Source organism: Flavicella sp. IMCC45537, assembly GCF_057197705.1.
In genome coordinates, this window is sequence record NZ_CM170067.1 from 1211098 (window position 1) to 1441783 (window position 230686).

Sequence of the window (230686 nt, forward strand, 5' to 3'; positions counted from 1 at the left end):
TCATAATTATCAGCCTGTCCAACCTCATCAAAAGCCATTACAATAACCGCAGCACCATAACGTTTCAATAACTTAACATGTTTTCTAAAAGCTTCTTCTCCTTCCTTCAAAGAGATAGAATTTACAACACACTTTCCTTGAACAACCTGCAATCCAGCCTCAATAATATCCCATTTAGAACTATCAATCATGATAGGCACACGAGAAATATCCGGTTCGGCCATGATCAAATGTAAAAAACGAACCATCGCCTCTTTCCCATCAATCATACCATCATCCATGTTGATGTCAATAATTTGGGCACCACCTTCAACCTGATCTCTGGCAATCGCTAAAGCCTCGTCGTATTGCTCCTCTTTAATAAGGCGCAAAAACTTACGTGACCCTGCTACATTTGTTCTTTCACCAACATTGATAAAGTTCATATCCGGACTTAAAACCAAAGGCTCTAAACCAGATAACTTCATGTATTTTGTTTGTTTTATACTCATTCTATCCTTGAATTGTATTGCTTAAAATTACAACAGCCTATACAGCCATTTCACGAGGTTTGTATGCTGCTGCTACTTCAGCAATTGCCTTTATATGGCCTGGTGTTGTACCACAACAACCTCCGATAATATTAATCAAACTTTTATCTAAATATTCTTTAATTTGACCTGCCATTTCTTCCGGAGTCTCATCGTACTCACCAAACGCATTTGGCAAACCTGCATTTGGATGTGCAGATACTCCAAAACCTGTATTGTTTGAGATGGCCTCTAAATGCGGAACTAAAGCACTTGCACCTAATGCACAATTTAATCCAACTGTTAACAACGGTACGTGCGATACTGATATCAAAAATGCCTCCGCAGTTTGTCCAGATAACGTACGTCCACTAGCATCGGTTATGGTTCCGCTTAACATCACAGGAACATCAATTCCACGTTCATCCTTTACTTCTTCAATTGCAAACAAAGCCGCTTTCGCATTTAAAGTATCAAACACCGTTTCTACCAATAAAATGTCAGACCCTCCATCTAATAAAGCTTCTGCCTGCTGCTTGTAAGCTATTCTTAACTCATCAAAAGTAATAGCTCTATAACCAGGATCATTTACATCTGGAGACATAGACCCTGTTTTGTTAGTTGGTCCAATAGAACCAGCAACAAATCTTGGTTTATCAGGATTTGCCTTGGTAAATTCATCTGCTACTTCTTTTGCTATTTTCGCAGATTCAAAGTTTAATTGATATACATAATCCTCCATTTCATAGTCTGCCATTGCAATAGTAGTACTAGAAAATGTATTTGTTTCAACAATATCAGCTCCTGCATCAAAATATTTTCTATGCACTTCCTTAATTGCCTCCGGCTGCGTAATAGAAAGCATATCATTATTTCCTTTCACAGATAATTTCCAATCCTTGAATTGCTCACCTCTAAAATCCTCTTCCGTAAATTTATACGCCTGCAACATAGTTCCCATGGCACCGTCTAAAACAAGGATTCTTTCTTTTAAAACTTCTGTGATATTTTTCATTGTATTCGTATTTAATGGTTATTCATGTTGTTCATTAGGTCGTTTTTAAAAAGAAAACTTTCAGTAAAAAACGAAACCTTTATCCACGTATCTCCATTTATAATTCAGGCTGCAAAGATACTTAATTTGTAATAATTAAACCCTTCCTTTGATCGCTAAATTTCACACCTCAATATTACCTTTGACTACATTTTTATGTATATTTGATTTACACACAAAATTGGTTACTCATGAGGTTATCTATCACATTTCTAACGCTTTCATTTTTCTTGATTCTAAGTTGTAATACAAAAGCTGAAGACAATTCTAATTCAGAAAAGAAATTTGCTGAATACGACCTGAGTATGTACCCTAAACCAAACGAGACACTAGCAAGATATATCATTGAGTTGCCCATAGAACCAAATGAGGGACTTTTCAATCTAGAAATTTGGGCTGGTAAAACTGATTTGGTTGATTGCAACAAACATAATTTAGCCGGTAAATTCATAAAAAAAACAGTCCAAGGTTGGGGATACTCCTACTATCAATTTGAAACCAACGGATTGATCATGAGCACTCAAATGGCTTGTCCTGAAAACTCTAAAACGGAAAAAGTCATTCGTTCTAAAACAGAACACATTCGCTATAATAGTAAATTGCCAATAGTTGTTTATTGTCCTAAAGACCTTGAAATTGAATATGCTATTTGGTCTAAAAATGATACTCCTTCTAAAGCCATCCTGAAATAAATGAAAACCTTTTTAAACTTTTTAAAAACAACACTTATAGGGGGCGTTTTTCTAATTGTACCAATCGTTATTGTTATTCTTATTTTAGGAAAAGTAATAGAAATATTAAGACTCCTCGTAAAACCTATTGTAAAAGGACTTCCGTTAGATACTATTGGCGGAGTAACAATTGCAAGACTGGTGGCATTTACTGTCCTAATTTTAATTTGTTTAATCGCTGGAATCATCGCAAAAACTCAAACTGCAAAAAACTTTAAAAACTGGCTAGAATCTACTCTTTTATCAAATATCCCCGGTTATAACATGATCAAAGGAATGACGGAAACGGCTATTGGAATAGAAAACAATACCGATAATCAAATCATTTTAGTTGATATTGAAGAAACTTGGCAATTAGGAATCCTTATGGATAAACTAGACGAAGAACTTTATACCGTTTTTCTTCCGGGCGCACCAAGTCCGATGTCTGGTGATGTAGTATTTGTAAAAAAGAATCGAATTAAAAAACTTGACATCACTTCAATAGAAGCATTTAAAATTCAAAAAAAATTAGGTATGGACTCCGCTTCAATCCTTAAAGGAAAAGTCACAAACCAATCATTTTAATTCCAGTATATGAAATTAAATCAATTAGCAGCTAGTTTTATATTTTTCATTTGTGTTGCAAACCTTTCGGCACAGAGTAAAAAAGAAACAGATACAAGTATAGAAGATGATAAAGACAAAAGCTTTAAAACCATTCTAATACCAACCATCTCCTACAATAATAGTTTTAAAACTTCTTTCGGTGTTATGGCAGCCGGTTTTTACAAATTAAATAAAAAGGATACTATATCTCCTCTTTCTTCTTCAACCATTATTGGAAGTTACTCTACAAACAATACGTATTTTTTAATTCAACCCAATAAATTTTATTTTAAAGAAGACAAACTTAGATCAAAAGTAGTTGTTGGTACCGGAGGAATCAATTTTCAAACTTATGTAAGTTGGGGTGATATTTTAGATAATATTCCTCCTAATATTTTGCCCCCACTTCCACCTGAACTCCCAGAAGATGGAGTTTTTGTGGGGTACACTACTAACTTCTATTTTGCGTATCTAGATTTTATGGTAAACATATACGACAGGTTATATGCAGGTATGAATATCATTTATTCGCACTCAAAAACTACTTTTGATGTGACAAGCCAACCAGAAGACACACAAGATTTATTCGGTTTTGGTATTTCTTCTGAATTTGACAAAAGAGACAACCAAATGCAACCTTTGGATGGATTTAACGGTAAATTCAATACCACAAGTTTTCTAAAGAGTTTAGGTAGTACTTCTAACTACACCAATGTCACTATTGAATACAATAAATATTTCAAACAAGGAAAACGAAATACCTTATTAGTAAGAGCCTATGGACAAGCTGCAATTGGTGATGTTCCTTTTGCGGGCCAAAATGTAGTAGGAAGAGATGATTTAAGAGGGTATTCTAACGGAAAATATAGAGCAAATCAAGTGTATGATGTTCAAACAGAATATAGAAATTGGTTCACAGAAAAGTGGGGTTACGTTGCTTTTGGTGGTATTGCTACTGCCATTAACAACCCGAATGAGATTAGCCTAAGCAATACCCTTCCTGCAATCGGTGCCGGTGTTCGTTTTATGGCCATTCCAAAATCAAGAATTACCGTTGGGATGGATGTTGCTGCAGGTAAAGATGACTGGGGAATATATTTTAGAATAGGTGAAGCATTTACACGATAAATTAAAAAGCAAACCTTGATCAAATCACGACATATCAAAATGAAAATTTTGTTTACCTATGGCAGGTTTCAGATTCTACTCACCAAATTTGCCTAATACAGAAAAATATTATGTTCGTCCCCAAAATAAATTGTGCATGGATTTCTAAAATTTTATATCGAAAAAACTTTAGCTTTGAAGTCAAAGATAAAAAATGAGAACCTACAAGCCACAACAGTAAACTAACTCACTAAAAAACAGAAAATTAATCAACACCCTTAATACAAAATCATAATAAAGTTAATGAATAGCTTAAGAGAAGACCTGGGTTTTCTTTTATATAACAACAATCTTTTAAAAAGAACTACTTAAAGGTTCTATATAGCCTCTATCTATATAAAAAAACTAGAATGACCACCCTATTGTAAAATCCTGAAATAGGTTGACTAAAAATTAAACACTTTTAGTTAAACTATGGAGACAAACAAAAAACCACCCTGCCGAAAAAAGAGCTACAATAAAGTAGGCTTCGAACTCAAACTTTTCATCATTGATCAAATTCATAATGGTAGAATTTCTATCAATTATGCAGCTAAGAAATATGATATTTCTAGACCAACTATTCAGTACTGGATTAAAAAATATAGTACTTTAGAGCAAAAGAAATTAGGCATGAGTAAACAGGATGAAATTAAAAGACTTAAAGAGAAAATTGAGGAACTGGAATTTGTAAAAGACTTTCAACAAGATATAATTGCTGACATGGAACTTATTACAGGAGTCGATATGTCAAAAAAGTCATTGCCCAAAACATTAGCAGACGAGATTCAGAAAAAGAAGCAAAACCGTTTAAAAGAAAATGGTTAATACAATGTTTTGGGATTAGTAAACAAGCCTTCTATAAACGCTTAAAATCTCATCAAATTAAACAAAATAACGAGCTTATTTTAATTCAAATGGTAAAGCAATGTCGTAACCAGATTGGACAGAGATTAGGCGCTAAAAAACTATATCATGAACTTAAAGAAGATATCAAAAAACAAGGTATCAAAATAGGTAGAGATAAATTCTATGCATTCCTTAAAGTCAATAGACTACTGGTTCCTAGAACAAAAAGGTTCCATATAACAACCAACTCTAATCATCACTTTTATAAATACAAAAACCTAGTAACTAATAAAGTTCCAACCAGAGCAGAACAATTTTGGGTAACCGATATAACCTACATTAAAACGCAAAAAGGACACAGTTATTTGGCTTTAGTAACAGACGCTTATTCTAAGAAAATAATGGGTTATAAATTAGACGACAATATGAGAACATCTCTTTGTATAGATGCTTTAAAAATGGCTCTTAAAAATCGTAAATACCCAGGTAAAAAATTGATTCATCATTCGGATAGAGGAATACAATATTGCAATCCAACCTATACCCTATTTGCAGAATCAAACGGATTAACAATGAGTATGACAGAGAAATATGACCCGTATGAAAATGCTATTGCTGAGAGAATAAACAGAACTTTAAAATATGAATACGGACTAAAACTTACAATTAAAAACACTAAATTAGCACAGAAGATTACAAAAAGAGCTATTAATATTTATAACAATATTCGACCACATTTAAGTCTTGATTTAAATACTCCTAAACAGGTTCATCTAAATCAAAATATTGACTACAAATCGTATCGGAAAAATAAAAACAAACTGGAATTATTAACCATTTAATCATTAAAAAAAGGTCAACCTATTTCAGGACAATACATATCTATGATTTAGATTAAAAAAAAGGTGAAATAAAAAAGCCGTTCCAATTGAATCATAATGACTTTGCAATACAGAATCTTCCATTCATTTATGGAGTCGAGCACTTATGATAATTTATATGTTATCTACAACTGAAAGATAACAGCAAAAAACAACTTAAAACCTCCCTTAAAAAAAAGGTTCTTGAAAAGTATTCTTGAAAAAAATTGGTTACTAAAATTCATGGAATACACCAAGGCCCCCACTCTTGTTTTTTTATTGAAAACAATAAAATTTTGGACATATTTATCCATAAAAACTGAAAAATACAGTAAAATACTATACTTTAAAATATATTAAATAGCAAGTGGGGTTTTCTAGCTTTCTCGAAAAACCAAGATACCAAAAGTATGGTCACTATTAAATAATTATTACTCACCAACCGAATTATAAAACTTTTATAAAAAAACTTACACTCTTTACAGGAACTTTTATAATACACACATTGTTTTTAAATAAAAATTCACTTTTTCCTATCAAAAACAACCATTATCAACATAATTAACAGTCAATTATGACCCTAATTAACTTTTGTATTAATTTAATATTAATTTTTTTTTAACCTGCCCTAACTATTTTTAATCCCCGTTAGATGCGTCTATTTTATTCTCAAAAAAACAAAGATGCTGATCTTAAACTAATTATTCCGTTTAACCAACCAATTAATATTTAACCACAATGTTTAAAAAACCAAAATCAATATTTATTTTCTTCAAATTTTGTTATCCAGAATTGATTTCATGTTTCCATTTAGTTGCATTTCAATTTACAAAAAATGGATCCACCTAACTTAGTTGAATGAATCTTTATAAGTAAATAAATACATCAAACCTGAATAAGGGAATTTTAAAAAAAATGATTTTCTAAAACAACAGCATTCCTTTCTGTAATTATAAACTAAAAGTAGTTATGATTTTGTGGAACTATTTTTTTTGAGATTTGAAAATGTATTTTCAGATGATATTAAAAAAAACGAATACCTCTCTAACTAATAAAATCGTTAAAATGAAATTTAAAATAATATTATTAATTGCTACTAGTTTAATTATAAGGCTTGGTTTCGCTCAACAAATAACTCTTCCTGTTGAAGTTTTGGGACCAGAAGGCTTTACTGAATCCGTATACTTCACCTTAAACAACCCTCTTAATAACAGTATTAGGGATACAGATAATTTATACATCAGGGCAAATAATCTGGGATACGAAGACAAAGCTTCTGTTAAGGTTAATGAAGGAGATTGGATTTCTTTAAATCATAGTACTTGTAATATATATAGCCCGGAAAAAGAACGCGGTGGAATGACCAATGGAGGACATAATTCCATTCGTTTTACTGTATCAGTTACAGGCTTTATAAGAGGAGTAAATACGATTACTTTTAGATTTAACAACTCTGATGGTATTTCAAACGGATACAGAATTATCGATCTTGATTTATTAGATGATAATTCAGAAAGAATTTTAAAAAACAGCGAATATTATGTATTACCTGGTAAAACAGTTAAAGATTATGAAACAAGTTTCTATGTTGAAGATGACCCAAATAATTGGAATTCTCCATATTATGCTGATGGAAGCGAACCAGCAGACATAGCGAGCAAAGTTGAAGAAGGTAAAAACCTTTGGTATTATGGGAGAAATGGAAGTCCTGAGATTGAAGGAGATCCATTATTAAACAATTATTTGCCAATTGATCGAAAAGGTTTTTGGTATGGTTATACTAACCTAAGCAGCGGTCAACCTATTAAAGCCAAATGTACAAGTTGCCATACACACGATGGTAGAGACCTAGAAATATTTTCATATTCTAACTTATCAATTATTGAACGATCCAAATTTCATAATCTCACCGAAGAAGAAGGAAAACTAATAGCTACTTACATAAGATCCTTATCAGGAGATAGTCCAACTACGGGTAATATAGGACGATATGGTAGACCATGGAACCCGCCCTACCAACCAGGCCCCCAGCTTTCTGGAAAACCCATTGAACAATGGTCTGCTGGAGCTGGTTTAGACGCAGTTCTAGAGAAGGATGCGGACATGCTTCCTTATCTTTTTCCAAATGGTGTGTCACAAGACGAGCTGTATAAGGTGTTCGATTCTGATGCTACAAGTGACAGAACTGAGATGCCAGTTGCAATACAATTTCCTGATTGGAAACATTGGTTACCAATTGTACATCCAATGGATGCTTATACCAAAGATGACTATTGGAATTCTCCTGGAGAAAATGCAAATCCAAAACAAGGTTATCTCGATTTTAGACAGTTTATTCTTGATAATATTGACACCTATCAATCACAAAACATATCTTCTGAAGATGCTGATGAATTAATGAAGGCAAATTCAGATTTTCATAGAGAATACCGTTTCTTTCTTTCAGATGGAGGTAGCAGAAATCAACATTGGCGATCACATGATGGAACAGCTACTTCAAAATTAGCAGATGACATTCCTAGAGAACTAGCTGGTACAAGTTTAGCAAGATTAATGGCTGTTCAGTTTTTTGAAATTATGAACGAGTTTAATTTTCAAGATAAAGCGCATTGGTTCACTGAATTTGATGAACAAGACCATCCGCAAGATAGACAATGGTTTGGAGACGACTATCAGGTTTTCGAAGTGCCACCACATTTTCAAGCCTCTGTAGACACGGAAGGTGCTGACGGGAATAGTCTAAATTTTAAAGGTCAATCAAGTTCAACAGGAGCCTTTGAAACTACAAATTGGTATCATTTGCAATCCATTGTTAATGGTGGTGAAGGAATGATGTTACAAAACAGTCCTGTAGATTACAACTATCAAGGTATGTTTATCTTAAAAGCTAGTAGTTTATCTGGAATCCATGAACCGTTGCGCTATTATCAAGCAATAAATACATCATATAGAACAAAAACATGGTCTGATGCTGGAGGTCCAAATACAAGTAGAGGCTTTAGGATTCGAGTAATGGGACCTTGGATGTTTAACGGTATGACTTTTAGGAGGAATTTTGAGGGATTTGATGAAGGTGAATTTCCTGAATTCTTGAATGAGATTTCTCCAGGTTTGCGTACAGGTATAACAAACTCTCTTTTAATGCAGTTTTTAACTGAAGTGGAAGATGGTGATGCAGATACAGATGGAAATCTCTACAATGAAGGTCTGAATCGATTATATAATATGAATGGCGATATTTATTGGGAGCGCTACACAGAAGATGGTGATGCGAGTAACAAATTAGAACCTAAAAACATATTGGAATCTGAAATTTTAAAGGGGGATGACATTTTTAGTACGAATGCCGTTGGTTTATGGGTAGATCAGTTTTATTTTTTAATTCCTAAATTCTATGAAATAGGTGTAAATGGTGATATTATGACTCGTGTTATCAATTGGTGTAATGCTGCTTGGCCCCAAATAAACTGGGACGTATTGAGAGAAAATTTAAATACGATGCCTATAGATAAACAAAATGAGGTATTTCTATCTTATAGTAATAATACTATTAAAATAAATGGTTTAACCGATGGAAAGTATAAATTCTATGTTCATAATCTATTTGGTATTAAACAATCCGAGCAAAATATTCATATTCTAAACAACTACTCCCAAATATTAGAAACAGATAACTTGTCTTCAGGAATTTATATTCTGAGTGTATTCGATCATAATGGGAAAAAGAGAGTCTTTAAATTCCATAAAAAATAATCGGATAAAAAAAGTTTTTATTTCAATGCAGTTGGATTAAAAAAAATCCATTAACAGATCTATCGTATCATTAACTTAAAAAAACAAAACTAATTAAACAGATGAAAATTAAATTTATAAACTTTTATTCGATTTATGTTACAGCAATATTTTGTTGTTCTTTTTCCATAGTGAATGCAAAAAAAACAATTGAACACCCCAATATCATCTTTTTTTCAGTGGACGACATGAATGATTTTATAAATCCTTTAGGTCACCATCAAGCTATTACACCAAATATGGATAGATTAGCCGACCAAGGAGTAATTTTCACAAACGCTCATGCTCCAAACTCATATTGCGCTCCATCAAGAACAGCTATTTGGACAGGTATGCAATCGAGTACAACTGGATGCTACAGAGATGAGGTATATTTTTATGATTATCCTAGTTTAATACCAATGCACGAAGCTTTTAAAAAAGGAGGTTATAACACCTTTGGAACCGGTAAATTATTTCACCACAGAGCAGGTTTTGTTGATCTAGATGGTTGGGACGAATTTTACGCTCGAAATGAACAAGTAAGATCTGTAGGTTATGAGACTGGATATTTTGGTGACGACTTACCATATCCTGATCCATATCCTTATAGCCCTTATTACAGAAAAACCGGAAAAAAAATAAATGGAGGCGCCTTTTTGGAATGGGGACCAATTCCCAATGAAGATAGTCATAAAATGATGGGCGTCCAACGTACCAAATGGATATGTGAGCTCTTAAAACAAAAACATGACAAGCCTTTTTTCATGGCAATGGGTCTTTACACCCCTCATTTTCCAAATTATGCTCCTCAGAAGTTTTTTGACATGTATGACTTGGATAAAATTGATATACCTATTTTACCTAAAGACGATCTAGAGGACATACCTAACCCTATGAGAAATCAAATGATAAACAGAAGTAAAATTCAACAAACTTTAGAAAGCATAGGTGCTGTTAAAGAAGCAGTAAGAGCGTACCTAGCCGCTGTAAGTTATGCTGACAGTCTTTTAGGTGAGGTATTAGATGCATTAGAAGAAAGCTCGTATAAAGACAACACAATAGTTGTATTCTGGAGTGATCAGGGTTACCACTTAGGAGAAAAAGGTAATTGGGGTAAACATACTTTGTGGAGCGAAACTTCTCGCGTTCCATTCTTTATATCTGGTGCAAACCTTCCTAAAAACAAAAAAGTAACAACAACAGCTGGTCTTATTGATATTTACCCAACGCTGATTGATCTTTGTAACCTACCTAATCAACCGAATCTAGATGGTAAATCTTTAGTGCCAGAAATAACAAAGAACAAACAGCCTGATAGAGATTTGTTTATTCCATATCATGAAAGAGGAAGTTATTCTGTTGTAAACAGCCAATATAGATATATTTATTACAAAGAGGGTGGCGAGGAGTTTTATGACATAAAAAAAGATTACAATGAATGGAATAACCTGATAAAAGAAGATCAGTATCAACCGATTATTAATGAAATGAAAAAAGCAGTTCCAACTAAATTTAGGAAACCTGCAACATCAAAGAGAACACTTAAACTAATTTTTGATAACAATGGTGGATACCATTGGGAAAGTAAAAAAGGAGCTAAACCTCAAATGACATTGTAATAATAAAATCATACTTATCCGAAAGACCACTAATAAGTTTCATAAAAAGTGATCTTCCTAAATAATTAGAACTCCCCTTAAGAGAAAAAAGGTTGCTGAGAAACACTTTATTGAGTGAAACTTCTTTAGTAACCTTTTTATTTTTCAGTGCATTTTTTCAAAAATAGGGATTCACAAACGATTCACTTCTAAAATTAATTTAGAGTTTAATTTAGGTTTTAATAAAGCATAAAAAAATCCAAGATTTGATTTATTACAAATTCTTGGATTTTAAATAAGGCATCAAAGTGATTAACATTATTTCTTTAATGATTAGTAATATTTAGTTAGTAACATTGCTTAACCCAAAACCTTAATTAAGGAGCAGTTGCTTTGTACAAAACTGTATTTCTTGAAGTATTTATTTCATAATTACTGCTTGCTGTCAATGTAGCAACCTCTCCTTTTTTTAGGTCTAAGTGTGTATCGCCTTCAGTTATTGAAACACTCCCATCCATTACAATCAAAATTTCAACAGTTTTGCTTCTTCCAATATAAGTTTCATTATTTTTCAAAGTTATTTGACTTAATTCAAAATCGGGTGCTGGACTTTTATAAATTCGTTCTAGACCATCTGACTGAAGTTCTCCTTTCAATATATTCGGAATTGTTTCTTCAAATGTTACATGTTTAAGTAATTCGGAAACATCTATATGCTTAGGAGTTAAACCTCCTCTTAAAACGTTATCTGAATTCGCCATCAACTCCATGTTCTGACCTTCAAGGTATGCATGCGGTATACCAGCATCTTGAAATACGGCTTCCCCTGGATTTACTTTTACTATATTAAAAAAATAGATAGAGTATATTCCTCTATCAAAAACAAAAGAATCAATTGCTGAATCTACAGCTTTTGCAGCCCAATAATCAGGACTTGATTTATCGAGTTTTCCTTCTTTGTATAAAGGATATATTCTATTGACAAGTGGCATTAATGTTTTATTCACCTCCTCTTGACTTTGTTCCATTACCGTTTTATAAAGCCCATAGTAACCTTCAGAATCGAAAATAGAACGAAATACATTAAACTCTGGAATGACATCCAGTAGTTTTGACAATTTATCCTTAGGTAAAAACCCATGCAACAGCCAAAACTCACTTAGAGCTACCATAATTTCTGGTTTATGGTTATCGTCTTTATAATTTCTATTGAAAGCATCTAAAGGTATTCCTTTTTCATTCTCTAACTTAAACCCTTTTTCAGCCTCCTTTTTACTTGGATGTACCTGTATTGACAACATGTCCGCCACATCCAACACCTTAAACAAAAAGGGCAATCTTCCAAACTTCTTTGAAATAACACTTCCAAGTTTCCTTTCTAAATCTTCCCTCAAAAATGAGTTTAATCCTTCTTTGACCCCATTTTCGTCTATCACTGTAGATGGCGCATTATCGTGTGCGCCTAACCAGTACTCTGCACACTTTTCTTCTGTAGATTCCTCGCCTAGCAAATTAGGAATATACAGGAAGCCTCCCCAGGCGTAATTTTGAACTTTTCCTTTAAGTGAAAATAATTTTGTCATGAATTTCTTTAATTTCTAACGTTTATTTAAATTTGATTTTAACTTTCCATCCATATAGGACTTGACCATGCAATATGATTGTTTTTTTGAGTAATCCTTATGTAATAATATAAAACACCTCTTTTATTTACAGAATGTCCATCTACAAAATTTCCAGTATAGGAATAACTTTCTTTCTCAGGAGTAATTGAATGTATGACATTACTATTTCTGAGTATTTCAATGGATTTAATATCATCAACGGCTTTTATGCTAAAAAACAAGTTTGGTGTTTTCCGTTTCGTAGTTTGTCCTTGTATCGCATTATTAACTCTAAAGTCAACTTCCATTTGATCTCCAGTAGTTGCAAAAACCCTTCTATTTCTAAAAGCCTCCATGATACCCTTTCTGCTTATTTCTTTGACCCAGACACAAGCAAGACCAACTCCTATACTATTATGATCTCCACTAGCTATAAAACCTAGTTTATGTCCCTTTTCCCTAAGGGCATAATCTATAAAACCTTTATCATTTTCTGATGGTTTATGTCTGTCAATATTTATCATTCTTGGGGCACCTCTATATTCGGCATTTCCACGACATTGAAATATTTCAACCACCGGTTCAATCTCAGCATCTCTTGCTTCCCAGCAACAAGAATGAACCTCGTCTGCAGGGTGATGAGGAATAGATATACAATCGATATCGTTTTCTCGAATAAATTTCCATAATCCTTCTGCATCACGAGTCTTTGGACTTTTAACAGAATACACCTGATCCTTATCACGAATATATTTTTTCGCATCGTCAGTTGTTGTGAATATTACATTTCTATGCCCTGCTCCTCGTTTTATTTCAAAAGTTCTCCTATTAGATAAGGTAAACTCTACAGATGGAAAAGCCACAAAATTTGAATAATCATTATAAAAATCTGCTAATCTTAAATGCTTTCTCCAATACACTTCTGTTTGAGAGTAAGCATGATCTGTAATCCCCATAAAATCATATCCTTCAGAGTACAAACCATACCTGTAATCATCATGTAAAGTACCATCTGTTCCCGCTGGCCAGCAACTAGAAATTTCAGAATGTTCGTGTAAATTCCCTAAAAGCAAGGTATATGTTTCTCCTTTATAGGTTATCTTCGAACGTTTTGATTTTGGTCGCCCACTTAACACTGGTTTAAACCCATCAACAGTATGATGTTCTTCAACGATGGTGGGTATCAAAGTTATTTCAGAGTTTTGATCCTTGAATATTGGAGCGGCAAATTGGTTTATTTCCAACATACCTCGTCTAATAGAATCTTTTCTATGATTATCTTTATCTGTATTATCATAGTCTCTATCTTTAAAATTTTCACTTTTCCATGCCAACCAAAAAGAATTATTCTTTGATTCAAAGGAAATTGTTGGCCTTATAGATTCACCTTTTTGTTTGGTTTGGATAATCGTTTGTGGACTTGACCAACCTTTTGCTGGATCTAAATATGAAATTCTAAACTTCCAATGTGGGCTGCCTTCAAAATCGCCTCCACAATGTGAAAGTATATACAGTTGTCCTTTCAAATCCTTTTGAAACGTTGGCCAATGATCATTTTTCCCTTTGAACAGCCATCTCCCATTAACTTTCTCTTCATAAAGTACTCCATCACTATAACAAACCATCGCACAACATCTATCCCCGGTATAGTTGTCACTATCCTCAAGCCTGTGTGCGAAACGGTTGTTTTCCCAAGAAATCCAAAGTTTGCCTGTATTATCAAAACAAATATTAGGTTTCACATTGATGTTAACCCGATCTTTAAAACCACCTCCAATAGCTATAGGCACCGTACTTTGTTCAACAAATTCTGAATTCAAAATTTTCATTTGAATATTTCTGTGGGGTCCTTCGTTAGTATCATAGGCTATATATATGTTTCCATAATCATCTTGTTCTAATGAAGGGTTGAAGCAGTTATCAGATTTATCCGATACTCTAACCGGACTTGACCAAGAACCTTTATCATATTTTGATAGGTATATTGAAAATTTTCCTTCTTCGAAACATTCCCATGCCAATAAATAAACATTTTTAGCCAAGGCTTTCAAAACTGGATTTATGGATTTCTTTTTAGAATCGCTAACGGCTATTGGTGACGAGAATACTCCATCTTTTTGAACAGTTACATAAATGACCCATTGGTGACTTATGACTTCAGACCAAGCTACTGCTGGATTCCCGTCTAAATGACAATCGGCATAATGACATTCATAAGACCCCGGTTTTGCCGTAATTGGACTTTGCTCTACCCAATTGTCACCATCCTTTCGAAAAAGAGTAATCACTTCTTTATCAGATGGATACTCTAGTCTTCTCAAAGTGGTCAAATAGGTATTCTTTCTGTTCTGAAATAACATTGGAGCCTCATCCTGCTCATCATCAAAATCTGATAACTGTAAGCTCCCCAACATCTTAAATCGTTCTTCCTTATCATTTTGTATTGAACAACCTATTGTTGGTATCAAAAATGTAGAAGCAGAGAACAGCAAACTGTTTCTAATAAATTGTCTTCTTTCCATATAATTTTTATTAATTTTTCACCAAAGAAATTCCTCGTTTACAGAACTGTTCAGTGTTTCGCCGTTTTCTGTTCTCTATATCCATGGAACCTACATTTGGTATTGATTTTCAAATTAGTCTAACATAATTTTCATTTTTAGGGATACTCTCTTTAAGCTTAAAAACGTCTCAAAACAGTTTCTACTATGACTCCCTATGAAATACTATTTCCTAAAACATGAAATTCTTATCTTTTTTCAGCTTCCAAACTATCTTGTAAAGTATATCACCGTATAACCTTCATGTATCAAGATAATTCTTTTCATTGCTCGCGTATCCCTAATTTTATCCATTTTCTTTGAATGTACCGTTTCCAATTCTTCACATCTCTATTAAATTCTTCAATATCCTATCCAACTGCATCTAACATTATATAATCCTAATCTACATCCAATCCGTCAGATACTATCATGGGCATTGATATTCTAAAATTCTGCATTGTTTATGGGGTTTGTAATAAACAACTACGGTATGATCCGCTTTTTTAATTATATTCCCTCTACAGTTTTTTTCTTTTCTAAATTAGGAACGCCCTATTGTTAGATTCCATAACAAAGTTTTATCCAAACCTGTTTTAAATCGTTTATTACCCACATAAAACAAATGTCTCGGAGTCAATACAGAATATTCCTTTTGTTTATTTTTAATATCATAGTCTTCTATTCGCTAAAAATTACTTTTCAAAACTAACCTCCATCGTTAATAAAGACTTAATAATGCATTAAAATCAACTTTAATGTTTATCTAAACTCTCTAGCTAAATGACATAAGTCAATTTATAACCTGAAAATGAAAAACCTTTCATGATACCATTATTACTTACACCGGTAACAATTTTTTCCATTTTCAAAACCTTTGATACCACAAGCCAACCAGAAAACACACAAGATTTATTCGGTTTTGGTATTTCTTCTGAATTTGACAAAAGAGACAACCAAATGCAACCTTTGGATGGATTTAACGGTAAATTCAATACCAAAAGTTTTCTAAAGAGGTTAGGTAGTACTTCTAACTACACAAATCTCACTATTGAATACAATAAATATTTCAAACAAGGAAAACGAAATACCTTATTAGCAAGAGCCAATGGACAAGCTGCAATTGGTGATGTTCCTTTTGCGGGTCAAAATGTAGTAGGAAGAGGTGATTTAAGAGGATATTCTAACGGAAAATATAGAGCCAACCAAGTGTATGATGTTCAAACAGAATATAGACATTGGTTCACAGAAAAGTGGGGTTACGTTGCTTTTGGTGGTGTTGCTACTGCCATTAACAACCCGAATGAGATTAGCCTAAACAATACCCTTCCTGCAATCGGTGCCGGTGTTCGTTTTATGGCCATTCCAAAATCAAGAATTACCGTTGGGATGGATGTTGCTGCAGGTAAAGATGACTGGGGAATATATTTTAGAATAGGTGAAGCATTTACACGATAAATTAAAAAGCCATTACATAAATTTGTAATGGCTTTCCAATTTAAAACACTAAACTACTTAATAGTGCCATCGAACAAAAGCTTCCATGGCAGCATATCTTGCTAGACCTAATAAACTATATAAGTCTACTGTTTCTTTATTTCTCTTTTATGAGATGTCATTTTATGGCCAATATTCAGCCATAAAAACGACATTTCATTATTTTTATTCATCAATTATAACTTCAGTATTTTAGACGTAAATACATCCTCTCCATTCCTAACAACTAGCATATAAACCCCTTTAGGAAAATCGCTTATATTTTTTTTGATAATATTGTTTCCAGCTTTCACATTTATGGTATCGGTCATTATTAATGATCCGTTGGTACTCAAAATATACAGATTACACATCATTGTCGCTTTTGCCTTAAACCTTAGCTCAAAAATATCCTTTACAGGATTTGGAACAATATTAATCTCATTATTTTCTTTCACGAAATACTCTTCATTTTTTAGTGTGAAATTAGATCTAAATTTTACGGCATTAGATCGAATTATACCTTCGCCCCCATTATCAATTTGAACATAACCTTCTTCACCTATTGCAAAATTATAATCTCCCAAATCATACCAACCAGAAGCACCCGAAGAATAATCAACAGTTAAGTCATCGACACCATCCATATGATTTATAGTCAATTTAGTTTCCGAATCTGTATTTTCATGAAAAACCTTATAAACAAAAACACTATAACTACCTGACTCAGATATACTTGGACGCCATTCCGCTTGACTAAACTCTGTTTTACTAGAATATCTAGTAATTGAATCATTATACCCTAACAGAGAACTTTTAGACCAAGTATTCGATGACTCCGAATAACCATTACCGAAAACATCTATAATAATCTCTGTAGTATCTTTATTATTCCACGTATCAACAAAAGATACAGAATCAATTTTAACCCATTGTCCATTAACTCCAGTAATATCAAAACTTATTTCTGCATTATTGTTAGTTACAAAAACATCATCTATTACAATTTCCTTCCATGTATTCGAAAATGGTATTGAAATACTCTTTTCAACACCTCCAATCTCACTAATTTTCATCTCTGCTTTTTCTAAATCACCTGAGCTTTGAACCCATGCACTTAATCGATAGGTTCCATTAGGGATATGTTTCAATTCTTGTTTATTTGAAATTTCTTTTTGCGAACTCCCTTGAAAATCAACTAGAAGATGTGCAGATCCAGCATGCGACTCTCCATTCACCGAATCATACACTACTTTAATTTGATCAGAATACAAATTATCCATAATATCATCCTTCTGAATCCAATTATATGGAACTTCACTACTTTGGCCATTTAATTCAAAACTTGAATTACCTATTAAATTTATATCTTCTGGCTTCGAATAATATCTAAAGTAATCCACTTTCATACAAGCTCCGGGATTTGGTACCCCACCTCCACCAAAAAAACTCTGATTATTAGCTAGTCCAGTGAGCCAAACTTGTTGTGGAGCATATCTATCGTCTTCATAAACAACATCATGAACTTGAACCCCATCAATGTAATATTTAATTAAACCCGGCTCCCATGAAAAGCCAATGACAATCCATTTCGTTTTATCAATATAACTCGCATTAAAATGATGCCCTACTCCTGGAGTTTCAAAAGTAGGTGCATGCCAATGAAAATTTGCACCACCATGGTTATAGTCAGAATCTAATTCTATAGCATCAATTTCTAGAGTTGAATTCACCCATGGCACAAGATCATTCTTAGCATCTTGAATATACTTAAACTCCTCAGAATAAGAGTCCCAAGCGCGCAATCCCAAAGTCCAAAAAGACTGATGAAAACCTTTAGTTTCATCATAAAATTTAATTTTAGCCTCATAATAACCATATCCTAAAGCCTCCTTTGTCATAATTCCTCCTCCTACTACATCATCTTGTGAGTCATTATTTACGTCCCATTGGTTATAATCAATTCTTAGATAACCGATTCCATCAACTGTTTCTACCGAAACATTTTCTTTTTGACTATACCCTCCTCTAATTAGAGAATCTGAATCTCGATAATACCATTCTTTTTCATTTAATATATTATCATTAAACTCCTCTTCATACATTAGTTTATAATCACTATTCGGTACTTGAGAATTCATTCTAGTACCATGTAACCAAAATAAAAAACTCACTACTATATAAAAACATATATTCTTTTTATCCATTTTTTTTAAAATTAAATTATTAATTGTAAATACTGATTGCTAACCTTTTAATTTATTCTTTTTTTTAGTTAAACGAAACTGGTATTTGTAAATTAAAAGATTGTAGTATACCATCTATATTTAGTGAATCTGCGGCACACATTAGTGCTTTAGGAATTCCATTTTCAATAAACAATTGTGGTCTTTCCAAATGCTCTAAACTTTGGACCCTACCATCCTCCCACTGAATCGTTCTTGTTGCCACAAGTTTATTTTTACTTAAGTTCCAATCAATACCATCTGTAGACTCAAACAGAGCCAAAGACCTTCCGTGATCGGTGAAAACACCATTAAAATCTTTTACAATTGCAAATAATTTATCTCCCTGAGACCATATAAATGGATCTTCAGCTGGAAAATCATCCCCTTCCATAGTAAAAATTGGCACTGGATGTCTTACAAAAGGCCCTGTAGGAGAATCAGCAAAAGCAACCATGTGCACCACCGGTCCACCCGAAGGTAACTTGCCTTTCCTTCCTACACACTTATAAACTAACACATACTTTCCTTCTGAATTCCTAGCAACAGATGGATTTGCCATCATCAATGCATCTGGTGCATCAATCTCTTTAGGTAACTCTAACAAAGGCCGATTAAACCTTTTCCAAGGTCCATCTGGGTGCTCAGCAACTGCAACACCAATTCTCTGATTATTTCTATGTAGCCAATTATAATTTCCCTCATGGGACACAACCCTATCACCTTTATTACCAGTATAATAAAGATAATACTTACCATCAAACTCTTTAACGGTAGGATTATGAATATTATCAGCATCCCAAAAACTAGAATCTCGAGTAGACAAAGCCACATTTTTGTGTTTAAAAGGTCCAAATGGTGAATTGGATACAGCATGAGCTACTTCAGAATGAGTCAACCAGGCACTAAAATGAAACTTTTTAGGCCAACGGCTATAAAACATATGATACACCCCATCTCTTTCCACAACACTTCCACCCCATATATACCAAGAACTATCTTCAAATTTGGCAGAAAGTGGAATTTTGTGTAGTTCCATCTTATAATGTTTTTCGTTTTTTTCCGAGATACATGAGACTCCTAATAATGCAAGTCCTAATAAAAATAATGCTTTTCTCATTTCTTTTAATTTAATTTTTGTCTTAAAATACAGCCCCATAAACTATTAATTCTTGTCAATTTATATTTTGCCATGAAGTTTAATTCATGTTCTATGTTTTAATCTTTATCCAAAGCTTCTTTAGGGGAATAATGCCTGACATAGTCGACTTTCATACTTGTGCCATCTAAGTTTTCATTTATTTTTCCTGACCAAGAAATAATCGCCAAGCTCAACCAAATTGGGCTCTCACTATAACAAAATTTGTTTGGAGTTTTTCTAATTACTCTCCCATCAAAATAAAAAATAATTTCTTTTTCATTCCATTCTAAACCATAAGTATGATAATCTTCAGAAAAATTAATATCTTTCTCTACATCTAGTGAAGAAATATCCTTCCAATGCTTTCCATCAAAATATTGTACTTTAAAATCAGTCAATAACCCATTCCAATTGCCTTGAGACTGCCATCCATTCACAAATTGTATACACCCTATTGTTATATCCTTTTTCCATTCAAACTCTAACCATTTCTCGTTTTCCTTCTGTGAAATCCAACTTGATTTTAAAGAACCATCAGCAACATATTCATTATTTGTTTTGTCATTATAATTTCCACTGCTACTAATTTTCACATCTTTAGTCCTTACAAAATTTTCTAATCCAGTTATGTCTTGATCAGCTGTTTCCGAAAAAGCATTTGGGTATTTCCCTTTATTATAATTAAAAACTCTAAATTCTCTAATATGAAAATGATTTTTGTTGTTTGATGTTAACCTCAACTTTCTTGTCGTAATCGGTATTTCTAACGGAAAAGAATAATTTGGGCTTATTCCATAAGAGAAACCTTGATGAGAAGAGGGATGTTTTTTAACTCCATTAGATATTGTCTTTACATCTCCCCAATTATGTATATTAGTATTGACTTCGTTCGGGAAATGGCCTTCATTAATATCAATCTCAAACCGTTTTCCTTCTTTGGGATCTGCTCCCTGAGTCATCAACCAAAAAGAATTATTAGTCGCAGAAGCTGCAGCATATTTGTACTTACATTCGAAATACCCGTATTTAAATTTCTTTTTCGTCCAAATATTACCTGAAGTCCAAGATTGACCTCCTCTTTCTTCTTTCTTATTAACTAACTCTAATACACCATTTTTAACGACTGCATTTTCTCTCCATCTACTACAAGCAATATGTCCACTAGGAGAGTTCTGTGACCCCCAATTAACATCTAATCCAGCATTTTCATAATCAAATTCATCACTCCAATCTAATTTCCAATTAGACAAATCTATTGAATCTCCAACCTGTTGCCCAAAAACAAAAGACAATGGACAAACGAATATTATTATAAAATTATACAAATAGTTACTTTTCATTTTTTAGTTTTTAGTTTTTAGTTTTTAGTTATTGATCATAAAAGAATGTAATCTCATATTTACATGTTTAAACAAGACAACGCTTTCGTTTAATATAATATATTCCCAAATTACTGAAGAAAATACTCTCCTTTAATAATCATAATTTTGGGGTCTTAAATTTTTATTAGCAATAAACTCTTTCAACGGCAAAGGAAATAATGTGTTTCTTTCAGCAGTATGTGACAACTTATTCAAATCACCAGCCCCAAATTGTTTTTCCCCATGTGAGATCATTGTATCTACATACTCACCCCAACGAATTAAATCAAATCTTCTTTTTCCTTCGAAAAGAAATTCTTTTCTTTTTTCATCATGAATAATTTTTCTCATTTCTACAATGTTTTCTGTATTTGGGAGATTAGCAATACCAGCTCTTGTTCTGAACATATTAATTATTTCCATCGCTTTATGCAAATCCCCACCTGTTTCAACAATGGCTTCTGCAAGAAAATAATAAATCTCAGAAAATCTTATATAGGGATAATCATTTCTTGCATATGCATCTTGTTCTGAATCCCAATATTTAGAACAAACTTTAAATCCAGAATTATCAACATCCGTAATACCAGTTCCCGCTTTAGAGCCCAAAGCGACTTTTCTTCTTTTATCATTTACATCATCCCAAATAGATATATCTTGATAGGCCCCAGTTCCCAAAACCTCATTAGTTGGAACAATGGAAGACCAAGTAATAAAATACCTTTTCATCCTTGTGTAATACCACCCATTTACTGATAAACCAGTTGAACCCGGGAGGCTCCAAATCTGCTCAGTGTTCAAATGTTCAGTATTTACATCAAAAATATCAGAAATATTTTCAACCAGTTCATAACCATAAGTCATTTTATTATCAATAATTTCTTCCGCTTTCTCCTTGGCCAATTCCCATTTAGAGATGTCATACAATGGGAATCCAGCCATCGTTGCATAAACTTTTAATAACAGTGACTTTGCGGCTCCTTTGGTAGCTCTATAATAATTTACATCATCATATTCATAATTATCCTCCAAATTAGATTCCGAGAACTTTAAATCTTCAATTATCTGGGCATAAACTTCATTTATTGAATTTCTAATTGGAAAAATCACATTTTCATCGTTAGACTTTGATGCCTTAATTACAATTGGAACTTCACCAAACCAACGTACTAGTCTGAAATAATAAAAAGCACGCAAAAACTTTGCTTCAGCATGAAGCCTTCTTGCAATAGATGGGGTAATATTCTCAACAGAAACTTCCGAAAGAACAACGTTCGCTCGGTTAATTCCCTCATATTGATTTTTCCATATCGTATATAAATACTCATGTTCAGCAGTATAAACTTGTAAATCCATTGCAACTCTATCACTTGATTGACCTAACTTAGGTATCAAATCATCAGCTGCCACGTCGTCCATATAAACAAACTCTAAACTAACACCTTCTTTTCTAAGACTTCCGTAAGCTGCATTTACCCCTGAAATTGCCTGTTCATCCGTATCATAGTAATTCGAAGATGACACAAAACTCCTAGCGTCTTCTTCTAACCAGTCCTCACAAGAGACAATAAATGATCCTAACACAAACAATAGATATTTTAACTTTCTCATTTTTACTTGATTCTTTTATTATTATAAATTTGCCAATATGGAGAACTTAAACGTTTGCTGAGTAGGATATAAGCCTGCATCTACACCTCTTATTAACCCTCCTCTACTATTCCCGACAGGGCTATATCCTGAATACTTAGAAATAGTAAACAGATTTTCTACACTCATAGAAACCCTAATATTATCAATTAACAAATTGTCGGTAACATCTTTTGGTAAGTTATAAGAAACTGATAAATTATTACACCTTAAAAAAGAAGCATCCTCTATATAGGCATCTGACACTTCCTGTGTTTGACTATAATTTCCTGCCCTTGGGATATTTGTAGTTGCATTTAATGCTAATTGATCTTCTCTTTCTTTAGGAGTCATTTCATCTGTTATAGGCCTCCATCTATTAAGAGCGTCGGTTAAAACATTCGTCCCTCCATGTAATGATAAAGTATATCTTTTTAATTCATTAAACATTTGGTTACCATAAGAAAATGTAAAGCTTGAATAAAATTGCCAGTTTCTATATCTAGCCGTAAACGTAGCACCACCAAAATATTTTGGAGCAGAAGATCCAATAACCACTCTGTCCTCAGAATTCAAAACACCATCATTATTTACATCTAAAAATCTTCTATCACCCGGGTTAGCATCAGGCATAAAGGTTAATGGCTTATTTAAAATATCCTCTTCACTCCAAATACCATCCATTTTATAACCATAAAATTCACCTACCGGACTTCCCTCTTTTAATATAGAGATTGGTTTTCCAAATACACTGCCCGCAACAAACTGTTCATCAATTTTTCCTGATAATTTCTTTACAGTATTTTCATTCATTGATATATTTCCTGAAAGACTTAATTCAAAATCTTTTCTCTTAAAAATATGAGTAGTTAATGCAAGCTCTAAGCCTCGATTTTGCATTTCTCCAATATTTGCAAGCATGCTTGAAAACCCAGTAGTTGATGGCACATCAATATTATATAATAAATTCATTGTATTTTTTTGATATGCATCAGCTACAAGAAACAGACGATTATTAAATAACCCTAAATCCAAACCAAAATTTGTTTGCAACGTTTCTTCCCAAGTCAGATCTTCATTTTGAATACGAACAGGTGCATATCCAATATTTACATTGTTATTGAAATTAAAATTTGTTTTTCCAGGATGCTCCTGACTAAAATACTGACCCAAAGTTTGATATGAAGCAATGGACTGATTTCCTGTAAGACCAGTACTCCCTCTAAGTTTCATTTCGGAAACGACCCCAATATTACCCATAAAATCTTCTTTATGGACTCTCCATGACAAACCTATAGAAGGAAAGAACCCCCATTTCCTGCCTTTAGCAAACTTTGAAGAACCATCATACCTAGCAGATACTGTAGCATAATATTTATATTTAAAACTATAGTTTACGCGTGCCAACAAAGAAGCAAGTGAATTATCATAATAACCTGATACTGTTGGCTGTGGTGCTGTTGCTGCACCTATATCATTATAGCCAGTAATATCCTGTAAAAACCCCCATGCACTTGCTTTGGACATTTCTTTAACTCCCTTTTCTCCTGATAAGCCTAATACACCATTAACGGTATGTTTCCCATAACTTTGTTTGAAACGGAACGTTGTTTCGTACAGAGACCTAATACTTCTTGAATGGCCTATATTCGCATAACCTTGTTCATTACTTCCGACTAACAACACATTAGTCGCCCTATAAGATTGCAAAAAGGTTTTGTAATTTGAATAACCATACTTGAAATTCATTTTAAGATTATCATTTATTTTAAAAGTAAAACCCGTGTTAAATAAAATTTGATCCGTTGTATTTTTAGATTCATAATCATATAATATGGATAGTGGATTAGTCAAATATTGATCATCACTTTCCCCACTCTCTTTATATCTCTCTTTTACATTACCATTATTATCTAAAAAGTATCCATTCTGATAAACATAAGTTCCATCATCCCTCACCATAGGTGCTGTTGGAACCCAACTCAAAGTATTTCTAATTAGACCACCGGAAAATCCTCCTATCAAACTACCATTCGCTATTGAATTAAAAATTTTTGCATTTGAATTAAAAGTTATTTTTTTAGAAATTTCTTGTTCTATATTAATGTTAACATTTGCTTTCTTAAAACCAGTTCCAGGAAAAACACCGACCTGATCATAATATTGTCCCGAGACGTAGTATTTATTTTTTAATGATCCACCAGAAATACTTAAATTGATGTCTCGTGTACTTCCTAGTTGATATACTTCATTTTGATGATCAATATTTATTAAATTTTCTAGCTCTTCTGAAGTAAAAGGAATTTTATCTACACCATATCTATATTCAGAGGCCTCATTTGCCAACTCAGCATATTGGACTCCATTCAATAATTCGATTCTCTTAGCAACCCTAGCGACACTTTGAGCATAGGAAACATTTACTTTAACTTTGCCTGTCTTTCCACTTTTAGTAGTAATTAGTACGACCCCATTCGCCCCTCTTGCCCCGTAAATAGCAGTTGCAGAAGCATCTTTCAAAATTTCTATACTTTCAATATCATTTGGATTAATATTAGCCATAGGGCTTGAAACAAAACCACCTGCATAGGTATCGTTGAGATCAGAAACACCATCAGGTTGGAAAGGCATTCCATCAATCACATACAAAGGCTTTGAGGATGCATTTATAGAGTTGGCACCACGAATCTGAACATCCACACCAGCACCAGGAGCACCTGAATTTTCAACCACCTGAACTCCTGTAACTTTTCCTTGTAAATACATCGAAACATTTGGGTTTGTTTGCTTATCAATTTCAGATGTTTCTATCGATGATATAGATCCTGTAATATCAGACTTCTTTGAACTTCCGTAGCCTACGACAATTACCTCATCTAAACTCAAAAGATCCTCCTTTAACACAATGTTAAGATCGGACACTTTTGATATATCAATTTCTTTAGTTTTGTAACCTACCAAAGAAATGATAATTGTACTACTAGAATCTGATGTATACAGGGAAAAAGAACCATCAAAACTTGAAACTGTTCCAATTGTTGTATTCTTTATATATATACTCGCACCTGGTAAAACATCATAAGCATCCCTTACAACACCCTCAATAGTTCTTTCTTGAGCATAAATCGATACTGTTAATAAAAAGAATATGTTTACAAATAATTTCTTCATGAATGTTTAAGTTAATTGGTTAAAAAAAGGGTAGGACTATTTGATATTGGTAACAAAGTTGCTTATGGTAGCCTATGCCATTTTACAATAATATTGGTTATATCCCAATCGTCTCTTTCTATATAAAATCTTCCGTCTCTATCAAACAAGGCTACAGCTTTTCTGCCGTCTTTATACATAACGATAACTTCCGTGCATTTTTCGGGTTGTTCCTTGCTTTCAACCGCAACCCAGTAACCAAGACTCTTTAAAGTTAATTGCTTAGTTAGTTTTTTATTTAGATCCGTTAACATTTTGTTTCTGTCTTGTTCAAATTTTAACACAGCTTCAGCCAGCACTAGTCCTTCTTTTAATCTTTCTATTTCTTCCATGATTTATTCTCTTATATATTTTGGCTAGTACATTAAACTACAACTAACCTTAGCTGCGGAATGTTAGAGACACTTTGATAATACAACACTTAGGTAAATGATTAAAATTTAAAATCTTGAATTTATAGATGAAATTTCCATTTTTTTTAATTGCTTATTGTTAAGTCTTTGACAAGCAGATTTTATGGAATCCGTTCCAGAATACTAACTGAAACATATGCTGTATCTGAGTTGGATAACTCTAATTATATAATTGTTAATTTTTAAAAGAAACAATGCTTTTTAAAAAGTTTTGAATTAGCAAATCATTACTCTAGAACATCAAGCAAAGATACCCCAAGCTTAAATTCGTCAATTTCTACTCTACCTGAAATACTTTTAAACACATAAGTATCTAACTTCGCAGATGACACTCCATCTGTTCGACTAGACTGAACAATTTTCCAACCTTTTTTAGGCAACTTATCGTTTCCTTGGTAAACCCCAACAATTGTCGCCGCTCCCACTTTTCTTATTATTACTAAATATGTTATATTATCTTTTATCAAACCATCCTCAGAGCTAAAGTTATATTTCTGAGATTCACCGGTCTCAGGTGCCCACACCTCTCCTGATTTAGCAGTCAAGCTACCTGTATTCGAAACCTTTATCCCAATCCTTGAATTCCCAATGTCAGAAATTTTATTATAATTTCCGTGAAATTCAAAAGCTGAGTTAGCGTCTTTTCTAAATAAAAATGAAATAAAAAACTCCGTTTCAAACAACGGTTGCTTTATAGCAGCAAATCTATAAACAACATTCTCACCCGACAGAATCATTGACCCACCAAACGACAACTCTTTATCCTCAATTCCATAAATTAAATTTTCCGAGCTATACAATAATCCACTGCCAGAAGCTTGATTCCAAACACTTCCAATCTCCCAATTATCACCTTGTAAATTTTCAGATGCAGATACGTCAAAATTGTCGTATAATTTAAGTTGAGCATTCAAAGTTATAACCATTGTAAAATTTAAAACCCAAAACCACATACGATATATTTTTTTTTTCATTTTAATTAAAATTTTAAAATATTATTACTTGAAATTATACTAATTAATAAACTGCAGAGAAATTTCCTAGGATAGCTAATCAAAATTATTTAGGCAACCTAAAGGACTCTTAATTTTAAAAATCAAAATAAAATTGATTATCATAAAAAATGAATCAGTTTATCATATAAAAAGCGTCTCTAGTTCAAATTTAAAGCTATTCATAATATTTCAAAAAAGGAACAAGCAAACTAATCACCGGAAACGATTTCGGAAACGTTATTTTTTTACGGAAACGTTTTAAAAAAATAAAACATTTCTAAAACAAACTTAATATTCTCATTTAGAATAAAGATTCACTCACGTCAAAAAACAACTAAAACATTGAATTTTAATTGTTTTAAAAAAAGTAAACCTAGATTTGAAAGAATATCACCACTGATAATACAATACATTTAAAATTATTAAAAAATAAAACACTTGATAAAATTAACTAGCTATTTCAGGAATTCCAGTCTAATCTTTTTTAAAAAACATAACAGTAAAAAAATTCTTAATAGTATTTTTGAAATATTCTTATGAATAATTAGGCTACACTGTTTGTTTGAATGAATTCATGAAAAAAGCCATTACATAAATTTGTAATGGCTTTCCAATTTAAAACACTAAACTACTTAATAGTGCCATCGAACAAAAGCTTCCATGGCAGCATATCTTGCCAGACCTAATAAACTATATAAGTCTGCTGTTTCTTTATTTCTATCTTCAGCACGCTGCCAAAACTCTCTACTATCACTTCCTTGAAAAACAACACCATCTTTTTGAGATTGATGCTTAAATATTCCATATCGTTTCTCCAATACTTGATCTGGTCCCATTGGAACAGCCATTTCTATCTCGTCAATTCCCCATTCTTGCCAGGCTCCTCTATACAACCAAACCCAGCAATCTTTCATAAATTCTTTTGCTTTCAAATTTTTAACAGCTTCAAAAATTGCATCCAAACAAACCTTATGTGTTCCATGTGGATCTGCTAAATCTCCCGCTGCATAAATTTGGTGTGGTTTTATTTCTTCAATCAAATCCATTGTCAATTGAATATCTTTTGGCCCCACTGGATTCTTTTCTATGGTACCTGTTTCATAAAACGGTAAATTCATAAAATGAATATGTTCATCTTGCAATCCTACAAAATAGCTTGTTGCTCTTGCCTCTCCTTTTCGAATCAATCCTTTGATATGACGAACTGCTGAACTATCAATATCACTCGATTTTTTATGTTCCAAAAAGCTTTTTGCTTCCTCAAAAATATCAGTTGCTTTTGGACTATTAATTTCAAAATGTGAATTATAGTCTGTGACAAAATTTGCAAATCGAAGAGCTTCATCATCCGCCACTGCAATATTTCCCGAGGTTTGGTAAGCCACATGAACTTCATGACCTTGCTCTTGTAACCTTTTAAAAGTTCCTCCCATACTTATAATATCATCATCAGGGTGTGGACTAAAAATTAAAACTCTTTTCTTTTCTGGCTGTGCTCTTTCCGGTCTATGAGAGTCATCAGCATTCGCTTTTCCTCCTGGCCAACCCGTTATGGTGTTTTGTAATTTATTAAAAACCTTAATATTAATATCATAAGCCTCGCCTTCTGATGCTAACAAGTCGCTCATACCATTTTCTATATAGTCATCATCCGTAAGCATGAGAATAGGCTTTTTTAAATCCATAGCAAGACCAATCACAGCCTTGCGTATCATAGTCTCACTCCAATCCACTTGTTCTACCAACCATGGTTTTCTGATTCTAATCAGTTTTGATGACGCCTCTTTATCCAAAACAAAAGTGGCATTGTTATGTTCTTGCAAATAAGAGGCTGGAATTTTACTGGTAACCTCTCCCTCAACTGCAGCCTTAATCACATTGGATTTTAACTCACCCCATGCTAAAAGTATCACTCTTTTAGCCTCCATAATTTTTTTAACGCCTAATGTGATTGCTGTTCTTGGAGTATTAGAAAGCCCAAGAAACTCAGCACTTGCAGCTACTCTTGTCATATGATCTAGAGCGACCAACCTGGTTTTAGAATTTTGCAAGGCACCAGACTCATTAAAGCCCACATGCCCGTTACCTCCAATACCTAATATTTGAAGATCTATTCCTCCTAAAGCATCAATTTTCTCTTCATATTCTTTACAATAGATAGAGATTTCTTGTTTGCTTAAAGTTCCATCAGGAACAAAACAATTTTCTGGTTTTATATCAATATGATCAAAAAGAAGTTCTTTCATGAAACGAACATAACTATGAACCGAATCTGGTTCCATTGGATAATATTCATCTAAATTAAAACTAACCACATTTTCAAAACTCAAACCTTCCTCTTTATGTAAACGCACCAATTCTGCGTACAAACCTTTTGGACTAGAACCTGTTGCCAATCCCAGAATACATTGTTTGTTTTCTTGTTGTTTTTCCAAAATCAAATTAGAAATCTCCCTAGCAACAGCCTTTGAAGCACTGTTGGAATCCTCAAAAACTACAGTTCCTATATTTTCGAATCTTTTTTCGAAACCCGTCGCATTGTCTGTGATACTTTTCATCATATTCTAATCATTTTAATAATTTATTTTTTTTCTTTTTAGAGATTCGGTCTCCATGATTTTAACTTGTGGCCAAATGTTGCAAAACACAAAATAAGGCAATAGCAAGGAATTAAAATCCAATAACTTTCAGTGGATGCTTGTGCCGTTGCTAATTCTTCTGCTATCCCATTTACAATCAATTCTTGTTTACCAGCATCAACCAATCTTCCGTATAAAGGTGGTATCACCGCTCCTCCCGCAATAGCCATAATCAACAAGGCAGATGCTGTTTTCGTATATTTCCCTAATCCTTTTAATGTCAAAGGCCAAATAGCAGGCCAAACTAAAGCATTTGCTACCCCCAAAGCAGCTACGAATAAAACGGATGTAAACCCTTTGGTTGTTACTATTCCAATACTAAAAAGAATACCTAAAATTGCACTTATTTTTAAAGCTGTCTCTTGTTTTAAATATTTCGGGATCAACACGATTCCCAATCCATACATAGAAATCATTGCTAATAAGGTAAACGGTGTAAAATATTTAGCGTATTCTGCCGGAAAACCAAGAGATAATCCATAGGCAATAATAGAATCACCGGCCATAACTTCAGCACCAACATACACAAAAAGTGACAATACCCCCAACCACATATGTGGAAACTGAAAAATACTTGTTTTATCAGAAGCAACATCTTCATTTTTATTATCCCCACTCACTTCTACATTCGGCAAGGGAGCTTTACGAATTAAAATTCCACAACAAAACAACACAATCGCCATGATTATATAGGGCACAACCACAGCTCCAGACATAGAGTCTAATAAAATATTTTTTTCTGAATTGGAAACTGTGAGTAACTTTTCTTGAACCTCATCAATTCCGGATAATAACAAAGAACCAAACACAATATTAGCAATTACTCCAGCTGCTTTGTTAGAAATCCCCATCATTGCAATCCTCTTCGCTCCACTCTCTAAGGGGCCTAAAATAGTGATATAAGGATTCGCTGCTGTTTGTAAAATAGTCATTCCTGCTCCTTGTATAAATATTGCCAACAAGAACAACCAATAGGTCCGGGAGCCCGCTGCAGGGATAAAAATCAAAGCTCCTAAGGCCATAATAATCAAACCAACTGACATCCCTTTTTTATAGCCTATTTTATTTAGAAGATAAGATGCTGGTAATGCCATCACTACAAAAGATATGTATGATGCGGAAACCACTAAATATGACTGAGCCTCAGTTAACTCATTTATAGTTTTCATAAATGGAATTAAAGTTCCATTAATCCATGTTACAAAACCAAATATGGCAAATAGTCCCGCTATTATACATATTGGTATGAATGTACTTTTATTATCGTTTGATTCCTTCATCTTATGTTTATCCTTTATTTTTTCTATTTTAAAGACCAGAGCCTACTTATATTTGGTTACCGCTTCTTGCTCTACAAAAACCAATTACCTTTCCTAATTTTATTAGTACTAATTAGAAAAATCCCCAGATCTATCCAATTGTGCATTCAAACTTTCTAATAACTTAAACTGATTTTTAGCTCTAACTAAATTATGCTCATCATAAGAAGTTTTATAATAAACATCTCCATTTAAAAAATCCGTTAAAAATCGGAGTGCCATAATAAAAATCATTGATTTAGCACCTTGCGTTAAATATTTTAGTTCCGTTTCTGAAATAGCATTTCCTATTTTCTCCAGAAATCCTTTTTTATAAGCTTTATAATAATCAACATTGAAATGAACCAACTCCAAATTCTTTTCATCTTCTGCTGCTGTATTACAAATGGTTCTAATAGCATCTCCAAAATCATAATGAATAATTCCCGGCATCACGGTATCTGTATCAATCACACACAATCCTTTATTATTTTGATCAAAAAGAGCATTTGAAATTTTCGTGTCATTATGAGTTACTCTCATCTTTACAGCGCCAGATTCTTTCAGGTTTTGAAGGATGTGCATCTCTTCTTTCATCTCATTCGCTAAATCAATGTATTCAGTTGCCTGAATCAACCTAGTTTCAGATGCTTTTTTTAAAGCATCGTAAAACTGAGAATACCGAAAAGACATGTCATGAAATTTTGGGATTACTTCACACAAACTAGCAATATCAAAGTCATTTGTCAGCTCTAAAAACTCACCAAACAACCTTCCTCCTTCATAAGCAATCTCCCCATCTTTTACTACTTCATGCGTAACACTATCCTCAATAAAAATCATCAAATTCCAATAATCACCTTCATCTCCTCGATAGTAAGATGCTCCAGATTTTGTCTTAATAAAACTTAAAGCATGTCTTGTATTCGCTTGCTCTAAATCAATATCAAGTTTTTTTCTTATGTGCTCACTTACTGCTACTTTATTGTTAATTAATCCTGGCACATCATTAAAAACACCATGATTTATTCTTTGCATTACATAAAAAGGCCTTTGGTCAGTTTCAATAAAATAAGTATCGTTAATATGACCTGAAGCCAATTCTTTATAAGACACAAATTTTGAAGACTGATCAAATTGTTCAAAAACTTTATTGAGTTTGTCATTTATCATTTTACCATAGATTTACAGGGTACTCATTCGCTTCCTTTAATTTCAATACTGCCTCTTGGACAATTTCTTTATCTTCTTTATAAGTTACTCCAAACCATTGAGCGTCTGATTTTAATACTTCGACTTTTGCTTTGCCAGATTTTAAAATTTCATTGACAACAGAGGGTAGGAAAAATTCTGCTTTTAGATTTTCTATATTGTCTTCCAAAAACTCTTCAAACAACTGACTTCCAAAGTCGAAGCATTTAGGTGTGAAGCCCCAAAAATTCATTGAAACAGTAACATTTTCATCTATATCAATAAATTCCCCTTGAGCATTCTTTCTCTTGAGGCTTCCATTTATCTTTTCTATATGTGTGCGCTCTGTAACATCTAATAAAAATCCGTTTTCATCTACTTGACACTCTCCACGAGAAACAAAACCGTATTCTGACACAGTATTTTTTAAAGAATAGGCAATCATATTAAAATCGTAAGATTCCTCATCAATTTCTTGCAACGCATCTGCCATTATCTTAAAAGCTTGCTTTCCATAAAAATCATCCGCGTTAATAATGGCAAAATTTGAATCTATTACCTCTTTGGTCATTAGTAAAGCATGTCCTGTTCCCCATGGTTTAGTTCGCTTTGGGTTGATAAATTTTTCAGGCACACTGTCTAATTCTTGATATACATATGCTACCTCTGCCTTTCCCTTTAACTTTGGGTTGAAAATTTCTTTAAATTCCTTTTCAAAACTTTTTCTAATGATAAAGACAAACTTCCCGAAGCCAGCTTCCAAAGCATCAAAAATTGAAAAATCAATTATCGTATCACCTTCAGGTGTAAAAGAATCTATTTGCTTCAGCCCTCCGTACCTACTTCCCATTCCTGCTGCTAGTACTACTAATGTCGGTTTATTTTTACTCATGTTTTATTTTTTTTATTATCTATATTTCAACAACTTAACAAGTAATATTCTGTTTTTACTTCTACAAAACTATACAATATCAATTGATAAAAAAAGAAAAAACACAAAAAATGTGCTCGAACACACTTAAACATGTGTTCGAAAACACATCAAAATTGTGCTCGAGCACAAGAAAACAGTGTGCTCGAGAACAATATTAAAAAAATGTTATATTTGCTATATGATAAAAAAATACACTATAAAGGACATTGCTGAATTAGCAGGTGTTTCAAAAGGAACGGTAGACAGAGTTTTACACAAACGCGGACGTGTCTCTGAAGATGCTCTTAAAAAAGTAAATGCCATACTAGACCAAATAGAATACAAACCAAACCCAATCGCTAAAACTTTAAAAAGCAATAAAATATATAGATTATCACTTATCATTCCTGATGTTAAGGAAGATTCTTTCTGGTCCCCTTGTTTGATAGCAGTTACACAAGTATTAGAAAAGTTTCAAAATTTTGGCATAGCAATAGACACAGTAACCTACGCCTCTAAATCAACCAAAGATTTTGTAGAGGTCTCTAAAAATGTTATCGAAAGTAAACCAGATGCTATCCTTATGGTTCCTCTCTTTTATAAAGAAGCATTGCATGTGGCTGAACTATGTACAGAAAATGAAATTTTACTTTCCACATTTAACAACACGATTAAATCATCGGAAAACATAAGTTTTATCGGACAAGATTTGCATAAAAGTGGAAGAATTGGTGCCAAGCTATTTGACACTCTTTTAAAAGATGGAACCATCGTAATTGCACATATCGATCAAGATTTTGATAATGCAACTCATATGCAAGCCAAAGAGCAAGGGTTTCGTGAATTCTTTGAGAATCAAAATTTAAAGGCATTTAAAATACTAACTTATCAAAGCAATCACAACGACACTTCTGTTTCTGCTGAAAAACTTGAAAATTTTGTAAATGAACACTCAGCAGATGGGATTTTTGTTACCACCTCAAAAACCTATATAGCAGGAAAACTGAATTCCAAAGTATCTAATAAATTAAAAATTGTTGGGTATGATTTAATTCACGAAAATATCAATTTATTAAAATCAAATGCAATCGATTTTTTGATACATCAAAACCCACAGCAACAAACCTTTCTTGGATTGAGTCAATTGGCGGAATTCTTATTATTTGGCACCAAGTTACCAGAACAAACTTTACTTCCCATAGACATCATCAATTCTGAAAATTACGAGCAATACCTACAATAAATCAACCAATTCAAAAACACCAAATGAACTTTCAATATGAAAATTCGGTTCCTCGGTATCAGGGTCAACCCAACTAATCCATGTAGGTTCATAAGATCCCTTCTCATTCAAATTATATTTCGCACGAAAGACACCTGTTTCAATTTTATGATTATCAATCAAACCAAACTCTTCCAAACTTTTTAATGAAATAGCCCCTTCTACAATAAAAAGATTATTTTGAATATCCGACTTTACAAAGATGTCATTCTTTGGCCAGTTCCAATTAAAATCAAAATTTTTGTTTGGCTTAGCTTTGAAGTCCATAATTCTGACCGAAGGATCAATCTCTAAACAATAATAAGGATCTAAGTCCTTGTTCTTTCTAAAAAATAATTCTACTCTATCCGAATTCCCAATATTTTCAACACTATCCCCAGATCGGTCAATATATATATCTGAATCTTCAACCAAAAATGAAAAATAGAAATTTTCATCATCATAAAGAGCTTTGAAATTAATTTTTGCAATTGCATCAGTACTCCAGGGTGAGACAAATTCAGAAATAGTTTCAGCTCTATCCCAGAGATCAGATTTAGATTTCCCAGTTATCTCAATTAAATTATTTGGCACTTTTTGTACTCGATAGGTTTTCATATTTTTTTCAATTGAAATTCGAAGATACATGTTTAATTATTTTTTTTAGGTAAAATTTAATATTACGCTAATGTTAAAAATCAGCAACCAATCTGTTATGACATGAAAACCTACTATATTTGCTCGAAAAATTGCACATTTAAAAATTTACTATTTTTTTCATCGTTATAAGTTAAATTAATACTTGTATAGACAAATAACATCTTATAAAAGATAGTAAAATCAACAGAAAAGTGTATTTTTGTTTAACATTTTTAGAATTACACTAAACAATTATGAATAAAAAAATCCTAGTCCTGCTACTATTATTAGTATCGAGCTTTAGTTATGCCCAGGACAATTACACCTTGAGTGGTATTGTATCGGAAGAAAGCAGTGGAGAAACGCTTATTGGAGTAAATGTAATATTTCCTGATCAGCAGAGAGGAACCGTAACAAATGGTTATGGTTTTTATTCTATAACCTTACCAAAAGGGGAATACAACCTAGAAATAAGCTACTTGGGATACCAAACAATTGTCAAAAAAATTATGCTTGATGGCAACCTCAAGGAAAATTTCAGTTTGAAACTAGCAAGCGAAGAAATTGACGAAGTTATTGTTAAGAGTAACAACAGGGTAATGAATCTAAAAAAACCAGAAATGAGTGTTCATAAAATTTCTGTGAACACAATTAAAGAAATGCCTGTGGTATTAGGAGAGGTAGATATCATTAAATCTATTCAATTGCTTCCTGGTGTTACAAGTGCTGGTGAAGGTGCCTCTGGTTTTAACGTTCGAGGAGGAGCTGAAGATCAAAACTTGATTTTGTTAGATGAAGCAACACTCTATAGTTCTTCTCACTTTTTTGGATTTTTCTCTATTTTTAATGCAGATGCCATCAAGGATGTAAAACTTTATAAAGGTGGTATTCCTGCCAAATATGGTGGTCGTGTATCTTCTGTTTTAGATGTGCATCAAAAAAATGGTAATAAAAAAGAACATCATTTTACCGGTGGAATCGGATTAATTTCTAGTAGATTAATGGCGGAAGGACCTATTCAAAATAATAAAAGTTCTTACTTGATTGCAGGACGTGGTTCCTATGCCCATTTATTTTTAAAATTAAACCCAGAAACAAAAGACAATACCATTTATTTCTATGATTTAAATGCCAAGTTAAATTTTGACTTAGATCAAAAAAATAAATTATACTTCTCTGGTTATTTTGGTAGAGACAAATTTAATATCGCTAACCTATTCGTAAATTCCTACGGAAACCAAACTTTTAACACAAGGTGGAACCATTTATTTAGTGATAAATTATTCTCTAACCTTACCGTTATTTTTAGTGAATATCAATATTTTTTAAACCTTGACTTTGTTGGGTTTGATTGGGATTCTGGAATACAAAATATCAATATCAAATACGACTTTAAGCATTATTTATCTGATGATTTTTCTCTATCCTATGGATTAAGCGGTATTCACTATCATTTTCATCCTGGAGAAATCACTCCAAGTTCTAGTGAATCCTCTATTGTTGCAAGTAAATTAGATCAAAAATACGCTATTGAACCAGCAGTGTACGCCATGGCAGAACACTCTTTTTCTGATACATTTTCTATGAATTACGGACTTAGAGTTAGTTCATTCTACAGAATGGGGGGACAACCTATTTACAGCTATGAAAATAATGAACCAATAACTTTTAATACCACAACGGGTGTATATGAAGAAGGTGTAATTGATGGTCAAACTGATTATGACAGAGGAGAAGTTATCAAAACTTTTTATGGGCTTGAACCAAGACTTTCTATGTCTTACACACCTAATGAAACTCATGCATTTAAAGCCAGCTACAATAGAATGTTTCAATACATTCACTTAATATCGAATACTGTTTCTGCAGCTCCATTAGATGTATGGACTCCGAGTGGGCCATATATTGAGCCACAAATTTTGGATCAATATGCCGTAGGATATTTTAGAAACCTTAAGGATGGAGATTACTCTATTGAAACAGAAGTATATTATAAGGACGTTCAGAATAGACTAGATTACAGAGATGGTGCCAACTTAATTGCTCAAAACCAAATTGAAACAATAGTTCTGAGCGGTAAATCTAGATCTTATGGTTTAGAACTATCTTTAAAGAAAAACACGGGTAACTTTAAAGGTTGGATCAGCTACACGCTTTCTAATACAGAACAACAAGTTGTTGGAACAACTCCTGGAGCTACTGGAATAAACAATGGGGAATGGTACCAATCTCCTTATCATAAATTACATGATCTTTCAGTTACCACAAGTTACTTTTTGAATAAAAAATGGAGATTCGGTGCAAATTTTGTTTACCAATCAGGAAAACCGGTTACATATCCTAATGGGCAATATGAAACCAACATCAATGCCGATTTTAGTAATTCAACAAGTACATTAAAGGTGCCTGTTTATAGTCAAAGAAATGAATTTAACATGCCTAGCTATCACCACTTAGATATCTCAGCTACCTATACTCCCCAACCTAAAAAACCAAGAAAATGGCAAGGCGAATGGGTGTTTAGTATCTATAACCTATACGGAAGAAGAAATGCGGCTTCTATCAATTTTAGACAAAATGATATGACGGGTAAAAATGAAGCGGTAAAAACTTCAATATTTGGATTTACACCTTCATTTACTTACAACTTTAAATTTTAATTGTTATGAAATATTTATACTTAGCAATCACCATACTTTTATTTACTTCTTGCGAAGACGTTATTGACTTACCTTTAGAAGAAGGGCCAAAGCGTTTGGTAATTGATGCCAATATTAACTGGGAGAAAGGAACCGCAGGTAACGAACAAGCGATACGTTTGACAGAAACAGCAGGATTCTATGACTTAACGGTCCCTGTTGCCACCGGAGCCACCGTCAAAATAACAAACACTACAAGTCTTGCAGAATTTGATTTTATTGAGGATGGAAGTACAGGAATCTATACAACTTCCTCATTTGTCCCAGTGATAGGAAATTCATATATTCTAAATGTAAGTTATAAAGGAGAATCTTATACCGCAGAAGAAACACTCCTTGCTGCTCCGGCTATTACCAGAATTGAACAGTCTACGGATAATTTCTTTGGAACAGAAGTTATAAAAGTTGAATTTTTCTACGATGATCCTGCGGATGAAGAAAACTATTATTTAAGTCAATTTAGCTACCCGGCTGATTATGCTGTAGACGTTTATAGAACAAGAAGTGATGAGTTTTCTGATGGACAAGAAAATAGTGTTTTTGAACAAGACGATAGTTTAAAACCAGGAGAGGATTTAACTCTATACTTCTATGCCTCCTCTAAAACACATTTTAATTATATGGACTTATTACTTGAGCAAATATCGAGTGGAAACCCATTTGGAACTCCTCCTGCTCAGGTTATTGGGAACTGTATTAATACCTCTAGTTCAGATACAAACAAAAAACCTCTAGGGTATTTTAGATTATCTGAAATGGATGTTGTAAAATATACTATAAACGATGATGATGCAATCATCTTACCTCCATTTTAATTTAATTATGAAATAAAAATTAGAGAGTCTTCGTTTTTAGTTTATAATTATTTATTCATATTTCTGAGAATAGAAGTATCATTAATAACTACCATTTAGTATTTTTGAAAAAAATAACAATTTGGATTTTTCAAAAACAACAGAACAGAGTTCTCTTTATAATAATCTTGAGAATATGTCAGCAGAGGACCTACTGACTCATATCAACAATGAAGATAAAAAAGTGGCGCTTGCTGTGGAAAAATCCAAGCCACAAATTCTTGCCTTAGTGGAACAGATTGTTCCAAAACTGAAAAAAGGTGGTAGAATTTTTTATATGGGAGCCGGAACTAGTGGACGGTTAGGGGTTTTAGATGCATCTGAATGCCCACCAACATTTGGTGTACCTCATGAATTGGTTGTTGGACTAATCGCTGGAGGTGATAAGGCCATTCGTAAAGCTGTAGAAAATGCTGAAGACAATACAACTCAAGGTTGGAAGGATTTGCAAGCACATAATATTACTACCAACGATGTAGTGATTGGGATTGCTGCTTCCGGAACAACCCCTTATGTACTAGGAGCATTACAAAGTGCAAACGAAAACAATATCATTACGGGTTGTATCACTATGAATGAAAATAGCCCCTTGCATTTGACAGCTCAATTTCCAATTGTATCTGTCGTTGGGCCAGAATTTGTAACTGGGAGTTCCAGAATGAAAGCGGGTACGGCTCAAAAGCTTATTTTAAATATGATCAGTACTTCTACCATGATATTACTTGGAAAAGTAAAAGGAAATAAAATGGTAGACATGAAACTGTCCAATTCTAAATTAATCGACAGAGCCAATAGAATGGTAGTAGATTCTCTTAATGTAAGTTATGAGGAGGCTACCAAATTGTTGGAAAAATACGGAAATGTAAGAAACGTTTTAGAACATCATAAAAAATGAGTACAGATCAAAATTTACTAAAAAAAGGACTTAAATTTATTTTTGGAGCAATTCCGTTGATTGCTCTTGCTCCTATTATGATAAGTATTGGATTTTCTGCCATAAAAAAAGACAACAACTACATTTTCAGTGTCATTGGTTTTACCGCTGCCTTATGTGCTATATTTTTAGTTGCTAATGGAATAAGAACGGTTTTAAAATCACTTTTTAAATAGAACTTACTGCCGCTTTTTTGGGTGTCGTAGGGTTGAACCCAAATCCATTTTCAGGTAATTCTATGCCTAATTGATGAATGATATAACCAATACTTGCATAATGATGAATAGCATGACTATGGGCTTGGCTTAATACGGCGGCTAAGGTATAAGTAACTTCTACTTTTCCTGCCCCTAAATCATCTGATACAATGATATTTTTATCTAGATTATCTTCAGTAATTCCTTGCAATTTATCAATGGTAATATGTATATAATCAAGCCCCAAATCTAACCGTTCTTCCACAGCTTTATTGCGTGATCTTGCAGCCAAATCAACCTTTCCTGCTTCTAGGCCTTCAAATATACAATGAAACATATCCATTACGTGTCGAATATGTGTTCCTATGCTAGAATAATAAGGTGCTACAGTTGTATTTTTGTATTGATCGTTTGATATACTTTTTAATAAGTGCTCTCCCTTTCTTAAATTCTGTTCAATAACTTCAATCATTCAATTCTATTTTGATTGTGTTTGACGTAAATATACAAATTCAATTACACTGTTTTTTTACTTTTTATCAAATCGCATCAACACATTACAAAACTCTTGATCTTAACTTATTGATAGTCGTATTAATTTCTAATGAAATATTCATTCTGTAGATAGTTATTATATAAAGTACCGCTATAATAGTTCCCTTTAATATAATATTGAAAAGAGGATGAAACTGAAAATTCCAAAAAGAAAAAACTGCATAAAAGACACTTATTACTACAAATAACATCAGCGTTTTTGAAGTAAATGGGTACATCTTAAATTTACTTTTTACATAAAAAAGTTTGATCGAGTTAAAAACAAGCACTACTAGTAAAGTAGACAATGCCGCCCCCTCAATACTCATCAAATCAATCAAATAATGATTCAAAATAATTACAGATAGTGCCATTGCAACACCATAAGGTAGCAATACTTTATAATATTTTGAATTAGAAATGATAGCACCATTCCCTCCCAAAAACATATGATATAACTTAGCTAGTGAAATAAATAGAACGATCCATTCACCTCCTCTAAATTTTTCTGGAAGCAATTGAAACATTTCAGATATATTCAAATTTATCAACAAAAAAACCAAACCAGATATCGCCAATAGATTGATAGAACTCTTTCTATAAAGATTTTTCACTTCTACCAAATCCTTTTGGTTTAGTGCTTTTGCAATTAAGGGCTGTAAAATTTGGGCCATTGCCCTTCCCGGTGTTTCTACAACAGAACCAATATACACACCTACTGAATAATAAGCCGTCAAAGCAATCGCCTCTTTTTGAGGAATCATAAACTTATCGATATCAATTAATATGGTACCCGCTGCACCCGCTAAAATTATATAGGCTGAATATCTGAATATTTCAACCATATTTTCAGGCATTTCAAATTTTAATTTTGGACGATATAAATAAAAGGCATACGTTCCCATTAAAAACATTCGTATAAAATAAGCACCTGTTAAATACCATACAAAATCTGCTACGCTAATGATTTTAAAATAAACACAAAAAAGCAAAATCATGGCCGCTATTCTAGAAAATAATTCTTTTAATAAATTACCATAAACCGATTGTAATTGCACCTTAGACCATGCATAAAATATTTCAAAATAAGCACAAGCGATGGCTACCAAATAAATAACACTTACATAATTTTTTACTACAGGATTTTTCAAGGATAAATAAGAAGCAATTCCTTCATAAAATAGAACACCTATAAACCCAACAGGAATGGCAACCAACAATGGAAGAATTAACGCTATTGATAAAAATCTATCCCGTTCAATTTTTGAGACATAGGATGAATAGAATTTTAAAATGGTATACTGAACTCCAAACCCAATAAAAGGCATCAATAAATTTGAAGTAGATAACAAAAATGTCACTAATCCGTAATACGTATCTTCTAAAAAGGAAGTGTATAAAAACAATGCATTAATCCCACCAATAGCAAATGCACCATAAATGGTTAAAGTATTTTTAAATGATTGCTTTAGTACTATTCCCATTAATTTTCAATCAAACTTTTAATAGCATTGTGAATTTTAAGTCCTACTTGATCACCAAAAAGATTCTCCATAAAATCCTTAGTTTGGATCTGAAATTTTTCAAATGCTATTCTCATTTTCTCTGAATCACTGCCTACTAGTTTAGCGTATCCATGATTCACCAACTCCACCCATTCCGTTTGTTCTCTGGCTACGATGCAGTATTTTTTATTAAAAAAAGCTTCTTTTTGAAGGCCACCACTATCTGTCACAACTAAATTACAGTTTTTCAATAACTCTAGCATATCAAAATATCCAACTGGCTCAATAAATTGAATAGGATATTCCAAATTGTTTTTAGTTAGTATGTTTTTCGTTCTTGGATGAATTGGCATCACCACTTTAGATTCCTTTTGAACTGTTGACAGTCCTTCAAAAATATTTTTCAGAGACTCTAAAGAATCCGTATTCTCCTGTCTATGGATGGTTGCTAAAACAAAATTATTTTTATCTAATCCTAATTCCTTGATAATATCAGATTTCTTTTCAGAATTTTTACTGTAATAACTCACCGCATCCTTCATAATATCACCACAATTGATATATTTTATATCTAAATTGGCATATCCTTCTTTATCCAAATTTTTTATGGCAGTATCTGTTGGACACAATAACAAACTTGAAATACGGTCTGTTAAAATTCTATTCACCTCTTCTGGCATTTCCATATTAAAAGATCGTAAACCTGCTTCAATATGCACTACCTTGATTTGTAATTTTTGAGCTGCCAATGCACCTGCTAAAGTGGAATTAGTATCACCATATACAACAACCGCATCAGGCTTTTCTTTTAAAAGAATGGCTTCTATTTTTTCAAGCATTTGACCTGTCATAGCTCCATGCCCTACTCCATTTATATTCAAATTATATTTCGGGTGTGGTATTTCCATTTCCTCAAAGAAAACGGCACTCATATTTTCATCATAATGTTGTCCGGTATGAATAAGTATCTCCTCGTATTCATCCTTCTCCGCAATTACTCTGCTTAAAACAGCGGCTTTTACAAACTGAGGTCTAGCCCCTAATATGGTTACAATTTTTTTCATTTATGAAACTGTTCTTTTTATCAAATCGGCCATCTGTTTGGTCAATTCTTTTCTATGATATTTTTCAATATTTTGAGAAGCTATCTGTAAACCTTCTCCTTTATATGAATTATACAATTCTTTTACTTTCAATCTTAAGGAATGCTTATCTCCAAATGGCACAATAAGGCCGGCCTCAGAACTAGATAATATTTTTGCCAAATCTCCATCAACGGGTCCGATTGCTAAAATAGGTCTTTTCGCTACTAAATATTCAAATATTTTTCCGGTAATAATTCCTTTAGCACTTGGTACATTATTGACCGCTAAAAGCAATACCTGTGATTTTTTTTGAAAAAGATGTACTTCTTCATGCGGCAAATAAGAAATGATACGAGTATTCTCGTTCAAATTATTTTTTTCCAATTCCATTTCTACAGATGCATCTAATTTCCCAATCAATTGAATACACAATTTATTCTTAAACTCAGCTTCTTCCTCACAAAGTTCCTTTAAAACCTCCCAAAGCATACTTGGATTTCTATCCTCATTCATCATTCCTATATGAGTAATAGAAAAGGTATCATCCAACAATTCGGATGTTTTGGATGGGATAAAATCAAATCCATTCGTTATTACAACAGTATTCTTATTGTATGCTAGGTATTTTTCTCGCATAGTTTCTCCTACAACTACAACTGCATCGGAATGCTCTAGCACTTCTTTCTCCATCTTAAAATGCTTTTTTTTAGCTCTCTTATTTAGTGGTAACTGATGGAAATAATCTATATCTGTCCATGGATCTCTAAAATCAGAAATCCACTTAATTCCGGTTCTTTTTTTCAACTCAAATGCGATTCTATGCATGGTATGAGGTGGTCCAGAAGATATGATAGCATCTATAGAGTTTTCTTTCAAGTATTCCTCTAAATACAACACAGAAGGTTTGATCCAAAACATACGTGCATCAGGAATAAAATAATTTGCTCTAACATAAGTACTAAACTTACTTAACAGCCCTTGTTTAGCATTCAAAAAACCAGCATTGGTTTGTGTTTTTTTATTTTTCGAGAAAAAACTCGCCAATTTATATGGCTCCCAAATAGGTTGCTTTAAAACATCAATCCCTTTAGGAATATCTTTTTCTAAACTAGTATCGATAATAGAAAAATCCGGATTATCTACCGTATAAACTACAGGAGTAATATCAAAATCTTGTAAATATTTTACAAACTTCAACCAACGTTGCACTCCAGACCCCCCAGCAGGTGGCCAATAATATGTTAGAATTAGAACTTTCAAGAATCTAAATTTTTATATAGATTTAATAAGTTTTTTGATGTATGCTCCCAAGTAAACTCATTTTCAATAAATTTATTTCCATTTGCACCATACTCCTGTTGTAAAGATTGATCTCTATAAAGTTGAAGTATGTTTTTCTCAAAATCAAAGGCATCTTCTGCTTTATGCGTTAACCCGGAATGTGCCATGGCAACAATATTTTTTTGAGCCGTAACATCACTAACCAAAATTGGTTTTGCAAAACTCATATATTGGAAAATTTTATTCGCATAAGTAGTATCGTGATGTTTATTTTTATGAAGCGGAGAAACGCAAATCTTACTGGCTTTTATATATGAAGGAAATAAGGAAACATCTCGCCAACCCTCAAAATCAACGTATCTCTCTAAATTTAATTCTTTTACCTTATTATGCAGCACTTCATCTTCACTGCTCGTTCCTACAATTACTAATTTTAAATTAGTAATAAACTCTTTCAAGTTCGACAAACTTTCAATTACAGTCATTAACCCTCGTCTTAATCCAGTATCTCCGAGATACAGAATAACAAAATCATTTACATACCTATCAATGATAGATGAATCAAAAAGTGCGTCTTTATAAAATGACCTATGAACCGTATTCGGTACAACCACAATCTTATGTTCAGAAATATTGCAACGAGACAATAAGTCTTGCTTTGCCTCTTCGGTTACGACAATAGTTTTGGTATACTTTTCAACATACTTCTGCTCAAAATATTTCCATAGACTAGGAAAAATGATAAATTTACCTGGAAATTTATTCAAATGAGAATAGAACTTCATTATTTCAGGTCGATTCTCATGTAAATCCAAATGTATTGGTAACTGAAACTTTGTATTTGCTTTAAAAGCAGCACCTGCCAACTGAAGATCATGCACATGGATTGCTTCTATCGAATTAAGCTCTAAAAAATGGCTAATCTTTTTCGCAAGTATATTTTTATAAAATGGAAATGTATAAGCCAATGCCGATAATTTATACTCAATTTTTGAGGACTCATATCTTTTTACAAAAATTCCTTTATGAACTTCTTGATCAAGTTGTTCGCCATAATGCAAACAAAACAGATATACTTCATGCCCTGCCTTAATCAAGGTTAAAGCTTCATTTTCCACCCTTGGATCAGGTGGAAAAACAGCATCTAAAAGCATCCCTATTTTCATAATTTATTTTCTTTCTGCGTACACTGCGTAATATCTTGGCGTAAATTTTCTTAAAATCGGTCTCAAACCAATTTTTTTAATTGGACTTGTCCATTTTTTAGTTCGCTTAGAATTCCATCCAGATTTTTCTATCAACCAATCAAATTGCCAATCTTCGAACTCATGATAATGCCTGTCCCACATATCTGTCTTGCTTCTATATGCACTAGCAAACCACAATTTTAAAGGTATTGTAGTGATCAACTTATCTGCTTCAATAAGTTTTAAAACATTATAGGGCGCTAATAAATGCTCGAAAATTTCAAACGCTGTCACAGCATCAACTTTTTGATTATTTACCACTCTGGGTAACTCATCTAAATCTTCTCCATTCGTGTTATATACGGTATACCCATGCTCCTCCATGATCTCAGAAAAGGGATTTCGAACTCCTAAATCTAAAATTACAGCAGGCGCCGGTAATACTTCTTGTAAAAACTCTAAGGTATGTTTATACCTTTTATTTGGCATTGTTTTATACACTCGTTTTCTGTTTTTTATTTTTAACAAATACTACCACTAAAATCAACAAGAAAACAAATAAAGAAACAAGGTTTATAATTCCACCTTTTGCAATTACTGTAGGTTCAAATTTAAATTCAATGATGTGCTCACCTTTTGGTATTTCCAAGGCTCTTAAAACATAATTTGCTCTTAAATGTTTTTTCAATTCACCATCTATATAAGCATTCCAACCCTCTTTATAATATATCTCTGAAAAAATAGCAAGATGTGCCTTATCACTTTTTGACTGATAGGTGAGATGGTTTGTTTCATAATTTACCAGCTCAATTTTTGATAAAGAATCTAAATCGTTTGCCTTAAACGACGATTTAAATTGCGGGAACTCTGACTCGTTGACGATTGCAGTTTGTTTTGAATTGAAATCCCCTAAGCTCAATATTTCCTCATTTGCTGTAGATACAAGGTTTACCTCTCTAACAAACCAAGCATTTCCATTAATATCTGGGTTAACTTGCAAACTCTTTTCTCCTTTTTCATTAGGAATGATAAAATATTTGGTATTTAACATATTTAAAACTTCCATATTATTCTTTGAAATATGAAAATCTACCAACTCTTGATACCTTCCTAATTTTGCTGCATGATATCCTCCGATTGATTTATGAAAATAAGAAGTTGCCCCATCATTCATAAAATTACCCGCAAAATTTGCTACACGGTAATGACCTTTATCCTGAAGAATCTCTTTATCAATTTTAGATTTCACAAAAGGTTTCTCTATTTGTCTAGCATTATGAAAATCACTTGTATCTACATATCTTCTTGCTGTACCAACCATATCAAACAAAAATAAAACCCCGAAAACAACTAATACTACTTGTTGCTTTAGTGTATCCCTTAGATACAGAAACAATACCACAGCACTTATCAACACCAAAAGCAATGTTCTAAGACTGTCATCAAAGAAAATAACCTGTCTATCTGCTTTGATGGCACTTCCTAAGCCCTTCAACATATTGTCGTAATATCCATCATTGGTTCCATTAAAATCTAACACGATAGAACCTAACAACGTAAAAAACAATGCAATTCCACCAACAATAAATAAAGTTTTCTTTAATTGTTTTTCTTTTTCTCCCTTCGATAAATTATTTCCAAAAAATTCCTTTAGTGCCAATAAACCAAGCAATGGTATACAAACTTCAGCTATTACTTGAATTGAACTAACTGCCCGAAATTTATTATATAAAGGAACATATTCAATAAAAATATTCGTTAAAAACTCAAAATTATGTCCCCAACTCATTAGGATAGAAAAAACAGTAGCAGAAACCAACCAAGTTTTTAATTTAGAATCCACGATAAAAATCCCCAATACAAACAAAAATATAAAAATGGCACCTATATAGGCCGGAGCAGCCACTATGGGTTGACTTCCCCAATACGTTGGAATGTTTTCTGCAAAACCAGCGGCTTGATTCTTATCAATTTTTGAACTTAAAAATTCATAAGTTTTAGATTCCTTTCCTAAATTTTCACTATTAGCTCCTCCTGTAAACCTTGGAATAAACAAATTAAAAGTCTCCATTTTTCCATAGCTATATTCGGTAATATAACTTTTAGACAAACCAGAACTTGCCTTTTTGGTTTTTCCGTCTGTTGTAATGGTTAACTCACTTTTCCCTCTAGTACTATTATCAGCATATTCTTTGGTTGCTAACAAACTACTAGCGTTCATACATAATGCTAAAAACGTTCCCAAAACAATGATACCAACTTGCGAAAAAAATACTTTGATATTACCCTTAGATTTCAGAACATCTATTAAAAACACAATACCTAAAATCAAAACTGTAAAACCTAAATAATAAGTCATTTGTGGGTGACTGGTATTTATTTCTAGTGCCATTGCCAGGGTTGTCAGTACAAAACCCCAAAAATATTTAGATTCAAATACAAGTAAAATTCCAGCAAGAACAAGCGGAATATATCCTATTGCATGCGCTTTTGCATTATGTCCAACTCCTAAGATAATTATAAAGTAAGTTGAAAATCCAAATGCTAATGAGCCTATAATCGCAAGTCTCCAATCAAACTTCAAGACCATCAACAGAATAAAAAATCCTAAAAAATAAAGAAACAGATAATCAGCAGGTCTTGGTAAAAAACGTATCAGCCCATCTATTTTTTTTACATAATCATGTGGGTAATAGGTACTCAGCTGATAAGATGGCATTCCAGAAAAAGCGGACCCCGTCCAATAGGGCTCTTCTCCATGTTTTGCACGAAAGTCAACAATTTCTTTAGACATTCCTCTGAACTGCTGAATATCACTCTGAAACAATTTTTCTCCTTTTAACACCGGTGAAAAATAAGCGAGTGCTACTCCTGTAAAAACAAGTATTGCAATCACATATGGAGTGATCTTTTTTAAATTCATATACTGCTTCATATATTATATCCTTGCTTTATGCTTTTAATAATTCTTTTGCATGCTCTAATGCAGAATCTGTGATGTTTTTTCCTCCTAAAATCTCCGCTACTTCGGTTATTCTTTCTTCCTTTGTTAGCGGCTTTAAAAAGGTAGTCGTAACTCCTTCTACATCTTTTTTATACACTTTAAAATGAGATTCACCTTTTGCTGCTATTTGAGGCAAATGGGTAATTGTAATTACCTGCATATAATCTCCCATTTCATGCATCACATCAGCAATCTTATTCGACACTTCTCCAGATACACCTGTATCAATCTCATCAAAAATAATTGTTGGTAGCTTGGTGTATTTAGAAAGTATTAATTTAACACCCAGCATAATTCGAGACATCTCTCCTCCAGAAGCAACTTTCTTCAACTCATCGTAATTTCCCCCCATATTAGCAGAAAACAAAAACTTTAGTTCATCATTTCCATTGAAATAAAACTCCTTAGTCTCATTTATTTCAATTTTAAACGTTGCATTAGGCATCCCTAACTTAGACAAAACCTCCTCTAACTGTTTTGTTAATTTTGGAATAGAGGCTTTTCTCTTCTTGTGAATTTTATCACAAAACGAAAGTAATTTTATTTTTATTTGTTCTATAACAGCTTGCTTGTTTTCCAATAACTCAGAAGCGTTTTCAACCTGTCCCACCTTCAGTTCCAATCCTTCCTGAACTTTTAATAGTTCCTCTATAGAACTAACCATATGCTTTTTTTGCAGTGTATAAATCAACTGTAATCTATCATTAAGACTTTCTATTTCCTCAGGGTTTACATCTACATTCTCAATCGATTTCTCTAACTCAAACACTATGTCATCCAACTCAATCTTCATACTCTCCATGCGAGATGCATAACTTTCATAGTCAGATGAAAAACTTGAAATTTTATCCAAAGAATTCTTCATTTGATATAAACTTGTTTGCACACCCACTTGCTCATCAGTGGCTAAGTTTAAGGCACCTGATAATGCGTCGCTGATTGTTTCAATATTATTCAAACGATCTAAAGTTTCCTCTAATTCTTCTTGTTCTCCCGCCTTTAGATTCGCCTCTATTAATTCATTATACAAATGTGAATTATAAGCATATTCTTGTTTCGCAGCCTCTTGACTTTGTAATAGAACCGCTAACTCTTTTTCATGTTTTTTGAAAGTTTTAAGCTGATTACCATAATTATCCAATAAATCTGAATTCCCTGCCAAGGCATCTAAAATCTGAAATTGATAACTCGATTCAGATAATTGTGCCGTTTTATGCTGAGAATGAACATCAATCAACTTTTCTTTTAATACATTTAAAATAGCGAGTGTCACTGGAGTGTCATTTACAAAAGCTCTAGACTTACCACTTGGTAAAATCTCCCTTCTAATTATTGCTTCTTCTTCATAATCTAGATCTTTGTCCTCAAAAAACTCTTTCAACTGATAGTCCTTTACAGAAAAGGTTGCCTCAATTACACATTTTTTTTCACTATCCTTTAAACTATTCAAATCGGCTCTATTCCCCATAACAAGTCCTAAAGCTCCTAAAACAATAGATTTACCTGCTCCAGTTTCTCCAGTAATTATAGAAAGTCCTTTTGTGAAATCCGTTTGTAACTCTTTTATTAGAGCATAGTTAGATATAGATAATGTAGTTAACAAGATGTAATATTTTTATGTGTGCTATTTTTTTGAATGCCGTAAATTTAACGATTCTTTTTGTGAATTTTCCCTTAAATATGAAGCAAAAAAAAAGCCCTCAACAAGGACTTTAAAATAGCTTTAATCTATTATTAAATTTTTTTCCATTTGTTGCTATTGGGAGCTGAGATCCTATTTAACAACTTTTTTAAATCTTTTACATTCGAATCGGGTCCAGATCCAAAAACATCCACAACTTCATCAGATTTTGCATCGAAAAAAATTCTAAACATAAATGAATTCTGACTTCTTTTATTCAAATTCTCAAAACTCATCAACTGTTCATAAATTTCATTCTTAGCTATTTCAGCATTGTTCGCAAACACATCCATTCCTAAACGATGATAACCGTACATAATTTCTCTATATTCTCTATGAGCATTGGAAATAATTAAATCCACAAGAGAATACCTGTTTAATGAATTTCTTTTTGCTTCCCATCCCGAATAATTCCCTTGTTGTGCAAGGTTTACGATATCTAACGCTTGCTGATAAAAATTTTCTCCTCCTTTTAACGAAAAAGTATCAGCATCAATAGCAATGATCATATACGCATAATACGAAATTAAAGAAATCAAATTCGATTCATACGTGGCTGGATTGTAAATCAAAGGTTCAAATTCAGTATATTCAAAGGAAATAGCATCATCCTTAAAGTTAAAAATTGGAGTTTTATAATTACTTCCAAAAACAGGACGAACTGCGTTTACTTGTAGAGTACCTGAAAAATTTTTGTTATTCGTATATGAAGAAACAATTAGGGTCATACCACAATCGATTTTCTCATTACTTTTATAAACCTTATTAGTCCATTGTTGTTTGTTCACAAATTCAGTCAAAGCTCTTTCCAAAGTTTGAAAAACTTGTTTATTGCTAACACCCACTTGATCCGAGTTAATCGAAAACGTGCAATTTAACTCTTGCGAATATCCTATCGCAACCATCAATACGAAAAATAAAAATGTAAGATACTTTTTAAACATTCACTCTTTTTAGAATTTCAGAAAATATATCCGCTGCTACTTCCTCTTTTGACTTTAACGAATATTCAACGATATTATTGGATGCATCAATTACAGAAATTTTATTTGTATCTCCTCCAAATGCTGCTCCTTTATCTCTTAATGAATTGAGAACAATCATATCTAATTTTTTTCTAGATAGCTTGCTTTTCGCATTCTCCAACTCATCATTGGTTTCTAAAGCAAACCCCACTAAAAATTGATTCCACTTTTCAGCGCCCATAGTCGCCAAAATATCTTTGGTTGCCTTTAACTCAATTGTTAAATTTCCTTCTTTCTTTTTAATTTTTTGATCAGCTGCCGAAACGGGAGTATAATCAGCAACTGCAGCTGCAGCAATCGCAATATCTACTGTAGCATAATATTCAAAAACCGAATCAAACATCTCCTCTGCACTTTTTACATTTATTCTATGAACCGAAGAGTGTGCTATGCTTAAAGAACAAGGACCGGTAATCAAATAAACTGTCGCTCCAAGATTTGCAGCTTGCAAGGCTAGTTCAAATCCCATTTTCCCAGAGGAATGATTTCCTATAAATCGAACAGGATCAATAGCTTCATAGGTCGGCCCTGCCGTTATCAAAACCTTTTTATTTCTAAGTGGTAATTTACCTAAAATATCATTTTCAACAAACGCAACAATATCCTCCGGCTCCGCCATTCTTCCTTCACCTACTAAACCACTAGCTAGTTCTCCAGTTCCTGCAGGAATTAAGCAATTTCCGTATTCCTGTAATTTTTTTATATTTTCGGTGGTAGAATCATGCTTAAACATATCCAAATCCATTGCTGGCGCAAAGTAAACCGGACATTTAGCTGACAGATAAACAGCCAATAATAAATTATCAACTATTCCATTCACCATTTTTGAAAGGGTATTGGCTGTAGCAGGTGCTACTACCATATAATCTGCCCATAAACCTAAATCAACATGGTTGTTCCATAATTCATTTTCTTCATTTTTCTCATAAAAAACGGAATGAACTGGATTTTTAGATAAAGTTGATAAAGTTAACGGGGTTACAAAATCCTTAGAAGCAAGAGTCATGACCACTTGGATCTCGGCTCCTGCTTTTATGAATAATCTTACTAGATGAGCTGTTTTGTAGGCGGCAATTCCAGCGGTTACACCTAATAGAATTTTTTTACCTTTTAAAACACTCATGTAGACTAATCTTTTTTATCAGAATTTCTGAAATATACTTTATCGTTTAACCACTCTTCAACTGCTAAAGCGTGTCCTTTAGGTAATTTTTCGTAAAACTTAGAAACTTCGATTTGTTCTTTGTTTTCAAAAACCTCATCTAAACTATCGCTGTACGTAGCAAACTCATCCAACTTCTCTACCAATTCCTTTTTCAAATCTCCATTAATTTGATCTGCTCTTTTTGCAATGATTGAAATTGCCTCATAGATATTTCCAGTAGGTGCTTCTACTTTTGATTTATCATATGTTACAGTAGTATCTGGTGCATTTGTGTTTTTGTGATCCATCTTGACTATTTATTAACTTAATATTAATGCTATTTCTTTTTGTACCCTTTTCAATAAAACTTGAGACTCTTTAAGATATTTAGATTCAGGGTAATTTCTTTCTAATTTTTCGTATGCCTTTTCAGCCGCCACTAATCTCTTATATTTCTTAGTGAAGGTACTACGGACACTTAATTCATAAGCAGACTTAAACTTATAAAAAAAAGCTTCTTCTCTATATTGTGTTCCTAAATATTGAGAAGTCATGTTATCAAAGGCAACTACAGCAGAAGTGTAATAACCGATATCAAAATATTGCTTTGCAATCATAAAGGCTTTTGTTTCCAATTTATATTGCAACTCCTTAACCATTAGGTTTGCCTCTGGCAATCTTTTTGAATTTGGATACGCGTTGATGTATTTCTGAAAAGCAATAAGTGCCTCTTTAGTTTCCGTTTGATCTACACTATATTTAGGAGAAGCTAAAAAATGACATTTTGCAGCATAAAAAGAAGCTTCTTCTTTTTTGGAACTTTTAGGGTAATTTGTTACAAATCTCTCAAAATAATAAGCAGCATTTGCATAGTCCTTTGTGTTAAAATAAGAGATAGACACCATAAACTGAATTCGCTCCATTTGAGGCTTCCCTTTATAGGCAGGTGTAATCATCTCAAACAAACGAAGTGCTTTATCAAACTTCTTGGCATCATACATTTCTGTAGCCATTTTATATTTATCCGAAACGCTTCCTTTATTCAACACTCTATTGTATCTACTACAAGAGGCCAAAATTACGATGGATAATAAATATATTAGATGTTTCAATTTAAGCATTTTGCAAAATTAGACATTATTTATGAATTATTAAAGTGATTTCCTTTGAAAACCACTACCAAAAATAAGTTCTAATTAGAATTGAAGACTTTTTAGGCTCCTAAAAAATTGTTAATTTCTACTTAAGCAAATGCGTGTGCAAACTGTCTTAACTTTTCTAGAAGACTTTCAGTTGCAGCAATTAATGGTAAGCGAACCTCCATAGAAGTATTTATATCCTCTAAAATCGATAGCAATGCCTTAATTCCGACGGGATTTCCTTCTTCAAAAATCAAATCTACAACATCCATCATTTGGTATTGAATTTGAAATGCTGCTTCTGCTGATTTTTCTAGACCTAAACGAATCATATCCGAAAACTCTTTAGGATAAGCTTGCCCCAATACAGAAATCACCCCTGCTCCACCTGCCAATGTCATCGGCAAAGCAATCATATCATCTCCTGAAATCACAAGAAATTCATTTGGCACAGTTTGAATTAACTTCATAGCTTGCACCATATCACCTGCCGCTTCTTTAACGCCAATTATTTTTTCACATGTCTCTGCCAACCTAACTACTGTCGCCGGCTCTATATTTGAACTAGTTCTACCAGGAACGTTGTAAATAATTACAGGTACGGGAGACGCATCCGAAACAGCAACATAATGTTGATATATACCTTCTTGAGAAGGCTTGTTATAATATGGAGAAACAGAAAGCACGGCATCAAACTTAGATAAATCTAAACTTTTCAAATCAGCAACTACAGTTGAAGTATTATTTCCTCCTACGCCTAAAACTAAAGGGACTCTTCCTGCTGTTTTTTCTATTATTGTTTTTTTAACAAGCTCTTTTTCTTCTGATGTTAATGTTACAGATTCTGCAGTTGTTCCTAAAACAACTATATATTCCACCCCGTTCGCAATTTGAAATTCAACTAATTGCTCCAAAGCCACAACATCTACACTTTTGTCCTCTTTAAAAGGAGTAATCAAAGCGTTTCCTGTTCCTAAAAATGCTTGCATTATATTTTCTTTAAAATCTTTAAATATTTGATCATCTCAGTTGTCAATACTCCTAAATCTCTTCCTTCGTCCGAAACCGATAAATCATACAAACTATCATCATCCGAAGCAAAACCTACTTTAAAATTAGATAGAGAGTGCAAAGTTATTACATTCCAATATAAATTTTCTTCAAATCCATAATTTATAAACAAGTCGTATTCATTTTTAACAAATTCTTGAAGCTTGTTTAATTTTAAACTTCCGTACCAGCCAAAATCTTTTTCGGTACATTCAAAATCTGAATATTCTTTATTTTTTTCATACGACTTAAACACCAAAACATCAATATGATCAAGTGGTATGTTCAATTCTTGTTGTATTTTATTTAAAACGATATTACTTTTTAAAAACTGAGACTCCTCCATCAGAATCCCAACGGACTTCACAATCCTTGAGTTTAGATTTCTTTTAGTGTTTTTAGCGATAATACGATCTTTGGCAAACCTTCTAATTACCGTTTTCTTTTTCCATTTTGATAACATCCTACGAATCTAAAAAGTTTTAAATAAAACCTACACTTATGAGAAAGAAAAAAGTCAGGTTATGAGACTCAAAACCTGACTTTTTCAACTTTTACTTATATCTATACAAGTTCTGCAGATAAACCAAGCTCTTGCAACTTACTACACTTTGGCTTCAACTCATCATATTCACCTGTTTTAACAGCACATTTCCCTTTGTAATGAACCAAAACAGTACACTGTTCAGCTTGTTCTAAGGTATGTTCACAAACACTTATTAAAGATTCTATTACAAAATCAAATGTATTCACATCATCATTATGTAATATGATCTCATGTTTCGGAGTTAACATCTCAAGGACATCAACATCTTCTTGCACTTTTTCTTTCACACTCATATTCTCCATCATCCTTTATATTTTCTTCTGGTAAACAAAATTACGATTTTTTTAAATACCTTAAAGACACCCATTTATTTCTTTTCTTTTTCTCTTGAAATGTCAGACCAAAAGCACTCGCTTTTTCATCTAACAAAGGAATATCCTCTTCATAAAAACCACTCAATAATAAAACACCTTCCTGCGATAAACAACTGGCATAAACTTCCAAATCATTCAATAAAATATTCCTATTGATATTCGCTATTATCAAGTCATACTTTTTACCTTCCAACAAACTTGCTTCACCTTCATAAGATGATATATGTTCACAGTTATTTCTGTCCACATTTTCAATTGTGTTTAAATAACACCAGTTATCAATATCTATCGCATCAATAGGCTGGGCTCCCTTCATTTCAGCAAAAATGGCCAAAATTCCCGTTCCACACCCCATGTCTAACGCTTTCTTTCCTTTCACATCAATTTCTAACAAATGCTGAACCATCATATGTGTCGTTTCATGATGCCCTGTCCCAAAGCTCATCTTAGGTTCTATGATAATATCATATTCTAAATTTGGATTTTCATGAAAAGGGGCCCTAATAGAAACTTTATCATCAACTTGAATAGGTGAAAAATTCTTTTCCCATTCACTATTCCAATTCACTTGTTCAATCTCTTCTTTTGTATACTGAATGGAGAATTCATTGGAATTCAAAACATATATATCATTTAAAATATCATCATAGCATTCCTCCTTTTGAATATATGCCACAACCCCTGTTTCATTCTCTACAAAGCTTTCAAAACCTGCATATCCTAATTCTGCAATTAATATTTCAGTTGCAGGATCACGTGGTTCTACAACAAACGTAAACCCATTATAAATTGTATTCATCTTTTCTATTTTGAAATACAAAGTTACCTTAATTTGTTTTACTGATTCAGAAAAAAAGACAGAAACTCCTCTTAACTTCAATTTTTAATGGACTGATATCAATTTACTAAATATGCCTATTTCAGTATTTATTTTAACAACATAAACTCCATCATACAAATACAAACTCATAACCTTATCATTATCCGAATACGCTTTTATCAATTGTCCCAATGAGTTATAAACACTAATTTCTTTTATTGCTATATTATCTTCATTTGATATTTTCAGTTCTTTCGTACTTCGATCATAAGTCACATTAAGGTTTTCCTCCAAGCCTACAGGTTTAATATTCAAAGCATTTTCAGCACTAAAAACAATTACAAATCGATCTTTATACACCCCAGAATCTAATGTTAATTTGACCACTGAATCTTTGATATCATAGTACGTATTTGTTTCCTTGTCTTTAAGCAAAATTGGTCGTGTAATATTTTGCTGTTCATCTAACATCACATAAACATCTCCCGCAGCTGCCGTCTTTATGGTGACAGGAACTTCTAGTTCCTCTGATATGGGTTCTAATCCAGCGATCACATAATTCGTCCTACTTTCTTCAAATTTGAAATACATATCCGTTTCTCCCAAATCAAACATATATCCATCATATCCATTGTCATGAGCAAACGAATTTCCTTCTCGAAAGGCTGCCGTAATTTGTCTATGCAACCCAACGCCTTCTTCATCGGTATATTCAAATCCTAACTTTAGAGTAGCTGGTTCTTCAGAAATTTTAGATTTTTTTGTTTGATTTCCTTTAAAGAAAACAGAGGTTCCGCCAACATCATCAATTGGCTGACTAACTCTGTGACTATTTTTAAAAGTTATAGTCCCACCTGCTGTACTTGCTAAAACATAAAATCCTTGTCCTACCGGAATATACCTTCCTGGAGATCTATAAACATGTCCATCAGTCAAACCAGCCGTTCCCTCAACTACTTTAGTGGCAGCGGATCCTGATTGATAAATCCTACTCGCATAACCACCTTCATAACCACCTTGAGAATGACTATCGCTATCACCAGTTTGCTCCCAAAAATACAATGCACTTATAGATGGATTATCATTCAAAAAGGCGTCTGCATCCAAAGCACTTGGATACGGATTCCCAAGCAATGAATAATGACTAGCTGTTATGTCAATGGAAATATCTCCATCATTTGGAGTTCCAACAAAAGTATAAATCTGAGCTTTCCCCGGCCCTTTCAATATAAAGGCATCTGCAGGTTCAAATGCCCCAGTTTCTCTTTGCTGTATCCACGATTCGCCTGTCAAACCATTTAAATAACTAAAAATCCAATAACTAGAAAGGGTTATATCATCCATCGTATAACTACCGTCATATCCATTGGTAAAAATAATTTCCTTTGGAGTTGACTCATCTGTCGTACCCGTAGTCCCATTTTTCATGACATCTTTTACTGTAAAAAACGACTCTCCCACAGAAAGTACAGGGGAAGTAATATAATTATACTGATAAGTACTTGTTAAACTACTAGATTGATCAATATATAGCTTTCCATTACCAGAAACCATAGATTGGCCTGTATGCGTCTGAACTAATTGCGCATCCCCTACCAACCTAAGCTCTCCATCTAATTGAATTTCGTTAGCTACAGTTAAAGTAACGCCGTCTGCAATCGTAAAAACAGAACCTTCTGTTACCCATAAACACCCTATAGAAATATCCTCTGTTGCTGTAATTTGAGAACCGCTTCCTGCATCTACCGTAACCAAGTCTGTAGTATCAGATGTATTCGGAGCACCATCGATTCCAGATCCACCCGACCAAGAGGCTCCATTCCATGTAATTCCTGTGATTTCTGTAAATGTAAAATATCTCTCTCCATCAAAATCAAAACTTCCTACCAACTGAGAAACACCTTCAATAGTTAAAGAAGATGAATTCATGGAAACATATTCCACATCCGTTGTGAAAAGCTCATCACTTGCCACTTTCATCGCAATGGGTGCTGTAGAATTATTTAGATTAGCTAAAATAGTCGCTTCTGGAATTGCTATCTCAACAGAACCAACATTTCCATTTTCCACTATTTTCCATACTCTATTTAGGATATTCGTATTACTACACAATATTGAGTTACTGTTAAAACTCGTTGCCCCATCATTACCCCACACAAGAAAATCTTTATCTGTAGCGAATGAATTTGAATTACTTGCATTATTAACTTCAATATTCCCTAATCCTATAGTTACAAAATTACCTGATTGAGATTTAGACTGTTTCTGCTCAAAGTTTCTTGTAGCATCAAGTCCAATTCCCGCAACATCATTATGGTATGAACTATTATCTCCATAATTCCATACTATGGTAGTTCCATTAGACAACACATAATCTCCCTCCGTAATGCTAGCATCGTCTTGAACAGCAACACTTGGATTTAAAGTAATTCCATATTTCAGTGCCAAATACGATTGAATGCTCTGCTGCTCAACAGAAGATTGATTACCAGAGTAAATTAGAATCTCTGCGATTTGACCATCATGATAATAATTGGTACCTGTTCCCTGAGTTTGCCCTTGCCCTATCGTGAAACTGTTAGAATCAGACCCCGTTATTGAGGACTCAAAGGAAGTGCCTGTATCTACAACCGAACCGTTCAAATAAAGTGCTTGTTGAAAAGGAATAGCTGTATTAACCGTATTGTCACTTCCATAAAAATTATGAATATCAAAACTTGCTGTATTTGTCAACCAAGTATGTGTAATATCTGAACCTCCATGTTCTATACCATAATAAATTTCATTATCACTCCAAGGTAGAGTAATTAAAAAATCATCGTTTTCATTTGTATTTTCAACAAATACATACGAATCTTTAACAACATCTGTCAAAGTAACTACATATGCTGATAAATTAGGATACGATGTACTTGATTCTAAAATTCCACCGGCGATCTCAAAATACCCCGCTGTTCCATCAAATTCAAATGCTGGATTAAAATTAACAGCATTAGAATTCAAAGTTAACCCCATTCCGTTTCCAGAGGCATTATGGGCATTTGCAGATTGATCGTTCCAAGTACTTGTATTGGCTCCTACATCTGCACGCAGCCACAATAAATTTCCACCCCCTGCACTGACAGTTGTCTCAGCATCCCTATAATCAACATCACCAGTAAGCACATCAGAATCAGAATCTGGCAACAATGTTGGGTCATTTATATTTCCATTTACATCGATAAAATCATTTGATGTATAAATATTACTATCTAAACCATTGATCCCAATAGCACCACTTAAAGTCAACCCAGCTTCCATCGTATCTCCTTGACCGTCACCATCAGCATCTGTATCTAAATAATCGTTATCACTATCCAAATCTGAGTTTTTTGGAGTCAGACCTTCACCGTTTGAATCTGAAGTTGTTTCATAAACATCATCTAACCCATCTCCATCTCCATCAGAAAAAACGACACTTGGAGCTATATAACCTAAAGTACTTTGCGCCTCAATATTATCTGGTATCCCATCCCCATCAGAGTCTAAGTCTACTGAATTATTTAAACCATCATTATCCGTATCAAGATCTAACACCCCATCTTCAACAACATCCAAGATACCATCATTGTCATCATCAACATCAGAAGGATCAAAAACACCATCACCATCCGTATCTCCAGAAACAAAAGAATCTCGATAATCAACATCCCCCCCCACATTGTTTAAATCACCATCACTATCAATCAGTAAAGTAGGGTCATTTATCACCCCGTTTACATTTAAAAACGTATCATCAGTACTAATACTAGTACTATTGTCAAAACCATTTGTACCAACATTACCATTAAAATCACCAATTGTATAACCTACCTCTGCAGTATCATCAGCCCCTTCATTATCAGAATTCGTATCAAGATAATCATCATCTCCATCATTATCAGTGTCTATTGGAGACAAACCGCTTGCAAAAGCTGTATCCGCACCTGAGCTATTATAAATTCCATTTGGACTCACATATCCAATAGTGGATTGAGCTTCAATATTATCAGCAATACCATCTCCATCAGAATCTAAATCTAAATAATTCGGTATTCCATCAGCATCCGTATCGGTTGGATTGGTCAATGCATTATTATCATTATCAAGATTGGCATCCTCCTCAACATCAAAAATCCCATCATTATCATCATCAACATCCGTTACATCATCTACTCCATCTCCATCTGTATCCAAAAATCCAGTAATTAAATTAATTAAAATCGCAGAATCATATCCACCATCTGAAATATCAGTAATTATAAATTTGACCGTATAAGTTTGCCCAGGTGTTAAACCGGTTGCATAAGCCCTAATTTTCTTGGTAAAACCATCATACTCCATGTCAATAACATTTCCGGAGTTTTCAATATAGTAAGCACTTTGAGTTAGATCGCACGGCGTAGCAACTCCATTCGCTGTACCGTTATTAATGGTATTTAATGAAACAATATTGGATGTACCAGGAACCAAGGCTACATTAGTATTCGCAGGCAGACCATTACCAGACACATAATACCCAAAAGCATCGTTGAAAGTTCCACAAACATAATCTCCATACTCCTCTGAAGCAAACTGATAATCTATGATTATGGCAGTTGCTGTTTCATCTAAGACCACATCAAAACTATACACTACAGCATCATGAGTGGGCTCCTCATTTGCTAAATCATCCAATTGCGTATCCGTCCCTGATGTTATTTCACCATAGGTAATGGTTTTATTCGTTGCATCATTAGAAGAAAAGGATTCCGTTACAGATCCAGTAGTCAAAATTACTCCATCATCAATTTCTGTTCCCTTTGCCTGAATCGCATTTGAAAATGTACCTATTTGAGCACTTTGACCCACGAGAAGTGTCGGGTTGGTTATAGTTACTCCAGGACCTGTTATCTGACTTGCCATTTCTTCTGGAGTAGCCCCACTATTAAAACTAAAAACATCTGTAAACGTTGCATCTCTATAATCAACATCACCTCCTGAATTCCTATCTCCATCAACATCGGTAAAATCATTAATAGGATCATTAAACTCATCATTCACATCAAACCCATCGTTAATGTCTGCCCCTTCAAAACTATCATCTAATCCGTCTGAATCAGTATCAACCGCCCCCACAAAATTTGCATTATCATTTTCATCGATATCCAACACACCATCATTATCACTATCCTGATCCAAATAATCTGGAGTATCAAAACCATCCGTATTTACAGGAGATAAACCAGACGGATAACTATCATTCAAACCATTTGTAAAAGTTAATCCTGGAGAAATATAACCAATTGTTGATTGCGCTTCAATATTATCAGGAATCCCATCATCATCAGAATCTATATCTAAATAATCATCTATTCCATCATTATCTGTATCTTCAGGTACACAAGAAGGGTTATTTTTTAGCTGAACTACTTGAGACGTTGTAAGCGCAAAAGGATAATGAACAAAATCATCAATCAAACCATTAAAGAAAAATCCTGATCCTTGGTTATAAACTGAATTCCCTCTTACACCACCTAAACCAGACGAACCTGTATGCCTATTGATTTGTCCATATCCAGAATTAACAGTCGTGCTTGGCACACCATCTAAATATAAGGTCAGATCTCCATTATTATACGTTACAACAATATGATACCAAACATTTGCACTAGGTAGCGAAAAAGTAGAAGGCGAACTAGAATTCCAATCCTCTCTTACCAAACACTCCAAGGTATTATTTATCAATCGTAACCCAACACCATTTACCCTTCCTCCTTCCTCAAAAACAACTTGCTCTGCGACTGAAATAGAAGCAGGGTTTATCCACATGGAATAAGAAAAATTAGTAATTGCATCAATTAAAAAACTTCCATCACTGTATTGCACTACATAATCTGTACTAAAATCAATGGAATGAGACCCTGTAACACTATTTGTAGAATAAACAGGAACACTAGCATTCTGTTGATCATGTTCTTCTCCTGAAAAATCATCCACCGTATTTTCAAAAGTATAATATCCATCATAACCCGATATCAACGCACAGGAATTTTCAATTTCATCCAAAATCCCATCATTATCATCATCTAAATCTGCTCCGTCAATTACAGTATCCCCGTCAGTATCCACATCAGCCACAAAAGTGAATATTCCATTCTTAAGCTGTGGTTTTGAATACAATTCTACATAATATGAATCTCTATCTTGCTCTAAAAAATAATCAATAAAAGTTCTTTGCGGAGGATCTTCCTTTTTAGGAATTTCCAATGCAAAACTATTTAGGCAGAATAGCATCGTAAAAACAAGTGCTAAGTGTGGTTTTAAATCTCTTAACATATCTTAAAAAAATCTGGGTAGGGTTACCTCTAAAGATACGTTTTTTAAAACGAAGAACAAATTAACATATATTAACAAAAAAAAGGCTGAATATGTTCCTTCGAACATATTCAGCCTTTTTTTAATTTATTATGATTCCTTATTGGATAGCCTCAATAATAGCAATGAAGTCAGCAGCTTGTAAAGCAGCTCCACCAATCAACCCTCCATCAACATCTTCTTTAGAGAAAATTTCTTTAGCATTACCTGGTTTACAAGAACCACCATAAAGAATAGAAACTTCTTCCGCTAAAGAAGCATCATACTTATCAGCTACAATTTTTCTGATAAAAGCATGCATTTCCTGCGCCTGATCAGCAGTTGCAGTTTCACCTGTTCCAATCGCCCATACTGGTTCGTAAGCCAAAACAATATTTTTCCATGCAGAAGCCTCTAAACCAAACAAAGCATTTGAAATTTGAGATTCCACAACAGCAAAATGATTCCCAGATTTACGATCTTCTAAAACCTCACCAAAACAAAAAATAACTTCTAAATTATTTGCCAATGCTGCAGTTACTTTCTCTGCTAATAAAGCGTCAGATTCTCCAAAATATTCTCTTCTTTCAGAATGACCTAAAATAACTGATTCTAAACCAATAGAAGTTAGCATCTCTCCTGAAATCTCTCCAGTAAAAGCACCACTTTTTGCTTGATGCATATTTTGAGCAGCAACCTCAACAACTGAACCTTCAGTAGCTTGCTTTACAGCAGTTAAGTTTACAAATGTTGGAGCAACAACAACTCTTGTGTTGTTTAATGTTTTTCCTTTTAACCCTTCTACCAATCCATTAGCCAATGCATTTGATGCCGCTAAATCATTGTTCATTTTCCAGTTTCCTGCTACTATTTTACTTCTCATTTTACTTAATTTAATCGTTTAATTTTTGATTTTAACTTTTTATGGCTTTTTCTAATCCTTTGTCAGATGCTTTTATCGCCTTGTACAATTTTATTCTTCCTAATTCATCTAATACTATATATCTTGGAATCCAATCTAAATCGATAGCATTATTAAAACTACTATCCCATCCTGCCGGAATAAAATAGTGTTCTCCTAAAACGTTGTACTTTTCAATCCCTCTTTTCCAGGATTTAAAATTCTTATCAACAGACAAAAACAAAAATACTACTTCTTCATTTTCATTCTGTAATTCTTTTACTTTCGGCAAACCACCAATACAATCTCCACACCATGAAGCCCAAACATCGATAAGAACCCGTTTCCCTTTGTATTTAGATATTATATCAGAAAAAATAAGTTTCTTACCTTTTAAATCCAACATCTCCTCTTGTAAAGCTACAATAGGAAATTCCGTTTTATCTTGTGCCTTACCACAAGACAGCACAAAAAGCAAAAGTACGAATGCTATGTTTTTCAAATATTTCATTTTCTATGAATAAGGATCATGTTTTTAGATCCCCTGTTCCAGCTACAAACTTACTGTTAAATCCTAAGATAAAAAAGATTCCATATTTCTAATACTTAATCGTTTTCGAGAATAGGATACTCTATCCAAGTCGAATTTTTGGATCTAACCAACTATAAACCAAGTCTACAAATATATTTATCAAAATAAACATACTTGCAATGACTAACACGGCACCCATAATCACCGGCTGATCTAGAGTATTTAAGGCCTCTACGATTTCTTTACCTAAACCATTCCAATTAAATATATACTCAACGAAAACAGCTCCTGCTAACATAGAAGCAAACCAACCTGAAATGGCCGTAACAACCGGGTTCATGGCGTTTTTGAAGGCGTGATTTTTCACGATCTGATACTGAGATAAGCCTTTCGCTTTTGCTGTTCTAATATAATCCTGATTTAAAACCTCTAACAAGGAATTTCGCATCAATTGGATTACAACCGCTAACGGACGAATCCCAAGCACTATTGCTGGTAATATTAAATTTTTCAACTGAAGTACACTTCCTTCACCAAAATCATCAACCTCAAACAAACTCCCCGTCATGTTTACATGTGTATATTTTTTTAACACAAAACCAAATAACCAGGCAAAAATAATTGCTGATAAAAACGAAGGCAAACTCATTCCAAAAGTACTAATAACTGCAATAAATTTATCAAAAAAGGTATCTTTCCATAAGGCAGAAAACACACCAAAGAAGACTCCAATAAAAAGAGCTAATCCAATAGATGCTATTGCCAAAACGGCCGTATTAGGAAGTGTTTCTGAAATTATCTCACTAACTGGTTTCCCGTTTTTCTGAAAGGACTTTCTAAGATATGGAACCTTTACTGCTATTTGAAATTTTGCAACGGGCATTTTTAATAAAATATCATATTTACCCTTTTTCATGTAAGAAAAATCATCTGGATTTTTACTATGCAAAGACAAAACAGAAATATCATTTAGGTAATAAAAATATTGGGTAACTAAAGGTTTATCAAAGCCATATTTCTTTTTTACTGCCTCTAATTGATCGCTATCTTGTCTTTGATCTAACATCATTCTGGCAGGATCACCCGGCAATACATTAAATAGTAAGAAAACCACTGTTGCTACCCCAAACAAGGTAAAAACTCCGTAGCCTAATTTCTGTAAAATATTCTGAACCATTATGGGTAAATAACTGTGACAAATGTACTAAAATTAATCTGCTTTTTCCGTTTAATAAAAGTGGGATTTTTAGTCTAGGAAGATTCAAAGAAGTTCAAATAATATATACTCTTTTTAAGTATCTTTGTTTCTTTTAATTCTACATGGAAGATATACAAGAACACATAGAAGTTTTAGGAGCAAGAACCCATAATCTTAAAAATATTGATGTAAAAATACCGCGAGAAAAATTGGTGGTGATTACAGGTTTGAGTGGAAGTGGAAAGTCTTCCCTTGCCTTTGACACCATATATGCAGAAGGACAAAGAAGATATGTTGAAACTTTTTCTGCTTATGCCAGACAATTTCTTGGCGGTTTAGAACGGCCTGATGTTGACAAAATAGATGGTCTATCGCCTGTTATTTCCATTGAACAAAAAACAACAAATAAAAATCCAAGATCAACTGTAGGTACCATTACTGAAATTTATGATTTTTTACGTTTACTATTTGCACGAGCTGCAGATGCATACTCCTATGAAACGCAAGAAAAAATGGTTAGTTACACTAATGAACAAATTATTGATCTAATTTTAAAAGAATACGATTCCCAAAAAACAATTATTCTCGCTCCTGTTGTTAAATCTAGAAAAGGACATTATAGAGACTTATTTGAACAAATCTCTAAACAAGGCTTTGTAAAAGTCAGAGTAGATGGTGAGATTCGTGATATTGAAAAAGGAATGCGTTTGGATCGTTATAAAACGCATGATATTGAAATTGTAATTGACCGTTTGGTTGTAAATGAAGCGAACACAAAACGCTTGGAAGAAAGCATTAAAACTGCCTTATATTCTGGTGAGAATATTTTAATGGTAATAGAACATCAAGGCGAAACACCAAGATACTTTAGTAAAAACTTGATGTGTCCATCTACGGGAATCGCTTATCCGAATCCCGAACCAAACTCATTTTCATTCAACTCCCCTAAAGGAGCTTGTGATTCTTGTAATGGTTTAGGAGTGGTAAAGCATACTACCTTTGAAAAATTAGTTCCAGATACTAGTATTTCTATAGCTGCTGGAGGATTTGCTCCCCTGGGCGAACAAAAAAATAGTTGGATTTTTAAACAATTGCAACTAATAGCGGATCGTTTTAAATTCAAATTAACCGATCCCATCAATAAAATCCCAAAAGAAGCTTTAGAGATTATACTTAATGGTGGAAAGGAAAAGTTCGAAATCAACTCTAAATCCCTTGGCGTTACCAGGAAATATGAGATTGATTTTGAAGGAATCAATGCGTTTATCACGGACCAATATCACAATAGTGATTCGAACACCATTAAAAGATGGGCCAAAGGTTTTATGGACGAAAGCAAATGTTCTACTTGTAACGGTAATAGATTAAACAAGGAGTCTTTGCACTTTAAAGTTGCAGAAAAAAACATTTCAGAACTTGCACAAATGGATGTTGGTGAATTAGCAGAATGGTTTGCGAATCTCGAAGCTAAACTAAGTTCAGATCAAAAAATTATTGGAGTTGAGATAATTAAAGAAATACGTACACGTATTCAATTTCTACTCGATGTAGGATTAGAATATTTAACCATTGACAGAACCTCTAAATCGTTATCTGGTGGAGAAGCCCAAAGAATCAGACTTGCAACACAGATTGGTTCTCAATTAGTTGGAGTACTTTATATTTTAGATGAGCCTAGCATCGGGCTTCATCAAAGAGACAACGAAAGACTAATCAACTCTCTCATAAAACTGAGAGATATCGGTAATTCGGTCCTTGTGGTAGAACACGATCAAGACATGATGGAATGTGCCGATTATGTATTGGACATTGGTCCGGGTGCAGGTAGACATGGCGGTGAAATTGTGAGTAAAGGAACTTATAATGAAATGATTCAAGAAAGCACCTTAACCGCAGATTACCTTACAAAAAGAAAACAAATTAAAGTTCCGACGGAAAGAAGAAAAGGAAATGGAAATGAACTTGTTCTAAAAGGAGCCTCAGGAAACAACTTAAAAAACGTTTCAGTCACTTTTCCTTTGGGCAAAATGATTTGTGTAACCGGTGTATCGGGAAGCGGAAAATCAACGCTTATAAATGGTACTTTATACCCAATTTTAAATAAACACATTTATAGAGGAGTTAAAGAACCAATGCCTTATAAATCTATCAAAGGCTTAGAACATGTTGATAAAATAATTGATATAGATCAATCCCCAATAGGTAGAACCCCTAGATCAAATCCAGCAACTTATACTGGGGTATTTAGTGAAATACGTAGTCTGTTTGCTAAAACTCCCGAATCCATGATTCGTGGTTATAAAGCAGGAAGATTTTCATTTAACGTGAAAGGCGGAAGATGTGAAACCTGTCAAGGAGGCGGGTTAAAGGTTATTGAAATGAACTTTTTACCGGATGTATTTGTAGAATGTGAGACATGTCAAGGGAAAAGATTCAACAGAGAAACTTTAGAAATCAGGTACAAAGGTAAATCTATTTCTGATGTATTGAATATGACTATAAACGAAGCTGTTCCGTTTTTCGACTCTATCCCAAAAATCTACAAAAAGATCAAAACCATACAAGATGTTGGACTTGGATACATAACTCTAGGTCAACAATCTACCACCTTATCTGGTGGAGAAGCGCAACGTATAAAATTAGCATCAGAGCTATCAAAAAAGGATACTGGTAATACCTTTTATATCTTAGACGAACCTACTACTGGATTGCATTTTGAAGACATCAATGTTCTTATGAATGTACTCAATAAATTAACTGATAAAGGAAATACTGTTCTAATTATAGAACACAATATGGACGTTATCAAATTAGCTGATCATATTATTGACGTTGGTTTAGAAGGAGGACGAAATGGAGGAACCATTTTATGCAAAGGAACACCTGAAGAAATTATAAAAAATAAAAAAAGCTATACAGCAAAATTTTTAAAGAAAGAACTCTTGCAATCTTAGTTTAAAAGCTGTATCATTAGGCTTACAAATCACTAATCATCTAAGTATTTCAATATTTTTATCAGATGATTCAGTATCAAAAATAAACAAATATGAGCCCAAACGAAGATAGAAAGATAAGAGATCGATTCACGCCCAAAACATGGAATGAAATTAAAACAAATGATTCCTGGGCAATTTTTAAAGTAATGGCTGAATTTGTTGATGGATATGAGCGTTTGAGCCGTATAGGACCATCTGTAAGTATCTTTGGATCAGCAAGGACTAAGCCAGAACACAAACATTACATCCTTGCAGAGGAAATTGGATATAAATTAACACAAAACGGCTATGGAGTTATTACTGGAGGCGGACCCGGAATTATGGAGGCTGGAAACAAAGGAGCTCATAGAGGTAACGGAACTTCTGTAGGTCTGAACATTGAGCTTCCATTTGAACAAAATGACAATCCATTTATAAGCAAAGGAATGAGCTTGGATTTTGATTATTTCTTTGTTAGAAAGGTAATGTTCGTAAAATATTCTCAAGGTTTTATTGTAATGCCTGGTGGAATGGGGACTTTAGATGAATTATTTGAAGCCATTACACTGATTCAAACTAAAAAAATAGGTCGCTTTCCTATTATACTTGTCGATTCTAGTTTTTGGAGCGGTATTATAGATTGGATAAAAAAGGTACTTCTTGAAGAAAACGCAACAATAAGCAAGGAAGACTTAAATTTATTTAGGATTGTTGATACTGCAGATGAGGCTATAGATCACCTTAATAAATTCTATTCTAAATATAGTTTGAAACCAAACTTTTAATTTTTAAAAAAACTGTGCGGAAAATAGTATCATTCTTTATTTTTTTATCAGTTGTAATTTCTGTTGGATATGCCCAAAATTCCAAAATCGAAATCAAAGCTTTACTGCTTCCTGATGTAGATCAACTGGCTATCCAACAGAAAATAACCTATGTCAATAAAAGTGGTAAGCCTTTACATAATTTAGTTTTACATAACTGGCCAAATAGTTTCATTGACAGAAACACAGTTCTAACAAAACGAATGTTAGAAAGCTTTAAAAAGTCGTTATATTTTGCAGACTCCATTGAACGAGGTAACTCAGAAATAAGAAGACTTTCTATTAATTTCAAACCCACCAAATTTCAAGACTATAAGGGCTCTAGGGAACTTGTTGAGGTTCTTCTAAACAAAACATTACAACCGAACGACTCTTTAATACTAACTGCTAATTACAAGGTTAAAATACCGAGCAATAAGTTTACGGGTTACGGAAAAGACTATCTAAACGATTATATTTTAAGGTATTGGTATTTGGTACCTGCAGTAAATGAAAACGGCAATTGGAAAGCTTACAACAATAAAGATGTAGACCATATGTATATGGAAGCCATGGATTATGATTTAAAAATTCATGTACCAATCTCCTATCATGTTAATACAGATTTATACAGTACTAAAACCTATTCTAAAAACCTTGCTATATACAATCTTAAAGGTAAAAACAGAGTGGATATCCAGCTAAATATTACAAAAGAAAAAAGCTATCCTGTTTACCAAACCGATCATATAAAGGTTATTTCTAATATTGAAGATAAAAAACTACCTACTGCGATTAAAAAAAGTGTAATAAACCGAGAAATTGAATTTATTGAAAGATTTCTCGGCAAATTTCCTCACAAAAAAATAATGGTTGATCGAGAATCTGCATTTAAAAACAGAGCCTATGGTTTGGATGTTCCTAAATTTTTAAGTGACTTTTCTGATGTTTTTAAATGGGATATCGAATTTTTCAAGGCTTTGAGCAGAAAAATGGTCGAGGAAATGGTTATCGTCAATAAAAATGAAGATTATTGGTTACCCGAAGGAATTGAAATTTATTTGTTAATGGAATATTGTCAAGAATTCTATCCCGAAGCAAAGATTTTAGGGAACCTTTCTGAGATATGGGGTATCAGAACATTAAACTTAACAAAAATGGATTTTAACGCAAAATATCCATTTATGTATCAATTTAGTGCGCGAAGAAATTTAGACCAATCATTAACTACCCGTATTGACTCGCTTTCCAATTTTAACAGAAAAACAATCAATAGCTATAAATCGGGTTTAGGGCTACGCTACCTTGATAACTATCTAGAAAAAGATGTTTTTAAAACTAGCTTGAAAGAATTCATTGAAAAAGATAAATTCAAAACCAACTCTACGGATTTATTTAGACAAATATTAACAAAGAACACTGATAAAGATTTGGACTGGTTTTTTGGTGATTTTCTAAACTCTAAGAAAAAAATAAATTACACTATAAAAAAAGTCAAACAAGACAATGACTCCGTTTATATAACCATAAAAAACAAAAGAAATATAACAGCTCCTGTTGCTTTATATGGAGTAAAAGACAAACAAATCAAATGGAAAAAATGGATTCCTGATGTGGACTCAACTAAAATCGTAAGTATCAAAAAAGGAGATTTTGACAAAGTGTCTTTAAATTACGAATATTTATACCCAGAATTCAATCAACGAGATAATTGGAAAAATGTAAACCCTAAACTTTTTGAAAGACCCTTACAGTTTAAATTAATTAAGGATATTGATGATCCGTATTATACTCAAATTTTTTACAAGCCGCGAGTCGGCTATAATTACTATGATGGATTAATTTTAGGAGTTCAGTTTCATAACAAAGCAATACTTCCTAAAACTTTTGAATATAGCCTTGTACCCACCTATAGTTTTAAAAGTAACAACACCTCCGGTGGTTTTGGTTTTTCGTATAATCATTATCCAGAAAACAAAACAATTTATAAATACACATTTGCCATAAATGGTAGCAGTTTTCATTATGATAGAGATTATCGATACAGCACTTTTAACCCAAGTGCAACTATTTTTTTTAATAGAAAATCGCTTCGCGTTCCAGGAAATAATTTTTTAAGAATAAAATACCATATAATCGATAAAGAAATTGCACCAGGAATTGAAAAATCAAACGAAGACAAATATAATTTAGTAAAACTTACGTACAGCTATTCAAGACCTGAGATAATAAATGACTTTCGTTTTACTACCAGTATGGAATTTGCAACTTTTTTTAACAAAGTTTCTGCTGACATTCGTTATCGAAAATTAACAGATAGCAATAGACAATTAGATTTTAGATGGTATACAGGTGTTTTTATTGGAAACAGTACAGACCCTGACTCAAATTATTTTAGCTATGGTCTAAGTAAACCTCAAGACTACTTGTTCGAGTACAACATGTATGGTAGAGAAGAAGATGCTGGATTTTTATACCAACAATACATCATTGCGGAAGGAGGATTTAAATCCTTTTTTAAAGAAGACCACCAAAAATTTGCAAACCAATGGATTTCCACTTTTAATACGAGTTTCAACGTATGGGAATGGCTTGAAATATACAATGATGTCGGATTACTAAAAAGCAGAAACACCCCTCTGTTTTTGGGCTATGAATCTGGTATACGCTTTAATTTTATGCACGAAATATTTGAATTATACCTACCGGTATACTCGAATAATGGTTGGGAAATGAACAATGATTACTTTAGTAAAATCCGTTTTACTTTTGTACTTGAACCTTTAAAAATATTCAACTCTGTACGTAGAGGATTTTTGTAAAGTGGATTTCCATTTATCAATCGAATGACAACTACTAAAACTCCTTAACACCTCATTTACAGAAGCTAAACCACTTTTTAAATTCCATAGAAAAACAGTATCTTTGCAATACCAAACAAAGCTATTTGTATGACCTCTACCACATCTGAAACTACCTCACAAAATTTATCTTTTGAACAATTTAAAGCTGAAATTCTACAAGACTACTATATCGCAGTTCTTAGTAGAGAATGCAGTTTATTAGGTAGAAAAGAAGTACTTACAGGTAAAGCCAAATTTGGAATTTTTGGCGACGGTAAAGAATTGCCTCAAATAGCAATGGCCAAAGCCTTTAAAAAAGGAGATTGGAGATCTGGTTATTATAGAGATCAAACCTTTATGATGGCATTGGGTGAGTTTAGTCCTCGCCAATTTTTTGCGGGTTTGTATGCTCATACCGATATTGATCATGAGCCGTTTTCTGCTGGTAGGCAAATGGGAGGTCATTTTGCTACCCATATTGTTGATGAAAATGGAGATTGGAAAGATCAAACAAAACAATACAACACAAGTTCTGATGTGTCTTGTACTGCTGCTCAAATGCCTAGACTTGTTGGACTAGCATATGCTTCGAAGTTATACAGAAATGTGGATAGTTTGAAATCAGGTTATGAAAAATTCTCTAATAACGGAAATGAAATTGGTTGGGGAACCATCGGAAATGCAAGTACTAGTGAAGGTCACTTTTTTGAAGCTATAAACGCTTCAGGGGTATTACAGATTCCAATGGTTACAAGTGTTTGGGATGACGAATATGGAATTTCTGTGCATGCCAAATATCAAACAACAAAGGAAAATATTTCTGAAGTCTTACAGGGCTTTCAAAGAGACAAGAAAAATAAGGGTCTTGAAATTATGCGTGTTGATGGCTGGGACTATGTACAGCTGATAGACACTTATAGCAAGGCGGCAGAGATTTCAAGAAAAGAGCATGTACCTGTTTTAATTCATGTTCAAGAATTAACACAACCTCAGGGACACTCTTCTTCTGGATCACACGAAAGATACAAAAGCAAAGAACGTCTGAAGTGGGAAGCTGATTTTGACTGTAATAAAAAATTTAAAGAATGGATTCAAGAATTTGAATTAGAAACACCTAATGGAGTTTTACGAATCATTCAAAACAACTCGGAATTAGAAGCAATTGAAAAACGAGCAAAAAAGGAAGTCCTTCAAGGTAAAAAAGATGCTTGGAAGGCTTTTCTTGAACCTTTAAACAAGGAACAAAAAGAACTAGTACAACTTCTTGACGCTGTTTCGTTAGTGAGTGCGAACAAAAATTTCATCATCAAAATGAGGAATGAACTCGCTGCCACCAAAGAACCTTCAAGAAAAGACATCTACTCCACCGCCAGAAAAGCAGCTCAATTTCTTCGACTAGAAAATTCAGAAGAAAAAGAAGCACTACAAGCTTGGTTGGTAAAAAACAAACAAATCACTCAAGATAGATATAGCACAAAACTTTATAATGATACCGGAAACGGTGTTAGTACTATTGATGAAATTCCTGCAAAATACGCTGAAGAAATTCCAGAAGTAGATGCAAGAATTATTATTAGAGATAATTTTGACGCCATCTTACAGAAACATCCAGATGTATTTATTTTTGGAGAAGATTCTGGTAAAATTGGTGATGTAAACCAAGGGTTAGAAAGCCTACAAGATAAATTTGGCGAAGATAGAGTAACAGATACTGGAATTAGAGAATCTACCATTATTGGACAAGGTATAGGAATGGCCTTAAGAGGTTTAAGACCTATTGCAGAAATTCAGTATTTAGATTATTTAATCTATACCATTCAAACTTTAAGTGATGATTTAGCCTGTTTACGATACAGAACTTTTGGTAAACAAAAAGCACCTTTAATCATCCGAACTAGAGGACACAGATTAGAAGGAATCTGGCATTCTGGTTCTCCAATGTCTATGATTTTAGGAACGTTAAGAGGTGTTCATTTACTCGTACCTAGAAATATGACCAAAGCCGCTGGACTTTACAATACACTGCTTAAATGTGATGAACCTGCCATTGTTATAGAAAATTTAAATGGTTACAGACTAAAAGAAAACTTACCTAATAATCTAGGTGAATTTACAACTCCTATAGGCTATGTTGAAACTATTAAGCAAGGAGCTGACATTACGATTGTATCCTATGGCTCTACCTTAAGAATAGTCGAAGAGACTGCATTAGATTTATTACAAGCCGGAATTGATATTGAAATTATTGATGCACAATCATTAATGCCTTTTGACATCAATCATGATATTTCTAAAAGTGTTAAAAAAACAAACCGCTTGCTAATTGTAGATGAGGATGTACCGGGAGGTGCCTCTGCATATATCCTTCAAAAGGTCTTAGACGAACAAAATGCTTACAATTATTTAGATAGTAAACCAGCCACACTTAGCGCTAAAGCACATAGACCAGCATACGGAAGTGATGGTGATTATTTCTCAAAACCATCTAAAGAAGATATTTTTGAGGCAGCTTATGCCATTATGCATGAGGTAAATCCGACAGAATTCCCAGAATTGTTCTAAGAGCTATTCTCTTAAAATAAAAAAAGGTCACCTATCTAAATAGGTGACCTTTTTTTTGTTCTAAAGTAGAACTGACATTTTTTACTCTATTATTCTTTCCATATTGAAAACAACATCTTCAAAATTTATATTTTTTTGTGATTGAGAGCCTCCAATAGCATCAAAAAATGTTACTTCATAGACAACCCCTTCTCCAATTACGTTTTGATGTTCTCCTTTAATTTCATTTCCAAACACCTCAACTTCTACCTTAATATCTTTTTTTGTTTCATCCGTATAATAAATGGTATTCAACTCCACTTCATCTTTCCCTATCTTTACTTTTTCGATAAAACTTTCCATAATTCCGTTCGCTTCCACCGCAACATACCCCTGAATCAATTCAAGAGGAACTTGAACTACACCAGTACCAGGAGCAGTCTCTACATCCACTTTATCCAATCCATAGTAAGCGACTTCTCCTAATTTTTTCTTTTTAAAATCTGGATGCTTAACCGTAACCTCAACAGGTCCTGTTACTTCAAGAATAATGGGTTGAGTCAAATCAACATCTTCTAATCGTAAATCACCATTTACAAGATTATTTTTTATATCTACTTTATACCCTGTTTTCTCATAATTATGGATAATATCCATATCCTTACCCGGCTGAAGCGTCAAACCAAAACCAAGCGTTATTTCATAAGGTTCGTTGCTCGTAGGTGGCACTCCTTCTTCCAAGTCACTTGTATCATTACAGGAAACAATAGCAACTGATAGCAAGGTATATACTAAAAATCTTAGTCCTTTGTCAATTATTGTTTTCATAATATTTAATTTTTCAAAATAAATTCAAAACTTCAAATCTATTTTATGGTTATTATTTGGTTAGAATCAGTTTAATTAAAATATTATTCTCTTAATAATCTTCAATTAAAAGACCTTCTTCTAAGGAGTTCAAAACATAATGTGTTTCTTCCCCCAACATATTTGCATGCTCGTTTTTAAAACTTCCTTCTTTAGTAATAATTTCAACTTCTATCATTTCTGAAGCCGTGTAATAGGTTACATCAAAAATTGCCGACTTACCTAATATATTTACTTCCTCAATCGAATCGTCCAAATTTTCCTCTGCCAACACAACAACTCTTCCTTGAACAAAGTCCATTTCAACCTCATGCAATACTTCTTGATTAACAAGTAAATCTACTTCATCAATTCCATAATACGATTTTGTTGTTAACTCATTGGGTTCAAAATCTGGATGTACAACAGTTACAACTATAGCTCCATTAGATTTTACCCTTAACGTTTGCATTAAATCTATTTCAGTAAAATTTTTATGACTTGGATGAATAGCTCCACTGATATGAATTTTATAGCCATCCGTCACATAGTCTTGAAAATTCAACTCATCATGTTCATCAATCGAATGATTCTTTTTTGGTAAAACAAATTGCAACTCTGTTTCCTTAAATTCTCCTTTCTCTACAATATTTACTTCTGGATTTTCTTTATTACATGAAACCAGAGTCAAAGAGCAGATAAAAATTGTTAGAACTAAATTTTTCATTTCTCACGAATTATACGTTAAAGGTAAGAGCAATGAGCTTCAGCTAAATTTGAATTAAGGTAAAACAACCAAATAACTCACTAAACTGACATTTAACTGTCCTAAAGTTTTTCCTTTTCTTCCAAACTATAGAAATTCTTAAAATGATTTAACGTGAAGCTGCTCTAAATTCAAATCATCAAAAGAATAAGATTGTTTCTTTTGAGGATTATTTCCAATGATATCTGAAACAGTAAGATCATAAACCATTCCTTCACCTAGAATGTTAGTATGTTGTCCTTTTAAAACTCTCCCAAAAACTTTTAAATCCACCTGCACTTTTTCTTCAGATGCTCCTACATAATAGACGGAATTAAAATCAACATCTTGATTATTTATTTTCACATAATCAATAAATCCTTCTATAAAACTTGATGTTGTTACCCAAACATACCCCTGTACTAGATCTAATGTCACAATATTGTTTTGTCCTTCGATAGGATTTATTTCCTGAGAAACAGTTCCAAAATAAGCAGATTTTTGAAGCTGATCTTCTTTATACCCAAGATGCAATACTGTAACTTGAATGGGGCCTGTTATTTCTATTTCTAATTTCTGATTCAAATCAACATGCTTAAAAACCTGATTCCCTCCAACAATTCCACCTTCAACAATCACTTTATAGCCTTGTTTTTCGTAATTATGAACAATAGCATTTTTCAATCCTGCCCTAAGGTTATCCTTCAAGGACTCCAACTCTAATCCAAAACCTATTTCAATATTTTTAACAGGTAGACTTGGCTCCATATTCCCGTCTTCAAAATCATCTACTTGATTACAAGACTGTAAAACAAACACCAATACAACTAATATTCTTGAAATGAATTTAAATTTTATTAAATTTTTCATGGCTTCATTTTTAAAAAACCTCGAGAAGTAATCTTGAGCTTTTATTAGTTTCTTAGATTCATCAAAACAATTTATAACGATATCAACTTCTTTAGTTAGCTCTCTTATAGTTAAACTATTATTTGCCCCAACAAGCTCATTACTTTACATAAAATTCAAATTTCCCTCTTCATCCTCAAACGCATAATGCACATAACCATCACCTATGATATTAGTATTACCAATTTCTACTGACATACCTAGATATGAAATTTTACTAATCAATATCTGATCAGTCAAATAGTAAGTAGTATTAAACTCTGCTGCTATGTCATTTATGGTCAAACTATACTTATTAAAATCAAAGTCTTCCTCTGTATTAACCAGTACATAACCCTGTGTAAAGTTCAAATCCACTGTTAATTCGTCTTGTATTTCTGTTGCCAACCGTACTTCTTCAACTGAAAAAAATGCTTTTTTAGAAATTCCTGATTTATCATAATCAGGATGAACTACAGAAATCACAACATCTCCTGAAACTTCTATTTTTAAAGGCTCGTTCATATTTACATTCGTAACTATTTCAAACTCTTCTGAAATCTCTCCTGTAAAATTTACTGTATAACCATGAGTTATATAGTTATGCATATTTTTGGCTGTAACATCATTATTAGATGACATATATGGCACATTAAAAGACACATATACATAACGTGCTGTTTCTGGATTTTCTGGCTCGATTTCAGCGTCATTATCCTGACAACCTATTAAAACCAAAATAAATGCAACAAAAAGTAATTTTATAATAGCTTTCATAATTTCTCCTTTTCATATTATTATAAACCTGGTCCCCATACTCCATCACCAGGATCTCCAAACTCTGGAAAAGTAAATTCAATCCCATCTCCTGAGATAGTTACATTATACTGAACCCCTTCACCCAATTCTGTATTATGTTCTCCTCTTAATGTTCCATAACCATCTGTTTCAACAAGAACATCAACCACTGGTGTATCCAAATAATAAACAACATCTAACTCCGCAGGTTGCCCCAAAATTTTTATGGATGTAATTAAAGGCTCCGCTAATTCATCAGATGTTACCATCACAAAACCTTGAACTAGCTCCAAAGGGACAATATTATGGTCAGAACTTCCTGTGGGAATCGTATACGATTGAATACCGTAAAAAGCCTCTTGAAGTACATTGTTACTGTAAAATCTTGGATGAGACACGGTCATTACGATATCACCTGTGACCTCTAAGGTGAGTCCTTGAGTCAAATCCACCTCTGTCAAATAGGAATCTTCTGGAGCTATCCCTCCTGTTATTTGAATATTATAACCATCCGTTACATAGGTATGCAAATCCTCTGTTTTTGCAGCAACACCTTTTGCATTTGGAGTTAAAACCAATCCATCAAAACCTAAATGAATCATACGTGGTTCTTGCGGTTCTACGGGTGTTTCTTCTTCTAAAGTACTATCACTACATGAAGACAACATTCCTAAAACGATTACTGACATTGCAGTCAGTACTAGATATTTTATTGCTTTCATAATTATCTGTTTTGATTAATATCAAATGTAGTTTTGATTTTTCCTAGTTAGGGAAATTTCTACATGAAGTATCTTTATTAATGTCTGAAATAACTTTTAATTTTTTAAAGTAACTCCACTTCCCTCTTTAATAAAAAAGGCAGCGTTACTTTGCTGCCTTTTTTTAAAATTATTATTTAATTATTGAGGCGTCAAATCTCCATCTTCTGGATCACCAAACTCTGGCAATTCAAACTCTATCAACTGTCCATTTGAATCTACGGTAAATCTAACTCCTGCTCCTATTGTGTTGGTTGCAGTACCTGTTAAATCTTGACCTGTAGTGTATACATTTACTACAAAACTTGCGTCCGCAGAATAATATGGTATGTCTTTAGATTTCCCTTGAATGGTATTAACATCCAAACCTGTAATTACATTTTCAGCACCATCTCCCTCTGTTACAATAACAAAACCTTGAACCAGCTTTGTTTTAATCAAAGTTTCAGAAGTACCATATAGTATCTCTTGATTCTCAGTTCCATAATAAGCTTGTTCTGTAACTGCTATCTCATTGAAATCTGGATGGTACACTTTTACATTAACATCTCCTACGGCAGTAAATGAAATCCCTTCCTCTGAAGCTAAATCGATATCCGTAAAAATTACTGTACCGTTAGAAACTCCTCCCGAGATTTCAACTGTATATCCTTGCGTTTGATAAATATGCGGGATATTGGAATCATCTGTTTTTGCAACCTTACGTTGTCCTTCTGGTTCTGGGGTTAATGTATACCCCTCAAACCCTAAATTTACCTCAATAGGATCTTGAGGTTCTACAGGACCTGTTTCACTTGTATCATCATTACATGATGCTAAGAATCCTACTGTTAACATTGCTAATAAAACGGTCTTAGTTTTCTTTATTAAATTTTTCATCTTATTAATTTTTATATGATTAGTATAGGACAAATGTATACTCATTTGATCCCCTATTTAAAAAGTTTTAAGTGAGATGGAATATTTTAATACTGAAATGTCTTTTTTATGATTTAAGGAAAAACCATTTTATGCCACGTATAGATTCCTAATAATTTTCCGAATAAAAACATCACCTCCTTACGCTATAAACACAACAGTATTCACTAAACTTTGATTAAATCAAAGTGTTTCTATAACTGCAAAATATTGAACAAAAAAAAGGCAACAATAAATTGTTGCCTTTTTTCAATATCACTTATCGATTATTTTGTTGGAACAATCGGAGTCAAATCTCCATCATCTGGGTTTCCAAATTCTGGCAACTCAAACTTAATTAATTGTCCATTGGAATCTACAGTAAACCTTACCCCTGCTCCTATAGTATTCGCTGCAGTACCTGTCAAATCTTGTCCTGTAGTATAAACATTTACCACAAAATTAGCAGATGCAGAATAATAAGGGATATCCTTTACCTTTCCTTGAATTGTATTAACATCTACACCTGTAATTACATTCTCTGCGCCATCCCCTTCAGTTACGATAACAAAACCTTGCACTAAGTTCGTTTTAATTAATGCTTCAGCTGTACCATATGTTATGGTTTGATTTTCCGTTCCATAATAAGCTTCTTCTGTAACGTCGGATTCATTAAAATTAGGATGAAACACCTTCACATCAACATCTCCTACCGCAGTGAATGATAGTCCTTCTGGAGCTGCTAAATCTACTCCTGAAAATATGACTTTTCCGTTGGAAACACCACCTGTAATTTCAACAGTATATCCTTGCGTTTGATAAATATGCGGGATATTCGAATCATCTGTTTTCGCTACCTTACGTTGTCCTTGCGGTTCTGGAGTTAATGTATATCCCTCAAAACCTAAACTTACCTCAATCGGATCCTGAGGTTCTACAGGTCCTGTTTCACTCGTATCATCATTACACGAAGCTAAAAATCCTACTGTTAACATAGCTAACAAAATCGTTTTGGTACTTTTTATTAAATTTTTCATCTTATTAATTTTTATATGATTAGTATAGGACAAATGTAGATTCATTTGAAAACCTAAATAAGATGAATAATGTGAAATGGAGTATTTCAAAAGTGAAATGACATTTTCAATATGTTAAAGAAAACCAAATGTATTTTTAGTGTATCATCATTAACAATTATTCTTTAATATTTGAAGACCTATTGTGCAATTCAAACACTTTTTTAAATCACAATAATTGTTTTTTAACTCTAGTAATGCTTGACTATCCATTGCAGATGTAACAGAAACTCCTTTTTCTATAAATAGATTGATGACCGAATTATTTTCTTGCTTTATAGAAGAAATTAAATTTTCCAAATCATTAAATTCATGTTCAAAATTATATTTCCTGTATGCATATTGGATCGGTATGATCACGTTTATAAGTAACAAATCGATGAATTTTTTGGAAATATTTTTCTTTTTCTCTGCAGACATCTTGCCAAACACATAATGATTTTTCCAATAACTTGATGTTTCTGTTGTCAAAAGCTCATAATAATCTTCTAACGTATCACACGCAATCAATTCAGAAAATAAATGAGGCTGAGTTTCATATAATTTTACAAATTGAGAAATTCTTATGCTTGGAAAATTATTAGGTCTCAATCTGAAAAACAAAAACTGCTCCTTATTCATCGGGTACAAGTTATGTTTTCTTTTTAAAAATTGATATTCGCTTTTCATCTTTAGAAAGTAGCCGTCTTCAATCTCTTCCTCTAAAAATCCTGCTTGGCCAAAAAGAAGTGTTTCCAACATTCCTTCTTCATTTCTATATTTTCGAATCAATTTAAAATTTATTGATTTTGCTAAACTAAAAAATGACTCTGCATTTATTTTCATACCAAAACACCTAGAAAGCAACAAAAACAAAACTGCCTCCCAATCGTTTTTATTCGTTTTTAACAGTTCTAATATTACGTCATATTTTTGTTCAAGACGTTCAAAATATAGTCGATTTAACCAACTCGACATAATAAAGGAATCTGTATTGCCTATTTTGTTCTCACATAAAATCCATTTCTTCTTCTGAGAGAACAGTTCATAATACCTATTTAAAATAGTAGCATTTACATAATCTTTCAGTTGTAATGTAGGTATTTCCGTTTGATTAGAATAAAACACCGGAACATTATATTCCCAAACTACATGCAAAATCACAGTATCATAATTTTTATCGCTTTCATGACCGTGCACATACCAGTCAGAAGACTTTACATGAAACTCCACATTCCCTCCCCATTTTTGTCCATCAATTTCCATGAATCCATTCAAAAAATCTGGACCACTATTTTGATTGAATGTCCCTATTGAAATAATAGCAATTTTTTGTTTATTGATCGTCTCTAATTCTTTAAAGTCAAATAATTTAAACTTCCATAGATAATATAAAAAATCTTCATTTATGGGAACATTAGATAGTGTAGCTTCCATTCTTTTCATAGTTTTTTTTATTTAAGTTAGAAAAAAACATCCACATTATTATAACTTAGATTGATAGAAGCATCAATTAATAAAATCTATATTGGTAAATAATTTTATAATCTAAAATTAGATTGACTTATTTTTGTAGTCTAAAAAAATATAAAGAATGGATATTCTAGAAAGCCTACAATGGCGATATGCTACTAAAAAATTTGATTCGGATTTTCAACTTAGCACTGATCAGTTAGATATATTAAAAGAATCTTTCAATTTAACGGCAACTTCTTTTGGTTTACAGCCAATAAAACTAATTGTGATTCAAAATAAAGAACTTAGAGAAACACTTGTGTCTCATGCCTATGGTCAAAGACAAGTGGCAGATGCTTCACATTTATTTGTGATCTGTATTCAAAAAGAATCTACTGTAGAAGATGTAGAGAATTATTTCAAATTGGTGAAAAAAGTCAGAAATACACCTGATGAAATCCTTGCCCCGTTTAAGGATTATTTAACAGGAACATATGAAAAGACCGAACAAGAAGAACTATTAAATGCAGCTAAATCTCAAGCTTATATTGCACTTGGAAACCTATTAACGGTATGTGCGACACAAAAAATTGACAGTTGTCCTATGGAAGGGTTCAACCCAGAAAAATTTGATGAGGTTTTAAATTTAGAAAAACACAATTTAAAATCAGTTCTGCTATTACCGGTTGGAAAACGTGCTAAGGATGATTACATGGCAGATTTGAAAAAAGTTAGAAAACCGCTCGATTCAATAATCTTAGAAATGTAATAAAACCAATCTCCATGCACACAGAAATCAGAAATACAGAGCCTAAAGTTTTATGGAATCATTTTTCCGACCTTAATGCCATTCCAAGACCCTCTAAAAAAGAAGAACGCATTGTTGCTTTTATGGTAGCCTTTGGAGAAAAATTAGGTTTAGAAACAAAAGTAGATGCTATCCAAAACGTTTTGATCAAAAAACCTGCGACAAAAGGTTTTGAAAACAAAAAAACAATAGTATTACAGTCTCATTTAGACATGGTACATCAAAAAAACGATGCTACTAGTTTTGATTTTGATAAAGAGGGAATCAAAATGGACATTACTGATGGATGGATTCACGCCCTAGGAACAACCTTAGGGGCTGATAATGGTATCGGTGTCGCTGCTATTATGAGCGTACTTTCTTCTACTACCATTGAACATCCTGCGATTGAGGCTTTATTCACGGTTGATGAAGAAACAGGAATGACCGGAGCTATGGAACTACAACCGGGATTTCTATCTGGAGATATTTTATTGAATCTTGATACGGAGGACGATGATGAAATATCAATTGGTTGCGCTGGTGGAATTGATATCACTGGAACGTCAGATTATACCGAAATAGTAAGTGATAAGGATATTTCTGTTGAAATTTCGATCTTTGGATTGAATGGTGGTCATTCAGGAATGGATATCCACAAGGGATTGGGAAATGCTAATAAATTACTTAACAGAGTATTGCTTTATCTTGATAAGTGTATTGATTTTAATCTTATTCAGTTACATGGCGGAAACCTTAGAAACGCGATACCTAGAGAGGCAAAAGCATTAATCCGTGTAAATAATTCTGATTTTTCTAATCTTGAAAAAGCTTTTAGTCTCATACAAGCAACAATTGTATTAGAATTCCAACTTCAAGAAAAAAACTTAAAAATAGATTTTGTCAAAACCGAGAGCACTAAAAAAGGAATACCACAAGACCTTCAAAAACAGTTATTACAAGTTATTTCGGCAATTCATAACGGAGTGTTTTCCATGAATTCAAAAATCCCGGAATTGGTTGAGACTTCTAATAATGTAGCTCGTATCTCTGTAGCAAATGGAAATATTGAGATAGCCTGTCTAACAAGATCTTTCTCTGAATCAGGAAAACAAAACTTAGTAAACAGTATTGAAAGCGTTTTTGAACTCGCCAACTATAAAACGACTGTTTCTGGGAATTATCCGGGTTGGGAGCCTAACCCTAACACAGAAATATGTGCTGTTTTACAAGACACATACAAACATCTTTTTAATGAAGAACCTCATGTAATGGCTTGTCATGCAGGTTTAGAATGCGGAATACTTGGTACGCATTATCCCAATATGGAAATGATTTCATTTGGTCCAACCATCAGAGGTGCACACTCCCCAGATGAAAAAGTGAATATCAAATCCACACAAAAGTTTTGGAAATTCTTTTTAGAAATTTTAAAAAGAATACCTAATAAATAAAAAAAGCCAGACAAATTGTCTGGTTTTTTTTATGTCCTGAAACTAATTCTATAATACTTTATATTGAGGTGTTCCACCCGTTGGACTCACTATTTGCTGCTGTCCGTTTTCATCTGTTTCATAAGAAAATTCTACATTCCCTCGAGCATCAACATCCGGGAATTCCAAGAGCACCTGATCTTTAGTAAGATTAAAATCATTATTATCATCTACATCCTCAAAATCATCTTTTGTATCACCATCTGTATTATACGTGGTTATATTACCGGCGAGATCATAATTAATTTCAAATTTCGTTGGAACCATATCTAGATCTGTATCGATTAATTTTACATCATTCAATTCAATTCTAAAAATCAATGGCGAATTTGCCGGAATCAATGCAGTACCTCCATTTTGGTATCCTAAACCTGAAGGCATAATTAAATACCCTTTTCCTGAATTATGAAAAATAAAATCATCATCTGTATCTGTTTCAAAAGTTCCTCTTTTAAATTTAGGTAATCCTCTTGCCCATCCTTGAATTGTATTCGGTAACATAAACCAAATAGGGTAATCTTCTCTAGAATCAAACACGGTGCTATCCAATAACGTACCTGCATATTTCACAAAAACAGAATCTACAGGAGATGGGCTAGAATAACCTTCATTACCAGTATCAATTCCTGCAGCAATCTCGTAATAATACATTTTATAATCCGCAACAGTTCCATTTGCATCAATGCCCTCAATAGAGTCTAAATTAGTATCTAAATTTAAAGGTAACTGATCCGCTTTAGGCAATGCTCCAGTGGCTTCACTTCCTGTACCAATAGTCCAAAAAACGCTGTCTTTGGTATTGTAATAATGATTCGCTAAGTATAGATATATTGAATCTTGATCTATAGATATCTGAGCCTCATGATCAAACGGAGGAATCTCAATTTGATTATCATCTTTTTTACAAGAAACAATGATAATCGAAGCTATAATAATAAAGCTTAAAAGAATATTTTTATTCATTTTTAGTGAATTGAAGTACTTATTTTTAAAAGTCGCAATGTACAATTTTCCTATCTTTGTTAAAAGTATATAGTAACATTTTAACTTTTTGAATGAGAATTGATAAATACCTGTGGACAATACGATATTATAAAACAAGATCTCTTGCTACGGAGGCCTGTAAAAAGGGACATATAAAAATAAATGGCGCCAATGTTAAACCTGCGAAGGATGTTTATATTGGAGAAAAAATTAGCATTCGTAAAAACCAAATAAATTATCAGATAGAAGTTTTAGATATCCCCAAAAACAGAATGGGTGCAAAATTGGTTGACTTGTACAGAAAAGACACTACTCCTAAAGAAGAGTTTGATGCGCAAGAATTACTTAAATACTCTAAAGATTATTATCGTAAAAAAGGTGTGGGAAGACCAACTAAAAAAGATAGAAGAGATATCGATGAATATTATGAAGATCCATTTTTAATAGATATTGAAGACAACGATGATGATGAGTAGCCACTCTTTTTCAAATAAAAAATTATACCATAAAGAAACAATAATGACAGACAATAGTATCCTCACCAACGACCAAATCGTTCATAAAACGCGAAGAATTGCGTATCAAATTTTAGAAAATAATGTAAATGAGAAAGAAGTTATTCTTGCGGGTATTTGTGGTAACGGCTACATCTTTGCTACTCGAATTCAACAAATACTAGAAGAAATATCTGAACTAAAAATAAGTTTATGTGAGGTGAACATCAACAAAAAAAATCCGAGAGAAGAAGTTACTACTTCAATGCCTAAAGAAGGTTATGAAAACAAGTCTTTAGTTTTAGTTGACGATGTTCTAAATTCTGGTTCCACATTAATCTACGGAGTTAAGCACTTTTTAGAGGTATCATTGGTAAGATTCAAAACGGCGGTGTTAGTTAATAGAAATCACAAAAAATATCCAGTAAAAGCAGATTTTAAAGGAATCTCTTTATCTACTTCTCTTAAAGAGCATATCAAGGTAGAATTTAAAGAAGATTCGGCAATTGCTTACTTAATTTAAGTCTTGAATGCCAAAATATTTTAAAAAAAAATATTTTATTCCATTCTATTTTACTGATTCTATTAGGCTTACATTTCTTGAAAAAAAAAGCTTAAAAAAGTACTCTAATTTTCTTGCAGAATTAAAATATGGAGGTATATTTGCACTCGCAATAACGCATTGCATGACCTGGTAGCTCAGTTGGTAGAGCATCTCCCTTTTAAGGAGAGGGTCCTGGGTTCGAGCCCCAGCCCGGTCACATAAAACAAAAAGACTAAGTTTCACTTAGTCTTTTTTTTGTTTAAAATTCTCCTAAAAAAACTCTTACTCCATAAATTCACGCTATAAATCAAAGATTATTTTTTCATTAATTTAACTGAAAAATAATTTCTTGATTTTTCCTATTTAAACTCACTAAAAAATTTTAAGTTAAAAAAGACCTAATTTTATTTTGACCAAAAAAAATAAATATCGTACTTCTATTTCTAAGGGTCTATTTTTTTAATAATCCTAAATTTAATTTTATAAGAACCTTTTTTAGTCTTAGTTACATTCCTATATTTGCATCCGATTGCAATACACAATTAAATGCACACATGGCGGAATTGGTAGACGCGCGGGCTTGAGGGGCTCGTGTCCGTAAGGACGTGGAAGTTCGAGTCTTCTTGTGTGCACAACAACTCGATTACTCTTCATCAGACTAAATAAATCTCACCCGAGATCTTTAACGATGCGTAATTTCTAAATTTTTTAACAACATTTCTGTTGATAATTAGTATACTTGTATCATGCAAAAAATTGTTCTAACATTCCTTTTCGCTACTTTAATTACCTTTTTCGGGTATTCTCAAGAAACTCAGAAATCTGTCGATTTGAATGGTGTTATTTTAGATGGAAAATCCAAAGAGCCTTTAGGTGGTTCTCATATTTTAAACTTAAACTCTGTGCGTGGTACAACTACCAATTTTGATGGTCAGTTTAGTATTCCTGCTACCGTTAATGATACAATCATGATTTCCTATATTGGATATCAATCTATAAAACTTAAAATCACAAATGATTTACTTAAGGGAAATGAGCTATCGATTACCCTATACGAAAAGGCTGATGAAATTGGAGAGGTGACTGTAAAAACGCACAATTTGATTGGTGTCTTGGAAGTGGATATCAAACAAGTTCCTAAAGACAAATACACAAGAATTCATATCAATGGATTAGCGCAAACTTATGAGACTGGAAAACCAACTCCCAAAAGTTTCACTTCTTTAAATGCAGCTGTTTTCCATCCAGTAGATTTTATGTATAATATGTTTGGAAAAAAACCAAAATCCCTTAAAAAGCTAAAAAAACTGAAGGATGAAGATGAGTTGAGAGAGATTTTAGGTCAGAAGTTTGATAGAGAGGTTATGATGGAATATTTAGATATGAATGAGAAACAACTTCAAGAACTATTGGACGATTGTAACTACTCAGAATATTTTATTAGAACTGCTAGTGACTTGCAAGTTGTAGAGGCCATTTTGGACTGTCATGAAAACTACAAAGCACTTCAAGAAGGTTCTTTAAAACAAGATTAATAAAAAATTAAACAAATAAAAAAAGGCTAACATTTCTGTTAGCCTTTTTTTATTACTTACTATGAAAAACTTTGGTTAATCATAGTGCTTAATCTTCTCTTATAATCATCCTCTAACCATTGAATATAGTTTTTGGTACTTTTTATAATACAATAAGAATATTTTTTAATTCTATCTGAAATATCATCTTGTAACAATCTAGAAAGAATACGTGCATCAAAAACATCTTCACTATTCTCTACACATAACTTACAATGCTGTTCTATAGATTTATCCAACACTACCTTAGATTTAATATTCATCTTAATAGCTTTATCGTATTCCTCTTTTACATTAAAGTAAAAATCCGTTGAATTCGGAAACTCCGCTCTAATCTCTGGAGGCATCGTATAGGTAAAATTACGTTCTATATCCTCATCTCCAATTAAGTTATCTAAATAGTATAACGGAGAGCTAAATATTTTTCTCCAATCTAAAGGAGTTCCCCATAAACCAAATCTAGCAGCATTATTACCTAAGTCTAATACCGTAAAATCTTTTTTATCCCCTATTACACGAGATCCCCTACCAATCATCTGATAGTATAAAGTAATTGATTTTGTTGCTCTATTTAAGATAATAGTTTCAACCGACGGTTCATCAAATCCAGTTGTTAAAATCCCAACTGATGTTAAAATGGCATTTGGAGTTTCCTTAAACCATTTCAAAATATATTCTCTCTCTTGCTTAGAATTCGTGTTATCCAAGTGCATTACATCATACCCCTCTGCCTTAAAAGTTTCATAAACATGTAAAGATGTGTTTATACCATTGTTAAAAATCAATGTTTTTTTACCCAAGGACTTCTCTTCATAAGCATAAAGTAACTTTTCCTGCATCAAGTTATTTGAATACAGCTCTTCTGACGACTTAACGGTATAATCTCCATTAATACCAACTTTTAAGGTTCCCAAAGCAACGTCATACGTGTACGTTGTAGCTTTAGCTAAGAAACCTCTATCTACCAATGATTGAACCGGTTCTCCAACTAACAATTCATTGTAAATTTCATTCATCGGCAATTTCATATTAGAACTTAACGGTGTTGCCGTAACTCCTAAAATAAAACAGTTTTCAAAATATTTAAATAACTTTCTAAAGGAATTATAATGAGCCTCATCAATAATAACCAATCCAATCTGATCCAACTCTAATTTGTCGTCATTCAAACGATTCTTTAAAGTTTCTACCATCGCAACAAAACACATGTATTCGTCTTGATCATGCAGTTCTTTTACGTTACTGTTAATTATTTTATTTTTAACATCAAATTCAGTCAACATTCTTGAAGTCTGATTACATAACTCAATTCTATGAGTTAAAATCAAAACTTTCTTTCCTGTTTCCTCAATATAACGTCGCGCTATTTCAGAAAAAATTACCGTTTTACCACCACCTGTTGGTAATTGATAAACTAAATTATAACTCTCTGGGTTACTTTCAATTTTTCCAAAAATTTGCCTTAAAGCTTCTTTTTGATAATCGTATAACTCTTTCCCTGTATTTTTTTTAGATGTAGAAGTCGTCAAATCTTAAATCTGTTTGTGTATAATGTGAAACCTTGCAAAAATAGGTACTTTATTAGGTATTACGAAATGCTTTCACAACTATTTTATTTATCCTTTTGTTAAATTATGTCGTATAAGTACTGATTATATCTTTAGTAACAGCCTTCGAAAAAGCTATTAAAACAGTTATTCATTGATTATCAATATAGTGTTAGGAGAATATGCTATTTTATTGATATGACACAGCAGGCACAGAACAAAAGCCATACTTTATTTTTCAAATAAATTGGTTCAAATGCATTATCCTGTTTCAAATTAATTTCCAATTGCCGTAAGTACAATAGTACGCGCTCCACCATAATTTCTATGTTCCCCCAAATATATTCCTTGCCAAATCCCCATATTTAGTTTTCCGTTAGTTATGGGAATCGTAACAGAAGATCCTAACATTGAAGCTTTAATATGAGCAGGCATATCATCTGCTCCTTCATAATCATGCTTATAATAAGGCATGTTTTCTGGAATCATTTTATTTATGTGCGTTTCAAAATCCTCTCTTACCGTTGGGTCGGCATTTTCATTGATCGTAAGACTAGCGGAAGTATGTTTAATAAAAACCTGGAGTTGACCTTGCATTATTTGGTTAATTTCTGAGATTTCACACAATACTTCACTGGTTATTAAATGATAACCTCTCGATTTCGGTTTCAATGTAACTTCTTTTTGGATTATTTTCATAACAGTCCATTTATATTAAATAAAAAAATAGCCATTTGGAAGTTTCCAAATGGCTATTCATCAATAGTATTTTTAAGATAAATTATTTTACCTCTTCAAAATCAACATCTTCTACTGAATCTTCAGTACTTCCGTTTGGTTCTGCTTGCTGAGCTCCAGCATCAGCACCACCTTGTGCTTGCTGTGCAGCAGCTTGAAATTCAGCTGCAGCTCCTTGTAAAGCAGTATTTAAAGCCTCTGTTGCAGTGTCAATAGCTGTAATATCTTTAGCAGCATGTGCTGTTTTCAATTCAGCTAAAGCAGCATCAATAGGTGCTTTTTTATCTTCAGGAAGTTTTCCTTCAACTTCTTTCAATTGAGTTTCCGTTTGGAAAATCATTTGATCCGCTGTATTTAACTTCTCCGCAGTTTCTTTTGCTTTAGCATCAGCGTCAGCATTTGCTTCAGCATCAGCTTTCATTTTTGCAATTTCCTCTTCTGACAATCCAGATGAAGCTTCAATCTTAATTTCTTGAGATTTGTTTGTAGCCTTATCTACTGCAGATACTTTAATAATTCCATTTGCATCAATATCAAATGTTACTTCAATTTGAGGTGCTCCTCTTTGTGCTGGTGGAATATCTGTTAATTGGAAACGACCAATTGTTTTGTTATCCGCAGCCATTGCTCTTTCTCCTTGTAACACATGGATATCAACAGATGGTTGGTTGTCTACAGCTGTAGAGAACACTTGAGATTTTTTAGTTGGAATTGTAGTATTCGCTTCAATTAATTTAGTGAAAACATTCCCCATAGTCTCAATTCCTAATGATAAAGGTGTAACGTCTAATAACAATACATCTTTTACATCACCTGCTAAAACTCCTCCTTGAATCGCTGCTCCAATGGCAACAACTTCATCAGGGTTTACTCCTTTATTAGGTTCTTTACCAAAGAATTCTTTTACTTTTTCTTGGATTACAGGAATTCTTGTAGACCCTCCTACTAAAATTACTTCATCAATTTCAGAAGTTGATAAATCTGCATCTTGCAATGCTTTCTTAACTGGCTCCATAGAACGTGTTACCAATTCAGCAGCTAATTGCTCAAATTTAGCACGTGTTAATGTTTTTACTAAATGCTTAGGTCCTGCAGCAGTAGCCGTAACATATGGTAAATTAATTTCTGTTTGAGCAGAAGAAGACAATTCAACTTTTGCTTTTTCAGCAGCTTCTTTCAAACGTTGTAAAGCCATAGGATCCAAACGTAAATCTACATCTTCCTCTGATTTAAACTCATCCGCTAACCAGTCGATAATAACTTCATCAAAGTCATCCCCTCCTAAGTGAGTATCTCCATTTGTAGACAATACTTCAAATACTCCTTCTCCAATTTCTAAGATAGAAATATCAAATGTACCCCCACCTAAATCGTATACAGCAATCTTTTGGTCAGTCCCTTTTTTATCAATTCCATAAGCCAATGCAGCTGCAGTAGGCTCATTAATAATTCTTTGTACTTTTAAACCTGCAATTTCACCCGCTTCTTTTGTAGCTTGACGCTGTGCATCGTTAAAGTATGCTGGTACAGTAATTACCGCTTCTGAAACATCAGCTCCTAAGTAATCTTCTGCTGTTTTTTTCATTTTTTGAAGTGTCATTGCTGAAACTTCTTGTGGAGTATACAAACGACCATCAATATCAACTCTAGGTGTATCGTTGTCTCCTTTTACAACTTTATAAGGTACTCTTGAAACTTCACTAGCACATTCAGAAAATTTATTTCCCATGAAACGCTTCACAGATGCAATCGTTTTTGTTGGGTTTGTTACCGCTTGTCTTTTTGCAGGGTCTCCAACTTTACGCTCTCCTCCTTCTACAAATGCAACTATAGATGGTGTAGTTCTTTTTCCTTCTGCATTAGGGATAACAACTGGTTCATTACCCTCCATTACAGAAACACATGAATTTGTTGTTCCTAAATCGATTCCAATAATCTTACTCATAATATTTATATTTAATCTGTTTATATCAAATTTACGATTAGCTATAGTCAATCTTTGTGCCAACAATAAATGACTCATAAAATGTCAGATAATCATTTTTTATAATGACAGGATGTCATTTTTTATGTAAAAAAAGAATCAGAATATGACTAAATTGTCACATGAATAAAAACGATTACAGGATTTCACCTGTTGATCCACTAGATGATTTTGATAATTTATATGTTTTATCTGGAGTCAAACCATCTTCCATTCTATGGGACACGTAAATAATGGTAGTTTTTGTTTGTTTTCCTATTCTGTTGATCAGCTTTACTATTAACTGGGTACTTTCAGCATCCAATCCTGAAGTTGGCTCATCTAAAATCAATAAAGGTGGATGCTTTACCATCGCTCGAGCAATCAATACCATTCGTTGTTTCGAAAGTGGCAAAGTCATAAAAGTACTGTTTAAGAATTCTGACAATCCAATTAATTCAATCCATTCTTTCGCTAAGGCAATATGACTATCTAAAGGCTTAACATATAATCCAACAGAATCATAAAAACCAGATAACACCATATGTAAAACTGAATGCCTTCTGTTAAATAATTCTGTTATATTTGGTGTAAAGTATCCTATTTTTTGTTTGATTTCCCAAACATTCTCTTCCGTTCCTTTTAATTTATCAAATAAAATAATATTCTGTCCATAGGCCTTATGACTATCACCCGTGATTAAGGACAGTAATGTTGTTTTACCACTACCGTTTTCTCCAATCAATTGCCAAAATTCACCTAAATTAATCTGCCAGTCAATATTCTTTAAAACAACTTTGTCAAAAAACTTAATAGTGACATTTCTTAGGTTTACAAAGTTTTTATAATTGTAAATGAAATTAGTTGTAGTATCAGGGATTTTTAAAAGAGTCAAATTAGTATTTTCATTATCAAAATATTCCTCAATAGTTCCTTTGTAGGGAATCAAAGAATTATCATGAAAATTAAAAAATGCAACAGAGCGAATCAAAGGAATGGAAGCCTTTCTCATAACTTGAATCAAATACCCCACTTTAGCATAGTCTCGTAATAATTCATCAATCAGCAAAAGATTTTTGGAATCCAAATTCTCATGAATAGTATCTACAAATAAAAATGTTGGCTTTAAATGTAAAAGATATTTAAGTACTGCAAGTTTACGTTCTCCACTAGACATGGTTCGTAAGGTTTGACCTTCTCGCTCTAGAATCACAGAAGAATCCCTTTTAGACTCCTCCAACACTAAATTAGTAATAGTCTTCTCCGTAAAAAACAATATGTCTTTGGGCTTTCTTTTGATTCCTAATACTTCATAATCAAAAATAAAATCTTCCTTAATTAAAATCGCAATGTGCGCTTTAGGTAATCCTTTCATAAAATTATTTTAAATATAAGTTGACAACATGCAATACATACAATGACTAAAATTATATATATATTTGATTAAAGCATTACAATTTTCATGAATATAGATAAAATCAGCCTCAAAGCTACTTCTTATTTAAAAGGAATTGGTATTCTCATGATTATTTTTCATAACTATTTTAATCATATAGTTCCTTCAGTAGGTCATAATGAATTTTACTTCCAGCCAAATCAAATAAATAATTTCATTAGTCAAACGCTTAATTCTCCTTCACGTTTTTTTCAAAATTTTGTTACTTATTTTGGCCATTTTGGAATACAAATATTTATTTTCTGCAGTGGATACGGCCTCGCAATTGTATACTACGGTAAAGAATTAAAATTTAAAAGATTTATAACGAATCGTTTCATAAAACTCTACCCAACTTTTACGATTGCAATAATTCTATTGTTATTTTACCGGTATATCATTCTCAATATGGATTTTTCATATCGAGTTATAGAATCTATAGCAATTAGATACACTTTAGTTGCTAATTTAATTCCAGGAAAGGTTTTCACTCTTAGCGGCCCTTATTGGTTTTATTCAATGATCGTTCAATTATACTTTTGTTTCCCTTTTTTGATGAAAATTCATAAAAAACATAACCATGGATTATACTTTATTATAATCATTACCTACCTAATAATTTTATCCACTGCTAGTATTTTTACTAAAATTAATTTCAGTTTATATTACAATTTCATTGGAAACCTACCTGTATTTATTATTGGAATCATATGGGCCACCTCAAAGCAAACTAAACCTTTTTTGATAATTTGGTTACTGTCTATCCTAATTTTCATATTCGGGCAATACAACACGTATGTATGGTCTTTTACGCAAATTAGCATGATTCTTATTACAATACCTGTCTTAACAGGTTTCTATAAACAAACAAGAAACACATACCTTGGAAAAACGATTATCAAGATTGGCGAACTTTCAATGTACTTATTCGCTGTTAGCGGTTTTTTAAGACAACCATGGTTGGAAATAACGAATAATCCAGCGAAAAAACATAACCAATATCTATATTTTGCACTCTATTTTCTAATCACAATTGTGGTTGCCTATGTATTAAAAAGTATTGTAAAAAAAACACTTCCGATTTTCTTCTATCTCACAAAGACAAGCTCTTTCTCTGTCGACAATTCTTCACTAAAACCATAGCCATCTACATTAAACCCTTTTAATCCTTCAACATCATTTATATCATTATCAATAATATATCTAACCATCATACCCCTTGCTTTTTTTGCGAAAAATGAAATCATCTTAAGCTTTCCATCTTTATAGTCTTTAAATTGAGGAGTTACAATGGTGTTATTGACTAATTTAGGTTTTACTACTTTGTAATATTCATTACTTGCCAAATTTACCAAAAGCTCCCCTTCCTTCATTTCAGCATTAAGCAAATCTGTTATTTTATTTCCCCAAAATTGATATAAATTTTCTTTGGTTCCTACCTTTAATTTAGTTCCCATTTCCAATCTATAAGCTTGAATCAAATCCAAAGGTTTTAGAATACCATATAAACCAGACAAAATTCGCAACTTATCGTTCAATTGTCCTAATTTATTCTCTTCAATAGTATAGGCATCCAAACCGATATATACATCACCCTTAAAAGCATATACAGCTTGCCTAGCATTCTCAAGATCAAATGGTAATTTCCAATCCTGATTCCTTTGCCAATTTAAATCAGACAATTTGGCTGAAATAGACATTAATTCACCTATTTTTTTGGGTGATTTCTTTTTCAAAACCGCTGAAATCTTTTCTGAATCCTCTAAGAATTCAGGTTGACTAAAACTATTTGTTGGTATTGCTGAATCCAAATCTAAAGATTTGGCAGGGGAAATAACTATTTTCATAACAAATAAATCATTATTTTATTTAAGATCTTCTTTTGTGTTGATTGTATAAGCACGCCATCTTTCCAAGGCACTCAACATATCTTCTGGAGTATCTGATGTAAATCTCATCATCTCCTTTGTCGTTGGATGCATAAAACCAAGCGTTTTTGCATGTAAAGCCTGTCTTGGTAACTCTTTAAAAGTATTCTCAACAAACTGCTTGTATTTAGTAAATGTTGTTCCTTTTAATACTGCATCACCACCATACCTAGCATCATTAAATAAAGTATGTCCAATATATTTAAAATGAGCACGTATCTGATGTGTTCTACCCGTTTCTAAACGACATTCCACCAAAGTTACATAATTAAATCTCTCTAAAACTTTAAAATGACTCACTGCATGTTTTCCAAAATCTCCATCTGGAAAAACCGACATCTGAAGCCTATTTTTTAAGCTTCTACCAATATTACCTTCAATCGTACCTTCATCCTCTTCAATGTTTCCCCATACCAAGGCATGATAAACCCTTTCCGTAGTTTTGTCAAAAAATTGTTTGGCTAAAAAAGTCATGGCTGCTTCCGTTTTTGCAATCACTAATAGACCACTTGTATCTTTGTCTATTCGATGCACCAAACCAGGACGCTCATTACTATTTTTTGGTAAATTTTCTATATGATGCATCAATCCATTTACAAGGGTACCTGTATAATTTCCATGACCAGGATGCACAACCATACCAGCCTTTTTATTTACAACGATCAAAGCATCATCCTCATAAACTATATCCAATGGCAAATCTTCAGCAACTAATTCATGTTCTACTGGTGGAAACTCTAATACAACCGTAATAACATCTTTTGCCTTCACTTTATAGCTCGACTTCACTGCAACATCATTTGCAAATATTTTTCCAGCTTTCGCAGCCTCTTGAATTTTATTTCTAGTTGCTCTTTCAATAAAATTCATTAAAAACTTATCAACTCTTAATGGAACCTGTCCGTCAGCGGCTACAAATCTATAATGCTCAAATTGATCCTCTTGGTCCAATTCATTATTTTCTACTCCCTGTTCTATCATATTATTTTCCTTTACCATTACCCAAAACTAAATCGATTTCAGAGTGTTTTTCTAATTTATCACCTTGTTTTAAGTAATTACCATCACTTCTAAGCTTTCTAACAACATTTCTACCGATATCTGGGATAAACAATATTTTTCCAATTACAAAGCCAGATGATTTTAACTGTGCAATGACCTCATATTTAGTTTTACCATAAAATTCCTGAATTTCAACTTTACCATATTTAGAAGGGTTCAACGTCAAAAATATCTTTCTATTTTCTTTGACATAAGATTCCTTTTCTGGAAATTGATTAATCACAGATTTCTTAGGATAATCAGGATTATAACTAGCAGAATCAATCACTTCAAATCTTAAATTCAACTCCGCTAATTTCTTCTGAGCTACTTCTACACTCAACCTAGATAAATCTGGTACTTTTATTTCTTCATTATGATTTGTTGTGGTTGTAAGCCAATTTACCAGTCCGATAAAAATTAAAACTACCATTACAATAGCAATGCTCAACTGAATTAAAAACTGTTTGCTTACGATGTATCTACCTAAACTCATTTTTCACTATTTTAAACAAAGATATAAAACGAATAGGTACCTTATTAAATTATATTTGATATTTTTGAAGCCTAATTCTTAGTCCAATTCTATGACAAAAAAGAACATAGCAGTTATTATGGGAGGATTCTCCTCTGAGCACGACATCTCAATAAAAAGTGGAACTGTCGTATACAATAATATTGACACAGCTCAATTCAATTCATATAAAATTATAATCTCGAAAAAAAGCTGGTCTTTAATCGATTCTGATAATAAGCTGCATCCTATTGATAAAAATGATTTTTCAGCTACTATAGATAATAAAAAGATTCTATTCGACTTTGTTTTTAATGTTATCCATGGAACTCCTGGTGAAGATGGTAAAATATTGGCATATTTTGATTTACTAAATATTCCTTATAGTTCTGCACCCTTTTACCAGATGGCGTTAACCTTTAACAAAAGAGATTGTTTAAGTGTTGCCAAAAGTTATGGCATTAAAACCGCAACATCCATCTATTTAAACAAAGGCGATGACTATTCTAATGAATTTATTATCAAAAAGGTTGGACTTCCTTTTTTTGTAAAACCTAACAATGCTGGTTCTAGTTTTGGGATTAGCAAAGTACATAAGATAGAAGATTTAGATAAAGCTTTAGAAATAGCATTCCAAGAAGACCACGAAATCCTTATTGAATCTTTTCTTGATGGAATAGAAGTTTCTGTTGGCGTAATTCAATATAATAGAGAAATCATAGTACTACCCATAACGGAAATTGTATCTGAAAACGATTTCTTTGATTATGAAGCAAAATATCTCGGTAAATCTCAAGAAATCACACCAGCCAGGATCAATAGTATTCAAAAAGAGAATGTTTCCAGAGCAGCAAAACATCTATACAAATCTTTAAACATGAGTGGTTTTTCGAGATCTGAATTTATCTTTATTAATGATGAACCTCATTTTTTAGAAATGAATACAGTTCCTGGGATGACAGAAGCAAGCCTGCTTCCGCAGCAAGCGGAAATTGCTGGAATATCTTTAATGAATTTAATTACAGATACTATCCTAACAAAACAATAAGCTTTAGTTATTATATAATTCTTAAAAATCCCTCTTATTATCTAATAAGAGGGATTTTTTTATAAGATTGTATTGTTTCAATATCAGCTTTCGTGTATACATTGTTCAATAGTATCGATGCAGTAAAAAGTATTTTAAGTTTATCACAAAAAAAAACCTCAATCATTTTACTGATTGAGGTTTCAAAAAAAGGCGGTGACATACTCTCCCACCGGTTAGGCAGTACCATCTGCGCTGATAGGTTTAACTTCTCTGTTCGGAATGGGAAGAGGTGAGCCCTATCGCAATAACCACCTTAAGGTCTTTGCTAGTCTAATTTCTTAAACCAGTATTTAATAATTAACATATTGAAATGCATCACAGATGCCATAAATATAATATTCAAATTAGAAGTGCTATAATATTTGGAGTAATAGAATGTATAAAGAGTTTCCCTCCCGCTAGTTGCCTAGCGGAAGTTCTTTGTACAAAAGCCTATGGGTTATTAGTACTACTTGGCTATGACATTACTGCCTTTACACCTATAGCCTATCAACGTGGTAATCTTCCACGACCCTTTAAAGAAATCTCATCTTGTGGTGGGTTTCGCGCTTATATGCTTTCAGCGCTTATCCCTTCCCAACGTAGCTACTCTGCAATGCCCTTAGCAGAACAACAGATACACCAGAGGTTAGTCCAACTCGGTCCTCTCGTACTAGAGTCAGATCCACGCAAATTTCTAACGCCCGCTACAGATAGAGACCGAACTGTCTCACGACGTTCTGAACCCAGCTCGCGTGCCACTTTAATGGGCGAACAGCCCAACCCTTGGGACCTTCTCCAGCCCCAGGATGTGACGAGCCGACATCGAGGTGCCAAACCCCCCCGTCGATGTGAGCTCTTGGGGGAGATCAGCCTGTTATCCCCGGAGTACCTTTTATCCTTTGAGCGATGGCCCTTCCATGCGGAACCACCGGATCACTATGCTCTTGTTTCCAACCTGATCGACTTGTTAGTCTCGCAGTCAAGCACCCTTATGCCATTGCACTCTACGCACGGTTACCAAGCGTGCTGAGGGTACCTTTAGAAGCCTCCGTTACTCTTTTGGAGGCGACCACCCCAGTCAAACTACCCACCAAGCACTGTCCCCTTCGCAGGGTTAGGCTCTAGACAAGCAAAGGGTGGTATTTCAAGGACGACTAACATACGCCTGGCGACGCATGATCGATGTCTCCCACCTATCCTACACATTACTTATCCAAAGTCAATACTAAGCTATAGTAAAGGTTCACGGGGTCTTTTCGTCCCGTAGCGGGTAATCGGCATCTTCACCGATACTACAATTTCACCGAGCTCATGGCTGAGACAGTGTCCAGATCGTTGCACCATTCGTGCAGGTCGGAACTTACCCGACAAGGAATTTCGCTACCTTAGGACCGTTATAGTTACGGCCGCCGTTTACTGGGGCTTCATTTGAGAGCGTCGCCGAAGCTAACTCCTCCACTTAACCTTCCAGCACCGGGCAGGTGTCAGGCCCTATACATCAACTTTCGTTTTAGCAGAGCCCTGTGTTTTTGATAAACAGTCGCCTGGACCTATTCACTGCGGCCCATCATAGATGGGCGCCCCTTCTCCCGAAGTTACGGGGCGATTTTGCCTAGTTCCTTAGCCATGAATCACTCGAGCACCTTAGAATTCTCTTCCCAACCACCTGTGTCGGTTTAGGGTACGGGCTGCTTCACTCGCTTTTCTTGGAACTCGCTTCGCTGTATTATCACCTTGACCGAAGTCTCAGTGTACTATCGGGGTGTTACCACTCCCTTCAACGTACTATTCTGTCAGTACGCAACAACTATACGAATCCGTCACTTTTAACGTGAGCAGGTACTGGAATATTAACCAGTTGTCCATCGACTACCCCTTTCGGGTTCGCCTTAGGTCCCGACTAACCCTCAGCTGATTAGCATCGCTGAGGAAACCTTGGTCTTTCGGTGGGCGGGTTTCTCACCCGCCTTATCGTTACTTATGCCTACATTTTCTTTTCTAGACGCTCCAGCATTCCTTACAGAACACCTTCAACGCAACTAGAATGCTCCCCTACCACTTATGATAAATCATAAATCCATAGCTTCGGTAATATACTTATGCCCGATTATTATCCATGCTCGATCGCTCGACTAGTGAGCTGTTACGCACTCTTTAAATGAATGGCTGCTTCCAAGCCAACATCCTAGCTGTCTATGCAATCGAACCTCGTTAGTTCAACTTAGTATATATTTGGGGACCTTAGCTGATGGTCTGGGTTCTTTCCCTCTCGGACATGGACCTTAGCACCCATGCCCTCACTGCTGTGTATATTTATTAGCATTCGGAGTTTGTCAGGAATTGGTAGGCGGTGAAGCCCCCGCATCCAATCAGTAGCTCTACCTCTAATAAACTAAACCACAACGCTGCACCTAAATGCATTTCGGGGAGTACGAGCTATTTCCTGGTTTGATTGGCCTTTCACCCCTACCCACAGGTCATCCCAAGACTTTTCAACGTCAACGGGTTCGGTCCTCCACTGTATGTTACTACAGCTTCAACCTGCCCATGGGTAGATCACCAGGTTTCGCGTCTACTACTACTAACTATACGCCCTATTCAGACTCGCTTTCGCTACGGCTGCGTGACTGAATCACTTAACCTTGCTAGAAACAGTAACTCGTAGGCTCATTATGCAAAAGGCACGCCGTCACACAGTAAATGTGCTTCGACCGCTTGTAGGCGTACGGTTTCAGGATCTCTTTCACTCCCTTACTTAGGGTTCTTTTCACCTTTCCCTCACGGTACTAGTTCACTATCGGTCTCTCAGGAGTATTTAGCCTTACCGGATGGTCCCGGTGGATTCATACAGGATTACTCGTGTCCCGCACTACTCAGGATACCACTATCAATAATTAATCTTACCCGTACGGGGCTATCACCCTCTATGGCCAAACTTTCCAGTTTGTTCTGATTCAATTAACATCAAATGTCGTGGTCCTACAACCCCAAACTTGCCGAAACAAGATTGGTTTGGGCTAATCCGCGTTCGCTCGCCACTACTAACGGAATCACTATTGTTTTCTCTTCCTCCGGTTACTTAGATGTTTCAGTTCACCGGGTTCGCCCTCCTTGCGGAGTAACATGTCTTCAACATGCTGGGTTGTCCCATTCGGAAATCTTCGGATCAATTCTTATGTGCAAATCCCCGAAGCTTATCGCAGCTTATCGCGTCCTTCATCGCCTCTGAGAGCCTAGGCATCCGCCATACGCCCTTACTTAGCTTTTTGTACTTTTTGCTCTTTTATTCTATTATTTGTATCATGTAATTAGTAGCAGGAAATAAGTATTAATACTTATCCCAAACTAAATACCTTCTACGGTTTGCATGCTATGCATGCCTCTATTTGTATTATAGCTCGTTATTAATTTTAGTTTTTCTAAAATATAACTTCTAATATCATACGATATCAGTATTTCAATATGTCAATGAACTCTTTGCAATAAACAATTCTCAAATAACAAATAACAATTATAAAATTGCTAATTGTCAACTGATAATTGTCAATTGACTTTTGTGGAGAATATCGGAGTCGAACCGATGACCTCCTGCGTGCAAGGCAGGCGCTCTAGCCAGCTGAGCTAATCCCCCAAAATTACTAGTAGCTAGTATTGGGTAGTTAGTCGTTAGACTTCTAACGAATACTCAACTTCTAAAATTTCCTATATGTTATATACCTAACTCTTTTTTAAAAAAGTAGTCTCGGGCAGACTCGAACTGCCGACCTCTACATTATCAGTGTAGCGCTCTAACCAGCTGAGCTACGAGACTCTGTTTCTTTTAGTCTTGTATATAATATAAAATTGAACAGCAATTAAAGAATTAAACAATTCTTAATTTTCATAACCTAACATCTCTTTCTCTAGAAAGGAGGTGTTCCAGCCGCACCTTCCGGTACGGCTACCTTGTTACGACTTAGCCCTAGTTACCAGTTTTACCCTAGGCGGCTCCTTGCGGTGACCGACTTCAGGCACTCCCAGCTTCCATGGCTTGACGGGCGGTGTGTACAAGGCCCGGGAACGTATTCACCGCATCATGGCTGATATGCGATTACTAGCGATTCCAGCTTCACGGAGTCGAGTTGCAGACTCCGATCCGAACTGTGATATGGTTTGTAGATTCGCTCCCTGTCGCCAGGTGGCTGCTCTCTGTCCATACCATTGTAGCACGTGTGTAGCCCAGGACGTAAGGGCCGTGATGATTTGACGTCATCCCCACCTTCCTCACGGTTTGCACCGGCAGTCTCTTTAGAGTCCTCAGCTTAACCTGTTAGCAACTAAAAATAGGGGTTGCGCTCGTTATAGGACTTAACCTGACACCTCACGGCACGAGCTGACGACAACCATGCAGCACCTTGTAAGAAGTCCGAAGAAATAAGTATCTCTACCTAATGCATCCTACATTTAAGCCCTGGTAAGGTTCCTCGCGTATCATCGAATTAAACCACATGCTCCACCGCTTGTGCGGGCCCCCGTCAATTCCTTTGAGTTTCAATCTTGCGACCGTACTCCCCAGGTGGGACACTTATCACTTTCGCTTAGTCACTGAGATAAATCCCAACAACTAGTGTCCATCGTTTACGGCGTGGACTACCGGGGTATCTAATCCCGTTCGCTCCCCACGCTTTCGTCCATCAGTGTCAGTATACTCGTAGTAGACTGCCTTCGCAATCGGTATTCTGTGTAATATCTATGCATTTCACCGCTACACTACACATTCTATCTACTTCCAAGTAACTCAAGACTAACAGTATCAAAGGCAGTTCCATAGTTGAGCTATGGGATTTCACCTCTGACTTATTAGTCCACCTACGGACCCTTTAAACCCAATGATTCCGGATAACGCTCGGACCCTCCGTATTACCGCGGCTGCTGGCACGGAGTTAGCCGGTCCTTATTCATATAGTACCGTCAAGCTCTTACACGTAAGAGTGTTTCTTCCTATATAAAAGAAGTTTACAACCCATAGGGCAGTCTTCCTTCACGCGGCATGGCTGGATCAGAGTTGCCTCCATTGTCCAATATTCCTCACTGCTGCCTCCCGTAGGAGTCTGGTCCGTGTCTCAGTACCAGTGTGGGGGATCTCCCTCTCAGGACCCCTACCTATCGATGTCTTGGTAAGCCGTTACCTTACCAACTAACTAATAGGACGCATAGTCATCTTGTACCCATAAATGTTTAATAACTAAACGATGCCATTCAGTTATACTATGAGGTATTAATCCAAATTTCTCTGGGCTATCCCTCTGTACAAGGTAGATTCTATACGCGTTACGCACCCGTGCGCCGGTCGTCAGCAGAAAAGCAAGCTTCTCCCTGTTACCCCTCGACTTGCATGTGTTAAGCCTGCCGCTAGCGTTCATCCTGAGCCAGGATCAAACTCTTCATCGTTATTTTTTTTAGTCACCGAAGTGACTTGTTTTTATACGATACTAGCTTACTCTAATCAGAATTCGTGTTACTAAAAACACGTAATTTAATCTTTAATTTTACGCTGTCAATTTCAATATTTTCAATGAACGTCAGATCTTAGATCTGGTTTGTTTCTTTTCTCACTAACAACGCTTGGCGTGTTAGCGGCTGCAAATCTAAAACCTTTTTTCGTTATAAAAAAATAAAATTTAATTTATTTTTTAAAACTCTTAATCTTAAATTTTACCAGCATTTTAAAGAACTCTTCGCCTGTCAAAACAACAATAGCTGTTTTCCTTAGCGGATGCAAAACTAGATCTTTTTATCGTTACAACAATGAAAAAAATCGCTTTTTTTGAAATTATTTTATTCCCTAAACTTACATCCCTTAAAACATGGTATTTAGAAAGGGACATAAATTTATAAAAAATCTCTCAATAAAAAAAACAACTTCTTTGAACGCTTATAATTGCAAAAAAAGGGTCTTGATTCCTCTTTATTTTATTAAAAATTAAAATAACTCTTCGTGTTGTAATACGATATATTTTCAACAAACTTTCCGAAAAACGGTATATCACTCGGTAATTCTCCATTCTCTATTTGCTCACCAATTAAATCACAAAGGACTCGTCTAAAATATTCATGCCTAGGAAAACTCAAAAAACTTCTACTATCGGTTAACATTCCTAACGAGCGACTTAATAAACCTAAACTAGATAAAGTTTTAAGATTTTTTTCAATTCCCTGCTTTTGATCCAAAAACCACCATGCTGCTCCCCATTGCATTTTTCCTGGAACTCCGCTCGATGCAAAATTCCCCATCATGGTCGCAAACACCTCATCATATGCTGGATTCAAATTATATGTAATTGTTTTCGCTAACTTTTCTTGAGAATCTAGATGATTTAAAAACTTTGACAAGTATTCTGCTATAGAATAATCTCCTATAGAATCACATCCTGCATCTGCACCAAAAACTTTGGTAAGTCTATCATTATTATTTCTAATTGCTCCTAAATGATATTGTTGTACCCAATCTTTATCGTGATATTTTTTTGCCAGAGTCAAAAGCATAAATGTTCTATACTTTGCTATTTCAATTTTAGATAATTTAATACCTAGCAAAAAACGAGAAAAAATTGCAGTTACCTCCTCTTCTGTAGCATCTTCAATCACCAATTCTCCAGAAACCCCATAATCAGATAATTTACAACCTACCGAATCGAAAAACTCTATCCGATTAGATATAGCTTTCAATAAACTTTTCAAACTTGTAATTTGAACTCCAGAGGCCTCTCCTAATTGTGATAAGTAGTTCTTGAAATTATCAGTATCAATAAAAAATATATTATCAGACCTAAATGTTGGTAATACTTTGGTAAAAAAATCACCATTTGCAATCTCAATATGATATTCCAAAGAATCTACAGGATCGTCAGTAGTACAAATAACTTCAACATTCCTATCTTTTAACAAATCTTGAGGCGTTTTTTTCTCTAAAATCTCATTACATCTAGCATATACTTCAGTGGCATTAGAAGGTTGTAAAATTTCATTTATATTAAAGTATCTCTTTAGCTCCAATTGATTCCAATGGAATAATGGATTTCCAACTGTATAAGGTACTGTTTCCGCCCATTTTTGAAACTTTTCTAAATTAGAAGTATCACCTGTCACATAACTCTCATCAATACCATTCATACGCATTGACCTCCATTTATAGTGATCCTCTGCCAACCAAGCCTCTGTAATATTTGATACTGGTACATTTTCAGCTATCTTTTTTGCAGAGAGATGATTGTGGTAATCAATAATTGGCATTTTACAAGCGTACTCAAAATAGAGTGTTTTCGCCGTTTCCGAATTTAGAAATAAATTTTCTATTTCAGAATGTATTCCTTTGGAAAATTCCATATTACAAGCTTCTTTTTATTCCATATTCAAGACCTCGTAATTCGGAAAGTCCCCTCAATCTTCCAATTCCTGAATAACCTGGATTCGTTTTCTTCGATAAATCATCTAACATTTGATGACCGTGATCAGGTCTCATTGGTATCAACGCATCTTTCCTTCCTTCTGAAATTCTTCTTTTTTCTTCTAGTAACGCTTCCTTAATGACCGCATACATATCAACATCACCTTCTAAGTGATTTGCTTCGTAGAAATTTCCAACAGCATCACGTTGTGTACTTCTTAAGTGCAAAAAGTGTACTCTATCTGCAAATCTCTTAAAAATCTTAACTAAATTATTATCCTCTCTTACACCTAAGGATCCCGTACAATAAGTAATTCCATTAGATATATCAGGTACCTGGTCAAAAATATAAGCATAATCTTCCTCAGTACTAACCACCCTTGGCAAACCTAAAATTTGATATGGAGGGTCGTCAGGATGAATACACATCATCACTTCGTTCTGAGAGGCAACCGGAATGATTTCCTTTAAAAAAGCGACTAAATTTTCTTTTAATTTTTGAGCATCAATATCTTTATATGTATCCAAAATATTTTGAAACTGCTCTATAGTATAACCTTCTTCAGCTCCTGGGAGCCCAGCTATAATATTTTTAATCAACTTTTCCTTTTCTGCTTCAGACATTGCCTGGAAGACTTTTTTTGCTTCGGCTATCTGTTTCTCGGAATATTCATTTTCAGCTCCTGGTCTTTTTAATAGAAATAATTCAAAAGCTGCAAAGGCTGCTACATCAAAACGCAATGCTTTTGATCCATCCTCTACTTCAAATTCTAAATCGGTTCTGGTCCAATCCAAAACAGGCATAAAATTATAGCAAACAGTATAGATACCACAACTTGCAAGATTTTCGATACTTTTTTTATATCGCTCAATATACAATTCAAAATCACCAGATCTTGTTTTGATATTTTCGTGTACAGGAATACTTTCAACCACTGACCAAGTCAAACCTGCTGATTCGATAATTTCCTTTCTTTCTAAGATTTCCTCTTTTGTCCAAATTTCTCCATTTGGAATTTGATGTAATGCTGAAACCACACCTGTAGCCCCTGCTTGTTTAATATCTGATAACTGTACAGGATCCATTGGCCCATACCATCTCCACGTTTGTTCCATTTTCTAAAATTTTAATTATACTCCACTAAATGCACTAAATCCACCATCAATAGGCACAACAACACCTGTCACAAATTTAGAAGCTTCTGAACATAAGAAATGAATAGATCCATTTAACTCATCTGCTTCACCAAAACGTTTCATAGGAGTATTTTGAATAATAGTATTCCCTCTTTCTGTATAAGATCCATCTTCATTTGTTAACAAAGCACGATTCTGATTTCCAATAAAGAATCCTGGTGCAATTGCATTTACACGCATACCATCACCAAACTTAGAAGCTAACTCCACAGACAACCATTTTGTATAATTATCTATTGCTGCCTTAGACGCCGAATATCCAACCACTCGAGTAATTGCACTTTGAGCTGTCATAGATGATATATTTATTATGACACCTTCTTTATTCTCAGTCATTGCCTTTCCGAAAACTAAGGATGGTATAATACTTCCGAATAAATTCAGATCAACTACTTTTTTAAAATCATCGATTTTCACATCAAATATATCTTGATCCTCACCTATTGTGGCTCCGGGCATATTACCACCTGCTGCATTAATTAAAACATCGATCTTTCCCAACTTAGAAATTATTTGATCTGAAACTGCTTTTGTGCTTTTTTCATCCAATACATTACAAACAAAACCTTCAACAGCATTACTTATTTTCTTAAGTCTCTCTAAAGCAGTATCTACAATTTCCTGCTTATAGTCCAAAATCACAACAGTTGCTCCGTTACCTAACAAATATTCAGCCATTTGACCTCCTAATACTCCTCCCCCTCCAGTGATAAGTATTACTTTCTTCTCTACATTAAATAAATTCATATCTTTTCGTTTACGTTAAATACTATTTTCGTGTGCGCACACAAAGATACGGGATTTTTACAAAAACATCCAAATAAAGTATTGTAAATAAAATAACTACTACCTCTCTACAGCATAAATTCAAGTAAATCATTTCAATAAATAATAACATATTTAAATTTTAATTACCAAATATGATTTTCTGAATTAAGAAAATATATACAATCTCCTATACTATCAAATAAAACTCATATTCAAAACGTAACTTATTTTATTTAACACCCCACAGACGTAGCTACTTCTCTCATAAAAAGCTCAATGATTTAGTCCTGCTTAAAGCTTAAACATGACTTCCCACTCACCAACTTACCAACTCTTATAAAAGGAATTCCTCCCCTAATTATACAAACAACATACAAAAGCCTCCATTTTTTTGGAGGATTTTCTCTTGTTAAACACAAAGGTTTTTAAATAAAAAAAGGTCTTCCATAAAACAGAAAGACCTTTTCACTTAAACACTAAAACTAAAAGATAGCTACTCACTACCTGGTGATTCATCTAAATCTAAAATTCAGAAATAAACCATATTGTAAACTTGAAAAAACTATCGTTTTTTCAACATAATTAAACCTAATCTAACTTTTTACACTCGTTTTAAAACATTGCACCATTTCATAAACTTATAAAGCAAAACTAGATTCATTTCTTATTTTGATAATACTTACTAAAAATCATAAATAACAAACCACATAATAACCAAGCAGGCAAAGTTACAAAGGATAAAAAGACATCAAATTTTACGGATATAAAATAAAACAATCCAAAACTAATTCCCCAAGCTAGCAATACAGCTTTGTTAATTTGTAACCCTGCTACCTCTGCGTAATTCTTTTTAATACCCCAATCTTTATGAAAAAAGTGTTCGAAGGCAATAATAGCTCCAAACGGAGATAAAATAAACCCATATAATGCTACAAAACCTAATAGTTTCATTGCAAATGCAGGAAACAGACCAGCAACTGTTGCAACTGCACCCGCTAATATTGTAACTTTTGCTGTAGATAATTTTGGAAGTATCGCTTGAAATGCAAGTCCTGCCCTATAAATAGTTGGGTTTGCGGTTGTCCAACCAGCCAATACTACAGCGATAATTCCAAACACTCCAATAGCATTGAATGCCATAGGCCCTGGAGCCACTGGAGGCGCTGCACCCGCACTTAAAAACGCTTGTGCTTCAGGAGATTTTAAATATACAGCATATAATAAAGCCGCAGCAATCCAAGCCATATAATGACCTACATACATCCCTGCTGCCGTAGCCCAACCTGCTTTTGCTTCTTTGGCAAACCTAAAAACTGATAAATCTGACATTCCAATATGCATAGCACCATTTGCAAACCATGACCAAATAACAACATGCCAAAACGTAAATTTCGTTTGCCCAGGAAATGGTTCTCCACCTTCTCCCCAGATATTCCAAAAATCAGAAAAACTTTCTACTCCCAGTTGACTTAGTGCAACAACACCAGCTGCAACAAAGGCTAAAACAATAAATGGAGACATCCAATTCGCAGCTTTCGTAACAGTATCATAACCACGCGCCGCAATTATAGAGATAACCGCTCCAATCGCAATAACAATTACAATCCATGTCATACCATTAGGTAAAGTATCATCCAATTTAGGCATAGGCATATCAAAAGGTATACCTACGGCTGTTGCGGATACCGTAATCATGGAACCTGCCAAAAAACAAAACAGAATTCCGTTGGCTAAATTATAACCTGTAACTAATTTTTTACCACAAATTTTTTCTAGTTGATAATACAAAGTCAATCTATTTTTTACAGCAATTTCAGCTGTCAAAAACCTCCAACTTAATACGGCCAAAATATTACCCAACAAAAGTCCAATTATCAAATCAAACGCACTAACTCCAGCTGTCAAAAACAAGGGTCCAATCATGAATTCTGTACCTGCTGCATGTTCTCCTGCATACATTCCAATAAAACTTTTCCAACCTTTCAGTTTTGAACTAGGAACTGGTGTTCTTTCAAACTCACCTCCCACAGCATCATCGGCTACTTGTATATTCTCTACGTATTCACTCATCCTTAATAAAATAGTTTAGTTTGTGTTATATTTTTGTGGTTTACTTTTACTTTAAAAATTTCTCTCTTAAATCTTCCACTTGTTTATCATTGATTGGTACCATTTCACCTAAAGCATGTCCCATAACAATTGACTTTGCACTAAATTCAGCTACTTCTAAATAATCAAATGTTTGCAATAATTTATCACCTGTAACAATGACAGAATCATTTTCTATGATAACAGCTGTTGAACAATTATCTACGATTTCTGAGTTATTGTTTTGTTTGAAATGATGTCCATATTTTACTTTAGTTATATCTTGTAAAAAAATCCAACTTTCTGGAATTGTTCTAACATTGATATTCGCATCAGTAACCCCAAAAGCCATTAAATAGGGTGATTGTGTCATGATTATAGAATTGACTTTTGGATTTCTATTGTAAATCTCTTGATGAATCCAAGCTGCTCTGCTAGGTAATTTACCTTCCTCTCTTTTACCATCTTTTATCTGAACTACATCTTCTAACTGCAAATCCCAACGATCAACATTTGTAGGAGTAATTAAAAAATCACTTCCTTCTAATCTCATTGAAACTGTACCATAAGAACCAATCATCAAACCTTGCTGACAGGATCGCTGTACAATGTTACAAATTTCTAGACGTTTCTCTTGTTCTTCAGAACTGTGCTCTGTATCATGCCTTTCTGGTAAAACACCAGTAGACTGAGCTTCGAACTGATCTATTTGATCGTCTGACAGATAGTTCGGCTTTCCAATTTGAGATCCGTATAAAATGGTTCTAGCACAAAACTCTAGAGCTTCAAAACGTTCATAAGCATCCGTCAAATCACTTCCACCTAAAACAGTTCCGTGATTTTCCATGATGATCGCCTTGTATCCTTTTTTAAACTCCTCACCGATAACAGCACCTAACTCCTCACTGCCGGGAATCTCATATTTCGCATAACCGATAGGTCCACAAATATGCTTCGCTTGTGAAATAATATTCGTGTTCGGTATTTGACGAACAATACTAAATGAAACTAGAGCTGGTGGATGTGCATGAATCACAGATTTTATATCGGGTCTTGATTCATAAATAGCTTTATGAAAAGGAAACTCAGATGACGGTTTGTGCTTTCCGATAATCGTTCCATTTTTTTTAACACATATAATATCTGATTCCTGCAACGAACCTTTATCAACTGCACTAGGCGTTACCCAAATATCTCCATTATCATCAATAATAGAAATATTCCCTCCAGAAGTTGTGGTCATTCCTCGTTTATAAATCCTGTCAATTATTTCAGTAATTTGGTTTCTTGGATGAATTAGCTGTTGTTTTTTTGACATAACATCGAATTTATAATATTAAAACATTCCTCTTCTGTTGTTGGTTTTCTTAAATTATTTGCTCGTAATCTCTGTTCCTACAATAAAAGGAACGTGTTTCTTCAGAGCATAATTTTCTTTTAAAAATTTTGAATTCAATTTTGAATCTGAAATTGAAATCGCCGCTCCTAAAGCTGAGCCTAAAGACGCATTGGTTGTTCTCAATTTCTTATCTCTAAAATAATGAGATAACAACTTTATATACACATCATTGTCACTAAATCCACCGTCAACATATAGTCTAGTAATGGTATCATCACCTTTCGCTTCATTGATACACTTGATTTGCAACAACACCAACTCTGTAATTAATTGATGATAAGCATATTCATAAGTTTCAAAATTTGCAATGGTTTTTGATGGCATATTCTCATCAACAATACTTTCCCACTTATATTGGTAGGTAAAGTCTTCTATTAGCGAAGCGTAGATTTCATAATCAAACTTAACTGTTCTGTGATAGTCATCATTCACTCCGTATTTTTTATCAAGTGCTTTCACTTGAACTTTATATTCATTTCCTAAAAACAAACGAGAAGCTTTTACTGGCTTTCCGTTTATTCTCATATAATTTAATGAATCATTCGTCGATCCATCTTCAGCAATTGGATTTTCAGTAAAAGGATTGAAACTGATACTCCAAGTACCTGTTGATATTAAAATAAATTTCTTTTTAATACTGCGTACATAGGGTAACAAAGCAGCTGAACTATCATGAATTCCGACACCGATTTTAATACGGTTACCGTTATAATTCATATTGATACTTGTTTCCGTAGAAACTATTTGGGGTAATTTTTCATTGATTCCTTCTTCATACACCCAATTATGGTAATCTTTTTTTGTATAATCCCACAATGCAGTATGACAACCAATACTTGTATACTCACTCAAAGCAATCCCAGTGAAAATATAACTTAAATATTGCGGTAAATGCAATGAATATTTAATCTGCTTGAAAATTTCTGGTTTGGTTTTCTTCAACCAATACAATTGTAAACCAGAATTTAACATACTTAAATCAGTACAGCCTGTAGCTTTTAAAAAGGCTTCTTTTGGTCCGTAACTTTCGAAAAAGCTATCCACTATATCAGATGGCAATTCTTTTGTATAATTGTACAGTGGAGTTAAAGGATTTCCTTCCTTATCTAAATGAACAAAACTCGCTCCATAGGTAGAAAAATTGATCGCTTTAACTTTGTATTTCTTATCTGTTAAAATTCTATCGAAAACCTCTTTCAACCATTTTTGCAACTCATGCAAATTCTCAGTTGGATGTCCGTCTTCATCAACAACTTCATCAAATGAAATATATTCTTTGTGAACCTCTTTAAAATCTTTATCGAATAGGAAAAACTTTTTATTAGTTTTTCCTATATCGAATACAGCTGTTACTTTTTGTCTCATAGTAAATTCTTAAAGTCCAGTGGCAATAGTATGTCTACCTCTCTCTTTAATTAATTCATTTCTTACATCTAAACTTCTATACGCTTGAATTGGGCTAATTACACCGCCAACATTCAATCTTGCTTTTTCAATTAATGGTCGAACATCTGTTCTAAAAGCTCCCTGTAATATTTCTTGACATTTTACAACATCATTATCAATTTGCGCTGCTTTCAAAGCTGCTTGATCAATCAATAATGCTTTAGCATATGCCTCTTGAATTGCCTCTAAAGATTGAATTAAATCTTCTAAAGGATCTTTGATATTATGACTTGCATCAATCATCCAAGCCAAATCAGGATTCTGAGGGTTATTCTCCATTCCGTACACTAATTCATTAAAAATTAAGAATAATGCATAAGGTTTGATACTTCCTACAGTTAAATCATCATCACCATATTTACTATCGTTAAAGTGGAAACCACCTAACTTTCCTTTCAATTGCAATACAGATACAATTTGTTCAATATTACTATTTGGTAAATGATGTCCTAGATCTACCAACGTAAATGCTTTATCACCACAACCATTTGCCAACATTAATGAAGCACCCCAATCTTGGATAACTGTACTATAAAAGTTTGGCTCGTATGGTTTGTATTCTATTAACATTTTCCAGTCATCTGGTAATCCTTTGTAAATATCAATCAAACTGTTTTGCGTATTTTGAAAAGCAGTTTGAAAATTATTCTGTCCTGGAAAACAAGATCCATCAGCCAACCAAACCGTTAAACTTTTAGAACCTAATTTATCTCCGATGTTAATTACATCTAAATTATGTTGGATCGCTTGTTCACGTACTGCCTGACTCGTATTGCTCAACGACCCAAACTTATAAGATTCTTGGGCGTTTGCCTGATCTTGAAAAGTATTAGAATTTACAGAGTCAAATTTAATATCTAAAGAACTTGCCAATTCACCTACCGCATTGTAATCAGATGGTACATCCCATGGAATATGCAATGAGACCGCTCCGGCAGTCTTAGTAAGAGCATGTAACACACCAACATCTTCTATTTTTTGCTCTAAGCTAGAAGGTTCACCATAGTGAGAAAAACGTCCAAAACGAGTACCACCAGCTCCTAAAGCCCAACTTGGTATTGCTACTTGAAACTCAGCTAATTTTGCTAAAATGTTAGATACATTATGACCGTTTTTAGTCAGTTTATTAGCTAAAAAATCATAATTATCATTATGATTCTCTAATCCTGATTTATTGAAATCAAAAATTTGCTCTTTATTTATTTTCATAATCCTATATTATTTTAAGAAAAGCTCTCCCGAAATCATCTTAACTTCGGGAAGAACCTTCTCGTATCAAATTAAACTCTAATCTTAACTGATCAATTTATCTTACAAATGCATTGGCCATTCCACCATCAACATTCAAAATATTTCCAGTTGACTTGTCTGTAATTCCTACAAAAGAGAATACACCGTTTGCAATATCTGCAGGAGTAATAATCTCATTCAATAAGTTTCTTTTTGCATAAAATGCTGGTAATTCTTCTACAGTAATACCATTGGCTTTGGCACGACCTTCAGCCCATGCTCCTTCCCAAATTTTACTTCCTACAATAACTCCATCAGGGTTTACTGTATTTACTCTTACTTTGTCTTTTGCTAATTCAGCAGCTAACAAACGAACCATGTGCTGTTGTGCTGCTTTCGCAGTACCATAAGCGACATTATTTGGACCTGCAACCAATCCATTTTTACTAGCGATAGAAATATAATCTCCACCTAATCCTTGCTGACGCGTAATTGCTGAGAATTGTTTTGCTAGATCAAACTGACCTTTCACTAATATATTTTGTAAGATATTCCAATCCTTATCTGTAGTGTCTTCCAAAGGTTTAGAAATTGCCAAACCTGCACTGTGTACAACAATATCAATTCCTCCAAACTCTACACATGCTTTTTTATATGCAGAAGCAATAGATTCAGGATTCGTTACATCACAAATTGCATAAGTTGAAACGTCTCTTTTATAAGTAGCATTTGCTTCAATCAAACTATCTTCGTTGATATCAGTCAATACAACATTTGCACCTTCAGCTGCTAATTTATCGGCAATTGCTTTTCCAATACCTCCACCAGCACCAGTAACTAAAGCTACTTTACGTGATAACGGCTGCTCTTTCGGCATACGTTGTAATTTAGCTTCTTCTAACAACCAGTACTCAATATCAAATGCTTCTTGTCTTGGTAAAGATGTATAAGAAGTAATAGCTTCTGCTCCTCTCATTACATTGATCGCATTGATATAGAACTCATTTGCCACACGTGTAGTTTGTTTGTTCTTTGCAAAACTAAACATACCTACTCCTGGGTAAATAATGATTACTGGATTCGCATCACGAATCGCAGGACTATTCTCTTTTTTACATGTATTATAGTATTCAGCGTATTCCGCTCTATAAGCTTCAAATGCTGGCTCTAACTTAGCTAAAATAGCTTCGCTATCAGATAAATCTTCATTTTTATCTAATGTCAATACCAAAGGTTGAATTTTAGTTCTCAAGAAGTGATCAGGACAAGATGTTCCCATTGGAGCCAATCTTTCTAAATCATTACTATTGATAAACTCCATTACCACATCAGAATCAGAGAAATGTCCAATCATTCTGTTTTCAGAAGAACACAACCCTCTTAATAAAGGCATAATTTGAGCCGCTTTTTCGTAACGCTCTTCTTTAGGAAGGCTTTCGATTTTTTGACCACCAAATACACTTCCGTTTTCTTTAATCTTGTTTTCTATATATTCAGAAGCCATTTCAATCACCTCTAAACTATTCATATAACATTCGTAAGAAGTATCTCCCCATGTAAATAATCCATGAGAACCCAATACGATTCCACGAATACCAGGATTATCAGCCAAACATTTTTCTAACTGTAACCCTAAATCGAACCCAGGACGTTGCCATGACACCCATCCCATAGTATCTCCCCAAATTTCTTTGGTAACTTTTTCACTGTCCTCCGCTGCTGCAACCGCAATCAACGCATCAGGATGCAAGTGATCTATATGTGCAAATGGTAACAAACCATGCAAAGGTGTATCAATAGACGGAGCTTTACTGTCAAGATCGTAAATACAGTGATCAAAAAGACCAACCATACGATCTTCATCATGCATCCCTCCATATACATTTTTCAAATCACGCAAACGATTCGTATACAAACCAGCAATACCTGCTCTATTTAAAGTACCAATATCTCCACCTGAACCTTTTACCCACATTACCTCAACTTCTTCATTTGTTAAGGGGTCTGTTTCAATAGTTTTACAACTCGTATTTCCACCACCGTAATTAGTGATCCTTAAATCTGCTCCTAATATATTAGAACGATATAAAAACAACTCGACTTGATTATCCTCAAGCGACGCAGCTTTTTTTTCGTCCCACAAATAATCTACATATTTAAAACTCGTTTTGATCTCCATGATTTAATTTTGTTAAATTTTACATAATCAAAAATAGTCCTATACATTTAGTTAAGTCTTCTGAACTGTATGGTTCTAATGAAAAAAAAATCATCTCAGTTTAATTTCAAAATAAAACAGATCGAATTTCATCCAAGATACCTGTATTACTACATCACACATCAGTACAGCTTACTACAGCTAAAAAATTACTTTCGTTTTAAACTAAAAATAAAGAATATCATTTATTCTACAACTTTTTTATGAAAGAGAATTACATAACATTAGGTGAGTTTATAATAAACAATCAAAACCACTTTAAATATTCTTCAGGAGAATTTTCTCATCTAATCAACTCAATAAGACTTGCTGCAAAAATTGTAAATCATGAGGTAAACAAAGCAGGACTAGTTGATATTATTGGAACTGCTGGAGAAACCAATATTCAGGGTGAAGATCAGCAGAAACTAGATATTTATGCCAATGATGTGTTTAAATCGGCATTGATAAACAGAGAAATTGTATGTGGCATAGCTAGTGAAGAAGAAGAAGATTACATAACTATTGAAGGTAAAGACAGTACACACGAAAACAAATATGTTGTGTTAATCGACCCATTAGACGGTTCATCAAATATCGATGTTAACGTATCAGTTGGTACTATCTTTTCTATTTATAGAAGGGTGACACCTATCGGAACTCCCGTAAAAAAAGAAGATTTTTTACAAAAAGGTAATGATCAAGTTGCTGCCGGGTACGTCGTGTATGGAACTTCAACCATGCTAGTTTATACCACAGGGAAAGGAGTGAATGGCTTTACTTTAAATCCTGCAATTGGAAGTTTTTATTTGTCACATCCAAATATGACATTTCCAACAAAAGGAAATATTCTATCTATTAACCAAGGAAATTACGTTCATTTTTCACAAGGGGTCAAAGATTATATAAAATATTGCCAAGAGGAAGATAAAAATGATCAGCGCCCATACACACACCGATATATTGGTTCTTTGGTATCTGATTTTCATAGAAACATGATCAAAGGAGGAGTCTATATTTACCCAAGAAGTAAAACTTCACCTAACGGAAAACTGAGGCTTTTATATGAATGCAATCCGATCGCATTCTTAGCTGAACAAGCTGGAGGAAAAGCTACGGATGGTTCGCGAAGAATTATGGATCTCGAACCAAAAGAACTACACGAAAGAGCTCCTCTTTTTTGCGGATGTGTAGACATGGTAGACAAAGTAGAATCCTTTATTAGTTTGCACAAAAAAGTTGAGCTTCACTAATAAAAATACAAAAAGGAAAGGTTTTACATCTTTCCTTTTTTATTTCTTATAAGTTCTCATTTGCAAACTTGATACTCCCATAGATTTTATTTCATTGGGTAGTTTTTTCAATTTACCAGTTTGTTTGTTTATTCTAAATATCACAATATTGTTCGTGAATTGATTTCCGACCAATAGAAAATTCCCTGTGGGATCTATTACAAAATTTCTAGGATGCTCCCCAAAAGTAGGAACATGTTCAACAAATGATAACATCCCCGTATTCTCGTCAATTTCAAAAACAGCTATTGTATCTTCTTCAGGCCCTCTATTCGAAACATACAAAAATTTACCCTCTGAAGAAATATGAATATCGGCAGTTCTATAAATTGACTGTTCTTTTTTATAGGTCTTTTTTGTATCTAAAAGTAATAACATTTCTTTTTTACATTCATATGCATTGACATCTCCACTCAATTCTGCCACTCCATAGGCATACTTCCCTTTTGGGTGAAAATCAAAATGCCTAGGACCGCTTCCTGGAGCTACAGCAGCATAATCCTTAGAAACTAATTTATACTGATTATCGATTTCTGAAAACTCGAAAGTTCTAATCTTGTCTGCACCTAAATCTTGAGCGAATAGAAATTTTTGATCTGGTGAAAAATTGGAAGAATGAATATGAGCTGTTTTCTGGCGATTCTTTAGGATACTACTATCTTTAAAAACCAATAATTGATGATAAGGTTTTATGCTTCCGTCTGCATTCAAATCAAATACACTCAAACTTGGATCTGAATAATTGGAACAAACCAAATGTTTGTCATTTTTATCTATTTCTAAATGAACAGGGTTCCTACCCCCACAATCTTGACTATTGATATACTTCAAAGTTTTGTTAATTGAATCAATTTTATAAACAGCGACCTTACCATTATAATCCAATTGACTTTCTACTACAGAATACAAAAATCCCCCATTGAAAGATAATTTCAAAAATGAAGTATTGATAACATCTTTGACTGTATGTTTCAACTCGGCCCTACCGGTTTCTGTATCGAAAAGATATACCTGGATACCATCTCCAGGTTGTTTCTCTGTAAAACTACCAACGAACAATAATGTTTCTGTTTTTTGTTTTGCACTGCAACTCAAAAGAAAAGAAACAAGAACGCAAATCAATATTCTACAGTATATTTTAAAATTACTCATAATCTTTATAGAAGTTTTATTCTGATGGTGTTACAATCTCAACATTTTCGAAACTCAATTTATTTCACTCTCCAATATAAACAGATATTAATTCTTCATTAGAATTTAATGTAATCACAGCAAAAATTCCTTCGAAACATAATTGCAAAGCATCTTCTTTATTAATAACTCTTTGCTAACTCTTGCTTTTCTTTAAGTGCTTTTCGCATATCCTCGAGAACTTTCATATAACTGGGATCTGCTACAACATTTTTGTTCTCGTCTGGATCTAGCTTTCGGTTGTATAACATCTCTTCACCATTTTCGTATAAGGAATAAGTAAAGTTTTCGGTTACAATAGCATCGGCCTTTTTAAAACGCGCATATGTATTCTCTCTAAATGATTGTTTCGGATTGTTGAGCACTGATTTAAAACTCTCGCCCATGATATAATCAGGTGTATCTAAATTTGCTAAATCACAAAGTGTTGGATAAATATCAACACTCTCTACCAAGGCATTGGTCTGTTGTCCTTTTATTTTACCTGGTACTTTCACAATCAAAGGTACTTGCAACGCATTATGCAAGGTGTTGTGTTTTCCCCAAAACTCGTGTTCTCCTAAATGCCAACCATGATCCCCCCATAATACAACAATTGTATTTTCTGCTAGGCCTAGATTTTCAAGTTCTGCAAGAACATCTCCAACCATTTGATCCACATAACTTACACAAGCATAATAACCATGACGCATCATTTTATGAAACTCTTCTGTATTTGGTTTATAATCACCAAAACTATAGCTTTTAAACTCTCCACTACCACGCAACGATTTCGGTGCATTCTCTGGTAAATGACGGTTCTCTGCAATATTTATTGAATCTCTATGGTATAAATCCCAATATTTTTTAGGTGCATAAAAAGGCATATGAGGACGAAAAAACCCACAAGCCATAAAAAAAGATTCTCCAGTTTTCTTAAAACGGCGTAAATCGCTTATCGTTTTTTGTGCAATCTTATAATCTGGATACTCACTATCATCAACTTCTGGTGCTTCATAAATGCGACCATTACCAGATTTCATGATTACTTCATTGGTGCTCTTATCGTAACTCACTCTGTGTCCTCCTACTGGCATCCAAGGATTTTCACTCCAACTTGCTTCTTGAACATCTTTATTGTAGTGAAAAATCTTTCCGTTTGAAATACTCGTGTATCCTGCATCTTTAAAAATACTCGGCAGGGTTTTCGCGTTTGGAACATCTTCTTGCGCCTTTGCTCTATAATCTATAAAACGTGTTTTTGTAGGTAAAATACTGGTTAACAAACTAGCCCTTGATGCTCCGCAAACTGGCACATTACAATACGCTCGATTAAAAACAACTGCTTCTGTTGCAAATTGATCTATGTTTGGCGATTTTACTTGTGGTGCATCGTAGCAACCCAACTCAGTTCTTAAATCGTCAATAGCAATAAACAAAACGTTCATTGGCTTTTGGTCATGTTTCTCTGCCGTTTTATCTTTTTCATTTTTACATGATGTTAAAAGAAAAAATAAACCAAATGCGTATGTGAAGAATTTATTCATTTTTCAAGTGTTTTTTTACCAGTGCTCAATTATTATATAATCTTCTTTCGTTAGTGTATTTTTTATAGAATCAGGTATTTTTCGTCTAGGCGTATCTTGGTCTAACTTAAATCCTTTTTTCCCTTTAGGAGTTATGATTGGCATATTCCCCACAGTTTCATTTAAAAAATCATCTTGTAACTTCATCCATTCAAACAAATCTTTTTTCAACCTTTCTTTAATTTCTTTCAGACTTTCATCCTTGATTAAATTATGCTGTTCGTATGGATCGTTCTGTAAATCGTACAATTCTTCAAAAGGTTCATTTTTAAATTTATTTGCACCTCTTTTTATAAAATAATCTACATTCGATTTTCCCGTTAAATTTTGTTCTACAACTTCAATAGAATTAAAATTACGAATGTATTTGTATCGTTTGTCTCGAATCATTCTAGAGGGAAACACCTCTGAATTTAATATATTCTGACTGGTTCTTACTCCATACACATATTCATTTACTGCCTTATCTTCACCTTCTAGAATTGGTAAAAAACTAGTTCCATCTGCAGTCTCATCGGCCTTCCCTCCAGCAATTGCAACAAAAGTTGGCAATACATCTGTATAATGAATGAGTTGATCTGAAGTAGTTCCAGGTTTTATCACTCTTGGCCAACGTGCTACAAAAGGAACTTTTAAACCTATGTCTTTAACAGTAAACTTACCTGAAACTCCATGATCTGCGCTATAAATGAATAAAGTATTGTCATCAAGATACGTATCAACTAATGCTAAAACTTTTTCAATTTGCGTGTTATCTTCCTCAATACTTCGGTAATAACCAGCTTTAGATTTCACATATTCTTTATCTCCTTTTTTATGTTCGTTAAATGGATAGAATTTAATAGCATCTACATTTGGATTTTCAACATCAAAATATTTTCCATGTGGATATTTAGACGTAATAAACATACAAAATGGTTTTTTAGAAGTTTTTAAATAACTCTCGATACTATCCAAAGGAATATAATCTCTAGGCACTCCTTTTTTAGGAAGGGGTGCCCATTCTCTATCCCATTGATAAACTTCTGAAGGATTCACGTGACTTTTTCCCGCCAAAACCACTTCGTAACCCAAATCTTTCATCTGAGTGGTGACACTTTTTATGTCTGGCCTCGTAGCCGTATGGTTTGCAAAACATCCATTTTTAACAGGATATTTCCCTGTGAAAAGCTGTGATCTACTAGGTGCACAAATTGCTTGCCCGGTAAACGCATTTTCAAACAACATTCCTTCTTTTGCTAGACGGTCTACTGCTGCTGTATTCACTTTTTCATTTCCGTAACAACCATAATCATAAACATCTTGATCATCTGCTAAATAAAAAATTAAATTGGGTTGATTCGTTGCTATATCTTGACCTTTATTTCCTACATTATTTGCTGATTTCACATTAGAAGTCTTACCTCGTTTACAGGCCATAAATAAGATCGACACGCAACACAAAAACAAGAGTTGATAATTATTCTTCTTCATTTCTTAAATTATAATTATTTATATTTCTTAACTCCATTCTTTTTAGGATAAGCTACTTTTTCTCCATTTTTAGCCCAAGTTCCAGTTGGGGCATTTCTTTTTACTAGCCACTTACGTAATTTTTTATTCATTAGCAGAGCTACCTCAATAGTCTCTTTGTTAGGATTACCATTCAAAAGATTGATGGTTTCACCAATATCATTACTTAGGTTATATAATTCGTAAGAATCATCTTCATAACGATAGAACAATTTATAATGCTGCTTGTTAGAATGTCTATAATGCATTACTGATTGAGGCATATTACGCACGTCCATATATCCAGGAAAATGCCAATACAATTCGTTTTTACCATCAAGTGCGTCAGTTTCTTCTTTTAATACAGAAGCAACTGATTTGCCATCTATTTCGTGATTTTTAGGATCTGGTAGTTTGGCTCCAGCAATTTCCGCGAGTGTAGGATAAAAGTCAATGGCGTGAACTTCTTGAGTGGAATTTACAGTATTTGGCTTCACAACTCCTGGATATCTAAAAATTAAGGGTACACGAACTCCTCCTTCGTAATAGGTTCCTTTTCTTAAACGCAATGGGGTATTATCAGTAGGCCCCATAAAACCACCATTGTCAGAATAGAAAACTACCAAAGTGTTTTCGTCTATTCCATCTGTTGTATCACCATCACCATTAGGATCTTCTAATGCATTTAAAATACGTCCAACTGTTTGATCTAAAAGTTCTACAAAAGCAGCATAATCAGCACGAGTATGACGCGAATCCTGAGATGTTATCGCATTGTATTTAGCCTCTAAATCAACACGTGGGAGTATACTAACATGCACTGCATGAAAAGGAATATAGGCAAAAAATGGCGCATCTTTTTGCGATCTATCTTTTACATAATCTACAACTGCATCTCCCAAAGCATCGGTAAGGTGCTTAGGTGTACCTTCTAACAAACTAGGATCATTTCCATTTTTCAAAGGCTCTAATACATTTTTAATATAAATAGAATCATAAGGCTTTGCATATGGTTTTAATTCTTCATGACTAAAAATCCAACCTTTGTTATCATCATTCTGAGCAAAAAACTCATTTTTTACGTTTACGCCATTTACAACTGCTTTTGTTTCTTTTCGAAGTGCTAAATTATAATCAATACCTACATATGTTTCGGCATGCTTTTCCTTTTTAATAGCATGTAATTTTCCAAACCATGCAGTATGATAACCAACTGTCTTTAAAGTTTCGAACATGGAAACACATTGTTCTTTCAAATAATTATTCTGAGTATGCGGAACAATAGGTGTGACAGCTCCTTTTGAAGCTCGATTAAGACTTCCCACATTATAAATGCCGTTTTGAGAACCTGTTGCATATTGACCAGTAAGCAATGCAGCTCGAGTAGGTTGACAGTTTTGTTGTGTATAGGCATAAGTAAATGACATCCCTTGCTCTGCTAGTTTATCTATATTAGGACTTTCGTAATATTTAGACCCATTTCCCAAACTAGTATTAGATGAACTAATATCAGTCCAACCTAAATCATCTGCCATGATAAAAATGATGTTCGGCTTTCTTTTTTTCTGAATTTGACTTTTTACGCTTGTTGAAAATAAAAAAACAAACATTAAACAAGTTCTTATGGATATACTATTTTTCATTTTTAATACTTATGAATTTTAGAAGTTTTTTTAAAAAAAATATATAAGTGTCCAACTCCTCTGATTTTTGAAAACTGTGACTCCATACATTTCGACTGAATATTTCTTTATTACAATTTGAATTATTTCGCTCTAAATGCATTGATTTTTGCGATTAAATCCTCTACAACTTTTGGATGACTTTCTGCAATATTATTTTTTTCAAAAGGATCATTATCAATATCAAACAATTGTACAACTTCTCCTTTCTTTCTTACAGGATCTGGAACGATAACTTTATAGGGAGGAAAAATAGCCATATTGTAATACATGCTATTCTCTATGGTATCAAAGTCATGTGCATATACTTCGCCAAAAACTCCTTTACGCTCAGTAAGTGCTTTTTGATCCAAAACACTTACTCCAGGTAAGTTTTCTGGTTTTTTAATACCTAAAACATCTAATACTGTGGGTACCATATCTATACTACTAGAAATAGTTGAATTGTCCATTTTAGGAGTTATTTTCCCTTTCCACTTGTACATAATTGGGGTACGAATTCCCATGTCGTATGGAGCACGCTTAGAATGCTTTAAATACCCTTCTTCTTCGGGATTTTGCGCCCAACCATTATCACACACATATACGAACAATGTATTTTCGGTTAAGCCTTTTTCTTCAAACAAATCAAATAACTGACCACAAGTTTCATCAAACCACTCGCACATAGCCCAATATTTAGCTAATGATTGAGAATCTGTTTTTTTCAAATATTTATCTAATAAACGTTGCGGTGGATTGTGAGGCCTGTGAGGTAAGAAAGGTGCATACCATAAAAAAAATGGTTTCTTTTCTTTTGCAGCCAAGTCTATATAGTTGTGAATTGTGTCTAATCCTGTTCTTCCTATTTTTAGACCATAATCTCCATGACGACCACCTCTTTTAGGGTCTCCATGAGTCATTCCATAATCAAATCCACCTATCTTATGATTTCCATGCCACCATTTTCCTGTTTGAAACGATAGGTATCCTTTTTCTTTTAATATATCTGGAAGTGTTGTTTGCTTTTCAAAAGCCTCAATAACGGGTTTGTATGCTTTTGCTCTATTTGCTTTACGATTCCCATTCCTATCATAAACCTTATCATTTCCAATGATTCCGTGATCTTTAGGATACAACCCCGTAATTATTGTTGCTAAAGAGGGAGAACATAAAGGTGTTGGCACGTACGCTTTCTTAAACGTTAAACTCTCCGAAGCAAACTGATCTAATCTAGGAGTTTCTATGTTTTTATCACCCATAAAACCATAATCTGTCCATGATTGATCATCGGATAAAATGAATACGATATTTGGTGGGTTTTGTGTTTTGGTTGTCGAACTATCTGCCACTTTTTTAACTCCCTTACCACAAGAAATTAAAATACTCAATGTATATATCCCTAAAGATAGTTTTTTAATAATTTTCATTTTGGTTTTTATTTATTGATTATCTATTTTTTAATATCACTTTCTTTTTTAAGACGTTGAATTGGTCCATTATCCCCTAAGAGATACATTTTCTTAAAATCTGAGCCTTCTTCCTTTTCACCTACAATTATTCTTGCATCTGGATGCGGGTTATCGATTAAAGCAGAAATCACAAATCCAGCATCTTTTCTACTTAAAAGAACATTGCTCTTTTTAAACGATTTTCCTCCATCAGAGCTATCCCATCTACTTATTTCTCCAACATCATTATCACCTGCATGTTCTAGATATACGCTAACTTCTTTTGCAGATTTCACTTCTAAATCTCCATTACCTCTTGGAATATCTGTATTCTTACTTTGTAACCACTCTTTTCCATCCCATCTAAAAAGTTGCAAACGTTTAGGACCACTTCTTTTTTTACCAACATCAGGTCCAACCAATACACCAATATGTGGATTTCCATCAGGGTCCAAATCAGTTATACCTTGAAAAGTCCAATCCTCAGATATCGAGCTTACCAATGTTTTTTGATCTGCTATTTCTTTGATTAAAGGCATTTCTAAAAGTTCATTTTTAACATTTCTCCATTCCCCTATTTTGGTGTCAAAAACCATGTAATACAAATTATGTCTTTCTGGGATATGACCTCTTGAATCTTGTCCGTTTTTGCTATCTCTACAAATATGATAATCAAATGCTACAATAATCTCGTCTCCATTACCTTTAGAAATCCATGGATACCATGAATCTTCAGCTTCTATTTCTGTTCTTCTTTTATGCTTTAAAAAGGAAACGGGCTCTCCAAATATTTTACCATTATCAGTTGATTTTTGATACACCCAATTACTTCTATGGGCACCATGACGATAAAACAAATAGATATCACCATTATCCATTTTCACAAACTGACTGTAAGTACCGAATAACGAAATATTATCTAGAGTTTCCCACTCTGAGATATCCAAAGGTTTTTTAGAAACTGCGTGTAAGTTTTTTCCATAATGATGATTTCCTAATGGATTTTCACCATCATTAGGTGTTCCTCCATGTCCTCCAAATGCAATATGAATATATCCTGCATCATCTATGAGCAATGCTGGTTTCCCATGGTTGTCAATCTTTTTCTTTCGATTTGGGTCTTTACCCATTTCACTAGCACCTGCCTTAAATGGTCCTTTCCATTCTTTGGTATTATGGTTATAAGAAGCGACATACGGGTCTTCTAATGTTCCTTGGTAAGCAACGTAAGTAATGCCTTTATGATAAACCCCTGAAGGATGTTGTACAATTGCGACTGCATTACCAAAGCCATTATCGGCAAAGTAATCCACTTTTTCATTGTTTTCAGATGTTACTTGTTGTTTGTTAGGTTTCGTTATACAACCCAACAAACAAAAAAACATTAAAAGATATAAACAAACATATTTAATCATCAGTTCTCTAGCTTTACAGTTTCAAAAAATATCACTTTTACCGGACCTAACAGTCCTGAACTTAACGGATCGTCCTCCTTATGCCAATGTTTCCAAGAAGCAAACGTTTGTCTTTTAGACTCTCGTGATTTAGGTTTTGACAACCATTCTGGAAGTGCCTTGATTTTATTGCCTCTTCGTGAGTAATCTATAGATTGCTGTTCGTCTCCAATCAATCGATTGGGCCATAAATTGGTCACTTTAACTTCAAGTGTGTTCTGTCCTTTGTTCACAAATTCATCAATAGGAATTCTAAAAGGAGCTTTCCATAAAACACCTGCACTTTTACCGTTGATTATTACTTCAGCAATGATGGATACACTTCCTAGATCTAGGGCTATCTTTTTATTCGATTGAAGCATTTCTTCTGACAATACAAAATCTTTTTTATAGGATGCAGTTCCAGAAAAATATTGAACAGCCTCATCTTTGGCTTCTGTCCAAGATATCAAATTAGGAAAGGTTTCTTTTTTTGAAGTTTCTGAGGTTATTGGAAAAGAAACTTCCCAAGTACCTGATAGCTCCATTGGTCGCGGAACGGATATCACTTCCTCTGTTTTTGTTACTCCCGTTGCTAACGTATAATTTACTTTACCAACATAAGGTGTTGTCCAGTATATTCCATCATTTTCAAATTCTAATTCAGGTTTTAATGCATCTTTTGATAATTTTAAACGATGTCCTTTGGGAATAAATACAGTGCGTTCTTCTCCATCAGTTTTGTAGGTAATTTTTAAAACGGTTTTATCGCCTTGTGGAATGTTATTATCGATCAATCGATTAGACACCAAGATATCATATGTTCCTGAGCTTACTAGGTTTTGAATTCTATCAGTAACATCAAAAGTTTTATAATACTGAGGAATACCGGTGGTTTCTCCTTTAAACTTACCAAATACTGCCTTTAAAACTTTTAGCGATTTATTTCCTGCATCAATATGAATATGCTCTCGTTCTTCGGCATAAATCTGCTTTTTAACATCACCAATTTGGTACTCCATCCTGAACTCTTTTTTATAGCCCATTGCAGGATCGCAATCACAAAACGCCCTACTCATTTTAAAATCTAAAGTTCCGTTATTGATAGCATCATTCACTTTATCCGTAATGTCTATTAAGCCTTCTTGTAAAAAGGTACCATACGCTGCTTTTACAATTTCTAAGTTAGAAAGAGGTTCAATTGCAGTAGGTTCTAGTTTTGTAAAAACTTCCACTAAGTGGTTTGGATTCACAGGCTTTTTAAACACTACAAAAACCGATTCTTCCATGCCTAATTGCAAAGTCACTGAAGTTGTTTCATCGTCATTTTCTTTAAAAACGACAGCATCTCTTATACTGCCATTTTCAGAATTCCAGAGTTCAGGCTGTTTTCCTGTTACTCGAAAACGAGCGTTAATTTTTCTGGCTTCTTTTCTGGCATTCGCAATAAAATAAATATCAGCATCAGTTGTCTTTCTATGGATAAAACTCAAATCTGTTTTATCACTAGATTCAAGTATAAAATCGGGTGTTTTATTTTTTAAAGCTTCTTCAATCGACAGTTCTTTTACCAACCCTTTTGTCCATAAGGAATCAACACGCATTTTAACGCTAACATCACAATTTGGATAATTAGTTAAACTTGGCGATTGTAACGGTTTTTTTCCAATAACATTTGCGCCTCCATTGACTAACTCTTCTATTTTTTTTAGAGTTTCTGGTTTGATAAAATCTGATTCTGGTAATACCAAAAGCTTGTATGTATTTCCAACAGCCGAATAAATCGTCCCGTTTTTAACGGTTAAGTCTTTTAATTTATTTGCTCCAATCAAATCATAATCAAAACCCATGGATTTAATTTCTGGTTTTATAAAGCCTGTATTTGGTGATGACTCTCCTGTAAACACCAAAACATCGGCAACATTTTTTCCTTGTTGTAATAAATATTGAGAGCGCGCTAGATAATCCATATATCCTTTGCTTTGTCTCCACCAAGTGTTTAAACGGTTAAAATCAAAACCATGATAACTTAAAGCTAAACCAGGAGCTACATCCCAAGGTTGGTGCACATATGTATGAAAAATGAATCGTGTAATACCTTCTGCCCAAGCTCTATCTCCAATTGATTTTATGTTAGCCGGGTGTTTGTCCCAACCACCAATTCCTGTAAAAGACTCTGCACCTACAATCGCACTACCATTTAAGTGTGCTATGGAAGACACAAATTTTGGTGAATCGAAAAACGGATAACCTCCACTCCAAAATTCACACATAACGATATCGCCCTGAGCACCAACTTGCATATTATCAAAAGGTCCCCAATAAGGTTCAACAGAAAATCGCATACCGTTTTTATGACATAGTTCTCCAAAATGAGCATAATAATTCTCTGCTATTAAGTCACCAATAGTTCTTCTAAAATCCCAAAGAAATCTTTCTGATACCGCTCCACTATCCACATAGTATCCTGCTAAGGTTGGTAAATATGACGTTAAGCTATAACCTCTTAAACTGTTAAACTGGTTGTCGAATCCCTTAGTCCAATTGGTAGTTTCTACCTCGTAACTATCAATTAAACAATTATTCACTGTGGTACCGACTAAATCTCCTAATTTGTCAATAATTGGTTGTACACCCGATTTCCAATAAGCATCTACCGCTATTTTGCTCATTTTATCTACCTCTAAGCCTTTCGCTTCTGGAGGTGCAGGTCTATTCGTCGTTCCTATTGGAGTATGTCCTAGACGTAGAATAATCCATTCACCTTTTGGAACATTCCATTTTAAAATTCCTTCTTTACTACACTTAGAAGTAACATCAATAATACTTTCTTTATTTATGATGGCATCAGCAGGTATTTGCTTCATGTTTGGTAGCAAATGATTTCTGATTCTATCGGACAATGTTTTATAATCTAATCCATCTATTTTTATATGTTGTTTGGGTTTTGGAAAGGCCAAAACAACGATGTCTCTATAATAATCAAATTTGGTTTTAGGTTTTGGTATATTTAGTTGGATTGTTTCCCCCCCTTTAACAGTAAGTTCGCTAAACACCACTGTTTGCATTGCATATTCTTCAGTAACCCAAGGCCCTCCAGAAGACGACCAACCTGCGCTGTTATGAAATGCCATTTCTAAGCCCAAACGCTGCGCTTCTTCAGCAGAAAACTTAAATAAATCTAACCATTCTTCGCTTAAATATTTTACTGGCCCTTGCGGAAAACCTAAATGTACATTGAATAATTGAGCCTCTTGAATACCTACTGCTTTCATCGCTTCTAAATCTTTGGTGATACCTGATTTAGAGACATTACCGCTAATCCAATGCCACCAAGTTCTCGCTTTGGCTTCGTTTGGCGGGTTTTTAAATCCTTGTTCAAGATTAGTAATATCACTGAAACCCTGCTTCGGATTTTCTTTTTCACAAGCAATCAATATTAAAATAAAACTGCAAACACAAACTAAAATTTTATTTTTTTTCATAAACGAAACTTTACTTTTTGGAAACATTTTTTTTCATTGGTTTATTACTGGTTACTTTTAAATTATCAAAAAGATTAGGATGATATGAACTTCCTAACGAAACATAACCACTAGTAATAACATGCGTTGCCTTTGAAATTGATTCATTATCTACAAAAACCTCAACATCTTTGTCTTGAAACTTTATTTTTATCTGATGCCAAATGTTACCATCAAAGCCAATTATAGTTCCTTTCGATAAAGTTTTCTTGTTATGTAGTAACTTCCAGCTACCACTCTTTTCTATCATAAATCTATAACCGTTCAAAAAACTCCCTTTTACACGTCCTCCTATTTCTACATTTCCACCTGCTATAAAAACATCTGTACTACAGGTAAAGTCTCTCCAATTTACATCGCCAATTAACGTATGTGGTTTTATGTTAGGCCTTCTATAGATTCGCATCCAATCATATCCAGCTTCAGGTGCAATTTGTTTCAAACAATGAGTTCCATTTTCTTTTAAAGCGATTTCAAAACTCCCTTTTTGATCTGAATGATATTTTGGTAAATCACCCACTTTTCTGTCTTCATACTCTTCTTTATACGGAAATGGAAATGCTTTAGACTTAGGAATTTCATAGATTCCTTTTTGTTGGCCTATAGTTGTTGTTAAAGAATAAATGCTTTTAGAGTCAAGTTGTATTGTAAATGACCTTTTTCTAGGGGTGATATTTGCCAGTTCTACAAATTGATTAACTCGATCAGATTTCCAAACATACACCTTTTCATGCGCCAACCCTTTTTTAATGTTTACTTTTAATGTTTCTTCATTTTCAGTACAAATAATCATACTCCAATTGGCAGTATTTATATCTTTTAAAGTCACAACACTTCCTTTATAGGTTGATGCGTCAAACAATCCACAAGCTTCGTCTAAATATTGCCAATTTTCTGCTGTTGCAAATTGTGTTGTATGGGCTGTAGCCCAAATTGTTGGCCAAACTTCATAATAACCACTCCAAGGCTCATTCGCTTTCATAGCACCTGCTTTATCCCAAGTTACAGATTTGTATATAGAACCAATTGGTGCCCAAATAAGTGTTTTTGTAATTTGATCTCGAATGTAAAATTTATTGTACAATCGTGCTAAGTTTAAGGCTCCTGCCCCGCCCCAATCTTTGCCTGTCCAGCTCCAATCTTCACTTGCCCAAAGTGGTTTTCCTGATTCTTTTGCTTTTACAGTTGTCGGTCGACCACGACCATCAACCATATCATCCGTAAATTCTCTTCCTGTTACGTAATGATAACCTACAGCTTCTATCACTTTGTCAAACTCCTTGTCTTTTTCAAAATCATCGAATATTTTCCAATCTCCACTGTTATCATCAGGTCCTTGAATTTTTACATTTTGATAACCTCGAGCGTCTAAAGTAGGTCTCATATGGTCTACCAACCAATTGCTATCTGTACCATTTTCGTTTTCCGCAGCTGCCACCCAATCTATGTCTAAATCCCAATGCTTTTTGGCAACATCTAAAAAAGCGACAAAATAATCAGCAGATTCTTGAGAGTAAATATTTGGTTTTAACCAACCTGGAAAACTCCAAGGAAGGTATTCCAGAATCATATTGGAGTTTCTGTTTTTGGCTTCTTTCATCAACCAAAATTCATAGCCTCTAGAAACTGGTTTTTTCAATTCTTCCTTTGTAAAAGCATGTGAGGGTTCAGCCCCACAAGTAGAATTTTCTCCTCCACCCATTTCAACTTTTAAATGTTGAAAAGCAGCTCCAAATTTTGGTTTGAACAAAAGATCTAAAATTTGACTTCTAACAGGATCTATATAATCATATAATAAATCTGTAGAAGCACCAGCACTCACCGCACCAATTCCTTCAAATATTCTACCTTCATTTTTACCGTCAATATCGATTTTAGTAATTCCTGCTCTAGTTTTAGAAAAAACGTTAGGTTGAAAAGCTTTTTCAGGATTTTTTATTTCTCCCATTTCAAACCAAGTTACCTCACTATGGGAGGCACCTCGATTGTTTCCCCAAATAATAACCTTCCAGTATACACGTTGTCCGTTTTTTAAAGGTTCTCCTGAATATTGTATGCCACTAGATTGTGATGAACTTGTTGGGCCTGAATCCCAAAGGTCTGGATATTTTAATTTTTCGGGAGCAGTTGCCATCATAATTCTATACCCTCCTTGTTTTGGACTTTTTGTATCACCTATAAATGTCCAACTAAAATGAGGTTTATTGATAGTTATCCCCGTTGGAGTAGTTTTTGATTCGCACTTTAAATCCTTCTGAGAAAAAGAGTTATTTCCTAAAAACAAACACAAAAAGAGTATGACATGAAACTTTTTCATTTCACAAAGGATATTAATTTTCAACTTCATTTTTCATCCGCTTTTTCTGCTCAACAAAATAAGGTTGAAACGTATAGTTAGAATTTTCATACCACGGAACATTTGTATAAGGTAAATGCTCTTTTATGCGTTGTATAATCTTATCGTATTTTTTATCATGGATTTTATTGTACCACTCGTTGGGGTCGATAGAGTGATCATAGAACTCTTCTTTCCCGTCTTCGTATTGAATATAACGGTACCCATCTATTTTAACAGCATGATTCTTCCTACCATATGTCGTTAATGCATAACCCTGATTTTCCGGATACGAAGTACCCATAGTTTTCAAGAGACTCTCCCCTTCATTTCTATTGTATCTAGGTAATTTACATAAATCTAGTAGTGTTGGATAAATAGATAACATCTCCACAGGAGCGGTTACTTTTTTATTTTTTGGAATATTTGGACCTGCCAACATCAATGGTGCTTTCGTAGCTGTTTCCCATAATGCATGTTTGGCAAATGTTCCTTTTTCACCTAATCTATAACCATGGTCAGACCATAAAACAATAATCGTATTATCAGCATGTTCACTTTTTTCAAGCGAATCCAACACCCTTCCTAATTCATAATCTACATAGCTCATACATGCCATATAAGCTTGTATGATTTTTTTCCACTCTCCGCTAGATTTCGCCCATTCTGTAGATGGCATCATAGGCAAATCATTTATTTTTAATCCCACAGGTGGAATATCATCTAAATCTTCTTTTAAATACGGAGGTGTTTGTATCGATTCAATCGGGTGCATATCGAACCATTTTTGAGGCACATACAAAGGAACATGAACACGTAAAAAACCAAGCCCCATAAAAAAAGGCTTGTCATATGTTCTTTGTAATCGTTCTATCACCCAATCGACAGATTGATGATCTGGCATTAACGTATCATTTTCTGGAAATGCCCCCCAATCAGTACTTGTTCTTCCATGTGTTCCTCGCACACCCTTTCCATAACCATCCCACACAAACCTTTTTTTAGGGTAAGGACCAAACCCCTTTACTCTACCACCAGATTCGTCAAAAACTCCCGTTGGTGCGTGAATGTGAAAAAGTTTTCCGATTCCCATAGTATGATAACCATGTTGTTTAAAATATTCCGGTAAAAAAATAATATCTTTAGTAGAAGCATTCTGCTCGTTTCTTATTTTATCATCCGGAGTCATTCCATAGATACCCGTAGTTGAAGGTCGCAAACCTGTCATAATAGATGCTCTAGAAGGTCCACATAAAGGCGCTTGAACATGGGCATTTGTAAAGGTTACTCCTTTTTTTGCCAAACGATCAAAATTTGGTGTAACTGGATGGGAAATATTATCAATACAACTAATCCAATTATTTAAATCATCAACTGCAATAAACAAAACATTAGGTTTTGAAATTTCAGACTTCGGTGACTGACCTTGTACATAATTTGAACAAGCTATTAGAACAATTATAAAAAAACTTTGAAACTTTTTCATGGCATTAAGTTAGATTATGTATGGCAGTAAATGTCCATATCAATGCATTCTCATCAAAATTGAAAATACAGACTTAAAAATACTTCTATACTTATATGCAGCTGTTATGTACTATATTGAGCGTCATAACTAATTCAATTTTAATCAAATCAAATAAATCATCAGAACACTAGTTAGAACAACTAATAAAAAAAGAAGTACCTGAAGGATGACGAGTTTTGTCTTCTTTGAATTCATATTACAAAATTACCATTCATAAACGAACCATATATCCAAAAGGGAGGTAGTAAAAGTCCAAATAGCGTAATAAATACAATTATTACTATTAGCTTTCTTTATAGAATTTATCTGTGTATTCGGTTGGTGTAAGTCCGTATTTCTTTTTAAAACATTGACTAAAATATTTTGGACGTTTGAAACCAACTTTGTATCCTACTTGAGATACATTTATTTTATTCTGTTCTAACAATTGCGCAGCTCTTTTCAATCGTATTTCACGGATAAATTCATTTGGAGTCATGTTTGACCAAGCTTTTATTTTTGTAAAAAGTAAAGATCTACTCACTCCCAATTCTGATACGAACATAGAAACATCAAAATCTTCATTAGAAATATTTGCTTCTACAACCTTAAAAGCTCTAGCTAACAACTCTTCGTCCTTAGAAGTTACTGCCACTTCACTAGGCACAAAGTGATCATCTCCAGAAAATTTATCTTTTAATCGAGACTTCAGTTCTAGAATGTTTTTTATGCGTAGTTTAAACTCTTTTAAGTTGAAAGGCTTACTTATATAATCGTCTGCACCACTTTCTAGTCCCTCAAATTTATAAATTAAAGAAGATCTAGAGGTCAACAATATAACCGGAATATGACTTGTATTGATATCTGATTTTATTTTAGCACATAATTCTGTACCCACCATTTCCGGCATCACAACATCGCTTACAATAAGATCTGGTTTTTTCTTTTGAGCCAAATCCAAAGCTACACGCCCATTTTCCGCTTCGAAAATAGTGTACTCATCCTTCAATAAATCCTTCATAAAAGTTCTCAAGGAAGTATTGTCTTCAACCAACAAAATGGAAAGCTCTTTTTTAGATTCTTTCAAATCGTTTATTTCTTGGTCTGTAACCGTTTCTAATACATCTAATTGTGTGACGTATTGACTTACATCATCACTTTTCACAAAAGAATCAGATACTTCATCTGGACTCAAATGTTCTTTCCCTAACGGTAACTTTACCGTAAACATTGCTCCCCCTTTAGCATTATTAGATACATTAATTGTACCATGATGAAGCTTTACTATATTGCTAGCAATGGATAATCCTATTCCTGTTCCTTTGTTGTAGTTCTTCTCAGGGTTATTGTGTATGGCTACTTCAAAGAATCGATCAAATATTTTGTCTAAGTGTTCTTCTGAAATACCTACTCCTGAATCTATAACTCTGATGATTATATTTTTAGATGTTTTCTTAATCTTTAGACTAATATCACCTCCTTCTGGAGTATAGCGAAACGCATTTGATATAAGATTATAGAATACACGTTCTAACTTATATCGATCGTAATAAACTAGTATTTCATCATTTGTTGTTTCAAAGTTATAGTTGTAATTACCTGTTTTCGCAAATTCAGAAAAAGACAAAAATATTTCACGTAAATATTTCACAATATTTCCTTCGGCAGTTTGAATATTTGCTTGATTGTTTTCTAACTTTCTAAAATCCATTAATCTGTTGATTAACCTCAACAAATGGTTCGAGCTACTTTCGATAACTCTTAATTTTTTATACATCGAATTTGAGCCAGAATAATCTTCCAAAATTTGTTGCAAGGGTCCTAAAATCAAAGTCAATGGAGTTCTAAACTCGTGCGAAATATTTGTAAAAAATTGTAGTTTAGTTGCATTGAGTTCTTTAACTCTCTCTCCTTCTAAATACTCCATATCCAGTTTGTGCTGTAACTTGGTTTTAGACTCCATTACAAGAAAAATTCCAATTAAACCGAGTGCAATTAGAATAGCATAGATTAAAAATGCCCACCAACTTCTCCAAGGTGCTGGTTTTACAGTAATAAACAAACTCGTGGCTTTATTGTTCCATACACCAAAATTATTGGCTCCTTTTACTTCAAAAATGTACTTACCAGGTGTTTGTAGTGTATAAAACACTTCTGTCTTACTCGTTGTATACCAAGTATCATCTAAACCTACCAATCGATATTTATAAGAATTACTCTGGGTGTTTATAAAACTTGGAATGGCATAATTAATAGAAAAATTGGCTTTGTCATAGCTCAAAGAAACCTTTTTAGTAAAAGATATATGTTTTGTTAACACCTCTTCTTTTTGTCCAATTTTAACTGATTTATTTTTTATTTTGAAATCAGACAAAACAACTTGAGGAGCATAGTTGTTTATTTTTATTTTTTTGGGATCTACCAGGGTAATTCCATTTTCTCCTCCAAAAATTAATTGAGAATTATTAATAACAATTCCGGAATTTGGTGTGTATTCATACAGATTTCTCAAACCTGTATTCGAATAAAAGGTAGCTTTATTTTTTTGAGTATTAAACTGAACAATACCTCGTTCACAACTCAACCACAAATCACCATTGCTATTTTGTAAAATTGTATTTACAGTTGTAATTGGATTTATAGAATCTAGAAAAACTCTTTCGAATTTTTTTCCATTAAATCTCTGAAGCCCTTTACTATTTGTACCTACCCAGATTGTGTTATTAGAATCTTCAAAAATTGACTTGATATTTCCACCAAATTCAATATCTACATCATAAGTAAAAAGATCATATTTGTACCCTTTTTTAAACTTTAGCATGTTAAGTTTTCCTAAACCACCTAACCATAGATTTCTTTTTCCATCAATATGAATAGTTTTTATAAAATCTGTTGACAAATACGGTTCTTGTCCAATATTTGTCCCATAGATCCTGTAACTTTTCAACCGATGATTATAGCGTATCAAGCCTTTTCCGAAAGTAGCAATCCAAAAAATATTTTTAGGACTTTCTTTGATGGAATATATACTTGTGTTTTTCAAATACGCAATAAGTCTATCTGAAATAACACCCTCTAATCTTTTATGAGTTTCTGCATCATATAAAAACACTCCATGATTCAAAACACCAACCCAAAGTTGTTTATCCTCTGAAAGATGCATGGATTGCACGGGATATTTTCTAGTTTCATTAGCTTCAGACACCTCAAAAACATCCAAAACTTTTAAATCTTTACTAACGAATGTAATATCACCACCTTCGGTTCCGATGTACAAGTTGGATGCTACATCAGAAACTATATCTGTGACAAAATTATTATCTAAATCATCATTTCTAAAATTTGTAAAATTTTCATTAGACGGATTCCAAACATTTACTCCACCACTATACATACCTAACCAAACAGAACCATTGTCATCTTTAAAAATAGATTTCACAAAATTACTACTCAAACTAGCAACATCTTTTCTACTAGATTTCAAATTATGAATTTCCCTGTCTTTTGTTAATATTATTACACCATGAGTCGTACCCATCCAGATGTTACCATCAGATGTTTTTTGTAGGACACGCACATCAGCAGTTGGTGATAATTTGGAATGAACTTCTTTTACAAATCTTTTTTTTATAGTATTGAAATACCAAAACCCATTGTATTTAGTAGCAACCCCAAGAACATTTTTTCTGATCTCAATAATATCTTGTATAAAAAATCCATTTTTTATTTCTGAACCTCTAGGCTTTCTGTACCTTTCAAATACAAAGTCATTATTTTCTCTACTTACATATCGAGCCAAACCTCGAGTTGTAGCCACCCAAATTTCATTACTAGAGTCAATAAAAATTCTTTGAATATTTCTATTGGGCAACCCTGTACTGCTATTTTTATCGACTCTGATATTTATGAATTTCTTAGTGATTTTACTATAAATAGAAATTCCTCTTGCTGTACCAAACCAAATTTCATCATTTGGCATCTCTTCCATACATATAATCACATTATTCACGATGGGATTCACCAAATCTTCACTATAATAGCGAGTAAAACTATTGGTTATGGGATTATACCGGTTCAAACCATTGTATGTCCCTACCCAAATATTTCCTTCAGAATCTTCTAATAAAGACAATATATCACTATTCGACAGACTATTAGCATCTTTGGGATTATTTAAAAACACCTCAAAACGATCTCCATTGTACTTATTTAGGCCATTTCTTGTTCCCAACCACATGTTCCCCAATTGATCTTGTTCAATCGCAATTACTGCATTATTAGAAAGACCATTTCCTACAGAAAATTTTGTAAAATGAAAATCATTTTTTTGAGCATATCCATGAAATTGAACAATGAACAAAAAAAGTATTAATAAATATCGATTCATAAAAACAATAAAAAAACAATGGGTTGAATATAACAAAAAGTATGACAACTTGTGAGTTAATCCCTGAATAAAAAAGCGACAAAAACTTTCTTTAATGCTTACTAATGGAAAAATCGCTCCAAAAAAAAGGCTATCTATGAATAGATAGCCTTAAAAAAATATTCCAATACTTTTAATTTATTACAATAACTTGAGCAGTATTGCCTAAATTTAAAATATAACTTCCTTTAGCCAAATTAGAAGCATCAATTGTCGTTCCATTTCCTTCTAAAACTTTAACACCTACTAACGAAATAATTTCCCAAGAACTAGGAGTTTCTAAAGTAAAAATTCCTGTTGCTGATGGGTTAGGATAAACTTTTGATATTGCATTAGTACTAGTCTCTTCAACTCCTGCAACACCGTTTCTTGTAAAAGTCATATAATCCCAACTTGGTCCACCTGCTGGAAATCTCGCATGTAAAACATAAGTACCTGCAGTTAAATTGACACTACTTTTTGAAAAATCGCCGAAAGTAAATGAATTTCCTGTTTCAGGTAAAGTTTCATTTATTATAGTTTCAACATTACTCAACGTAGTAGCATTTCTTAAAAACAATTGAAATGATTTACCCGCTTCAGCTCCATGTGCATAGTTAACAACAATTGTATACGGCCCATCAACATCTACATCAACTGTATATAATAAGTATTCTCCACCTACCACATCTTGAACATAATGACCTGTTCCACCAACCTTAATATCAACATCTGAACCACTTCTATGGTCAGAATCTTGAGCATTCCCAGCCGTAGAATCATTGTAGGTACCTGTTGTTACTGGAGTAGTATCAGAACTACTAGTATTCACACCATTATCGTTTCCTGCGCTTTTATCAAAATCTTCAAACTCAATTTTGCTAGCAACATCCAATGTCTCTCCAAGCTTTATTGCAGTACCTGAGAAAGGTAAACCAACATAATCGTCATTAGCCGCAACACCTGTTCTTTCAAAAGACATGTAGTCATAATTTGGTCCTGAAGCCGTAAATCTAGCATGCAATGCATAAGTTCCAGCAGTCAAATTTACATCTGTAACTGTATAATCTGCATAAGTTATTGAACTACCAGTATCTGGTAATCCAACATTCATTATTGTTGTTACATTACTCAGCGTATTTACATTTCTTAAAAATAATTGGAAACCTTTAGTCCCACCAGATCCTTGTCCGTAATTTACTTTAATTGTGTAAGGCCCAGCTTCTACAACCTCAATAGTATATATCATATAATCTGTATTTGCAGTATTATGAACTACAATACCAGTACCACCATCACTCATATCCACATCAGAACCACTTCTGTGAGTAGTATTACCCCCTTGATTTCCTGAAGTAGTATCACTGTAGGTACCTGTAACAGGTGGGATTGTACTTGTGCTTTGGGTATTAACACCTGCTGCCGCACTAGAAGTTTTGTCATAATCTTCAAATTCTACTTTTGTAACAACATTCAAAGTACCCCCTACTTGAATTGCAGACACAGGAAAATACTCTCCTACATACTGCGCATTACTTAACTGAGCAGCTAAAATAAAAGCACCCAATACAAATAAATTTTTGTGTAATTTTTTCGTCATAATTTATTGATTTTTAATTAATAAAAATAAAATTATCTAAATAGCATGAAGACACTGTGCTGACCTATTAGGTTATCCCATTGCATTTGCTCACTAATAACCAATCTATAAACAAATGATTATAAAAAAGGCTATCAAACAACTTATTTCTAATAAATTAAGCACTTCTTAAAAAGCATGAATAACATTTGGTATGGGTTCATATTGGCTTTTAGACCAAATTATAATCTATTATAGCTCTAAAACTTTGTTAAAACATCCATAAATCCCTCTTAAAAAACAGTTTAATCGGACACATCAGCACAGTTAAACTTTTCAATTAAATTAAATTTGAGATAATATAAAATAAGACATATTATGAAAGCAAAGAAATCATTTTTATCTCTTGGATATACTGTGGCATTGTTCACAGCAACCGCTTTAATCTCTTGTTCATCAGCTGAAGATAACATTAATATTGATGAAGAATTAGAAATCATTATTCCTGATCCTGAAGAAGAACCAGTAGATCCAAACTCTATAATCGTAAGTGATGAAGTTACCACTATTTCCATAGCATGTAGTGATGAGTTTAACAACCCTGATCGATATGGACCAGATTTGGAAAACGCTTCAAACGTTGGAAGTATTGACGATAGAAGTTGCTACTCAAACTACTCTGAAAATGTTATAGATGGTACTGCTTGGGGAGTTTACAATATAACAGATGGCTCAAACCAATTTGGGGGTACTTTACAACCAAGAATTGAAAGATATCATAGTAGAGCAAACAATGCAGTAGGAAATTATGTAAGATTTACTGGAACCGTTAGAATTCTTGAAACTGGAAAAACTTCTAGTTATGGTCAGGATGGTACCTATATTATGCAGGCAAAAGGGAAGCATAGTCTAGACGCAAATGGTGAACAACAAGGTTCTCCAGACCCTGCAATTTGTTTATACTTAGCAAAACCAGTTATGGCTATTGATGAAAATGGAATGGAATACCAAAAGTCTTTTAGAATTTACAGAGAGCAGATTAAATATCGTGGTGGTGAAGGATCAGGACGTGAAGTGGTATTTTTAACTGAAGTACAAAAAGGAGAAATTGTTGACATTACATTAGAAGTAGGTTTTAAAGCAGATCCTAATGATTCCTCAAAAAAGATTCATTATGCGGACGCAACCATTGGTGGTGAATCTTTTCCATTCGTAATTCCTGAACCAGAAAGAGGTTTACAATCTGGTATAAGATATGGTGCCTATAGAATTAAAGGAGGTAGAGCTCAAATCAGATGGGCAAATACTACTTATTTAAGAAAGTAATAATTAAGGCTTTATAAATTATAAAAACTCATTTATTTCCTCAGGGATATAAATGAGTTTTTTTGCACCCAATCATACCAATTCGGTACAAAATCAGAATGTTTTAAATAAGTTCTTCTTATTTATTTTTTATGTTCTATACACATCTCACAATTCCCCTTACACAAACTATTACAATATCCCTGATAAGTCCAAAATACACTTCCTTATTTGTTACATACTTTATACATAGACAAATAAAAGCGCATAAAAAAGCTGTCTAAAAATTTAGACAGCTTTTCAAAACCAACTCAACAACATATTCAAAAAACCAATGTTTCTTTTCTATTTTACCACAAATAGAACTGACACGAGTTACTACTATTTTTCCCTAACACCTTCTAATAACTTTACAACTAAAATCAGCAAGGTCTATTATGCAGATCTTCTATCGATAAAACTAAAAGGCGCTTTAATTTTAGTTTTTTTATGTTCATTAATTATTTCCGCTGCATTTTCCCCCATTTTGATAAAATCTGTTGAAACAACAGTAATACCCAATAAATCCTTTAATGATGTATCATTATAAGAAATAACACCAATATCTTTACCCATTTCAAGTTGACGGTTCCTTATTTTATGGATCAAATTTACAAGGTCACTTTCCTTTATCGTTATATAAAGTGTTTTCTTTTTAACTTTATTGGTATCATTAATTTCGTCTAGAATATCAAAATTCAAATTGTTGTGAATACAAAACTTTCTAACCCCTTGCATGATTCCATTTGGATAGGGATACAATGATTTTTCAGGAAACACTAAGACCAACTCATCATACTTTTTAACTTTATCAATTCCTGACGACAAAGCTTCATAGATATCATTTTCAAAATCTTGAAAAACTTCTGAAAAACTACCCTCAACATCATGCTTATCACTATCCATTACGATCAATTTATCCTTAGGTATCATATTCATTAATTCATTCACAGCTTGTGTAGAACTTGTATGTTTCAAATTTTCTGTTTTGAAATGTGGCATAATTACATAATAATCATAAGCAGATTTGTATTTTTTTAACAATTCTATAAATATAGATTCATCACAATGATAAACATGAAGATCAGTATGCGTATTTTCACCTAATCTTTCTCTAAATGAATTATAAATTTTCAATTTATATTCACTTAACTTATTTACTAAAAATAAAATATTGGTTTTAGAAATCAATTTAGTTTTCGCTATATAATTTCCTTTACCTTGTATTGAAACTATAATATTTCTTTCTTTTAAAATATTGTATGCTCTAGCTACAGTATCTCGTGATAAATAATACTCTACGCTGAGAGAATTAATTGAAGGAATTTTATCACCTGTAGTAATATTACCAACTGAAATATTTTTAACAATCGAATTAATTATTTGTAAATATTTCGGAATACTTGAATCATCGTCTATCGAAATAAACTTTAACATTTGTAAATCACACATAATAAAAGTAGTTTTAGTTTGGTTTAACTTTCTGATTACAAATTTAGATATTCAACGGAACCGAAAATCCTAATTAGGGTAACCAAAAATCTAAACAACTAAAAAACAATACTTTAAACATGTTTAACCTCATGATTTTTGACATAAAAAAAACTGTATTTTATTATTGATAGTTGTTTTTGCATCAATTAATCGTTCTCTCTAACCATTTTTTTTAACTACAATTTATTCTTCTAACTAGTTTTTAAACAGCATTATCACCAATAAAATCTTTCCAATAATTAATCATATTTTTCTCAAAATTTATGTTTTATTTTTAAGACTTAAACACTTTTTCACGAGTCATTTTCTTACAAACACATCAAGTATAAATAAGTTCAAAATTTTTATCAGCATACTTCTTGGTCACTTATCAAATATGTATTCTGTAATATTTTTATCGTTTATGTAAAGGTGATTTTTTGAGCTATAGGACAGCTACTACAACATATGAACCATGTAACAAATGAAAAGAGATACGAAACAACTGATTTACGCATACAATTACTAGTAATTTTAATCTATAAACAATTCATCAATATAAGGACCGCTTTCTCCTGTAGTTTCTAAACGAATGCTATTGGCGCCCGCTTTTAATGTAATAATTGTGGGCACAAACTTCCATTCTTTTTCCCAACCTCCTGTAGCTTTGAATTCCAATGTTCTTATATATTCATCATTTACAAACAACTTTAAAGGGTGTAATTTTCCTTCATTATTGTGCATGTATCTAAACCTAATGCTGTAATCTCCAGCTTCACCATCATTTTCTTGATAAAACTCTACAGACCCTTCTTCCCCTTTAAAATCAACAAATCCAGAACCTTTAAAGCGCCTTGCATCATTACTTGCCATGGCACTTCCTTGTAAAATACCATCTTCTGCAGAAATATTTACACCCCTACCAATCCACATGTCTTTAGAATGCTCATCACCCCAGAACAAACCTTCATTTGCTCCAAAAGTTTCTTGCATTGCCAATACAACTTTTCCATCTTGCTTCACAACTGCCTTTACAGTCGTATTATTATGAACTTCAAAGCTACCTTTGTAAACAACTCCATTCTTTTCAGGATTTTCTCCATTCACGGTGTATAAGATTTCTAAACTAGTGTTTTCTCCCTCCCCTAACACATCTATTTGTTTGGTATCAATTGTGACCTTATTTGAAGTATACAATGCCTTATCTCCCAAAATAGCACCCGTAATCACCATTGCTTTTTTTGCCTCTGGTTTTTCTCTTAAAAACAATCTTGTTTTACCAAAAAATAAAGCTCGAAAATCCGATTTTGTTCTACTTGTAGGATCTATTGGATTACCATTCTCCATGGATATTTTATTTACATCACCTTCAATATGATAATAGGTTTTGTTTTCTCCATAAGGATATAAATTATGATTCGCATCTAAACTTTCTGAAGTAATGATATAACTAGCTTCAAAACAACCTTCTGCCGCCAATTTTTTAACACTTGTTTTTAATTTCGAAGGATATTTACTCGTAGAAAATGAAGTCCTTTTTACTTCCTTCCCATCAATATATGCCACAGCTTCTATTGTTCCATTCTCATAAGGTACCATCCATTCACATTGCATTTCATTCCAAATATTTCCTGGTATGTCTTTTCCTAAAGATTTTCCGTTTAAAAATAATTCCACTTCGTCAGCATTCGAATACACCCAAACTGGAATAACGGTTCCCTTTTTCATTCTAGGGTGCGACCAATGAGGTAACATATGAATCATAGGTTCTGATGTCCACTGACTTTGGTAGAAATAAAATAAATCTTTTTTGAAACCAGCAACATCTAATGCTCCACCCATAAATAGATTAAATGGCAAACCACCGTGCACCAAACCTGCTTCTCCGTAATAGTCAAAACCAGTCCATCTAAAATGACCACTATGCCAAGGATTATCTCGCATTAGCTCCCAGTATTTTCTTGCAGAAACTCTTACAGTGGCATTGTCATAAGAAGAATTGAAACTTTGTTTTCTGTTTCGCCATTTTTTAGGATTTATGCCTTCATAAAAGAAAATCTCTTTCTCAGTTAAATTTGGTAAAGGATAAGTACCTGGCAACTCATTATCCCTCCACCACGTTTGGGTTCTATAATATCCTCTTGTTTGCCATGTATGCGGAGCTTCTGTAGAAATGAATGGCTTGTCTAGTTTTTTTGCATTCATTCCCTCTATAAACGATTTTGTTTCAGAACCTCCATTGACTCCTTGAATGTCCATGTCTTCTGGATTTCCTGCCCCTGAGGTAAATAAGCGAGTTGGATCCAATTTTTTCCCGAAATCCACTAAATCTGGTCCAATCGGACTATGCGTTTCATTCCCTAAACTCCAAACAAAAATACTCGGATGGTTTCTATCTCTTGTAATCCACTCTGTAACATCTCGTTGCCACCATTGATCAAAAGCTTGTTTACCATAATCTTGTGGTGCTTTTTTATGCCAACCGTCAAAAATCTCGTCCATAACTAACAATCCTATCTCATCACAGATATCATAAAACATAGGTGGTGTTGGATTGTGAGATGGACGAATGGCATTGATTCCCATATCTTTTAATGATTGTAATTTCCAACGTAACAAAGGCTTTGTCCAAGCTCCACCAACAGGACCTCCTTCCCAATGTTCACAAACTCCTTTTAATTTCATATTTATTCCGTTCAACCAAAATCCTGTTTGGGCATCCCATTTTACCGTTTTGAATCCAAAAGTTGTTTTGACTTCGTCAATAACTTTTTTCCCTTTTCTAATTTGTGTAATTGCTGTATATAAATGGGGCGTATCAGGACTCCATAATTTTGGATTCTCTATTTCAAGTTCATAAGTAGGTTTTGACGACTTCAATTTTTCACATTTGTGAGTCAACTCAATTCCATCTGGAGAAAACAATTTCACGTCATATATTAGACCTTTTAATTTTCCATTGATTTCAGCATCAATCAACACATTTGCCTTTTCCTCTTGAATTAAAGGTGTTTGAATAAAAATTGTATTTGGTTGAAAATGTGTTGGACGCACCTCAATTAATTTTACTTGTGCATAGATTCCACAAGGATGATACCAACGCGCAGAAGGCTCTAAAGAATTATCTACTCTAACCGCGATTGTATTATTCCCCTCCTTTAAATATTCTGAAATGTCATATCTGAAACTGATATAACCATAAGGTCTTTTGGCTAAATATTTTCCATTTACCCAAACCTCACTATTCATATAAACACCATCGAAGTTTATATAAGTTATGTTAGACAAACTCTCTTTTTTAATTTCGAAATGCTTTCTGTACCAACCAACACCTCCGTCATGATACCCACCACCTTGACCTTGATCACCACCTTTTCTCACCCCTTTTTCAAAAGACCAATCATGAGGAACATTTAATTTCTTCCAACTAGAATCATTAAAATTTTCTTTAGAAAATGATGAATTGTCTTTTAGAATAAAACTCCAGTCATTATTAAAATCCACCTCTGCTCGTTGAGCGCTTAACTCACCAAAAGCAAAAAATGCAATGATAAAGGCATAACTAAATTTAAACATCAAACTTTTCATGGAATTTTTATTTATCATTTTGTACAAAAGGCTTACCGTTACTTGGAAACTTTATTTCCAAGAGTTTTTTCATTCTCTTTTCTACCTTTTTATACTTTTCATTCCCAGATAGGTTTACGTAAGAAACCAAACTATTTTTATGTTCATACAATTCACTACCCAGTATTTCATGTGTCTTAGAATCTCTCCATTCAGTATATCTCCATTCACCATCAGTGGCTGTAACCCCCATTATTTTTTTCCCTCTTGCATATACGCTATAGGCAGCTTTATCCCATTTTTTATTTGGCTTATTCAATACAGGAACAATACTTTTCCCTTCTGTAACAGGAGCAGACTGCAATCTACATACATCTACTAACGTTGCGTATATATCTACATTCTCAACCAACGCATTTGACGATTTACCTGTGACTCTATTTTTGTAGCTTGTTTCTCTACTAATAATTAGTGGTACTCTTACATCAATTTCCATGTTAGATTGCTTACACCAAGAAGCATAATCTCCAATTTTATACCCGTGATCACTCATAAAAACAATCATCGTATTCTTTTTCAAATCCAACTCTTCTAATGTTGTCATCACCTTTCCTATTTGTGCATCTATGTAACTAATACTTGCATGATAACCATGAATGAGATCTCTCGTTAAGTCATCATTTAGATCCCCTTCTTTTGGAATATTTGAATATGACTTTAATTCTCCCCAAGGACTCAAAGCTAGCCTATAAGCCTCTTCTGGTTTTTTTCTAGAAGGTATTTCAAAATCATTTTTATTATATAAATCCCAATATTTTTTTGGAGAATTGTAAGGTAAATGTGGTTTACTCAACCCTACAAACATTAAAAATGGATCGTCTTTGACTTTTTTCAAAGTTTCAATTGCGTAATTGGCAACTCGTCCGTCTTTATACCCATCATCCTCTACATCAGCACTTTCAAAAGCAGGTCCTTTTAAAGGTTTCACTCCTTCTTCTTTTAATCGCTTCATTAAAGCAATATTTTCAGGTTTTAAATAAGCGTTTTTCTCTTTTTCAAAATAATGAGACCAAACATTTTTATCATCAACACCATGGTGATACACTTTACCAATACTAATGGTTTTGTAACCATTGCTATCAAATAATTGTGGCAAAGAAACCACGTCTTTGTGTACTTTTCGTAATGGTGTAAAGATGCTATAAATCCCTAAGGTTTCTGGACGTAAACCTGTTAATGTACTCATTCTAGATGGTGCGCAAATCGCTTGTTGCACATAGGCCTTATTAAATAAAACGCCATCTTTTGCAAGTTGATCAATATTAGGGGTTAAAGCAGTTTTACTACCATAACACCCTAGTTCGGCCCTAAGATCATCTACATAAAAGACCAAAACATTTGGCCGTGTATCAGAATCATTCAATTGCCCTTTTGCAGAAAAATAACTTATTATTAAAACTACGAACACGAAAACATTACGCTTCATCATATATCATTTAAATTAAATCTAAAATTATTATTAACCTTATCGAATTGCATCCTGTACTGTATTGAAACTAGAATTACTTAAATTTTCAACTAGGGATAAAAATAATACACACAGATCAAAGTCAAACAGTCAAAACAACTTTTTGACAAGAATATAACCAACGACTTAAAAAAAACCAAATTATCAAATTCATACATCACAGTTCATGACAGATAATTCCACCATCTCAGTAAATTTGTTATTAAAATTCATTAGTTTTTATGTATAAATCGAAATTAAAATTAGTCAGTATTTTCATAGCCCTTATTGGTTTCACTTTCAAGTCTTGCGTTAGTCAGAAAAAAAACGCCGGCGAAGAGAAAACAACTACCAACAGGGTCAAATATAATTTTAATCCTGCTTGGAAGTTTGTCAAAGAAAATCCAGAGAATGCTGAAAAAATTGACTTCAATGATACTTCATGGGATACTATTAGTTGTCCTCATACCTTCAACGATATTGATACCTTCGATGATTACAGTCTTGGTCATCATGACGGTGAATCTAATCAATGGAGAGGAACTGTTTGGTACCGAAAGCATTTCAAACTACCTGAATCAGATAAAGGTAAAAAAATATTTATTGAATTTGAATCTGTGAGACAAATAGCGGATGTTTACATAAATGGCATACATCTCGGACAAAACCAAACAGGCTTTATTCCTTTTGGATATGATTTGACACCCCATTTAAACTTTAATGGAAATAACGTTCTAGCCGTAAAAGTTAACAATGATCGAGGGGACCATTTTAGAGAAAATTTCCCTCTAGTTTGGAATCATGAACATTGGCACCCTACTCATGGTGGAATCTATCGCAATGTTTTTTTACATGTGATGAATCCACTTCATATTACACTTCCTCTGTATGACAACTTAGAAACATTGGGAACATATGTATACGCAGACAACATATCTGAGAACAAAGCTGATGTCTTTGTAAACGCTGAAATACAAAATGAATATCATAAAAACAAATCTGTTACATTTAAGGCGAATGTGTATGATTACGAAGGAACACTTGTTGCAAGCTCTATAACAGAACAAGACATAAAAGCAGGAGAAAAAAGCATTTTTTCTACAAAAGTGACTATTGAAAACCCTCATCTTTGGTACACCCGAAAGCCTTACATGTACTCCGTACAAAACATCTTACTGATAGACGGCAAAACAGTAGATTCCTATAACACACCATTAGGTATTCGAAGCTATATTTTCGATAAAGACAAAGGATTTTTTAATAATGGTGAACACGCAAAATTACATGGCTGGGGACAAAAGCCAACTAATGCCTGGGCGGGGTTGGGTGCAGCATTACCTGATTGGCTACGCGACCATACGTTCCAATTAATGGATGAAGCCGGAGGTAATTTTATTAGATGGGGACATTGTGCAGGGTCTCCTGCAGAGGCCGATATGGCCGATAAATACGGATTTGTTACCTTAATGCCTGGTGTAAGTGGTGAATCGGAAGATGAAGGAGAAACTTGGGACATCCGAATAAAAGCATTTAGAGATATGATTGTCTATTACCGAAATCATCCATCTATATTTATCTGGGAAGGTGGTAACTGGGCAGAAAGTGAGGCTCACTATAAAGAAATTCTGAAAGTTATTAATACGTTTGACCCGAATGGCAAGCGCCTTATGGGGAATAGAAGAGCCGATGTTAAAAATGATTCTGAAGGTTATATTTCTATTGAGATTGGAACCGAAGGTTGGGAACGTGAATATCCTGATTTACCGGTTATTGAAAGTGAATACATGCGTGAAGAAGCCCCAAGACGAATATGGGACAAAAATTCACCTGATGATAATTTCTTCAGCCACCCAAACATTGATAAAAACACCTATAAAATCACTTCAGAACAATTTGCTGTAAGACAGGTAAAACATTGGTGGGACAAAATGGGTAGAAAAGCCTATCATGTAGGTGGAGCAAACTGGATTTTTAGTGATGGAACACATGGTGGTCGTGGACAAACTGAGGTTACTAGAGCCAGTGGAGAAGTCGATGCTGTACGTTTACCTAAAGAAGCTTTTTATGCGCTTAAAGCCATGTGGCGTCCAGAGCCGCAAGTACATATTATTGGACATTGGAATTATGACAAAGACACAACAAAAGACATCTTTGTGGTATCCAACACCGCGGGTGTAAAACTTTATGTTAACGATACATTAATTGGAGAAAACACAACTCCAACAAGTGGATACCTATACACCTTTAAAAACGTTTCTTGGGAAGCTGGTGAAATTAAAGCAGAGGGAATTATTGACAACAGTGTTCAAGTAACCCAAACAAAAACTACTGCAGGAGCGCCATTAGCTCTAAAGCTAACTCCAATTACCGCTCCTAAAGGATGGCTTGCTGATGGTTCTGATATCGTACTCATTGATGTAGAAGCAATAGATGCTAAAGGACAAAGATGCCCATTAGCTAAAGGGCGTGTTGAGTTTAGCATAACTGGACCAGCCATTTGGCGTGGTGGTTATAATAGTGGAAAATCCAATTCTACAAACAACTTATTTTTAGATCTAGAATCCGGAATTAATCGGGTGGCCATCCGTTCAACATTAACGTCTGGAAAAGTGACCCTTTCGGCTACTTACAAAGAATTACCAAAGGTATGTACAGAACTAATCTCAAATCCGATAGCTATAAAAAACGGATTAACAACAGAATTACCTCAAGTATATAAACCCATATTCACTGAGGAGCCTAAACCTGTCCACACGCCTGATATTCCAGAATACATTCCTGGTAAAACCAATAAAAGCAAGCTATTTACAAAATTTAGCTATACTGGTGACGGTAAAGCAATGTTACGTACTAATATGCATTGGGGTAAAAAGGCTTATACTGATATGGAAGAAAACTATACGGTAATTCCAAAATACCTAACAGGCTCTGAATACATAAGAACGCCAAACTCCGATAATCGATATTGGGCAAGAGATCAGCTGCAATTTATTGCTGGGGTTAAAATGCATATATATGTATTACATGACGATACCGTTAAACGACCTGAATTCTTGCTAGACGATTACGAAGATACTGGCGATAATATTAAGGTTGGTAATATTGTAATGTCTATTTTTCATCGGGTTGCAGAAGCTGGCGATAGTATTATAATGGCAGGAAACAGCGATGGTGATGCTCCGAAAGATTGTAGAATGTATACGGTTATAGGGAAAGTGTTTCGATAATAGCACTTCATAAACCATAAAAAAGAGGAACTCAGCTTCAAATACAGCTGAGTTCCTCTTTTTTATTAATTGCGGTAGGTGGCTAGATCCACTATTAGACGTTAAGAATCTAAAGTTCGAATGTCACGAATAAAAAATTTCTGATGCTTTGAATTTTTGAAGCAATTACTTTCTTATTAATTCTTAGCATTTATGTAATTTAAAAGTAAGGTTTTCACATCTTTAACCGTTCCTTCCTTTAATCCATTATTCACATTAGCACCTGTAATCCAATACAATAACATACCTGCATCAGAGCAATCCCATTTTCCTTTTTGAAATTTCACAACATCATCTACCTCAGCAATTTTTCCTTGAATCCATACTTGTTGAATTCTTGCATCTTTATGCATTTTTGCCCAATCCCACTTATCTAAATCAACCTTAAGATTGGTGTTTTGATCTGGTATACGTACTTCTTCCACACCGAAATCTAATATTTGTTTCCAACTATAAAAATCTCCTGCATCATCATTCGCAGGATGATGCGTTATCACCTTCACATATTTATGCTTTGCTTTGTTTGAAGCATCTAAAGCAAAACCGATAATGTCAGGCTCACCAGCTTCAACAATCCAAAGTGGGTCATTTTTCGAAGAAGCATTGATCGCACTTGCAAGATCTTTTATGGTCTTATCTAATTGCCATTTCGCATCTAAAAAAACTAAAGATTCATATCCTCCCCATCTTCTAGCGGTTACATCACAAGCACTTTGCATTAAAGCATGTCTCTCATACTCTGCTTCTTCAGAAATTCTTTTTACTCTTACCAAATCACAACTATGAGAATAATGAACCAATCTATCTTGCAATCCTGTAGCACTCAAAAGAGCTAAAGAAACAGCGGTGCCTCCTAAATCATCTGGATCAGGAGAATTTCCATCTGCTACTACAGCAATTCGTCCTGTTGGTGGTTGAATCACTTGAGCTCCAACAACAAACATTGAAAAAAGAGAAAACACAACCAATAATCTCAACTTATTACTCCTTATTTTATTAAAAAACTCCCTAACCATATTTTTTACGTTTTAATATTCAACTACTATTCTTTTTTTATTTCATAGATGACAGGATTACTTACCAAACAACTTAAATCATCTGCCAAAATAAACATGAATACTAATACTTTGTCAGTTTTTAATTACTATCTATTCTAAACGCATAGTCACCTGAAGCTACTTCTAACTCAATAGTACTTTCTGTGTTTTTAACAGAAAGCACATTTACTATATCCTCTGTTTTTTTATTATTTACCGTCAAGTTTGAATTTGAACTCATCGGAATTGTAATAATAGCTGTTGTGTTCGGAGGTATCCTCGTATCCAATAAAAACACACCATTTTCAATTTTCCATGAAGAAGCTACTTCTCCGTATGACGTATTCAATGTAGCCGATGCTGATGTCAATGGGGCTTTTGCCACAGGAGCAATTCTAATTTTCTTATACCCTGGTTCTAACGGAGCAATTCCGGCAATACGTTCATACATCCACTCACCAATTGCACCATAAGCATAGTGATTTAAACTATTCATATTTTGAGGATTGAATCCATCCTTTTTGCTATAACTATTCCAACGTTCCCAAATAGTTGTTGCTCCTTGATTTATAGAATAGAACCAAGAAGGATAGGTCTCTTTGAATAAGATTTTGTACATCAACTCTATTTCTCCTGTTGCATCTAAAACTTCTGACAACAATGGTGTCCCTAAAAATCCTGTTCTCAAATGATTATCAGCTTCACCTATTTTTTCTAATAGATGTATTTTAGCATTTGCTTTATTTTCTTCAGACAGCAAACCAAATGCTAAAGCCAACAAATAAGAAGTTTGTGTCTCACTAACATTATTTACTTTTCCATGATCAAAAAACTTATTTTCAAAAGCTCTTGCAACCTTTTTATATAAAGCATCATACTTTTCAAATTCTTCAGTTTTACCTAGTGCTTTGGCAGTTTTGGCAGTTAAATTTGCAGAATGTGCAAAAAAAGCTGTCCCAATCAGGCTTTTAGAGGTATCTCCTCTATTATCACCATTCTCCGGAAGCGGTTGCAACCAGTCTGCAAAAAATCCCATTTTAGAAATGTAATTTTTTGTAACACTTTCGTGGTATTTCACCCAACCTTTCATGGTTTCAAAGTTTTCTTCAAGAATTTTTTTATCTCCTGTTCTTAAGTAAACTTTCCAAGGAATAATTGTACATGCATCTCCCCATCCTGCACTTACCTTATTATTATACAATACATCAGGCACTACCCATGGCACGCCTCCATTGTCATATTGAGACTCGCCAACACTTTGCATCCAACTCGCCCAAAATCTATATACATCTGCATTAAACATAGATGCCGGAGCGAATACCTGTGCATCAGCTGTCCATCCCATACGCTCATCACGTTGCGGGCAATCGGTTGGGATATCAAAAAAGTTTCCTCTTAATCCCCAAACAATATTACTTTGTAACTGATTTAATTTTTCATGAGAAGATGTAAACGTTCCATTTTCTTCAAAATCTGAATATTGTACCATTCCCGTTACCCAATCTTTTGATGGAGTTTTTGAAGTATCAAATCCGCTTAACTCAACGTATTGGAATCCGTGAAATGTAAATTTTGGCATCCATTCTATCACACCATTTTCAGAAGCAGTATAGTAATTTGTAGACTGTGCGCTTCTATAGTTTTCTGTGTAAAATGTACCATCTGGTGCTAACTTTTCAGCAAATCGAATTTTTAACGTTTGTCCTTTTTTCATAGGTACCTTTAGCAACGGAACACCCACCATATTTTGTTGCAAATCAAAAATTAGAGTTTTACCTTTTTTAATAATCTCTTTCGTGGTTACTTCCATTTTAGTCTTTACCGTTGTGTGCCTCTTTGGTTCTAAACGAATATCATCAGATAAGGGAAACGCATGAACGGATACCCATGATGTATCATCAAAATTATTGGTTGTCCAGCTTGGCATTTCTAAATTGGAATCATAAGTTTCACCATCATAGATTTCAGACATTCTAATAGGACCATTCGTTGTGCCTTTCCATGTTTCATCAGAAAGAATTACTTTTTTAGAACCATCTTTCATTGTTACTTCTAACTGCGCCAAAGCTTTTGGAGATTCTGTATCGCTCCAATAGGTTTTCATCCAACCTAATCGTCCTGAATGCCATCCTGCAGCAACCTCAATTCCAATAGTGTTTTGCCCAGACTTCACTAAATTGGTAACATCATATGTAATAGTTTCTATACGAACTTTGTAAGGTGTATACCCAGGTGGCATTACATCATCACTTACATCTTCTCCATTTAAAGCTACATCAAACACTCCTTTGGCAGTGATGTATAATCTTGCTGAAGCAACTTCGTTAGAAATTTCAAAACCCTTTCTTAAGTACTGAGGTCGATGTAAAATATTCTCTTGACTTCCAATTACTTTTTCTTTTTTGGTATCTAAGCCAATCCATTTTGCTTGCCAGTCTGAATTATCTAACAATCCTAATTCAAAATGATTAATAGCACTCCATTTAGAAGCTTCATTATCTTGATTCCAATATTTTACTTGCCAATATACTTTTTGACGTGATTGTAATTCAGATCCTCCATATTTTATCCAAGTAGACTGCGCTGTTTTTTGTTTTTTAGAGTTCCAAACATCCGGATTTCCAGGTAATAAATCTGGACTACTCGCGGCTACAACTTGATAAGCACTCTGGCTTAAAACTTGATCTGAAACTGGTAATTGCCATGAAAAACTAGGTGTACCATCATAAAACCCAAGAGGATTCACAAAACCTTCAGATACTTTTAAACTTTTTGCTTCTTTTACTATTTCTTTTTCTTGACAAGCGACAAAACTCAAAAAAGCCAAACAGCTAAATGTGAATAAAAATTTTCTCAAATTTGATTTTTTAAACATGTTTTATAATTTAGTTTGAAAGTTATAAGTTCCTGGTTCTGCGATAATCTTTACTGTGTTTTTATCGGAACTAATTAATTTTAAATTTGAATTCTCAGTAATAGTACTTCCATTTACAAATACCTGATCTTTATTCCCATAAGGAATATGTACTTCTGCTGATGTACTAGGTGGAATTATAACACTAAGTGTAAAAGAATCATTCTTAATTTCCCATGAAGATGACGCATCTCCAAAAGGTGTTTTCACACTTGCGGAAGCTGACGTTAAAAACTTGGTATTGGGCTTAGGAGCAATTCTAATTTTTTTGTATCCTGGCGCTAATAATGCCAAACCAGCGATACGCTCGTACATCCATTGCCCAATCGCTCCGTATGCATAATGATTTAAACTATTCATACTTTGCGAGTTGTAACCTCCTTCTGCACTAAAACTATTCCAACGTTCCCACATGGTAGTCGCCCCTTGGTTTATAGAGTAAAACCAAGATGGATATGTCTCTTTGAATAAAATTTCATACATCAAATCTATTTCTCCCATCTCATCTAAAACTTTGGGTAAAATTGGGGTTCCTAAAAACCCAGTCCCTAAATGATAATCTGCATTCTTAATTTCTTCAAGCAAGTGGCTTTGAGCTTTTAGTTTGGTTTCAGGTTTAAATAAATCAAAATATATACCTAATAAATAACTTGTTTGCGTTTGTCTGTTTTGTTTGAACTTTCCGTTTTCATCAAAAAATTCTTTTTCAAAAGCATTGGCAACAGCTTTATGCAACTCTTTATATTTTTTTTCTTCTTCCGTTTTTCCTAAAACACCTGCCATTTTAGAAATTAAATTTGCAGAATGCGCAAAATAAGCGGTATTGATCAATTCTTTTGGTGTATCGCCTCTATTTCCTTTTTTTAAACTTTTAGAAGGATATGGCTGCAACCAATCTCCAAATGAATGCATTATTGGAATAAAAGCTTTCTTTTTAACTTTCAACTCATAGTAACCTACCCATTTTTTAGCTGACTCATAACTATCTTCAAGTATAGTAATATCTCCTGTTATATTATAAATATCCCAAGGAATAATAACACAAGCGTCTCCCCAACCCGAGCTGCCATTCTTATTCTGCAATACATCTGGTACAATATAAGGTACTAATCCGTTTTTATGTTCAGATTGATTTTCTCTGAGACTTTGTAACCAAGCCGTCCAGAATGCATGAGTATCATAATTAAAAAGAGCCGTAGGTGCAATAACTTGTGCATCTCCTGTCCATCCTAATCGCTCATCACGTTGCGGACAATCTGTTGGAATATCAAAAAAGTTATCTCGTAAACCCCAAGTAATATTGCTTTGCAATTGGTTCAATTTATCATGAGACGAGGTAAAAGATCCATTTTTCTCAAAATTGGAGTGTTGTGCGATACCTTGCACCCAAGAAACATTTGGCTTCGCGTTTTTGTCGTACCCGCTTAGTTCTATAAATTGAAATCCGTGAAATGTAAATTTTGGAACATATTCAACAATCCCATCCTTAGATGCCACATAGTAATCAGTTGACTTTGCAGAACGGTAATTTTTGGTGTAAAACGTGTCATCTTTTAACAACATTTCAGAAAAACGTATTTTTAAAGTATCCCCTTTTTTCATAGGAACTTTTATCTTAGGCACTCCAACAATATTTTGCTTTATATTAAAAACTGCCGTGTTTTCTTTTACCCATACAATTTCTGCATCATTTAAAATAATTTGATTTTTTACTGTATGATGTCTTTTGGGAGCAAGTTGAACATCTTTAGCAATCTCCTCAACCTCCACCAATTCCCAGTTAGAATCATCAAAAGGAACAGTACTCCAATTTGGAATTTCAAAATTTGCATCATATACTTCACCATCGTAAACACTTGCCAAACGAATTGGTCCATTTGTAGTCCCTTTCCAAGATTCATCAGAAACAATGGTTTGTTTTGAGCCATCTTTCATCATAATTTCTAACTGACATAGAACTTTTGGTGAAGCAAAATTTTTGTACAATGCCCTACCTCTACTAATTCTACCAGAATGCCAACCCGAAGCTAATTCTACTGAAATAGCATTTTTACCGGACTGTAAAAAATCAGTAACATCGTAAGTGAGTGTTTCTATTCGATGATTGTATGGTGTCCAACCGGGACTCATTATATCATCGCTAACATCTTGTCCATTTACATGCACATCAAAAACACCCTTTGCAGTGATATACATTCTTGCCGAAGCAACATCTGAAAATAGCTCAAAACCTTTTCTCAAATATTGTGGTCTGTGCATTAAAAATTTACGCACCCCTTTGATGCTATCTTTTGCTGTATCTAATCCTGTCCATTTTGCTTCCCAGTCAGAATTATTTAGCAAGCCCAATTCAAAGGAATTTATTTCACTCCAATCAGACGCATTGTCATCTTGATCCCAACACCTTACTTGCCAAAATACTTTTTGACGTGATTCGAGTTCATTTCCTTGATATTTGACGAATGTAGATTGTGCATTGTTTTGTTTTCCAGAATCCCATAAATCAGTATTATCAGGCAACAACTCTTTTGAAGAAGCTACAACTACCTGAAAAGCAGATTGCGATTTGATGTTCTCTGAAACTGGTAGTTTCCATGAAAATGTTGGATTTGCATCATAAAATCCTGTTGGATTTTTGAACCCTTCTGAAATAGTTAAGTTTGTTACAGCTTGGATTTTTTTTTGTCCAGTACACGATAACAAAAAAAGGAATAATAAATAGCTGGCTATTGATAAAAGACTTTTAGTTTTCATCTATAAATACATGTGTAAAATTTAATTCACAATTTTATCAATAAATGTAAACAAAGTACAACAAAAGGCTGTCCTGTACTCTATTGCTTTGAGTTGACACAAATCCATCATTTTTTATTGAATATCGGTATACTTAAAAATCTACGTTAACACACATAAAAAACAAACGAGTAAAAAAACATGCAACTATCAAAAACGTGAAACAAAAAAGCTGTTATAACCTATTACATTATAACAGCTTTAAAATAAAAATATATGTTAACTATTCAGTTGTAAATCTCCATACTTGTCCAATACTAACTCCACCGTTATCGTCTTTTACGACCACTTTAAAATAATAGGTTGATGCCGCAGTTAACCCTGTTGCATTGAAGGTAGTTTCTGTTTGATTTTCAGAAACTTTAGTAACTGGCTGCTCATTCATATCTAAATACACATCAAAAAGCAAGGGATCATTATCAACATCTGATGCTGACCAACTTAAAATAGTACTTGTACCTTCTATTTCTGAATCTAAAACAGGTGCAATTAAGGTTGGTGCAAAAGGTATATGATTAGAAACACCATCACCTTCTGTTAAAAATTGACTCACTGTAGAAAATTCACTCTCTGCACCTTTGCTATCAACTGCTTTTAACCTCCAGAAATAAGACTTCCCTTTACTTAAAAACAAAGTCTTTGAAGTTGAAGTAGTTAAAGTGCTATGCGTTAATGGAGAAAACGAATCATTTTCTGAAACTTCAATTTTATACGTTATAAGGTCTCCTTCCGCGTCAACAGAAGCTTCCCATTCAAACTGCACATTCTCATAAATGCATAACGTGTTATTTAATGGATATACTTGAACAGGTACTGATGGCGCTGTGTTTTCTTCTTCTGGGGTTCCTTCATCATCTCCTCCACAGGAAATTAAAACTCCTAATAAAAGTGCCATATAAAAATATAAATTCTTCATTTTTTTATTTCTTTATTAATTTAATAAATACCGGTTTGTGTGAATTTATTTTAACAAAATAGATGCCATTCGGTTTATCTTCTATGTTCAGCTTTATTTTTCCTGAATCTACTGTCAATGTTTTTGATAATATTAATTGAGACTGTACATTAAACACTTCAATATCTAATGTTTCAAAACTAGATGGTACGTACAATTCAAATTTACCAGTTGAAGGATTTGGATACGCTTTGATATCCTCCAATAAATTAATCGTTTTTAACAACGAACCTTGACATGCTTCTTTAGTAACAACCTGAATCTCATCTCCATGGTTTACTTCAACAGAAAAATTAGAAGCTTCTGTCTCAAAAATTTCAACTCCATTTTTAACCACCTTATAAGGAGCTTTTCCTGATGCAACCGAAATTACAGCTGTCTTTTTGCTAACATCAATTTTTCCTGATAAATCCACGGCCTCTTCAATAGTCAATTCATAACAATGACTGTAATCCTTTCCTACCACTTCTATACATAAGCCATAAGTTCCTGGAGCCAAATTTTCAATAGTCTGATTCTTTGTAAAACTATAATCAGAACCATTGATACTTGCCACATAACTATCCGTTACAGCACCTGTTATAACAAGTTTACCATTATCACTATCTACACACGACTCTCCAATTGATTGAATCTTAAAGTTTGCTGGATCCGTTGGGTCGGTAGGATCAATATCTAAATCAACAATTTGTAAATACAAAGGCTGCGCATTACCTGTTTTTTTCTCCATTAAATAGTAATACAACTTTCCGTTCGCTATATGAACTCTACCATGATCATAAGTTTTACCCGATGTAGCTTCATAAACCCTACTAAAACTATTTGTTCCTCCAACAGCTTTATCTACAAAAACACGATTGCTACTTGTTAACCCAATAATATAAACATTATTTCCTGAGGTATATATTGAGCTTCCTCCTGCAAAATCTTCAGAAGTAATGAATTCTTGCGCACCTGCCGGTTTATAAGTATGTAGATATTTTGTTACATTGTTTTGGTTATCTTTTACTTTGCTAATAATATGCACATCTCCCTTTGCGGTTACCGTCCAATCAAACCCATCTACGATATAAACCATATTCATCTGTGTCGTTGCTACATAATCTCCTGGCTCCATCACTTTTATATCATCAGCATCGTAAAGCGGTAATGAAAACGATGTTCCAGAGTGATCTTTCCAACTATTTAAACCATTTTGATCATCTGAATACGCATAATACACACCATTCTGATATTGATATTTATCGGTATTATTGGCAGATCTGCGTTGAAAACCAATTCTAACTTTACCATTCACATATTTCATGTTACCATAAAGTCCCCAGTTATAATCTATTCCTGGTTGATTTTTAGCATTTAACACATTAAAATGTGTAAAACTAGACCAAGTTGAAGTATTCGCATCATATTTAGAGAATTTATAAGCTCCATTATTGTTACCACCTTCACGCATATACATAAAAACATCTCCTCCATCGTTCAAGAAAAACTGCGGATATGTTAAAGCTTGGAAATTAGCATAATCTTCTCCTCCATTTAAACTTAGATGCTTATAACCTCCGTTGCTGTTTTTCACAAATTTATCTAACGTAAAGTCTGCATCAGAAACGGATGCAATATTTTTATTTGAATAAGAATACCTAAAATAGTCGTCACTCAAACTCCCATCAGAAGGTCTAGCTCTACTATAAGCATGCATATCATACAACAAATGTATGGTTCCATCTATTGGGCTAACTGCCACAGCAATTGTGTTATGCGATTCTCCAATCCACCATTTATTTTGATACCCTGTATGTTGGTGAGGAAATTCTATCGTTGCCGATGTTCCTGTATTGGTATTATAACGTGTTAACATTACATTTCTTTCACCTTTACCACCCTTATACCAAGTCATAAAGACATAATTACCATAAGTCTTAACACAATCTCCATGTGCAGAGATACTCTTACCAAAATAGTAATCATAAGGAGTATTTACATCATCGTTAGAATTACTAGCATCTACTTTACTCCCATCAAAATGCAAACCAAAATCGGTGATTTTAACCTCTTTCTCTAATACAACTTGAGCAATAATATGAACATTAACATTAACTGCTAAAAACAAGAGCAGGGAAAAAGCATTTTTCATAAAATTATTAATGGTGTTATATTTCATAATTTCAAATTAAAATTCACTGTATTCACAAATATCCTACTCAAAACTGAGCAAACCGTACTGAGCTATACTGAACCTTTATTGAAACACAAAAAAACATAAATCTGTAAACCAGACACTTAAAAACATCATCCTGTAAATAGAAAATACAAACAACTTACATATGATCGGATAGAAAAACACATGTTCACTCAAAAGAAAAATCAGAAATGATTCTTTGATTACCTCATAAGGTATAAGGCTTATTTTCAACAAATTTACTTCTATAGTTGACACCGCTATAATACCTAATACTATTTTAAGCTCGAAACTAGTAGTTTGTTCTTGATAAAAACAAAGGGTTAAACTAATACTAAATGCATAATATACTAACTTCCCCCCCCCTCATGTTATCGAAAACACTAGTTAGAATTCATGTTTTTTTGAAAATCTTTAGACATTTCACTTAATATAGCAATGTACTCTCTAGGGAAATAGCCTTTTTTTGCCTTATTTATAGTTGTGCGAAGATAGTAATTCGCTTTTTCCATATTTTTAAGTTGCGCATAGGATAATGCTAAAGAATGACCAGCGCTCACTTGAGTGCCTAGATCAGATTTAAAATTTATCCACGCACGTTCACCTAACTCTCGCGCCTTAATAGCATCACGCATTTTCTCATCTGGACAATTAATTAAAAAAGAAGCATATGCTGCTTGAAGGTTTGGATTATTTGGAGAAGACTTTACTGCTTTTTTATACAAACTATTTAGCTCAACCCACATTTTATTTTTTTTATAATACTCAGAAAGGTAAATTATTATAAACCCCTGGTCAGAAATTTCCTCAAAAGCCTTTTCATAAAACTTTACAGATCCTTTTATATCATCAGAGTTCTTAGCAAGAATTCCGCTTAAAATATTTATACGAGGGTTTTTGGGGTCCAATTTTTTAAATCTAGACAAATACTTTTTAGCATTTACCAAATCACCCATTTGAATATATAACATTGTAGCCCCATTGATTGCAGCAGGATCATTTGGATATTGTTCTAATAACTCATTCATCAATTCAAGTGACTTTTCTTTCATGCCTAGCCTGTCATAAAACATTCCTGCCAATCTCGACTTTGTTTCTGGTTTTTCTTTTTCACTTTTTGAAGCCAATAAAAAATACCTTTTCGCAATATTTTTCATACCAATATTTGAAAACCCAGTTCCAAAATCAACCAACTCTTTGTAGTCGTCTTTAAACCAAACCAAATGCTTATCTACATAAGGGATTCCACGTCCAGTCATATTGTTAACCATAAACAACCTTACTGCCTTCGATACAATATACTTACTATCTGGAACATTTTTCAAACTAGTATTCACCAATTCCATCGCCCAGTTAATGTTGTTACTTCTAACTGCATCTTCAATTCGTTTTAACAAATACGTTTCAGATCTGGAATAATAACTCAATCGATCCAATAAAACATCTACAGGCGGTACATATTCAACTAAATCTTTGGATCGTTCTGAATAATATCGTTTTAGTTCTTCATCTCCTTTCTCAGCATAGATAATACTTAATTGTTTATAAGCTGGGCCAAAAGAAATTTCGCTAGAAATTAACGATTCTAACTGACTTACAGCTAAGTCAACCTTCCCAGTATTGGCATGCATCTTTGCTAATTCAAATCTGGCATAAACTGGAATAAAAAAGTAAGAAGTTCTTTTTGTTTCTTTTAAAACAAATAATTCCTTCTTCATATTAGATAATTCTGTAAGTATTTCTTCAAAAATAGTCAACTCTCCTAGTTGACTATATGCTTCAGCTATGTAATACTTAGCCATATATTGATCTTGCTGAATCTTTAACACATCATTAAAGTACTTAATCGCACTTTCAGAATCACCTAATCTTTGTTTTAGACAACCCAAATAGTAACTCCATTTCCATTCTTCAGAATCACGATCATTTGCCAATAAGTAGCAAACTTCTGCTTCTTTAAAATAATTATTTGCATGATACACCATCCCTAATTCTCCCAAATTATCTGCAGAAGGATTATCCAATGTTTTTGAATGAATACTATTTAAATATTTTTGAAATGAACCAGACGATTCATTTAAATTTGGCATCTCAGGAAGTCTACTAACATACTGGCTATTCGTATACATATTTATTAAAAAATATGCCAAAACCAAAACGACTGTAACTGATAATCCCCAAACAATATTCCTTCTATTCATTTCTAAAAAAATTATTTGCTAAAATAGAAAAAACATAGTTTTGAAACTATGAAAAAAAGAGAAAACACCTTTCTAAAACATTAGATTTACGTATTTTAGACGCGTATTTTACTCATACAAAACTCACCACCTACTCAATGAAAATAAACGGACACAAAACAGTCTACCTTTTACTATTAATTGGATCTGTATTAGTTCTTAGTTGTCAGGATTCTAAAGAAAAAACTGAATTCGAGAACATAAAAAAAGGGGGGAAATTATTTGCTACAACGGGCTGTATTACTTGTCATTCATTGAACAACAAAAAACTTTATGGTCCATCATTAAATGATATTTTAGGAAAAAAAATAAAAGTTATTCGAAACAACAAGGAGCACTCAATAATAATTGACAAAGCTTATATTAAAAAGTCAATTTCTGATCCAGATTACGAAAAACCTCAATTTTTTAAGAGTTCAACAATGCCTAAACCCAATCTTACAGAAGGTGAAATTGATTGTATCACCAACTACCTCATCAGCATTCAACCCAAACAACAGAATAAATAATTATGCAAAAAAATAATTTCTTAAAAGAACCCCTTTTTCAAAAATACAAGACATTGTTTTTTCTAGTTTTTATTTCAATTTTGCTTGTAAATTGTAAAAAGAAAGAAAAAAATTCAACCCCTGATGGAAAAATAAAGAATGAAGCCCTTACTGAAAATAGCTTTTATAAAAATATCTCAAAAAAATTCAAACCCTCGGCTATAGGAGACACGTTTGAAGAACCTCCACAAATATCTCATCTCGCTGTTTCTGACATCAACAAAAATGGATTGCTAGATGTTGCGGTTTGCGATATAAAAAACAACGTCATTTCAATAATAAATCAATCTCCAAAGGGTACATTTACTGAAAGTATCGTTGCAGATAATATGACAGCTCCAGCCCATGTTCAGGTATTTGATTTTGATAATGATGGAGATAATGATTTATTAGTTGCACTTCTTGGAATGCTTTTCCCTAGCAATGATAGAATTGGTTCTATTGTTGTACTTGAAAATGATGGAAAAAATAATTTTTCGAAGCGAATCGTTTTGGAAAACATTGCCCGTGTAGCGGATGTTCGAGCTGGTGATTTAGATGGTGATGGTGATATAGACCTAGCAGCTGCTCAATTTGGGTATGACGACGGAGAAACTTGCTGGATAGAAAACACAGGGAATTGGACTTTTAAAAACCATAGTTTACAAAATCTTTCTGGACCACTAAATGTTGAATTAATAGATATTGATTCTGACAATGATTTAGACATTATTTCACTCGTTACTCAAGAATGGGAAAAAATTTATTGTTTCGAAAATGACGGGAAAGGTAACTTTACTCCTAAACAATTATGGGGATCTAGTAATGATGATTATGGCTCTAGTGGTATTTCCATAACCGACTTGAACAAGGACGGAAAACCAGATATTCTTTATACAAACGGTGATGCTTTTGACTATCTTCCTCCTTTGCCTCGACCATGGCATGGGGTGCAATGGCTTGAAAACTTAGGTGATTTAAATTTTAAGCATCGACCAATTATTAATTTCCCTGGTGCTTTTAGCGCAAGAGCAACTGACATTGACAGGGATAACGATGAAGATATTTTTGTGGTTAGTGGATTTAACTATTGGGAAAAACCAAGTGCTGAAAGTTTGGTTTTACTTGAAAACAATGGGAGTCAAACTTTCAGAAAACATACTATTGCAAAATCTCCAACACATTTAATTACCATGGAACTTGGTGATTTTAATAATGATGGACATACAGATTTGGTTACAGGTGGTGTATACATCTACCCTCCATACGAAAATTTAGAACGAATAACTCTATGGATGAATACAGGAAAATAATAAATTTTTAACATCTATATATTGTTTTCCTGTTTTATCAAATCAAATTTATTCCATGAAAAACAACTCTTCCAACGGTGTTGACACGGGAGAATTGTCTGGATTCGTTTCCATAATATCTGCCATAAAGTCCCACCATTTTTTCACAATCTCATTAGTTGCCAAATCTTGAGACCCACCATCACCTGACACTTTTTGAAAGGCAAAAAGTGTATCGGTTTCATCATCCAAAAATATAGAATACTCACTCACTCCATTTTTCTTTAACAAGTCTCTAAGCTCAGGCCATATCTCATTATGTCGTTTTTTATAAGCTTCTTTCTGTCCTGGGTATAATTTCATTTTAAAGGCTAGTCTTTGCATAATCCCTATTGTTTTTTTGTTCCTTTGGGTCCGTCATAATCATATGAGAACCAATCTATATCTATATAACCTGTATCGTCTTTTTCATTCCAAGAAAAGAATCCCAACCTATCTCCTGTCCATTTTCCAAAAGCAATGGTGAACACCGGACCAAAAGATTCGAAGTTCTCTCCATCTATACTATATTCATAGGTTGCTTGATTGCTGTTGTTTGACGTTCTTACGAACAAATCTTTTCCTGTAATTTCTGGTCCCATTATTTTTACACTCATTGGGTCCATATAAAACAAGTGCTTTTTACCTTTGTCATCAACTTCAATTCCTAATAAATTAAACACTCCTCCATATCTTACAAAACCTGCCAATTGATTCGGCTGCATCCCTGAAATATCAAATTTCGCAACAGCAGTACCTAAGGTGATTCCCATAATACGCTGGCTTAACGTATTACAGGCTCTCCAAAAATCAGAATCGGAACCATCATTATTAGTCCATTCATTTATATTTGGGCCATAACCTTTTTTATTTGGTAATATCTTACTCGCTTTCAAACGCAACCATCCAGGTCTTTCAATAAGCGACCAATGTGTATTTCTTGGATTGTGATTCCATTCCCATTGAAAGCCCAATTTATTCGATGAAAAATCGTCATCTGAACTAGGTGCTGAAATTGGATAACCGTCTATTGGTTTTTTATATTTTTTTACTGGTTCGCCAATACCATCATTATCTTCATCGATTCCGATAATAGGCCAGCCATCAATCCATGTTACTGGAGCTAAACACTGTGGTCTTCCCTGAAAAGGAATATCATCATTCTGAATCAATTGATGCATATACCACCATGATTTATCGGGAGCTTGCATTAATCCACCTTGACTACAGCTTCTATTGTTAAAAGCAGTTCCTTTTTCTAAAACTGTCTTAACTTCATAAGGACCATAAATACTTTCTTTAGACCTCAATACTATTTGCTTTCTATCATTTTTAGGATTTTTTACTCCAGGTTTGGTAGATTTATCTCCCATTGCCCATTGGGCTAAAAAGATATACCAAGTACCATCAATTTTATAAATTTTTGCAGCTTCAGCACCCATACCTGTATAGACTAATTTTCCTTCGTCTAGTATTTTTGTACCATTCCAACTCATCTCATAGATCCTATTTTCATTTCCTTCAATAGTATTCTCTGGACTTTTTTGTTTCCCTGCGGTATTGATAATTACATATGCCTTATGTGTTTCTTCATCCCAAAAAACTCCAGGATCATCTAAAACTTTTGCTTTAGGAAGCATGATAATAGGCTTGCTCCATGGCCCGCTGATATCTTTTGCTGTAGCCACCATTAAACCATACTGATAATCGATCTGATAACAATACCACAAACCTTCATGAAAAGCTAAATCACCAGCCCATGTACCAAAAGAATAACCATTCATTCGATCCCAATTGTATTCAGGAGCCCACGACAAACTATCAAAAACATGTCCCGTATTTGTCCAATTCACCATATCTTTAGATTCTAAAATTGGCATACCTGGAGACATGTGTTGTTTTGAAGTAATCATGTAATAAGTATCACCAACCTGTTCTATGTCAGAGTCTGGATAATCGGCATTTAAAATAGGATTGACATAAGTTCCATCGCCTTGATCCCCAAAACTTCCGGTCTGCCCTTTCGTTTTTTCTTCAGCTGCTTCAACTGTTTTCTTTTTGGTTTTACAATTTATCATTGTAAAACTCGCTATTAGTATGATAAATAAAAATCTCATTTTAAGTAGATTGTTTTTTAAAAAAAATTATTAAATTAATAGAGCAACAATTATTCAAAATTGCGCAAACCTGGAACTATTTTTAAATTCACGTATTCATTAGTTGTAGGCCATTTTAAAACGACTAACTTTTGACTAAAAGCATCCCAAATAAAATTTGAACTATCCATATCTAATGTTGCTTTATAAGTTTCCAAGCCTACGTTTTTTAAAGGATTATAGTACAGAACTATATCCTCGTCAATTAGGATAGAAAAACCATCAGGATAATGCCTATTGGCTCCGATAAATATTTTTGAAACTCCTTTGCTATTATCTGGTTTGATTTTCACATCCAAAGTTCGCGTTGCATGATTGAAGAAAAAGGATTGAATATTTCCTGCAATCATTTGAGGAAATGGTCTCGAAATAACGTCGGTTATATATTTTCGTTCTACGGTACCAGCATCCGTTTCATCACTAAAAATTGCCCAAGTAGAAGGACCACCTGGTAGGAAATTCTGCATACTTCTGTTTCCTAAAAACCAAGCTTTTATAGACCCAACTCCCATTTGATCAAAAACCTCTGCAGTTTTTATATAGAGTTCTCTATATTTCAATTGACCTAATTCCCCACTAACTACTGTATCTGTTTTTGAAAAAGTTGGAAATCCCCATTCACCAATCAAAATAGGAGCATTTAACATATCTGATTCTTTATCAAAACGATCCATTACAGGTTTGATCAAATCAATGTTATTCTGATAAATATGTGGAGCAAAAACAATATTTTTTCTATTTAGAGAAGTTGTTATTTCTGCATATTGGTTGTTATCAATTGCCTCACCCTTATTCATGAAAATTGACTGAATAAGAATCAATTTATCAGAATTGATCTTTTGACTTTGATCTATAATTTTTTGATATAGTGGAATTAAATATTTTTTAGTTAATTTATTGTAGGAAATATTCATGGATAATTTTCTTGGCTCATTAACAACATCATAACCAAGTACAAAAGAATTGTTAGCATATCTTTTCCAAATTACATTCCAAGCATCTATATAGGTTTTATGTTCTTGTTTTTTATTCAACCAAAACGTTTCCCAAACAAATTTATCAACCCCATATACGGTCATTTTAAAAACTGTTTTGATCCCTGAATTTCTACCCAAGGCAACCAAACCATCTAATTTTTCTATATAGTTTAAATCTAGCTCACCACCTGGAAAAGTACTTAGTTTACCCAGTTCTAAACGAATCACCTGGGTATTGGCTCCCATTCGAACCATACGTGCATAATCATCACTGTTAAAAAACACTTCTCCTTTATGATCATTAGTATTAACTACAAAACCTCTAGGAATTATATGACGTCCTTGCACATCTCTTAGCCCATGTTTGATTTGTGCACAAACCATTTGAGTTACAAAAACCAAAGACAATAAAGCAATTCTTATTTTCATTATTTAAAAAAATAAAATTCTATTAAACACACTTTTCTCAAATAAAGAGATTACATTTTTACAATTTTTTTTGAAAAACTAAAATCTCTATTTGAAAGAAAATAGACACCATTTACCAGATCGCTTATGTCTATTCTTGTATCGTACTGGGTACTTTTAAGTTTTCTTACTCCTACTCCATGCACATTCGATAATATCAATTCTACATTTGGGGCTAAGTTTGTAACATTTACTATTTCATTCGTTGGGTTTGGAAAAACCTTTAACCCCTCAAATTGACCTTGTGCCCCAACAGACAATTGCTCATCAAAACACTCTGATTCAGGATTACTTAAATCAAAAGCAACCGTTCCTGACACATCGTTACGGTGCAGAACCATTTTATCAATAAATAAATAAGACGATCTAGCATCTACAGTAATCGTGTATACTTTTGCTTCGTTAAAAGAAACAAAAACCCTATGAGAGACATGATCATTGGTATTTGTTACAAAACCATAATCCAACCTATTTCCAAATGCTTTGATAAAATTTTCCGTTGAACTACCAGCTGCACAAGTTAAATTAGGATCTGAACTACACATTGGTTTTGGATACACTTTTGCTCCATCTTTGATGCCGTAAAAATCCTCTCCATCAATTTTCAACCAAGCATCATTATGCTCACCTTTACTCGTGCCTTTCCCCACCCTCATTCTCCATGCAAACCTATAAGTTCCTGGATTGTTAATTTTAATTTTATAGATTATTGGAGCTTCAGAAAGTGCACTAAAAGACTCGGAACCTGTCCAGTGCAAATAAGATATTTGTTCAGTCCCCGTTTCAGGAGTTGTTTCTGTTGCAATTTGCCATCTGTTATCATTAATAACTCCAGATTCCATTTCTATCGTTAAAAGTCCATCTTGCTCTTCAAAAGGCAAAACGCCATTACAATCTGCGGTTTGAGAATAAAATTTACTCGACACTATTATAAATGTCAAGAAAAATATAAGTTTAGTTTTTTGAATCATGGTTAGTCTTTGATAAAGTTTGGTTTAGTTTTTTTTATATTTAATATTGTATGTTCCTGAACCTAAAACCACATTTGCATCATCTAACACCTCTAGTTTGAATTCTTCATGGCCTAATTTCAAGGTCTTGTTATTAATTACAAGAGACTCAAATTCTTTTTCGCTTAAAATTAATTTCGCTTTGGTATTAAAAGGAACTATCAGTTCCATTGTTAACGTATTCTCATTTAGTTTCCATTTATTATGAATTGTACCATAAGGAGTCGGAACAGAAACTGAAGTTGAGGTAATTTTTTTAGAGAACTCAGGGTTTACAGTAAAAACCTTATAACCTGGATTTTCAATAGAAGATTTAATTCCTCCTAAAGTCTCAAAGAAATATGCAGCAAATCCACTATGCATTGGATGATTTAAAGAGTTTGAAGGTCCTTCTAATTTCTCCCATTCAAACTGTCGTTCAGGCCAAGTCGTGAATCCTGAATTCATAACATATGTTTGACTTGGGAAATCTGGAGTTGTTAAAATTTGGTATGCTAAGTCTGCATGTCCATTTTCTGTCAAAACTGTATAAATATATCTATTACCGTGAATTCCTGTAGCATGATGACCACCTTTTACATTCACGATATCGTGCACCAATCCGTTTACAACTCCTTTAATTTCAGCTTTTGGAACCATCCCAAATTGCAATGCTTGAACAGTTGCTGTCTGACTTTGATACCATTTGTAATTTGTGTTTGGAATAGCTACTAAATACTCTTTATTGAATGCTTTTAATAAAGCCTGACTTTCAACTATCATTTTTGCTTCAAAAGCTGGATCTTCATTTATTTTCGCAAATTCCTCCATTATTTTTAAAACATCATAAAAATAGGCGTTTGCAGAAATAATAGGATCACATTCCATTGCTGATGGATTTTTACGTCTATCCCATAAAGGAGGACACCAATCTCCCATTCCATCTTGCATGACACCATTATCTCCTTTAAAATTTAGATAGAAATTGGTCAAGTCTTTCATGGCATCATAGTATTCTTTTACAATTGCATCATCACCATAAAACTTATAATTGTACCAAGGTAAATACATGGTGGCAACTCCCCAATCTATTTTTGCATAGGTAGATGTTCTTTTTCCTGGAGCAATCATAGTAGGTACTTGAAATTTTTGTTCAGGATTGTTATGTCCTTTTGTTGAACGCATTTGAGTACGAATATCTTCCATATATTTTTTATAGAATTCATACATATCATAATTGTACAAAGCATATTCACAAAACGCATGTGCATCTCCGAGCCATCCACATTTTTCTCGATGTGGACAATCTTCAGGAATACCATGAACATTATCTACAATAGTCCATTTACTTATACGATGCATTTTGTTCAGTAGTTCATCTGAAGACAAAAAACTTCCCTTTTCTTTAATATCTGTCGCAACTAAAACCGCTTTAATCATTTCAGCATCTGGTTTTGTCGACACACCTTTTATTTTTGCGTATCTAAAGCCATGGTAACTAAATTTAGGTTCCCAAGTTTCTACATTTTCTCCTTTACAAATGTATTTGTATAGCTGAGGCATACCATTGGCACCACCTCCGGTAGAACCTTTGTAAATATCTTCTCCATTTGTAGTTAAAGCTTCAGTTGTAACAATTTCAATAAGCTGACCTTGTTGTTCTTTTACATTAATTTTTACCCAACCTGCAATATTTTGTCCAAAATCTACAATCCATTCCCCATCTGCTCCTTTAAAAACTTTTTCTGGTTCAAACTCTTTTAGTTTTTTAATTGCCGGAATTTGTTGCGCACTTATTTTTCTAACACTTGGAGTAACTACTTTTACATTTCCCCATGACGTATCATCGTAACCTACAGTATTCCAACCATTAATTTCAAATCTAGCATCATACGTATCTCCTCCATAAATATTATTAAACACAATTGGTCCTGTTCCTTCTTTCCAGTTTTGGTCTGTATAAAAATCCTCTGATGTACCATCAGCATACTTTAGCTTTACCACACATCGCACAGTTGGAGGACCGTAAGACACTCCTTTTTTATTTGATTCTGGATCTCTATTCCAAGAAATATTTTGACCATAAAACCCATTTCCTACTATAATACCGAATGCATTTTTACCAGATTGAACTTGTTTTGTGATGTCATAATTTACATAATATGCTTGCTTATCAAAGTTAGATGGTGCCGGATCTAAGACATGATCTCCCACTTTCTCTCCATTTAAATACAACTCATAATATCCCAATCCACAAATGTATACCTCAGCATTTTTGATAGCTTTATTCAAATTTATTTCCTTTCTAAAATAACCAGCAGCAAAACCTTTAACAGGTTTTGCTTTTTTCATATTACCTCTTTTATAATCTCTATAACTATATTTTGAAGTTCTAGTATCTTTATTTAAAGTAATCCATTTAGATGCTCCCCAATTCAAATCTTGTATCAATCCTGTTTCAAATTTTTGAGTTTCAGACCAAGTTGAAACTTCACCCTTTTCGTCCCAGATTCTAACTTTCCAAAAATAGGTTTGAAATGCTTCTAATGGCTTTCCCTGGTATTTTACAAATGATGATTGCTCACTTTTCACTTGTTTTGAATCCCAAATATCAGCCTCGGTTTTATATAGTTTTTGTAAGGATGTAGCCACTAGTAATTGATAGGCCGATTGTGATTTAGCAAATCCTTCAGCTTTAACTATCCATGAAAAATGAGGTTGAAGACTTTCAACGGTAGAGGGATTGTTTTTTGAATTACACGATACTTCAACAATACGTAAAGCATCACTATCTTTGGTTGCTATTCTACTTCCGCAAGCGATATTCAAAATTAGCAAAAACAGAAATTGAAAATTGAAAATTGATCTATTCATGGTATATTGAAGGGGGGGGGTTAATTTAGTTGATTCCTTAATGCTCCTTTCAAATTCAAAAAATCTCCTTACTTAAAAAAAATTAAATAAGGAGAAAAACTAAACTCAAACTACATCATTTATTTATTGAGGTATCAACTCAATAAGTTTAACACTTTGAGAAGGCATCTCAACCTTTAGAGTAACTTTGCCATCTAGTGTTTCTATAATTAAATTTTCTTTTGTCTGTGGTAACTTCGATAACTCTTCATATTTAGATTTATTTGAATTAAAAACAGACTCCCATCCGTCTTCAAAATAATCTCCTACCGAAGTACCATAAATACGTCCATTAGGCTTGGTCGCAACACCTGCTTCAATTATATCATCATACAGTTCATTCATAAAAACACCATGTGATTTATCAATTGTCCATTCATTCATTTTCCACTGACTAATACCAGAAATAGCGCCGCCCTCTAGCACAGGATACAATGTTCTCGTTCCTTGGCTTCTTTTTGTATGATGATTGTAAACCAGCAAATACAATTTCCCGTTTTTACTCACTGGGATAACACCAGCAAAGCTGTGAATATTATCTACAGACATTGGTTCAATGGATTGCAACCTACTTCCACCTTCCATTTTCAACAACATTTCAGTGACATTCCTTCTACCTGAAGCTAAGCCATGAGATTCTTGTCCCCAATCATATATTTCAGTAACCCTACTATCATACGCCAAACTTGCAATGGTGGCATACCAACTAGCTCCGAATTCTGAAGCATCATTTAAACTTGTTGCACCTCTATTTCCATTATCCCCTCTTAAAATTCCAAATTCCTGTATGTCAAATGGGATATCACTAAACTGCGGATAACTATTCAATTTATTTCTATACAATGAAACCACCTCATTCCATTTCATTTCATTTTTATCTATTTTCTCATAATAAGAAATACAGAAAAAACTCATTCTTGTTCCTTGTTGCCCAGTAGCATAATTTGTCCCAATTGCACAGTGATCAATTATATCTGTTGTCCATGTAGCAGCTCCTTCAGTTAGTAAATTCCCAGGACCGATGATGGCATCCGGAATCACCTTTAAAACTTCATCAACGGTAATATCATAATGCTTAAAGTACTCATCTCTAGTACCTCTCCAATGATCTGGAGTATAGTTAGGTTCAGTAGCTACTCTAAAACGCCAATTTTTAACCTCAAACATTCCGAATTCAGCTACTAGCTCTTGCAACACTGCATTGATATATTGTCTCCATAAATCATAGTCCAAAGGAGGTTTAGAATTACCATAAGTATCTTCTATTCTTTCACCACTCATACCCCAAGGAACATTATCTAAAACAATTCTAGGTTTAAACCCTGTAGACATAAAGTTTCTCATCGAACTTATCAACCCACTAAAATCAGTGATAATTTTTCCTGATGCATCTACTCCCTTAAAAAAAGTGTTCTGATCGTCATTTCTACCACCAATCAGCCTAACCAGATTGTAATCTTTCACATAATCTTTAAGTGGTTCTATGGAGCTTCTAAAACCAGCAGCATTAAATCTTGTTTGGTTGATCATAGGTCTCGTAGACCAAAAATTATACATTTCTCCAACCACAACTCCTGTATTAATAGACACAACATTGTCCTGATCTACATCGGTAACAGGAGCTTCCGGTTCTGAAGGTCCAGGTATCACAATAAGTTCTTCTTGTTTAGGTACTGCATCAGTATCTGAACATGCGACAGCAAAAGAAAAAACAAACAAAATAGCAACTAAATAAAATTTATTTTTATACATAATCTATAATAGGTTTAAGTCAATCAAAAATATTTAATATTAATTGATCACGTGTTATGAACAGTATTGACTAAGACCTATTTAGAAAATATTTTTCCTTTAGCACACGATTTAGGATTAGATGTAATAAGTCCATTATTACAACTGATTTTACAACGACTCAACTAAAAACAAAACCTTCTTTTCTCCATTTGCATAGACAACATTAATTCCCCTTCAACCAATCTACCTACTGAAAACATATAGTATATTAACTCATTAATGCTCTATATTACCCCTTACTCAATACAGTGCATCACAGTATGGACTGCCTATTACCGTAGTTTTACAACCCATAAACAATTAACTAACAAAAACTTAAAACCAATTTTAATGAAAAAAACAATTTTTAAACTAGGTAAACTTTCTTCAATTTTACTTTTAACCATTTCAGTTTCTTGTTCGAATGAAGAAATTCAAATAGACATAGAACAAGACGATTCATCAAAAAGCAAAAAAACACCTAACCTTTTTCAAAAGCAAGATCAGAATGTAAATAGCTGTCCAAGTTCAGGGCAAAACCCGGATGATGAAAGAGTATACAGATATGAAGATTTAGGATTTCTTCAATCTGAGGATGTCAACGACGCTTCTAGTACTGGTACAACGAAAGACATAGACGACAGAACCTGCCAATATAATTACTCACAAAAAACAGTAAACAACGGCAGTTTAGGTTCACACATATACGGGGAGTATCGAATCAAAGCCGGAACCAATGATAGAGATTCTAGCAATCTACAACCTAGAATTGAACGCGAAAGTAGAAAAGTTAACGATCCTACAACAAACGAAGGTCTTCTATTTTCTGGTTATGTTTTAGTAAAATCAGTTGGTGATGCTACTAACAATTTACCAGATACCGATTTGGCAGAAACATCTGGTACATACATAGTACAAGCAAAAGCAAAGGACAATTTAAACAATCCTGCTGCATCCGATGATCCAGCAGTTGCCTTAGTTCTCGTAAAACCGGGAGGAACAGATAGTAATGGAAAAAAAACATTTAATTACTTCATGGAGCTTGTCACAAGCAGAAGTACTACTGAATTGGAAAGAAAGGTCATCAACCTTAATTTTTCCGCAAATGAAAATACTCCAGTGAAAGTTGAATTTGAAAATAAAATTAACCATAGTGGTGATCATAAAATTGTTATCAAATTAACCAATGCATTTAGTACTAGTAATACCATTACAAGGTATTTTACCATACCAAATGGAGCGAACACTACCCAGCTTAAAACTAGATTCGGTGCTTATAGATGTAAAAGTGGAGAAGCCCGTATTATGTGGAGAGATGGTATTTCTATTGATTTTATCTAACATGAAATAACAAAACACAAACATTTTAAACGGTCATAAAAACAAGCCATAGATTTATTATCTATGGCTTTTTTGATTTAAATGAATTCAAGTATATTAGGTATGCTTTCATATAATCGTATTATTCATTCTTTCTTTTATAAACAAGGTTTCTGAACATGTATAAGAAATAACGTCTTTAGAATCTAACAAACACACCAACATAATTACAAGTTGGCACTTAATTTTGCTGGTTTAGAACCTTTTAAAAAGAAATACACAAAAAAGGGGGGGGCTAATTAGTTTTACATCTATTACAACATTGTTTTTATGAATAACTACTGGTGAAAACCAAATCAATTACAAAAAGAACCAACTTATTGACTAGAGATTTTCGAGTTTTCATATAAAAATTCTAAATACATTATCGAATCCTTATCTAATAAAAAGAACAAAAAAAAATAGCGGGAATATCTCCCGCTATTTTTAATTATTACAATTTATTCTTTATTACATTATGGTGTTAATGTAAGCTCAAATTGCTCAAATTTAACATCCCTATCTCTAATAACTAAAGTGTCATTTACCGTATGTTGTAAATCCACTGTTGTAGTCGTTGTTGCATATAGACTTCCTCTAGAAAACTCTTCTTCAACTTCAGTAGTTTGATCTTGATATCCGTATTCTAAATACATTACATGACGTGCCTCACCACCCCATGCGTCACCATCTTCAACAAATTTACCGGTACCAGTAATTACCAAAGGACTACTTTCATCAGCATTGCTAACTACAATATCTTCATTAGCATCAACTGTCAATAATATTGAAATATCTTCTCCATTTGGCAAACCTGCTGCCCTTCTGATAAAACTCGTACTTGTTGCTTTGCTTTTTCCAGCTGTTAAAACCGGAGTCACTTCATCCTCAACAACGTTTTCCTCTGAATAAATTGTAGAATCATCAATGTTATCTGTCGTAGTTTCTGTAGGGTCACCATTCGTATAAACCTTCACAACTTCAGAAGTACCTACAATTTTATCTGCACCTCGACGCAAATAGATTCCATCATATTTATTTTTAAATTTTATTCCATATAACGTATAATCTTTTGGTGCAACCTCCCAATCTGTAGCAACTACTCTTTTAGGATCCGTAATTCCTTCTGCAGGAACCCCGGTAAGCGAAACATCTAAACCTTCAATACTTGTAATTTTCAAAGGCAAGACATAATTTACAGAGTCTTTATCTGTAAAAAACGCCAATGGATCATCGAAAAACGCATCACTCAATTTTACAGGAATACGACCTTTTATCGATCCTGAAGGAATTGTTACTGGACTTGTTTGTTCAATCGTATAATATGCTTCAGGTAATACCTTTACATTTACATCAGTAACGCCTAATTCAACAGGATCAATGATAGCGGGATCAACAACAAAATGAACCTTTCTATCAGAATCGTTACTATAAACTCCCGACATTGTAACACCAACTACAAAGCGACCATTATTATCATTTTCATTAAACCCCAAATCATAGTCACCTTGAATCAAGGTCCTAACTGGATTTTGAAAAGGGAAATAAACTGAAGTCGAACCGAAATCATCAAAATCATTGTCTTGATTTTCGCATGACACCAAACCAATGGCGAACGCAAACAATATTAAAATTTTTGTTTTCATATAATATTTATTTATCTTTTTGTTATAAAATATCTTACCAACCCTCATTTTGGACCAACTCTGAAAACTTAACTATTTCAGAATTTGGAATTGGCATATACGTTCCATGATCTGGATACCTTCTATCTTCAACAGATATATCAATATAATTAGTTCCGTCAAAATAATACCCATTAGCCAATGCATTTAAATTTACATCATCTCTAACTTCATCCTTCCATCTTCTAAGGTCCCAGAAGCGATGGCCTTCAAAACTCAGTTCTATTCTACGCTCGTTTCTAATAAGATCTCTCATCTCTGCTACTCCTGTAATTGAATTAAGATACGCATCGGGTTGTGTGATCCCGGCTCTGTTTCGGATAGCACCTAAAATAGTACGTGCAGACATTCCATTAACAGCATGGTCTGGACCTGCAATTTCGTTTGCAGCTTCCGCCAAAATTAAAAACAATTCAGTATATCTAAAATACACATTGTAATGTCTTTTACCAGTTGATGTTCCATCATTATTAATTCGTACATCAGGATGCAACAATTTTTTCAGATAATAACCGGTAGTTGTTGAAAATTGAGGAATAGAATCCAATCGATCAATACCTCCACCGAATCCTGTATTGATAACTCCTCCTCCAAATGTAGCCCCATTAACAACCACATATTTCTCTAACCTAGGGTCTCTATTAGCATAAGGATTTTGAGGATCAAAACCATTCGCAGTTGTAGCCGGAGTTCCGTCTAACATTGGAAACGCCATTACAAAATTATGAGATGGATTCAATTCACCTGTACCATTCACCGAAGGAGGAAACATTCTAGATTCGTATGTTGTATTATTACCACCAATTGAACCACGCCATAACATCTCATTTCCAGTTACACTCTCATCGATATTATAAAATTCCAACCCATTCGGATCTAATCCAGCTACACCACCGATGTCATTTAACAATTCACTAGCAAGATCAGCCGCCATGGTATAATATGGTTTAGTACCCTCATTTTCTTCATATAAGAAAGCTGGACTTGCAGCAAAAAGAGCCAAACGCGCTTTTAAACCTTTAACTATTCTTCCCGAAATACGCAAATTGAACAGGCTTCCATTTACCACTTGGTAATCCCCAAAATCATAATTAGGTAAACTAGTATACCAAGGATCTACGTCACCAGCATTCAATCCATAATCTGTAGGTAATAAAGCCAAAGCATCGTCGAAATCCTTCATAATCGCATCAACCGACTCTTGGAACTTTAAACGTGGTGTATTAAAATTACCATTAGATTCAATAAACTGCGTAAAGTAAGGAATACCTAGCAACTCTCCTGATGCTAATCCTGCATGCGCTTGCAACACATAGAAATGATGCAACGCTCTAAGTGCGAGAGCCTCACCTTTCAACCTCATATTAAACATCAGATTCACATTTTCATTTCTGTTCCACTGAGTTTCACCTGCCTCAATAATTTCTAAGAATTTATTTACCCAAAATACACGTTCGTAAGAACCCCAACGATTCGCCGGATTGTATTGAGAATTTAACTCACCAAGAGCAATTCTTTTATAACCATTACTAAGTTTATTATTCACTGCATCATCTGTACCTCCCTCTGAAAAAGAGTATTGATTTACTAATCCAACATACCCATTTAACAGAATACCTTCTGCAGCTAGAGCATTATCCGCAACAAAATCAAAATCTAATCTATTTTCATCGATAGGATTGATGTCACTACAACTAATCATGCCAGTAAACACTAACATAACTAAAATATATTTTATAATTTGTTTCATTTTATTTCTCTAATTTTAAATTAATTAAAATGACGCTCTTATCCCTAGAGTGTAAGATCTCGTTAATGGTGCAGAACCAATTCGTAACTGTCGTATTTCCTTGTTTTTAGAGATTTCTAAAAGGTTGGTACCTTGTAAATTCAAACTGAAGGCATCCATACCTATTTTTTTACATAAATTATCTGTAAACTCATATGTTAATTGAGCACGATTTATGTTAAAATAACTATTGTCATACAACCAAAATGTAGAATTTCTAAAATTATTTTGATTCGTTTGAGATGACAATCTAGGATATATTGCCGTATTTGCTGTTTCCGGAGTCCAACGGTTTAACACAACTTCAGAATATTTGTCATTTCCATCTACTGTATAGTATTGGTTGAAACTAGAATTGGTTTTGTTTCCATCAGCACCAGATTGACCTGTTGCCAATACAAAGAAATTAAATCCTTTATAGTTTACATTCAAATTAACTCCATAAGACAAAGGACTACTCGATTGTCCAATAGCAACCTGATCATTGTTATCAATAACATTGTCATTGTTTTGATCTTGATATTTTAAATCTCCTGGTTGTACAGCTCCAAAACCTGGAACAGGCATACCCGTTTTTAAGACGTAACTTCCATCCACCATATCAAAATCCGCTTCTGTATAAAATCCTTGATCCACTAAACCAAAAATTGTAGATACTTCTTTACCTGCTCTATTTTGATACTCAAACTCGTATATTTCGGATCTTTTTGCAACTTCAGTTTGACTATACATCACATTGGCACCTACACTAAACGTAACATCCTTAATGTTTTTTTTATAATCAACACCTATTTCAATACCATTATACGTATTCTTATTATAATTGTTATAAGGTCTAAATGTATTATAAAAAGAAGGGTATTGATCGTTCAAAAAGGTTACTTGTTTATCTAAATCAGACTTGAAGTAATTGAACTCTAACCAAAGTGAATTCAATAAGTAAGTCTCAAAACCAACATTCAAATCAATACGCTCTTCGAAACCTAAATCCAAATTTTCTCCTTGAGAAATATCTTGTCTACGGTTAGATGTTCCATCATTCCAAGTAAAATTATTACCATCAGAATAATTTTCATCGTATAAATAATATCCATCTATTCCTTGATCAGATTTTATAATACCTCCAGAAGCTTTTAACTTTAAGTAGTTCACAACAGTATTATCACGTAAAAACGATTCTTCACTTAACACATATCCTACACCAAGAGTTGGTGACAAACCTCCTCTATTACCTTCTGCCAATTTAATTGAATGAATATAAGCAGCACTAAAATCAGCATATAATTTTTTCTTGTAATCGTATGCTACTTGTACTGCAAAATGAGAATCCTTATTAGTTTGAATCACATTATTGCTACTTTGAGCATTATAGTATCCTAAAAGAGTCGTATTTATAGAGTGATCTTTTGCAAACGTTTTATCATAATTCAACAATCCATAAAAACCAAATCTTGACACAAAACCATTTGTAGAAACCGTTTCAGTTTGATCTTTTAAATTTTCACCAAATTCTTCTAAGCTAGTGATATTATCGTCAGTCCATGTCGGTACATATGTCTTATACTGATTCGTTATAGAAACATTATAAGAATCATAAAAATCAAAACTAACATAGGTTTTTAATGACAAACCTTCTGTGATTTTCGCTAAATCAAAATTGATTGAGTTGTTGAACTGAGTAGACCGAAAAACTGTTGTATTGTGTCCCCCTCCCATTGCCAAGGCAACAGGTGCATTTTCTTTAAATTCTTGTGTAGTACCCAACAAAAACCCATTAAAGACTCTCGCAGATTTTAGTTGCCCTTCTAATGTAGGGTTGTTCGATGCATCAATTAAATCAGCAGGCAAAAGTGGTGAATAAGAATTCGGTTTAAACGTAGTCCCAGAACTTAATAAATTTGCTCTGGAAGATTTGTTTGAACTGATAACTGCAATACCGTCTATACTACTCGTAATCCAATCGTTTACTCTAAAATCAATATTACCTCTTACATTGAAACGATTTACCCCAGCTGTTATATCCTCATTTAGTTCTTCCCATGCTGAACTTCGATTCCAACCCATATTGATGTAATACTGTGTATTTTTGTTTCCTCCTGAGAATTCAGTAATCAAGCTCGTTTGATGTAAGAAAGGTTTGATATACTCTTTAGAATACAAATCAACATCTGGATATCTATACTTGTTATCACTTAATATATGTTCATTAATAAGTTCTGCAGGAAAAGTTGGCTCTAAACCATCATTGATTCTAGCCTCATTGAAAAGTTTCATGTATCCTACTGAACTTAGATAATTTGGCATAGCCCTTGGTTCAACAATACTCGTACGTAAATTAACTTTAAATTCTTTTTTGTTAATTTTTCCACGTTTCGTGTTGATAACAATCACACCATTTCTACCTTGACTACCGTATAAGGCAACTGAATTCGCATCCTTAAGAACAGTAATTTGCTCTACCTCTTCCATGTTTAAGATATTCGGATCACGACCAATAACACCATCAATAACAAAAGTAGCAGTTCCAAGTCCTCTAATGTTATCCGATCCACGAACTCCTAACATCAAACCATTGATGTAATCTCTAACCCATTGGGTATTGTCGTACACTTGACGATCTTTAGTATTTACGGAAGCAACCGCTCCTGTAATTTCACGACGCTCTTTTGTAGCTACCCCCATCTTTATGATATCCTCTTCCGATGCCATAAATAATGATTTTATTAGAACAATATCTTGTGTTAAATCAAGAATATTTAACAATTCTGATTCATACCCTTTTTTTTCAACAACGACATAATCATCATCTTTCAACTCTACTTTGAACTCTCCGTTGACATCTGAAACTACTTCTTTTCCTTCATTGTTAATGACAGTAACTCCACTTAACGGATTCCCTTGTTCATCAACAACGGTTGCTTTTACTTCTCTAAGTTCTATTCCTTCTTGTGCAATTGCAATATTTCCAAAGCAGAACAACATAAGGCTAGCTAGAGTACACAACCTGTATAATATATTTTTCTTCATTTTTTTCTTTGTATTAATTTAAAACGAATTATATAAAACTACCATCCTGGATTTTGAGGGAATCCCTCATAAATCTGAGTTTGTTCAGCAGCAAATGGTAACCAATAATGCTTAGGAAACTCACAAACACGCTCTACAAGAAGCGTAGGTGTAAATGATGAGTGATCTTGAGGAAATTCTAAAGATGTTTTTCTTCTGTACTTAATTTCATGTGCTACACCCCAACGACGGATATCCATCCATCGATGCGCCTCATAACTCAATTCAACACTTCTTTCCCTTCTTAATTCATCCATAAACTTATTATTATCTGACACGATAGCTGAATGCACATTTGGAATACCAACTCTAGTACGGAACAAATTAATTGCCGACTCTGCAGTCAAACCATAAGAGCTTGGTGCAGTTGTTGCACCTTTAGACGCATGTAACGCTTCTGCATACATCAAATAAACATCCGTAAGTCTCATATGCAAACGTACCCCAGTATATTGACTTATGATATTATTCCATCTACTATGAGGTTCTCCATCAACAATTGGATAAAATTTCTTATGCATATATCCTGTTGTCGACGGTTGATTATCACTACCTGTACTACGGTGTTCTCCACCTGTATATAATTGTGCGACTCTATCTTTAGCAGGTATATTCGAGCTAGTTCCAAAAGAATCTCCATCAACGATAACCCATTTATAAAAACGAGGATCTCGATTTGCGAATGGATTCGCTGGATCATAAGTTGGTGTCCCATAATTACCACTCATATCATCTTCAATAGAAAGACCATTGGCCATTCCAAAATTATAATGAATGAAGTTGTGCGTTGGACTAACGATTTCAGATCCACTTTGGCCATGAATTTGTCTATCAACACCGGCTGTCATAAACCTTTGTGCCTGTACTTGCAGGCCTCCGGTTGCAGAAAAGATAAACTCAGAACCACCCGGCCAAGAATTTGGTGCTGGTGATTTCCAAAATACTTCATCAATATCTTCCCAGCTAGACAAACCATACACTCCCTGGTCTGCTAATTTAAGAATCCCTGCAAAGGCATCAACAGCCATATCACACAATTCAGTATCATAAGTATAGGTATCTATTGTTTGATTATTCCCATGCATTAACGGACTTGCCGCAAAAAGAAGGTTTTTACCTTGAAAAGCGTAAGCTGTTCCTTTAGTCAATCTTCCTTTATTATCTCCTAGGGTTAATTGTCCGTAGGCCTCATTATCCCAGTTCACTGGTAACAATTCTATAGCTTTCTTATAATCTTCATTAGCAGCCAATGCACTCTCTTTGTATGTTGCTGGACGAGGCAAATCAAATTCACCAACCAACACAAAATCTATATAAGGAAAACGACCGTAAAACTTCATGATTTCATTATGAAAAAATGCTCTAAAGAAATAGGCTTGACCAAGTATTGCATTTTTTTCAGCAACAGTAGCATCTACCATCAAATCGATATTTGCAATTACAATATTCGCTTTACGAATACCTCTCATACTAGCATCATACATACCAGGTCTTCTACTTGCATTTGTATTCTCAATATTGGCATTACTCGTTCCATACTGAGCACTTTGCCAGTTCCACAAATAAGAATATCTATGTCTTGCAGCTGCATTTAAATCACCAAAATCTATTAAATAACTTGCTTTCCATGTTCTATTTCCATAGGCATCATCACCATAAATATAATCTTGAAAGGTGTGTGCAGCGGTTCCATAATCTACCACAGATGCATACATCTCTTCAACAAAACCCTGAGCGTTTTTAAAAGTTGAAAACACAACTTCTTCATCAATAATTGATTCAGGAGATTGATCTAAGTAGTCTACACAAGAAATCAACGATGTGAGACCTAGTAAAATTAGAAATTTAAATTTTATATATTTCATCATTATTTCTATTTAAAAGTTCATATTAAACCCAAAGTTAAATCTCTTTAGTGTCGGGTACTCCCCTCTAGATTGGGCATCACTAGTAGTATTAAATTCTCTATCATCTGGCATATTAGACCATAAGAATAAATTATTACCATTCACAAACAATTGTAGAGAATTAAGTCCGATCGCTTCGCAAGCCTTCTTTGAAAAATCATAAGACAAAGAAACCGCTTTCAATCTTGTTAACGAGGCATCTAACCAGGTGTCTCTAGGATTCAGTCCACCTTGAGCTCTCCATTGTGGTTGTGTATCAGTATTGTTCGGTGTATCAACCGTCCAATAATTCAAATCATGCTCATAAATCAACGGTGTTTGTTGTGTAAACGTATTGTTGCTAAACCTTCTTGAAGCATTTTGTGTACCATACAACTGAGCCGACACACCCCAACCTTTGTAACGAGCACCAAAAGTAGCACTCCAGTTTCTTTGCGCACGCGAAGAATACCCAAAAGGTGTATTATCAAAAGATGAATTATAAATACCATCACCATCAAAATCTACAACATCATAATAACCTACACGCGTCAAAGACTGATTGTTAACAACAGGTGTTGACATATACACATCATCCCAATTTGTAAGTATATCTGCAGGTATCGCCGATCTAGACTGACCAATTATATATCCTGCATCATTTTGGTATGCCGGACTGAATGCCGGATCATCTCTTTTTATGATTTTATCAATAGCTTGAGTAAAGTAATAATTACCATAGATATTCAAACCATTTTCAAAAGTATAAGTTGACGCTATTACAAATTCATAACCTCTTACCTGAACGATACCTTGGTTAAAATCTGGAGGTGTAGCACCGAACCAATCAGGAACCGCACGCTGTGAACCTACTACGACCACATTATCTCTGTCTTCCATGAAATAATCAAATTCTCCACTTATCAAACCTTGAAAGAAAGAATACTCTACACCTATATTACTTTTGACAGCTGTTTCCCATTGCAAATCTGGATTACCAACAGACGCCTCTCTGTAAAAAGTGTATGGTGATCTACCGCCTGAACCTTGATACGCACTTGGCACCAAGAAGGCTGACTGACCACTTTCCCATTGTGTTTGATAACCAAACCTAGTTCCAGCATTATCATCACCTAACCTTCCGTAAGATCCTCTAATTTTAAATTTATCTAACCAATCAGCATTTTCTAAGAAAGATTCATTAGAAACAGTCCATCCTAGTGCTAACGACGGAAACAAATCAAAACGATATCCCGGACCATACTTTTCAGATCCATTATAAGCTCCATTTACATCAATAAAATATCTTAAATCGTAGTTGTAAGTTAATCTTGCAACCCAATCCTCTCTGCGTCGAGGGAATACACTCCCTTTTGCATACTCTTGTCTTCTAAACAAGAACAACCCAGTTACATTGTGTTTCTCAGCAAACTTTTTTTGATAGTTTAATGAAAAATCATAAGTCATTCTACGCTCTCTTTGACTATTTTCTACCACTGAAGGATCAATTGTCCATGGAGCACGAACATAATCAAAACCATTCACTCCACTCGCAGGTTCCAATTCTTCAACACCATTATCGTAGATTCTATACTCAACAGGAGTTTCGTTTATCTCTTGTTTACTTCTCATATTATTATCCAATGAGAAACGCCCCTGGAAACTCAATCCTTTTGTAACAAAATCTAATTTTTGTTTCAAAATAAAATCGGTATTTACTTGAAAATAGGTGAATTTATCATATCCTGAAGCGGATAAATTAACCACTGAATTAGAGAAAATAAAAGCAGGATTTGTAGACAAACCATAATAACCATCGTTGTACACTGGTGTATACAAACTTGGAGCAATTTGGTACAAACCATTTGTAACATTACCAATCGTTGTTGGTTTTTCTTGAATACCTAAAAAACCAGAAAGGTTTACAGATATCTCCGTAGAACTAGTGACTTTAAAATCAACATTACTTCTATAGTTAAATCTTTCATAGTTATATTCACCTAATGAACCTCTTCCATTATCATGCTTAGCACCATCAAAAATATCATTTACCGATTGGTATGCTAAACTTCCAAAGTACTTCGCTGATTTATTACCACCACGAACAGATAAATTCACTCGATAATCTTGTGCAAAATCTTTCAATAATACATCTTCCCAATCAACATTCGGATAGATTCTACGCTCCTCTTCATTGGCAGGATTAAGATATTTATCTAAAATAGACTCAGAAGTGTAATCTCCCCACGAATCTGGCAATACAGCTAATTCACGAAGTATAGAACTATTCGCTTGTTTGATTGCATCATAAGAATTTAACTTATTAGGCAATTGTGAAACCATTTTAACCGTTGAATTCACACTTAACGACAATTCAGCCTTTCCTACTTTACCACGTTTTGTAGTAATTAATATCACACCATTCGCACCTTTCACACCAAAAACTGCTGTTGCAGAGGCATCTTTAAGTACTGATAAATTCTCAATATCGTTCATATCGATATCAGTCATAGATCTTTCTACCCCATCCACAAGAATAAGGGGACCACCATTACCATTCCAAGAACTCAATCCACGAATAAAAATCTGAATATCAGATTCTCCAGGCGTACCACTACCTTGTATTGTAGTTATCCCAGGTATATTACCTTGCAATGCTTCTTCAACATTAGCAATACCCGCAGCTCTTTCCATTAGCTCTTCTCCTTTCACTTGACTAATTGCTGCTACAACAGACTCTTTCTTTTGAGTACCATATCCAACAACAACTATTTCATCTAATTGCTCGCCAGCTTCTATTAAAGGAATGGTCAATTCACTATTTCCATTGACTGGAACTTCCGCCGTTTCAAACCCCATAAAAGAAACCACCAAAGTAGCATCTGGACTTGCATCAATAGAAAAAAGTCCATCAAAATCAGTTACCACACCTAAGCTTGTACCCTTCACTATCACAGTGGCCCCAGGCAACGGCATACCGTCAGCGGTAACAGTCCCTGTAACTGTCTGTGCTTTTGCTACTACGCTGCAACAGAGCAAAAGTATGGCGGTAATTAAACTCCTCCTAATAGTAGTCGGAACCTTCAAGTTCTTTTTTACTTTCATATATATATTAGTTATTCAGTTAGTAATATCAAATATAAGTAGAGCGGTAATCAAAAGTGTTCTGCACTGTAGTGATACTGTTAATTTTTTTAACATTCATTTTCCAAGGTATTATTACTAGCTAATCGATGATTGGTAAACAAAACAAATACAAAACAGTACAAGCCTCCAGCCCCCTACATGTTGTATTCCATCCAGACTAGATTATAAAAACAACACTAACCGATAAAATAAAAGCGCAATTTACACAGCTGACTCACAATCGAAATTATTAAATTCCTTGTTCCAAAATCATTTTTTAAAATTTATATACCACTTAAACTTACAAAAAAATCATTTTGCCTTTCCATAAAAAGACAAAATGATTTCAAAAAATTGTTGCTAAAACCGAAAGAAGTCACTTAGTTCTTCACTAATTTTTGTGTGAATCTTTCCCCATTATTTCCAAGGATTTCAACAACATACAAACCACTTGGTAAGTTATTTACGTTTAATTCAATATCTCCACCACCAACATTAATTGACTGTGATAATACATTGCTTCCTACTATAGAGAAAACAGAAACTTTACTTACATCAGCAGTAGCTCCTTTAATTACCAATTGATCTCCTATTGGATTTGCAATTGTAAATGCACCTAATTCAAACGTATTTACGCTCGCAGATGGTAAATCCTCGACAAAAACATACTCCATTATAATATGTGCACCACTTTTAGCCATTGTTACAGGATCACCTGCTGCACTTGGTGCATCACCCGAAGTATATCTATAACCAACAAGAGAGCCATTACCTACTTGCATGAAAATTGCATTGTTAGATCCATTGTTAGGAGTTGCTTTTCTTCTTTGAAACTGATCAAGCCCATAATCAACAGATCCTGAATCAGTTATAGGATCAGCAAAATTAGCCTTAATAGTCGTCGAAGACGCTCCTTGAGGATCCAATGTAGCTAAAGTCACAACAAATGGACCTACATTATCCTCAAAAGAACCTGTTATCTGCATGTGACCAGTACTAGAAGGCGCACCATGATCTGTAATCGCAAATTCTTGATATTGATGATCAGGATCCGTATCTGGCAAAGCAGTTTCCCATGTCACAGCACCATCGCCTGGATTAACAGTCCACACAAGAGTTGTACCATTTGCTCTAATTTGATAAACACCGTTACCAACCCATTCTTCTTGAGCATTTACGGTCGTAGTACCCAAAAACACAGCAAGTGCCAATAAAGTTACTTTAAGTAATTGTTTTTTCATCATAAAAAAATTTAAGTTTAATATGACTACAATTACCGATTTTATTTTTGATATAGTTTACTGAACTATGCTGATGTCATAAATTTTTATAGTGTTTCCCTATATTATTATCTACTTAATTCCTAATAATTTATAGGATTTTAAATAATTTTATCCAGCAAAAAAAATATGTAATTTTTAATTTTATTGAAGTTCAGCAATAGTTGTTTTAGATACTCAAAATAGCCCTGAGTATTACGAATACTTTTGAGAAATTTATAGTCGATTTTTTTCAATTGATGGATGCTATGAGATTGCCAAAAAATGCACCCAGCAACTTGAATTTGGATAACTGATTTAAAATTCGCAAACACCCTCTGGTTCTATACTATAACTTACTCAAGGTATTTGTTCTCTTTAAATTATCAGCAAAACCTGTAACGCTTAACACAACTAACTTCTTTATTTAATCAATAATTTTGTGTGGTGTGCTACTTTTTGACGACCTGATAAAACCTGTACAAGATACATACCTGGTTTAAAACTATTCCCTTTATTGATTTCTATACTATTTTGATCAGTAGTAGTTTTAAACACTAGTTTCCCTAGCGTATCATAAACATGAACAGTAACATGATTTAAATTTTCAAATGCTATTGTAAAATTTTCTTTGGCTGGATTAGGATACACTTTTATCTGTGGTAACTCTCTTTGCTTGCCATCAATACTTAATAAGGGGTCTCCACTACCAACTACTTTCCATTTACTTCTTTCGTCATCCTCTGCAACTGAAATATTATAGCACATACCATCCGCATCATGATATAAAAACTTACCTGAATTTTTAGCTTCAAATCTAAACGTATTATCCGATGTATTGTGATGTACAGTCCAAATTTTGTCAGTATCACTCACTGGTGGGTTCTTTGTGGTGCTAACCACCAAATTTGCACCTGCAGCAAACCCAGATCCTGTAGCTCTTAAAATACCATTGTCTTGACTATCTATATTATAATAATCAACACCACCAGAAGTTGTTGCAATAAATTTCCAATCTCTATCTATTCCTTGATCTGAATCATGCATTACAACCGGTTGACTACTCCCAGCTGCACCCAAAAATTTCCCTGTAGCCACATTTTCTAGTTTATATACACCTTCAACCACCTCAGGTTCTGGGGCTACACCATTTCCTGATGTAATGTTCATTTTATTAAAAATAATAACAAATAATATTTCAAGTGTATTATACTGCTCACAACTACAAGACTGAAATTCAAACAATTCCAACATCCTTATAACTGTGATTTTTGTAATTCCTAATGAAGCTTGACTGAAATGATCTTAAAAAAAAGGAGATTAGTTGTTGCTACTGTAATCTTTTTCAATATTGTAATTACACATTTTTTAATACAATAATTGAACAACCGTATTGTGAATTTTCAAGATATACACACCTCTAGGAAAAGAAGAAATATCTATAACCTTACCTGTTCCTTCAGCTATTTTTTGTCCGGTGATAGTATACACCATCCAACTTTTTGTTTGTTGACTTTCTAATTGAAATACCCCGTTAGCACTAGGGTTTGGGAATACTTTATAATGCGGTGTATCTTTGCTATCTACAGATAAGTTACCATTAGAAAAAATTGCTTTGATATTCATATCTGAGGTTACTGATATTTCTAATGGATTGGCTGAACTGACTATATCGCCTTCCCAACCTATAAATTCCCAACCTTCATTTGCAATGGCATTTAAACTTATTTCTTGACCACTCATGGCAGTCCCACTACTATAATTTAAAAGTCCCTGCCCTTCTTTACTAAGTGTTACCGTGTGGTTCGTAGCATTTATATGTATAAACTCAATACGATCAAAAACAATACTTCCTGAACTAAAGTTGTTATAAAATTCAAATTCATTAATTGTTCCTGTCCATATTCCCCAATTTTTCAGATCAAAATCTAAAGTATGCCATTGGTTGTCATTGGGTACCGTTTCCTTTTTTCTACCAATCTTAGAACTCACTCCCGTAGCATTTGGAAACATTTGAAGATCAGGCTTATCTGTATTGTTTTTAACCACAATTTGTAAAGTACCATAAAGACCTGAATCTAAATTCAAATTATTAATCGAAAAAGCTGGCCAAGAGGCTTCAAAAGAAAACGCAACATTTAATTTATCATTTTCCGTTTCTATGTTCATCCCTCCTTTAACAGCAAACCAAGATGAAAAATCTTCTGAAGAAGTCCAAACAAAATTTGCTGGAGTAATGGCATTAACAAACGAAGCTTCTGGTCTAAATTCAAATTTCTCAAAAGCAAAAGATCCAATGTGTGTTGAAATTTTGATCTCTGACCCCGATTTACCATCATTTCGTTCTAGAGTTGTGATACTTTTCCATTTTGTAAATTGATGTGGGTTTGGATTCTCATAATTTAGAAAGGCCGTATACCCTTCCGCTGATAACGTGCGGCTTGGAGCTCCTTTTTCATCAAAACCACTCATAACATAATGAGAATTATTGATTAAAAAATTCTGCAATTTATTATTTTCTTTTCCGTAAGATTTGCTTCTGTAGTAAAATGTTGTCCCCGCAGGTACATCCGTAAAAAAAGAAATATCAACATTTTCATCATCTCTATAACTAATAGAACTGCTGTTAAAATTATATAGCAATACATCAAATTCATTTTCCGATTCTTTCTTCGTAAAAATCGCATCTAACTCATTTGTGGCAGTGATAGGATTCCCAGAAACTGTAGTTTCATATCGAACCATATCTAACATCGTATTTAACTCTTTAATGGCATCTGGATTTTCACTCGAATATACATTTCCCCAACGGTAAATATGCTCTAAACCTTTGTCATTATTTCTATAAAAAATATTCGAAAAAATCAACTCTACAATTTCTCTATGCGAGGTTTCACAACCTATGGTTCCTTTGCCATCTGCACCATTCATCGTTGTAACGGTTTTATATTCCATAATATCAATAGACGTATCAGGATTCCATTTTGGACTATTGATAAGTGGTAAGAAATTTTTCGTGTATTTGCCATTCATATCTCTTTTATCGCTATTTCCAATAATGATATAATCTGATAGTCCCCAAAAATCACACTTTATGTTATTCGCATAGTTGTAATCAATAAGTCCTTCAATAAATGAAGCATAAGGCTCGCTTTTGTAGTTCAAAATCGTCCCATTTTTATAAAGAAAACCAGGATTTCTGGTATGCAAACCCACTTTAGCATTGGGCAATACAGATCGTACTGCGCTTTCGGTATTAGCGAAATGATCAATAAAATCTTGTTTTGTACCATACCAATGCTCAGGTGTTTCAATTTCTGAACCTACTCTAAAACGCCATGATAAAACCTTTTCTTCACCATAAGTTTCTACCAATTTGGTCATTAAAGCTTTTATAAAATCGTGGTAAGCTTGCTTATCTGCAGGAGGTAATGAGTTTCCATAAGTAGATATACGCTCATTTTCCCTGAAATTTACGTTGTCTCTTGTACCTTCAGGTATAAACGTATAGCCATGCTGAAATGCCCATGGTGGTTGATCTAAAGCAATTTGTAAAATTTCTGTTTGAGAATTTACAACTTTATTAAGCCTGTCTATTAATGGCTCCCATCTGTACACATATGTATTGTTAATAGAGTCATAAATACAAGGATCAAAATCCAAATCTTTTACATTCTCTCCGTTTACTTTTTTATTAATACCACCAATCATTCTAACGATATTCATCTTTAGACCGGTTCGAATATTAGATCCGTACCTAGGACTAATTCTGTTAGCGGTATTCCATATATTATGAATAGGGCGTTTTTTATCGTTTTCGCTTGTAAAGTCAGTAGATAACTTTATTTGCGCATTCATATTCGAAAAGAAAACAGAACACAGTAAATAGTAAATATATTTTTTAAAGGAACGCTCTTTACTCATCATAAAAAATTTATCAATTACACAAATTATGACTTTTTATATGAATAACTGTTCTGAACTGTAATAATGTACTTTACTACACCATGATCATAAAAGATGAAAAATTGAACAAATCGACGAATTATTCATCTTGAAATTATGATTGCGAAAAATGAAATATTGTTGTTCAAATTCAAAAAAACAGTATTACGAAATTTAAAATTTCAAGTTGCCCCTATCTTAACAAATTCCCTTTAAACTATAGCGAATTTCCAATACCTACTAAAACAACTGACAATAGAATAACGATAATTCCAGCAGTGATTGTCCATTTTGTTTTTGCAGCAACACCTTTCCATTCTTTACGGTAAATACCCCAAAAATTAGCCGTTAAAATAATCGTGGACATATGCAAAATCCAAGAACTAGCACCGCTACCAAGTTTACTTTCTCCCATTCCGTAAAAAAAGAATTGCAAAAACCAAATGGTTCCTGCTAATGCGGAAAACAGAAAATTATTACGAATAGGGGTGTTCTTATTCGTAAAATCTTTATACGATTTGTTTTTAACACTTAATATAGTTGTCCATACCAAATTAGTAATTAACCCACCCCAAAGAATCACGACAAAGGTGACATTATTAGCAAATAAATGATCGTATCCTGCTTCGACAGCAGCATCAGCCAAAGGCTTTCCAGATTCAATACCAAAGCTAAAAAACGAGCTTAAAATCCCCGACAGAACAGCAACAACAAGTCCTTTTACAAGATCAAATTCTAATACGCTTTCCTTTTTTTCTTCATCAGAAAGTTCGTTTTCTTTGAGCATACCAGCTCTACCACAAAGCCCAATACCGATAATGCAAACTAAAACACCTAACAACACAACCTGTCCTCCAGAAGAGCCCAACATATCAGTAAAAGACACTTTCCCTTCCGTAGGCCTAAAATTATAATAGATAGAGTGTACAACAGCACCAAAAGCAGCACAAAATCCAAGTACAACTGAATTCCCTAAAGACATACCTAAATAACGCACGCCCAATCCATATGTCAAACCACCTACCCCCCAAAGCAGGCCCATTAACAAGGTAAAACCTATAATTGTAGAAGAACTACTTCCAATAATGCCTAAAAATCCTGGAACAGTCAAAAAAGCTGCCAAAGGTGGTACAATTAACCACGACATTAAACCACCAACTATCCAATAACTTTCCCAGGTCCAACCTTTAACTTTGTTAAACGGCATATAAAAACTACCCGACGCAACTCCTCCTAACGAATGAAATAATACTCCTAATAATGCTTGCATGTCTTTTCTGTGAATTAATTTAAATCAAACTTATTTATGATTCTAGAGTTAGTTTCCTATAACTTCTTTACTCTAGAGATATTAATTTTAACAGGACCTATTAAACCAGATGGTAAAAGTTCAGAATTTTTACTGTAATGCTTAAATGCGGATAAAGTAACACGTCCTGTAGGTCGATTGCTATTGTTTAAAAGCCATTTGGGCCATTCTTTTATATTTGGTCCTCGTCGTTTATAATCTAACTCCAACTGTTCATCTCCAATTAATCTGTTTGGCCAAAGGTTTGTAATCTTTACTTCAAGTGTATTGGTACCTTTTACGACAGCATCGTTAATATTGATTCTGTAAGGGGTTTTCCATAATATCCCTAGATTTTTTCCATTGAGAATCACCTCAGCAATCACTTTGACATTCCCTAAATCTAATTGTAACACATTGCGGTCTTTAAGTAATTTTGATGGCATTTTGAACTCTTTTTTATAGCTTGCTGTACCTGAAAAATATCGAATATCTTTTTCCTTAACATCTGACCAGGAAATCAATTGATCAAATGTAACGTGTAAAGAATCTTTATTTTTTAGAGAGAAACTTACTTGCCAATCTCTAGAAAGATCCATGGGTTTAGGTATTGATTTCACTTTTAAGGTTTTCGTCTTCCCCCTTGACGAACGATAGGCTATTTTACCAATATATGGAGTAACCCAAGTAACCTGGTTGTTATCGTTTACTAATATGGATTTTGGTCTTTCCTGTGTGAACTTTAGAATTTTTCCTTCTGAAATAATTGTGCTTTTCTTTTCGCTGTTAATCGTATAACTAACACGTAGCTCATTTTTAAAGTTATTGTTTACATGTAGCAAGCTATCGCTAACAGAAATTTCATAAGAACCAGAATCTACGATAGTTTTTATTTTTTCTGTAACATCGTAAATAGGTTTATTTGAAGGAATGTTATGTGTTCCTCTTTCAAATTTTCCAAAGACAGCTTTTAAAACCACCAATTTCCCTTTGTTAGTTGCATCTACATCTAACCATTCTTTTTCCATGGCATTTTTTTCATGTAATACTTGTCCAATTTTATATTGAACACGTAATTCTTTTTTATAGCCAGGGGCTGGGTCTCCTATACAAAGACTGCGAGTTGCGTGCACATTTAATTTATTATTCGCAACACTTTTTGCCACTTTTTCAGTTACGTCAACCAAACCATCAGGTAAAAATGTTCCGTATTCCGCTTTAATTATTTGTAATTCTGAAGCTGAGATTGGTACAGGGTTTTGAGTAGTGATAGAGGCACTTACAATATGGTCTTTTGTAATTACAGGAGCCTTAAAAACAATAAATACAGAGCCCTGAGATTCAAAGGGAATTACCACAGTAGTGGTGCCATCTCCATTGTTTCTCCATACAGAAGCATTGGTGGTTTCTCCTGTTTCTGCATTCCAAATTTCGGGTTGTTTTCCTGCTATTCGAAAACGGCAAGCTAATTCTCGACTTTCCTTTTTGGAATTTACCACAAAATAAATATCGCTATTTTCTGTTCTTCTGTGTATAAAATCGATAGCATCATTGGTTTCATTTTCAATAGAAAAGTCTGGAAGCCATCTCTCCTTTTTTAAAATCTCTAAAATGGAATTGTCATTAATACGACCAGAATCCCATAAACTGTTGGCAAGCTTCGTAATCTCTGCATCACAAGATGGGTACTTTTTGAGACTTGGCGATTTTTTGGGTTTTGGCCCAATTATTTGAGCACCTAAACTAGTTAATTCTTCAATCTTGGTAAGAGTTTCTGCGGTCATCCATTCGACTGAAGGCAATACCAAAGCCTTATATTTTTCTCCAACGGTAGTGCAAATCAGACCTTCTTTTACCGTTAATGAATGTAATTTGTTTGATCCGATTAGATCATAATCATAGCCTAGTGTTTTTAGTTCTGGCATTAAAAGCGCATCATTTGGAGATGCCTCTCCTGTAAAAACCAAAACATCAGCTACCGAGGTCCCTTGTTGTAGTAAAACCTGACCTCTACTAATATATTTCACAAAAGGTTTACTTTGGCTCCACCATGTATTTAAACGGTTAAAATTTGTTCCAAAAACTTGTAGAGTTAATCCAGGTCCTACATTCCAAGGTTGGTGCACATAACAATGAAAAACAAAACGATTGATACCTTGTGCCCAAGCTAAATCACCCATAGTCTTTAGTGTACCTGGATGCTGATACCAGCCACCTATTCCAGTAAAAGATTCTGCTTCGGCAATTGAACTTCCATTTAGTTTAGCGATGGAAGCGACAAATTTAGGTGAATCAAAAAAAGCCAAACTACCACTCCAAAATTCAGACATTACTACATCGGCAGTTGCTCCTACCTGCATGCTATCAAATGGCCCCCAATAAGGTTCTGTTGAAAATTGCATGCCGTTTTTACGACATAGCTCCCCGAAATACCCATAGTAATTCATAGCTATTAAATCTCCAATGGTTCTTCTAAAATCCCAAAGAAACCGTTCAGTTTCTTCACCACTATCCATATAATACCCCGCTAGCGCAGGCAAATAGACTTTACAATTGTAAGATCGAAGATTTTCGAATGCTTGGGCAAAGTTAGGGGTCCAATTTGCAGTACCTACTTCGTAGCTATCTATATGGCATCTTGTTACAGCAGTACCAATTAGTGTATCCAATTTTTTAATTATGGGTTGAATACCACCTTCCCAAAATACATCTACAGCCTTTTTGCTCATTTTATCACATTCTAAACCGCCTCCTCCATCACTCGGAAAACGATTTTTTTCGCCCGTAGGTGTATGTCCAATTCGCAAAATGACCCATTCGCCTTTAGGAGCTTTCCATTTTAAAACCCCATCTTTGGTTAGTTTTGATGTTAAATCAATAATCTCTGATGTTTTAACCAAAGCTAGATCATGAATTCTCTTGTTATCGGGGCTTAGGTGATTTCTAACTTTATGCGAAAGCATTTTTGTGTCTAAATCATCGATGCGTTGGTCGCTTTCTGGTTTTGGAAAAGCAAGAATGGCGATGTCTTTATAGTAATTTAGATGTGTTTTAGGCTGAGGTAGTTTCCCCTTAAATGTGCTATTTCCTGAATGAATTATCTCAGAAAAAACCAATTCTTGCATGGCATTTTCTGGTGCAATTGATGGCCCTCCTGTGGACGACCAACCCGCACCATTATGAAAACTCAACTCGAGTTCTAATCGTTTCGCCTCTGAAGCTGCAAAATGAAATAAATCTAGCCAAGCGGGACTTAAATAATCGGCAAAACCTTTTGGGTTTCCCAAGTTGACATTAAAAATTAAAGCGCCTTGAATGCCAACGTCTTTCATGGCTTCTAAATCGGCTGTTATGCCTTCTTTTGTAACGTTTCCATTTATCCAAAACCACATCGTTCTAGGTTTCGCGGATGCTGTCGGATTTTTAAAATCTTGTTCTAATTGAGTATTTTGAGCTTTCAAGTCTGATAGAAAAAGACTTAACAGCACTACTACATACATGGTTTTATATGGTAATTTCATCTTATTCATTTAGCAGATTGTAACGACTCTAAGATTTAATAACTTCCCTAACTTTTCAATCTTATTCGCAATATGTCCTACCCCAATAGCACAATGGTGCGATGGCCCTTGTTTAGACCACTCGTTCATAAATGCTTTAGCACCTATTGAAAAACGGTAACGGCTGTTGGTGTTTCCTATTTGTAGTATTGGCCCTTCTACAGACGCACCTTCTGCAACTAACAGAAATACATCGTCTTTACCTTCTACCACCGATAAAAGTGTTACGGCACCATGTTTTACAGTCATTTGGATGGATAAGCCTTTCCCTGGCTTCCCATGATAAACAGGTAATGGAACTAGTTGTACGTTCCCTTCGGCAATAGCAAAATGAGCAGAATCATCATGACCCAACATAACGATATCATCGTTAAAATCCATCGCATAAAATTCTGAAAACGAACCTCCAACACTAAAAGCATCCATAATCTTCATAGCTTGCGCATTTTTCACTTCATACTCTCCAGCTACTGGAATGTTTTTTCCGGTAAGCAATGTATTTCCAGCAATTACAGATGTCACAATATTTTCATATTCATTTGCTGTATCTCCTTCGTAATAATAAGCCATTGAGCCTAAGTTATGATGCGCTACCAACTTATCTAAAGCTATAGATGTTTTAGCTGCACGTATTAATTCAGCCTGCTCGCAAGCATCAATTACTTCAAAAGTATTTCTGAATTCTGCAATTTTTTCTTGAACTTCAATGTTAGTTACAATATCTCTGTATTTTTTCACCTCACACATTTCTAAAACTTCAATATGCGTACCGAAAGCTGCAGCTTGTTTCGTTAAATCTGCATATACATCTAGCATACCACAGTAATAATTTCCTAGTACCCCCAATCGGTTATTACGCATCACTGAAGCTACTCTAGCTGCATCTATCCAATCTTGAATTTCTTCCCAAACAGCTGGTTCGTCTAAATACCCCGTTACAAATTCATAATCAACTCCAGATCGATTGAATACATTTGCTAATTCTGGCACAGAACAAGCTTGACAATGAGCTAACCATTCGCCTGTCATTTTACCTCGATCTCCTAGTTTATTAAAACTTTCGTAATCAATAGCTGCCACGGGTTGAATATTTAAAATTACAACGGGACATTTTATTTTTTGAACCACAGGAAGTACCGTTGACGACAAGGCATAAGTAGAGACATATAGAAAAATCATATCTATATCTTCTTTTTTTAATAACGCTGCTTTTTCTCTCGCTTTAACAGGTGAATCTACTAAACCTACGTTAGCAACCTCCGCTCCAAAACCTTCCATTTTATCAGCTACCTGTTTTTGGTACCCTTCTAACCTATCTAAAAGCCCCTCAAATTGTGGCCAATAAGTATCTAAACCAATACCAAAAAGTCCAACTTTAATTTGCCCTTCTTTATAAACACCCATATTCTTATCTATTACTTTGGTTACTTTTTTATTTTATCTATCAATTCTTTTGGTGGATACCTCAAGGCATCCAGCGGTTTTAAATTACCATAGAGTTTGACTTTAGCTCCCACCAATAGTATATCTAAAGAGGTTGAGGCTTTTGAAAACATTGGCTTAAGTTCTGTTTCTATTGCATTCTTTGCTCCCCCCTCTGTTATTTCTTTATACTGCCACTTTTTATCACCAGACACAAATGGACTTAGGTAGGCAAATGCTTTTTTTAGACTTTTACAATCTGTCGTTTCATAGCTCCATAAATCAACCCCTAATTTTTGTCCCATAAGAGCTAATTCTGTCATAGACCACAAATTCAAACTAGCATAATGTACAGATCTTGTTCTACCTAACTCCCTAGGTTGTTTTCCGTTAGGAGAAATTTGATCTGCAATGCGATTTTGCTTAGCCTCTTCTACCACCTTTATTGCTGCATCATTTTTACCGAGAAACATCATTAATCCAACAACTTGATAGTTATAATGATTCGCGTGATTCTGTCTTGTAAAACCTGCTTCAATTGCCATTGGGTTTGTTGTCAGCCAAGTAAGATATTCTTCAAACCAAAGTTGCATACCTATTTTTACATCTGTAGACAAAAGACCTTCAACTTCAAAAATTTGTAACGCAGTAACAACGCTAGATTGGCTACACCATTCTTGTACACCAGCTTTTCTACCGTCTGCTGCCCCCGGAACTCTTTGACCAAAATTAATATTAGGGTTAACCTTCGTTTCTGGATTTAAATACCAAGTTTTTATAAGTGCTATTGCTTTTTCTGCGAACCTTTTATCTTCTGAAAAATAATAAGCCCAAGACAAAACCTCTATCACTTCAAAAAAAGTTGCGGTTCGGTTAAAATCTGTATCAGAGCTATAAAAAACTGGGTTAATTACGCCATCTCTAGTAACCCAAGGTAATCCATCTTTTTTTAAAGTATCAGGCCATTTATATGGAGCATAACTTAAATAATCGTGCATATTATTACTGGGTGGCACCTCTTTTTTGTTCGTAACAGGGTCTGCAACAAAATTTAAAGCTATTGTTGCTTCTTTCATCAAATTCTTAAAATTAGCAACAAAAAAAGAATCTTTTGCTTTGATAAGATCTCTAACCAATTTTACATGTGTACTATTGTAATATACCAAGTCTACATGATTATTAGCTTCTGTATTAACTTTTACTGATTTTGCGATTTTATTATCTTCCGAAGATAAAATTGAACTACAAGCCTCTAAAATTATAATTGAGCAAAAAACTACATAATTTCTAATTACTAAACACTTCATTTACTATTGAGATAAGTATATTTTAAATTCTGAAATTGATGGAGGTGTTTTAGCATCTAAAACATATATTCTCCACTTGGAAGTCTTAATCTAATTAAAACTTTATTGATAATTCTATCTGTTTTTATAAACTGCTTTTATTTCTGAAGCTCCAAAACCAATTTTAAGTTTTGAATACCTTTTATCTTCTTCTAAAAACTGAATACCTTTGACTTTATTTTTCGTTAAATACTGTTTTGTTTAATAATTAGTATCAAATGAATAAGTTCCTGGGGCTACCTTAAAAACAAACGTTTTTTTAGTTTTGCCTAGTAATTTTATATCTGAATTCTCTTTAAACTCAACTCCATTTACCATAATACTTTCTTGTGTATTTCCTGGTACTGAAACTTGAGCTGTAGTATTTGGAGGTACAATTACATCTAACTTAAATTGCTTACCTACTAGTTTCCAACTAGAACTTACTTTACCATAAGGAGAATTGTAAGTTGCAAAAGCAGACGTTAAAGGACCACCTGGAATAGGAGCAATTTCTATTTCTTTATAGCCTACTTTAAGAGGTTTAATTCCTGCAATGCGTTCGTACATCCAGCGTCCGATAGCACCATAGGCATAATGATTGAATGAATTCATTCCTCCTTTGTTAAAACCATCTTTGTGAGTGTAACTGTTCCAGCGCTCCCACATAGTAGTTGCACCTTGATTAATTGAATAGAACCAAGACGGATAAGTTTCTTTGAACAAGATTTCATACATCAAATCGGTCTCACCTATTTTATCTAGCACCAGAGGTAGTAAAGGCGTACCTAAAAAACCAGTACGCAAATGGTTATCTGTTATTTTTATTTGTTCCAATAAATGTGGTATTGCTTTTTGTGCTAATTCCTCATCCAACAAATCGAACCCTAGCGCCAATAAATAAGCGGTTTGAGTTTCAGGACCTTCAATAATACGTCCTTTAGTATCAAAAAACTGCTCTTGAAATACACCACGAACCTCATCAAATAATTGTTCATATTCTTTAGATTCAGATTCAAACCCTAATGCTCTTGCAGCTTGCGATGTTATAGCAACAGAATGTGCATAATAAGCTGTAACAATTAACTTATTTGAGGTTACGCCGAATCGCTCATCTTTTTTATGAGTTGAATAGGGTTGCAACCAATCGCCATGGGTAAATATCTTAGCATTATGGTTTTTAGATTTTGATTGATAATAGGTTACCCATTTTTTCATACTTGAATAGTTCTCTTCTAAAACACCTATATCACCTGTACGCTGGTAGGTTTCCCAAGGAATAATAGTGATTGCGTCGCTCCAACCAGCACCAGCTCTAAGTTTACCTCCTAAAGAAGGTATCATTACAGGAACCGCTCCATCTTCATCTTGATCGTCACGTACACTTTGCAACCAACTCATCCAAAAAGAATGCACATCACCTAAAAAAAACGAGGTAGGCGCAATAACCTGAGCATCACCTGTCCAACCAGCTCTTTCATCTCGTTGAGGACAATCCGTTGGTATATCGAGAGTGTTACCTCTTACCCCCCAAACAATATTTCTTTGAAGTTGATTTAATTTTTCGTGTGACGAACTAAACTCAACATTCAAATCATAATCTGAATGCTGAACGACACCAGTAACCCACGATTTATCAGGGGTAGTACTTATATCAAAACCACTTAACTCGACATATCGAAAACCATGAAAAGTAAATGTTGGTTGATACGTAATTTGCCCATCTTTTTTAGCGGTATAATAGTCCGTTGAAACTGCTCCTCTGTAATTTTTGGTATAGATACGTCCATCTTGTTGTAGCATTTCGGCAAAACGAATTTTTAAGGTTGCGTCTTTCTGCATTGGTACATTAATACGAGGTACACCTACCATATTTTGGCCCATATCAAAAATCACCGCACTACTATCAACCTCGGTAATTGCAACTGGAGATAATTCTTCTACAGATTTAACCGTATTATGCCGTTTAGGTGTCAAGCTTAGCTCTGTATCTATATCTACTGCAACAACCTTTTGCCAACTTGTATCATTAAATATTTTAGACGACCATTCCTTTAGTTCTTTTCGGGCATCATATTGTTCACCATCATAAATTCCAGCATATACGATTGGCCCCTCTTGTGTGGCTTTCCAACTTTCATCTGTAATAATAGTTTGAACATCCCCATTTGTATACTTCAATTCAAGCTGACACATTACTTTAGGAGAAACCTTTGGATAACCTCTAAGCATTAATCGCCCTGCATACCATCCCTCAGCTAAAGAAACCCCTATTGCATTCGCTCCGTTTTGCAAATAATCTGTTACGTTGTATGTTAATGTTTCAATACGCTTATTATAAGGAGTCCAACCAGGAGTCATCACATCATCACCAATTTTTTTACCGTTTATATAAGCTTCAAAAAGTCCTTTAGCAGTAATGTATAATCTGGCAGTCTCAATTTTAGACTCTGCCTTAAATCCCTTTCGTAAGTACTGAACTTTATAAGTTTTTTTGTGTGTTTTGGGTGCATTCATTTTACTTACTTTTGGAAGACTAATCCATTTGGCCTGCCAATCAGAATTAGTAAGCAATCCTAACTCTAAATGAGCAACGGCGCTCCAAACTGAGGCTTTTTTATCTTGGTCCCAAAACTTTAACTGCCAGTACACTTTTTGCCTAGAGGATAATTTTTTCCCTTTGTATTTTACAAATAGAGTTTGATCACTTTCAACTTTACCACTTACCCATAAATCTGCATTATTGGGTAATAGTTCAGGCTTAGAAGCCACTACAATAGAATAAGCTGTTTGCTTTTTGATATTCTTATTTTGTGGTAGTTTCCATGAAAAGGAAGGTGTTGCATCATAAAAACCTATTGGATTTGTAAATTTCTCACTTACTACCAATTCATATGCCGGAATACTATTTTTTGTCGAAGAACACGAAATCAACAATAGTATTATCGATACAACTGATGATAATTTATTACTCGAAATTATATACATGGCTTTTTATATTTGTTCTTATTATTTAATGGTTTCTATTATCACTGGTCCCATCAACCCTGAAGGTTGTAATTTGGATTTCGGTTTGATATCATCAGTAACCAACCAAGTATATTTCTCTTCTTTTGGTCTTTGCTTGTCTTTTATCAATTGGTTTCGCCATAAATTAATTACTTCTATTTCCAATTGATTTTCACCACTTCTTAATGCTTTTGAAATGTTTAAACGATAAGGTGCGATCCAAACGCCACCAATATCTTTGCCATTTAATTTTACCTTAGCCATTACAGAAAGTTGACCCAGATTTAAATAAAACGCTTTGTTTTCATGAAGTTCATCTATATTAAATGTTGTCGTATAGGATGCTGCACCAGAATAATATTTTATTTGCTCATTTTCTGATTTAGACCAATCTTCTAAAACATTAAAAACGATTGGTTCTTCAGGACCCATTTCTTTATTTGAAAAATCAACTATAAACGGATTTTTCAATTCATGTACTGTTTCAAAAGAAGGAAAATTCTCTGTACTTGTTGGTTTTTCTAATAACATTTTGTCTTTAGCAAATACAATAAACCAACTCTGAGAAGCCTCCATTTTTAAAGGTACTTTTATTCCTGTTTCCGTGATTTCGAAATCTGGTAATGCTCTGATTTCTCCACTAACCGCATCCCAAAGTTGAGGTTTCAAATCTTTATGTACTCTAAAAACTGGAGACAATTCTATGGTTTCATCACTTTGATTTGTGATAAAATAAATATCCATTTCTGGCGTGGTTCTATGTGTCCACAACACAGGAGCCTCATCTGAAACAATCAAATCTTCAGCTAATTTTAGCTTTGCAAAAACTTCAGATAATTCATAACCATCAAACACTACACCTTTACCATATGTCTTATCAATTTTACCTGATATGTAAGAACCATCCCACATTCTGTCAGCAATAGTTTTAACGATTTCGTCACTTTCCGGATAATTTTGCAAACTCGGAGATTTCTCAGGTTTTGACCCTAGAATCACTCCACCTTGCTGCACCAACTCTTCTATCTTGTTTAGCAACTCTGGTCGCATTGTAGTGTATGGCGGCAACACCATTACTTTATAAGACATGCCATCTGGCAATACAAAACGACCATCTTTTATAGACAATCTGTTGAGAATTACTTCTGCATTGATATAATCATAAGAATATCCTTTTGGAATTTCTGGCACTCGACCACCCGTCATAATTGGCGCATCTTCTCCAATAAAATAACACACATCTGCTACATATTTTCCTTGCTGTAATAAATGCTGACAACGTCTTAAATAATCAAAATAGGTATCGGCTTGCTTGAACCATGTGTTATGACGATTGAATTCTGTACCGAACCAAGCATTCATTCCTGGTTTGCGATTATCGTCTGGTTGTTGAATATATAAGTGCAATACAAAATGATTGATACCTTCTGTTAAAGACCAATCACCACGCTTTTTTAACATCGCTGGGTGCCTAAGATAGGTTTTTCGAGAAGATGTAAACGCTTCTGCAGAAGTGATCGTTTTTCCATATGTATGCGATGTTGATGATGACGCTTTACATTCAATATTACCTAATGTACCTTCGTTCCAAAATTCTCCAGAAATCAAATCCGATTGCCCACCATACATCATAAACTCACCAGGAAATCCCCAGTGTCCATAATTTTCTAACCACGTTTTCAAATTATGTTTATTACTTGCTTTTTTTAAAGCTCCAACATATTCATAGGCTACATCATCGGCAATAGAGCGACGTAAATCCCATAAAAAACGTTCAGACTCCTCAACACTTCCAACAATTCTTCCTGAAAGCACTGGTAAATATGGAATAGGGTCATAACCATATTTCTCCTGGAATTTCACCTCATAACCATCAGTCCAGTTTTGAGAGCCTTGTTCGTAGCTATCTGCCACGACATATTTTAGAGCAGGTTTACTTGCTTCTGGAATACGTTTTAAAAATTCACCTACAAAGTTATCAAAATGATATTGTGCCAAACCATTATTCATTTTATCGATTTCATAACCTACACCTTGAGGCGCAGCTGGCGCATTTTGAGTACCCGTTGGTGTCATACCCATTCGCATAATCGTCCAATTCCCTTCTGGAGCATCCCAATTAAGAACACCATTCTCATCTAATTTGTCACTCAAATCTATAACCTCATCTGGGTCAACTGTAAAATTCCTATCTTTTAATGTTTCTTGTCTTCCAAAAAGGTAAGTATCCCAATCAGGTTTAGGTGTAGAATGCATTTTACCTAATTGCTTTTCAATGTATTTATCTATAATTGGTGCTTCAGAAATATTTATTTCGCCAAAGCCATATCCACCTCTCTTATCTCTAAAATTGGTACATTTTAAAATAAATTTACTGGCTTTAGTTTCTGGTAGAACCGTTGCGAAATCACCTGTTTCAATAGATGCAACATTTGGCGTAATGCGAAAACGGTCAAAATGAAATTCTTTTACTAATTTCTCTTTACCATCAACCACAGCCATTAAAGACATATTACACTTAAAAGCCCTACTTGGTATAATAGTTATAGAACGGGCCGTAATGGGCTCTGCAAGGTCAAAACTAATTTCTAAAACCTCTCCTTTTTTTAATTCAAAGCTGGTATTTGCATCCTTAATGCCATCCGACAAAACGCTTACATCAACATCGCTCCAGTTCGATGCAATTTTTGTAGGAATAAATTGTGTACTTCGGTTTTCAACATCTGAAGATGTGAAAGCGAAGGTATGTGTATCTTGAAACTTTTCTTTTGGTTTCTTCAACGGTAAGTTTAATGTTTTACCACCAGAAACCTTTGTTTCACTATAAGTCAAATAACGCATGGACTTCGTATAATCTACCCAAGGACCACCACTTTGACTCCAACCAGGACAATTGAAAACACCTATATCCACACCTATTCTATTTCCCTCTACAACAGCATGCACCATATGAGACCACCACTCTTCACTAAGCATAGGAACTTTTCCATCTTTACGTGCTGGGTTTATATTACCGATCAAAGCACCACCAATTCCCGCTTTTTTCATTGCTTCTAAATCTTTAGTGATACCGTCTTTAGAAATATCATCATTGATCCAATACCAATAACACCACAGGTTATTATCCTCCCTTGGATTTACGAACCCAGACCGTATTTCTTTATAGTCTTCAGAATTATTACAACCTATAAGAAGAAATAAAGCACAAACTAAAAATACGAGACTGTTTTTCTTAATTCTAATGTTCATGATTAAATATTTTTAATTCTTTAATCGATGAAGGTTGCTTCGAATCCAGAATAAACAATCTACATTTTATGGATGTAACAGCATCAAATTGATGAATTTTATTTGAGCCACAATTGGTTCCATTCACAAGATCAACCCATGCTCCGTTTTTCAAATATTGTAATTTATAAGACGAAATATTACTCTCAAATTCATCAACAATAATTTGATTAAATGTTTGTGGTTTTACCCATTCTACTTCTAAATATTGATTTTTAGTTTCAGTAGCCAACCATCGTGTTTCTTCATCTTCATCATTAACTCTAAATGCCTCAAAAACGGGTAACTTTTCCGTTTTAATAAACATCGAAGAAGCATTTATTCTTCCTATTTTAGAAAGATTTTTTTGATTTGCTATAGGTTTCGGAAATTGAGTTACCGGCAATTCATCTACTTTAAAATCATAAACACCGGAAACAACATCATAAATAACATAGTTCCCAACTGCTTTATTCTTTTCTGTGCCAAAAAAGGTAATACCTTCAGATTTATCAGCAATAGCAACACTTTCATTTACATCCGCATTTCTTGTGGCTGGTAAATACACTTTTGCATTTGTATTTATAGGAATCTCAATATGAAATGTTGCACCATTACCTTCTTTCTTCCAGTTCACAACTACATTTCCATACATAGATTGGTATTCTGTATTTGCATACGTTAAATCGCCAACTGGTGCTGGTTTTATAATCATATTTTGCATTCCTAAACTTTCTGGGTTCGGACGAATTCCACCAAAACCTTTGACAAAATACCCTCCGATTCCCGTATAACAGGTATGTATTTGACTATTACCAATGGCAGACCAACGTTCTGGCCAAACGGTTTTACCTTGCCCTAAAAAATAACCATAACTAGGGTGATGCTTATCTTGTAATAGCTCATAAATCAAATCCATACGCTCTCCATATTCAGTAAAATATCGAGTATAAAGGGCTTGCCCTGAACTTCCTGTATCGTAATAAGGAAATTTATAGAGTACATTATCTTCCAGAACAGCTTCTACTTTTTCTTTTTCTGATGCAGGGGTTACACCTGCCAATAAAGCAAATGCTTGATCTACTTGATACCCTTTTACATACTTTCCTGTTTCTGGGTTGTAAGATAATGTATGAGTTGCTTCTCGTTGTACTTTTAATCGATCTTTGTAAGCTTTAGCATCTTCTGTTTTCCCTAAAACGTCTGCAATGTTCATGGCATTATCTAACATAAATACATACAAACAATTATTAAAATGAACCGCTTCAGGTGAGTTACTACTTGTCCAAAAATTTCCTCTAGGTGTACACCAATCTCCTAAACCAGGAAATTCTCTTGCTCCCTGTTTTCCAGCTTTGATAGCTCCTCCTGTATCATAATTCGAATGATCTAGCATCCATTGCATCCATTGTTGCATTGAAGCGTAGTTATCTTCAAGCACTTTTTTATCACCTAACATTCTATACGTTTCCCAAACAGTTAATGGATTGTTAGCTTTCCACATCAGAAACGGGCGATCTTGTTCATTAATAACTCCCCTAATCTGACCATCAAACAGTTGTGCATCTCGGGTATATTGAAGATATTGATTCATATAAGCACCACTTTCGAAGTTTGGTAAGGCATCACCATACATAGCAGCCACAGTAACTTCTCCCCATCCCCGGCGTTCACGATGCGGACAGTCTACCAAAATACCATCCATAGTATTCGCTAAGTATGTATTTAGGTTTATCTGATAAATTTGATTGAGTTGCTCGCTTGACGATTGAAACTTGCTAATTTGCTTACGGTTGTTTGTTACCACATAACCTATTGCATCTGTTACTTTAGGTTGGTAATTCAATCCATAAACCGTAACCCATCTTCCGCCAGCAACATTAAATCTATTTTTAAATGTTCCCTTACCTGACTTTCCATATATATATTTACTCTTTTGATTCCAAGAAGATGTTTGCCCTTCTTGATCACTAATTTCAAATAGAATAGAATCACCTTCCACCCCATTATACAAATCCATCTCAAAGAAGCCTGTGTAGTTTTCACCCAAATCAATGCAATAGGTACTGTCATTAATTTTCTTTACCCCAATTCCTTTTATTTCTTTAAACTTAACCTGAGGTTCTACTATTTGTGCACTTAAAACAGCAGTAATTTTACCGTATTTTGCTCTTACCCTTTTGTTTTTATTACTATTTAGAGCAAAACTAATATTATTTCCTTTCGCAATTTTTTCGTTTAAAACTTCATGATTGTAGACACCAGCATAAGCCCATTTGCTATCATCGTAATCAGAAGCACACCAATTATCTTCTCTTTTTCGGTCGTCAATAGTTTCTCCACCAAAACGCAGGATATCCCAATCTCCATAATATGAACTATGACTTTTTTTAGTTTTCCAACTTGTGTCAGACTTTAGAGATATTTGATTTCCATCAACTTCAATTTCAACTTGCGCTTTAAAAACAAAAGGAATATTTCTATATTCCGCAATACGTCTCCATCGTGCCCAACCTGCAGCATGCCAAACAGCAATTACATTATCTCCTTTTTTAAGTTTATCTGAAATATCATATGTTAAATAAAGAATTCGTTTTTTCATGTAAGACGACACAGGATTCATAACATCGTCTGTAATTTTTTCTCCATTTACATAGACTTCATGATACCCAAATGAACCTAAAAATAAAAACGCTGATGTAGCTTCTTCCTTTAATTCAAAGTTCTTTCGATACCAGTTATGGTCGGTTTTTTTCTGGTCTTCTTTTAATATCCAATCACCTTTCCAATCAGATTCTTTTAACAACCCCATTGAAAACATAGCCGGATTGCTCCAATTTGAAGCAATCCCGTCTTTATCCCAGACCATAACTTTCCAGAAATATTTTTGTGCAGATATTAACTTCGTACCGTTGTATAAAATATTGACAGATTGATCTGAATTTACTTTTCCAGAATCCCAAAAATCACCATTGTTATTCTTTAGTTCAGCTAAACTTTTAGCTATTAGTATTTTATACGCAGTTTGTTTTTGTCCTCTTACTACATTCTCTTGTGTCAACTTCCAACTCAATCTAGGAGTAAGATTATCTATTCCTAAAGGATTCACGCGGTATTCGCAACGTAAATCTGTAGGTGATACTTTTCTCGAATTGATGCAACTATAAAAAACACAAAAAGAGAAAAATAAATTTAACACAATGATTAATCTATTTTTCATTTTCCTTTAACTAAAATAATTCAACTTATTTATACCCCTAAAGTTCCATTATAAAATTCTATAAACTATGCTGTAGAATGCCGATAAAACTATTATTCTGTTGAATTCATTTTTTTGTTCTATTCGAAAAAAGAAGAAACTTTTCAATACAAAAAAAGCCAAAAGATTTCTCTTTTGGCCTTTATACTTGGTAGTAAATATATTACTTAATGATTATTTTTTTGTGAATCACTTGATTTCCATTGGATACCACCCTTACAATGTACATGCCAGGAGCTAGCTTCGAGTTCGTATTGACTTGAATACTAGAATTCACATCTAATTTCTCAAAAACAACTCCCCCTTGTAGATTATAAATTTGCACTTTTACATTTTCAAATTTGCTCAAAGAGATGGTAAATTCTCCGTTCGACGGATTTGGGTATACACTCACAGTTTGCTCATTCAATTGTATTTCTGAAACATTTAAGGCTCCATCTGGAATAGCTTCCCAATTACTTCTATCATCAGTATCTGATACAATTATATGTGTAACAGAGCCATCTTCTTCATGATACATAAATCTTCCACTATTTCTTGACTCAAACCTATAGTAATCATTCGCTTGATTATAATGAATAGTCCAAGTTTTATCAGTATCAACTGAAGGTGAACTTGTAGATGTGCTTACTACAACATAAGCACCACCCGAAAAGCCTGAACCTGGTGAACGTAAAATCCCAAAAGATTGACTTTCAATATTTGAATAATCTCCAGAATCTACAAAAGCCCAAAATTTATCTTCTCCTTCAGCAGAATCACTCATCGTAACGGGCTCTGATCCAACACCGGCATCTGTTAAAAATTTACCTGTTGCAACATTTCTCAATCTCACATATCCGTCGTTTGGATTCGGTACATACTCAACTTCCACTCTTTGGTAAGTAGTATTTGCCCATCTAATTTGAGCTCTTCCCCCTTTAATTCTGTAGGCTCCATATCGTATACCTGATTCAATTCCTTTTTCTGGTTCAGGAATATCCCAATTAAAAGATTCACCTCCAATCACAGCATCAGCATAATGAACTCTTTGTGAAGCATCATTAGGGTCTTCTCTAAAACCAACTTCTAAAACAATCTCAGTTTCTACATTCTTTTGAATATTCTTCAAAAAGACAACCTCTCTTCCATCTCCACCAGATCCTCCTCGGTAATTAATTTGCTCTCGATACAAATCAAAGGACACTTGTACTTGATTCCCTTCACCGTCATCACCATATACCGGTTTCGCTAGGTATAAACAAATTGCTGGATCTGCGGATCCACCCCCTCCGGTATGCTTTCCTTTTGCCTGCATAATATAAGTACCATCACTACCTGAACTATTCGTTTTTCCTGTTTCAAGAATACGCACCGTTCCTGTAAATCTAGCATAACTTCCCACACCAACCTCTTTAGACCTGGTTAACGAACGTTCAATTCTAGGCTGTAGTGTATTTGGAGCATCTAAATGATTTGATCCATCCGTAATATTATAGATTCCCCAAACTGTATCATCAATAGTTGTTTCTTTATAGTTGGCATAACAACTTCTATCATCAATTGTTCCAACATTTACAGGATTTACTAAATCATCGGAAGTTCGGCTTTCATTATAACCTTCATCATAACAAGTATCATAAGATGTACCATCTTCATCAGGTGCGATCACTTGAGCTCCTGCTATGAAACTTCCAAACATGAAACTTAAAGGTAGTAGTGTTTTAAGGGTAATTTTTTGCATAATTCTTTTATTTTAAAATCGATAAGTGCAAAATTAGATTGTCTAAAACTCAGCACACTTCTGTACTCTACCGAGCACACAGGTTAATTACATAAAACAAGAATTCTTTTAACATTTGTTTACTGAATTCTTTTAAGAATAACCAATATCAAGTAAAACACCAGACTTATTCTTCATTTCCTCTAATCTATTAGCAAATACAAACACCTAACTAACCATTATAGAAAGCTCTAATCCATTACTCCCTTTTTGAAAATAAACTTCCAATGGTAAGGCTTCTACACCAGGTACCATATTAAAAGTTCTTTTACCTTCAGTAACTTTTATTTTTATCGGAGCATTAGCTTTAATAGTTACCAAACCTTCTGGTTTTTGAATAGTAATCTGATGCTCATTGACAAAAGTTACTGCTTCTTTTGAAGATGATACGATGGGCAATACAAAAGCAGTAGCTGCTAAAATATGTTCTTCAGTATTGATATATATTTTAGTTTTATCTCCAGAACAACGATAAGTAATATCGAATTGAGATGCTGTTTCAATAACTTCTTCTCGATTTACGTTTTTCAACTTTGTTTTGGCTTCTAATTCAATAATACCATTAACATCTTTAGCAGTAACAGTCGCTGGTAGATCATACAAATTGGTATACCATTGATCTCCAACAAATGTCTCGATTCGCGGTGTCAAGCAAATATCCTCACCCGGTTGTGGTTGTTGGTTATTTTTCTCTACTAGATGGTATTGAGCCATACTTGCAGCACAAAGAAGTCCTATTTTGTTATGATACAAAATACCTAATGAACCACCAGATGCCTGACGAAAATCGTATTTGTAATGATATTCAGCATCATAAGCACTTACGGTTCCTCTCCAATCCCCTCTTGCAAACAAATACACATCTAAATCTTTAAAATGCTTTACTCCATCAGAAGCCATCCTAGGGAGATTTGCAGCATCATTTATTTTTGGTAAATGATTCCAATGATCCAATAATGCGGTCAATGGTTTGGCATGTGTGAAGGTATGATGTACACATGGAAGAATCCCTGCCTCAATAAAACCAGGACCACCATGAATCAAACCATCGGAGGTGCAACGCTTTAAAAGTTCAGTATTTTTAACCGCAGCTGTTCCGAATACGGGATTTGCATCTGCCATCATCGCATAAGCTGGTTGACTTCCATCACATGTTCTACTACCCCAATAGGTCCATTTATACATTCGGTTTCCCCAACTATTGTCCCAACCTCCATCAGGTAACATAAACTCTAAATGACTGTTTAAGGATTTTTCTACAATTTGAAGTAACTCTTCATCTTTAGCCTTTAGCGCATACATCACTAAGCTATTCAAGGTTTCTTCTACATTATAACCTAAATCTACCCCGTGTAAACCTTTTTCACTTAATTTGCTAGAGCTTTTTTTGCATTCTCCATATAACAACCCTTCGTTTTCGGTAAAATACTTTTTCACCTCAACAGCTAGCTTTTTACTTTTGTTTTTAAAATCTTCATTACTTACTACATCTCCAATAAGATCAAGACCGTAAACTGCAGTACCAGGATAATTGATATTCGTAAAATCGATGGTAAAAGTATCATGTAAATATTGCCCTGCTCTTTCAAGACGTAACATCCATTTTTCTTTTGTCTCCTTATCCAAAACATGACCATGATAGTGTAAAGCTTCAGCTAAAGCAATAGCTCCAAAAACTGTAATTCCTTTCCAAGATTTCGGGTTTTTAATAACCGTCCATGCTCCGTTTTCTTGAGATACATTATTTTCTGCCCAAGTCATAACTAATTTCGCACCTTCTAGGTACTTTTCATCACCTGATATATCTGCCATATATAAAAATGGATATACGGCATCCATACATCTCCCATGGATATGAGAACATGAAGGACAGTCTAATGCACCATGTAATTCAAGATTTGATGGATCATTGATTTGAAGTTTTAACATTCCATCACACCAATCTTTCAATAAATCAGAGGTTAATTTCTTAAATTCCACCGAATGATTTTCAGTCTTTGAACATCCTATGATTAAATCTGAAAATGGAAATAGCATTCCTACACCTATCATTCCCGTGCATTGTAAAAACTCTCTTCTTTTCATATCATCCTTTTTTAAATAAAAACTAGTATCCTATTTTCAGGGGATACTAGCTTTTAACTCAATCTAATATTTACTCTATTATAACTCTATAGCACACTTTGAAAGTAGCTACATTATTTCTTAACTCGTAATTGAATCTTCTGTAGATCTTCATTTCGAGATGAATTTCCAATATAAATGGTAAATGTACCTGGTTCTACTACTTTAATCAGCTCTTGGTTTAAAACATTTAATTCATTAAACCCTAGTGTAAAAGACACCTTTTTTGTCTCACCTGGTTTTAGAGAAATACGCTCGAATCCTTTTAACATTTTCAAATAGCGTCCGACAGAAGCGTAATCATCTCTGACATACATTTGAATTACTTCATCACCTTCAACTTCTCCTGTATTCGTAACTTCAACAGAAACTGTGGTCGTTGCATCTACATCGATTACTGCTTCCTGTAAAACAGGCTTTCCTATATTGAAATCTGTATAACTCAATCCATAACCAAAAGGATATAAAGGTGTTTTAATTGCATCGTTGTATAAACCTTTACCTGACCCTATAAAATCAGGACGTTCTAAATAAGTTACAGGTAATTGTCCGACAGATCTTGGGAAAGAAACTGTTAACTTTCCTCCAGGGTTCACATCACCAAAAATCGCATCAGCAATAGCATCACCTGAGCGCATTCCTAAATACCAAGTTTCTAAAACAGATGGAATATTTTCAGCTATATAATTAATTGATAATGGCCTTCCATTGATCAATACAACGATTACCGGTTTTCCCGTTTCTTTAATAGCTTTTACTAAATCATTTTGAACCCCTATCAAATCTAAATCAGATCTATCAGCTCCTTCTCCCCCAGTTCTTCTTGAACCACCGACGACCAAAACCACTGCATCAGATTTCTTTGCAGCGGCAATAGCTTCATTAAAACCTTCTTTTGATTCGTCTTTCAATGCACAACCTTGAGCATAATTTATTTTTAATTTACCTGCTGTTTTATTCTTTAATCCATCTAAAACAGATACATAATATGGTGGCAGACCTGAATACCCTCCTAACAATGCGTACGTACCTTTTTTAGGTCGTGCCTCATGAGCATTAGGACCGATAACTGCCAATGATGTTAGTTTTGATATATCTAAAGGCAACAAATCATTTTCATTCTTTAATAAAACTATCGCTTTCTTAGCCATTTCATAAGAAAAATCTTGATGTTCTTTTGCGCTTACTACGGTATCCTTCTTTACCGAGTTTTGCGTTGAACCAAACAAACCTAAATCATATTTCGCTTTTAATATTCGATGAACCGACTGATCCACATAAGCTACCAAGTCTTCATTTTTCTCAAGAGTATCCTTTAAAATAGTTGAATGGTAAGTATACAAAGGCAAGTGTTTTCCTAAAACCAAATCCATATCAACACCCGCTTTTAAACCTAAAATGGCAGCTTCTGTTCTCGTTTCAGGAATAAAATGCATAGTTTGCAACCTTCCAACATCATTGTTATCTGAAACTAAGAAACCATCAAAACCTAGTTCATCTCTCAAAACATCTTTCAATAACCAAGTATTCATATGACAAGGAACTCCATTGTAATCTTGATGACCAGGCATAATACATCCTACTTTGGCTTCTTTGATTGCAGCTTCAAACGGTGGCAAATAAATTTCTCTTAGTCTTCTTTCAGACATATCACTAAATCCACCGTTAATACCTCTTCGATTCTCTGGGTAACCGACAAAATGCTTCGCGGTTGTCAATACGTGATTTTTATCTAAACGCTGACTTCCCATTCCTTGCATTCCTTGAATAAAAGCAACTCCCATTCGTGAAACCAAATAAGGATCTTCACCATAAGACTCTTCTACTCTACCATATCTCGCATCACCTGAAATCACATCTAAATTTGGTGAATAGCAATGTGTTATGTTTAGTGCTCTTGCTTCTCTTGCGGTTTGAGATGCCATTTTTTTTATCAACGCTGGCTCCCAAGTTGAGCCACATGCAATCGCCTGAGGATATACAGTTACACCGTCATACCAAAGTCCATGTAAACCTTCTCCAAATTTCATGAATGGAATTTGCAATCTTTCGTTTGCCGGAGCATCTTGTGTTAATTCTGCGATTTTCTCATCCAAAGTCATTTCAGCAACCAACTTGGATATTTTTGAATTCACCACATTATCTTCAGCTGTTAAACTGTTATCATTAACATTACTTTTACAAGCTGTAAAAATGCTTGCTCCAATTAAAGCTGCTATCAACCATTTACCCTTCATTAGTAGACTAATTTTTGTTTTTTTTACTAAGTTAAAACAAGTCCCTCTCATAGCTGTTATGCACTATACTGAGTGAAGTGATATAAAAAGAAAAGCCCCTTATCTATTGAACAATTTCTAAAAACACAGGGCCAATTAAGCCTGATTTATCTAAAATTTTATCATTTGGTTTCGGGGGGTTGGTTGTCCAAGTTTTTTTGTTGTCCTTAGACCTTGTTCGATCAAAAATCAATTGATTCCTCCAAGTATTCGTAACTTTAACCTCTAGGTCATTTTCTCCAATATTCACATAGTTTGACAGATCAAATCTAAAAGGAGGTGCCCATTTCACATCTACTTTTTTACCATTACACCAAAGCTCAGCAATATTACCTACCTCTCCCAAATCAACAATCACTGCAGCTGATTTATCTTTCAATTCAAAAGTGTTTTGATAGCAGATTGTTCCTGAAAAATGTCGTATTGATTCATTTTTATATTCGGACAAGGACATTAATTTTGGTAATTTTATTGACTTTGGCGTATCCCAACCAGATTCAAACAACACCTGCCAATTACTTGAGAGTTGTTGTTTTTCTAACTTTAACTCAATGTTTTTTACTTCGTTTTCCTTGATGAAGGAATAAGAGCCTGCTAAAGAAGATATAAATTTGTCATTTTTCCAGTGTAGCTTAGGAATAGTATTCATTTTTTCGGTTGTAAACCAACCTTGTGTACTGCTCAAAATAACTTCATCGTTGAAGATGATATCCGTTGCATGTGTTTTTGGCGTCCCGTTAGAAAAAACCACTATTGCACTTCCGCTTTCATCAAGTGAAATAGGTACATTCGTTCTCTTACCATCACTTTTCCAAATTTTAGCTTCCTTGATTTCTCCTGTAAAAGCATTCCATATTTGTGGTACTTTATTTGAGACTCTAAAGCTCAAAGCAACATTCACGGGAGATTCCATTTTCGAAGCTATGAAAAAAATATCTGCATCTTTAGTTTTCCGATGTATCCATGTTAAGTCTAGGTTTTCAGGTACAATCACATCTTCAGGGATTTGTTCTTCTTTTGTTATTACTTCTGAAATAGGTTTGCCCCAATATACTTTACCTTTACCATAAGTTCGAGAGCCTTCCTGCTCATTTCCCCACATTTTATTAGCAATCATTCTTAATTCTTTCAGGTCATGCTCATCATCCATTAAGCTAGGTGAATCAGTAGGTTTGTCTCCTAAGATTATAGCTCCTTTTGCAACTAATTCTTCAAGTTTTTTCAAAGTTGACAAGAGCATTTCTTGAGAATCTCTTAATAAAATAACACGGTAATCTCCACCGTTTTCTATATGAATCTTATTATTTTTTACTGAGGTCCTTTCTAAAAGAATTTCGGCGTTTAAATAATCAAAACGATATCCCTTAGGGAAAGGATCTAAATCAAAAGGAGGCCTTTCAAAGTGATCACCGTAATACCATAAAACATCGGCCACATATTCACCCTGCTGTAACATAAATTGATTGCGTGTCAAATAATCCATCCAACAAGGCATGTATTTCCACCAAGTTTGTTCTCGTACTAAAGGAAAACCAATATTCCCACCAAAACTTGAACCCGGCATAACATCTGTTTGAGGTGTATGTGAAAACGTATGAAATACCAAATGATTCACTCCTTTCGTAAAGTTATAATCAATTAAGCTTTTTACTGAAAAAGGATGCTCATTCCATTTTACACCAACTTGAGTACACGCTTCTGCCGCTAATTTTGACTTGTTATATAAATGTGTAGCAGAGGCTGCATTATAAATTGGCTTGGCATATTCGTTTTGATTAGATGGTGCCTTCGGATACCAAAATTCAGTCATCGGAATATCACTAACTCCATAATAACGCATCGGATCAATTGGTAAAACCTCTCCTCCTGCACCTTCAGTGTACACCTCTGCTCCCATGTCATTAGCCACAGTCGCAAAATGCTTAAAGAAATTATCTATAAAAACATCATCCATCGTCTGGCGTAAGTCTCTTAAAAATTTGGTCGTTACCTCAGCACTTTCAACAATATATCCCATAGTAGCAGGCAGGTAATTCTTCATACTGTAGCCTCTTCTTGTCTCAAACTCTGTAAACATATCTTCAGAATTTATTGTCCAAGTAGGTACATGACTTTCCCAACTATCTATTAACAATCCATGCAATTTTCCATCACCAATAGGACCTCCATTTTTTATCAAATTACCAATCATCCCATTTCTTAAATGATTTTCAATTGCAATTTTATCTAGCTTGCTAGACTCCCAACCTGTAGCCTCAGGAACAGCAGGTTTATTGGTAAGACGCATATTGATATGCCCAAAACGCACAACTGTCCAATTTCCCTCTGGCACATCCCAAGTAAGTGTTCCATCAGCAGACATTTTATCAGAAATATTGACAATGTTTTTTGATTTTATGATGGTGTTTTCAGCATAAGCATATGTGACATTTTTTTCTAAACGTCGTAATACTTTTGCAGCTTTGGCTTCATGGTTATGAAGTCTCGGTTGCGAACTTAAACGAATTAACTCTGGAGCGATATGATGATTTCCTAAAAAGGTAAATACAAACTCATCGGAAGTTGTTTCTGGAATAGTTAAGGTGAGGTGTTTTCTTCTATCATTCCAATTCGCATCAGGAAGTTGTAAAGTGGCAACTTCAACTAGTTTATTATTCACAAGTGCCTCAACTTTTATTGCTACATCTATCTGCGGATATTGCGTATCCAAAATCATATGACGTGATTGAGGAAATTTAATCGTACGTAATGTTTCTGGTTTCTCGAATTTCGTCTTGACCCAAGTATTTTGGTTATTCACTTTTGAAATCCCATTATTTCTATATGACTTCAAAGGCATGTCTAATTGACTTGTCTTACGCGTAACAATAATTTTTGAATTAGGATTGAAGATTTCCTTCCATGGGACTTTATTATTATTCGTTTCAATCCTCAGAGGATGCAACAATTCAGCATCGTCTCCTTCGGGAGTTGGAAAAGCGAGTAACTCAATATCTTTATAATCACAATCAGCCAAATTATACAATGAATCTATCTCAAGAATTTTTGTTGTTTTTTTGCCTCCAGAGATTCTATACACAGTTTCTACTACTTCACGTTGTGCTTCTTCAGCTGGCACCCATGGACCTCCGGTCATAGACCAACCCGGGCAATTCTGCATTGTAAATTTTAATCCCAACCTTTTGCACTCGTCTGCAGCATGGCGAATTGCATCTTCCCACTCTGGAGATAGTATTTTTATTTGCTCTACATTTGGGTAAGGTCGACCAGACTTATTAAATAAATGAATTCCCTGTAGACCTGCATTTTTTATGGCTTCTAAATCCAACGTAAGTCCCTCCTTAGAAATATTATTCCCCATTATATGAAACCAAGTCTCTGGACGGTATTCTGTTGGAGGTGATTTGAATTTTTGTGATAATTCTACAAAGCTAATTTGATTTTCATCATCTCTAAACACCTTGTTTTCAGATTGACAACTCACAATTAAGCACATTATAAAAAAGCATATCAATCTATACATCTTTCGAGCCATTTTTTAAATTAATCTATAAATTAACATTTTTAATCATGCATAAGTATTCTGCTGTGTACTGATAGTATGCGATTCAACTTATTTACCTCAGTACACAACAACATAGTTTCCATAAAACAAAAGAATACCTTTGAACAAAACGACGAATCATGAAAAGAGTAAAACTCAATTACAAAACGACATTACTACTTGTATTATTCAATATTGCAATTCTCTTTTCTTGTCAAGAATCAAAAGACGAAAAAGTTGATACACTTTTGGAATTAGAAATTCCTGAAGAAGAAGAAGAAGAAGAAACTCCTGCGCAAGATACGCGAACGAGAAACGAGACTAATTCTTTAGGTATACCTAGGCCACTTACACTTCACTATATGCATGATAAATCATTACCTTCTAGTGAATTTGACGATGCAAGTCCGAGATATGTAGAACAAGAAAACTCAACTCAAATTTTCAAGTTCTTTAAAGACGATGAAGTTACAGAAGCATCGAGTCCTGATAGAACAGGATACATAAGAGTAGAAGCTGAAGAAGGTATTACTTTTACCAGAAATGATGGTTGGCATACATTTGAAGCACGCATGAAAATATCTGGTACATTCACACAAAGCATAACCATTGCTCAACTTTTTGGTGGAAAACCACATATGCGAGTAGAAATAAGATCAGACGGTAAAATTAATATCGGTAGTATTGTTGCCAATGCTGCATCTGGTAACAACACCAATATGAATATCTCTGACAACGTTTCTTATATCAATAAAAGTTTCAAAATTAAAATACGTTCTAATGGGAAACAAATTGAAGTATATTTTAACAACACAAAAAAGTGGTCAGGAGAAACTCACTACATAAACACAAGCTCTGAAGCCTCACGAAGATATCATTTTAGATGGGGAATTTATTACAACTACCCTGCAGAAAAGGATTTAACAAATACATGTACAGAAGTACTTAGATATAAAGACTAAGTTCTTTAGTTTTAGCATTAATTTTCACACCTTATAAAACCACTTTATTCACATAAAGTGGTTTTTTATATGTGATTATATATGGAAAGTATTCTTTTATAAAGAACTTTAAATCATCAATATACATGAATACTCCAAGTATCACTTTTCAAAGACTAATTCTAAAAATCCTTTTTATGGACATATTGACTCTTTGGAAAGAATGGAAAATTAGTTCTTTATAACTTTAAGAAAAATTGGTTCTTCTGTATTCACTTTTACAAAGTAAACCCCATTGGGGTTTTCATTAATATTTAAGTTAACAACACCTGTATTAACGTCATATGTCTCAGAAGAAACTAATTGAGATTGTACATTATATACCTCAACATGTATCGAAAGAATATTTGCAGGTATGAATATTTCAAAAACTCCATTGGATGGATTCGGATAAGCTTTAATATTTTCAAGCAAATTAATATGTTTTGCCAATCCCCCTTGACAAGCTGATTTACCTTGCACTTCTATATCTTCACCATGATTTACAGCTACTGAGAAATTAGATTGATATGTTTCAATAATGGGCTCTCCATTTTTAAAAACTACAAATGGAGCCGTACCAGATTCAATAGTAACTTCCGCCGTATTATTTTCTACTTGAATTTTACCACTCAAACTCATTCCCTCAGCTATTTCAACTTCATAACATTGTTCAAAAACGTCATCTTCAATAGAAATGCATAAAGAATAAGTACCCACATCCAAGTTTTCTATGCTTGTCGTATTTGTAAAATCATAATCTTTCCCGTCAACAGTTGCTGTAAAACTTCTACTTTCACTAGAACTTATATGAATCTTTCCATTTTTCTTATCTACACAAGATTCTCCTATTGCCTCTACAGTAAAAGTAATTGCCTCTGCCGGAACTTCGTATTCATAATCCAGCTGATATTCTAAATATGCTTTTTCATCATTATCACCCGTTACAGTTTTATCAATAAAAATTAATTCTTGCCCCTCACCTAGGTAAAGAGAAACATTGGTTTTGTTATTTACTATTTCCGTTCGTACGATTGCAAATCTCCCCTTAAACACTATTTCATAATCTGGTAAATAAAGTGAACCTTTATTGTCTGTATTAGTCAAAATAACATCTCGAATAACCTGACCATCAACTTGAGAAATTACTTCTACACCTACTACACTAGTATTACTATAAATTTGCTTCGTAGACAGAACAGTACTTTCCGCTTTGTCTGATGGTTCATAAATCGCTACGAATGGTTCATTCCAGGCTTCACCATATTTACGCATAATAAACATTTGTGTGTCTTTATTGTCATAACCATTGCGAACTTCTTGAGTTGGTGGCGCTAATGCAGAGCTGTATTCTTTTTCTACCCCTCCAGGCACATGAACATGTAAAAAATCATTGGTTGTTTGCAATTCAAATTTAGCAGATATCGCATCATTTGATAACTCCGATGTTTTGGCATTGGTATACCATCTCCAACCCGGTTGCTTTCGAATATCTCCAATATCGTTTTGATAGCGATTTGGTGTATTTATTAAATCTAACGGTGCTCCATTCTTGCTAATTATCATTTCATCTCCTAGTCCATGAAATAAATAATCATGATAATTATTTGTGACATTAGACACCGATCTAAATATATCAACATAATAACCTGTGGTTGCACTTGTTCTAACGATGCTATTCGTTCGTAATTGATCAACATTATTAATATTGTCATCTAAAAACTGAGAAGAGAAACTAAAATTCTCTGCAATAGGATCTGCATTTGTCTTTGGTTCACTTGCTTCTAAAACAATGGGATCTACAATATTCTCCCAAGTTCCAGAGCTAGGTATTCCGCGTTTGGTTTCTCCATTTACGATAATGGTATTGTGTGCAGCGTGTGATACAGCATATTCTTCATGAAGAGGAATTCCATAGCCACTAGATGCTCCTCCAAAATCAGGACCTATTACATACCCTGCACCGTAAATCTCAAAGTCTAAACCAGTTGCATGTGCGTGTACATACGTACCTCCACCGGTATAATACATCAAACCATATTTTTCATTGTTTGTTTCTACATAATTCCGTTGCATTACAACTCCAGCATGACTTGCCTTCATGGTTTCGTATTGAGGTTCACCAGCATTACTTACCGAATCGTCGATATGAACACCCCATAACAATTGTAGTGGATTATTCCATTCCAAACGCTGCGTTTCTATAACAGGGTTGTATCCTCCTTCCGCATCATAAATTTTTTGTAAAGTGGTGGCGGCTCTATTTTTCAGATCGGTATACCCTTTTCTTTCCGCAATTTTTAAAACCGCTCTAAATATATGTGCATGATCTGTAAAACTTCTTCCTATATCTCCGTAAGCCATTGTTGCCCCATTCGGATATAAAAAGTTCTCGTAAATAAAAATACTTTCTAAGAGGTCTTTGTTGTTTTGAACTATAGTCAATTCTGGACTGTAAACGTCTATAATATTCATTAATTGAATAAACAGCGCATGCGTAAACTTAGCATAGCCCGCTGATTCTGGCCATAAACGGTCTTCTTCACTAAACCTGTCTAACATCCAATTAACACCAGGTTGTTTTGAATTCGCTGGACCATTGAGTAACTCATTATAGAAAACACTTCTAACGGCATCATCTTCCATACACATCACGCTGTAAAGTGCACCTGGTAATTCTAAAACAGGATGATTGGAATTATTCCCTCCAACCTTTATCACATTATCTGCCATTACCTCAAAAGTCTTTTGTGAGGTATCAAAATTAAAAGGCACTCTTGATGTGCTTTCTAAATCATAAACGGTAGTACCTGATTTTGACAAAAAAGGTTGCACAAAATCATAGATCATGGCAACACGTGGAAACAATTCTCTAGGTGGAATTAAATGATTAAAATTCGGTTCATAAAACTCAAAGGTTAATGGATCTTGAATACTTATCAATTTTACATAATGGTGTAGCACATCCGATGCGACTTGTGCATATTCCTCGTCGCCGGTTAAATAATACAAAAAAGAACTTTCTGCAGCGGCATTAAGACGCTCTCTATGATTTGTTCTATCTCCAGGTATTGCTGGTATTTGATTTAGTATGGACTCTGGATTACTAACATGCGTATCTTTAAGATTCTGTTGTCTATTTTGTAACTGAGTAAACATGCTATTCGCCCAACTATAATTCGCTATGTTATCTAATATTTCTTGCTTATCAGCATTTGATACCCAAATATGAGGATGAACCAAAGATTGTGTCGGAGTAGGTGGCGTAAAGTCAATCAAGAAATCTTTATATTCAAAATTATCAAAATCTAACGTTGCAATTGGTAAAAAAGAATTGTTTTGTAATTTAAAAGCACCCAAAGCTAAATCTGGATTTTTTACTGGCACATCATTAAAAACTTTAACCGTACCTACCCAAATTTCCCAAGTATCATTACCTACAGATTCAACATTTCCATCTGGAGCTGAGTATGTTTGTTCGTCACCAGAATTATTCGCGATAAAAGTAATCGTTTGTTTACCTGAAAAATCTATTGATTGAGTACTTCCATTATCCAACACTTTCAAAAAAAAATTACCATCTGTACCACTTATTCCTATACCAAACCTACAATACGCGGTAGAAATAGAAGTACCACTACTATCAAAACTAGGTCCAAAGTAAAAAGGTATTTCTCTACGATCATCTGGATGATTTGGATCATTCTTCGATACTTCAAAATCAAATTTAAATTGAATAAAAGTAGGGTCTGATGAAAGAGGAGTGTTTAAATTTCTGTAAAAATAGGCTGAGCCAACTTCTTTTTTATCCATTCTTAATGCGCCATTTGTAATACTTGACTCTACTTGAGAACCACTGCTTATCGCACTAAACTCTCCATCATTTGGTACCGTACTTATATAATTTGGTACAGAGTTAGAAGAACTAAAATCCTGACTAAATATTTGAGCTTTCAACGAAATTGAAACAACACAAAAAAATAAAACAACGAGTACTTTTTTTATCATTTTTAAAGATTTTATAATAAATCGACTTCTAAAAAAGATATTTTTCTTATTCAAAATTTCTTATCACTAAATATAATTCAAGAGACATACAATGATCTCTAATAAAAATCGCATCCGCGTATTCTTGTTTTATTTGAAAATCTCAATTCACTTTTCTAAGCTTAAGACCACTCAATCGTGTTTTTCCTTTTATAGCCTTAAAATCGATTGTGATTCCATTGTCATCGTCAACAGAAATTAAAAATCTTTTGGATACTCCCCTGTCTTTTCCATATTCCTTTTTAATATTTAGATTCGACCAAATCTTTTTAGAATTCACAAAAATATCCATGCTATTCTCACCTTTGGTTTTTAATTCTGCCAACAATAAAGTCAACTCATAAGTACCCTTTGGAACATCTAATTTATATGCCTCTAATCCTATCATTTGAGTTTGATAAATAGGATCATTTTCAGTGCCTTTTACACTAACGTCTACTCCAATATTGTTTCTACGTTTGCTTTTAAATCTTAATAAATCTCCACCAACATAACCAAAACCACCTTTTTCATACTCTTCGTCAGGCATCCATAAGTAGTCTACGTTATCCGTTTCAATAAAATAACAGAATGATCCCACGTTAATAGCAATCTCTTTAAAAGGATTGGTTTCACTTTTTAAGTTTTTAGGCTGAAGTGTAAATTCGATGTTTGCAAAATCTTTACTTATTTTACCATCTTTTTCAGAAATCACTTCAATTAAGTTTTGCCCTTGTTCAAACGGTACATTGAATGTTGCAGTTGAAAAATCAAATTTTTGTTTTCCAACAGAATTACCATTTACCAATAATTCCACTTCACTTCCATTACCTACAACAGTAATTGGTTGTGTTGCAAAATTTCCGCCTTCAACATCTGCAATACCAGCTCTTTTTTTCCAACCTTTAGAAGCTATCGCTATCAAAGGTGTATCGTTTAATAAAGCTTGGTATAAATAATAAGCATCTTTCTTTTTTCTATCTGAAGTAACCAAACCTTTGTTATTTATATGTGGCACGGCATCTTTACGATGTTCTACCTGAAAATCAGCATAGTTCCAAACGTTTGCTCCAACAATCTCAGGAATATCCAAAATCGCTTTCATATAAGCTTTATGCAATAAAAATTGGTAATCTACGCTAAAATCAAATCGAGTTGGTTTGTAGGTTCTTAATCTCGGATCTGCACCTCCTCCATATTCACTTAGGATGAATGGTTTGTCAGGGTCAATTGCTAAGCTACGTTCAACCAAACTTCTTAAATTCTTATCAATATCTTCTAACTCTTCAATATACCAACCATAGTATTTATTGTACCCTACAATTTCTGTAAATCGAATTCCTAATTTATCTTGATACGCTGGCTCTCTAAAAAAAACTGTATAAGAATATCTTGTTTCATCTTCTTCTTTAATTGTTTTTGCTAAAGCCTCGTGCGTACTTACAAAATGTTTTGTATACGCTTCTCCTAACTTACTAGGAGCTTTCATAGTCGTTTCATTTCCTAAATTCCAAGCTACAATAGAAGGGTTATTATAATTAAAACGAATGGCTTCTTTCAGCATATTAATCGTGTTTTGCTTCCCTGCTTCATTCGCAGCTGCTTTGTCTACAAAAGGAATTTCTAAAGTAGCCACAAACCCCATTTTATTACACATTTCTAATATTGCCGGATCTTGCGGATAATGGGCTATACGGAGAAAGTTAGAACCCATTTCTTTTAACAATTTCATATCATTTCTATGTACCTCATCACTCACTGCATTAGCTTTTCCGTAAAAATCTTGGTGTCTACATGTACCAATCAATTTGGTTTGCTTGCCATTGATAAAAAAACCTTCTTTCGGATCAAAACGAAACCATCTAAAACCTACAGGATTTTCTACCCTATCAAAAACATTTTTTTTCTTATCGACTATTTCCGAAACTAATTTGTACAAATACGGATCTTCTGGTGACCATAACTTTGGATTCTCAAAAGTGAATTCATTTATAACATCTTTACCGAATGAAGATTTTCTATAAGATTGTTTTACAACATTATTATCAGCGTCATATAAAGTGTTTCTCACTGAATACCGTCCATTTTTTGGTCTCTTTAATTTCGCTTTCACAGAAACTGTAACAGAGGATTCAGACACTTTGGGTGTAGAAATAAAAACTGCATTCGCACCCAAATTTGCTACTTCAAAATGAACAGGTTTGGTAATGATTAATTGTATGTCTCTATAAATACCTCCATAAAAAGAAAAATCTGCCGCTTGTGGTACAATTTCATCATTATGAGCATTGTTTAATTTGATTGCAATTTCGTTTGCCCCAACTTTTAAGGCAGAGGTTATATCTCTGGTAAAAGTAGTATACCCACCAATATGATCTTCACCTACTGCTTGCCCATTTACATATAGAGAAGTGACTTGATTGGCCCCTTCAAAAAGCAAAAATACTTGTTGGTTTTCATAGACCTCGGGAACGTTTATAGATTTTTTATACCATCCATCTCCTCTATAGTATCCATCTTCATCATCTAGAATATCCTCAGTATTCCATGAATGAGGTATAGTAACCTTTTCCAAAACTGTTGTATTATTATCAGAAAAAGGTGCTTCAATTGTTCCTTTATAAAAGCTCCATGATTCATTGATTGTTTCAATATGTCTAACTTGTTGCGCGCTTAAGAAGTTAGCGAAACTTAAAAATATTACTAATAAATTTGTTATTTTCATTGTTATTGGATGATAGTTGAAATATTAAAGCTATTTTTTCTCAAATACTAGTTCTAATGTTTTGCTAGAAACATACCCTATTCGATGCGCTTTTACTACTAATTTTGATCCATCGGCAATGGAGAATGGTTTTGTATAGACCTGCCAACTTTTCTGAGGTGCTGTACCCGGTTGTTCAATTTGATATCCTATGGAAGCCCCTTCTGTCTTACAAGCAATCGAAATCACTCCATTTTCATTTGATACTTTTGGGGATGCAGTAATTGGCTTTTTTGAACTTCCATTCCACAAAAAGCTGATTAGATCTTTCTCTTTTCTTGATGGGTTGTCATTAATTTCAGATAGCCACCTATCCATTTCTGTCCGAAGCTCATGTAACTTTTCTGAATACGCTGCTTTTCCCGCTAGATTGACCAATTCATTAGGATCTGCTATACAATCAAATAATTCTTCTTGTGGTTTTGATGCACGAAACCATTGTTTTTGAATGTCATTTAGATTCCCAGCTTCTCGTAATTTTAATAATTCTTGCATGCTAGGAATTCTTTCTCTGTAGGTAATTGGTAAATAATATGGTATTTCTGGCAGGTAATTTCTGATGTATTTGAATTGACCATCTTTCACCGCTCTAATGATGTCGGTTTCTGCATCAAAACGATCTGCTGCTCCATGAATATATGTTCGTTCAACTTCAGCTTTATTTTCCCCTAAAAAAGCTTTTCCTTGCATATAATTTTTCGGGTGTTGCCCAATCACAGATAACATTGTTGGAGCAAAATCAACAAAACTTAGCAATTGCTTATCTACAGTTCCGGCCTTTAATTTATTAGGAAACCTAATAATCAAAGGTGTTTTTAATCCCGAATCATAAATCAAACGTTTTTCTCTAGGTAAAGGTCCACCGTGGTCTCCATAGAAAAATATCAATGTGTTTTCTAACAATCCATCTTCTTCTAATTGTTTTAAAACCATTCCTACTTGGCGGTCCATTTCTGCGATATTGTTGTAAAGCTTCCACATATCTCTTTGAACAACGGGTGTGTTTGGTAAATAAGGAGGAATCTTGAATTCCATATCCTTAGAAACAAGTATAGGAGTTTCAGCTTCTTTTGATTTGTTATTAGCAGGGGAAGATCCTTTATTTTTCCATTGATACGTTCTATCTCCTAAATGATCGTACCTAGTTTCTATTTCTCGAAACCCATAAGGTTCGAACAAACCTGATTCGTGTGTTACGGTAAAATTAAATACAGAATAAAACGGTTGCTCATTATTTCTGTTTCGCCAATGAGCATATGGACTGCTCTCGTCCCAGGCTGTAACAGGAGCCTTAAACTGATAATCTTCTTTGTAATTATTAGAGCAATAATAACCTTGTGAACGTAATAACTCACTTATCATTTTCACTTCGGCAGGTGGCACGGCTTCATAGGCTGGCAATCCTCTCTCCTTGGTATAAGAATTCACACGCATATGATTCGCCCCGATACTTGAAGGGTACATCCCAGTAGCGATGGCTGCTCTACTCGGTGCACAAACACCTGATGGAGAATATAAATTTGGATAACACACGCCTTCAGCTGCCAAACGACTAAGATGAGGTGTCACTATCGTACTATCACCAAAAGAAGGAATGTAAGCTCCCATATCTTCAGTTACCAACCAAAGAATATTCGGTCTCTTTGGTAATTTTAAATCATTAGACGAATCTTTTTGATTCTTTTTTATATGGCAACCAACCATAAACAGACATGTGACAACTGTCAATATAAACTTATCCATAGAAATATTTTTGTTCAATACCGTTTAACACGTAAATTAAGATTGAAAAATAATATCTCTCAACCATTGATTGTTATTCATTATTTGTATGCAAAATTTCACTCCTGACTAATTGAAAATCGCAGCTCTATAAACCTACTTATTATCAAATGATCCCGATTTAAGAATATTTAGTGCAACCACCAAAATAAAAAACTATACAGACCCAAGTGTTCTGTACAATACTGAATATTACACCCCTAATTTACCGTGTAAGAGTGTATTTAATTTTTAATTATTAATCTCTTTATCTCAGTGTTTCCCTTGGAAGCTAGCTTGAGGAAATAAACACCTTCTGGATACCCAACTAAATCAAGTTCATTTTTTTCGATAATACTATTTTTCAAAACTTCACCTCGAATAGAATATAATGTATACGCCAAATTATCACCATAATTTTTTAAATAAAAAAGACCCGTGCTTGGATTCGGGTAAACACTTGTATCATGCTGTAAATAATCTTTCGAACTCAATGCATATGTTGGTTGAAATTCTATTTTATCAGGCTCACTTGATAATGATTTTCGTTGGGTCAATCGAACGGTATTTTCACCCTGATTTAATGAAATATCTGGGATTACTGTTTCTAAATATACATTCCAATCAAATGTTCTAGTAACTAAAACACTCTCGAATAATGTTCCATTAATTTCTATATCCATCACAGAATCATCTCGATTTCTATTTGCGGCAAATAGTTTAAAGTTATACTTACCTGCATTTTCTACCTGAAACTTATGTTCTACAAATTGATTTGAGGAAAAAGAGTCGATATACGCACCCCCAGAAGCGTCAGGATTCGATCCCACCACAATATCGTTAGATGCCGTTGTGTAATCCTCTGCTTCTAACAATATATTATCTCCTTCCATTGGAATATCAACCTCTGACAAGGTAAATTCTTTAAAATACAGAGGACGTTTATCTCCAACACCTGGTGTATTATTCCCAGTATTTTCCATTAAATATACATAGAGTTTATTACCCTCAACAAAAGCATCAAAATGCGCAAAATTTATAGTTTCTGTGCTTGCATAAACTATTTTCCAATCATTTTTCCCCTCTGGAGTACTTTTTACATTGACTTTTCCTCCGAGAAGTTCTACCATAAACACATGTTTTTTGTAACTGTAAACTTCTCCACGTGTTTGTGGATTTGGAATAAGTCCATCTGCATTGCTAGAAAAATTGGAATCTGCAGCCAACTTATAATAATGAACATTTCTATTATCAACCCTTTGCACAAAATGAATATCTCCATTTTCTGTAACTGTCCATGCCGGATCAGAAGATGATCTCGGCATTGAAGCTGTTCCATAATCATCACCTGGTTGCGCAAATTGAACTGGATCTAAATTTGGGTTGATATTGTTTTTTATTGGTAGCGAAATAGCAACATCATTCACATCATACCATGGCACTGTTGAATTCTTAGGAATACCATTTGTATACGCATAATACAAACCACTATTTATCATATAACCGTTGCTTGTACTACTACTGTTATTGGTAGCATATCTTATTGAAAATCCACTATAAAACTTACCGTGTAAAAAGCGTTCACCCCCATACATATTGTTTGTATTTGGCGCTGCTAATGTTCCTTCATGAAACAACCAATTGTTACTCCATGATGCACCGTTATAATGCGCTAAAAGAATATCACCATTACCTGAGCCCCCTTGTCTAAATCTAGCAATTAGACTACCGTTATCTGCTCTATGAATCATAGGATATGTCATTCGTTCATAATCACCTCCTGATTTTAAATAATTTCGTTTCGCATTAAAAATATCAATAGTAAACTCATTATCTGGCACAAATGCTTTGTTTGCTAATGAAACCGAATAATTGAAAAAATGATTGGGTAACGAAGAAGATCGATATGCATGCATATCATAAATTATATGAATCGTATTGTCTATGGTGCTAACTCCAATTGCTGCTGTATTGTGAGAATCTCCACGAATACCCGTTCCATTTAAAAGCTCTCCATTTTGCCCGACATGTTGATGTGGAAATTCAATACTTACCCAAGGAGAATTTTCTATATTTAGGTTCTTTCTGGAAAGCATTAAATTACGTTTATCCATGCCTCCTTTATACCAAGTTACAAACGCATAACCATTGACAACATCAACACAATCGCCATGGGGTGTAATTCTCGGTCCAAATCTAT

Annotated in this window: 141 protein-coding genes, 4 tRNA genes and 3 rRNA genes (2 of these 148 running past the window's edge); 33 read left to right on the forward strand and 115 right to left on the reverse strand. The window is 33.9% G+C overall.

Annotation, left to right across the window (positions count from 1 at the left end):
- Both metH and AC2DGP_RS05505 read right to left on the reverse strand, forming a co-directional pair.
- Positions 1–491 carry the beginning of a methionine synthase gene (gene metH / locus AC2DGP_RS05500; protein ID WP_484492016.1) on the reverse strand. Its footprint begins 2197 nt before the window's first position, so the window shows 491 of its 2688 coding nt (coding positions 1–491); its start codon is at positions 489–491; its stop codon lies beyond the left edge, outside the window.
- Between the two features lie 37 nt (positions 492–528).
- Complete coding sequence (locus AC2DGP_RS05505) at positions 529–1524, reverse strand: homocysteine S-methyltransferase family protein (protein WP_484492017.1); 996 nt, start codon at positions 1522–1524, stop codon at positions 529–531.
- A gap of 230 nt (positions 1525–1754) precedes the next feature.
- On the opposite strand from AC2DGP_RS05505, the gene eco reads away from it, so the two are divergent.
- The 7 genes from eco to AC2DGP_RS05540 all read left to right on the forward strand — a co-directional run bounded on the left by eco (position 1755) and on the right by AC2DGP_RS05540 (position 11130).
- The gene (eco, locus tag AC2DGP_RS05510) at positions 1755–2255 is read left to right on the forward strand and encodes a serine protease inhibitor ecotin (RefSeq protein WP_484492018.1); all 501 of its coding nucleotides are present in this window, start codon (positions 1755–1757) and stop codon (positions 2253–2255) included.
- Positions 2256–2861, forward strand: a complete 606-nt coding sequence (locus AC2DGP_RS05515) for a DUF502 domain-containing protein (protein ID WP_484492019.1) — start codon at positions 2256–2258, stop codon at positions 2859–2861. It begins immediately after the preceding gene.
- A 9-nt stretch (positions 2862–2870) separates the two neighbouring features.
- Entirely contained in the window at positions 2871–4010 is a 1140-nt protein-coding gene (locus AC2DGP_RS05520) for a BamA/TamA family outer membrane protein (RefSeq protein ID WP_484492020.1), read from the forward strand.
- A gap of 453 nt (positions 4011–4463) precedes the next feature.
- Positions 4464–4856: a transposase gene (locus AC2DGP_RS05525; protein WP_484491652.1), complete on the forward strand. Its 393-nt coding sequence runs from the start codon at positions 4464–4466 to the stop codon at positions 4854–4856.
- 14 nt (positions 4857–4870) lie between these two features.
- Positions 4871–5719 carry an IS3 family transposase gene (locus tag AC2DGP_RS05530; RefSeq protein WP_484492479.1) on the forward strand — a complete coding sequence of 283 codons (849 nt, stop codon included), beginning with the start codon at positions 4871–4873 and terminating at the stop codon, positions 5717–5719.
- A 1083-nt stretch (positions 5720–6802) separates the two neighbouring features.
- Complete coding sequence (locus AC2DGP_RS05535; RefSeq protein ID WP_484492021.1) at positions 6803–9490, forward strand: T9SS type A sorting domain-containing protein; 2688 nt, start codon at positions 6803–6805, stop codon at positions 9488–9490.
- A gap of 101 nt (positions 9491–9591) precedes the next feature.
- Positions 9592–11130 (forward strand): sulfatase, encoded by a 1539-nt coding sequence (locus tag AC2DGP_RS05540; protein ID WP_484492022.1) that lies wholly within the window; start codon positions 9592–9594, stop codon positions 11128–11130.
- A gap of 356 nt (positions 11131–11486) precedes the next feature.
- On the opposite strand, the gene manA is transcribed toward AC2DGP_RS05540, so the two are convergent.
- Both manA and AC2DGP_RS05550 read right to left on the reverse strand, forming a co-directional pair.
- Positions 11487–12692 carry a mannose-6-phosphate isomerase, class I gene (gene manA, locus AC2DGP_RS05545; protein WP_484492023.1) on the reverse strand — a complete coding sequence of 402 codons (1206 nt, stop codon included), beginning with the start codon at positions 12690–12692 and terminating at the stop codon, positions 11487–11489.
- Positions 12693–12730: 38 nt separating this feature from the next.
- Positions 12731–15235: a DUF3604 domain-containing protein gene (locus tag AC2DGP_RS05550; RefSeq protein ID WP_484492024.1), complete on the reverse strand. Its 2505-nt coding sequence runs from the start codon at positions 15233–15235 to the stop codon at positions 12731–12733.
- Positions 15236–16078: 843 nt separating this feature from the next.
- Between AC2DGP_RS05550 and AC2DGP_RS05555 the strand changes: the two genes are divergently transcribed.
- On the forward strand, positions 16079–16711 hold the full coding sequence (locus AC2DGP_RS05555) for a BamA/TamA family outer membrane protein (protein WP_484492025.1): 633 nt from the start codon (positions 16079–16081) through the stop codon (positions 16709–16711).
- Positions 16712–16926: 215 nt separating this feature from the next.
- Here the strand turns inward: AC2DGP_RS05555 and AC2DGP_RS05560 are convergent, their stop codons facing one another.
- The 11 genes from AC2DGP_RS05560 to AC2DGP_RS05610 all read right to left on the reverse strand — a co-directional run bounded on the left by AC2DGP_RS05560 (position 16927) and on the right by AC2DGP_RS05610 (position 33723).
- Positions 16927–18936, reverse strand: coding sequence for a golvesin C-terminal-like domain-containing protein (locus AC2DGP_RS05560; RefSeq protein ID WP_484492026.1), 2010 nt, complete (start codon positions 18934–18936; stop codon positions 16927–16929).
- Positions 18937–19000: 64 nt separating this feature from the next.
- On the reverse strand, positions 19001–20074 hold the full coding sequence (locus AC2DGP_RS05565; RefSeq protein ID WP_484492027.1) for a glycoside hydrolase family protein: 1074 nt from the start codon (positions 20072–20074) through the stop codon (positions 19001–19003).
- Positions 20075–20172: 98 nt separating this feature from the next.
- Positions 20173–21435, reverse strand: a complete 1263-nt coding sequence (locus AC2DGP_RS05570) for a family 16 glycosylhydrolase (protein ID WP_484492028.1) — start codon at positions 21433–21435, stop codon at positions 20173–20175.
- Positions 21436–21567: 132 nt separating this feature from the next.
- Entirely contained in the window at positions 21568–23067 is a 1500-nt protein-coding gene (locus AC2DGP_RS05575; RefSeq protein WP_484492029.1) for a RagB/SusD family nutrient uptake outer membrane protein, read from the reverse strand.
- Positions 23068–23088: 21 nt separating this feature from the next.
- Positions 23089–26256 carry a SusC/RagA family TonB-linked outer membrane protein gene (locus tag AC2DGP_RS05580; protein WP_484492030.1) on the reverse strand — a complete coding sequence of 1056 codons (3168 nt, stop codon included), beginning with the start codon at positions 26254–26256 and terminating at the stop codon, positions 23089–23091.
- A 62-nt stretch (positions 26257–26318) separates the two neighbouring features.
- The gene (locus tag AC2DGP_RS05585) at positions 26319–26627 is read right to left on the reverse strand and encodes a hypothetical protein (protein WP_484492031.1); all 309 of its coding nucleotides are present in this window, start codon (positions 26625–26627) and stop codon (positions 26319–26321) included.
- Positions 26628–26935: 308 nt separating this feature from the next.
- Positions 26936–27682: a hypothetical protein gene (locus AC2DGP_RS05590; RefSeq protein WP_484492032.1), complete on the reverse strand. Its 747-nt coding sequence runs from the start codon at positions 27680–27682 to the stop codon at positions 26936–26938.
- A gap of 653 nt (positions 27683–28335) precedes the next feature.
- Positions 28336–30264, reverse strand: coding sequence for a glucosamine-6-phosphate deaminase (gene nagB, locus AC2DGP_RS05595; protein ID WP_484492033.1), 1929 nt, complete (start codon positions 30262–30264; stop codon positions 28336–28338).
- Positions 30265–30299: 35 nt separating this feature from the next.
- The gene (locus tag AC2DGP_RS05600) at positions 30300–31622 is read right to left on the reverse strand and encodes a sugar MFS transporter (protein WP_484492034.1); all 1323 of its coding nucleotides are present in this window, start codon (positions 31620–31622) and stop codon (positions 30300–30302) included.
- A gap of 108 nt (positions 31623–31730) precedes the next feature.
- Positions 31731–32813, reverse strand: a complete 1083-nt coding sequence (locus tag AC2DGP_RS05605) for a phosphotransferase enzyme family protein (protein WP_484492035.1) — start codon at positions 32811–32813, stop codon at positions 31731–31733.
- 1 nt (position 32814) lies between these two features.
- On the reverse strand, positions 32815–33723 hold the full coding sequence (locus tag AC2DGP_RS05610) for a nucleotidyltransferase family protein (RefSeq protein ID WP_484492036.1): 909 nt from the start codon (positions 33721–33723) through the stop codon (positions 32815–32817).
- Between the two features lie 220 nt (positions 33724–33943).
- On the opposite strand from AC2DGP_RS05610, the gene AC2DGP_RS05615 reads away from it, so the two are divergent.
- On the forward strand, positions 33944–34987 hold the full coding sequence (locus tag AC2DGP_RS05615) for a substrate-binding domain-containing protein (protein WP_484492037.1): 1044 nt from the start codon (positions 33944–33946) through the stop codon (positions 34985–34987).
- Here the strand turns inward: AC2DGP_RS05615 and AC2DGP_RS05620 are convergent.
- On the reverse strand, positions 34979–35623 hold the full coding sequence (locus AC2DGP_RS05620; RefSeq protein WP_484492038.1) for a sugar-binding protein: 645 nt from the start codon (positions 35621–35623) through the stop codon (positions 34979–34981). The genes AC2DGP_RS05615 and AC2DGP_RS05620 overlap by 9 nt on opposite strands.
- Positions 35624–35898: 275 nt before the next feature.
- On the opposite strand from AC2DGP_RS05620, the gene AC2DGP_RS05625 reads away from it, so the two are divergent.
- The 4 genes from AC2DGP_RS05625 (at position 35899) to AC2DGP_RS05640 (ending at position 40307) form a co-directional block, all read left to right on the forward strand.
- Positions 35899–38304, forward strand: coding sequence for a TonB-dependent receptor (locus tag AC2DGP_RS05625; protein WP_484492039.1), 2406 nt, complete (start codon positions 35899–35901; stop codon positions 38302–38304).
- Positions 38305–38309: 5 nt separating this feature from the next.
- Positions 38310–39158 (forward strand): DUF4249 family protein, encoded by an 849-nt coding sequence (locus tag AC2DGP_RS05630; RefSeq protein ID WP_484492040.1) that lies wholly within the window; start codon positions 38310–38312, stop codon positions 39156–39158.
- 121 nt (positions 39159–39279) lie between these two features.
- Positions 39280–40092, forward strand: coding sequence for an N-acetylmuramic acid 6-phosphate etherase (murQ, locus tag AC2DGP_RS05635; protein ID WP_484492041.1), 813 nt, complete (start codon positions 39280–39282; stop codon positions 40090–40092).
- Positions 40089–40307 (forward strand): DUF6095 family protein, encoded by a 219-nt coding sequence (locus AC2DGP_RS05640; RefSeq protein WP_484492042.1) that lies wholly within the window; start codon positions 40089–40091, stop codon positions 40305–40307. Before murQ ends, AC2DGP_RS05640 begins: the two co-directional genes overlap by 4 nt.
- Here the strand turns inward: AC2DGP_RS05640 and AC2DGP_RS05645 are convergent.
- The 20 genes from AC2DGP_RS05645 to AC2DGP_RS05740 all read right to left on the reverse strand — a co-directional run bounded on the left by AC2DGP_RS05645 (position 40300) and on the right by AC2DGP_RS05740 (position 65668).
- A complete protein-coding gene (locus AC2DGP_RS05645) occupies positions 40300–40800 on the reverse strand; it encodes a DinB family protein (RefSeq protein WP_484492043.1) in 501 nt (166 codons plus the stop codon). The two genes, AC2DGP_RS05640 and AC2DGP_RS05645, sit on opposite strands and share 8 nt — an antisense overlap.
- Positions 40801–40885: 85 nt before the next feature.
- Positions 40886–42346 carry a lipopolysaccharide biosynthesis protein gene (locus AC2DGP_RS05650; protein ID WP_484492044.1) on the reverse strand — a complete coding sequence of 487 codons (1461 nt, stop codon included), beginning with the start codon at positions 42344–42346 and terminating at the stop codon, positions 40886–40888.
- Positions 42346–43431, reverse strand: a complete 1086-nt coding sequence (gene wecB, locus AC2DGP_RS05655) for a non-hydrolyzing UDP-N-acetylglucosamine 2-epimerase (protein WP_484492045.1) — start codon at positions 43429–43431, stop codon at positions 42346–42348. Before wecB ends, AC2DGP_RS05650 begins: the two co-directional genes overlap by 1 nt.
- A complete protein-coding gene (locus tag AC2DGP_RS05660) occupies positions 43432–44712 on the reverse strand; it encodes a glycosyltransferase family 4 protein (protein WP_484492046.1) in 1281 nt (426 codons plus the stop codon).
- Entirely contained in the window at positions 44709–45899 is a 1191-nt protein-coding gene (locus AC2DGP_RS05665) for a glycosyltransferase family 4 protein (RefSeq protein WP_484492047.1), read from the reverse strand. The genes AC2DGP_RS05660 and AC2DGP_RS05665 overlap by 4 nt, the downstream gene beginning before the upstream one ends.
- Positions 45900–45902: 3 nt before the next feature.
- Complete coding sequence (locus tag AC2DGP_RS05670; RefSeq protein WP_484492048.1) at positions 45903–46409, reverse strand: methyltransferase; 507 nt, start codon at positions 46407–46409, stop codon at positions 45903–45905.
- A 4-nt stretch (positions 46410–46413) separates the two neighbouring features.
- Complete coding sequence (locus AC2DGP_RS05675) at positions 46414–48843, reverse strand: YfhO family protein (protein ID WP_484492049.1); 2430 nt, start codon at positions 48841–48843, stop codon at positions 46414–46416.
- A 28-nt stretch (positions 48844–48871) separates the two neighbouring features.
- Positions 48872–50527, reverse strand: coding sequence for a DNA repair protein RecN (gene recN / locus AC2DGP_RS05680; protein ID WP_484492050.1), 1656 nt, complete (start codon positions 50525–50527; stop codon positions 48872–48874).
- A 131-nt stretch (positions 50528–50658) separates the two neighbouring features.
- A complete protein-coding gene (gene porD, locus AC2DGP_RS05685) occupies positions 50659–51549 on the reverse strand; it encodes a type IX secretion system protein PorD (RefSeq protein ID WP_484492051.1) in 891 nt (296 codons plus the stop codon).
- Positions 51542–52753: a bifunctional phosphopantothenoylcysteine decarboxylase/phosphopantothenate--cysteine ligase CoaBC gene (coaBC, locus tag AC2DGP_RS05690; protein WP_484492052.1), complete on the reverse strand. Its 1212-nt coding sequence runs from the start codon at positions 52751–52753 to the stop codon at positions 51542–51544. The genes porD and coaBC overlap by 8 nt, the downstream gene beginning before the upstream one ends.
- Positions 52754–52758: 5 nt before the next feature.
- Positions 52759–53082: a DNA-directed RNA polymerase subunit omega gene (locus AC2DGP_RS05695; protein ID WP_484492053.1), complete on the reverse strand. Its 324-nt coding sequence runs from the start codon at positions 53080–53082 to the stop codon at positions 52759–52761.
- Between the two features lie 12 nt (positions 53083–53094).
- Entirely contained in the window at positions 53095–53886 is a 792-nt protein-coding gene (locus AC2DGP_RS05700; protein ID WP_484492054.1) for an outer membrane protein assembly factor BamD, read from the reverse strand.
- A gap of 131 nt (positions 53887–54017) precedes the next feature.
- The gene (gene dapA / locus AC2DGP_RS05705) at positions 54018–54902 is read right to left on the reverse strand and encodes a 4-hydroxy-tetrahydrodipicolinate synthase (protein ID WP_484492055.1); all 885 of its coding nucleotides are present in this window, start codon (positions 54900–54902) and stop codon (positions 54018–54020) included.
- Positions 54902–55426 carry a DUF6913 domain-containing protein gene (locus AC2DGP_RS05710; protein WP_484492056.1) on the reverse strand — a complete coding sequence of 175 codons (525 nt, stop codon included), beginning with the start codon at positions 55424–55426 and terminating at the stop codon, positions 54902–54904. The genes dapA and AC2DGP_RS05710 overlap by 1 nt, the downstream gene beginning before the upstream one ends.
- A 101-nt stretch (positions 55427–55527) precedes the next feature.
- Complete coding sequence (locus AC2DGP_RS05715; protein WP_300325440.1) at positions 55528–55803, reverse strand: ATP-dependent Clp protease adaptor ClpS; 276 nt, start codon at positions 55801–55803, stop codon at positions 55528–55530.
- A gap of 40 nt (positions 55804–55843) precedes the next feature.
- Positions 55844–56683: a 50S ribosomal protein L11 methyltransferase gene (gene prmA, locus AC2DGP_RS05720; protein WP_484492057.1), complete on the reverse strand. Its 840-nt coding sequence runs from the start codon at positions 56681–56683 to the stop codon at positions 55844–55846.
- 84 nt (positions 56684–56767) lie between these two features.
- Entirely contained in the window at positions 56768–63040 is a 6273-nt protein-coding gene (locus AC2DGP_RS05725) for a choice-of-anchor L domain-containing protein (RefSeq protein ID WP_484492058.1), read from the reverse strand.
- 139 nt (positions 63041–63179) lie between these two features.
- Positions 63180–63941, reverse strand: a complete 762-nt coding sequence (tpiA, locus tag AC2DGP_RS05730; RefSeq protein WP_484492059.1) for a triose-phosphate isomerase — start codon at positions 63939–63941, stop codon at positions 63180–63182.
- Positions 63942–63972: 31 nt separating this feature from the next.
- The gene (locus AC2DGP_RS05735) at positions 63973–64470 is read right to left on the reverse strand and encodes a TlpA family protein disulfide reductase (RefSeq protein ID WP_484492060.1); all 498 of its coding nucleotides are present in this window, start codon (positions 64468–64470) and stop codon (positions 63973–63975) included.
- Between the two features lie 121 nt (positions 64471–64591).
- On the reverse strand, positions 64592–65668 hold the full coding sequence (locus tag AC2DGP_RS05740) for an ABC transporter permease (RefSeq protein WP_484492061.1): 1077 nt from the start codon (positions 65666–65668) through the stop codon (positions 64592–64594).
- Between the two features lie 143 nt (positions 65669–65811).
- Between AC2DGP_RS05740 and uvrA the strand changes: the two genes are divergently transcribed.
- From uvrA to AC2DGP_RS05760, 4 genes are all read left to right on the forward strand, one after another.
- Positions 65812–68643 (forward strand): excinuclease ABC subunit UvrA, encoded by a 2832-nt coding sequence (uvrA, locus tag AC2DGP_RS05745; protein WP_484492062.1) that lies wholly within the window; start codon positions 65812–65814, stop codon positions 68641–68643.
- A gap of 92 nt (positions 68644–68735) precedes the next feature.
- Positions 68736–69449 (forward strand): LOG family protein, encoded by a 714-nt coding sequence (locus AC2DGP_RS05750; protein ID WP_484492063.1) that lies wholly within the window; start codon positions 68736–68738, stop codon positions 69447–69449.
- Between the two features lie 14 nt (positions 69450–69463).
- On the forward strand, positions 69464–72289 hold the full coding sequence (locus tag AC2DGP_RS05755) for a gluzincin family metallopeptidase (protein ID WP_484492064.1): 2826 nt from the start codon (positions 69464–69466) through the stop codon (positions 72287–72289).
- A gap of 129 nt (positions 72290–72418) precedes the next feature.
- A complete protein-coding gene (locus tag AC2DGP_RS05760) occupies positions 72419–74872 on the forward strand; it encodes an alpha-ketoacid dehydrogenase subunit alpha/beta (RefSeq protein ID WP_484492065.1) in 2454 nt (817 codons plus the stop codon).
- Between the two features lie 81 nt (positions 74873–74953).
- Here AC2DGP_RS05760 and AC2DGP_RS05765 read toward each other — a convergent pair whose 3' ends face one another.
- The 8 genes from AC2DGP_RS05765 to AC2DGP_RS05800 form a co-directional block, all read right to left on the reverse strand.
- A complete protein-coding gene (locus AC2DGP_RS05765) occupies positions 74954–75679 on the reverse strand; it encodes a hypothetical protein (protein WP_484492066.1) in 726 nt (241 codons plus the stop codon).
- 91 nt (positions 75680–75770) lie between these two features.
- Positions 75771–76424 (reverse strand): hypothetical protein, encoded by a 654-nt coding sequence (locus AC2DGP_RS05770; protein WP_484492067.1) that lies wholly within the window; start codon positions 76422–76424, stop codon positions 75771–75773.
- A 138-nt stretch (positions 76425–76562) separates the two neighbouring features.
- On the reverse strand, positions 76563–77312 hold the full coding sequence (locus tag AC2DGP_RS05775; protein WP_484492068.1) for a hypothetical protein: 750 nt from the start codon (positions 77310–77312) through the stop codon (positions 76563–76565).
- 144 nt (positions 77313–77456) lie between these two features.
- Positions 77457–78107 carry a hypothetical protein gene (locus AC2DGP_RS05780; RefSeq protein ID WP_484492069.1) on the reverse strand — a complete coding sequence of 217 codons (651 nt, stop codon included), beginning with the start codon at positions 78105–78107 and terminating at the stop codon, positions 77457–77459.
- A gap of 20 nt (positions 78108–78127) precedes the next feature.
- Positions 78128–78850: a hypothetical protein gene (locus tag AC2DGP_RS05785; RefSeq protein WP_484492070.1), complete on the reverse strand. Its 723-nt coding sequence runs from the start codon at positions 78848–78850 to the stop codon at positions 78128–78130.
- 180 nt (positions 78851–79030) lie between these two features.
- The gene (locus AC2DGP_RS05790) at positions 79031–79768 is read right to left on the reverse strand and encodes a hypothetical protein (protein ID WP_484492071.1); all 738 of its coding nucleotides are present in this window, start codon (positions 79766–79768) and stop codon (positions 79031–79033) included.
- Positions 79769–80073: 305 nt separating this feature from the next.
- A complete protein-coding gene (locus AC2DGP_RS05795; RefSeq protein ID WP_484492072.1) occupies positions 80074–80823 on the reverse strand; it encodes a hypothetical protein in 750 nt (249 codons plus the stop codon).
- Positions 80824–80973: 150 nt separating this feature from the next.
- Positions 80974–82287, reverse strand: a complete 1314-nt coding sequence (locus tag AC2DGP_RS05800; RefSeq protein ID WP_484492073.1) for a DUF2851 family protein — start codon at positions 82285–82287, stop codon at positions 80974–80976.
- A 148-nt stretch (positions 82288–82435) separates the two neighbouring features.
- Here AC2DGP_RS05800 and AC2DGP_RS05805 point away from each other — a divergent pair, with 148 nt between their 5' ends.
- Positions 82436–83065: an NAD(P)H-dependent oxidoreductase gene (locus AC2DGP_RS05805; protein WP_484492074.1), complete on the forward strand. Its 630-nt coding sequence runs from the start codon at positions 82436–82438 to the stop codon at positions 83063–83065.
- A 14-nt stretch (positions 83066–83079) separates the two neighbouring features.
- On the forward strand, positions 83080–84537 hold the full coding sequence (locus AC2DGP_RS05810; protein WP_484492075.1) for an aminoacyl-histidine dipeptidase: 1458 nt from the start codon (positions 83080–83082) through the stop codon (positions 84535–84537).
- A 48-nt stretch (positions 84538–84585) separates the two neighbouring features.
- On the opposite strand, the gene AC2DGP_RS05815 is transcribed toward AC2DGP_RS05810, so the two are convergent.
- A complete protein-coding gene (locus AC2DGP_RS05815; protein WP_484492076.1) occupies positions 84586–85539 on the reverse strand; it encodes an FKBP-type peptidyl-prolyl cis-trans isomerase in 954 nt (317 codons plus the stop codon).
- A gap of 92 nt (positions 85540–85631) precedes the next feature.
- Here AC2DGP_RS05815 and AC2DGP_RS05820 point away from each other — a divergent pair, with 92 nt between their 5' ends.
- The 5 genes from AC2DGP_RS05820 (at position 85632) to AC2DGP_RS05840 (ending at position 88133) form a co-directional block, all read left to right on the forward strand.
- The gene (locus AC2DGP_RS05820) at positions 85632–86036 is read left to right on the forward strand and encodes an RNA-binding S4 domain-containing protein (RefSeq protein WP_484492077.1); all 405 of its coding nucleotides are present in this window, start codon (positions 85632–85634) and stop codon (positions 86034–86036) included.
- A gap of 43 nt (positions 86037–86079) precedes the next feature.
- The gene (locus AC2DGP_RS05825) at positions 86080–86577 is read left to right on the forward strand and encodes a phosphoribosyltransferase family protein (RefSeq protein WP_484492078.1); all 498 of its coding nucleotides are present in this window, start codon (positions 86080–86082) and stop codon (positions 86575–86577) included.
- A gap of 165 nt (positions 86578–86742) precedes the next feature.
- Positions 86743–86815, forward strand: a tRNA-Lys gene (locus AC2DGP_RS05830).
- 331 nt (positions 86816–87146) lie between these two features.
- Positions 87147–87230 (forward strand) — tRNA-Leu (locus tag AC2DGP_RS05835).
- A 114-nt stretch (positions 87231–87344) separates the two neighbouring features.
- Positions 87345–88133, forward strand: a complete 789-nt coding sequence (locus AC2DGP_RS05840) for a carboxypeptidase-like regulatory domain-containing protein (protein ID WP_484492079.1) — start codon at positions 87345–87347, stop codon at positions 88131–88133.
- Between the two features lie 59 nt (positions 88134–88192).
- On the opposite strand, the gene AC2DGP_RS05845 is transcribed toward AC2DGP_RS05840, so the two are convergent.
- The 4 genes from AC2DGP_RS05845 to AC2DGP_RS05860 all read right to left on the reverse strand — a co-directional run bounded on the left by AC2DGP_RS05845 (position 88193) and on the right by AC2DGP_RS05860 (position 93795).
- Positions 88193–89701, reverse strand: a complete 1509-nt coding sequence (locus AC2DGP_RS05845; protein ID WP_484492080.1) for a DEAD/DEAH box helicase — start codon at positions 89699–89701, stop codon at positions 88193–88195.
- A 294-nt stretch (positions 89702–89995) separates the two neighbouring features.
- Entirely contained in the window at positions 89996–90418 is a 423-nt protein-coding gene (locus AC2DGP_RS05850) for a secondary thiamine-phosphate synthase enzyme YjbQ (protein ID WP_484492081.1), read from the reverse strand.
- Between the two features lie 82 nt (positions 90419–90500).
- The gene (dnaK, locus tag AC2DGP_RS05855; protein WP_484492082.1) at positions 90501–92402 is read right to left on the reverse strand and encodes a molecular chaperone DnaK; all 1902 of its coding nucleotides are present in this window, start codon (positions 92400–92402) and stop codon (positions 90501–90503) included.
- Positions 92403–92577: 175 nt separating this feature from the next.
- A complete protein-coding gene (locus AC2DGP_RS05860; protein WP_484492083.1) occupies positions 92578–93795 on the reverse strand; it encodes an ATP-binding cassette domain-containing protein in 1218 nt (405 codons plus the stop codon).
- Positions 93796–93882: 87 nt separating this feature from the next.
- On the opposite strand from AC2DGP_RS05860, the gene AC2DGP_RS05865 reads away from it, so the two are divergent.
- Positions 93883–94998, forward strand: coding sequence for an acyltransferase family protein (locus AC2DGP_RS05865; RefSeq protein ID WP_484492084.1), 1116 nt, complete (start codon positions 93883–93885; stop codon positions 94996–94998).
- Here AC2DGP_RS05865 and yaaA read toward each other — a convergent pair.
- Genes yaaA through AC2DGP_RS05880 form a run of 3 tightly spaced genes read right to left on the reverse strand, consistent with a single transcriptional unit; the run spans position 94944 to position 97320 of the window.
- A complete protein-coding gene (gene yaaA / locus AC2DGP_RS05870; protein WP_484492085.1) occupies positions 94944–95702 on the reverse strand; it encodes a peroxide stress protein YaaA in 759 nt (252 codons plus the stop codon). The genes AC2DGP_RS05865 and yaaA overlap by 55 nt on opposite strands.
- Positions 95703–95720: 18 nt before the next feature.
- Complete coding sequence (locus AC2DGP_RS05875; protein WP_484492086.1) at positions 95721–96764, reverse strand: RluA family pseudouridine synthase; 1044 nt, start codon at positions 96762–96764, stop codon at positions 95721–95723.
- Between the two features lies 1 nt (position 96765).
- On the reverse strand, positions 96766–97320 hold the full coding sequence (locus AC2DGP_RS05880; RefSeq protein WP_484492087.1) for a PASTA domain-containing protein: 555 nt from the start codon (positions 97318–97320) through the stop codon (positions 96766–96768).
- Between the two features lie 91 nt (positions 97321–97411).
- Here AC2DGP_RS05880 and AC2DGP_RS05885 point away from each other — a divergent pair, with 91 nt between their 5' ends.
- On the forward strand, positions 97412–98386 hold the full coding sequence (locus AC2DGP_RS05885) for a D-alanine--D-alanine ligase (protein ID WP_484492088.1): 975 nt from the start codon (positions 97412–97414) through the stop codon (positions 98384–98386).
- A gap of 187 nt (positions 98387–98573) precedes the next feature.
- Here AC2DGP_RS05885 and rrf read toward each other — a convergent pair.
- The 13 genes from rrf to AC2DGP_RS05950 all read right to left on the reverse strand — a co-directional run bounded on the left by rrf (position 98574) and on the right by AC2DGP_RS05950 (position 116143).
- Positions 98574–98684: ribosomal RNA gene (rrf, locus tag AC2DGP_RS05890) — 5S ribosomal RNA — on the reverse strand.
- A 166-nt stretch (positions 98685–98850) separates the two neighbouring features.
- Positions 98851–101680, reverse strand: a 23S ribosomal RNA gene (locus tag AC2DGP_RS05895).
- Between the two features lie 287 nt (positions 101681–101967).
- A tRNA-Ala gene (locus AC2DGP_RS05900) sits at positions 101968–102041 on the reverse strand.
- Between the two features lie 106 nt (positions 102042–102147).
- Positions 102148–102221 (reverse strand) — tRNA-Ile (locus tag AC2DGP_RS05905).
- Between the two features lie 95 nt (positions 102222–102316).
- A 16S ribosomal RNA gene (locus tag AC2DGP_RS05910) occupies positions 102317–103840 on the reverse strand.
- The 16S, 23S and 5S rRNA genes sit together here with 2 tRNA genes alongside, the layout of an rRNA operon.
- Before the next feature lie 525 nt (positions 103841–104365).
- Complete coding sequence (gene uxaC / locus AC2DGP_RS05915; protein WP_484492089.1) at positions 104366–105775, reverse strand: glucuronate isomerase; 1410 nt, start codon at positions 105773–105775, stop codon at positions 104366–104368.
- A 1-nt stretch (position 105776) separates the two neighbouring features.
- Complete coding sequence (gene uxuA / locus AC2DGP_RS05920; protein ID WP_484492090.1) at positions 105777–106952, reverse strand: mannonate dehydratase; 1176 nt, start codon at positions 106950–106952, stop codon at positions 105777–105779.
- A gap of 15 nt (positions 106953–106967) precedes the next feature.
- Positions 106968–107780, reverse strand: a complete 813-nt coding sequence (locus AC2DGP_RS05925; protein WP_484492091.1) for an SDR family oxidoreductase — start codon at positions 107778–107780, stop codon at positions 106968–106970.
- 678 nt (positions 107781–108458) lie between these two features.
- Positions 108459–109871 carry a purine-cytosine permease family protein gene (locus AC2DGP_RS05930; protein ID WP_484492092.1) on the reverse strand — a complete coding sequence of 471 codons (1413 nt, stop codon included), beginning with the start codon at positions 109869–109871 and terminating at the stop codon, positions 108459–108461.
- Positions 109872–109917: 46 nt separating this feature from the next.
- The gene (locus AC2DGP_RS05935) at positions 109918–111207 is read right to left on the reverse strand and encodes a class II aldolase/adducin family protein (RefSeq protein WP_484492093.1); all 1290 of its coding nucleotides are present in this window, start codon (positions 111205–111207) and stop codon (positions 109918–109920) included.
- A gap of 54 nt (positions 111208–111261) precedes the next feature.
- Positions 111262–112653 (reverse strand): FGGY-family carbohydrate kinase, encoded by a 1392-nt coding sequence (locus AC2DGP_RS05940; RefSeq protein ID WP_484492094.1) that lies wholly within the window; start codon positions 112651–112653, stop codon positions 111262–111264.
- A 9-nt stretch (positions 112654–112662) separates the two neighbouring features.
- Positions 112663–113943, reverse strand: coding sequence for a sugar isomerase (locus AC2DGP_RS05945; protein WP_484492095.1), 1281 nt, complete (start codon positions 113941–113943; stop codon positions 112663–112665).
- 97 nt (positions 113944–114040) lie between these two features.
- Complete coding sequence (locus AC2DGP_RS05950; protein WP_484492096.1) at positions 114041–116143, reverse strand: bifunctional aldolase/short-chain dehydrogenase; 2103 nt, start codon at positions 116141–116143, stop codon at positions 114041–114043.
- A 242-nt stretch (positions 116144–116385) separates the two neighbouring features.
- On the opposite strand from AC2DGP_RS05950, the gene fbp reads away from it, so the two are divergent.
- Positions 116386–117414, forward strand: coding sequence for a class 1 fructose-bisphosphatase (fbp, locus tag AC2DGP_RS05955; protein ID WP_484492097.1), 1029 nt, complete (start codon positions 116386–116388; stop codon positions 117412–117414).
- A 39-nt stretch (positions 117415–117453) separates the two neighbouring features.
- On the opposite strand, the gene AC2DGP_RS05960 is transcribed toward fbp, so the two are convergent.
- The 12 genes from AC2DGP_RS05960 to AC2DGP_RS06015 all read right to left on the reverse strand — a co-directional run bounded on the left by AC2DGP_RS05960 (position 117454) and on the right by AC2DGP_RS06015 (position 139616).
- Positions 117454–118605 (reverse strand): lactonase family protein, encoded by a 1152-nt coding sequence (locus AC2DGP_RS05960; protein WP_484492098.1) that lies wholly within the window; start codon positions 118603–118605, stop codon positions 117454–117456.
- A 64-nt stretch (positions 118606–118669) separates the two neighbouring features.
- On the reverse strand, positions 118670–118753 hold the full coding sequence (locus tag AC2DGP_RS05965; RefSeq protein WP_484492485.1) for an endo-acting ulvan lysase-like protein: 84 nt from the start codon (positions 118751–118753) through the stop codon (positions 118670–118672).
- Positions 118754–118766: 13 nt separating this feature from the next.
- Positions 118767–120170 (reverse strand): sulfatase, encoded by a 1404-nt coding sequence (locus AC2DGP_RS05970; protein WP_484492099.1) that lies wholly within the window; start codon positions 120168–120170, stop codon positions 118767–118769.
- 15 nt (positions 120171–120185) lie between these two features.
- Complete coding sequence (locus AC2DGP_RS05975; protein WP_484492100.1) at positions 120186–121682, reverse strand: sulfatase family protein; 1497 nt, start codon at positions 121680–121682, stop codon at positions 120186–120188.
- Positions 121683–121696: 14 nt separating this feature from the next.
- Positions 121697–123343, reverse strand: coding sequence for a sulfatase (locus tag AC2DGP_RS05980; RefSeq protein ID WP_484492101.1), 1647 nt, complete (start codon positions 123341–123343; stop codon positions 121697–121699).
- A gap of 122 nt (positions 123344–123465) precedes the next feature.
- Complete coding sequence (locus AC2DGP_RS05985) at positions 123466–124791, reverse strand: sulfatase family protein (RefSeq protein ID WP_484492102.1); 1326 nt, start codon at positions 124789–124791, stop codon at positions 123466–123468.
- 23 nt (positions 124792–124814) lie between these two features.
- Positions 124815–126125, reverse strand: coding sequence for a BNR-4 repeat-containing protein (locus AC2DGP_RS05990; protein WP_484492103.1), 1311 nt, complete (start codon positions 126123–126125; stop codon positions 124815–124817).
- A gap of 101 nt (positions 126126–126226) precedes the next feature.
- Positions 126227–129730 (reverse strand): glycosyl hydrolase, encoded by a 3504-nt coding sequence (locus tag AC2DGP_RS05995; RefSeq protein ID WP_484492104.1) that lies wholly within the window; start codon positions 129728–129730, stop codon positions 126227–126229.
- Between the two features lie 10 nt (positions 129731–129740).
- On the reverse strand, positions 129741–132086 hold the full coding sequence (locus tag AC2DGP_RS06000) for a glycoside hydrolase family 78 protein (protein ID WP_484492105.1): 2346 nt from the start codon (positions 132084–132086) through the stop codon (positions 129741–129743).
- Between the two features lie 13 nt (positions 132087–132099).
- A complete protein-coding gene (locus AC2DGP_RS06005) occupies positions 132100–133590 on the reverse strand; it encodes a sulfatase (protein ID WP_484492106.1) in 1491 nt (496 codons plus the stop codon).
- Positions 133591–133915: 325 nt separating this feature from the next.
- Complete coding sequence (locus tag AC2DGP_RS06010; RefSeq protein ID WP_484492107.1) at positions 133916–137971, reverse strand: hybrid sensor histidine kinase/response regulator; 4056 nt, start codon at positions 137969–137971, stop codon at positions 133916–133918.
- A gap of 199 nt (positions 137972–138170) precedes the next feature.
- On the reverse strand, positions 138171–139616 hold the full coding sequence (locus AC2DGP_RS06015; RefSeq protein ID WP_484492108.1) for a T9SS type A sorting domain-containing protein: 1446 nt from the start codon (positions 139614–139616) through the stop codon (positions 138171–138173).
- Positions 139617–139973: 357 nt separating this feature from the next.
- On the opposite strand from AC2DGP_RS06015, the gene AC2DGP_RS06020 reads away from it, so the two are divergent.
- Positions 139974–140921, forward strand: coding sequence for a hypothetical protein (locus AC2DGP_RS06020; RefSeq protein WP_484492109.1), 948 nt, complete (start codon positions 139974–139976; stop codon positions 140919–140921).
- Positions 140922–141335: 414 nt separating this feature from the next.
- Here AC2DGP_RS06020 and AC2DGP_RS06025 read toward each other — a convergent pair whose 3' ends face one another.
- The 3 genes from AC2DGP_RS06025 to AC2DGP_RS06035 all read right to left on the reverse strand — a co-directional run bounded on the left by AC2DGP_RS06025 (position 141336) and on the right by AC2DGP_RS06035 (position 147465).
- A complete protein-coding gene (locus AC2DGP_RS06025; RefSeq protein ID WP_484492110.1) occupies positions 141336–142391 on the reverse strand; it encodes a GntR family transcriptional regulator in 1056 nt (351 codons plus the stop codon).
- Between the two features lie 555 nt (positions 142392–142946).
- Complete coding sequence (locus AC2DGP_RS06030) at positions 142947–146000, reverse strand: glycoside hydrolase family 2 TIM barrel-domain containing protein (protein WP_484492111.1); 3054 nt, start codon at positions 145998–146000, stop codon at positions 142947–142949.
- Positions 146001–146007: 7 nt separating this feature from the next.
- Complete coding sequence (locus tag AC2DGP_RS06035) at positions 146008–147465, reverse strand: sulfatase (RefSeq protein ID WP_484492112.1); 1458 nt, start codon at positions 147463–147465, stop codon at positions 146008–146010.
- Positions 147466–147728: 263 nt separating this feature from the next.
- Here AC2DGP_RS06035 and AC2DGP_RS06040 point away from each other — a divergent pair, with 263 nt between their 5' ends.
- A complete protein-coding gene (locus tag AC2DGP_RS06040; RefSeq protein WP_484492113.1) occupies positions 147729–150713 on the forward strand; it encodes a glycoside hydrolase family 2 protein in 2985 nt (994 codons plus the stop codon).
- 176 nt (positions 150714–150889) lie between these two features.
- On the opposite strand, the gene AC2DGP_RS06045 is transcribed toward AC2DGP_RS06040, so the two are convergent.
- The 6 genes from AC2DGP_RS06045 to AC2DGP_RS06070 form a co-directional block, all read right to left on the reverse strand.
- Entirely contained in the window at positions 150890–151768 is an 879-nt protein-coding gene (locus tag AC2DGP_RS06045; protein ID WP_484492114.1) for a hypothetical protein, read from the reverse strand.
- Positions 151769–151889: 121 nt separating this feature from the next.
- A complete protein-coding gene (locus tag AC2DGP_RS06050; protein ID WP_484492115.1) occupies positions 151890–154646 on the reverse strand; it encodes an alpha-L-rhamnosidase in 2757 nt (918 codons plus the stop codon).
- 21 nt (positions 154647–154667) lie between these two features.
- Positions 154668–157457: a family 78 glycoside hydrolase catalytic domain gene (locus AC2DGP_RS06055; protein ID WP_484492116.1), complete on the reverse strand. Its 2790-nt coding sequence runs from the start codon at positions 157455–157457 to the stop codon at positions 154668–154670.
- 262 nt (positions 157458–157719) lie between these two features.
- Positions 157720–158412: a fibronectin type III domain-containing protein gene (locus AC2DGP_RS06060; protein ID WP_484492117.1), complete on the reverse strand. Its 693-nt coding sequence runs from the start codon at positions 158410–158412 to the stop codon at positions 157720–157722.
- A gap of 4 nt (positions 158413–158416) precedes the next feature.
- Entirely contained in the window at positions 158417–160612 is a 2196-nt protein-coding gene (locus AC2DGP_RS06065; protein WP_484492118.1) for a T9SS type A sorting domain-containing protein, read from the reverse strand.
- A gap of 401 nt (positions 160613–161013) precedes the next feature.
- The gene (locus AC2DGP_RS06070; protein WP_484492119.1) at positions 161014–162831 is read right to left on the reverse strand and encodes a tetratricopeptide repeat protein; all 1818 of its coding nucleotides are present in this window, start codon (positions 162829–162831) and stop codon (positions 161014–161016) included.
- Positions 162832–162968: 137 nt separating this feature from the next.
- On the opposite strand from AC2DGP_RS06070, the gene AC2DGP_RS06075 reads away from it, so the two are divergent.
- Together AC2DGP_RS06075 and AC2DGP_RS06080 are read left to right on the forward strand one after the other, a co-directional pair.
- On the forward strand, positions 162969–163379 hold the full coding sequence (locus tag AC2DGP_RS06075) for a c-type cytochrome (protein ID WP_484492120.1): 411 nt from the start codon (positions 162969–162971) through the stop codon (positions 163377–163379).
- Between the two features lie 2 nt (positions 163380–163381).
- Positions 163382–164710 (forward strand): FG-GAP repeat domain-containing protein, encoded by a 1329-nt coding sequence (locus tag AC2DGP_RS06080; RefSeq protein WP_484492121.1) that lies wholly within the window; start codon positions 163382–163384, stop codon positions 164708–164710.
- 48 nt (positions 164711–164758) lie between these two features.
- On the opposite strand, the gene rhaM is transcribed toward AC2DGP_RS06080, so the two are convergent.
- The 6 genes from rhaM to AC2DGP_RS06110 all read right to left on the reverse strand — a co-directional run bounded on the left by rhaM (position 164759) and on the right by AC2DGP_RS06110 (position 173983).
- Positions 164759–165073 carry an L-rhamnose mutarotase gene (gene rhaM / locus AC2DGP_RS06085; protein WP_484492122.1) on the reverse strand — a complete coding sequence of 105 codons (315 nt, stop codon included), beginning with the start codon at positions 165071–165073 and terminating at the stop codon, positions 164759–164761.
- Positions 165074–165078: 5 nt separating this feature from the next.
- Positions 165079–166845 (reverse strand): glycoside hydrolase family 43 protein, encoded by a 1767-nt coding sequence (locus AC2DGP_RS06090; protein WP_484492123.1) that lies wholly within the window; start codon positions 166843–166845, stop codon positions 165079–165081.
- A 50-nt stretch (positions 166846–166895) separates the two neighbouring features.
- Positions 166896–168290 (reverse strand): cellulase family glycosylhydrolase, encoded by a 1395-nt coding sequence (locus AC2DGP_RS06095; protein ID WP_484492124.1) that lies wholly within the window; start codon positions 168288–168290, stop codon positions 166896–166898.
- A gap of 50 nt (positions 168291–168340) precedes the next feature.
- Complete coding sequence (locus AC2DGP_RS06100; protein WP_484492125.1) at positions 168341–169270, reverse strand: T9SS type A sorting domain-containing protein; 930 nt, start codon at positions 169268–169270, stop codon at positions 168341–168343.
- Positions 169271–169324: 54 nt separating this feature from the next.
- Positions 169325–172192, reverse strand: a complete 2868-nt coding sequence (locus AC2DGP_RS06105; RefSeq protein ID WP_484492126.1) for an alpha-L-rhamnosidase — start codon at positions 172190–172192, stop codon at positions 169325–169327.
- A gap of 123 nt (positions 172193–172315) precedes the next feature.
- The gene (locus AC2DGP_RS06110) at positions 172316–173983 is read right to left on the reverse strand and encodes a GH39 family glycosyl hydrolase (protein ID WP_484492127.1); all 1668 of its coding nucleotides are present in this window, start codon (positions 173981–173983) and stop codon (positions 172316–172318) included.
- 372 nt (positions 173984–174355) lie between these two features.
- On the opposite strand from AC2DGP_RS06110, the gene AC2DGP_RS06115 reads away from it, so the two are divergent.
- Entirely contained in the window at positions 174356–175345 is a 990-nt protein-coding gene (locus AC2DGP_RS06115; RefSeq protein WP_484492128.1) for a hypothetical protein, read from the forward strand.
- A 494-nt stretch (positions 175346–175839) separates the two neighbouring features.
- Here the strand turns inward: AC2DGP_RS06115 and AC2DGP_RS06120 are convergent, their stop codons facing one another.
- The 19 genes from AC2DGP_RS06120 to AC2DGP_RS06210 form a co-directional block, all read right to left on the reverse strand.
- On the reverse strand, positions 175840–177009 hold the full coding sequence (locus tag AC2DGP_RS06120) for a DUF5627 domain-containing protein (RefSeq protein ID WP_484492129.1): 1170 nt from the start codon (positions 177007–177009) through the stop codon (positions 175840–175842).
- A gap of 34 nt (positions 177010–177043) precedes the next feature.
- On the reverse strand, positions 177044–178798 hold the full coding sequence (locus AC2DGP_RS06125; RefSeq protein ID WP_484492130.1) for a RagB/SusD family nutrient uptake outer membrane protein: 1755 nt from the start codon (positions 178796–178798) through the stop codon (positions 177044–177046).
- A 24-nt stretch (positions 178799–178822) separates the two neighbouring features.
- Positions 178823–181864: a SusC/RagA family TonB-linked outer membrane protein gene (locus AC2DGP_RS06130; RefSeq protein WP_484492131.1), complete on the reverse strand. Its 3042-nt coding sequence runs from the start codon at positions 181862–181864 to the stop codon at positions 178823–178825.
- 38 nt (positions 181865–181902) lie between these two features.
- A complete protein-coding gene (locus AC2DGP_RS06135; protein WP_484492132.1) occupies positions 181903–183768 on the reverse strand; it encodes a RagB/SusD family nutrient uptake outer membrane protein in 1866 nt (621 codons plus the stop codon).
- A gap of 12 nt (positions 183769–183780) precedes the next feature.
- On the reverse strand, positions 183781–186894 hold the full coding sequence (locus tag AC2DGP_RS06140) for a SusC/RagA family TonB-linked outer membrane protein (protein ID WP_484492133.1): 3114 nt from the start codon (positions 186892–186894) through the stop codon (positions 183781–183783).
- Positions 186895–187295: 401 nt separating this feature from the next.
- On the reverse strand, positions 187296–188156 hold the full coding sequence (locus AC2DGP_RS06145; RefSeq protein ID WP_484492134.1) for a T9SS type A sorting domain-containing protein: 861 nt from the start codon (positions 188154–188156) through the stop codon (positions 187296–187298).
- A gap of 441 nt (positions 188157–188597) precedes the next feature.
- The gene (locus tag AC2DGP_RS06150; RefSeq protein WP_484492135.1) at positions 188598–189344 is read right to left on the reverse strand and encodes a T9SS type A sorting domain-containing protein; all 747 of its coding nucleotides are present in this window, start codon (positions 189342–189344) and stop codon (positions 188598–188600) included.
- Positions 189345–189542: 198 nt separating this feature from the next.
- The gene (locus AC2DGP_RS06155) at positions 189543–192032 is read right to left on the reverse strand and encodes an InlB B-repeat-containing protein (RefSeq protein WP_484492136.1); all 2490 of its coding nucleotides are present in this window, start codon (positions 192030–192032) and stop codon (positions 189543–189545) included.
- Positions 192033–192336: 304 nt separating this feature from the next.
- Positions 192337–193389 (reverse strand): L-rhamnose/proton symporter RhaT, encoded by a 1053-nt coding sequence (gene rhaT, locus AC2DGP_RS06160; RefSeq protein WP_484492137.1) that lies wholly within the window; start codon positions 193387–193389, stop codon positions 192337–192339.
- Between the two features lie 56 nt (positions 193390–193445).
- A complete protein-coding gene (locus AC2DGP_RS06165; protein ID WP_484492138.1) occupies positions 193446–196928 on the reverse strand; it encodes a glycosyl hydrolase in 3483 nt (1160 codons plus the stop codon).
- A 9-nt stretch (positions 196929–196937) separates the two neighbouring features.
- Positions 196938–198371 carry a hypothetical protein gene (locus tag AC2DGP_RS06170; protein WP_484492139.1) on the reverse strand — a complete coding sequence of 478 codons (1434 nt, stop codon included), beginning with the start codon at positions 198369–198371 and terminating at the stop codon, positions 196938–196940.
- Between the two features lie 20 nt (positions 198372–198391).
- The gene (locus AC2DGP_RS06175; RefSeq protein WP_484492140.1) at positions 198392–199696 is read right to left on the reverse strand and encodes an alginate lyase family protein; all 1305 of its coding nucleotides are present in this window, start codon (positions 199694–199696) and stop codon (positions 198392–198394) included.
- A gap of 240 nt (positions 199697–199936) precedes the next feature.
- Positions 199937–202702, reverse strand: a complete 2766-nt coding sequence (locus tag AC2DGP_RS06180; RefSeq protein WP_484492141.1) for a family 78 glycoside hydrolase catalytic domain — start codon at positions 202700–202702, stop codon at positions 199937–199939.
- Positions 202703–202723: 21 nt separating this feature from the next.
- Entirely contained in the window at positions 202724–205972 is a 3249-nt protein-coding gene (locus AC2DGP_RS06185; protein ID WP_484492142.1) for a glycosyl hydrolase, read from the reverse strand.
- Positions 205962–209210 (reverse strand): family 78 glycoside hydrolase catalytic domain, encoded by a 3249-nt coding sequence (locus AC2DGP_RS06190; protein WP_484492143.1) that lies wholly within the window; start codon positions 209208–209210, stop codon positions 205962–205964. Before AC2DGP_RS06190 ends, AC2DGP_RS06185 begins: the two co-directional genes overlap by 11 nt.
- Before the next feature lie 202 nt (positions 209211–209412).
- On the reverse strand, positions 209413–210972 hold the full coding sequence (locus tag AC2DGP_RS06195) for a T9SS type A sorting domain-containing protein (RefSeq protein ID WP_484492144.1): 1560 nt from the start codon (positions 210970–210972) through the stop codon (positions 209413–209415).
- Positions 210973–211179: 207 nt separating this feature from the next.
- Positions 211180–213096: an ulvan lysase-like protein gene (locus AC2DGP_RS06200; RefSeq protein ID WP_484492145.1), complete on the reverse strand. Its 1917-nt coding sequence runs from the start codon at positions 213094–213096 to the stop codon at positions 211180–211182.
- A 113-nt stretch (positions 213097–213209) separates the two neighbouring features.
- The gene (locus tag AC2DGP_RS06205) at positions 213210–215372 is read right to left on the reverse strand and encodes a glycoside hydrolase family 3 N-terminal domain-containing protein (RefSeq protein WP_484492146.1); all 2163 of its coding nucleotides are present in this window, start codon (positions 215370–215372) and stop codon (positions 213210–213212) included.
- A gap of 103 nt (positions 215373–215475) precedes the next feature.
- Entirely contained in the window at positions 215476–218946 is a 3471-nt protein-coding gene (locus AC2DGP_RS06210) for a glycosyl hydrolase (RefSeq protein ID WP_484492147.1), read from the reverse strand.
- A gap of 149 nt (positions 218947–219095) precedes the next feature.
- Between AC2DGP_RS06210 and AC2DGP_RS06215 the strand changes: the two genes are divergently transcribed.
- Entirely contained in the window at positions 219096–219917 is an 822-nt protein-coding gene (locus tag AC2DGP_RS06215) for a polysaccharide lyase family 7 protein (protein WP_484492148.1), read from the forward strand.
- A 210-nt stretch (positions 219918–220127) separates the two neighbouring features.
- Here AC2DGP_RS06215 and AC2DGP_RS06220 read toward each other — a convergent pair whose 3' ends face one another.
- From AC2DGP_RS06220 to AC2DGP_RS06235, 4 genes are all read right to left on the reverse strand, one after another.
- Complete coding sequence (locus AC2DGP_RS06220; protein ID WP_484492149.1) at positions 220128–223943, reverse strand: T9SS type A sorting domain-containing protein; 3816 nt, start codon at positions 223941–223943, stop codon at positions 220128–220130.
- A gap of 142 nt (positions 223944–224085) precedes the next feature.
- Positions 224086–226686 carry a glycoside hydrolase family 2 TIM barrel-domain containing protein gene (locus AC2DGP_RS06225; protein WP_484492150.1) on the reverse strand — a complete coding sequence of 867 codons (2601 nt, stop codon included), beginning with the start codon at positions 226684–226686 and terminating at the stop codon, positions 224086–224088.
- Between the two features lie 30 nt (positions 226687–226716).
- Positions 226717–228468, reverse strand: a complete 1752-nt coding sequence (locus AC2DGP_RS06230; protein WP_484492151.1) for a sulfatase family protein — start codon at positions 228466–228468, stop codon at positions 226717–226719.
- A 263-nt stretch (positions 228469–228731) separates the two neighbouring features.
- On the reverse strand, positions 228732–230686 hold the 3' portion of the coding sequence (locus tag AC2DGP_RS06235) for a BNR-4 repeat-containing protein (protein WP_484492152.1). Its footprint extends 145 nt past the window's final position; 1955 of the gene's 2100 nt are visible here — the last part of the coding sequence; its start codon lies off the right edge, out of view — the gene reads right to left on this strand; the stop codon is at positions 228732–228734.

Coding starts and splice junctions, on each gene's coding strand:
- AC2DGP_RS06190 (WP_484492143.1), bottom strand. CDS start 209,210: ATGAAAAATAGATTAATCATTGTGTTAAATTTATTTTTCTCTTTTTGT.
- AC2DGP_RS06175 (WP_484492140.1), bottom strand. CDS start 199,696: ATGAAGTGTTTAGTAATTAGAAATTATGTAGTTTTTTGCTCAATTATA.
- AC2DGP_RS06030 (WP_484492111.1), bottom strand. CDS start 146,000: ATGAAAAGTTTGATGTTTAAATTTAGTTATGCCTTTATCATTGCATTT.
- prmA (WP_484492057.1), bottom strand. CDS start 56,683: ATGAATACAATTTATAATGGGTTTACGTTTGTTGTAGAACCACGTGAT.
- AC2DGP_RS06090 (WP_484492123.1), bottom strand. CDS start 166,845: ATGAGATTTTTATTTATCATACTAATAGCGAGTTTTACAATGATAAAT.
- AC2DGP_RS06150 (WP_484492135.1), bottom strand. CDS start 189,344: ATGAACATTACATCAGGAAATGGTGTAGCCCCAGAACCTGAGGTGGTT.
- AC2DGP_RS06145 (WP_484492134.1), bottom strand. CDS start 188,156: ATGAAAAAACAATTACTTAAAGTAACTTTATTGGCACTTGCTGTGTTT.
- AC2DGP_RS05945 (WP_484492095.1), bottom strand. CDS start 113,943: ATGAAAATAAATAAAGAGCAAATTTTTGATTTCAATAAATCAGGATTA.
- AC2DGP_RS05520 (WP_484492020.1), top strand. CDS start 2,871: ATGAAATTAAATCAATTAGCAGCTAGTTTTATATTTTTCATTTGTGTT.
- AC2DGP_RS05725 (WP_484492058.1), bottom strand. CDS start 63,040: ATGTTAAGAGATTTAAAACCACACTTAGCACTTGTTTTTACGATGCTA.
- AC2DGP_RS05630 (WP_484492040.1), top strand. CDS start 38,310: ATGAAATATTTATACTTAGCAATCACCATACTTTTATTTACTTCTTGC.
- uxaC (WP_484492089.1), bottom strand. CDS start 105,775: ATGGAATTTTCCAAAGGAATACATTCTGAAATAGAAAATTTATTTCTA.
- AC2DGP_RS05785 (WP_484492070.1), bottom strand. CDS start 78,850: ATGAAAGCAATAAAATATCTAGTACTGACTGCAATGTCAGTAATCGTT.
- dapA (WP_484492055.1), bottom strand. CDS start 54,902: ATGCAAGCATTTTTAGGAACAGGAAACGCTTTGATTACTCCTTTTAAA.
- AC2DGP_RS05840 (WP_484492079.1), top strand. CDS start 87,345: ATGCAAAAAATTGTTCTAACATTCCTTTTCGCTACTTTAATTACCTTT.
- AC2DGP_RS06105 (WP_484492126.1), bottom strand. CDS start 172,192: ATGAATAGATCAATTTTCAATTTTCAATTTCTGTTTTTGCTAATTTTG.
- AC2DGP_RS05615 (WP_484492037.1), top strand. CDS start 33,944: ATGATAAAAAAATACACTATAAAGGACATTGCTGAATTAGCAGGTGTT.
- nagB (WP_484492033.1), bottom strand. CDS start 30,264: ATGATGAAAAGTATCACAGACAATGCGACGGGTTTCGAAAAAAGATTC.
- AC2DGP_RS05975 (WP_484492100.1), bottom strand. CDS start 121,682: ATGAAGAAGAATAATTATCAACTCTTGTTTTTGTGTTGCGTGTCGATC.
- AC2DGP_RS06155 (WP_484492136.1), bottom strand. CDS start 192,032: ATGAATGCGCAAATAAAGTTATCTACTGACTTTACAAGCGAAAACGAT.
- AC2DGP_RS05825 (WP_484492078.1), top strand. CDS start 86,080: ATGACAGACAATAGTATCCTCACCAACGACCAAATCGTTCATAAAACG.
- AC2DGP_RS05995 (WP_484492104.1), bottom strand. CDS start 129,730: ATGAAAAAAAATAAAATTTTAGTTTGTGTTTGCAGTTTTATTTTAATA.
- AC2DGP_RS06205 (WP_484492146.1), bottom strand. CDS start 215,372: ATGAAGGGTAAATGGTTGATAGCAGCTTTAATTGGAGCAAGCATTTTT.
- AC2DGP_RS05625 (WP_484492039.1), top strand. CDS start 35,899: ATGAATAAAAAAATCCTAGTCCTGCTACTATTATTAGTATCGAGCTTT.
- AC2DGP_RS06060 (WP_484492117.1), bottom strand. CDS start 158,412: ATGAAGAATTTATATTTTTATATGGCACTTTTATTAGGAGTTTTAATT.
- AC2DGP_RS05780 (WP_484492069.1), bottom strand. CDS start 78,107: ATGAAAGCTATTATAAAATTACTTTTTGTTGCATTTATTTTGGTTTTA.
- AC2DGP_RS06095 (WP_484492124.1), bottom strand. CDS start 168,290: ATGAAAATAAGAATTGCTTTATTGTCTTTGGTTTTTGTAACTCAAATG.
- AC2DGP_RS05525 (WP_484491652.1), top strand. CDS start 4,464: ATGGAGACAAACAAAAAACCACCCTGCCGAAAAAAGAGCTACAATAAA.
- AC2DGP_RS05880 (WP_484492087.1), bottom strand. CDS start 97,320: ATGAGTTTAGGTAGATACATCGTAAGCAAACAGTTTTTAATTCAGTTG.
- AC2DGP_RS06045 (WP_484492114.1), bottom strand. CDS start 151,768: ATGGTTAGGGAGTTTTTTAATAAAATAAGGAGTAATAAGTTGAGATTA.
- AC2DGP_RS05765 (WP_484492066.1), bottom strand. CDS start 75,679: ATGAAAACAATAATTGACAAAGGACTAAGATTTTTAGTATATACCTTG.
- uvrA (WP_484492062.1), top strand. CDS start 65,812: ATGGAAGATATACAAGAACACATAGAAGTTTTAGGAGCAAGAACCCAT.
- AC2DGP_RS06135 (WP_484492132.1), bottom strand. CDS start 183,768: ATGAAATATATAAAATTTAAATTTCTAATTTTACTAGGTCTCACATCG.
- AC2DGP_RS06020 (WP_484492109.1), top strand. CDS start 139,974: ATGAAAGCAAAGAAATCATTTTTATCTCTTGGATATACTGTGGCATTG.
- AC2DGP_RS05795 (WP_484492072.1), bottom strand. CDS start 80,823: ATGAAAAATTTAATAAAAAGTACCAAAACGATTTTGTTAGCTATGTTA.
- AC2DGP_RS06080 (WP_484492121.1), top strand. CDS start 163,382: ATGCAAAAAAATAATTTCTTAAAAGAACCCCTTTTTCAAAAATACAAG.
- uxuA (WP_484492090.1), bottom strand. CDS start 106,952: ATGGAACAAACGTGGAGATGGTATGGGCCAATGGATCCTGTACAGTTA.
- AC2DGP_RS05860 (WP_484492083.1), bottom strand. CDS start 93,795: ATGAAAGGATTACCTAAAGCGCACATTGCGATTTTAATTAAGGAAGAT.
- AC2DGP_RS05710 (WP_484492056.1), bottom strand. CDS start 55,426: ATGTTATCAAAATGGAAAAAGAAAACGGTAATTAGAAGGTTTGCCAAA.
- AC2DGP_RS05555 (WP_484492025.1), top strand. CDS start 16,079: ATGATACCATTATTACTTACACCGGTAACAATTTTTTCCATTTTCAAA.
- AC2DGP_RS05505 (WP_484492017.1), bottom strand. CDS start 1,524: ATGAAAAATATCACAGAAGTTTTAAAAGAAAGAATCCTTGTTTTAGAC.
- AC2DGP_RS05605 (WP_484492035.1), bottom strand. CDS start 32,813: ATGATAAATGACAAACTCAATAAAGTTTTTGAACAATTTGATCAGTCT.
- AC2DGP_RS06065 (WP_484492118.1), bottom strand. CDS start 160,612: ATGAAATATAACACCATTAATAATTTTATGAAAAATGCTTTTTCCCTG.
- AC2DGP_RS06225 (WP_484492150.1), bottom strand. CDS start 226,686: ATGAAAATAACAAATTTATTAGTAATATTTTTAAGTTTCGCTAACTTC.
- AC2DGP_RS06070 (WP_484492119.1), bottom strand. CDS start 162,831: ATGAATAGAAGGAATATTGTTTGGGGATTATCAGTTACAGTCGTTTTG.
- AC2DGP_RS05565 (WP_484492027.1), bottom strand. CDS start 20,074: ATGAGAAAAGCATTATTTTTATTAGGACTTGCATTATTAGGAGTCTCA.
- AC2DGP_RS05535 (WP_484492021.1), top strand. CDS start 6,803: ATGAAATTTAAAATAATATTATTAATTGCTACTAGTTTAATTATAAGG.
- AC2DGP_RS05670 (WP_484492048.1), bottom strand. CDS start 46,409: ATGCCAAATAAAAGGTATAAACATACCTTAGAGTTTTTACAAGAAGTA.
- AC2DGP_RS05800 (WP_484492073.1), bottom strand. CDS start 82,287: ATGAAAAGAATGGAAGCTACACTATCTAATGTTCCCATAAATGAAGAT.
- AC2DGP_RS05675 (WP_484492049.1), bottom strand. CDS start 48,843: ATGAATTTAAAAAAGATCACTCCATATGTGATTGCAATACTTGTTTTT.
- AC2DGP_RS06180 (WP_484492141.1), bottom strand. CDS start 202,702: ATGTATATAATTTCGAGTAATAAATTATCATCAGTTGTATCGATAATA.
- AC2DGP_RS06210 (WP_484492147.1), bottom strand. CDS start 218,946: ATGGCTCGAAAGATGTATAGATTGATATGCTTTTTTATAATGTGCTTA.
- AC2DGP_RS06230 (WP_484492151.1), bottom strand. CDS start 228,468: ATGGATAAGTTTATATTGACAGTTGTCACATGTCTGTTTATGGTTGGT.
- tpiA (WP_484492059.1), bottom strand. CDS start 63,941: ATGAGAAGTAAAATAGTAGCAGGAAACTGGAAAATGAACAATGATTTA.
- AC2DGP_RS05970 (WP_484492099.1), bottom strand. CDS start 120,170: ATGAATAAATTCTTCACATACGCATTTGGTTTATTTTTTCTTTTAACA.
- AC2DGP_RS06025 (WP_484492110.1), bottom strand. CDS start 142,391: ATGTGTGATTTACAAATGTTAAAGTTTATTTCGATAGACGATGATTCA.
- AC2DGP_RS06185 (WP_484492142.1), bottom strand. CDS start 205,972: ATGAACATTAGAATTAAGAAAAACAGTCTCGTATTTTTAGTTTGTGCT.
- AC2DGP_RS05620 (WP_484492038.1), bottom strand. CDS start 35,623: ATGAAAACCTATCGAGTACAAAAAGTGCCAAATAATTTAATTGAGATA.
- AC2DGP_RS05770 (WP_484492067.1), bottom strand. CDS start 76,424: ATGAAAAATTTAGTTCTAACAATTTTTATCTGCTCTTTGACTCTGGTT.
- AC2DGP_RS06130 (WP_484492131.1), bottom strand. CDS start 181,864: ATGAAGAAAAATATATTATACAGGTTGTGTACTCTAGCTAGCCTTATG.
- AC2DGP_RS06140 (WP_484492133.1), bottom strand. CDS start 186,894: ATGAAAGTAAAAAAGAACTTGAAGGTTCCGACTACTATTAGGAGGAGT.
- AC2DGP_RS05610 (WP_484492036.1), bottom strand. CDS start 33,723: ATGAGTAAAAATAAACCGACATTAGTAGTACTAGCAGCAGGAATGGGA.
- AC2DGP_RS05645 (WP_484492043.1), bottom strand. CDS start 40,800: ATGATTGAAGTTATTGAACAGAATTTAAGAAAGGGAGAGCACTTATTA.
- AC2DGP_RS06055 (WP_484492116.1), bottom strand. CDS start 157,457: ATGAAAACTAAAAGTCTTTTATCAATAGCCAGCTATTTATTATTCCTT.
- AC2DGP_RS06000 (WP_484492105.1), bottom strand. CDS start 132,086: ATGAAAAAGTTTCATGTCATACTCTTTTTGTGTTTGTTTTTAGGAAAT.
- AC2DGP_RS05925 (WP_484492091.1), bottom strand. CDS start 107,780: ATGAATTTATTTAATGTAGAGAAGAAAGTAATACTTATCACTGGAGGG.
- AC2DGP_RS05580 (WP_484492030.1), bottom strand. CDS start 26,256: ATGAAGAAATTATTTGTAAACATATTCTTTTTATTAACAGTATCGATT.
- AC2DGP_RS05650 (WP_484492044.1), bottom strand. CDS start 42,346: ATGGGAATAGTACTAAAGCAATCATTTAAAAATACTTTAACCATTTAT.
- AC2DGP_RS05815 (WP_484492076.1), bottom strand. CDS start 85,539: ATGAATAAAAATATTCTTTTAAGCTTTATTATTATAGCTTCGATTATC.
- AC2DGP_RS05865 (WP_484492084.1), top strand. CDS start 93,883: ATGAATATAGATAAAATCAGCCTCAAAGCTACTTCTTATTTAAAAGGA.
- AC2DGP_RS05665 (WP_484492047.1), bottom strand. CDS start 45,899: ATGAAAATAGGGATGCTTTTAGATGCTGTTTTTCCACCTGATCCAAGG.
- wecB (WP_484492045.1), bottom strand. CDS start 43,431: ATGAAAAAAATTGTAACCATATTAGGGGCTAGACCTCAGTTTGTAAAA.
- AC2DGP_RS06110 (WP_484492127.1), bottom strand. CDS start 173,983: ATGTATAAAAATAAATTTTATTTAGTTGCTATTTTGTTTGTTTTTTCT.
- AC2DGP_RS05850 (WP_484492081.1), bottom strand. CDS start 90,418: ATGAAAATAATCCAAAAAGAAGTTACATTGAAACCGAAATCGAGAGGT.
- coaBC (WP_484492052.1), bottom strand. CDS start 52,753: ATGAGTGTTTTAAAAGGTAAAAAAATTCTATTAGGTGTAACCGCTGGA.
- AC2DGP_RS06215 (WP_484492148.1), top strand. CDS start 219,096: ATGAAAAGAGTAAAACTCAATTACAAAACGACATTACTACTTGTATTA.
- AC2DGP_RS05985 (WP_484492102.1), bottom strand. CDS start 124,791: ATGAAAATTATTAAAAAACTATCTTTAGGGATATATACATTGAGTATT.
- AC2DGP_RS05885 (WP_484492088.1), top strand. CDS start 97,412: ATGACAAAAAAGAACATAGCAGTTATTATGGGAGGATTCTCCTCTGAG.
- AC2DGP_RS05585 (WP_484492031.1), bottom strand. CDS start 26,627: ATGGAAGAAATAGAAAGATTAAAAGAAGGACTAGTGCTGGCTGAAGCT.
- AC2DGP_RS05750 (WP_484492063.1), top strand. CDS start 68,736: ATGAGCCCAAACGAAGATAGAAAGATAAGAGATCGATTCACGCCCAAA.
- AC2DGP_RS05935 (WP_484492093.1), bottom strand. CDS start 111,207: ATGTCAAAAAAACAACAGCTAATTCATCCAAGAAACCAAATTACTGAA.
- AC2DGP_RS06170 (WP_484492139.1), bottom strand. CDS start 198,371: ATGGGTGTTTATAAAGAAGGGCAAATTAAAGTTGGACTTTTTGGTATT.
- AC2DGP_RS05550 (WP_484492024.1), bottom strand. CDS start 15,235: ATGGAAAGAAGACAATTTATTAGAAACAGTTTGCTGTTCTCTGCTTCT.
- AC2DGP_RS05715 (WP_300325440.1), bottom strand. CDS start 55,803: ATGAGTGTGAAAGAAAAAGTGCAAGAAGATGTTGATGTCCTTGAGATG.
- eco (WP_484492018.1), top strand. CDS start 1,755: ATGAGGTTATCTATCACATTTCTAACGCTTTCATTTTTCTTGATTCTA.
- AC2DGP_RS05810 (WP_484492075.1), top strand. CDS start 83,080: ATGCACACAGAAATCAGAAATACAGAGCCTAAAGTTTTATGGAATCAT.
- AC2DGP_RS05590 (WP_484492032.1), bottom strand. CDS start 27,682: ATGAAAAAAAAAATATATCGTATGTGGTTTTGGGTTTTAAATTTTACA.
- AC2DGP_RS05980 (WP_484492101.1), bottom strand. CDS start 123,343: ATGAAAAATAGTATATCCATAAGAACTTGTTTAATGTTTGTTTTTTTA.
- AC2DGP_RS06035 (WP_484492112.1), bottom strand. CDS start 147,465: ATGAAGCGTAATGTTTTCGTGTTCGTAGTTTTAATAATAAGTTATTTT.
- rhaT (WP_484492137.1), bottom strand. CDS start 193,389: ATGCAAGCATTATTAGGAGTATTATTTCATTCGTTAGGAGGAGTTGCG.
- AC2DGP_RS05820 (WP_484492077.1), top strand. CDS start 85,632: ATGAGAATTGATAAATACCTGTGGACAATACGATATTATAAAACAAGA.
- AC2DGP_RS05775 (WP_484492068.1), bottom strand. CDS start 77,312: ATGAAAAATTTAATAAAATTTAAATTCATTTCAAGAATATTAGTTGTA.
- AC2DGP_RS05760 (WP_484492065.1), top strand. CDS start 72,419: ATGACCTCTACCACATCTGAAACTACCTCACAAAATTTATCTTTTGAA.
- AC2DGP_RS05640 (WP_484492042.1), top strand. CDS start 40,089: ATGAGTACAGATCAAAATTTACTAAAAAAAGGACTTAAATTTATTTTT.
- AC2DGP_RS06165 (WP_484492138.1), bottom strand. CDS start 196,928: ATGAAATTACCATATAAAACCATGTATGTAGTAGTGCTGTTAAGTCTT.
- AC2DGP_RS05930 (WP_484492092.1), bottom strand. CDS start 109,871: ATGAGTGAATACGTAGAGAATATACAAGTAGCCGATGATGCTGTGGGA.
- yaaA (WP_484492085.1), bottom strand. CDS start 95,702: ATGAAAATAGTTATTTCCCCTGCCAAATCTTTAGATTTGGATTCAGCA.
- manA (WP_484492023.1), bottom strand. CDS start 12,692: ATGACAAAATTATTTTCACTTAAAGGAAAAGTTCAAAATTACGCCTGG.
- AC2DGP_RS05950 (WP_484492096.1), bottom strand. CDS start 116,143: ATGGAGATCAAAACGAGTTTTAAATATGTAGATTATTTGTGGGACGAA.
- AC2DGP_RS05600 (WP_484492034.1), bottom strand. CDS start 31,622: ATGAAGGAATCAAACGATAATAAAAGTACATTCATACCAATATGTATA.
- AC2DGP_RS05805 (WP_484492074.1), top strand. CDS start 82,436: ATGGATATTCTAGAAAGCCTACAATGGCGATATGCTACTAAAAAATTT.
- AC2DGP_RS05790 (WP_484492071.1), bottom strand. CDS start 79,768: ATGAAAAATTTAATAAAGAAAACTAAGACCGTTTTATTAGCAATGTTA.
- AC2DGP_RS06125 (WP_484492130.1), bottom strand. CDS start 178,798: ATGAAACAAATTATAAAATATATTTTAGTTATGTTAGTGTTTACTGGC.
- AC2DGP_RS05875 (WP_484492086.1), bottom strand. CDS start 96,764: ATGATAGAACAGGGAGTAGAAAATAATGAATTGGACCAAGAGGATCAA.
- AC2DGP_RS06015 (WP_484492108.1), bottom strand. CDS start 139,616: ATGACGAAAAAATTACACAAAAATTTATTTGTATTGGGTGCTTTTATT.
- rhaM (WP_484492122.1), bottom strand. CDS start 165,073: ATGCAAAGACTAGCCTTTAAAATGAAATTATACCCAGGACAGAAAGAA.
- AC2DGP_RS05695 (WP_484492053.1), bottom strand. CDS start 53,082: ATGGATCACAAAAACACAAATGCACCAGATACTACTGTAACATATGAT.
- AC2DGP_RS06120 (WP_484492129.1), bottom strand. CDS start 177,009: ATGAAAACAAAAATTTTAATATTGTTTGCGTTCGCCATTGGTTTGGTG.
- fbp (WP_484492097.1), top strand. CDS start 116,386: ATGAAAGAGAATTACATAACATTAGGTGAGTTTATAATAAACAATCAA.
- porD (WP_484492051.1), bottom strand. CDS start 51,549: ATGTTTAAAAAGTATCTTACATTTTTATTTTTCGTATTGATGGTTGCG.
- AC2DGP_RS05575 (WP_484492029.1), bottom strand. CDS start 23,067: ATGAGAAAGTTAAAATATCTATTGTTTGTGTTAGGATCATTTATTGTC.
- AC2DGP_RS05940 (WP_484492094.1), bottom strand. CDS start 112,653: ATGAGACAAAAAGTAACAGCTGTATTCGATATAGGAAAAACTAATAAA.
- AC2DGP_RS06005 (WP_484492106.1), bottom strand. CDS start 133,590: ATGAAAAAGTTTCAAAGTTTTTTTATAATTGTTCTAATAGCTTGTTCA.
- AC2DGP_RS05540 (WP_484492022.1), top strand. CDS start 9,592: ATGAAAATTAAATTTATAAACTTTTATTCGATTTATGTTACAGCAATA.
- AC2DGP_RS06200 (WP_484492145.1), bottom strand. CDS start 213,096: ATGAAAAGAAGAGAGTTTTTACAATGCACGGGAATGATAGGTGTAGGA.
- AC2DGP_RS06220 (WP_484492149.1), bottom strand. CDS start 223,943: ATGATAAAAAAAGTACTCGTTGTTTTATTTTTTTGTGTTGTTTCAATT.
- AC2DGP_RS05515 (WP_484492019.1), top strand. CDS start 2,256: ATGAAAACCTTTTTAAACTTTTTAAAAACAACACTTATAGGGGGCGTT.
- AC2DGP_RS06195 (WP_484492144.1), bottom strand. CDS start 210,972: ATGCAAAAAATTACCCTTAAAACACTACTACCTTTAAGTTTCATGTTT.
- AC2DGP_RS05735 (WP_484492060.1), bottom strand. CDS start 64,470: ATGAAATATTTGAAAAACATAGCATTCGTACTTTTGCTTTTTGTGCTG.
- AC2DGP_RS06040 (WP_484492113.1), top strand. CDS start 147,729: ATGTATAAATCGAAATTAAAATTAGTCAGTATTTTCATAGCCCTTATT.
- AC2DGP_RS06075 (WP_484492120.1), top strand. CDS start 162,969: ATGAAAATAAACGGACACAAAACAGTCTACCTTTTACTATTAATTGGA.
- dnaK (WP_484492082.1), bottom strand. CDS start 92,402: ATGAGTAAGATTATTGGAATCGATTTAGGAACAACAAATTCATGTGTT.
- AC2DGP_RS05740 (WP_484492061.1), bottom strand. CDS start 65,668: ATGGTTCAGAATATTTTACAGAAATTAGGCTACGGAGTTTTTACCTTG.
- AC2DGP_RS06115 (WP_484492128.1), top strand. CDS start 174,356: ATGAAAAAAACAATTTTTAAACTAGGTAAACTTTCTTCAATTTTACTT.
- AC2DGP_RS05960 (WP_484492098.1), bottom strand. CDS start 118,605: ATGAGTAATTTTAAAATATACTGTAGAATATTGATTTGCGTTCTTGTT.
- AC2DGP_RS05570 (WP_484492028.1), bottom strand. CDS start 21,435: ATGAAAAGTAACTATTTGTATAATTTTATAATAATATTCGTTTGTCCA.
- AC2DGP_RS05560 (WP_484492026.1), bottom strand. CDS start 18,936: ATGGATAAAAAGAATATATGTTTTTATATAGTAGTGAGTTTTTTATTT.